The organism is Streptococcus sp. 29896 (assembly GCF_032594915.1).
GTDB classification, from domain to species: Bacteria; Bacillota; Bacilli; order Lactobacillales; family Streptococcaceae; genus Streptococcus; species Streptococcus suivaginalis.
The window spans coordinates 634386-865071 of record NZ_CP118733.1 but is presented as its reverse complement, the minus strand read 5'-3'; the positions used below and the strand labels follow the sequence as shown (position 1 = coordinate 865071).

Sequence of the window (230686 nt, the reverse complement as noted above, 5' to 3'; positions counted from 1 at the left end):
TAGTTGACATCTTCGATTGTAAAATCTGACCCGACACCTGCACCAATGGTGTAAATCATGGTGTTGATTTCTTCATTTTTAAGAATGTCCGCCATTTTTGCCTTGGCGGTATTGATAACCTTGCCTCGCAAAGGTAGAATGGCTTGGAACTTGCGATCACGGCCCTGTTTGGCAGAGCCTCCGGCTGAATCTCCCTCGACCAGATAGAGTTCGTTTTTGGCTGGATTTTTGGACTGGGCTGGGGTTAATTTTCCTGATAGGAGGCCCTTGTCCTTCTTATTTTTCTTACCGTTTCGGGATTCGTCACGCGCCTTACGCGCAGCCTCGCGGGCGTCACGCGCCTTAATGGCCTTGCGGACTAGATTAGATGCTAGCTCGCCATTTTCCAATAGGAAGAAGGTTAGCTTGTCCGATACAATGCCGTCCACCACAGGACGAGCAAGTGGACTTCCCAACTTGTCCTTGGTCTGCCCTTCGAACTGCAAGTGCTCTTCTGGTACAAGGATAGAAAGGACCGCAGACAGACCTTCACGGTAGTCAGAACCTTCCAAGTTCTTGTCCTTTTCCTTGAGCAAGTTGGTCTTGCGGGCATAGTCATTCATGGCCTTGGTAATGGCCAGTTTGAGACCTGTTTCGTGGGTACCACCGTCCTTGGTCCGAACGTTGTTAACAAAGGACAAGATATTGTCTGAATAGCCGTCGTTGTACTGCATGGCCACTTGGACTTGGAAACCAGCATCTTCTCCTTCAAAATAGAGGACTGGTGTCAGGGTTTCCTTATCTTCGTTGAGGTAGGATACAAAGTCCTGCACGCCATTTTCATAGTGATACTCTTCCTGCTCACCCGTCCGCTCATCTGTCAAGGTCATAGTGACTTGTTTGAGCAAGAAGGCTGATTCTTTCAGGCGTTCGGCAATGGTGTTGAACTTGAAATCAGTCGTTGAGAAGATGGTATCATCAGGCATAAAGGTTACTTTTGTACCTGTTTTTGATTTTGGAGCGGTACCAATTTTCTCTAAAGTCGTAACTGGTTTTCCGCCCTGCTCAAACCGTTGCTTGTAAACAGCACCATCACGGGTAATCTCAACTTCCAACCAGCTGGACAGGGCATTGACCACCGAAGAACCAACCCCGTGGAGACCACCTGAAGTCTTGTAGCCACCTTGACCGAACTTACCACCTGCGTGGAGAACGGTGAAGATGACTTCGACGGTTGGCTTGCCTGTAGCGTGCATACCGACTGGCATCCCACGTCCACGGTCAGACACAGACAAGCTGCCGTCCTTGTTAATGGTCACGTCAATCCGATCACCGAAACCTGAAAGAGCCTCATCGACAGCATTATCGACAATCTCCCAGACCATGTGGTGCAAGCCGTTTCCGTCTGTAGAGCCGATATACATACCGGGACGTTTGCGAACGGCATCCAACCCTTCCAGTACCTGAATGGCATCGTCATTATAGTTATTTACGTTAATCTCTTTCTTAGCCAAAACTGACCTCCATACTTGTCATCCTTACTATATTACAAGTTTTTTTGCTTTTTTGCAAAATTTTTCTGCTGAAGAATCCGATGGGACAGGGATTCAAAAACATTTTGGTCTCCGACTGTCTAAAAATATGCTATAATGAAACCATGTTATTGAATGTTTTACTATTATTGACAGCTTATTTATTGGGATCTATTCCATCTGGTCTCTGGATTGGTCAGGCTTTTTTCAAGATAAATATCCGTGAACATGGTTCAGGAAATACTGGAACAACTAATACCTTTCGCATACTGGGGCCAAAGGCTGGAACTCTTGTCTTTTTGATTGATTTTTTCAAAGGAACCTTAGCAACACTCCTTCCCATCCTGCTGCATGCGCAAGGCATTTCTCCAATTGTCTTTGGCTTAGTAGCCGTATTGGGGCATACATTTCCTGTCTTTGCTCAATTTAAAGGCGGAAAGGCTGTGGCAACATCGGCCGGTATGTTAATGGGATTTGCTCCTGCCTTCTGTTTTTATTTAATTCTAGTATTTACCCTTTGCCTCTACTTGACTTCCATGGTGTCCATGTCCAGTGTGGTAGCAGCTGGTGCAGCAATATTAGGAGCTCTGCTTTTTCCAACTATCCCCTTTCTATTGACCAACTATGACTTGCTTTTCACAGTGATAATCGTATTTCTTGGCATTTTCGTCATTATCCGCCACAAAGAAAATATCCAGCGAATCGTAAAAAAAGAGGAAAATTTGGTTCCCTTTGGTCTCAACCTTACGAGACAAATCAAGAAAAAATAATATTTACTAAAAAAGCGCCTGAATCGGTGCTTTTTTATTGAGCAAAAAACAGCTGAAGGGCGGTTGATAAATAGAGAAAAACAACCCCTGGGGTTGTTCGTCACGTTTTCATTAAAAAGCTCATGATAAAAAGGTCCAATGGACCTTTTTATTCTACTTCTTTGCGTTTTTTCAGGGCAAATCCGATGCCTGCTAATCCAAGCCCAATCATGCTAATAAGGGCAGTTTGGCTGCTTCCAGTAGCTGGAAGACTAGCTTGGTTTTCTTGCTTCGAACCTGCTTGTCCTGGAGTTTTCACAGCTGGAGTTCCTGGTTTGTTTGAATCCTTGTTTGTGTCAGACGAAACTTGTCCAGATGAATCCGTCTCTGACTGATTATTTGAATTGTCAGCTGGCGGAGTCACAACTGCATCCGGATTTGAAGTTGCATCATTCGGATCGAATCCAAGAATCTCTTCAACAAAATCGACAAAACCATCGCCATCCGTATCAAGGCTACTATTTACTGAAAAGAGGCGTGTTTCTGGGTTTACTTCTTCATAAAGGTTTAAGAGGTTAACGCTTGCTACTTCTTTCAAGTAGGTTGCAAATACGCTATCCATAGATGGACCCTCTTCACGGGCACCACCGAGCATGGTATAGCCGTCACCACCTGCAGCTAAGAAGTCATTTGTTGCTAAATAGTAAGTTGCTTCTAAATCAAGGTCATCATAGCTTTCCGTATCTGGGTTCCAGATTGAAATATACTGCACACGATTGCCCGCTTCAAGATTGACATCATAGAAAACTTGGGCGCCAGAAACGTGCAAGAATCCTCCGCTTGCTTCAAGCAATGGTTGACCATTTGCATCTAAGACAGCTTCGCCAGTTTCTTTGTTGACTTGATGTGGTGCAGAAACCGACTTCTCAAACATGTCCTTGATTTGCTGACCAGTTACTGTAATTTGTGAAATACTATTTCCAAATGGAAGAACAGCAATGATATCACCTTTGGTGACAGCTTGATCTTTCTTAATGCTTGCACGAAGTCCACCACCATTGGTCACTGCCAAGCTTGATTTGTTGCTAAATCCAGTTTGTCCGTAGTCATAGAGGGCATCGGTAACGACATTACCTAGGTTCGTTTCGCGAACACGAACATTTGAACGTTCTCCGTTGAGTTCGACTGGGTTATTGGCAATCACAACTTCTGCGTTTTCAGCTTCATATTTTGTCTTAATGTCTGCTACCAAGGCTGCAATCGTTGGATCTGGTGTCACGCTTGCTGCATCTGCAGCTGAAATCAAGCTAGTTTCAGCCAATAGTTGGTCGGACTTGAGAGTAATTTTACCAATATTGTTCAGATAAGAACCAGTTTGGCTGTAGGTTACGTTATCACCATAAGTAGTTGACGAAACTGTATGGGAATGACCATCAATCACGATGACACGTTTTCCAGCCAATTTAGCATTGGTTGAGAGGGCTTTTGCAAGTGTGTCCCCACGCCAAGATTCTGGAGTTGTAGTGTCCACACCTAAGTGAGCCAAGATAATATAGTTTTTGTAGGTAACACCAGCAGCTGCTGCTCTTGCCTCAATTTCGTCAACGACCAAATTCACTTCGTCAATTGGTTCCTTGAAGGTAACACCCACGATGTTTTGTGGGTGAGTTTTGGTAGCTGTTTCTGGCGTTGTCACACCGATGACTACAAATTCATCACCGACAACTGTTTTATCCTTATCAACGATTGTGTAGGATTCAAACAATCGAGCACCATCTACATAGGTATTAGAACTCAAGAGCGGGAAATTCAACAGTTCTTTGTATTTCACTGCCTGATCCAAGCCGAAATCAAATTCATGATTCCCAACTGCCATGGCATCGTAGCCAACTTGGTTCATGATGGCTGCTCTATCTTCACCTTGAGTGCTGTTCGAAATTGGCATCCCTTGGAAAGCATCTCCAGCATCGACAACGATTGTAGTTGCCACTTTTGTCCGCTCATCTGCAATGATAGCAGCTGCCTTCGCATCACCAATGACACCACGGTCTTCTAAGATTCGCCCATGCACATCATTAGTATGCAAAATAACTGCTTCCACTTCGCTTGTCGCAACCGTTGTTGCTTCAGTTGCTGTTGAAGTAGTTGTCTCACTGGTTGGAGTTGCTGCGCTAGTAGACGCAGAAGCCTCTGTGGTAGGAGTGCTGGTTGTTGTTCCAGTAGCCGCTGTTGAAGCAGTTGTACTGCTTGAATCTGCTGTTACCGCAACGGCCTCACTCGTTGGCGTTGTTGCAACTTCTGCTGCTGACACTGCCTCTGTCAAAACAAAGGGTGCCAACAAAAGACCAGATAAAGCTGGCAAAAGGAAAGTTTTCTTCTTCATAAAAAATCCTTTCTGAAATATATTTCCTAAAGTATTATACACTATTTTACAGAAAAACAAAATATTGAAACCCTTTTCAAACAAAAAATGTTCGTCATTATGTAAGTGCTCGTCTGAAAACTTTCTTTCCATTTTCAAACAAAAAGCCTAGATGACCTAGACTTTTTGATAAACAATATTCCCAGAAGCGATAGTCAACAAAACTTCGCCTTTTAATAAATCACCAACAAATGGAGAGTTTGAGGATTTTGAAGCAAAAGTCTCTCCAACCAGTCGTTGTGCCTGTGGATCAAACAAGACCAAATCTGCCGGACCATCTTCAGCCAAGTAACCCGCATCCAAGCCATACAAACGCGCTGGATTCAGAGTCATCTTTTCTAGCAAGTCCATCAAGCTGAGATGTCCTTCTTCAACCAAGTAGGTCAAGCCCAAGGAAAGCGAGGTCTCAAGACCCGTCATGCCAGAAGGAGCTTGCGTGATGTCTAAAACAGCCTTTTCATCCGCATGGTGCGGTGCATGGTCTGTCGCAATTACCGAAATGACACCTGATTTCAGCCCTTCAATCACAGCCAATCGATCCGACTCTGTCCGAAGCGGGGGATTCATCTTGGCATTGGCTCCCTTGGTCAGGAGTAGGTCTTCTGTTCGTGAAAAATGCTGGGGAGCAACTTCTGCCGATACTTTGGCACCCAATCCTTGGGCAAAGGCCACAACCTTGACTGATTCAGCTTTTGATAGGTGCTGGATATGGACTTTTGCACCTGTTTCATACGCAATCATGGCATCTCGTGCAATCATGCTATACTCAGCCAGACCAGTTGCACCACAGACATGAAAATACTTAGCAGCAATCCCTTCATTTAATCCCAGAATTCCATTTAAATCAGGATCTTCTTCATGTAAACTGATGAGCATGTCTTGTTTTTTTGCTTCTTGCATGGCAGCACGGACAACCGCCGCATTAGTCAATGGGATGCCATCATCAGACAAGGCAACAGCGCCAGCTTTTTTCAAAGCGGCAAAATCCGTGATACTTTTCCCATCAAACTGATGGGTAACCGTTGCAACGCTATAAATATGAATGGCTTCTTTTTGAGCTGACACCAAGACTTCCTGCAAGGTTTCAACTGTCGAGATTGTTGGATTGGTGTTGGCCATCATCACTACCGATGTAAAGCCACCCGCTGCTGCTGACAAGGCACCAGTGTGAATGTCTTCTTTATGGGTCTGACCAGGTTCTCTAAAGTGAACATGGACATCAACCAGCCCTGGAGCGACAACCAGTCCAGTCGCATCAATGACTTCACAGTCCTTACTGTCCAGCTGCTCTGCTATTTTTACTATCTTTTGACCATCGATTAGGATATCACATACCTTATCAACCTGCGACTTTGGATCTAAAACCCGACCATTTTTAATCAATAGCATAAAACGTCTCCTTTATCTAGTGCTTTGAAGCAAGGCAGTAATCTCTCTAAGAGTGAGTCCAATCGATTTCCTGAACCCCATTGGCTCTTAGAAAGGCATTGGTTTGAGAAAAGGGCCTGCTACCAAAAAATCCACGGTAGGCTGATAGAGGACTCGGGTGGGCAGACTCGATAATCAGATGGCGTGAATTGGTAATCAGAGCCTTTTTCTTTCGAGCATATGCTCCCCAGAGGATATAAACTACCGGTTGCTCCAAGTTATTCACCACCTGGATGATCGCATCAGTAAAGGGCTCCCAAACTTGACCTGCATGCCCATTGGCATTGCCAGCAGGTACAGTCAGACAGGCATTGAGCAAGAGAACTCCTTGATGCGCCCACGATGTCAAATCATGGCTTGCTTTCACCCCTACATCTTCCGCTAGTTCTTTTAGGATATTTTGGAGAGAAGGCGGAGCGGGTATGCTTTCTGGAACTGAAAAGGACAAACCTTGAGCCTGACCAGGTCCGTGATAGGGATCTTGCCCTAGAATCACGACCTTGACATCTTCTAAGGCAGTTTCCTGAATGGCAGCGAAAACTTTTTCACGAGGTGGATAAATCGTCCCACTTGTATAGACAGTATCTAGAAACTGATTGATTTTTCCAAAATAGTGCTCAGGTAACTGAGCCTTAATCTGTTCATGCCAGGCAGAATGTTGCATCACAGCTCCTTATTTATTTTTTTCTTTGATCAAGTAGATAGGGCGTTTTTTCGTTTCCATAAAGACTTTTGCTAGGTACTTCCCTAAAATACCAATCGTCATCAATTGGAGCCCACCTAAAAAGAGGATAATACAAATAGTCGATGGCCAGCCGATTGTCGGATCTCCGAAAACCAAGGTCTTAACAACCACTACAACCATGAGAAAGAGAGAGAGTAAGAAGGTGAAAAAACCAACAAATGAAGCGATATTAAGCGGGGCTTCGGAAAAATTGATAATCCCTTCTATCGAATAAGACAAGAGCGACCAGAAAGACCAACTTGTCTCCCCTGCTACACGCTCAACGTTCTGGTAAGGAAGGTACTTGGTCTCAAACCCAACCCAGGCAAAAATGCCTTTTGAAAAGCGGTTGTATTCCGACACTTCTAAGATAGCATCCACCATCTGCCGTCTCATCAAACGAAAATCTCGAGCTCCATCAACCACCTCTACTTGACTGATTTTGTTCATCAAGGCATAAAAAAGTTTTGCAAAAAAACTCCGAATAGGAGGCTCACCATCACGATTGACACGACGTGTTCCGACACAATCCAGCTCTGCATCCGCATCTAACATGGTCTTCATTTCAATCAGCATACGTGGAGGATCTTGTAAATCAACATCCATGACTGTCACAAATTCACCAGTTGACTCCTTCAAACCTGCATAGAGAGCAGCTTCTTTGCCAAAATTGCGTGAAAAAGACAGGTATTTCACAGCTGGATCCTTGCTGGAAACTTCTCGTAAAACAGCAAGCGTCTGATCTTTAGAGCCATCATTTACAAAAATATATTCAAATACCTCTCCCATTTCCAAACGCACGGCTTCCATGGCCTGATAAAAGATGGGAATAGAGGCTTCCTCATTGTAACATGGTACGATTACTGAGATCATTTTCTACCTTCTTTCTTTACTAAATCTGACCAGCCAAAGGCTGCCATAAAGACAATTTGAGGTAGGAATTGAAGCAAGTAGCGCGCCTTACCACCTTCAAAAATCATCAAAAAGAGAATACCACCAAACACCGTCAAGATAACAAATTGCCTTCTTTCATCTGGTACATAGTGCGTAACAGAATACACCAAGCCAATCACCAACAAAATCCAACAAATTTGTTTCACAAGCTGATAGGCCTTAAAATTTTCCCCATCCTTTTCTAAGATCGTTTCTCGCACCCATTGGGCAAGCCCGTTATTTTGAGTAAGCGGATAGAGGGGAGAGATGTAGGTAGTTTTTTCCAATTCTGGACTACGATAAATCCAATTCAAGGTCCCGTCGTATAGGGTGTTGTTCAACTTGACCACCAAATGCTGGGCAAAGGTCCAAACAGTGTATTCTGACAAACGGCGCTTGATTTCTGCCCATTCATTTTTATTAGCAAACATTCCGTTGTTATAGACAGTATGCAGTTCTTCATCAATGTAGGTCAAAAGCCCTGCCTTCATGTCCTCTTGATCCGTTCCTGTATAGGTCAAACCAAGGTTGATAAAGGTCAACCAACTCTTGGCCAAGGCCTCATCTTGAATAATAACAACTTCCCTTTGCTCTTGTTCTATAATGGATTTTCCACCGTAGAATAAACCAAAACTAATTAAAAAGAGAGAAAATGAAAGCATCAATTTCTTCCAGTTGCCTTTTAACAACGAAACCATGAAGAAGGCAATAATGGAAATCGCAGCAGTTGGTCTAAAGGTAAAGGCTAGACTTGCTACTAAGCCCAAACCAAACATGTTCTTCCACGACACCGTCTCTGATTGCAGGGCTTTCAAAATCAAGTAAACCTGAAGCGCCAAAAAAGGCAAGCCCGCAACATCCGTGTAAGTTTGAATGACATAGGGAGAAAATCCCAACATCAACATGTAAAATGTAAAGGCCATATCCGCCAATTGTTGGTCTAGAAAGTCCTTACCGGCTCGATATAAAATGAGAGCTGTTGCATTCATACAGATAAAACCGATGGCTTCTAAAACCCAAATCGTCCACTCACCCAAAAGATTATAAAGCCAGCGCTCCGCTAAAAATAAAGACAAGTTGTTGGGATTGCGCGACAAATAACTCGAAACGGACAAGTCTGGCAAGATTTTTAGGGCACCATTCAAGACAACTGCCGCATCGGAACGGACCAGCAGGTTTGCTGAAAACAAGACCAGTAACTGAAACAGCAGAGCTGCAACCATAACCCATGGCTTACGTGCCATCAGGTACCTCCAGCAGGCCTTGACCCAGTCACGTTTGCGAACAGCTAAAAAACCAAAAATCAGACTAGCCAATCCTGCAAGCAAAGAAAGGTTAAATAGAAAATATAGGGCTGTGCCCAACCAAAAAATGGTCAGCACTAGCATGCATTTTTGCAAAATGGAAAAGAAATATCTATACATGAAAAAAATTATACCATTTTCATGAATTTCTTCCCACTAATCATGCGCAGTTTTTCTTAATCTTGCCAATCCTCTTGATTTTGGCGGAATTTTTTCAAGAGACTGAGGCCGTCCGCATTGATATACCCCTGCACTTTTGCCACCTTGATGAGCTCAGAATAATCGCAGAGCGTAACCAGTTTAACACCTGCATTATCAAAATTTCGGTCTGCCTTTGGAAGCTGGTAGGTAAAAATTGCCACCACACCAAGCACTTCTGCCCCTTCTCGTTCAGCAGCTGCAACGGCATCTAAAACAGAGCCACCGGTTGAAATCAAGTCTTCAATGACAACCATTTTTTGTCCCTTGACAATGCGTCCTTCCACCTGATTACCCGCTCCGTGCTCCTTGGCCTTACTACGAATGTAGGCAAATGGCAGGTTCATGCGGTCAGCCACAATCGCACCATGAGGAATTCCAGCTGTTGCAGTTCCTGCAATGACTTCGACCTCTGGAAATTCTGCCTTGATTGCTTGAACAAAACCATCTTCAATTAAGTTGCGTGTATCTGGATAAGATAAGGTGATGCGATTGTCTGTGTAGATAGGAGATTTGATGCCTGAAGCCCAAGTAAATGGTTTGTCAGGCCGCAAATAAACTGCTTTAATATCCAATAAGTGCGATGCGATTTTACTTGAAAGTGTCATAATTTTCTCCTTTTCTATATCATTTCGATCCATGAATCGAAATACTGTTCTAAAAAATGTGTTGCTTCTGTGATTTGTGCCAAACTAACCTCTTCATCTGCTCCTGTCAGGACCCACTTGTCTTCATTATCATCTCGCCGATGAATGACAGCAGCCAGTCGACCTTCAAAGTGCGTCACTGCTTGCTCAACGGCTCTTGAAAGGACGTAGACATCCTGCGCTTCACCGTCACCAGCTATGAGGTTGGGAATGTAGCCGTAGTTAAGGGGATACACATTTCCCCAAGAATCTTGATAGCCTAGCGGACGGTCAATCACTGCCTGATAAATCTTACTGGTCATGACCACTCCACTCCTGCTTGATAGCCTGATAGGCCTGAAGAGGATGATCCGCCTGCGTAATCGGACGGCCGACAACGATGTAGGAAGATCCGATTTGCGCCGCTTGTCCTGGAGTCATGACACGTTTTTGATCTCCGATGTCACTGCCACTTGGTCGAATGCCTGGTGTCAGACAGATGAAGTCTGGCTGAGTGGCTTCTTTGATAAGACCAACTTCTTGAGCTGAACAGACGACACCGTCTAAACCGGCCCTGTCTGCTAACCGAGCGTAGTGGACAACGGACTCCTGCAAACTGGTCTGAATGTTCTGGTCGCTCTGCATTTGCTCCTCTGAAGTGGACGTCAACTGGGTCACCGCAATCAAGCGAGCCTGCTGCCCTAGTCCCCTCCGAGCCGCCTGCATCATCTCAAAGCCGCCTGCTGCGTGGACATTGGTCATATCGACACCCAGTGTCGCTAGTACCCGCATGGCCGACTCAACCGTATGTGGAATATCATGCAATTTCAAATCTAAAAATATCCGATGACCTAGTGACTTGATATAACGAATGACCGCTGGACCTTCCGCATAATACAGCTCCATCCCAACCTTGACAAAGAGATGCTCATCTGCTGGAAACTGAGCTAGAAAGGCCTTGACCTCCTCTAAACTGGCAAAATCTAGGGCGATAATTGGGGATAATTCTCTCATAAGACCTCCAAAATTCAGACACAAAAACCCCTGCCAAATCAGCAAGGGTTGCACCAAAAGAGAGTGAGAGCCTAGACTCCGCCTCTATTTATCCTGTGACCCTTCTTCGCCTCTCTGGACTCAGTTAAAGGTTTTTAACTATTTCTATACTACTCTTTTATTTGGTGCTTGTCAATGATCAGCCCAACCCAGGTCAGACTGTACAAGTCGAAGCAAACTTTCCAAACTCTCGATTCCATACGCATCCATCCTCTCAGGTAGCTGATCAATAATCTTGGGACAGGCGAATGGATCTGTAAAATTGGCAGTCCCTACACCAATCGCTGACGCCCCAGCCATCATCATTTCAAGGGCAGCATCAGCTGAATCAACACCCCCCATACCGATAATTGGTAGACGAGTTGTTTGCGCAACCTGTCGGATGAGTTTTAGAGCGACAGGAAAAATAGCTGGACCTGACATGCCACCTGTTCCATTCGCCAAAATCGGTTGTCTATTTTTGAGATGGAACCTCATGCCTACAAGGGTATTGATCATGGTGAGTCCTGCTGCACCAGCATCTTCAGCCGCCTTAGCAAGTTGGGTAATATCTGCCACACTTGGTGTTAACTTGACATAAATTGGAACAGATGCAGCATCTACCGCTGCCTTTACAGCTGCATAGGTCAATTCAGGAACTTGCCCAATCAGCAAGCCATTGTTGCCATGATCTACATTGGGACAGGAAATATTGAGTTCAATGGCTTTGACATTCGGAGCCTGTGAAATCTTTCCTGATACATAGGCATATTCGTCGTTAGAAAAACCAGCGACATTGGCAATAATTGGTAATGATGGATAGTGTTTAGCTAACCAGGGAAGCTTTTCAGCCAGGACCACATCCACTCCTGGATTTTGCAGACCGATGGCATTGAGCATACCTGCCGGTGTCTCTGCGACTCGAGGTGTTGGATTGCCATAGCGAGGATGTCGAGTCGTCGCTTTTATCATGATGGATCCAAGGCGATTTAAGTCATAAAATTCCGCAAATTCTTGCCCAAATCCAAAGCAGCCAGATGCGGGAATAATGGGATTTTTCAACTCTAAACCTGGTAAGGAAACAGTCAGTGGATTTTTCATGCTTTACCTCCTATAAGGACAGACTGCCAGTCTCAAAAACTGGCCCTTCTTTACACACTCGGACATTTTCATGGTTTTTCCCCTGCTTAGGCTTGACAACACAGGCATAGCAGGCTCCTGTGCCACATGCCATCCGCCCCTCAAGAGACAAATAAGCATGAGGATGGTCCTGAAAAGTCTTATCCAGATAAACTAACATCCCCGCTGCACCGCAAGAATAGATGGCTTGAAAGTCTTCTTTCAAGTTATCAATCACCTTTGCGACAGTTCCTTCCTGACCGTAACTTCCGTCATCAGTGGTCACCAATACATCACCATAAGCTGAAAGTTCTTCTTCTAAGATGACCGCATCCTTATGAGCAAATCCAATGACTGATAAAACGCGACATCCTTTTTGAGCAGCCTCTTTTGCGACTTGAACCAGAGGGGGAACACCAATCCCTCCTCCAACCAAAAGAACAGCTCTGCCTTTTTCCAAAAAGTCAGTCGGAAATCCCTTACCCAAGGGGCCCAGAACATTCAGGGTCTGGCCCACTGTCATTTTGGAGAAATAATCCGTCCCCCGTCCTTCCACTCGATAAATCAGGCGGCACTGTCTTGCTGCGGTGTCAATCTGTGAAATCGAAAGAGGTCTGCGGAGAACCATGGACTGGTCAGGAACTCGAATATGAACAAATTGGCCACAGGACATGCTCTTAACCATATCGCCTTCTAAGATGAGGGAAAAAATCCCTTTGGCAATCTCCTGCTGCTCAACAATCACTAAATCTTCTTTTAACGCCATCTGTACTCCTTTTCTATTTTCAGGGGAAAACAGAAAGGTCGATAGAGAGAAAAAACCTTGCTGGCTAGCAAGGTTACACGAAAAAAGGCAGAATGTGCCTTCTTATTCCTGTTTCCTTCTTCGCCTCTCTGGACTCAGTTAAAGGTTTATTGTTGGCATTATACATTTTTCTTATATTTTTGTCAATTCATGGTACAATAGAATTATGAGAATACAACAGTTACATTACATTATCAAGATTGCCGAAACAGGCAGTATGAACGAAGCTTCAAAGCAGTTATTTATCACCCAGCCAAGCCTGTCTAATGCCGTACGAGACTTGGAAAGAGAGATGGGAATCAAGATTTTCTACCGCAATCCAAAAGGAATTACCTTGACCAAGGATGGTATGGAATTTCTTTCCTATGCTCGTCAGGTGGTTGAACAGACTGAGCTACTAGAAGAACGCTATAAAAATCCTGGTGCCAAGCGGAAACTCTTTAGTGTCTCCTCTCAACACTACGCGTTTGTAGTCAATGCCTTCGTCTCTCTCTTAAAAGAGACAGAGATGGAAGATTACGAGCTCTTCTTGCGGGAAACACGGACTTGGGAAATCATCGATGACGTGAAAAACTTCCGTTCAGAGATTGGCGTGCTATTCCTCAATAATTTTAACCGCGATGTCCTTTTAAAACTCTTGGACGACAATCGTCTTAGCCACACCCATCTTTTTACTGCACATCCCCACGTTTTCGTCAGCAAGACCAATCCGCTCGCTCAAAAGGAAGTCTTGACCTTGGAGGACTTGGTTGATTTTCCGTATCTCAGTTATGAACAAGGGATTCACAATTCCTTCTATTTTTCAGAAGAAATTCTCTCTCAAGAACACCATAAAAAATCCATCGTCGTTTCTGACCGGGCAACTCTCTTCAATCTTTTGATTGGTTTGGATGGCTATACCATCGCAACTGGTATCCTTAATTCCAACCTAAATGGTGACAATATCGTATCCATCCCACTTGATTACGATGACCAGATTGAGTTGGTCTATATCCAGCATGAAAAAACCATGTTATCGGATATGGGAGAACGCTTCATTAACTTCCTTTTGGAAGAAGTAAAATTTGATTAGCAAAACCGTTTTACTTGTTGTAGTAAGAAGGATGAAAGTATTTCTGTAACTTTTCTATACGACTTTACAGAAATCGCTTTCATTCTTTTTTTATTTGTGCTATAATATACCTATCATATGTTTAAGGAGTGATGACATGGCACAAAATAAATTATTAGCTATGATTCTTGCTGGTGGACGAGGTACTCGTCTAGAGGGTTTGACAAAGAAAGTAGCCAAACCTGCTGTCGCATTCGGTGGTAAATACCGCATCATCGACTTCCCACTCAGTAACTGTGCAAACTCTGGTATTGATATCGTTGGTGTCTTGACCCAGTATGAACCAGTTTTGCTCAACTCTTATGTTGCCCAATCCCAACGTTGGGGATTGGATGTACAGGGTTCTGGTGTCTTTGTCCTCCCACCGAGTGAAAAAATTGAAGGCTTTGGACTCTACAAGGGTACAGCTGATGCCATTACACAAAACATCGACTTTATCGATCTTCATGATCCTGAGTATGTCTTGATTCTCTCTGGTGACCACATCTACAAGATGAATTACGATAAACTCCTTGATACACACGTTCAAAATAAGGCGGATGCAACCATTGCAGTCATTGAAGTCCCAATCAAAGAAGCATCTCGGTTCGGCATTATGAACACGGATGAAAATTACCGCATTGAAGAATTCGAAGAAAAACCAGAAAATCCAAAGAGCAACCTAGCTTCAATGGGTATCTACATCTTCACTTGGAAGACGTTGAAAAAATACCTACAAGAAGACGACAAATTGGACACTTCTTCTCACGATTTCGGACATGATATCATTCCTAAATACTTAGCAGATGGTCGCAAGTTGATTGCTCATCCATTCCGTGGCTACTGGAAAGATGTGGGTACAGTCAACAGTCTTTGGGAATCCAACATGGACTTGATTGATCATGCAGGAGACCTAGATTTGTCAGACCGTACTTGGCGTATTTATTCAGAGGACAAGGGTTCTCCTGCTCAAGTAATTGGTTCTTCTGCTACTGTCAAATCAGCCTATATCGACAAGGGGGCAATTATTGATGGCTACGTAGAACACTCTGTGATTTCGACTGATGTTGAAGTTGAGCACGAAGCAGTTGTTAAAAACTCTGTTCTCCTTCCAGGTGCTGTCGTTGGTGAAGGCGCCTCTCTAGACTATGTCATCGTCGCAGAAAATGTCAAAATCGCTGCAGGCGTTACTCTAACTGGAACAGAAGACCAAATTCTCCTCATTGATAAGAATGTAACCAAGTAAGAAAGGAAGCTTATGTTAAGAAATACTCTCGGAATCGTCAATATCGAAGGAAACAATGTTCATTTTGGTGATGTCATGGACCACCGCGGCGTACAAGCTTTCGGTTTCTTGGGACGCTATCGTTTAATCGACTTCCCACTTTCAAACATGTCAAACTCTGGAATCACAGAATTCCAAGTCTATATGCCTGCAAAAATGCGGTCGACTATCCAGCACGTAGGAACTGGTAAGCACTACAATATCAACAGCAAACGTGGCTCACTTCGTCTTTTAAATAGTGCGACTGATCCAAATTCCGTTTACCAACACGATATCAATGCCTTTTCAGAAAATATTCACTACATTGAAAATTCAACCAAAGAGTACGTTCTCATTGCACCTTCTTACTTTATCTACAGCCAAGATTTTACAAAGGTAATGGATGAGCATCAGGCAACAGGAGCAGACATTACCGTCTTGTATAAAAATGTATCGGATGCCAAAGAAAACTTTATTGGTTGTCAAACCTTGAAATTCGGTGACGATAAACGAGTTATTGCCTTCGAAGAGAACCACGGCAAATACAAAAATCGTCCCGTATCACTTGAAGCCTATATCATGAAACGCACTACCTTTATCGAGTTGATTACACGTGCCAACAAGGTGTCTTCTCTCTATTGGCTCAAAGATATTCTCCGGGATATGGTGGACCAGTACAAGATAATGGGCTATGCACACCGTGACTTTGTTGCATGTATCAATACCGTTTCTTCTTACTTCAATACTCAGATTGAATTGATTGACCAAGACACGCGCAAACTCTTGTTTAAACACGATTGGCCAATCCACACACAAACAAGCGACAGTTCTCCAAGTCTTTATGGCCCACTCGCTGAAGTAAAACGTTGCTTGATTTCCAACGGTGCGAATATCAATGGTCAAGTCGAAAACTCTGTAATCGACCGGGATGTTGTCATCGAAGAAGGCGTTGTTGTCAAAAACTCCATCATCTTGAATGGTGTGACCATTAAGAGTGGCGCCAACATTGAGAATGCCATTATCGATAAATCAACTAAGATTATCCATCCAACAGATATCAAAGGAAGTACGACTTCACCTGCCTACTTAAAGGCTCACCAGATCATCTAGATAAGGAGTATCCATGACAAAAAAATCCGTTCTCTTTGTCGCATCTGAGGGACTGCCATTCATCAAAACAGGTGGCTTGGCCGATGTAATTGGTTCTCTACCAAAAGAGCTGGTTCATCAGGGCTTGGATGTTCGTGTCGTCCTTCCACTCTATAAAAAAATCGCCATCAATAACCATGCTGATTTCGATTATGTTTCTAGTTTTGATGTACGGGCTGGCGATATCCAATCAATGGCCAATGTCTATAGCCAGGTAGTTGACGGAGTAACCTTCTACTTCATCGAACACCGTGATTTCTTTGAACGGGATGAACTATATGGTTATGACGATGATGCCATGCGCTTTGGCTTCTTCCAGCATGCGACTTGTCGACTCTTGGAAGCCCTTCACTTCTTCCCAGATGTTATCCATAGCCATGACTGGCATGCTGCGGCTATCCCCTTCCTCTGCCGAACTTTCTATAGTTACCGCGAAGAATTCCGCCGCATCAAACACGTCTTTACCATCCATAATCTTGCCTTCCAAGGTATTTTCCATAAACAGGCCCTTTGGTCTGCTTTGGGAATGAATTATAGTTACTATCTCGATGGCATTGCTCGCTTCCATGATGATTGTATCAGCTTTATGAAGCTTGGTATCCTCTATGCAGATAAGGTGACAACTGTTTCTGAGACCTATGCTCGTGAAATCCTGACCGAAGAATTCGGTGAAAATATGCAGCATGTGCTAGAACTTCGGCGCCATGACCTCGTCGGCATTGTCAACGGTATTGATTACGATAGTTGGGACAGTCAAACAGATAAACTCTTGGTTGCGAACTATGGTCTCGCTAACCTTTCCGATAAGAAAAAGAACAAACTCGCACTCCAAGCTCAATTTGGCTTGCCACAAGACGAAAATGTCATCTTGGTCGGAATCGTATCACGCTTGACCTGGCAAAAAGGATTCTATCTATTAACAGAAGTTCTTGGCCATCTCCTTCAGGCTCAGGTGCAGTTTGTTATTCTAGGAAATGGTGAAACAGACATTGAAAATGCCTTCCATCACTTCAAGCATGCCTATCCTGAAAAATTTGCCTTCTACCGTGGCTACAATGAGCCTCTTGCTCATCAAATCTATGCAGCAAGCGACCTCTTCTTGATGCCGTCTATGTTTGAACCATGTGGAATCAGTCAGCTCATTTCCATGCACTACGGAACCCTACCTTTAGTTCGTGAGACAGGCGGTTTGGTTGACACTGTAACCCCATACCACATCGAAACCAAGGAAGGAACAGGCTTTAGTTTCGGAGGTAAGAACGCCTACGACATGAAACAAGTCTATGATTTTGCCCTTGAAACGTATTATACTCGTCCTGCCGATTGGGAAACTATGGTCAAAGAAGCCATGACAAGAGACTTTTCTTGGCAGGCTTCCGCCCAAAAATATATTTGGCTCTACGAGGAAATTACAGCCTAGAGAACCTCTAATCGTTCATTTGAAAAAAGACAAACCTTCAACAATCACACTGGTTGTTGGAGGTTTTTAGAAAAAGTATAGCTATTAGAGCATCCCTCTGAACTTTCAATTTCCAAATTCAAACAGGAAGTGGGATTCGTCTACTCACGCTTTCCCAAAATGACAAACTGCCAGCTAGACTGGTTTTGTGAAAGGAGATATATGACCAATTTTAGTGATTTCGACCTCTACCTCATGCAGTCAGGTGAGCATAGCTCCCTCCATGATAAATTCGGTGCCCATTTTGTCAAAAAAGGGAACAAGATCTTGGGGATCCAGTTTACAGTCTATGCCCCAAATGCTGCCCAGGTATTTGTCATTGGAGATTTTAATGACTGGCAACGGACCCACCAGATGGAAAATCAGGGCCAAGGAATTTTCGGTCTCTACGTCCCAGATATCAAGTCCTTGGTATCCTATAAGTATCTATTGGTCACCCACCAGGGATGGGAACTATACAAGGCCGACCCTTTTGCGCGTTTTAGTCAACTGCGGCCAGATACTGCTTCCTTAACCTACAACAGCCGCTATAAATTTAAAGATGATGTCTGGATGTATGAGCGCGTTGATTACAACTTCAAAGAAGCACCCGTCTCCATCTACGAGGTTCATTTAGGTTCATGGAAACAGAAATTTGCAAATAAAAACGAATCTGGGGCACCTGCAGAAGCCTTTTATTCCTACAAGGAAATCGCTCCGCTCTTGATTGACTATGTCAAAGAGAACGGCTATACCCATATCGAACTCATGCCTGTCTTGGAACATCCACTTGATGCATCTTGGGGCTACCAGGTAACTGGCTATTTCAGTCCAACCAGTCGCTACGGAAAGCCTGATGAACTCAAATACTTGGTGGATCAATGTCATCAAGCTGGTATTGGTGTGATTCTAGACTGGGTTCCTCTACATTTCTGTAAGGATGCTCACGGCCTCTACCAGTTTGATGGCAGCTGGTTGTATGAATACCCAGAGGAACACGACCGTGAAAACCGTCAGTGGGGAACTGCCAATTTTGACTTAGGCAAGGGATTCACACGCTCCTTCCTCCTTTCCAATATCAAATATTGGCTCAAGGAGTTCCATTTTGATGGAATCCGTGTCGATGCCCTCTCCTACTTACTCTACTGGCGTGGAGAAACAGAAGAAAGTAAAATCAACCATTCCGCTGTTGAATTTATCAAAAGGGTCAATGCCCTCGTCCATCAAGAATTCAAGGGTGTTCTCATGATTGCTGAAGACTCATCCAGCTATCCGAGAGTTACTCATCCACTCGACCAAGGTGGTATCGGATTCGATATGAAATGGGACCTGGGTTGGATGAACGATACCCTAAAATTCATGGAGCGACCATCTATCTACCGCAAGCACCATTCTAATGAATTGACCTTCGGTATGTACTACAACCAAACCGAGCAATTCCTCTTGCCACTGTCACACGATGAGGTGGTCCACGGAAAACTCTCCATCGTTGACAAGATGGATGGCAACTATGAAGATAAGTTCCACCTTGCCCGTGCCTATTACAGCTATTATTTTGCTCATCCAGGTAAAAAATTGCTCTTTATGGGCAATGAATGGGGCCATATCCGTGAATGGCATGAGTACACAGAAATGGACTGGACCTTGTTAAACTTCCCTGTTCACCAGTCCTTCCACCAGATGATGAAGGAACTAGCAACTTTCTATCGAAAACACGATGCCTTCTGGAAATACGACTACAAGGCTTATGAAAAAGGCTTCAACTGGGTTAAGATTGATCCTGAAGCCAATCTCTATGCTTTTTCTCGGACTAGTGATGAGCAAGAGATTCTAGTTGTCAATAATTTTAATGACCAAGACCTTTATGATGTTCAGCTTGATCTGCCTGCTGATAGAGAATACAAACTTGTCTTCTCATCTAACGCTCTTCCAATCGAGCCATTTACCATCTATCCGGACCAAACTGGTGTTAAGTTGACCATTCCTCGTTTGACAACCTATTACTTGCAAGCCAAAGTAGCTCCTTTGACTGACAAATAAAAATAAAAAAACTTGCATTGAACTGCCCCCAAAAAGTTGGACAAATAATTATTGAAAGGATTTAGTTCTGTATTGGACAGGACTAAGTCCTTTTAATTTTGCTTTTATTCGTTTGTTGTTGTAGTAAAAAATATAATCTGTAATAGCTTCTTCAAGCTCATCAAGTGATTGATAAGATGTCTCGAGTCCATAAAACATTTCAGATTTGAGAATGCCAAAGAAAGACTCCATCATCCCATTATCTGGGCTATTCCCTTTGCGGGACATGGATGGTCGAATGCCTTTGGTTTCCAAAAAGTAATGGTAAGACTGGTGCTGGTATTGCCAACCTTGATCGCTGTGGAGAATAGTCCCACTGTATAAATCTGCTGGAAAAGCCTTCGCAAGCATGGTTTGAACCTGTTTCAAGTCAGGTGACCGAGACAGGGTAAAATCAATAATCTCACTATTATAGCCGTCAAGAACAGGCGATAAGTAGAGTTTCCCTTCAGGCAAAGCAAACTCCGTCACATCGGTATAACATTTTTCATAAGGCTTAGATCCCTCAAACTGACGTTTAATCAGATTATCAGCCTTCTTACCCAACTCACCTTTGTAAGAAGCATACTTGCGCTTACGACGAATACGAGCCGCTAAGCCCATGACTGTCATCAAGCGCTGCACCTTTTTGTGGTTGATGAAGAAACCTCGATTTCTGAGTTCTAAATAAATCCGACGATAGCCGTAATTACCTTTATGGTCATCATAAATGGCTTGAATTTCAGCCTTAATGGCTTTGTTCTTGTCGGGTTTCTCCAGTTGCTTGACTTGATAATAATAAGTTGAGCGAGGCATTTTAGCTGTCGCAAGTAGGAGGTCTAGTCGGAATCCTCCTTGGACCATATCTCTAATTGTTTCTGCTGTTCGCGCACTAGTGTTTCGTCCCTCAAGCGAAGTTCTCTCAACTTTTTTAGGAAGGCCACCTCAGTTCGAAGACGTTCATTTTCCTCTTGAAGGCGCTCTAATTCCGTCATCTCTTCCCAGGTTTTCTTGCGTTTACGTCCCATCTTGCTCGGTCTCCCTCTTGGTTTTTCAAGAATAGTATACCCGTTTTTCTTGTATTGTGCTATCCAATTGGGAAGCATTCCTCGATTTGGCAAGGCATAATCAAGGGAAACTGAGAGTTGAGAGCACCCATGAATCAAGACCTTATCCATTATTTCTTGCTTTAATTCAGGTGAATAATACCTATTTTTACCTTTTTCAACGCTTTCCACGCCATATCGATCCATGAGTTTTATCATGTATGTGAGATTGGCAATAGTGACCTTGTATATCTGGCTAAGGTTGACCCACGACACGCCACTCTTTCTCAGCTCATATATTTCTAGTTTATCTTCATAACTTAATTTCATAAGAAAAACACCCCAATCGTTAGATTTTGTGTCTAACTTTTGGGGTGCAGTTCACATGGCAAGTTTTTTTATTTTGTTATTCTGAAACGGTGTAGGTTGCTGCTTCTTCTAAGAAGGTTTCAAACTCGCCTGAAGCAACGACTTCTTTGATAACCGCATCAATAGCTGCTTTCAAATCATCACTTCCTTTTGGCATAGCAATAACTTTTGAGTTCTCATCCGTTGTTGGGAAACTGATATTAGCAACCGCAAGATCAGAGTTCTGTGAAACATAACCAGCTGCAACAGGAGAGTCCATCAAAACTGCTTCTACTTGACCTGATTTCAATTCATTGACCGCTTCACCCATTAAAGTTAAAGATACGATATTTGCCATGCTCATCTCAGCTTTGGCATAGGTTTCCTGAGTTGAACCTTTTTGTACCGCAAGGTTTTTACCTGATAAAGCATCTAGACTAGTATAGCTGTCCAAGTTTGATTGTTGAATCAACAAGACATCTTCGATTTGATAGTAGCTTTCAGAGAAATCGAAAACCTGAGCTCTTTCTTCTGAATAAGAAAGACCTGCAATGGCAATATCTGCCTTGCCTGATTGTACACTTGACAAGACATTGTCAAAACTCATAGATGAGATTTCAAGTTCAACACCCAACTCATCAGCGATTTTTTGAGCCAAGAGAATATCTGCTCCCACCACTTGGTTTTTTCCATCTACCAATGTTTGGAATTCAAATGGTGCATAGTCTGGGCTGGTTGCAACTACCAAGGTCCCTTTTTCTTGAATTTTTTCAAGAGTTGTTTGACTAGAATCAGTCGATGAAGAGCAAGCTGCCAAACTAAAACCTGCTACCAATGTAGTAGCTGCAAGTAAAAATTTTTTAATTCCCATATTATCATAATCCTTTGTTTCTTTTTCTTCCCCCCTAGATCCAATCTCTTAGGGATGAGTCTATTGTAAATGAATTTTATTCACTTGTCAACAAATTTGTTGTATTTTTATTCAATTCTTTTGCATATTTTTGCAAATATTCAAGTTTTTCTGGATAAAAACCTGCAAAATTGCTTACTTTCTTCTTACTTTTTAGCTTTCTCTAGTAGAATTTCTTGCATAGAAAATTAGTATATTATATAATATACTTGCAAATACAAAAAAATATAAGGAGAAGACATGCTAGAAATCGAACTCAAACAATTCTTTAGACAGAAAAAACTTGTTTTCCTCCTGTTTCTTCTAGGCGCTCTGCTTTTGGGCCAATCCCTTTATTTCTCCTACAACCATCAGGTAGCAAAAGAAGAAAAGGTTCAATACTACCAGCAATTCCTTTCCAGATTCGAGCATCTTGGGGATGAAATCGAGGCAGCCTACCAACAAGAGCTAATTGATGAGGCTAGCTATCAAGAGGAAAAAGAGTTTATTGAGGGCTATTTAGATACCTACAAAATGGAACTGGAAGCAGTTGAAAAGGAAGATTGGAATTATTTTTACACGAAAAATATTCAGAATCTCTTGAGAGATGGTGCTTATGTCTCCACGACCTATGATAGTTATGATATTCCTAGCCAGACGATTGAAAATACTGTCGCAGTTTCCCGCTATCTAAAAGAGCACCAACTACCTACTGCCTTTCCTGTCAATTATTTCCTGACCGAATTTGATCAGTTTGAGACCGAGGCTGACAGGGAATTGATCTATCGTCTGGGCAAGCAGGCTCTAAAAGGTACCAGTCATCAGATTTGGTTTAGCCTAAAAGGTTGGGGAATTCTCTACCTACTTCCACTTTTTCTTCTGCTCTTTGCTGATTTTTATACAAAAGATCAAACAGGGCTCAATCGGCAACGGCGCTTCCTAAAAACTGTGGGCTTGTCACCTCGAACCATCATTAGTCACAAGACCCTTGCCTTTCTTGGACTCTTCCTTTTCTCTTATATAACTGTTTATACTCTTCACTATTCAATCATTTTTCTGGTAAATGGCGCCTCTAGCTGGTCCTACCCTATCACTCACTATATCTCAAATGGAATCGATAACTTTGTCCCTCATTCCCAGGTGGAGCTAATCATCAAGCCGATTTATCAGGCAGTTTTGATCAGTTTTGGGCTGGAACTTCTCTATCTCTTTTTAATCCTCGGTTTGGCTCAATTGGTGACACATGTGACAAAAAGTCCCTTGTCTGGCTGTCTATTGACCTTGGTTTTTTCCCTCGGAGGATCTTGGATCCAGCATCCTTTAAATCCTTTTGCCCTTTGGAATGCTGGCGCTATCGCAGATGGCAGCCTGCTGGTTCATACCAATAACCAGCAATTCTCCTTCTCCCATGCCTACCTTGTTCTTTCTGTCGCAAGTTGCTTGGTCTATGGACTACTCTATTTCAGTCTCACTCACGATACTAGGGAGGTTTAAATGATGAAATTAGCCATTCACAATCTATCAAAAACCTATGGAAAACGTAGCATTCTAGATCAATTGTCTCTAGAAATTGACCGACCAGGAATTTGGGCGCTTATCGGTCCAAACGGGGCAGGAAAAACAACCTTATTGGACTGCATCGCCAACCTCCAAACACCCGACCAAGGTAGCATTGACATTCTGGGACTGCCAAATACCGATCGAAAAATCTATCAAAAGTTTGCTTATTTACAAGACAACCGCATTCTCTACCCTGAATTAACCGGCTTAGAGCATTTAAAATTCGTGCAAAAGGCACAAGGCTTGGATAAAGAACGAACTGCACAGGTCATTGAAGAAATCGGAATTGCAGACTATGTCCATCGACCTGTCAAATCCTACTCACTTGGTATGAAGCAACACCTCTTGCTAGCTCTTGGAATCATGATTGAGCCTGAACTGATCCTCTTGGATGAACCACTCAATGGACTCGACCCAGCCAGCTATATCCAAACCCGGAATTTACTGCTAAAAATGGCAAAAAATGGATCAACAATCATCGTCTCCTCACATCACCTCAACGAAGTGGATCAACTGACTGACCAGCTCCTTTTTTTGAAAAATGGTAAATTAATCGAACGAAGCTTATCGACAGTAGGGCAGGTTTATCAAATTGATACTAGTGACAATCAGTTAGCTTTTCAAGCTCTTTCAAAGACTTTTCCCCTCTATCTGAAAGACAATCTGATACAAATCGATAGTCATGAAGTCAGTCTTGATCAGGTGATGCGGGCCCTGACAAGTCTCCCAATCCAATTACTCTCTATCCATCCTGTTCAAGGTCAAGCTGAGCGGCTCTATACAGAAATTTTCGGAGAGGAGAAAAAAGAATGAGCTTGTTTCCGTTTTTTCTACGACGTTTGCTGCGTCACCATATCCTGCTAATCTCCTTCTTAGCCATCAGTGGACTCGTTTTTGGGCTATCTTATCGCACCCTTTTTCAAGCCGACCAGTTGGCTCAGGAAGAACGACAAGAACTTATCCGTCTAAACAAGGAAAGTAGCCAAGCCCTCTTGCCAGAAAATCGAGCGAAGAAAGATTGGACAGCTGAGATGGAAAATCACTACCGAACAGTGATGCAATTATCTGCATACTACCTAGAAAAAGAACACCTGGAAGGAAAAAGTCAAACGGTAGTCCGCCTACAATTGGAACTTTACAGGCAACTACTGACTTGGAAACAAGCAGGACAGCAAGTATACGGTTTTACCCTGAACCAACTTCAGGAAGAAACCTTCCGTCTCGGCGAACTGATCAGCAGGAACAAAATCCATCGTTATCAGAAAGCTCCCAAAGATTTCTACTTGTTATTAAGCAATCTCTTTCCATTTCTTTTTTACGTATTCCCCTTGCTGCTTATTGCTCATGCTCTTTGGTTGGTCATTTCCGACCGCAAACACCACCGCAGTTTTTTAATCATGAATCAAATTAGCCCGGCTTCCTACTCTACCCATCTCAGTTTGACCTGCTTGGTCCTAGGACTGGCTTGGTTCACTTGCTTATTGATAAGCTTATATATTTCTTCTCGTCTATTTTCCTTTAGCTTCCAACTGGACTATCCCATACTACAACCAGGCTTAACCAGCCAGCCTGTTTGGAAACAATTGATGGTATTCTCAGGATATTTCTTTGGAATCTTGTTCAGCTCGACTTTGATAATCAAACTAGTGGCACAATGGCTACTTCATTCAAGAAAAAGCTAAGCTTCAGACCTCCCCTTCTACCACTCTAAAATTATCATTCTATCATCAAAAAACTCCTAGAATTCTAGGAGTTTCACTGTTTATTGAACGCTTAGAGCTAAGATTTATTGCTGAATAGAAAGATCATATGCTTCTTGAACAAATTGATCCATTTTACCAGATTCAACTAAGTCCTTCACAACGGTATCAATTTTTTCCTTCAAGGCTTCACTTCCTTTTGGTATGGCAATAGCGTAGGCATCTGAATAGCTGCTTGTTACTTCGACATCAAGAAGCATTAAGTCATCATTTTTGGCAACATAGGCCATAGCAATTGGTTCTTCAAATACGACCGCATCTAATTGTTGCGACTTGAGCTGATTGACCAGCTCACCATTTGACGTTAGAGAGACGATGGTAGCTGAAGTAAATTTCTCTTTGGCTATTTGCTCTTGAATGGAACCTTTTTGTGTCCCAAAGCTGGCTGTTGCTAAGGAATCAAGATCGGTAAATTCATTCACATCCGCCTTGTTGATGATAATTTTATTTGTCGAGGTGTAATAAGGGAGAGAGAAGTCGAATACCTTTGCCCGTTCCTCAGTGGCTGATATTCCAGAAATCGCAATATCTGCTTTACCGTTTTGAACACTGGTTAAGACATTATCAAAACTCATTGCTGAAAATTCAACTTCCACACCCAGTTCCTCACCGATAATCTTTGCTAGTTCGATATCTGCTCCAACCAAGGTATCTTTTCCATCCACCAAGGTCTTAAATTCAAAAGGTGCAAATTCAGGACTCAAGGCCACAACCAGACTGCCTTTTTCCTCAATTTTTGACAGAGATGTGTCCTCAGTATCAGTTGCAGAACTCCCACAAGCTACCAAGGTCATAGCAGCTACTGCTGTAAAACTTGCCATTACAATCTTTTTCAAATTCATACTTATTCTCCTTCCATTCAAAAACGTATATTTATACTGATTTTATTTGATAGCCCATCGGGCTTCAAAACCTATAATACCCACATTTTTCAACCATTCTCATCAAAAGATGTTCTCAGTATAATTTATTTTTATACATTTGTCAACAAGAAAGTGAATTTTTATTCATTTTCTTGTATTTTTTGAAAAAAATAAAAAAGAAACCGGTTTGAAACCTGTTTCTTAACGATAATTCTTATCCCATTCACCCTCAGAATCTTTTTCCGTATAAAAAAATTCCGACAAATCAGGGCTATCCATGACTTTGAGGACTTCAAGCAGGTCATAGGCTAGGTCCATGTTTGCCAGCTCTGCCTTGTCCACCCACAAAACCTCACCTTCTTCTGAGGAGCGAATCTGCCCAGAAAAGTCAGTCGCCTTGTAGAGCAAGACCATGTAGCGATGGCCATCCTGATCAGGCCAATGCTTAATACCAACTAGACGGGCCTTGTGAATGACCAAGCCAGTTTCTTCCTGAACCTCACGGACCACTGAATCGTGGAAATTTTCGCCTTCTTCAACGTGACCTCCGGGAAAGGCAGCTCCCGACCAGCGATAGCGCTTGGGATCACGAATTTGTACAAGGACCTTGCCATTCTTATCCTCAATCAGGCACATATTGGTCAGGGTAACGGTTTGTTTGCGGGACATGGGGACCTCTTTCTATATTTCTAGTTGAAACCAAGTTAATAAATCAACTGGCCTCCCTTGATTGTGCCAAGTATGATAGGAGAAAAAAACATCTTCTACTGTTCCAAATCGTTCGACAAGAAGGTCGATTGATAGGAAACTACGCCAGTATTCGTAAAAAATGGAGGCATAATCTCTCTCAGAGGTTGCTTGACCAAATTGAGACAAGGGACAATTATCATTTTTTGTTTGAAAAAGATTAACTAGCTGCTGATTGATTTGTTTTTCCCTCATAAATTCTTCATCAGTAAGAAAATAACGACGACTGATATATTCTACCATACCTTCTTCAAACCACATAGTTTCTTCTTCATAGTCCAAAAACTGTTCACTCTGATGAGCCAATTCATGTCCAATAATTTGTAGCAAATGGTTATCTGATAGAGAATGATAATGGGCTACAATTTCTTGTGTATCTTCAGTAGAATAATTCTCTATTTGTTTAAGATAGATGTCCTTCCAAACTTCCAAATCCGGTGTCATCACCATACGAATATCATTTGTATAAGCTGGGATAGGGCATTCTCGGATGAAGCCAGTTGCAGCCTCATCATCAGCCCAGATGATTGCCTGAGGCAATTCTTCAACCTGAAACTGGTCTTGTAAGTAGGTAATATAGTTTTGTAGGATGTTTTGATGAGAGGCAACAAAATACTCGTAATCTTTTAATTGAGTCTCATCTGTCACTAAAAATAGATTCTTCATCGAACTCCTCCAATCTTTCTTGCTCTATTGTAACAAAAAAAGCCAGGGTAGACTAGCCTTGATTCATGCCGAATACGTGAATAAATGCATGTAACATTTTTTGCTACACGCATCTATTCAAAATATTTTCACAAAATTACAGCCAAAGGTACATAAAATTTTGCTAGTAAAGACATGATATAGTCCTATGAAGTACCTTTCAGACAAGGAACTGAGATGTTAACACAAACCTAACAACATTAGTAGCTAATTGAACTTAAAAGCCAATAGGACTATGAATGTCTCTCAATAACTCCGGTGCATTTGCTAAGTCAGAAATATCCGAAAAATCTTTCTGTGCTTGTTCAGAAAGAACAATTCCACCAGGCATCAACTCTCGACAAAAGTAATCATAAAAATAACGAATCTTCAAATTAAAGGCAACGCCATTAATACTCTCATTATTAACTTCCGACTTTATCTTATCTAGCAAATGATATGCACGTGAATAGGTAACCTGTGACAGTCCCATCTCGCGAAAACTTGAATCAAAATTTGATACTGCTTCGCAAACCTTTTTTCTAAATTCAGAATTCATTTTAAATACCTCTATTCTCAATCAAATATATTAGGATTCTCAACTTGACAACACAATTTCCTTTGCGCATATTTTCTGGTTTATATTTGAAATTGTATTTTCGCCTACATAGCCATAAGGAACTAAGCCAACCTCTACTTTTAAAATCATTCCCTCATTCATAGTAGCAAGCAGGACCTTAATCTATTTGAATGTCTCATCTGTGATAACTTTTTTATTACTCTGATTGTCACTTTTAGGCTGGGCAAAAACTCTAGCCTCGCTTCTTAGAGTTCGTGTCAATATCTCAGTGCAGTGGTTGATTGAGTCCTTCCCACTTCCTCTTAATTTTCCTTACCAACGAGGGTTGGCTTCGAAAATCCAGCGACGTGACCAAGTATGACTCTGACCTGGAGCGAGGCAGATGGTCTGGATGATTTCTGGGCTAACGATGTGATCTGTCGCCCAGAGGAGCAGACTGGTCGGTTTAACATGGTCAATCCCAGTCACACTTGCTTGCGCTCCCTTATGGCTGAGTTTCCAGGTAAAGGTCTCACCGAGGCTTGCCTTGTCCGTGCTAAGAACACTGAGCGAAACATCGGTCTCGCATTTTTCAAAAGCAATGGCCTTGCCGTCTGCTATAAAATTGTTATGGTCATAGCCTCCAAAACCATCGAGACGTTCCTGCCCCAGGTCATTCATATCTGGCAAGTCCAAACGGTAATCAGGTGAGATTGCCATACCGTCGATACTGAGAAAATTATGGCAATATTCTTCCGTTTCAAATGCCTTCTCACCAACATTGGTAATAGTCGCTTCTAGAATAAGGATATTGTCCTCAATCCGAATGGTCTTCTCAACCTCCGCAGCAATACCCATGCAAGGGACAGCTTCCGTAAAAAATGTAGCAGAGGTTTCCGTCTGGGTAACGGTAACAGGATAAGGAATGACCTCATCGTACTTATGGGCAAATTGGTAGCCCAGATCACTATCTTGCTTGATCAAGCCGACGCCCAATTTGGGAAAGTAGTCGCCAACCTGGGCACCCGTAGCAAAATCCCCAGAAAACTCGCAGCAAAGCCCTCTTCCACCCGAAGATAAATGCCGTAAATTCATGGGTTCATTGGCACCAAAATGCGTATCTCCGTCTAAGGTAACATCTGAAATAAAGCCCGCACGGTCAAAGCGAAAAGTATCATTTGGCCGTTCGCCTGGTTCAGAAATTTCGACTCTCAGGCGATGATTTGTTAGTAATATCATAAGATTCCTCCTTGTCTCAGCCTTATTATAGCACAGACAAAAAAGAGTTATCAATATAATAATGTGTTATTTTTTTGAAAGTGTCAATTGCATGCGGTATTCCCTTCGCTCTTCACCAAGATGGACAGTCTTCTCAAGTCCATCAAAGCGAAAGCCAACTCGTTCATAAAAAGCAATTGCACGCGCATTTCCCTCCAAGACCCAGAGGGAAATAGTTTCGTAGCTCTGCAATTTCTCCAAAGCTGCCTGCATCAACTGGTAGCCAATCCCACGATCATAGAAATCCGCCAAAACATAGAGGGCGTATATCTCACCAGACTCCTGCAAGTCCTCCTGACTACTGGCACCGTAACAAACAAAGCCAACCACCTGTTCATCCTCCAGTGCTACCAAGATATTCTGAGGATAGCGAAAGGCCCAGTCCTGACAGCGCTCCAAGGTGTAGGTTTTTTGGAGAAAATCCTGCGGTAACAAATCTGCATAGGCTTCCTGCCAAACCTTCCAATGGACATAAGCCTTGCCTTTAATCTCCTCCTTAGTTTGCATGGGCTTGATTTGCATATAGTTACCTCCATAAATTTGTTTCAATTCTATCATAAAAAAGGAGCTGGTACAAGACTGAACTGCCCCCAAAAAGTTGGACAAATAATTATTGAAAGGATTTAGTTCTGTATTGGACAGGACTAAGTCCTTTTAATTTTGCTTTTATTCGTTTGTTGTTGTAGTAAAAAATATAATCTGTAATAGCTTCTTCAAGCTCATCAAGTGATTGATAAGATGTCTCGAGTCCATAAAACATTTCAGATTTGAGAATGCCAAAGAAAGACTCCATCATCCCATTATCTGGGCTATTCCCTTTGCGGGACATGGATGGTCGAATGCCTTTGGTTTCCAAAAAGTAATGGTAAGACTGGTGCTGGTATTGCCAACCTTGATCGCTGTGGAGAATAGTCCCACTGTATAAATCTGCTGGAAAAGCCTTCGCAAGCATGGTTTGAACCTGTTTCAAGTCAGGTGACCGAGACAGGGTAAAATCAATAATCTCACTATTATAGCCGTCAAGAACAGGCGATAAGTAGAGTTTCCCTTCAGGCAAAGCAAACTCCGTCACATCGGTATAACATTTTTCATAAGGCTTAGATCCCTCAAACTGACGTTTAATCAGATTATCAGCCTTCTTACCCAACTCACCTTTGTAAGAAGCATACTTGCGCTTACGACGAATACGAGCCGCTAAGCCCATGACTGTCATCAAGCGCTGCACCTTTTTGTGGTTGATGAAGAAACCTCGATTTCTGAGTTCTAAATAAATCCGACGATAGCCGTAATTACCTTTATGGTCATCATAAATGGCTTGAATTTCAGCCTTAATGGCTTTGTTCTTGTCGGGTTTATCCAGTTGCTTGACTTGATAATAATAAGTTGAGCGAGGCATTTTAGCTGTCGCAAGTAGGAGGTCTAGTCGGAATCCTCCTTGGACCATATCTCTAATTGTTTCTGCTGTTCGCGCACTAGTGTTTCGTCCCTCAAGCGAAGTTCTCTCAACTTTTTTAGGAAGGCCACCTCAGTTCGAAGACGTTCATTTTCCTCTTGAAGGCGCTCTAATTCCGTCATCTCTTCCCAGGTTTTCTTGCGTTTACGTCCCATCTTGCTCGGTCTCCCTCTTGGTTTTTCAAGAATAGTATACCCGTTTTTCTTGTATTGTGCTATCCAATTGGGAAGCATTCCTCGATTTGGCAAGGCATAATCAAGGGAAACTGAGAGTTGAGAACACCCATGAATCAAGACCTTATCCATTATTTCTTGCTTTAATTCAGGTGAATAATACCTATTTTTACCTTTTTCAACGCTTTCCACGCCATATCGATCCATGAGTTTTATCATGTATGTGAGATTGGCAATAGTGACCTTGTATATCTGGCTAAGGTTGACCCACGACACGCCACTCTTTCTCAGCTCATATATTTCTAGTTTATCTTCATAACTTAATTTCATAAGAAAAACACCCCAATCGTTAGATTTTGTGTCTAACTTTTGGGGTGCAGTTCAGACCAACTCGCTTTTTCATTATGGGTTGAAGATGGATGTTCTAAAGTCATCAGTAGATGTCATCATTGCTTGATAAACCTTGACTTTGAGCGCATGAACACGACTGAGGTTGACGTTATTGGTCGAATAGAAAATTCGTCCATTTGTATCAGCCTCCATAGCTTCTTCCATCAAAGCCTGGAGTTGAGCATAGGTCGTTACTGTCACTTCTTTTGTAGAGTTAGCAACACCTAATTCATACTGCATAGTAAATGGCTTCAGTTTTCCAGCCTCTGCTTTTTCAACACGCTCAGCAAACATGGCTTTCTTGAATTCTTCCCATGTTGTATATTGCCCCTTAAAGACTTGGTTCAAGACGTGCGTATCAGTAATCAGACCCGTATCTTTCTTGTTCCAAGTATCGTAGATCGTTGAGCCTTGGCTCATAGCATAATCAGATAATTGACCAGATGCGTATGGGATAAAGCCTTCTGTATAGCCCTTAGCTGCAATCAATTCAAAGGCCATACGACGGAACATGATATCTCCCGGTGAGCCATATGGGTTTGAAAGTGCAGAATAGTTGGCTGCAAACATTGGCACACTGTGGTAACCATTACGAGACCATTCTTTGTTCAAGGTCTTGGCACCACCAGAAGGGCCGAAATACTGACGGTAATCAATGATACTTTGGTCGATTAAGTCATTAAAGGTCTTCAAGGAAGCTACTTCAGCATCTGTCAGCTCACGTGCATTATTTCCAGCATGCGTATTAGCACCGTTTGTTTGAACATAGTAGTTTTCAATCTTACGGAGCCAATCTTTCTTCAAATCGTCAGATTTTCCAAGAATAGCCATACCTTCCAAGTAATCCAACAAGTAAAGGGCATCAAATTGATTATGGAAGTAAGCATTGAAGTCCGCCTCGTTGCTAAATCTCTCTACCGGATCTGCAACATGGACACGGTTAGCCATATCTTCTGTAAAGAAGGCGTTGAAGCCAAGGATCATCTTATCAAGAGAGGAAACGTTTTGTAGCAATCCATCTGCATAAACTTCCATTCCTTGACCGATACGGCGACCATAACCATGGAGATAGGTAGAGCCGTCTTGGTTGTGGACCATTTCATGGCTATAAAGTGTCGTTCCATAATCACCTAGCATATCATAGGTGATATAGTAAGTTTCCTTACCATCTGCATAGGCTGTCTTAATCGATGGATGTTCACGGTACCACTTGTTAATCGGACCGTAGAAGTCTTGGATAGCATCTACTTCCGCAGTCAAATTACGGTAGGCCTTCTTACCATCTGGACCATACATCATATAACCTTCATTGTTGAGCAGGCTACCAAAGAGTTTTTCACGGTTTGTCTCATCGAGAATCTTATACCAGAAGTCCGCATTGTCACGCTGACGTTGAGCCGCCAAATCAACCATTTGACGAACCTTATCACGGTTTTCTGTTGTTGAATAGTCTTCAACATAGTGCTCATATGAACCGATTGCCATGGTATTTAGATTGCTAATGATGAAAATGTCTTCCTGTGGCAGGGTCAAAAGTGGCAAGAGCATTTGACGGTAAGTCCAGTTTGGATTGGTGATGCGGTCATAGACTGCCAGAGCATACTTGCTGTGTTTTTCTGCAGCATCTTGCTTGGCTGCTGCTTCTGCTACCTGCGACTTGCTTTCAACAATATAGGCTTTTGTTGTTTGCTTAAACCATTCATTGTCTGTCATGTTTGGCAAGAAAAGTTTACGGTAGGACTCAACCAAGTCAAAGACAGAAGCCTTAGCAGTTTGTTTTGCCATGGCGGACACGTAGGTCGTAACGTTGTTATGGGCACGAAGAACATCGTAGCCACCATTTCCGATTGCCAATATCATATCTAGTGCTGATGCTGCATCATTTCCGAAGAAATCAGGCTCGAAAATGGTTAATTCCTTGGTATTCACAGTTCCGTAGTTGATGTCGTACCAGCGGTTCAAGTAAGTCAGACCTAGTAGAAAGGCTTCTTTATTATTAAGAATTTTTTCCTTGATATAGGTCTCTGAAGCCTGGCCTTGTCCATTGAGACTAGCAACTAACAATTTTCGAACATTGCTTTCTAGGTTGGCCATGACTTTTTCAAAACTATCTGCAAAGTAGAAATCTTTGATAGTTCCCGTTTGTGTATTGGTATCCAATTTTGTTGGATAGCCGATAACTGTCTTCATGGCTTCAGAATCTAGGGTGACAGTAGACAGATTGCTTACCAAGTCAGTAACAAGGGCGCTTCTATCATTCAAGAAGGACTCTGGCGTGTAAATCAAGTCTGTTCCTGAAATGGTATACTCCACTACATGGTTGTTCTTGAAATCTTCTTTATAGGAAACTGCCTTGTAGTCAACGGTACCATCCGCGTAATGGAGCATGATCTTATTGATGTTTGTCTTCTCAGTATAAGCATCCATCACAAAGGCATCATCCTTCATCGGAACAACGTCCAAGAGACGAACGGTATTGAGCTTATCATCGACGGCTACCTTGTTTCCATAGTATACAAGGAGTTCCTTGTTGTAGAATGGCAAGATTTTTTCCATGTTATAGTAAGCAGTTGCGTGATCAGCTTGTGCCTTATCCAAAGTCAAGTAATCAACAGAGTAATCGTTTAGATTGATTGGAGCTGAGTCGTCCAAGTTGGCTACAAGGTTCAATTCTGTTAATTTGGCAAGAGCCTCACTGCTTGTAATTGTCGTTACATTTGCAAGTGTATCTGTCGTGGTTGAAAAGGCCTTGCTCACCTTTTTCTCCGCATTCACTGCATAACCAACAATACTAGTTGGTCCTGTCATGCTACTAATAACATTGGTTACATTACCAACATGTGGAGCAAGGTAGCTTGTCACTTGGTTGGAACCTGCGATACCACCGATTATGCCCCCTGTTTCTGTTGTGACAATAGAACCCGTTGCATAGGCATTATAGACACTTCCTGGTACATCGTAAACGAGCATTGTACGTCCAACAATACCACCTGCTACTTGATTTTCACTACCCGGCAAGATAATGGTTGCGTCCACCTTAGCGTTGCCGACGCTGGACATGGTTCCATTTCCCAAAATACCACCCATCAAGCTCGCATTACTACTTGTTGTTTCTAAAGTTCCCTTGAAGGATACATCTTTAATAGTTGTATTGGTAGCTGATTGGATCAAGCCAGAAACGTTTTGAGGACCGCGAATGCTTCCTTCAACTGCCACATTGGTTACCTTAGCGTTGTTTGCATTGATGGCAAGACTTGCCAATGGATTGCTTGTGGTAGTGGTCAGGTTGATATTCTTCAAGTCAAGGTTTTCAATGGTTCCACTAAAGTTGTAGAATAGTGGCGCCTTCAGATTGTTGATAGAGAAGAAATAGCCATCATTGGTTCCTGACAAGGTTCCACTAAAGTTTGTCACATAGGACGCAATATCACCAACAGGAACTTCCGAAGCATCCAAGTTGGCACCTAGTTTGAAGGTACCAGATGGGTTGGCCTTCATCGCTTCAAGCAGCGCCTTGAAGGAGGTGTAGGTATTGACATCTGTCGCCATCTTCGGAATGTAAAATTCTCTGTTTGCAACGTATTGCGCATCCTTATCCTGCACCAGTTGGTCAAAGGCAGAGACAACTTTAAAGACTGTTTTCCCATTCAAGCTTGTCTCTTCAATACTTGAAACTGGTAGATAGACTTCCTTAAAGCGATCCGATGTTACCTTGACAAATAACTCTTCTGTTGAAGTTGGCAATTCCTCCAAGTATGCTGTGCCAACAAAGTTTCCATCTTTACGACGGTAAATTGTTACGGCATCAATGTCTTTGATTTCAATCTTTTTATATTCAAGATTAAACTCACGAACACTTTCTTGCAGGGCATTTTGCTCTTGATTATTCAAGTTATAGTAAACTTGTGTCTTCAAGGTGTAATCTGTGTAGTAGTCCAAACGAGTGAGTTCCAAGCTTCCATTTGGATCTGTAATAGCTACTTCTTGTACCAGCTCATCTCCCTTATAAAGAAGGGCGATTGCATGGCTGAAATTCTCGCTTGGATTGGTCAATTTGTAATTGGCTGTCGCTGATTTATCATCATCATTTTCAATCAAATCAGTAATTTCAACTGTCGGTGGAACTCGTTTCTTGGTCCCTACTGCAATCCGCTCAGGGACAGCTTCTTTCGTTACCGTCTCTGTAACCATCGGATTTGGCTGGCGAACGCCCTTGATGGTGGTATAGGTTGTGGTAATATCCTTGCTACCATTAACTCCTGTTTGAAGGACTTTGGTCTCGCCCTCATAAAGATTTGGATCTTCAACGGTCTCAGTCGCGTAGGCAATTGATTCAGTGGATACTTCCGATTCTGTTCCAGTGATTGGTTTGGTACCACGAGCAATTACTTTATCAAGAGATTCTTTGGTCACCGTTTCAGTCACACTTGGATTGGCTTGGCGCACCCCATTTAAAACCTCATAAACTGTGGTAATGGTTAGCTGCCCAATCCGGCCTTCTTGTAACACCGATTCTTCATCAGTATAGAGAGTTGGATCGTCTTGGTAAATTGTCTGATAGGCGATCTCTTTGGTTTCAACAACTGTCTCCTGGCTCAAGACATCCGCTTTCTTTGTTCCCACTCGGACAATCTGTTCTTTCGCTTCTTGGGTGACTTGGTTGGAAATTTCTTGACTGGCCAGCAAGACACCATCTGCGTAGCTATGTTTAATCTGAATGGTTCGAAGACCATTTTGTCCAGTTTGCTCGACCTGGCGCTCACCTTCTAAGAGGCTATCATCTAAGACTTCACGAACAGTAAATGGAATCTCTTCTGTCTTGGTTTCAACTTCCTCAGTTAATGTAACAGTAGGAAGCTCTACACTTGGCGCAGTATCTGGGAGAGCAGTAATTGGCTTGGTACCAACTTTTACAATTTGAGTTTGAGGCGCCTGGGTCACAGAGCGTCCTACTTCTTCAGATGCTACCAATTGTCCATCCACATAAGTCTGTTTAATAGCAATGCTTTCCTGCCCAGCTTGTCCAACTTGAACAACCTGCCGGCTTCCTTCTAAGAGCGTATCGTCAGCAACTTCTTGCACTTCAAAAGCAATAGCTTGGGTTTGGTAAATAGTTTCTTCCGTAATTGTGACTTTCGGTAATTCCAAACTTGGTGCTGTATCAGGAATAGCAGTCACTGGCTTAGTACCAACCAAAACGATTTGAGGGGTTGGTGCAACTTCTTCACGACCAACTTCCTCTGTTTTCACGGCTTGCCCATCCACATAGGTTACTTTGGTCCAAATTGTCAGACTTCCAGCTTGACCTGGCTGACTCACTTCTTGACTTCCTTCTGGCAATTGGTCAGAATATTGGGTCACCGTTTCAAACGGAATAGCTTCTGTATGACTAATTTCTTCTTCCGTTATGGTGGCTGCAGGCACTTCATGGCTCGGTGCTGTCGATGGCACACTTGTTTCAACCTTTGTCCCAACCTTGACGATTTGTTTAACTGGTTCTTGACTAACAGTACGACTTACTTCTTGAATTGCAACTACCTGACCACCAATCAAAATTTTCTTGCTTTCAATTGTCAGCAAACCATTTTGACCTTCTTGAACAAGCTGACGATCTCCCTCTAGAAGACTATCATCTAATACTTCTTCTACCTCAAATGGAATTACTTCTGTCGTCTCAACCATCTCTTCACTTGTTTCTAGACTTGGCAACTCAAGACTTGGTGCCTGATCCGGAACTTGTGTGATAAGTGGAGTCTCAGATGGTAAGTCTTGAACTTTTGTTTCACGTAAGTAACCGACATACTCATAACCAGGAATCGTTCCAGGTTGTGGCAAGGACTCTCCAACAGCCTTATCAACCACATGGTTGTAATGCGCTAAAATCTGGCTGGTCAAGGCAGACCCAACTGGAGCAAGGAAACTAGTACCTGAGGCTGTCAACACAACCACACCAAGCAATGTACGTTTTCCATTTTTTCCCAATTTGAAGGCAAGAACCAAAAGACTAACGCCAGCAAGAGCAAAGGCACTATTCTCTAATAAACCTGTCTTTGGTAGAACATGTGTACTTGGGCTAGTCGCAAGCGGGCGGTAAACCAAATAGTAACCAGCATCATCTGATTGCACCAGACCTGGTAACTCGTGGATTACCAAGTCTTTTTCCTGTTCAGTCAACTCTGCTTCTGTGACATAGGTATAATCAATCTCTTGAGCAGAAACCTTGACAGAGCTAGTCACAGTAGATGCAAAAAAGAGACTTGCAACTGCTGCTGAAACAAGTCCTACGGATAATTTCCGAAAAGCAAAGCGTACTTGCTTTTCAAATTGAGATTTTTTCATTTTCTTTTCATCCCCCTATGGATATACTTCATCATTATACCGTCAGACCTGCTATTAGACAAGTCTTTTGGCTCTATTTCATGAAAAAATCCCCATTTCCAAACATTGGAAATAGGGAAGCGTTTTTATCCAATTGAATGTCCTTTTTATGACTAAAGAACGAGACTTTACATATTCTTCAACTCAATGACCATATCACGAATCTGAGCTGCTAGTTCAAAGTCAAGCACTTCTGCTGCTTCCTGCATTTGACCTTCCAGTTTCTTGATCATAGCCTTGCGTTCATCTTTGTTGAGGGCATTGAAGTCCACCGCTTCTTCCTTGTCCTGAGTAACAGCCTTGGTCACACTAATCAGGTCACGGATTTCCTTCTTAATGGTCTGTGGAATGATGCCATGTTCTTCATTATAAGCCATCTGGATCTGACGGCGGCGGGCTGTTTCTTCCATAGCCTTCCGCATAGACTCGGTGATCTTGTCCGCATACATAATCACGTGGCCTTCAGAGTTACGAGCCGCCCGACCGATTGTCTGGATGAGCCCTCGTTCATTACGGAGGAAACCTTCCTTGTCAGCATCTAGAATAGCCACCAGACTGACTTCTGGCACGTCAATCCCTTCACGTAAGAGGTTAATCCCTATCAGAACATCAAAGACACCCAGGCGCAAATCACGGATAATCTCCGTACGCTCCAAGGTCTTGATATCCGAGTGCATATACTTGACCTTGACGCCCATTTCTTTCAGGTAGTCAGTCAAGTCCTCTGCCATTTTCTTAGTCAGGGTAGTGATAAAGGTCCGCTCGCCTTTCTCAACACGGGCATTGATTTCACCCAAGAGGTCATCCATTTGGCCCATGGTTGGACGGACTTCCACTTCTGGATCCAAAAGCCCTGTCGGCCGAATGATCTGCTCGACAACGGTATCGGTCTGCTCCATTTCATAGTCACCTGGCGTCGCAGATACATAGACAATCTGGTGGACATGACTCTCAAATTCTTCTCTGCGCAGCGGACGATTGTCCAGAGCACTTGGGAGGCGGAAACCATAGTTGACCAACATCTCCTTGCGAGAGCGGTCACCATTGTACATCCCCTTAATCTGCCCCATGGTCATGTGGCTCTCGTCAATCATAATCAGGTAGTCTTCAGGGAAAAAGTCCAGCAGAGTATAAGGAGGCTCGCCCTCGCTTCGCCCGTCCATGTGTCGTGAATAGTTCTCAACTCCGTTGGTGTAACCCATTTCCCGCAGCATTTCAATGTCATAGTCGGTCCGTTGTTTCAATCGCTGAGCTTCTAAGAGTTTTCCTTCTGCTTCAAAGACCTTGAGCTGCTCTTCCAGCTCCGCCTGAATCTTGGCAATAGCCGTTTCCATGTGGTCATCGTTGGTCACGAAGTGAGTGGCAGGGAAAATCGCCAAGTGGTCCACATCGCCCAAGACCTTACCTGTCAGGCTTTCAATCTCACGAATGCGGTCAATTTCATCCCCGAAAAACTCCACACGAAAGGCGTGTTCATCACGAGAAGCTGGGAAAATCTCCACCACATCTCCACGTACACGGAAACGCCCCCGTTGGAAGTCGATGTCGTTGCGCTCGAACTGAATATCAACCAGAGAATTAAGCAACTGGTCACGGGAAATCTCCTGACCTGGGCGCAGGCTGACCACACTATCTGAATATTCCTTGGGCGATCCCAAACCGTAGATACAGGAAACGGAGGCCACGACGATGACATCATTCCGTTCGAGAAGAGCTGAGGTCGCTGAGTGACGGAGTTTGTCAATCTCATCATTGACCGAACTATCCTTCTCAATATAGGTATCGCTAGACGGTACATAGGCTTCTGGCTGGTAGTAATCATAATAAGACACGAAGTATTCGACCGCATTTTCTGGGAAGAATTCCTTGAACTCACTGTAGAGCTGACCAGCTAGGGTCTTGTTGTGGGCGATAACCAAAGTGGGCTTATTAACACGGGCAATGACCTGACTCATGGTGTAGGTCTTACCAGTACCAGTCGCCCCCATGAGAATCTGGGCTTTTTCGCCCCCCTCGATATTATCCACCAAGGTTTCAATAGCTTGAGGCTGGTCACCTGAAGGTGAATATTTTGACACTAGTTTAAATTGGTTTTCAGTATTTCGATTGATCATATCTTGCACTATTCCTTTTCTAACTTCTTCATTTTATCATAAACTGTGGGGAAATTCGTAACCAAAGTCAGCTCTTATTTGTAACTAAATATGTCAGAAAATCTAACATGATTAGAATTCATCCTTTTGCAAAAATTTTCAGAATATGGTATACTAGCACAGTTATTTTAATAAGAAGGAGTTATGAAATGAAGAAAAAATTGCTTATGCTTTTGGCAACGATTTTGCCAATGTTCTTTATTTTTACGGGCGTAAAAGCTGACGATACGATCGATATTGTCTTCGACTCCACTTACGCTCCATTCGAGTTTAAAGACTCAGACCAAGTATATAAAGGATTAGATGTCGATATCATCAATGAAGTCGCTGAACGTTCTGGTTGGACTGTCAGCCAAACCTTCCCTGGTTTCGATGCAGCGGTGAATGCGGTACAATCAGGTTCTGCAGATGCCTTGATGGCGGGAACAACTATTACCGAAGCCCGCAAGAAAGTCTTTACTTTCTCAGATCCTTATTTTGATACCAAGATTGTTATTGCAACAACTAAGTCAAACACAGTCTCTTCATATGATGATCTTAAAGGCAAAACAATCGGTGTCAAAAATGGTACAGCTGCCCAAGCCTTTCTAGATGAAAACAAAGATAAGTACGGTTACTCTGTAAAAACCTTTGATACAGGCGACTTGATGTACAACAGCTTGTCTGCAGGTGCGGTCGATGCTGTAATGGATGACGAAGCTGTTATCCAATACGCTATCCAACAAGGGCAAGATTTGAGCATTGACATGGATGGCGAAGCAATTGGTTCGTTTGGTTTTGCGGTAAAAAAAGGTAGCCAGTATGAATACCTTGTTGAAGATTTTAACACTGCACTTGCAGAAATGAAGGAAGATGGTACCTACGATGCTATCATGACAAAATGGTTGGGGTCTTCTACTGCTTCTGCTGAAACTACTGACTACGCTTCACGCCTTAGCTTGACAGGTAGCGCAACTGCAAAAGCGACTCCTGTGAAAGCAAGCTACACGATCGTTGCAGATTCCTCATTTGCACCATTTGAATACCAGGATGAAAACGGCGAGTATGTCGGTATCGACATGGAATTGATCAAGGCCATTGCGGAACAACAAGGTTTCACAATTACCATCCAGAACCCTGGTTTTGATGCGGCATTGAACGCTGTTCAAGCAGGACAAGCTGACGCTGTTATTGCCGGTATGTCCATTACCGATGCTCGTAAGGAAATTTTTGATTTCTCAGATGCCTACTATTCTTCAAACATTCTCTTAGCAGTTAAGTCTGGCAGCGATATCGCTTCTTACGAAGACCTCAAAGGCCTAACTGTAGGAGCTAAAAACGGAACTGCCTCATATACCTTCTTGGAAGCAAACCAAGATACATACGGTTACACCTTGAAGGCATTTGACGAAGCGTCAACAATGTATGATAGTTTGAACTCTGGCTCAATCGATGCCCTCATGGATGATGAAGCTGTTCTTCTCTACGCTATCCAGCAAGGTCGTGACTTTGATACCCCAATTCCAGGTGAAAAATCTGGCGAATATGGCTTTGCCGTTAAAAAAGGAAGCAATCCTGAATTAATCGAAATGTTCAACAACGGACTTGCGTCACTTGTAGAATCTGGCAAATACGATGAAATCCTCAACAAGTATTTCAATCAAACAGAGGAGACACAAGCAAGTTCATCCACTTCAACTGTCGACGAAACAACCATTTGGGGACTCTTGAAAAACAACTACGGCCAACTCTTGTCAGGCCTTGGAATCACAGTTGGACTTGCCCTTCTATCTTTTGCTATCGCTATTGTTATCGGTATTATCTTTGGTATGTTTGCCGTTAGTCCAATCAAGGCTCTCCGTGTGACTTCTTCAGTCTTTGTAGATGTAGTTCGCGGTATTCCACTCATGATTGTAGCTGCCTTCATCTTCTGGGGCATTCCAAACTTGATTGAATCCATCACAGGTCAACAATCACCAATCAACGACTTTGTTGCTGGTACCATTGCCCTCTCGCTCAACTCAGGTGCATATATTGCAGAAATCGTTCGTGGTGGTATCCAGGCAGTCCCTGTTGGACAAATGGAAGCATCACGTAGTTTGGGTATCTCTTACGGAACAACCATGCGTAAGATTATCTTGCCACAGGCCGGTAAGATTATGTTGCCAAACTTCATCAACCAGTTTGTTATCACTCTGAAAGATACTACTATCATTTCTGCAATTGGTTTGGTGGAACTCTTCCAAGCTGGTAAGATCATCATCGCTCGTAACTACCAATCCTTCCGTATGTATGCAATTCTTGCCATCATCTACTTGGTAGTCATCACTCTCTTAACACGTTTAGCACGTAAGCTAGAAAAAGGAGGCAAATAATGGCTGAATTGAAAATTAATGTCCATGACCTTCATAAGAGTTATGGAGACAACGAGGTCCTCAAAGGGATTTCAGCAAAATTCTACGAAGGCGATGTAGTCTGCATCATCGGTCCTTCCGGCTCTGGTAAATCAACCTTCTTAAGAACTATGAACTTGTTGGAAACAATCACAAGTGGTCAAGTGACGGTTGATGGCTTCGACCTATCTGACCCCAAAACAGATGTCGACACCTTCCGTACCAATGTCGGAATGGTATTTCAACATTTCAACCTTTTCCCTCATATGACAGTCCTTGACAACATCACTTTTGCTCCTGTTGAGCATAAAATATTAGACAAGGCAGAAGCTGAAAAAGTCGGTATGGAATTATTGGAAAAAGTTGGTCTGGCAGACAAGCGTGACGCTATGCCAGACAGCCTATCTGGTGGTCAGAAGCAACGTGTTGCCATCGCTCGTGCCCTGGCAATGAATCCAGACATCATGCTCTTTGACGAGCCTACTTCCGCCCTCGATCCTGAAATGGTCGGAGACGTTCTTAACGTAATGAAAGACTTGGCTGAACAAGGTATGACCATGTTGATCGTAACACACGAGATGGGCTTCGCCCGCAAGGTTGCTAACCGTGTTATCTTTACGGATGGCGGCGAGTTCCTTGAAGATGGGACACCAGAGCAAATCTTTGACAACCCACAACATCCTCGTCTAAAAGACTTCCTTGATAAGGTCTTGAACGTGTAGAAATATGAAAAGCCTTTGACTAACTGAACTGCCCCCAAAAAGTTGGACAAATAATTATTGAAAGGATTTAGTTCTGTATTGGACAGGACTAAGTCCTTTTAATTTTGCTTTTATTCGTTTGTTGTTGTAGTAAAAAATATAATCTGTAATAGCTTCTTCAAGCTCATCAAGTGATTGATAAGATGTCTCGAGTCCATAAAACATTTCAGATTTGAGAATGCCAAAGAAAGACTCCATCATCCCATTATCTGGGCTATTCCCTTTGCGGGACATGGATGGTCGAATGCCTTTGGTTTCCAAAAAGTAATGGTAAGACTGGTGCTGGTATTGCCAACCTTGATCGCTGTGGAGAATAGTCCCACTGTATAAATCTGCTGGAAAAGCCTTCGCAAGCATGGTTTGAACCTGTTTCAAGTCAGGTGACCGAGACAGGGTAAAATCAATAATCTCACTATTATAGCCGTCAAGAACAGGCGATAAGTAGAGTTTCCCTTCAGGCAAAGCAAACTCCGTCACATCGGTATAACATTTTTCATAAGGCTTAGATCCCTCAAACTGACGTTTAATCAGATTATCAGCCTTCTTACCCAACTCACCTTTGTAAGAAGCATACTTGCGCTTACGACGAATACGAGCCGCTAAGCCCATGACTGTCATCAAGCGCTGCACCTTTTTGTGGTTGATGAAGAAACCTCGATTTCTGAGTTCTAAATAAATCCGACGATAGCCGTAATTACCTTTATGGTCATCATAAATGGCTTGAATTTCAGCCTTAATGGCTTTGTTCTTGTCGGGTTTCTCCAGTTGCTTGACTTGATAATAATAAGTTGAGCGAGGCATTTTAGCTGTCGCAAGTAGGAGGTCTAGTCGGAATCCTCCTTGGACCATATCTCTAATTGTTTCTGCTGTTCGCGCACTAGTGTTTCGTCCCTCAAGCGAAGTTCTCTCAACTTTTTTAGGAAGGCCACCTCAGTTCGAAGACGTTCATTTTCCTCTTGAAGGCGCTCTAATTCCGTCATCTCTTCCCAGGTTTTCTTGCGTTTACGTCCCATCTTGCTCGGTCTCCCTCTTGGTTTTTCAAGAATAGTATACCCGTTTTTCTTGTATTGTGCTATCCAATTGGGAAGCATTCCTCGATTTGGCAAGGCATAATCAAGGGAAACTGAGAGTTGAGAACACCCATGAATCAAGACCTTATCCATTATTTCTTGCTTTAATTCAGGTGAATAATACCTATTTTTACCTTTTTCAACGCTTTCCACGCCATATCGATCCATGAGTTTTATCATGTATGTGAGATTGGCAATAGTGACCTTGTATATCTGGCTAAGGTTGACCCACGACACGCCACTCTTTCTCAGCTCATATATTTCTAGTTTATCTTCATAACTTAATTTCATAAGAAAAACACCCCAATCGTTAGATTTTGTGTCTAACTTTTGGGGTGCAGTTCATAACAGTCAAGGCTTTTTTTGCATCTCACAATAATTTATAAATTCTTTTTATAGGACCAACCTTTCTTTGTCTTTTCAACAACTTCAAAGCCACATTTCTCAAATAGTTTACGAGAGCCCGTATTCCAGTCATATATTTCTTCTACAAGTATTTCCTCAAGCCCCACTTCCCTTGCACGCTCGATCATTCTTTGTAATACCTTGGTCCCAATCCCTTTTTTCCAATAACGCCTATCTCCAATGGCAATAGCAAAATCATCTCGAAACAAGGTTACATCACCTATAGGAAGAAACTGACCATTTTCAAGAATTTCAATAAAATAGCATTCCCCATTTTTCGATAAATAGTCATACATCCGATTGAGCAAATCATGACTATAGGGTTCTTTATCGCCATCAACAAGCCAGACCAATTCCAAATCTTGATGCCATATCAAAGCAAAATCATGATATCCATCATATCTACGAAGTCGAATCTGATTATCAATTTCTAATATTGCCGCCTGCTCTACTCCTTCAATCGCCATGAATATCTCCTTACTAGTCCATCTCGATAGGTCAATTATATCAGAAATTTGAACAGATGGGAATAACCATTCCAATTCGTCTAGTAATGCAAACATCCAAAAAGGGAGTGGGAAAGAACTCGACTAGTCTAAAAAAGAGTTCGTCTTCCCACCCCCGCACAGTTGATTAGGTCAGATTTGGAGTGTAAAACACGAATAAATCTGCCAATCAACCACTGCGCTGAGATGTTGACACGAACTCTGGGTAGTGGATCTGGGCTTGAGCCCAGCCTCTTCTTGTGTTATAAAAATAATCCAACTAAAGCAGCAATAATTCCATAAATAAACATAGGGACTGCTGTTTTCTGCATAATGTAGCCTTCCTTACGACGGACACCGGAAACTGATGAAGCAGCGATAATATTGTTCACGCAGGTCATATTTCCCATGGCTCCACCAACTGACTGCATGGCCAAGATACTGGTCATGTTCAGACCAGTTTGCGTAGCAATGGATTGCTGGACTCCACCGAAAATCAAGTTGGAAATTGTTGCTGATCCTGAGAAAAAGGCTCCGATTGCTCCCAAATAAGAAGCAAAGAGTCCCCAGAATGGACCAGTTGCTGCTGCCAAGGACATCCCGATAATGGATACCATTGACTGATCACCATTTAGCAACATAAATTTCACCATGGTTACACCACCTAGTAGCGAGAAGAATGGAACAATCATTTGCTGACTAGTCTCGGCAATCATCTTCCAAACTTTCCCCTTCATACTTGGGTAAAATCCAGACAAGGCAAATACAATCACAAAGAAAGGAATAAAGGCAGGGGCATAGAGTAACTCGTAGGATTCACTAGAACTCGTTCCAAAAACATTTGCTAAGGTAAATTTCAAGGCTTTGGTAACCTCTAAGTCAGCAAAGCCTAGGTTTGCTTTAAACCAAACCGCATCGGTTCGCATTAGGGCTTTGATCCCTAATTGTGGAACCCGAGTTACCACCAAGATAAGCACCAAACTAATCAAAGGTAAGAGAGCCATAAAGAGTTCTTTTATGGCAACAGGATCCGCTGGGACACTCTCCTTTCCTGTCTTTTCTAAACCAATTTTTTTCTTAGCCAACCAGATTGAGATTATAAAACCAATTGCACCTCCCAATAATGATGGAAACTCATAGTTGATAGTTGCTAAAAGGGTCATTGGCAAGGCACAGGCGAAAACTGTCAGGTACACATAGAGTAGATTGGCTTTGATTTGTGCCCAAGAAAAAACATAACGAAGGGCAATCAAGGGAACGACAAAACCTGCAATCAAGTGAACAATCGCTGCTTTTAAGCCCAATTCTCCAATCTGCTGAGCAGTCAAGCCTAAGGAGCCAAAACCAAACCAAGTCGGCGTTCCGACAGCTCCAAAGGAGACAGGAATCGAATTAAAAATCAATACAGCAAGTACCACCTTGATTGGTTCAAAACCAAGCGCAATCAAAATCGGTGCCGCGATTGCAGCAGGCGTACCAAAACCAGAAGCCCCTTCAATCATGAAAGCAAAGGCATAGCCGATAATCATCATCTGGGCAACGGGATTGGGTGTCAAACTAGACATCCAGCGATTGATGACCGCTTGGTTACCTGTTTGCTGTTGGAAATTGTTGAAAAGAACCGCCCCCATGATAACCGTAATGGGTGTTAAGGTCGCCCAAAATCCTGTTACCAAACCAGAATTCAGAAGAGTAAAATCCGTCTTAAAATAGACCAACAAAATAAGATACACAAAAGCAGCTATGCCAGGAAGAGCATAATTGGCCGGAACCCGCATTTTGATCATCAAGAAAATCAAGAGAACAATGGGGAAAACACTCAATAAAATATCCATACTATTTTTCATTTCCTTCTATTTTAAGCTACTTTTTAACAAATCAGTCAAAAATAGCTCCTCCTATTATACCTCAAAGACAAGCAACTTGTGCAAGGGAAAGTTCTTATTTTTGCAAATCATTCCTATTTTGAATCAAAAAAATGACAAAACTTGATCACTTCTTTCCTTTTCAAGTCACCGAAAGATTGACAAGCCCCAAATAGGATGCTATACTGAAAAAAATACACAAAGTGAGGTAAGGAGAAATGGACAGTAACAAGTAAACACTTTTAAGTTGAGTACTTATTTAGTAGTTTTCTTGCGTCCATTTTCTGTTTTCTCTATTCTAAGAATAGGGTCTTTTTGAGCAGGTTTTGGCACACTACTAAATAGGTAGTGTGTTTTTTCATGAAAAGGAGACCCTATGATACAAATCAAAAACCTCACCATCAACCATCAAAAGGACTTCCGTCCCCTAGTCAACAACCTTTCTATTTCCATTCAAACCGGTGACAAGGTTGCCATTATTGGCGAAGAAGGCAACGGAAAATCCAGCCTACTCAAGCTCATCATGGATCCAAAGCTTGTTCAAGACTTCCTCCACTTTGAAGGAGAGGTCCTCCGCGACTACTCTTCCTACGCCTATCTTCCTCAAAGTCTTTCTGTGGAAAAAGCAGAGCAGACCTTATGTGACTTCTTCTTTGGTGATCCAGACCTGAATCTAGACTATCAAGTTCTTTATACATTAGCAGACCAACTAGCATTTGACAGTCAACGCTTTGCCAGCGACCAAGAGCTCTCAAGCCTATCCGGTGGCGAAAAATTAAAAGTCCAACTCATCAAGATACTAGCCCAAGATAGTCAAATTCTCTTTTTGGATGAGCCATCCAACGATTTAGATATAGATACCCTACTATGGTTGGAAAACTATATCGCGACAAGCCCTAAAACTATCCTATTTGTATCTCATGACGAATGGCTACTGGCACACACAGCTAATAAAATCATTCACCTCGAATCTGTAAAAAAGAAAAGCCTAGCACAAACCAGTGTTCAAACTGCCGACTACCAAACCTACCGTATCGAGCGAGAACAGGCTTATCAAAAACAGGTCCACCAAGCAAGAAACGACCGCAAGGTGTTTGATAAGACCATGACCAAGCATTTGCGCCAAAAAGCCCAGGTCCGCCATACCTTGTTGGCAACACACGATGCCACAATGGGACGATTAATTGCTAAAAAGATGAAAAATGTTTTATCACGTGAAAAACGCTTTGAGAAAATGAAAGAAAATCTGACCCCAATTCCCTACTGCGAAGATGGTCTAGAACTTGATTTCTCTTGTATCCAACCACTTCCAGCGCAAAAAAAGATTGTCATACTGGATTATTTCCAGCTCAAACAAGGAAATCATGTTCTAACAGAACCAGTCAATCTTCTGGTCAGAGGACAAGAGAAAATCGGTATTATTGGTCCCAATGGTATTGGCAAATCTAGTCTCATTCAAGCTATCTTGTCCAAAATCAGCACACCTGAACTAAAAATTGGCTACATGCCGCAAGACTACCATCACTTACTTGATTCTGATCAAACTCCCCTAGCTTTTTTAAATCCGAGCGGAGACCAAGATAGGCATCATCTTGTCCTTAGCAGGCTAGCCAGTTTGCAATTTACTCGACAAGAAGTCCACCATGCTATTCACCATCTATCTGGCGGTCAAAAAGCAAAACTCCTCTTGCTAAAAATGGCCTTGGACCAAACAAATTTCCTACTGTTAGACGAACCCACCCGCAACTTTTCCCCTACATCACAGCCAAGAATCCGACAATTATTTTCTGATTATCCTGGTGGACTGATTTGTGTCTCTCATGACCGTCTTTTCTTGCAAGAAGTGTGTCACACTATTTACCAACTGTCACCTCTTGGATTGCACCAAATTGAACTATAAAAAAGAGACCTCACGGCCTCTTGAATAACTAAACAATCTCTTGACGTAGGGCTGCTACCTCATCTTCCTTGACAGAAAGAAATGGCGCAATTTCCTCATCCGTCATATTTGTCGCTAACAAGCGGTCAACAAACTCTAACTGATTTGCATCCATCCTAGGACTCCTTTCCACACTCATTGCTAGCATTATAGCATAAATACGGGAAAAACGATTCCTTTTACTGTAAAAATGAAAAAATCGGACCAGAATTGGTCCGATTTTACTTATTCTGCATTTTCTTTTGCCAACCGCTCACGCTCCAATCGCAATTTCCGATTGGGATTGAGCTTGTTGAACAATTCTTCTAATTTTTCAGCATTCCAAACATCTGCTGCCGAAACAAAATTTCCATCCTTATCCTTGAAGGATATCGGCTTATCACCCATAAAGACCTCCAATTTTTTGATGCATTGAATTTAAATGCTACTTGACTATTTATCAGCCTTTGATTCCGAACAAACTGTCTCTTCGCTCTCGACTTTTTAGGCTCGGGCTGATACAGTCTATCCCCAGACTTCCTCGCTTTTGAATTTTCAGGCTCGGGCTGAAAAAGTCCACTGGACTTTTTCACTAATCAACAAACTCAAATTCGAACTTGCCGATTCGGACGGTATCTCCGTCTTTGGCTCCACGCGCACGCAGGGCTTCGTCAACTCCCATTCCACGCAATTGGCGGGCGAATTTCATGACAGATTCATCACGGTCAAAGTTGGTCATGGTGAAGAGTTTTTCGAGCTTGTCGCCAGACAGAATCCAGCTAGCATCATCTGCACGGCTGATGTCAAATTCTGGCTCATCTGGATTAAAGCCATAATAAACCTCTTCTTCTTGGAAATCTGATTCATCATAAAGCAAGAATTCTGGTGTTTTCTCTAGCAATTCTGCTGTTGCTTCCAAGAGATTTTCCAAACCTTGGTGGGCAATCCCTGAAATTGGGAAAATCTGTGGCAGTTCGTCAAATTCATCATAATTCGCTGCCAATTTTTTCTTAAATTCTTTCAGATTGTCAGCCGCTTCCGGCATATCCATTTTATTGGCAACAATAATCTGTGGGCGTTCCATGAGACGAAGATTGTAGGTTTCCAATTCATTGTTGATGGCTACATAGTCCTCATAAGGATCACGGCCTTCACTAGCTGACATATCCAAGACATGCAAGATAACACGTGTCCGCTCGATATGGCGAAGGAATTGGGTACCTAGACCGACACCTTGACTAGCCCCTTCAATCAAACCTGGTAAGTCTGCAACAGCAAATGACTCGCCAGATTTAGTCCGGACCATACCCAAATTTGGCACAATGGTTGTAAAGTGGTAGGCACCAATTTTGGGCTTAGCTGCCGTAATGACACTGAGAAGGGTTGATTTTCCAACGGATGGAAAACCAACAAGACCAACATCAGCTAGCACTTTTAATTCCAATTCCAATTGGCGCTCTTCACCTGGTTCCCCATTTTCAGAAATTTCTGGAGCAGGATTTTTTGGTGTCGCAAAACGGATATTTCCACGACCACCACGACCACCATGGGCAATAATAAATTCTTGGCCATGCTCCACCAAATCCGTAATAACTTTTCCTGTTTCTGCATCACGGACAGTTGTTCCTTGAGGAACACGAACCACCATATCATCTGCTCCACGGCCATGCATGCCCTTGGTCATCCCTTTTTCACCATCATCAGCCTTAAAACGACGATTGTAACGGAAATCCATAAGGGTACGCAAGCCTTCGTCAACAACAAAGACGACATTACCACCACGACCACCGTCACCGCCCCAAGGACCGCCGTTTGGGACATATTTTTCACGGCGAAAGGCTACCATGCCATCGCCACCCTTACCAGCCTTGACTGTAATCTTGGCTGTATCTAAAAACATACTCATAAAAAACCTATTCTTTCTGTCAAAAAGACGCTATACAGCGCCTTTTTAATTCATCAGTGCATTGACTGCTGGGAAAATCAGACCAGCAAGTGTAGCGATAACCATTAATAGAACGATAATTAAGGTTATTTTCTCAAAAGCTGTCTTTTTGTGTTTTTCTTCACCGAAAGCCATTTCTACGCTCCTTATTCAGTCATTGATAGTTTATTTTACCACAATTTTGCTCCTTTTTCAATTGTCATCTTTTGGAGCCAAACTTTCCTTCACCTTCTCCGCCACCTTATACGGCACACCAGCTTCTGCGATTTCCTGCAAACTTGCTGACTGGATATTGCCAATGGACTTGAAATGCTTCATCAGAGCCTGTTTGCGTTTTGGTCCTAGACCTTCTATGCCGTCCAATTTTGATGAGAAGGAGTTTTTTGACCGAACCTGACGGTGAAACTCAATAGCAAAGCGGTGAACTTCATCTTGAATCCGATGCAGTAGGAAAAATTCCTGAGAATTACGGGGCAACTCAACTACTTCCAACGGATTGCCAAAGAGCAATTCGTGGGTCTGGTGCTTGTCATTCTTCTGCAAACCTGCAATGGGAATGGACATACCCAACTCCTGCTCGATGACCTGCATGGCGACATTGACCTGCCCCTGACCACCGTCAATGATAATCAAATCAGGCGGTGTCAAACCGTCCCGCAGCACCCGACTGTACCGTCGCTGCAAAACTTCTCGCATGGAAGCATAATCATCCGGTCCCTCCACCGTCTTAATCTTATACTTGCGGTATTCTTTTTTATTCGGCACCCCATTTTCAAAGACCACCATAGCCGACACAGGGCTGGTCCCCATGATGTTGGAGTTATCAAAAGCCTCAATCCGCACAGGCGTCGGAATACCCAAAAGCTGACCGATATTCTCTACAGCACCGTAGGTCTTCTCCAGATTTTTCTCCAAGAGATTAAACTTCTGCTCCAGACTAACACGCGCATTCTTCGTCGCCAGATTGATGAGCTGCTTCTTCTCACCACGCTGGGGCTTGATGACCTTGGTATCCACCAGAGCTTCTACGGCTTCTTGGTCAATATCCTGCGGTATCAAGACCTCCGACGGTATCAAATGTTGCTGGTCCCTGTAAAACTGACCGATGTAGGTCAAAAAATCTTCGTCCGCATCATTATAGTATGGAAAAAGATTGACATTCCGCTCAATCAGTTTCCCCTGCCGAACAAAGAAAACCTGCACGCACATCCAGCCCTTGTCCACATAGTAGCCAAAGACATCCCGATTTTGCAAGTCATGGGCCATCACACGTTGCTTGGTCCGCAGGGTTGAAATGGATTGCAGGACATCACGGTATTCCGCAGCCTTTTCAAATTCTAGATTAGCAGCTGCCGTTTTCATCTTGGCCTGAACTTCCTTGACAATCTTATCATCATGCCCCGTCAAGAACTGGGCAACCTCCTTAGCCATCTTGTCATAGTCGGATAGGCTGGGCAGGTTTTCCCCATGGGCCAGACATTGCCCCAAATGATAATAAAGACAATACTTGTTCTCAGGCAATTTACACTTGCGGAAAGGATAGAGGCGTTCCAATAGTTTGAGGGTCTGGTTGGCCGCACCCACATCTGGATAGGGACCAAAATACTGACCACCATCCTTTTTTATCTGCCGTGTAATCATCAGCCGTGGGTGACGTTCCTTGGTAATCTTGATAAAGGGATAGGACTTGTCATCCTTGAGCATAATGTTATAGCGAGGCTTGTTTTCCTGAATCAGATTGATTTCCAGCAAGAGGGCCTCGATATTGGAATCCGTTACGATAAATTCAAAATCGGCAATTTCAGATACTAAGGCCTCTGTCTTGGTATCATGGGCACCACGAAAATAAGACCGCACCCGATTGCGCAGGTTTTTGGCCTTGCCCACATAGATAATCTTTCCGTACTTGTTTTTGTGGAGGTAGCAACCCGGACTGTCCGGAAGCAGCTCCAACTTATGCTTGATTAAATCGTTCATAAGTTACATTATAACAAAAAATGAGCAGGGAGGACTGTCCCAACTCATCTACATCCCTTTATTTTTGAACCTGCCAACGTTTGGCTTTTTTCAGCATAAATGGGTAAGAAGCTTTCATCAAGAATTTTACAAAACCATTTCCTTGACCGTTTGAAATCGCTTTTTTTCCTTTAGCAACCATCTGTTCAAAACTGATATCAGGCTCCAAAAAAGCCCCCTTGGCATAACAATAAGAACAATAGCTTGTAGACTGACTTCCATCTGCCTCAGTTCCTCTCACATCTTGGCCGTGTAGATTGAGGGGCATGGCACAGGATTGACAAAATTTTTCCATAACTATCTCCTTTGAGCTATTGGTCTAGTATAGTATTTTCTAAAAAATCTGCAAGAAGTTTGCCGTAAGAAATCCAGTCTCTATGATATAATAAAGGCTATGAATTCAACACAGCTCGGAGATTTACTCCACTTAAAACCCTACCACCATTATTATGCCATTCCCGTCATCCAACTGAACCACCAAGAGTCTGGATACCTTGTTCTCTTCCAAGATGACAACCAATTACAATTGGTCAATCATTTGGCAGATAATGGTCGAACCCAGTCCTTTAAAAAGGCTAGTATTTTTTCATTGGAAGAACTTCTTTTGGAGTTAGGGGCCATCCCACTAGATTGTCTACATCAAATTCTTATCCTCCAAGCTCCTCGAGACAAGCAGCAAACAACAGATAAACCGCTGCAATTAAAAGAAGTTTTTCAAACATATCAAAAGTCTGATCAGGTCTTGTCTTTTCTGAAACAAAGCCCCAAAACGGCTCATGAATTGGCAAACTTGGAGGCTGAGGAAGAACGAATTCGCCTTGCCAATCAGACCTATGACCCTTTTCGCTCAACCGTTCGACAGGAGAACCGCCAACCATCAGAACCCAAGATGGACATTGTATCCGATAAGGAATATAAGCATTTAATGGATTTTCATCCCTTCATCCAATCTCAAAGGGGGAATGTATACAAGGTTCCGGTTGACTACTTAGATCCTGATAAACAAACAACTGTCACCATTGACATCATGGGCTGGTATTTTTACAAAAAGCAATTGAAAATTCGTTGGAGACCTCGTCATACCCGCAAAGGACGCTGGCGTTCATCTCTCGTTTCGGTCGATAAAAAAACTGGGTCCTACTTCTTTCAAGGGGAACTCTATAAAAAAGGAAATCATCCAATATTTTTGCACGCCATGTCCTTCAATAAAGGGATTCCAACCAATTTCCAAGAACAGTTTCATGCTAATTTTCACCACTTCCAATCCATCATTGAAGACCAAAAGAAGAAAGCTCTTTTGCGCATCTATTCTTTTGGAAAATAAGAAAAAGCCTCTTGCACCATTCGTAACGGATAGCAAGAGGTTATTTTTATACTCGAGTCTTCAATTTCTCAACAAAGAGATAGGCTGCAGGACAGGTGAGGGTGTTCTTCATCGTCAGATGATTGATCTGGTAGATCTTTTTGCGGTCCGTATGAGGAAATTCTCGACAGGCCTTAGGACGTACATCATAAATTGAACAGAGATTATCGCCACCTAAAAATGGACAGGGCATCGATTTAAAAACCTTGTCATTGTCTTCATCGACCCTCAAGTACATTTCCTCAAAAGCAGGTAGTCGCATCTTAAAATACTTGGCAATTCGTGTAATATCCGCCTCCGTAAAAAGAGGACCTAAGGTCTTACAGCAATTGGCACAGGCAGTACAGTCAATTTCATTAAACACTTCCGTATGAACTTGCTGCACAATTTTGTCCAAATTTTTCGGTGGTTTCTTCTTCAAGGAAGCCAAAAACTTACGGTGTTCAGCTTGTTTTTGCAAGGCAAGCTGGTGGTATTTTTCTAAATCAATTTCTTGTTTCATAGGACTAGTATAGCATAGATTAGTAGTGATTGGCCTTGATAATATAGGCATACAACAACCAAATAATCAAATAAATAACCATACCGATAGGTACAATCGGAAAGATCGGGAGGAGGATAAGTGATAAAAAGGTCAACAAGCCAAGTGTTTTCAACTTCAAACTTCTCTCATCTCTTGCCACCTGCCGATTCCAGTCATCGACAAATGCCTGCGCCTGTTCGGTCTGCTTCTTCAACAGTTGAGCTAACAGCTCAATCCTTTCCGGATCGTCTTCTTGAATCATAGCAATCAAAATATCATTGATTCGATTTTTGTTGGCCTCATGCTGGGTTACTGTTGCCTGGTATTGGGCATTTGCTACTATTGTCTGCTGTACCTGGCTTAATTTTTGATTCAATAACTGACGGTCTTTCGAGCTAAGCATCTTCTTCTTCGCACCATTTTCTTTTCGGTTTATTTTAAAAATAGCAGAGCAGTCAAGACTACTTGCTTACTATATACTAGTTTATCATATGATCGATTGAAAATGGAAGTATTGCATGTCATTTCTTTTCTTGAAAGTAAGTAACTGTTTTTCTGTGACTAATTTTATATTTTTAAATCTGAAATTATCTCAGGGAAGGTATTTTAAAAAATTAAAACAAGCAAAACTAGTTTATTTCCTATATTATAAATTTAAAAATTAGCAAAAAACTTTGTTATCTTATATTTTAAAATTGAAAATTAGCAAAAAACTTTGTTTGCCATGTTAAAAATGTTTTTTGTTCGTAAACTCCTTGAATTTATTCAACTTTTAATTAAGTGAACATGTCAGACATTTGATTTGCATCACAATTTAGAAAGTATCTTCTAGATAGTAATAAAAACATGACAAAAAGGTCCACTGGACCTTAATTCGCTCTCGTTTTTTCAAGCTCATGTCTGATCCTCGCTCTTATATTTCTAGGCTCGGGCTGAAACAGTCTATTCCCAGACTGTTTCACTCCACTGGACCTTAATTCGCTCTCGTTTTTTCAAGTTCATGCCTGAGCCTCGCTCTTGCATTTCTAGGCTCGGGCTGAAACAGTCTATTCCTAGACTGTTTCACTCCACTGGACCTTAATTCGCTCTCGTTTTTTTCAAGCTCATGATAAAAAGGTCCACTGGACCTTTTTATTTCTTATCATCTTCATCCATGCTGAGGACGCTGAGGAAGGCTTCTTGTGGGACTTCGACAGAGCCGATGGCTTTCATGCGTTTTTTACCGGCTTTTTGTTTTTCTAGGAGTTTGCGTTTACGGGAAACGTCACCACCATAACACTTGGCCAAAACGTTTTTGCGAAGGGCCTTGATGTCGCTACGGGCCACGATTTTCTGACCGATAGCAGCTTGGATTGGCACTTCAAACTGTTGACGAGGAATGATTTTCTTGAGTTTATCAACGATGATTTTCCCACGTTCATAAGCAAATTCCTTGTGGACAATAAAGCTGAGAGCATCAACCTTATCCCCATTGAGGAGAATATCCATTTTCACCAACTTGGATGAACGGTATTCCGAAATCTCATAGTCAAAGCTGGCATAACCTCGAGTGGATGACTTAAGCTTGTCAAAGAAGTCAAAAACAATCTCCGCAAGTGGAATTTGGTAGATAACATTGACACGGTTATCATCAATATAATCCATAGTCACAAAGTCACCACGTTTGCGTTGGGCCAATTCCATGACCGCACCGACGTATTCCTGCGGTACCATGATTTGTGCCTTAACATATGGTTCTTCGATCGTGGCAATTTTGGTTGGGTCTGGGAATTCGGACGGGTTGGCTACATCAATCATTTCACCGTCCGTCATGTTAACATGGTAAACTACCGACGGTGCTGTCATGATGAGATCAATGTTAAATTCGCGCTCAATACGTTCTTGAATAACATCCATGTGCAAGAGACCTAAGAAGCCACAACGGAAACCAAAGCCGAGGGCCTGCGATGTTTCAGGTTCGAACTGCAAGCTGGCATCGTTGAGCTGGAGCTTTTCCAAGGCTTCACGGAGGTCATTGTACTTGTTGGAATCAATTGGATAGATACCCGCAAAGACCATTGGGTTCATCTGCTTGTAGCCTGCAAGTGGCTCGCTGGCAGGATTTTCCGCCAAGGTCACTGTATCACCGACACGGGTATCAGCCACAGTTTTGATAGAAGCTGCGATATATCCAACATCTCCAACTGCTAGGAAATCACGACCAATGGCTTTTGGCGTAAAAATTCCGACTTCTGTCACATCAAAAGTCTTGCCGTTGCTCATCATCTGAATGGTATCACCTGGCTTCACGACACCATTGACGATACGGACTTGAAGGATAACCCCACGATAAGGGTCATAGACAGAGTCAAAAATCAAGGCCTGCAATGGAGCTTCGACATCACCAGTCGGTGCTGGAACCTTTTCTACGATTTGCTCCAAGATTTCCTCGATACCAATACCTGCCTTAGCTGATGTTGGCACTGCTTCTGATGCATCCAAACCAATCACATCTTCGATTTCCTGACGAACACGCTCTGGGTCTGCTGCTGGTAGGTCAATCTTGTTAATGATAGGCAAGATTTCTAAGTCATTGTCAAGGGCCAGATAAACGTTGGCCAAGGTCTGTGCTTCAATCCCCTGAGCAGCATCCACCACCAGAATCGCACCCTCACAGGCCGCAAGGGAACGGGATACTTCATAGGTAAAGTCCACGTGTCCTGGTGTGTCAATCAAGTGGAAAATATAAGTCTCTCCATCTTTAGCTGTATAATTGAGTTCGATAGCATTCAATTTAATGGTGATACCACGCTCACGCTCCAAATCCATACTATCAAGCAACTGGGCCTGCATTTCACGGCTAGAAACCGTTTCTGTCTTCTCAAGAATACGGTCAGCCAAGGTTGATTTACCATGGTCGATGTGGGCAATGATGGAGAAATTACGAATTTTCTCCTGTCGTTTTTTCAAATATTCTAAATTCATGTTTCTTCCTCTACAAGGGTATTACTCTTTATTATATCAGAAATACCAAGAACTTGCCATAAGAAAAACGGGAGTGGGAAAGAACTCCTGCATTCATAGAAGAGTTCGTCTTCCCACCCCCGCATAGTTGATTAGGACAGATTTGGAGTGTAAAACACGAACAAATCTGCCAATCAACCACTGCGCTGAGATGTTGACACAAACTTTGAGTAGGATTGCTGTTGTTGAACTGCTCTGCTATTTCCCCAACCAAAGACCAATCTCACGTTCGGCTGCTTCTGCACTATCGGAGCCGTGAACGACATTGGCAACAATGCCATCAACCGGTGCTGTCGCAAAATCTCCACGAATAGTTCCTGGCAAGGCTTGAAGGGGATTGGTTGCCCCCATCATATCTCGCCAAGATTTGATAACCTCTGGTCCAGTTAGAATTCCTGCAATCACAGGTCCACTTGTCATATACTGAACCAAAAGCAGAAAGAATGGCTTGTCTGCCAAATGCTCGTAATGCTGCGCAATCAACTCTGGACTGGCAGTCATCATGCTAAGGGCTTCTAGGTTGAAGCCACGTCTCTCGATTCGTTCAATCACCTGACCAACTAAGCCACGCGCAACTGCATCAGGCTTTATGATAAAAAATGTCCGTTCCATCTTTTCCCCCTTTAAAAAACATGAACAACTTGAATGGTTTCTCCACCCAACAAAATCAAATGACAGTCAACTCGCTCTATCTTGTAGGCTTTTTTTAATGCCTCCGCATAGAGTTGCATCTGTGAGTAATAGCGTTCCCGTAAAAGACTCGGCTGATCATACCGGTCTGTCTTATAGTCAAACAGAACGATGTGATCCTCATATAGTAGGTAGCCATCGATAATCCCACGAAGGACAAATTGTTCCTGCGATACAGGATCTGTCTGCAAACTTGCAAATGGAGCCTCTCGGTGGAGTTTGTCCGTATTGGCTAGAATTTCTCTTCCTAAGTCTGTATCAAAGAAATCTAAAATCATCTGAACATTGATTTTGTCTTTAACCGCTTGCTCAGCATGAACAGCTTCTAGTGCTTCTCTTACCGTATCTTCTGTCACCAACCAAGACAGATCTAAGCGTTGCATGAGTTCATGGACTGCTGAACCGACTTGAGCTCCAGTTATTTTGGGTTTCTTGGAAAAATCTGGTAAGGCAAAGGTCCGTTTTGACTGGTATTTTTCCATAACTTCCATGCCTTCTTGTTCCAAGATTGGTTCATAAAGTTTTTTGATCTGACTTGGAGTGCGTAAACTTGGTAATTCGATGGCAGCCTTATAGCGTTCGTTCAACTCTTGGACAGAAGACAACTGGTCCAAGGCCTGCACAATATCTTCGGATTGACGAATATCTTTAAGGCTGGCGTCTTCTAGCTTATTCTTCAATATAAGTTTACCAATCTTCTCATCTGTCAAATCCTCATCCGTCACAAAGACTTTCTTGAAGTGCAAGTCTTCTCCTGAGAAGGTCTCATCAATGGCTAGAATCCAGTCTTGGAAGGTCACCATGCTTTCGCGAGTTGATTGGGCTAGTACGCCATTTTCCTTTTTACCATCGTATTTTTCAGCTAACTTGTCAGCATTGCCCTTTCCAACCAGATACAGCTTCTTCTCTGCACGCGTTAGTGCAACATAAAGCAACCGCATTTGTTCCGAAAGATTAGCAATTTTTAGCTCTTGGAGATTATTTTGATAAGGGAGGGTGTTCATTAAGACTCGCACCTGAGGCAATGGGCTATTTACCTTATCTTTCATATCCGCTAAATATTGGATACCTAGACCATTTTTCCGGCTGATGATGACGGACTGGTAATGGTCTTCCAAGTTGAATCGCTTATCGATGTTCATGAGGAAGACATATTTGAACTCCAAACCTTTTGACTTATGAATGGTCATCAGCTGAACAGCATTTTGCGGTAGAAACTCTTGTACATCTGCCAAATCCTTATCATTTGCTAAGGCACGGTCAATCATGGCGATGAAGCGGGACAAGCCCTTGTAGCCAGTTTTTTCAAACTGGTTGGCACGCAGACCTAGTGCATATAGATTGGCCTGACGCTTGCTGCCATTTGGAAGAGCACCGACATAGTCATAGTAGAATTTTTCATTGAAAATCTTCCAAATCAAGTCATAGATAGAATGCAGTTTGGCAAAGGCACGCCAGTTTTCCAAAATAGATAAGAAATCCTTGATTTTCTTCTTCAACTCTCCTGACATCAGTTCAGGATGTTGCCCACTTGCTTGCTGGGCTATTTCCATTTTCTGGTAAAAGAAACCTGTCCCAGCCTGCAAGGAAATCCGTGTCAGTTCATCCTCATCGAATCGGAACATAGGCGATTTTAGCAGTGCAACCAAGGCATAGTCATTGAGTGGATTATTGATAACCCGCAAGGTATCCAGCATAATCATGACTTCTAAAGATTGCAGATAGGAGGCTGCTCCGCCATCTGCCACAATAGGAATCCCGTGTTTTTCAAAAATGGACATAATGAGGTCGTTGTGCGTTCGTTTTTGCACCAAGAGAGTGATGTCTTTGAAGTCTGCGCCTTCTTCATTATGGAGACGAATAATCTCTTTTGCAACGACTTCAATTTCACCAGCAGTCAGAGGAGTTTCCTCCTCAGCATCCGCTGATGAATGTGCGCTCTCCTGCTGGTCGTAAATCAAGTATTCCATCTCATGCTTGGGCTGGGCAATTTTTTGGCCAGGACTTCCAGCCACTAGACTGTGGGTGTCGTCATATTTGATTTCCCCTACTTGACGGTCCATTAGGCGCGTGAAAATAGCATTTGTTGCCTCCAAGACCTCAATCTGACTACGGAAGTTTTCCTTGAGCAGAATCAATTTCCCAGCCTGAGGATTTGCCTGATACAGTTCAAATTTCTCTTGGAAAATCATCGGATCAGCCTGACGGAATCGATAGATGGACTGCTTAATGTCACCCACCATAAAGCGATTATGCCCGTTAGACAGCAAGTCCAACATCCGCTCTTGGCTATGGTTGTTATCCTGGTACTCGTCCACCATGACTTCGTGGTATTTTTCTTGGAAAAACTGGCGAATGTCCGCATTTTCTTCTAAAATACGAATAGCGAAATGCCCAATATCGCCAAATTCAAAGGCTGCTTCCTTGATTTTGACATCCAGATAAGCCTGCGAAAAATCCAAGACAAAGTCACGTAATAATACAAGCAGTGGCAAAGCTTGAGCCTGATAATCTTTCAGCAGGGTCAATTCATAAACTTCCTGACCCAAATCTCTAAGTCCTGAGATAATCTGGCTCTTGCCAGCATTGTATTCTTCTTTAAAGGCTATCAAATGCTCATCTTTTGGTCGATTGGCATTGGTCAAGCCCTTGCCTCTGGACTGGTCATTGATGAGAAGAATTCTTTCAACCCGCTCCATCAAGTCCTTCTGGTCCAGACTATCTAAACCCGTCAACAAATCCAAGACTTCTTCCACATTGGCAAAATACTTGGCGGAACCAAAGTCATTTCTGCCCCATTCCACATGGTAGCGGAAGAAATCTGTAGCTTGATAGAGCTTGTCTAATACTTTTTCCTTAAAGCCTTGCTCTAAGATCTGCTCTATACGCTCTTGACTATACAAATCAGCTTGAACAGCCTGCTCTTTCAGCCATTTAGTTGGACTGCTCGTCGATTGGCTAAAATCATGCACCTGATAGACAACCTGACGAAAACCACTATTATCCTTGCGGTTGCCCGAAAAATTGCGAACCAGTTTGCGGAATGTACCATTTTCATCCTCTTCGAGATAATCTGCAAAGAGCTGGTCAAAAACCTCTTTTTTCAGACTCGCTTTTTCTGTCTCATCCTGTAAAATCCGAAACTGTGGAGAAATACCAAGGCTATAACCGTAGGTTGTGACCAATTTCTGCGTAAAGGAGTCCATGGTCCCAATATCCGCCTTGGTCAAATCCGCCAACTGGGCCGACAAATGCCGACGCAATTCCATATCGGTCGTCTCCGCAATGGTTTCATTGAGATTTTTCTCAATCCGCTCCTTCAATTCACCAGCCGCTTTGACTGTAAAGGTTGAGATAAAGAGCTGGTCGATTCCCACACCACGCTTCAACTTATCCAAAATCCGTTGAACCATAACAAAGGTCTTTCCTGACCCAGCCGAAGCAGAGACCAGAACATTCTGACCGTGCGTGTAGATGGCTTCAATCTGCTCAGGTGTGCGTTTTTGTTGCTTATCAGAATTGGCTTCCGCCAGCTGCACAGCCTTGATTTCTTCCGCGCTTAAAAATTGTTCAAAAGCCATTAGTCCTGACCTCCTTTCATTCGTTCCATCCAATCTTGACGCTTGGCCTCCTTGATCAACCGCCGCGCCATGCCCATGTGCCGATCCGCCTCAAAACCAGTGATTGCCTTCAGCTGCTCACCTGCCACCGAACGCCCATCTTTGGTATAAGGGTTAATAGCAAAGCGACCATCCAGGATGTCCTTGGCAGCTTGTTTGTAGAGTTCTTGGTTGTGGTTCAATAAAACCGCAAACTCTTCTTCCGTGTAGAGTTGGTTACGAGTCTGATAAAAATGATTGAGCCCCAGACTTTCCTCCTTCAAGAAAAGCCCCTTGTAAACCAAGCTCGTATTGGCAGCTCCTTCTAGCTGTTCTAAATTCTTCGTGTCTTTTAATTTGATAATCGGATCCTGCAAATGCAAATACATAGCTCCAAAAACAGGTTTATCCTTGGTTTCATCCAGCTCTTGTAAGGCTGCCAGGTAGGTCACCAACTGAGGTTTTAGACCATTGTAAAAATCCCCAACTGAAAAAGATTGGTCGCTGGACTTGTAATCCACAACACCAACAGCCTGATTGATTTGTAAGGTATCCAAGCGGTCAATTGTACCATTTACATGCACACTCTTGCCATTTTGAAGGTCAAAAACCAGCGCCTTATCCTGACGGAAACTCTTTTCCTGACCATCAATTTCAACCAAATCATTATCCCGCAAAATAGTTGCACTGGAACGAGCAATCTTATCCAGCACCTCCTCCGTATAGCGAGCATCCGCATCTTGGTTATAAAACATAGCAAATTCTGCCTCATCACGTGTACGCAGGATGGCCTTGTCCACTTTTTGATCAAAATCTAGCTCAGATTGATCCATGACCACTCGTTCAAAAATCCGATGCAAGAACAAACCATGCTGAAAGGCAGTCGGATGGATGGATTCCTGTTCCCGCAAGCGAAGAACATTACGGACAAAGTAAAGATATTGGTTATTGTAGAAATTGGTCAAGCTGGATGCGGAAAGATTGAGCGGCTTATCCTCTGGATATAAAGCAGCCAAGGTATCAGCTGCAAGCTGTTTAGAAGTAATTTCGCCAGTAATGGTCGGAATTTCAATGCCTTGCGACTCCAATTTTTTCTTCAAATGGCGAACCAAGACTGTCCAGAAGGCCGTCTGCCCTTCCCATTCTTCGTTATCAAGAGATGGTCTTTCCGACTCAATCAAACGGGATAAGAGACTCTTGTAGTGACCGATGTCTTGCGGACTAAGTGTTTTAATCCGACCACGTTCTTCGGATTTCAGCCCCATTTTTTGGAGAATTTTAATATAAGGGGAGAGACTATCTTCGCCTTCGTTATAAATCTGAGGAGTTGAAATAACTAACTGTTCCGTCGCAGCATTCAGCAGAGACATCATGGCTGCATGGTTCTTCTTGATATTCTCTCGACTGACCAAATCAAAACGTGAAGAACTAGCCGAGACAAGATTGACTTTTTCCATCTCTTCTTCTGTCAATAGACTGGTATTCTTAGCAACTTTTGGAAAATTGGACTGGCCCATTCCGATAGCATAAACATACTTTGCAGTATGTGGCTCGATCAAATCATAGGATTTGACATTGACCACATCAACCGTTGCAGGAACAGTACGATAGTGACTGGACTGCATGCCTGCTCGAAGAAGGGCTAAAAAATCATCCAAGCTCAACTTTTCTTGGGCAAAGAGTTGGTGGAAGGTCTCTAGCACCTGACAGAAACTTTTCCAGACCTGCTCTTCTTTTTCTTGCTCTACTTCACTCAAATTTCGAGACATTTTTTCCATATTTTTAGGAAGCTCAATTGCCTCCAAAAATGCTGTGAATTTTTCTAGCAAGCTGGCACCTGATCGAGGCCCTACCTTAAACAAGCTAAGAAGAGGCTCCATCACCTTGGAACGCAGGGGTTCCAAAACAGTCAAATCATAGACAAGTCGCTTCTCCTTGATGACTTCAGCATCATAGTCCGCTCTGCCATTGACCGAAAAAGCCCTCGAAAAAGCAGCCTGCCCCTTGAGATCAGCAAAAAGGACGTAGGACTCAAACAAGTCCAATTCATCTTGGGAAAAACTGGCGTACAAGCCTGATTTGAGGAGATTGAGCAAGTCTTCCGCTCGGAAACGATAGCGGCGCAAGCGTTCTAAGGACTCCACAAAATGGACCAGGGGATGATGACTCATCTCCTCTGCCTTGCCGAAATAGTAAGGAATATCATACTTGTCAAAAATCTTACCAATCTGCAACTTGTAGCTATCCACATCACCCAAGAGCAACAAGATGTCTTTATAGCGAGCCCCTTGATGCACCTGCTGACGAATTGCAGTCGCAACCTGCTCAACTTCTTCTTTTTGGTTGACGACTTCCCATAGCTGGATTTTTTCTTGGTCTGCTGGAGTCAACTCAAGTAAGGTTCCGCTATAATCATAAATCGACTCCATATTCTTTGAAAATTTACCAAGACTGTCCAGTTCAGGTTCTAAACCAATATATGAAATCTTTGTCTGGAATTGGGCTGATAACTGGCGCAAAAAGTCAACGTTAGCTTGATAAACATTGCCTTCAATATAGGTCGCATTTACAGCTTTCTTGCTGGCATAGGCGCCGATCAGTATTTCTGCTACTCGACTGTTTAAGGCTGCCACAAAAGCTTCTTCTTCTGCGGAAAAACGTGAAAAACCATCGACAATCAAAACCATGTCTTTCAACTGCTGGTCCAATTGTCCAGACTCGATGACTTCTATCAACTGTGCCAACCTTGTCTGGTGTTCATACCCTTCTTTGGACAAAATTTCAGTCACAGATAGGAAAATCTTTACCAAGTCTGCCTGCTTGTCTGGAGATTCCATTGCCTCCAAGTCTAAAATGGACATATTTGCCCGTTGCAACTCTTTGTATAAAGTGACCAGCTGTTGAACGAAGCCAAAATCCTTCTGCAGCCGACCATAAACCTTTAGTTCCCCTTCTTGAAACTGTGACAAGACACGAAAGAATACCATGGCTAGTCCCAGGTCATCAATGCTGTGCCTCTCCTCGCTATCATTAATAACCAAATAACGAGCCAGCTGGGCAAAACGCGTCACCATAATTGCAAACGATGCTCCCTCTTCCAGATGGGATAAAACAGCCCGCTCCTTCTCGAAAGACAGGGAGTTAGGAGCTATGTAGAAAACCCGATAACCCTTATCTGCAAAGCCTTTTGCCTCATCTACCAATAAAGCTGTCAGGTTCTGTCGAATACCTGTATATACTAATTTCATATCTTACTCTCTTTACATTATCTTTCTTCTATTATATCAGAACTTGTCCAGGCATAAAAAAAGAAAAGGGAATTTCCCTTTTCTTTGATAGAAGATTAATCTTCCTTACGGCGACGTTTGCCAGCAAGAACTAATGCTCCTGCAAGAAGTCCCAATCCAAGTGTTGAAGCAGCTGTTGTGCTTGTTTCACCAGTGCTTGGCAATTGTGCTGTTTGACGTGATGAACCTGGTACACCTGGAGCAGGTTTTGGAGTTCCTGGGTTTGGTGTGCCTGGCTCAGGAGTTCCTGGTTGTGGTGTTACAGGATTTGTAGGATTCGTAGGAATCTTACGGTAAACATGAATCGTATCTCCATTTGGAAGAGTGATTGTTTTACCTGTGTACTCATAACCTGGGATTGACTTATTCGGTGTTGTACCCTCTTCTTGCGGTGCAATTGGGTTACCATTTTCGTCAACGTGGTTTGTTACAACCTTACGGTAAACATGGGTTGTATTACCGTTTTCATCGGTTGTTGTGATACCAGTATAAACATAACCTGGAATTGACTTATTCGGTGTTGTTCCATCCTCTTGCGGTGCAATTGGATTGCCTTGTTCGTCAACGTGGTTTGTTACAACTTTCTTAGCAGGTGTTTCAACCTTGCGGTAGATGTGAGTTGTGTTACCATCTGGATCTGTTACAGTCTTACCTGTGAACTCATATCCTGGGATTGACTTGTTAGGTGTTGTACCCTCTTCTTGCGGTGCAATTGGGTTACCATTTTCGTCAACGTGGTTTGTTACAACTTTCTTAGCAGGAGTTTCTACTTTACGGTAAACGTAAGTTACTTCAGTAGTCTTACCACCTACAACAGTACCAGTTTCTGAACCATCAACACGAACAAGCTCATAAGTTGTACCATCCTCTGTAGTGATAGTATTTGGCTTGTTATCAGTTGTGTCGTAAGACTTACCTGCTGGAGCGTTTGTTTCGTCTTGAACAGGTGTCTTAATCACTGTACCGTCTTCAGTCACATAGTTAACAACAACGTTACCATTTTGAACATAAGGAATTGGTGTATCTTTACCAGTTTCATCTGGAGTTGGTGGTACATAACCCTTGCTTGGATCTGTTGGATCAACCGGTTTCAATGGTGTATTGTCCTTAGGATCAACTGGTGTGTAACCTGGAACATGTGGGATTGATGGAACTTCACCATTTGTACCTGGTGTTGTTGGATCAATTGGCTTGTCAGGATTTGTTGGGTCAAACGGATAAGGGATAACTGGGTTAACTGGTGTTGGATTTTCCGGTGTTGACGGAATTTCTGGAATCCAGTTCGCAACCTTCTTATACACATAAGTGATTTCTGTTGTCTTACCGCCTTCAACAGAACCTGTTTCAGAGCCAACTGTCTTAGATGGGATCAATACATAACGTGAACCGTCTTCTGTAACAATCTCTGTTGGTTTGTTGTCGGTTGTATCATAAGACTTACCAGCTGGTGCATCTGTTTCATCATTTACAGGTGACTTGATGACTGTGCCATCTTCTGTTACATAGTTCACCACAACGTTACCGTTTTGTACGTAAGGGATTGGTGTGTCGATACCTGACTCGTCTGGAGTTGGTGGCACATAACCCTTACCTGGATCATTTGGATCTACCGGTTTCAATGGTGTATTGTCCTTAGGATCAACTGGTGTGAAGCCTGGAACATGTGGGATTGATGGAACTTCACCGTCTGGGTAAGGTGTTGTTGGATCGATTGGCTTATCTGGGTTGGTTGGATCGAATGGATAAGGAATTACTGGGTTAACTGGAGTTGGATTCTCTGGTGTTGCAGGAATTTGTGGGATCCAGTTAGCAACTTTCTGGTACTTGTAAGTAATGACAGTAGTACCTTCAGCAACTTCACCTGTTTCAGTAACGACATTACCATTTGGATCTACAGCAGTTGTCTTAGATGGAACCAATACATAACGTACACCGTCTTTAACGATTTCAGTTGGCTTATCACCTTCGTCAGTCGTATCGTACTTAGTACCTGTTGCAACAGCGTTCTCATCAAGAACTGGGTCTTTCAGAACGTTTGATTCGTTACCAGCTTCAACATAACGGATAACAACAGAACCTGTCTTCACATCTGGAGTTGGAGTAACAACCTTACGGTAAACGTAAGTAACAACTGTTTCACCTTCTACAACTGTACCAGTTTCAGAACCTTTTGTAAGGACTGGAACAAGCTCATAAGTTGTACCGTCTTCGGTTGTGATCGTTGTTGGTTTGTTATCAGTTGTATCGTAAGCTGTACCTGTTGATGTAGATGGAGTATCTGTAACAGGAGCTTTGATAACATTACCTTCAGTATCGATGTAGTTAACAACAACTGAGCCTTTCACTTCTTCGTAAACGTAAGTGACTTGCTTGTCTTCACCAGAAGTTACTGTACCGTTCTCGTCGCCTGTAGTTGCGCTTGGAACAAGTTTGTAGGTCTTACCATCTTCTGTTGTGATAGTCGTTGGTTTGTTGTCTTCTGTTGAGTATGTCTTACCTGGTTCAGCATTTTCTTCATCCTTAACTGGAGACTTGATTACTGTACCATCAGTTGTCACATAGTTAACGGTTACTGAACCTGCTGGCTCGTAAACGTAAGTGATTTCAGTAGTGCCTTCTACAACCTTACCAGTTTCAGTAGCTGACTTAGCGTCTACTTCTTTGTAGTAGTAAACTGTGCCATCTTCAGTTGTAATCTTAGCTGGTTTGTTGTCAGTTGTGTCGTAAGCAGTACCTGTTGAAGTTGTCTTCGTATCAACTACTTGTGGAGCGATCACTTCACCTGCAGTGTTTACGTAGTTAACAACAACATCACCCTTCACTTCTTCGTAAACATAGGTTACTTCAGTTACGCCTGGAACAACATCGCCTGTTTCAGAACCTTTTGTAAGGGTTGGAACAAGTTTGTATGTCTTGCCGTCTGCAGTTGTGATTGTTTCTGGCTTAACATCTGTTGTGTCGTATGGAGTACCTGTTGAAGTTTCTGGTGTATCTGTAACAGGTGCTTGGATAACTGTACCGTCTGTTGTTACATAGTTAACAACAACAGAACCTTTCACTTCTTCGTAAACATAAGTGACTTGCTTGTCTTCACCAGAAGTTACTGTACCGTTCTCTTCGCCTGTAGTTGCGCTTGGAACAAGTTTGTATGTCTTGCCATCTTCTGTTGTGATAGTAGTTGGTTTGTTGTCTTCTGTTGAGTATGTCTTACCTGGTTCAGCGTTTTCTTCATCCTTAACTGGTGACTTGATAACTGTACCGTCTGTTGTTACGTAGTTAACTGTTACTGAACCTGCTGGCTCGTAAACATATTTAACTGTTGTAGTACCTTCAACGACATCACCTGTTTCAGCTGCTGAGTCAGCTTTCACTTCTTTGTAGTAGTAAACTGTACCGTCTGCTGCAGTGATTGTTTCTGGTTTGTTGTCAAGAGTTGAGTAAGCTGTACCTGTTGATGAAGCTGGTGTATCTTCAACATCAGTAGCGATCTTCTCGCCTGCAGTGTTGTAGTACTCAACAACAACGTTACCTTTCACTTCTTCGTAGATGTAAGTTACTTCTGTTGTCTTACCTGCTTCAACATTACCAGTTTCGTTACCGATTGTTGCAGTTGGAACAAGCTTGTAAGTCTTACCATCTTCTGTTGTAATGGTTTCTGGCTTGTTATCTGTTGTGTTGTACTCAGTTCCTGGTTGAGCGTTTGTTTCATCATTTACAGGTGCCTTAATCACTGTACCGTCTGCGAGTGTGTAGTTAACTACAACGTTACCTGCTTGCTCGTAAACGTAAGTGATAGCTGTTGTACCTTCTACAACCTTACCAGTTTCAGTAGCTGACTTAGCGTCTACTTCTTTGTAGTAGTAAACTGTGCCATCTTCAGTTGTAATCTTAGCTGGTTTGTTGTCAGTTGTGTCGTAAGCAGTACCTGTTGAAGTTGTCTTCGTATCAACTACTTGTGGAGCGATCACTTCACCTGCAGTGTTTACATAGTTAACAACAACGTCACCTTTTACTTCTTCGTAAACATAAGTTACTTCAGTTACGCCTGGAACAACATCGCCTGTTTCAGAACCTTTTGTAAGGGCTGGAACAAGTTTGTATGTCTTGCCATCTGCTGTAGTGATAGTTTCTGGCTTAACATCTGTTGTGTCGTATGGAGTACCTGTTGAAGTTTCTGGTGTGTCTGTAACAGGTGCTTGGAGAACAGTTCCGTCAGTCGTTACGTAGTTAACAACAACTGAACCTTTCACTTCTTTGTAGACGTAAGTTACTTCTGTTGTCTTACCTGCTTCAACGTTACCAGTTTCGTTACCGATTGTTGCAGTTGGGATCAATTCGTAAGTCTTACCATCTTCAGTAGTGATAGTCGTTGGTTTGTTATCTGTTGTGTTGTATTCAGTACCTGGTTTAGCGTTTGTTTCGTCTTTTACAGGTGACTTGATAACTGTACCGTCTTCAGTGATGTAGTTAACCACAACGTTACCAGCTTTTTCATAGACATACTGAACAGTTGTTGTTGTTTCTGCTACTTTACCAGTTGTTGGTGCAGAAGTGTCTTTCACTTCTTTGTAGTAGTAAACAGTGCCATCTTCAGCAGTAATCGTCTCTGGACGGTTATCTTCGTCTGTGTTGTAGACTGTACCAACTGATGCGTCATTTGTATCTGTCACAGTCTTCGCAATGACATTACCTTCTGTATCGTAGTACTCAACAACAACGTCAGATTTCACTTCTTGGTAAACATAAGTGACTTCTTTAGTTACGCCTGCTTCAACAGTACCTGTTGGAGTTGCGCCTGATGCCAAGTTGCTGTCTGCTGCTACTGTACCGACTGGGTAGTCACCTGCTGGAACAAGTGCGTAGACTTTACCGTCTGCTGTTGTGATAGTAGCTGGTTTTTCAGTACCTTCAGCTGTGTTGTAGTCTGAACCTGGTTTGCCGTCTGTAGTATCAGCAACTGGTGCTTTCAATTCAGTACCATTTACATCTACATACTTGATAACAACATCGCCAGCTTTTTCGTAAACGTAGGTTACTTCTGTAGTACCTTCTACGACTGTGCCAGTTTCTTTGGCTGCATCTTCAGGTTTGATTTCTTTATAGTAGTAAACATCACCAGTAGCATCTTCAACGATTTTCTCTGGCACACGATCAGCAGTAGAGTAATCTGTACCTACAAGAGCATCGTTTGTATCTACAACAGGAGTTGCGATGACTTTGCCGTCTGTGTTTACATAGTTAACGACAACATCTCCGTACTTAGGATTTGGAGTGTAGTAAACAACTTCATTGATGTCCGCATCTGTCGCAGCTACTGTCTTAGGAATAACTGTTTCAGACATTGGCGCATCTACACCCTCAAGGGTCGTACGAGTTGCTGTGTAGTCAGTGATAGCTGGAATTTGGTTTCCGCTAAGTGTGTCCGTTGTATCTGCTGCCCAGTCACCGTAAGTCACTTCACCAGTTACAAGGTTTACTTGAGCTGGACGAGTGAAGGTTACTGTTTCAGTCTTAACAAGTGGTGTACCTTCTGTAGAGTCTTTTGGCAAAATGTTGCCGGATGCATCTACACGAACTGGTGTACCATCTTCATACTTGTATTCAACTGTACGAGTTACTTCTTGAGTTGTTTCCAAGTTTTCAACAGTTGCTGGCCATACTGGTGAGTTTGGATCTGTTGGATCGACTGGGTCACCTGGTACAACAGTCTTAGGTACATCAACGACACGTGGCTTGATCACAACAAGGAATTCTTGCTTAACAGTTGTATCGTAGTCGTAGTCTTGACCTGCGTCTGTTGTGAAGTTGTCAGATACCAACTCATATCCCAATTTCTTATACTTGTTAATGGTATCTTCTGTTGAGTAGTTGATATCTGTACCCGGATTACCTGTCAAGGTGTCAGACTCTTCAAGGTAAGTCGTTTCGCCTTCAACTTGGTAGCGGATGATGGCTTCCTGAAGAACTGGACGATACCAGTGAGTCGTTTCAGTTACAATAGTAGGCTTGTTTTCCAAGCTAACAGAGATGAATGTACCCTTATAAGTTGTTATACGTTGAGTAGTACCGTCAGCCTGATCATTTGTTTCTGTACCATCTCCCTTAACGTTGTACTCCAAACGAACAGTTTTGGTTTGACCGACTGCTGCAACCCCAATACGAACAAAGGAGAGTTCACCAGCTGCTGCATCCTCTTTGAAGGTAACTTGGAAGTACTGAGTTAAACTAGTCAAGTTGTTAAGGTCCAACTGATCAGCGCTTGTCAATCGAGTCCCCTTGGCAGGAACTGGACCCTTATCTGTACCAACAGCTGCTTCTGTAGAAGCATCTACAAAGTAGATAGGGTACTTATCAAACAAGTCAGATGCTAACATATGGGTCGTATTGGTTTCTGTATACCCCATTGTCTGTGTTGATAGTACTTTAATGAAATTTTCTTCAGTGGTTGTTTGGAAATCAGGAGTAGCAGTAGAGTTAGGATCTGCAAAATAAAGATCTAATTTGATAGAACCATCATCGCCTACCGGTGTCGCTACGGTTTTATGGTAGGTTCCGTTAACATGTGCACGAGTACGCTCAACATATGGTGCTCCTGCAACTTGGTTTACAGTAATACTTTCTGTCGTAGTATTGACATACTCGTAACCACCGAATTCACGAGTTCCAGATGGTGTTACCGTGTTACCTGGTACACCTACGATAGTGTAAGTAGCAAGTGTTTCATTTGTAGAATCAGCCGTTGTCTTATAGTAAGTAGTGTATTCCCATGGCTGAGAAATTAAAGTATTTGGCATTTGAGACGGCGATGAAACAGTTGCAACCGTATTGTCATCAAATTGAATAAAGATTTGACCAACAACAGTATCAGACGCTACGTCTGTACGAATAGTCGCAGTCATCGGCTTATTAACACCAGATGTAGCTTGGAAGTAGGTAAAGTCTGTTGCTACGTTTGGTGTCATGTAATGACTCTCAAGAAGAGTGCCATCCTTAGCAACCAATTCCAAGAGGATCGGATCAGCAACGTTTGTTGACTTGATAGAAGCACGGAAGTAAGCACCACCAGTTGACGTTCCACCAGTAGGCTTATAACGTTGGTAGCCCATAATTACATCATAGTAACTTACCGGAAGGTAATTGAGAGTATAATAACCTGCTACTTCAGTTGGTGCATATTTTGTGTCAACACGTGATTCTACAGACGCACCGTTTGCATCAGTCATTGGTGCTGTTGCTGTTGTACCAGAGTTGATAAGCGTACCCACACCGTCACCAATGTTGTTCAAGCCTGCTGTCGTTCCCGCCAATTCAAACAAGGCTACTGAAACTTCACCGTCTGGAGAGAATTTACGGAACTCCACTGCCAAGGCTTCAACGTTTGTACGAACCGCATTGATTTGAGCGTTTACTTGCTCAAGAGTTGCAAGTGAGTCAGTCAAGACTGCATTTGCTTCTGTCACTGCTAATTGTGTTGCATCAGCAGCCGTTTTCAAAGCTTCGTTACCAGCTTGAGTTGTTGCGTACAAGCGTGATGCTTCGTTTGACAAAACTTGTGCTTCTGAGATAACTTGCTCAAGAACTACTTTTGCTTCTTCAACTGTTGTTGGAACAGCTGGTGTTACTGTAGCAACTTCAGTTGTTGCTGGAGTTTCTGTAGTTGTTTCAGTAGCTGCTACTGCCTCAGTAGGAGCAACTTCTGTTGTTTCTGTTGCTACAGGAGCAACTGTCACAGTAATGATGTTTTCTCCGTTTTCAGTTACTGTTTGTGTAACTGTAGCTGCTTGATCCGCTGCCAATTCATAGCCAGCAGGAACTGCAGCATTTACTGTAACGTCAGTTGATGCAAGCGCATCAGTTGTTGTAACAGATGCTGAAGCAACTGTAGCATTTACCAAGCTACCGTCTGCCAAAACATACTGAACAATATAAGATACTTCAACAGTACGTTCAGCTGCTGTGCTAGTTGAAGTTTCAGTTGCTGTTACTGCTTCTGTTGAAGCCGCAACACCTGTAGATGATGCTACTACCTCTGTACTAGTCGAACTTTGTACTGTAGTAGCTGCTGATGAATCGGCTGTTACTTCCTCAGCTTTTACTGCTTGTGCTCCGGTTGCCAAAGACAAACCAAGCAAAACACTCGCTGCGCCAAAATGATATTTGCGGATTGAGAAATGTTGTCTCATTCCATACCAATCGAATTTTTTCTTATTGGTTTTGCGCATATGTCCCCCCAAAAATATAAATGCTCAAACTTCTTCATTTGCCATATAATTTACTTTTTAGACAAGATTCAAAATTTGTCACCTACATTTTAACCCTTAAAAAGGAAAATTACAAATGTTTTTACTCAAAAACCAGGAAAATTTTACAAAAAATTTAGATTATCACCCAAATTTTGCATCTAATTTTCGCGAAAATATATTAACATCATGTATTTTAATAGCAAAAAAGTGTATTACTATCATTTTACAATCTTATTCCTATCGAATTTCACCACTTTTTTTGCATATTATCACAAATACTATATAGAATATTAACTTGATACATGAAATATTTTCATATGTGTAATTTCTCTGTTTTTTTTACAAGAGTCGATTTGTAAAAGTTAACATTTTTTTCTGTTTATTTCTCTTCATCTCGGGTTTATAGAAAGACAAAAAAAGAGGAAATACTTTATCCTCTTTTTTGAATCTATTCCTTCTCAATCGGTGCCAAACTAGCCAAGACTTTTTTGAGACCCATTTCTGGGAAGTTGATTTTGAGTTCTTGATTGGTTCCTGTGCCTGATACTTCTAGAACTGTTCCTCTGCCCCACTTTTTATGTAGAGCAATATCGCCAACTGACCAATCGGTGGTTTTGCCAGTGCTAGTATTTCCAAATGGGAGGTTGCCTCCCAATCCTCGGCTGGGTTGAACAGAGGATTTACGACTTTGGAGGGCCTGCTGCAAGCTCATACCTTGGCCAAACTGAGTCGCTCTGCCATTGACATAGGAAGCCTTAAAGCTGGTATTGGCAGGGCGGGCAAGACCTTGGTAGTCGAGGAGGTCGCTGGAAATCTCCCGAATGAAACGGCTAGGTTGGTTGTAGTTGGTCCGACCAAAGAGCAGGCGGGAGTTGGCATTGGTCAAATAGAGGATCTGCTCAGCACGGGTGATTCCCACGTAGGCCAGACGGCGTTCCTCCTCCAACTCCGCTTCTTCCTCGGAAGCACGGCTGAGCGGGAAGACATTTTCCTCCATGCCAATCAGGAAGACAACTGGGAACTCCAACCCCTTAGCAGCGTGGAGTGTCATGAGGGTGACCTCAGATGCCTCGCGGCTGTCATCGTCCGTATCGGCAATCAAGGCCAGGTCATTGAGGAAGCGGCTGAGGGTTTCAAGTCCTGTTTCCTCCTCCTCGCTCCCCTTTTCATCGAAGTTTTTGGTCACAGACAGGAATTCCTGAATGTTCTCTATGCGAGCATTGGCCTCAATGGTGCCTTGGATAGCAAGGGCGTTGAGGTAGCCAGACTGGTTGAGAACTTCTTCGACCAACTCTGTCACAGTCAAGCTATCTAGGCGATCTCGCAGGTTGTAAATCAAAGTTGAAAAATCCCAAACTGCCTGAGCAGCCTTGCCCTTGATGCCAGATAGCATGATGTGCTGGCTGGCTTCGAGCAGGGACATGTCTTGCTTGGTCGCAAAGTCACGGATTTTATCAACCGTGCCAGGCCCCACTCCACGTTTAGGTTCGTTGACCACACGCTCAAAGGAGATATTATCTGACGGGTTGGCAATGAGATTGAGGTAGGAAATGACGTCGCGGATTTCCTTACGGCTGTAGAACTTGGTGCCGCCGACCATGGTGTAAGGAATGTTAGACTTGAGCAGGGCTTCCTCGATAGTACGGGACTGGGCATTGGTCCGATAGAGAACGGCGAAGTCCTTGTAGGTCTTGCCTGACCGAACCAGCTGGTCAATCTGACCGGCTACATAAATAGCCTCGTCATTTTCATCGCTGGCCTTGTAGTAGGTAATCTTGTCACCCTCCGCATTTTGCGTCCAGAGTTTCTTAGGACGGCGGTTGCGGTTGTTTTCGATGACCTCATTAGCCGCCTGCAAGACAGTCTTGGTGGAGCGATAATTCTCCTCCAAAAGCACGACCTTGCTCTCTGGATAATCCTTTTCAAAGTCCAGGATATTCTGCATATCCGCTCCACGCCATCCGTAGATAGACTGGTCCGCATCTCCGACCACGCAGATATTCTTGAAACGCGATGCCAGGAGCTTGACCAATTGGTACTGAGCATGGTTGGTATCCTGATACTCATCGACATGGATGTACTGGTACTTCTGCTGGTAATAGGTCAGGACCTCTGGATTTTGATCAAAAAGTCGGAGCGTCAACATGATCAAGTCATCAAAGTCAACGGCCTCTGACTGCCGCAGTTCCTTTTGGTAAGCCTTGTAGCATTTTGCGACAATCTGCGTGTAGAGGTCGCCCGCTTGGGCTTCGTAAGCTACATCGTCAATCAAGTCGTTCTTGGCATTGGAAATAGTAGCTAAAATGGTCCGTTCGCTCCATTTTTTAGGGTCCAGATCCAGCTGCTTGAGGATACGTTTCATCAGTGTCCGTTGCTCACCTGGGTCCACAATGGTGAAGTTGCGGTTGTAACCGATATGGTCGGCATCCCGACGCAAAATTCGTACACACATGGAGTGGAAGGTCGCAATCAAGCTATCCTGAGTTGCAGGATTGAGGGCATAGGCCCGCTCCTTCATCTCCCGTGCCGCCTTGTTGGTAAAGGTAATGGCCAAGATATTCCAAGGATTGACCATTTTCTCATCAATCAAGTAAGCGATGCGATGGGTCAGGACTCGCGTCTTACCCGAACCAGCTCCTGCCATAATCAATAGCGGACCTTCCGTCGTCTGTACCGCTTCTGCCTGTCTGTCATTCATTCCGTTTAATAAAGGGTTCATGTTCTCATACTCTCTCTAAAAAATCATTCTCTCCATTATACCAAAAAATCTCTCAATAGGCAGTGGACAATGTGATAGACGACAACTAAAACATACTAAGATTAGTAGTGAGGAAATCTCCGACGGGAGAGAGTACTCACTACTTTTTCTTTATGATAAAGTAGAGGTGTCTTGTTAAGTCGTAGGGCTTTTTGACGCTAGACGTCGCAACAAAAACTGGCAAGACACCTGTTTTAGAAAGAATGTTATCAAAGTATGTGGGACGCCAGACGTCGAGTATTGAAAATGACATCACTAAAACAAGGAATCATTCAAGACAAAGAGGTAATATCATGCGTGCAGTTTTTGGGATTGATGTGAGTAAGGTAAGTTCAGAAGTGGCCATTCTAGTCAATGGTGAGAAAGTTCATGGCTATACCATATCCAATGACGCCTTAGGCTTTGCTTGGCTACTTGGCGATTTGAGAACCGTCCATAAGCCAGAAATCATCTTTGAAGCAACAGGTGTCTACTCTCGCCGTCTCCAAACTTTTCTAGAAGATAATGGCTATGCTTATACACGGCTTAATCCCTTAGAAGCTAAGAAGCAACTGGATAGCTTGCGTGTGCGGAAAACAGATCAAATTGACGCCGAAAAACTGGCTCAATCTCAATTTGTGCTGAATCGTAAACCCACTTATGTCCAAGAAGAAGTCTACCAAAACTTGCGGGATCTTAGCCGTTTCTATCAGAATCTGACCGAGGACATTGTTCGAGCTAAAAACCGTCTGCACAAGGTCTTACAAGTCACTTTTCCTGAATTGGAAAATATCTTATCAACACCATCTGGCGAACAATACTGGAACCTGGTCATAGCTTTTCCTTGCAAGGACTTCGTGCTTCATTTAAGCAAGGACGAACTCTCAGAGAGCATTCGTCAGTCCACCTCAAAACGGATTTCTGACAAGCGTGTGGCGTACTTAGCTGAGAAGCTGATAGCACTAGCTAATCAATCTTATTGTGCCGTCAAGAAAACCTCTCCAATGCTGGAAGAGGTGCGTTACTATGGAAAAGAATTGCTTCGGCTTTCTGAACAGAGACAAACTGTCCTAGACCAAATGGTGGAACTAGCTCAGCCATTACCTGAATATGACATTCTGCTCTCTATTCCTGGAATAGCTGAGACTACTGCAACAAGTATTATTGGTGAACTGGGAGATATTCGCCGTTTTCAGTCTGCCAATCAAATCAATGCCTTTATCGGTATTGACCTGAGACACTATGAATCTGGTAACTTCCTCGCTAAGGAACACATTACCAAGCGTGGCAATCCCTACGCTAGAAAGATTCTGTTCAAATGCATTCACAATATCGCTTCAGCCAGTCACACCAATCCTTGCCATATCGCCGACTTTTATGAGAAACGAAAAAGACAATCGCAAACGACTTCTACAAAGCCACACACGATTGCCTCCATACATCGTCTCATTCGGACAATGTATTACCTCATAACGCATAACAAACTTTACGATTACACTTTAACCCAAAATCAGTAAGATTGTTTATGCAATATTATTGTAACACCTTATCAAAAATTTTCAACATAAGGTGTTAATTTCGTGTACTCTTTTTTACACGAAACTTTAGTCCAAAAGAAAACAATTTCCTTATTTTGACTATTGAACTCAAAATATTTTTCATCAAATACCTTGATAGGCTTGACAAATGGTAGAAAAAAGCCCAGAGTCATCTCTGAGCTTTTGTATTCAATTAATTATTCAGCACCCAAGGCAGCTACTGTGATGTAGTTGTATGGTTTGTTGAAGTGTGGCAAGAAGAACAAGTCTGTCAAGGCCAATTTTTCAATTGTTACGCCTTCTTGGATTGCCAATGAGAAGAGGTGGATACCCAATGAGATATCTTCACGAGCAGCCATTTGCGCACCAAGGATACGACGTGAATCTTTATCGTAAACGATCTTGATAGTTACTGGGAAGTTACCGTGCTCCATGAATTCTGGTTTTTGGTTGTCTGTTACTTCAGTAACAGCAGCGTTCAAACCAAGACGAGTAGCTTTTTCAAGTGTCAAACCTGTTGATACAAGGTTAAGACCATAGATAGAGATACCGTTAGAACCTTGTACACCGATACCTTCAAGGTCAGTACCACAGATGTTGTGAGCCGCTACAATACCAGTACGTACTGCGTTTGAAGCCAAAGCGATGTAGCTTGTGTCGCCAGTAGCATTGTCGTAGATAGTTGCACAGTCACCGATAGCGTATACACCTGGGATTGAAGTTTCTTGGCGTTTGTTTACAAGGAAGGCACCGTTACGGAAGCGCTCGATTCCTTCACCTGCAAATGCAGTGTTTGGACGGAAACCAACAGCCAAGATAACCATGTCAACATCGTATTCGTTCTTGTCAGTGATGATTTTCTCAACTTTGCCATCACCAGCAACTTCTTGAACAGTTTCACCAAAGGCAAGTTTGATACCGTTGTCTTCCATGTTTTTAGCCATAAGGTCTGACAAGTCGCGGTCATAGTAACCAGCCAAACATGTGTCTACAACGTCGATAAGGATAACTTCTTTGCCTTTACGTTGGAATGCTTCTGCAAGCTCAACACCGATGTAACCAGCACCAACTACTGCTACGCGGTTGATGTCTTTGTTTTTCAATTTTTCAATAACATCTGCTGAGTTTTGGTACAATTTAACGAATTGCAAGTTTTCAAGAGTTGCTTCAAATTCAAGAGAACCTTCTTTGATTGCAGCACCTTTGATTGGTGGCAAGATTGGTTGTGAACCTGTCGCAAAGAGAAGTTTGTCGTAAGCTTCAACGTGCTCTTGACCGTTTACAAGTGCAGTAACTGTTTTTGATTCATAGTCGATAGCTGTAACAGGTGACTCCATGTAAACTTTTGCGCCCATGCTTTCCAATTGTTCTTTATCAGAGTAGAAAAGTCCTTCTGGACCAGCAATTTGCTCACCAATCCACAAAGCCATACCACAACCCAAGAATGAGATGTTTGAGTTTTGGTCAAATACAACGATTTCGTTTTCTTGACCATAATTTGTCAACATAGTTTTGATTGCGGCAGTACCTGCGTGGTTAGCACCGACAACAACGATTTTAGACATAAGTAAAATCTCACTTTCAAAATAAATATTTTTTTACATCATCCATTATACTGGATTTTGATACCGATTTCAAAATTTACGCTCAAATTTTCACAATTTTTTTCTTTGGGCTGATTTTCCTTTTTTCATAAAGTGAGTTAGCAGCCTGTTTATCAAGAGGTTAGCCTGATTTTACACCTCTCTTCTCCCCTTATAAGCCAAGGCCAACATGCCCAGTCCTAATCCAAGAATAAGACTAGCCTGGTCAGATACTTGACCTGTACTTGGTAACTGTTTCGAACTTGTTTCTTCTTTCTTATTGGCAAGTGGTTGGATGACTGGTTTTGTATCCAGCTTTTTCTTGTCAGCTCCGCCTTCAGTTGGATGCGTTGTCTCTTTGGTGTCATCTGTTGCTTTCACGACATAGACAGGGCGCAAATCATTGGCTGCTTCTTCAAGGCCGAAGACACGGCCAATGGCATCTTGAATGACAATATCTAGGATTGGCTGGGCTTCTCCAAGTTGTGTTCCTACTAAATAAAGCTGTAAATCCCCACTTGCATTGGCTGCACGGTTAAAGATTACATAATCTCCATCGATGGTGTAGGTTTCGTGCGGTTGAGCAGTGAAATGCTTGGTATTGATTTGGATCTTGATCGTATGCTCTGCTTTTTCCAAGCCCAAAAGACTATGGTAGTTAAGTAAGGCTGAAAAGGCGGTGTTTTGAGGAACTGACTCTGGTAAATTGACTTCAATCTGTTTTACAGGATCATTATAGAAAAGTCCGTAGTTTATGCCATAAGCAATCGCTGTGTCTGATAAGCTTCCGTTTTCAATCATCGGAATATCAACTGGTAAGCGGCCTATATGTTTGAGACCGTTGAAAATAACTTCGACACCTGCTGTGATATTGGGTCCAAATGCATTATCTGGGCGGAGGGATTCTGTTGGATCCATCCCCTTGTTGCCATAGACTGCCAGGATGGCCTTGGCAGCTGGATAGTTTGCCACATCGTATGGTTTAGAAATACTCAAGACTGCTGCTTTTTTATTGGTTTCGTTGGCATAAGCTACAACTTCTGTCGGGATTTTTGTTAGCCATACATCTGCCGCAAGCTGGGCTTCTCTACCAATTTCTGAGATGACAATAACATGGCTAGCAGCATCAATTTTTTCTTTGAGCTGGTCGATGGTGGATTGATTGTTGTAACGAACAGCTTCAAAAGTGACCGTTTCTGGGATGATACCATCCGCTTTGAGGCGACGCATTCCCAATTCTAGGCCTGGCAATTCATTGTTGTAAGCTCCAAGGAGTAAGACATGGTCTCCTTCAGTCACCTTAAATGGTAGAATGGTGTCGTCATTTTTCACAACGGTTACGGCACTTGCTGCAATCATTCGTTCCAGATCACGGTTGAGCTCTGAACCTACTTGTGCCAAAGCTGTTTCTAGGGATTTATCTTCTGTCTTGAAATTCAGGACCCCTCGTTTTTCCTTGAGAGTCAAAATCCGTTTTACAGATGCATCCAGGCGACTTTCATCTAACTGACCAGACTGGACCGCTACTTCGATTGCATCAATGATTCGGTCAATCTTTGCCAAATCCGCCTTGGAACGAAGAACAGTCGGCATGAGGACAATATCCACACCAGCTTGAATAGCCATCAAGGCAGCCTCTGTCTCACCAAAGTTTTTGGCAATAGCATCCATCCCCATAGCATCTGAAATAATTATACCTTCGTAGCCATATTGGTTTCGGACTAGGCCTGTTAAAATATCGTCTGACAAGGTTGCCGGAATATAAATTTCTTCTCCAGAATCTTTTGAAATCACCTTGTCTTTTTCAATCTGTGGGTATTGGATATGGGCTGTCATCAGCATATCGACACCATTTTCAACTGCCACTTTGAAAGGCAAGAGTTCCAGAGCATTCAACTGATCATAGGACTTATCAACCAAAGGAAGCCCAGTATGGGAATCCACCGCAGTATCCCCATGCCCTGGGAAATGCTTGGCTGCAACTGCTACATTATAGTCCTGAATACCTGACATCATAGCCACACCAAGTCGAGCAACTCTTTCAGGATCAGATGAGAAGGAACGGAGGCCGATAACAGGGTTATTGGGATTATTATTGGTATCCAAAACTGGGGCGAAATCAACGTTGATGCCCAAGGCTGATAGCTCCCGACCAATGATTTCACCTGCTTCTTTCGCAATCATGGTGCTATCCGTTGCACCGATTGCCATGTTGCCAGGAAGAGCGGTTCCTGAGCCTAAACGATAGACGATACCACCTTCTTGGTCAATCCCAATCAAGAGAGGAATTTTTCCATTATTGGCTTTATTACTGATAGCTGCATCTTGCAAGGCCTGGGTTAAATGGAAGGTCTGATCTGTTGCCTTAACATTTTCTGCAAAAAGGATAACACCTCCAAAGTCATACTGATCTATAGCTTCTGCAATCTCGTCATGCACAACTGTAACATCCGTTGCTGCAGCTTCACCTTCTGCCTGCCATTTTCGAAAGTCTGGCATCAACATATGAGTGATTTTTTGACGGACTGTCATATCTGCAATCAGTCCATCTACATCTTTTTCCTCAGTCGTGGCAATAAGAGGCTCTTCTTTGGGCTGTGTCAACTCCTCTGTTGGTGTTTCTGTAACTAGGATAGAAGAATGAGTCTCTTCGCTAGTTGCAGGGGTTGCTGTTTCCGGTGCTACATTACTGGATCCACCTGTCTCTGAAACCACAGGTTGACTTTCTAAGCTGCTTCCAGAACTTGGTTGACTGACAGAAAGATCTGTCTCAGCCTTTGCCTCCATAGCTGGAACAAGGGCTGCTGCCAGGGCTGCTGCCGCTAGATAGGTTTGGTACTTTTTCATCAACATGTCCTCCTTTTTAATGATATATTAACATAATTCTAGTTGGTTGTAAACGATTACATTTTTGTGTTTTTAACAGTCGGTATCAGGGTAAAATCACTTGTATCATTAACAAAACTGAATATGGGCATGCCTATACCTGTTTCATGAGTCAAGTTTTCAAATAAGGTTTTGATAAAAAATTCGATCCATTCTTTACTAGGCTCTTCGGCTGCTTCCTCCTGAGGACGAAACCAAATGCCTGAGGCAGGTTTCTTTTGTGTGTGACTATAGGCTATGCCCAATTCCATCTCATAAAAATCAAAGGAAGCCATATAACCTTTGACCTGGTCAGCTGGATCAAAGGAAAAATTCAACTCTTCTGGTATGGCTACTTCTTGAATCATCATTCGCCCTTTTATCGGCCCATTCTTACTTTCAAATTCTTGGAGAATGCCTTCTAATCGTAAATGCTGTTCAACTTGGTGAAATAGGTCTGCTTGGTATAACATTTGGACTCCTTGATGCTTTTTAATTTAGTATATCATTTTTATCTATGTTTTTGGAGCTATAAGAGATACTATTTTATGTTCTCCTTCTCAGGATCCTTCATCGAATTTCTTTCCCCCCTCCTTTCTAAATTGTGCTATACTAGTCCTAGTAGAAACAAGGAGGTAATTATGATAAAACTGATCGCCCTCGACATGGACGGTACGCTCCTAAACGAGAAAAAGGAATTGATGCAGCCGCAGATTGATGCCATCCATAAGGCTGTGGCAGCTGGTGTGACAGTCGTTTTGTGTACAGGCCGTCCCCTTGTTGGGGTCAAGCCCTTCGTTCAGCAGTTGGGATTTGATACAGAAGATGAGTACATCATTGTCAACAATGGCTGCTCCACTCACCTCACCCGCGACTGGTCTTTGATCGACTGGGAAGAACTCACAGGCCAAGACATTGCATACTTAGATGGCTTCACAAATTCAGACCAGGTACAGATTTCCTTATTTGACGAAGAGGACTACTTTGTTCTTGCCGAAAAAGCGAATGATATGGTTGATTTGGACGCACGTTTAGTGGGCATGACTCCTCAACCAATTGATTTGAAGGAAGCTCTGTCGGGTCAGCATCGCTTCTTTGAAGCCATGTTCGTCGGTGAAAAAGAGCATATTGATGCCTTTGAAAATCAACACAATCCTGTACTTAGCCAAGCCTATTCCACCGTTCGTTCACAGGACTATATCTTGGAAATTTTACCAAACGGCGCAAGCAAGGCCACAGGTTTGAAAAAACTGGCAGACCGCCTCGGTATTCTCCCAGAAGAAATCATGGCTATGGGAGATGCCAACAATGACCTGGAAATGATTGAATTTGCTGGACTTGGTATTGCCATGGGCAACGCTAACGAGCAGGTCAAGGCGATCGCCCAAGACATCACCGACACCAATGAAAACAACGGCGTTGCCAAGGCCATTGAAAAACATATTTTGAACAAATAAGGAGACACTATGAAATACCCAACACTCTTAGACCGCTTTTTAGTCTATGTCAAAGAAAATACCCGCTCAGATGAAAACTCGACTACCACACCTTCTACCCAGAACCAAGTTGAGTTCGCACAGAATATCCTTCTGCCTGAAATGAAACGCATCGGCTTACAGAATGTCCACTACCTACCAAACGGCTTTGCTGTGGGAACACTGCCTGCCAATGATCCAAATTTGACCCGCAAGATTGGTTTCATCGCCCACATGGATACAGCGGATTTCAACGCAGAAGGTGTGAATCCGCAGATCATCGAAAACTACGACGGAAACCCAATTGCCTTGGGAACTTCTGGCTACGAATTGCATCCAAAAGACTTCCCACAACTTGCCAACTACCACGGTCAAACCCTGATTACCACAGACGGCACTACCTTGCTAGGCTCTGATGACAAGTCAGGAATTGCCGAAATCATGACAGCCATTGAATTCCTAGTCCAAAATCCTGACATCAAACACTGCGAAATCCGTGTGGGCTTTGGTCCTGATGAAGAAATCGGTGTCGGTGCAGACAAGTTTGATGTGGAAGACTTTGATGTGGACTTTGCCTACACTATGGACGGAGGACCGCTGGGCGAACTCCAGTACGAAACCTTCTCAGCAGCGGGTGCTAAGATTGACTTCCTAGGCCGCAATGTCCACCCAGGATCTGCCAAGGACCAGATGATCAATGCCTTCCAACTTGCCATTGACTTCCACAATGCCCTTCCTGAAGCAGATCGTCCTGAAAAAACTGAAGGTTATGAAGGCTTCTTCCACTTGATGAACATGGAAGGCAGTGTCGATACTGCTTCTACCACCTATATCATCCGCGACTTTGAGGAAGAGGATTTCCTTGCCCGCAAACAACTCATGCTGGACATTGCTGAAAAGATGAATGCCTACTTTGATACTCCACGCGTCATTGTCAACCTGCATGACCAGTACTACAACATGAAGAAAATCATCGAAAAAGACATGACCCCTATCAATATCGCTAAGGACGTCATGGAAAATCTGGGCATCAAGCCACTGATTGAGCCTGTTCGCGGCGGAACAGACGGCTCCAAGATTTCCTTCATGGGCATCCCAACGCCAAACATCTTCGCCGGTGGTGAAAACATGCACGGCCGCTTCGAGTTCGTCAGCCTCGAAACCATGGAAAAAGCCGTCGATGTAATCCTTGGAATTGTCACTTTTAAATAATCTTTCAGTCGGTTTTCTTTGGAAAATCGACTTTTTCAGAAAATTTTTCAAAAAAATGCACATTTATCTTGTATTACTGGATTAATACTGATATAATGAACTCATAAAAGAAAAGGAGATTTATTTATGTATTCTGATGAAGCTTTGTTAAATGGCATGTTGATTGGTTTTTGGTTGATCACCATCGCCATCTCAGTCGTTTGGTATCTCTTGACCATTTTTTCAAACATGGTCCTCTTCCGCCGTGCTGGTTATGCAGCTTGGAAAGCTTTGATTCCAATTTATAACCTTTATATCCAACAATGCATCACTTTTGGTGAAGAAAAAGGTATCTTTATCCTCTTCATCTTGATTCCAGTTGCTGGACCTATCTATAGCCTTTATTTGACATACAACTATGGCCGTGCCTTTGGCTTATCAACTGTACAGTCAGTCTTCTACCTCTTCTTTACACCATTGCTTAATGTTTACATGGCTTTCAAAGAAGAGCATAGCTATAAGGGTCCTCAAGATTTCTTCTTGAATTAAGCTGAAAACACCTGTTCTCCTGAACAGGTGTCTTTTTTATGGTCCAAAATAAAGCAGAGCAAACAGAGCAATCAGACTTCCTAAAATGGATAGCGAGTTGAGATTGGCAGCTTCTGCTCCATCTCCACCCAACTTCCAAGCGTAAAAGGGAGCCAAGACTGATATGGGAGACAAAAGGCATAACAAGATCATCCAAGTCTGAGAGGAAGAAAATGGCAGGCCATAGACGACCAAACCAGCCAGACAGAAATTGGTCAACAAACGAACCCAGTAGCCCTGAACCAGCTCCTTCCAGCCTGCCCAACTTACTGGAAAATCCAATAAAACTCCCAAATACAACATGGCAAGAAATGGATTGGCTTGAGCAGCGATTGAAAAGATAGACAAAAGATTTTGAGGTAAGGAAATGGAGAAATAAGCCAAGGTCAAAGTTAGCAAGTAAACCAATAAGGGAAGCGATTTGCCCAATGGCTTGAGACTGCGCCAAAGACCTGGCGAAGAAACCTGATTAGTTAACTGACTGGCCAGACTAAAATTTCCACCCAATACCATAATGGCATTGCCTGCATCAAACAAGAGAACCGTTGCTAAACTGCTAGCTGGAAAAAAAGCTTGCACAAAGGGTAGGGTAAAGGTTCCGATATTGTACCCACTCAAGCCCACCATGACTGCTGCCTGCTTCTGCCTATCCTTTCGCCAAACCACATAACCAGCTACTAGCAAACAGAGATTGGCAACAATCCCCAAGAAAAATGGCAAGAGGGCAATCTGTTCCACTTTCATGGATTGTGAGGACAAGAGTAAGGCTGATGGTAGGGTCACATTCATCAGGATGGTCGAAAAGATGCGGGCCTCCTCCTTCTTGACAAGGCCTCGATGTCGTAATAAATATCCGATCCCCATAACAAAGACAAAACCAAGGGCACGATAAATAAATGCAGGCAAATTAACTCCTCCTTCTCTAACTTCTTTTAGTATAGCACACTCTCTTCCATCTTTATATAAAATTTTTATATATAAGGCTTGACCATTTTTATCTTTATGTATATAATTTATATATAAATATTTTACATAATGATAAAGAGGTGATTGCATGTACTATCCCGTCTCCTCTATCTTAATTGAATTTCTGATTTTATCTATCCTCGATAAGCAGGATTCCTATGGCTATGAAATCAGTCAGACCATTAAGTTAGCAGCGGATATCAAAGAATCAACACTCTACCCCATTCTCAAAAAACTGGAAAAGGCTGGCTACGTCACCACCTACCAGCAAGAATACTTGGGGCGGAAACGCAAATACTACACCATCAGCCCAGCAGGAAGGGATCACATCCCATTTCTCGAGGAAGAATGGACCAACTACAAGCGCACTATCGACGGAATCATAGAAGGGAGCCTACGCAAATGAACCGAGCAGATTATTTACTCCTATTGGAACAGGAATTGGCTGGCTTACAGCCCCATGCACGTCAAGAAGTATTGGACTATTTCCAAGAGTACTTTGAAGAAAAAGGAGATGACCAAAAAGCCATTCAAGACTTGGGCAAGCCCAGAGAAGCTGCTCAAGAAATCATGGCCAACCTCCCTAGTGATGAATTGATTTCTGAGAATCCCCTGGAAAGCGGGCCAGTTTTTCAAGCGACCGCTAAAGAACCATTTAATTGGAAAAAACTCTTTCATGACTCTTCTACAAAGACAAGTGAGATCAATGTACAGACTGTTGAGGCGCAACTGCCTGATTTCCGTCAATTAAAGCTGAAACTTGAATCGATGAGTTTAATCGTCCAAGTGGGTCAGCTGGAAAAAGCCCAGCTACGCTACCAAATGAATCCAGAAGAAACAGGTGTGACCTTGGACTACCAACTCGAAGGAGATTGCCTGGTTTTGAAAACCAGTCTCGATTCCGATAGAATCTTGGAGACTCAGTCGGAAGATAGCTATGCCATTCTTAGTCTCCCCCAAAGGCTTCTTCCCCTGACCAACCTAAGCCTCACTCTCTCAGATAGCAAGCTGACCATCCGCAACTTGGACTTGGTGGACTTGTTCTGTCTGGACTTGTCCGACAGTTCTCTGACTCTGAGCCAGCTACAGGTCCAGGAAGAATGCTTCTTGAAGATGAAAGATGGGCAGTTGTCAGTAACCAAGCTTGAAACTAAAAAGCTAGATCTTATCGGCGATGATGTCCAAGCAAACTTCAGCCAGTCAAACTGTGACCAACTGCGGACTTCCTTGTCCGATTGTCAAATCAATTTCAATCGCTGTCAACTTGCCACAGGTGATTTGGATTTAACCGATTGTGTCGGAGTGCTTGAGCAATTGCAGTTGGCAAACAGGCTCAATTGCCAGGCTGATGATTGTGTCTTGTCCATACAGTTAGCAGAGCCCTTCAATCTTGAGTTAGAAGCAGAAGACTCCGTTCTCCACTTGCCCAAAGAAATGATGGACTTGTTGAATTTGGATGAAGAACCAGTCATCTTGGACTATTCAGTCGCTGATTGCCCAAGCAAGCTCACTCTTCGCTGTAACGATTGCCGAGTAACTCTTGCATAAAGGAGGAGACCATGACACGCTATGAATACATGACAGAACTGGCTAAACAGCTCCGCCATTTACCCAAAAAAGACCTGGAAGATACCTTGGACCACTTTAATGAGTATTTTGACGAAGCTGGTCCAGACGGAGAAACTGCGATAATAGAAGAACTCGGTCCCCCTTCTGAAGCGGCCCGCGAAATCCTTACCAACCTCTTCGACAAGCAAATGGCAGATGAAAAGCCCCAGCACCACAATATAATCTGGTTGCTCGGACTGGCTATTTTGGCGGCCCCCGTCGGACTCCCTCTCTCCATCTGCCTTCTCCTCCTCTTTGTCCTCCTCATCCTGCTTGTCTTGGCTGGTCTGATTCTCCTAGGCTGTTTCTGGATCAGCGCTATCCTCGGAGGACTAGCCCATCTCCTCTTCGCCCTTGACCTCCTTCGCCTCTCATGGTCCAGCGGACTCTTGATTGCAGGACTTAGCCTCATGAGCCTAGCCATTGGACTGCTCGGCATACAGGCTAGTTTTCGTTTTGCTAACAAGGCCATACTCTTTGTACTCAACTGGGTAGCCAAGCACATACGCACAGGAGGTTCCCATGAAACGATTTGATTCCCTACCGAAAATAGCCATCGGCCTGCTGGCCCTTGGCGCTCTACTAGCCGTTTCCGGCTATCTCATGGGCGGATGGAACCAGCTCAAGGAAGTAACTAGCCAGTACCGCCAACAAACAAATGTTAGCTTTTCAGATGTCTCAAGCATCGATATAAACGGTAGCATCAGTATTTTACCGTCTGATGATGACCAGTTCCACCTCTACTACTATCGCAACCAGCACCACCAGACGGATCTGACCAACTACCAACTGACGGATGGCAAGCTGGTCATCAAGGACCAGGGGCAAGATGTGTCAGAGAGTCTTTTTGATCAGTTCTTCAGTTTCTATCATCAAACACCTGATACTTCCTATCAGCCTGTCCTCTATGTTCCCAAAGGTCGTCAGCTAGATAAACTCAGCGGATTGATTATTGGCGATGTCCACCTGAAGAAGCTTCAGATTGATCTACTTGATTTGTCGATTCAAAAAGGAAAAACAGTCATCGAAGACAGCCAGATTGACTCAATAGCCCTCAGCATCCTAGATGGAGACCTTGTGCTAGAAGACACGCGCCTAGACAGCCAAACTACATCAGAGAGTCAATTCATAAGCACAATCTATCTCACTCTGGGTCAGCTCACAGCCAACAATTTGACTCTAGCCGGACACCATGACATCATGGTCCTCAAGGGTGATACCCACATCCAACTCAAGGAAGACAGCAAGCAAACTCTCCATGTGGAAGCCTACTCTGAATCAGGCCAAGTCATCCTTCCCCAAACCCAGACCCAATCCCAGACCCAGCTTGTCCTCTTTAGCAAGCAGGGAGATATCCTTGTTGAGTGATGATGGACTAACATTCGCCAAACTTATACTCAATGAAAATCAAAATCAGGCTAGACGACGCAGATGCAGATAGAACTGAAGTTCATCAAATCAAGTCAACAACGGCTGTGTTTGATTTTCGAAGAGTATCAATCTTCGAGTGCAGCCTCTCAGACTCTTTCAACATAGAAAAAACACAGCAGCATGCCTGGATGTTACTGAACTCATCCATCATCTGGCTGTGTTTTTATTTGTTCGAACAACTCCGTATGGAATCTTACTCCCCAATTACCATCCATAGTTTGGCTCTACACAGGTGAGCATACTTTCGAACAACTCCTGTGGAGATACTTTTTTTAGTCCTCCATATACCGAATCTTGAACGTTTGGCGAAGGGTCTAAATAGTAGAGATAAGCAATATCTGAACCATCTTCAGACAATTGATAACCAATACCAATAACATTGTGTTCTCCACGGAGTCCTGGATAAATTTTAGAACTATCGAATGTATAGTACATCGGGTAGCCGTCTGCGATATTCTGTTTCAACCGTTGCTTAAAGAGGCGCATCTGATCAGAGTGAACATCCGCAGTTGTCACTGTTTCTAAACGATAACCTGCTTGGTTTGCCTGAGGAAAATCATAGCCAAACAAGTGACGGTTTAAAACTTGAATGGCGTTGGCATTATGGGTACCAAAGGTTGTATCTGTCTCCATCTCCTGCGCTAAGACTTCCTGAGAAACCTCAATTCCACGATAGGAGAGCATCATACTCACCGTAGTGGGCGCACAGGTATTCCAAGCACGTTGGATTTGAGGGCTAACATTGAGAATATGCTTGTTCCCTGTCTGAGACTGAGAGTTGGCCAATTTATTTATCGTTTCTTGACTGATGGGGGGATTCGATTTACTTTGTTCTGCAGTCGTCGTTTCAGTCGCCCCCTGCTCTGAAGTCGTTTCTGCTTTGCTGGATTCTGTCACAGATTCGCTACTTTCGCTCTGCGAGTTTGGAGATGAAGTGCTTGACGAACTACTTTGTTCAGATTTAGAAGTGGACGTTTTTTCTGTGCTACTCTCCTTGTTTTTTGCTACTGATAATGTTTCTGTGCTACTGGTTTGTGTAGCCGTCTTACTGGTGCTGCTAACTGGTGCCGAAGATTGGTTTAAGGTGGCGAGAATCCCTGCCCCTCCAACTAGACTCAGCACTAGAGCTGGAATGACTATTTTTTTCCCTTTCATCATTTTTTCCTCATTTCTTCAAAGGACAAAAAGCGCATCCTCGAATTTTCTGCTGTGAAAATGGTGCCTGGTCCAATCTCCTCTGATGGTTTTAAATACTCTACCCAGAAAATGCCAACATTTGACAAGTACAAGACACTATGGTCATATTGATAAGAAATCTGATGATCCAGATTGTAAAGATAAGGCAACATACGTCCGTCTTCTGAATTGCGACTGGTCCCAATATAGGATAAAAATCCCTGATGACAGCTGACAACTTCCGCATGATCTGTCTGCAAGATTTCCTCAGACTGCTCTCCAATGCCCCTTTCAAAAATGACCCTGTTGTCCATCTGTTTCATCAAAATCAATTCCTTTCCATGGGCACAAAGACCATTGTAAAATGCTTCCTGACCTTGGCTTCTTGTTAAGACCTTCTTTTCGCTTGTCGGCAGATGGTAACGTACCAATTCTGTTTTTAATTGCTCATTGTCCAAGAGGAGGTAGTACAAGTCGTCTCCTACTACAAGCGGATATCCGCTGTTTTTCTCCTCCAGAACAGACATTTCCTGCTTAGCCAAATCGTAACGAAGGATAGGGTAATTCCCACTTGCATCACTGGTCACAAGGAAAATGTCCTGATTCCAGCGAGCAACCTCTGAAAAATGCAGGGGAGAAACTCCTGGGATAGTGATGAGTTCTGTCAGGCTATCCGTCTCCTTGGTCCAGAGATAATATGAAGAATGCTGGTTTTCATAATGGTACTCATGAAAAACTGTTATTTCCTTGTCTGCATAGTAGGTGCCAAAAGTGACAGGGCTATGCTGGAAATCAACAGCTTTCAAGGTCTTGTAGTCTCCTGATTTACTATCTAAATAAACCAAGGAACTCTTGCCTTTCTGCTCGTCCATGCTATAACCATATACAAGCCCATCGTCGCCTAAAAAAGTCGGTACAAAGGGATAATCAGCTGGATAGTCAAGGATGGCAGACCCATCCAACAGTTCGGAAGCAGGAACTTCCTTAAATTGACCTGGAACTAGCTTTTTTGATGGCAAGGTTTGTACTTCACTTCTCTGAGAAATTTCTATTGCTTGTTCTTTTCGAGTACAGGCAGTTGAAAATTGTAAGGTCAAAAAAGCTAGTGATAACCAAACAAATCCCTTTCTCATTCTTTCCTCCTTCCTAACAAAATGCTTTCCTTAACAGTAAATCATTTCTATCATTTGACTTTTTCCGATTTATTTTCCTCCTCTCTATTTGATAGAAACACTTTCTTTAGATGTAATATTATTATATACTATTTTTATCGATTTAGTTCATTTTGATGCACAGATGCACATTATTTTTCAAGGAGGCTGTCATGCGATGGGATTACGGTAGTGTTTACAAGGAAATTCGGAGGAACAAGCACCTTACTCAAGAGGAAGTATGTGGCAACTATATCAATCGCTCTACTTTAACTCGGTTTGAAAACAACCAAACCATCCCCAGTTACGAACTCATGCGGTTCTTACTCAAGCAAGTTGATATGACCTTTGAAGAATTTGAGTACCTCTGCAACTACTACCAACCCAGCGAACGCCAGCAACTGCTCTATGATATTGACAATCTTAAAAATCCGACAAACGACCAGTTGATAGGTATTGTAGAGCGCTGTGAAAAACATCTCAAAAAAGAATCTGACGATATCCCCATTATACGAAGAAAACAATTAATCGAGACTGTCATCTCTGTACGTAATAGTAATAAATTTAGCCAAATATCTAAAGAGGCACAAATGCTCACCGATTTACAAATGACAGAATTAACACGGTGTAACAACTGGTATCACAATGATATTATCATTCTTAGTACACTACTTTATAGTTTTCCCGATAAAACGATTGAAGACATTTCCAAACTTTTATTGCAGCGATTAGACAAGTATAAGGACTTCAAACGTATTAAACCAACTATACTTTCCCATTATCAATTTTTAGCCTACTATTATTTGAATAAAAAAAATTTCACGAAGACTATTGCATTCGCTACCAAACTCACCACCCTAGCCAAGCAAGAAAAACGCTACGACCAGCTTGCCCGTGGCTATGTGTACCTAGGTATAGCGGATAAGAAACAGGAATTGATTGACAAGGGACTTCAAATACTAGAATTGACCGAGGAACAGCGAATATTAAATATTCTTAAATCCTTTATTAAAGAAATACAAACTGACTGAGCTACCTAGTCAGTTTTTTGATATAAAAAAACGCTACCTTTCCAAGACTGGTAGGATAGCGTATCAACATAAATGGTCTGAAATGACCATTCGTTTATCTAAACAATAAAATAGACAAGAGGGCCAAGATGGCTGGTCCTCCTTGTTTCAAGAGGATGGATGGGCTGGATGTCGCTGCTCCATAACCTGCAGCGCCAATCACAAAGAGGACAAAAATAGTTGTAATTTCAAGATTGCCTGTGATAATGCCATACAGAAGGAAAAGGGCTAGGAGACCATTATAGATTCCCTGATTTTTAAGCAGGGTGGAAACAGACTTACGGGACAATTCCTCCTGACTCATGTTAAAGGTCTTGCCTGTCTTCTCCGACTGCGTCGCGATAGTTTCCAGATAGAAGATAAAAAGATGTTCAAGGGCAACGATTGTTGCTAGGATAGTAGTAAAAATTGACATGAGGGTACTCCATTTCTATTGGTTGATTTGGGTAAAAGGCAGAGCTTCTAAGCCAATGACCAGTTTGTGCAAGAGCTGATCCAGCTGAGCGCTTTCTTCAGCAGTTAAGATGGTCTCCATAGCAGTCTTGACTGCCACATGATGCTGAGGCGGAGCTGTGACCAAGTCCGCAATTGCTTGCTGAGTCGGCTCTACCACCATCTCTCTTTTGTTGTCTGGATTTTGCTTACGACTGATGTAGCCAGCTTCTTCCAAAATCTTCAGATGTCTGGTAACTGCTGCGCGGTCAATCTGCAAAGCCTCCTGCAAATCTTGTTGCGAACAAGGGGCTTGATCCAGCAAGCTCATCAGCAACTGATAGCGGGTCAGACTAATGCCCAACTGCTTTTCAAACAGATTGGTGATGGTCTCATCTGCTAACTTGACCTGGTAGAGCAAATTGTTCATTGAACTCATGGCTTCCTCCTTTTGTTGATTCATCAACTGTTGACAAATCAATTATATCATCATTCGGAGACTATGCAAGGATTTTGCCCAAACCTAGTAAAATAATTTCATCCATTTGATTTTTTGCTATAATAAGTCTAGAAAATGAGAGGAGAATCCTATGAATGCACAGCCTCCACTAAATCAGGCTATTGATGTGCTCATGTTGGCTGGTGCCATCCTATCCGAAAGCGGGGCTGAAATCCACCGTGTCGAAGACACCATGATTCGTATCGCCCACTCGCAAGGTATTCAGCATGCCAATGTTTTAGCCATCCCTGCAGCCATCTTTTTCTCAATTGACCATACCAACATCTCACGGATGAAACGGATAGTAGAACCCAAGCACGATATGCAAAAGGTCTGCCAGGTCAACCAGGTCTCACGGTCACTTGTAGAGGGAGAAATTAGTTTGGATCAGGCTTTGAATCAGCTGAATGTGATTAAAAACCAGCCTCTCCCCTATACTGCTCTTCAAATAACTGTGGCTGCTGTCATAGCAGCCACCTTCTTTACCCTGATGTTTGGAGGCAGCTTGCTTGAGTCTCTAGCGACTGCCTTAGCAACACTCTTGGCCTTTCCTTTTTCCAGATGGATTCACCATCTTATCCGTATTGAGTTTGTATCCAGTTTTGCTGGTGCCCTTGTCTTTTCCCTTTTTGCCTATTGGTTGGGCCAGGCCTTTCCATTCCACTTTAATCCCAATATGATCAATGCTGGAGCTGTTATGCCTTTTGTGCCGGGGATTGCCTTTACCAACGCTGTCCGGGACTTGATGACCAACCATATCAACACTGGGATGACAAAGATTTTTCAAACCCTTCTTCTTATCTTATCATTGGGTGCAGGCACTGCTGTCGCTTTACTGATTGTGGGGTAAATCATGGATAGTTTCTTTTTTCTCTTACAAGCTTTGGCTAGCTACATTGCCATTGCAGCCTTTCTTGTTGTTTTAAATGTTCAAAAACAGATGCTCATCCCGGGTGGGTTGCTGGGCATGTTGGTCTGGTTGATCTATCTCAGTTTAGAAGGACCGACAAATGCGGTCATCGCAACTTTTACTGCTGCAATTGTTGGCTCCTGCATCAGCCAAATCATGAGTATTGTCCTCAAAACACCGTCGGTTATTTTTTCTCTGGCAATCTTGGCTCCTCTGGTTCCTGGCTACCGGGCCTACATGACGACGACTTACTTCGTATCTGGCGAGCATGCTACTGCTTTGGTCAATGTCACGACAGTTATCACTCTTTCCTTGGTCATCCCAATCGGCATGGCCAGCGGTACCGTCCTTCTCAGGCTTTACAAGTATATGAAGCTCCGCTATTCCACCTAAGGAAAAACAGGAAATGCTCCTTGAAAACAAGGAGCATTTTTGTTATCATGTTAGGATACAAAGGAGGGGTTATGAATCAACAAGTTAGAAATCTAAAGCTGGCGGAACGAGGGGCGATTATCTCCATCCTGGCTTATCTGCTTTTGTCTGGTCTTAAACTGTCAGCCGGAACCATTTTTCACTCCGATGCCCTGACGGCGGATGCCTTTAACAATATCTCGGATATTGTGGGAAATGTCGCAGTCCTGATTGGCCTGCGAATGGCCCAGAAACCTGCGGATACCGACCATAAGTTTGGCCATTGGAAAATGGAAGATTTGGCTAGTCTGATTACATCCTTCATCATGTTTGTCGTTGGTTTTCAGGTCCTCCATTCGACCATTCTCAAATTGCTGAGCGATGAAGTGGTTGAGATTGATATGATGGGGGCAGTCGTTGGGATCTTCTCAGCCATCGTCATGATTGGAGTTTATTTCTACAATCGAAATTTAGCCCGTAAGGTTCATTCTAAGGCGCTGGAAGCAGCTGCCAAGGATAATTTATCTGATGCTGTTACCTCTGTCGGTACTTCTGTCGCTGTTTTTGCGGCCGCCCTTAACTTTCCAATCGTTGATAAGATTGCAGCTATTGTCATCACTTTCTTTATCTTAAAAACTGCCTATGATATTTTCATGGAAAGCTTCTTCACCCTCTCCGATGGCTTTGACGAGGAACTCCTCCACAAGTATGAAGAAGATATTCTCAAACTGCCCAAGGTCGTCGCTGTCAAATCCCAACGCGGTCGGACCTACGGTGCCAATATCTATCTGGACATTGTGTTGGAAATGAATCCTGATCTATCCGTCTATGAAAGTCACGAGATTACCGAGCAGGTCGAGCAACTGCTGACACTCAAGCATGGGGTCTTCGATGTGGATATTCATGTGGAGCCCTCTGAAATCCCCCACGATGAAATCTATGAACACGTCTTTGACAAGCTCTATCGCTTTGAGTCTGAAATCCAAGCCCATGAAAAAGGCTATGAAGACCTGATTGATGAAGACTATCTCTTGATTGACGCCAAGGGCCGCTACCACAACAAGGCAGAGATGCTCCTTGCCCACCCTGTTCAATCCACCTACCTCTCCAATTACCAGATGACTTCTGTCAGTCAAAAGTCCAAGCTGGTTACCTTTGAAATCGGGGACTACGTCCACACTTCCCTCTGGCGACGCCATGAAAGATGGACTGTCGTCTTCCACCAGATTTCTAAAAAACAAGACGAAAAAACTTCTCAACCAGACTAGGTTGAGAAGTATTTTTTATTATGCAACCACTGCCACAATCTCCGCAATCAAGGCTGGGTCGGTCAAACCTGTCACCTCGGATACAACTTCTGGCAGGGATTTTTCCTGCAGAAGAGTTTGGAGTTGCACAGACTGCTCATCTGTTTCATCCTTGTAGCCAAAGATATAGCTGACAGTCGCTAGGAGGTTGTCGTAGGACAAGCCACGCTCACGGAGTTCACGGATTGGACGGATAAAGCGTTCGTCATAACCGAGCTTACGGATTGGCGTCCGAGCCACACGGGCAATGTCATCTACGATATATGGATTTTCGAACCGGCTGATGATGACCTTATGATAGTCCACCAAGGCTTGCTCGTCAAAGCCCCATTTGGCAATCAGAAGACTACGGATTTCCGCCAGAACAGCTTCCACCTTGCTTTTCACCTCTGGGTTTTGCAGGGCCTCTAGAATCGTTGTCGCCCCAAAGTGAGCTCCAGTATAGGCAGAGGTCGCATGACCTGAGTTGACAGAGAAGAGTTTGCGTTCGATGAAAGGCTCCAAATCCGCTTCATAGTGAACACCTTCCAGCTTCAAGTCTGGATTTTTCATACCTTGGGTTTCCACCACCCACTCGTTGAAAGGCTCCACCACGACGAACAATGGGTCCTCATGACTTTGAGCGGGAACGATGCGGTCCACGGCTGCATTTGGGAAACCAACAAACTCCGCTGCGTAAGCCAAACCTTCTTCTGACAGGTGTTTTTTGACTTCTTCGTAAAGAAAGGCAGAGCCACCAATCATGTTTTCACAGGCCAAGACATCAAGCGGTTGGGTATTGCCTGCTTGGCGACGGGCTTCAATCCCCTCAGCAACCAAACCAGCAATGAAAGGCAGGATATTTGGCCCAATAGCTGTCGTTACCAAATCAGCTGTGGCAAGAGCTGCGACAACTTCTTCAGGATGTTGACGATTGTTGATCCCACGCACCCCTGAAACTGCGATGTGGCGTTGGCCTTCTTCAGCAATCTCAATCTCGTAAGCATGACGCTGGTTCAAGGCATCAATAATAGTTTCATTAACATCAACAAAAGCAATTTCAAAGCCGTTTTCAAAGAGGATTTCCCCGATAAAACCACGTCCGATATTGCCTGCTCCAAAGTGAACTGCTTGCTTCATCTTTTCTCCTCGCTTATCCTACACTGTTCAACAGGGTGATGACTTCTTCTTCTGACTGAGCATCTGCCAACTTGACCACATTATCCACATCTGCACAGAAGATTGAAATCCTTTGAATGATATCCAAATGCTCATCGCCCACACCTGCAATGCCAAAGAGAACTGTCGCAATCTTTGGATCTTCTTCTGTCCCAAAGTTAACACCTGCAGGCACTTGCACGATGGTAATCCCTGATGACAGAACTTCCTTTTTAGCCGCATCCGTACCGTGAGGAATGGCGATGAAATTGCCCATATAGACAGAAAGCTCTTCATTTCGTTCAAGCATAGCTTCGATATAGGCTTCATTGACATGGCCAGCAGCTACCAGCTGTTGACCACAGTAGCGAATCGCATCTTCTTTGTTGGCAAAAGTTTGGTTTAATTTGATAAGTTTGTGTTGAATTTCCATGTTAATTCTCCAATTTCTTGATTTTTTCGTTAAAAATAGAATGTAATAACTGGTAGATAATTTCTTGGTTACCAGTTCGGTAAATTTCTGTATAGAGTTTGTTTTCAATGATGGACTGGCTGATGGCAGTCATCAGTTCTCTGACCTCATCCTGTTCTTCTGGACTAGTCATCATAACTAAGACCCGTCTGACTTCTTCCCACTCGTGATTCATCGACAAGGCCTGCACAGGCTGGCTTAGTTCAATGATGTGAAATTGACTTCTTTCCACCTGTCTAGACTGGGTATGGATCAGGGCAAGATTAGTCTGCGGAATCGCCAAAGGGCTAGCTTGAAATCGATCCAAGAGCTTTTGGGTCAAATAGTCAGCATCCAACAAACCATCTAATGTTGCCACGATGACTCCAACCGACTCTTCAAAGGAAGCTGGATTGTCCAAAAGAGTCAAACTAAATTCTTTTAGCAAGCGACTACTGGCTTCTAGGTAGCGCTGCAAGTCATATTGATAAGAAATGTGTACAGACTCTCGAACCTGAACCGTCCTATTTTCTTGGATAGACTGCAAGGTTTCTTGCAAATCCAAAATTTCCTCTGTCGATGGAAAGGTCGAAATCAAGGCCAAGTCCAAATGAGGGAGCGGTTTTGTGGTCAAACAATAGTCAAATTGCTGCCAATCAACTGTAGCCAAATCCGAACTACTTTTCACCGCAATCCACTCCACAAACGGAGCAATGTTTTTGATTTTTGAAACCAAGACACTGGTTGTCAAGGGTCTTTCATCCGTTACCAGCAAGATTCGAATAGGATAAATATCCGGACTCCGCCGCAAACTGGAAGCAAAATGCAAGGTGACCAATTCATACTCATATTCATTCTGAATATAGTCTGGAAAGATGTCCTGCATGACCTGGCTGACCAAGCGATGCAAGAAGGGATTTTTCTGGGTCGCCAAGTAGGCAATATTGCTCGTCGCAAAATCTGGATAGAGAATGGGGACTGCCAAACTCAGTCGGATATGATTAAAGAGCATTGGAAAGAGCAAGGAATCCTTGATGAAGTCAATCTTAGTAAAGCGAGAAACCGTGTCCACCAATTGGGAAATATTGTAATAAAAACGGCTGTCAAATGCTTCTCGAAAAAGAGGAACTTGCTGGCGTTTGATTACCAGCTCGTCCAAGACCCTAGCATAAAAGATAATCTCCTGAATGGAATAATAGGTCTTGGTTTGCTTAGCCAGTTCTGTAAACACTTTTTGCGAAAAATCCAAGGCATCTTTGGATACTGACATACTATCTTCCAGATTACCATGGTTGTCCGCCAGTGCCAACAAACTAATCAAGACCTGCCTCATCTTGGGATCTAATTCTCCCAGATGAGCCTGTAAGCCTTCAAAGGCAGACCGACTGGCAGCCACTCGCTCCACCACTAAAACAGGGAAGTCCGAATAGGCATCTTGCCAAAATTCCTGAACAGAGATGGCATTGGCGAGGAGAATTGCTAAGAGCCGTCTTTTCTGGGCAACTGACCCTTCCAAGGCATAGCCTTTCTGACGATTAAGGTTGAGTCCGAAGTCCATCAGGCGCTTTTCAATAGTCGCAATATCCTGGATGACCGTCACATTTGAAACCAGAAACTGCTCTTGGAAGACTTCATTTGTAATGGGTTCCTGCTTGGTCAACAATTGATAAGACATCTGTAGCAAGCGTTGGTTGGCTGTAAAACCATCCTGCGATTCCAAATCCTCTAGGAGGGACACATTGCCCACTAGATAATATTTCTTACCATCCTTGACCAGCTCAATCCCCTTTTCTTCCAAAGCTAGCCCCAAATCAGACAAGGTTCGATAGACCGTTCGAGAGGAAACTTGCAGGATTTCTGCCATTTCTTTCAACGAAAGCTTCCCTACCTGGAGGAAAGCTTTCATCAGTTGTTCTTCACGTTTTGTTAATAGCATAGATTCATTATACTACATTGTTGAAAAAATTACTTGTGCATACGTGCAACAATCTTATCATATTCTGGTGTTGTTACTAAGCTATCTACAACCAAAAGTTGCGCATTTGGAGCAGCCTGTTGTACTTCTGCTTGCTGTGAAATGGTTGTGACTACAAGGATATTTTTAGCATTGTGCTCAGCCAATTGTTCAAACGGTACGCTTGCAACTGGAATGCCGATTCCCTTGTTTTTAAAGATAGCAGCAAGAGTTGTTTGCCCCATTGTGGCAGAACCTTGGGATTGGCCGTAGGCAAAAACTACTTCATCAATGTAGTTCAAATCAATTTCAGCTTGGTTTGCTTCTTCTGAGACTCGAGCTGCAACTGCAACAACAGGTTGTCCTAGCAATTTAGCAACGATTTCATCGTATTTTGGAGAAGTTAGGAAGTTGTCAACAGCGACATGAATAGCACGTGGTGTCCGTTGAGCTGCACGATCTGCCAATTCTTGTTGGGTCACAATCAGGGTTTGCTCAGTATCTTGCAAGTTTGCGATTGCCTTGTTGGTGACTGGAATATCCAAGCCAGCTTTTTTGACTTTTTCGCGAAGGAGCGAAGCTCCCATTGCAGAGCTACCCATACCAGCATCACATGCAAAGATGATTTGTTTAACTGAGTTTGCTGAGATTTCTGCAGCGACTGTTTCGACCGCTTGGCCTTTTGCAACAGCCTTGGCAGCTTTTGTTGCAGCCTGTGCTGCTTCCAATGACTCACCTTCTGACTTGTCAGCTTTCAAGATGATAGCCGCAACTAGGAAGGAAGCAAGAGCACCTGCGAGAACACCCGCAAATACAGCCAAAGCATTTCCAAATGTATTATCTCCTTTTGGCAACATCAAGGTAATCGCAATGATTGAACCTGGAGAAGCTGCACCAGCAAGACCTGCACCTAAAGTTTGGAATACAAGAGTACCAGATACACCGCCAGCGATAGCTGCGAGGAAGAGGGCTGGTTTCATCAATACGTATGGGAAGTAGATTTCATGGATACCACCTAGGAAGTGAATAACCATTGCACCTAATGAAGAAGATTTTGCAGAGCCTTTTCCGAAGAAGGCATAGGCAAGCAAGATACCAAGACCTGGTCCAGGGTTAGCTTCCAAGAGGAAGAGAACAGACTTACCTGCTTCCAAGACTTGCTCTGTTCCGAGCGGTGTAAAGATACCGTGGTTGAGGGCGTTGTTCAGGAAGAGAACTTTAGCAGGCTCGATGATGATGTTGGCAAGTGGCAAGAGTTTCATATCAACGATTGCTTGTACTGCATCACCAACCACACCAGTCATGCTTTCAACGAATGGACCAACAACTTTGAAGGTCATCAACATCAAGACAAAACCAATCAAACCAGCAGAGAAGTTGTTGATCAACATTTCCAAACCTGGACGGATTTTTGGTTGAATCGCTTGGTCAAATTTCTTGATAACCCAAGCACCGAAAGGACCAACAATCATGGCACCGATGAACATTGGAACGCTAGATCCTGCAATCACACCCATGGTCAAGATTGCACCCATAACACCACCACGTTGGCCGTAGACATTGTAACCACCTGTATAACCAATCAAGAGTGGCAAGAGATAGGTAATCATCGGACCAACAATGGTTGCAAAGGTTTCATTTGGCAACCAACCTGTTGGAATGAAAAGCGAGGTCAATACACCCCAAGCGATAAAGGCACCAATATTGGGCATGACCATGTTAGACAGTGTTGTCCCCAACTTTTGAAGACGAACACGGATTGAAGAATTTTCCATAATATTTTTCCTCCTGTTATTGTAATTTTATTATACAAGAAGCCCTGACTCAGCAAAACTCAAATCTTGTCACAAAAATTGTGACAAAAAAACAACGAATCATTTGGACTCGCTGTCTTATTGTTTCATTTAGTTTTTTACAGCATCTGTTGCTACGTCATCACCAAACCAAGTATTTGAAATTTCTTGGAAGCGACCTTCTGCGTAGAGTTCTTTAAAGGCTGCGTTGATTTTTTCTACCAAAGTCGTGTCTGACTTGCGGGCACCAACGGCAAAAGCTTCATCTTCGTAACCTGCATCAATGATGTTGTAGTCAGAAATAATGCCTTCTTGTTGCAAGTAATAGTTAGCATAGACTCGGTCAATCAAGAGACCGTCAATACGATCGTTTTTCAAATCAATCAAGGCTTCGTTAAAGGTTGCATACTGGGTCGCATCATTACCAGAAACAATATCTTTCAAAATAGCTGTTTGTGATTCGAAGACGGAGTAACCGGAAGAACCAGCTTGAGCTCCTAAAATCTTACCTTCCATGCCAGCCACACTATCAATACCTGATGATTTCTTGGTTACCAAGACTTGTTGGTTATCCATGTAGGCATCTGTGAACAGGACCTTCTCTTGGCGCTCTGCAGTCACAGAGTAACCATTCCAAATCAGATCAATATTGCCATTGTTGAGCTCAGTTTCCTTCAAATCCCAGTCAATCGGCTGCCACTCAATTGCGATGCCATATTTTTCAAAAACAGCTGTCGCAAGGTCAATATCAAAACCAGTGTAGCTACCATCCGTCGCTTCAAAGCCCATTGGAACAAAGGTCTTGTCAAAACCAATTGTGATGGTCTTTTCTTCTTCATAAGTTGCCCAATTATCTTGGCTTGTTGTAGAAGAAGAGCTGCACGCAGCAAGTGTTAAAGAAGAAACAAAAGCAAGTGTTCCGAGGAGTAGATTTTTCATTTTCATAGTCGATTATCCTATTCTAGTGTTTGGGTTCAATCTTGATAATCTCATCCGCAATATTTTCCGCAAACTGCATATCATGGGTCACTACGATCTGAGTAACACCCGTCTCACGGTTCTGCAAGATAAGATTCTCCACTTCTCTCCTCAACTCAGGGTCCAAAGCCGAAGTCGGCTCATCATAGCCAATGATTTCTGGATCAATTATCATGGCACGCGCTAGCGCCACACGTTGCTTTTGACCACCGGAGAGAGAAAATGGATAGGCGTCTGCATGCTGGGCCAAACCCAGCTTCTCAAGTAGTTTCCGGGCCTTGTCTTCCGCCTCTTGACGCGGCATATCCTGCGTTTTCACAGGAGATAGGACCAAATTTTCCAAAACAGACAAGTGAGGGAAAAGCTGGAAGTCCTGAAAGACAAAGCCCAGCAGATGTCGTTTTCCCAACTCCTCAACAGGCAGTTCCTGACCATTGTAGATAAGAGTCCCCTCATCGATTGATTCCAAGCCAGCAAGCATACGGAGAAGCGTTGTTTTCCCTCCTCCAGACTGACCAACAATAGCGATAATCTTTCCTTCTGGAATCACCAAATCATAGTTGGAGAAAATTTGTTTGTTATCAAAGCGTTTCGAAAGATTGCGAAGTTCTAACATCTCTTCTCCTCCTATTTGTAGTAGTCAAATTTCTTTTCAATTTGTTTCGAAGCTAGAGTTACAGCCCCAATCATAAGCAGGTAGATAGCACCTGCGATAAACATTGGCGCCAAGCTGGCATCACGGTTGGCAGCCGTTCGACTAGCCAACAAGAGGTCACTTACGCCCAAGGCATAGACCAGAGAAGTATCTTTTACCAAGGTGATCACTTCATTAAACACGCTCGGAAGAACGATTTTGACAACCTGTGGTAAGACGATAAAACGAATGGTCTGAAATGGTGTAAACTTCAAGACTTTTGCAGCTTCATATTGACCCGCAGGAATGGCTTCAATTCCTCCTCTAAAAATCTCAGAGAAATAAGCTGCGTAATTCAAAGTAAAAGCAATGATGACCGATGGCATCCGATCAAAGGTCACTCCAACACTTGGCAAGACATAATAGATAAAAATCAATTGCAAGAGCAAGGGAGTGCCTCGCATAATCAACACATAGAACTGCAAGAACCAGCGTAAGGGAGCAAACTTCATTTGCATCAGGAAGGCCAAGACAGCTCCCAAGGGAAGAGACAAGACCAAGACAAATACAAACACTTGTAAGGATACCAAAGCCCCATCTAACAGGCTAGGTAAAATTTCAAAAATGTAAGACATAGTCCCTCCTCTTGTGATAGTTAGATACTAGTATATCAAAATTCCTCTTAGAAAACAAAGAATTATTCAGAATTTTTAATAAATTTCAGCATTTTTTTGCAATTTTCACGAAAAAAGGACTGGGTTGCCCCAAATCCTTTCATTTTTATTCAACCGTAACCGCTTTTGCCAAGTTACGAGGCTTATCGACATCCAAACCACGTTGGAAGGAAGCATAGTAGGCAATCAACTGTGTTGGGATAACCATGGAGATAGGTGACAAGAATGGGTGCACCTTGTTGACCACAATATCGTCGCCTTCACGGTCCAAGCCCTCTTCCACCACAATCAAGGTATTAGCGCCACGAGAAACAACCTCTGCAACGTTTCCGCGGGTGTGAGCTGCTACTTTTTCATTGGCAGAAAGCAGAGCAATCACTGGAGTACCGTCTTCAATCAAGGAGATGGTTCCGTGTTTCAATTCTCCAGCCGCAAAGCCTTCTGTCTGAATATAAGAGATTTCTTTCAACTTAAGAGCCGCTTCAAGCGTCACGTAGTAGTCATTGCCACGGCCGATATAGAAAGCATTGCGAGTCGTTGCCAAGAGTTTTTCAACCTTTTCAGCAATCAAGTCTTTCTCAGAAAGAGTCGCTTCGATAGACTGGGCAACAATTGACAATTCATGTACCAAATCAAAGTCGATTGCCTCTTGCTTGCCATTCGCTTCACCAACTGCCTTAGACAAGAAGGCAAGAGCCGCTACTTGTGCTGTGTAAGCCTTGGTTGAGGCAACGGCAATCTCAGGACCAGCATGGAGCAACATAGTATAAGTCGCTTCACGTGAAAGGGTTGAACCAGGAACGTTTGTAATAGTCAAACTTGGAATGCCTAACTCGTTAGCACGCACCAATACCTGACGGCTATCAGCTGTTTCACCTGACTGGGTCAAGAGGATAAAGAGTGGTTTCTTGCTGAGAATTGGTAAGTGGTAGGCCCACTCAGACGCCACACCCAATTCAACAGGGGTATCTGTCAAGGCTTCAATCATGTTCTTAGAGGCAAATCCTGCATTGTAAGAAGTCCCTGCCGCCAAGATGTAAATACGGTCAGCATCCTGAACGGCTTTCACAATCGCAGAATCAACCGTCATCTTACCGTCTGTATCTGCATAGGTTGAAATCAATTTACGCATAACGGTTGGTTGCTCGTCGATCTCCTTGAGCATGTAGAATGGATAAGTTCCCTTACCGATATCTGACAAGTCAAGCTCAGCCGTATAGCTACCGCGTTCAATGGCATTGCCCTCATAGTCTGTCACTTGAACGCTATCTTTGGTCACGATAACCAATTCTTTGTCGTGGATTTCCATGTATTCGCTGGTTTCACGAATCATCGCCATAGCGTCTGAGCAGACCATGTTGTAACCATCTCCCAAACCAATCAAAAGTGGAGATTTGTTTTTGGCAACGTAAATCGTATCAGGATTTTCGGCATCAATCAAGGCAAAGGCATAGGAACCTTGGATGATATGAAGAGCTTTTTTGAAGGCTTCCAATACAGACAAGCCGTCTTCTTCAACAAATTTGCCGATCAAGTGTACAGCGATTTCCGTATCTGTTTGACCCTTGAAATCATGACCAGCCAAGTAGTCATTTTTCATATCAAGGTAGTTTTCAATCACGCCGTTGTGAACAAGGACGAAACGACCTGTTTGTGAGGTATGTGGGTGAGCATTATCCTCAGTTGGTTTGCCGTGAGTTGCCCAGCGAGTATGACCAATTCCTGTTGTACCCTCGGTCGTATCTCCCACTTTTGCAGACAGCTCTGCAATGCGTCCAACAGCCTTAACCAAGTGGGACTGGTCGCCACCGGTTACGAAAATACCTGCTGAATCATAGCCACGGTATTCTAATTTTTCAAGTCCTTGAATCAAAATATCAGTTGCATTTGCATTTCCAACAACACCAACGATTCCACACATACAGTTCACCTTCAATTTCCAGAGAAATTGAACTTTCTTAAATTTTTCTTAAAATTGGTATAGTCAACTCTATCTTCTAAAAGAGCGATAAACATAGTATATACAAACATTTATCATCTGTCAATCAAAAAATTGGTCTAGTCAACTTCGGATGTTTTTTCAACAAAAAAATACCGATTGCTCGGTATTATTGTTGGACAATTCCAGTATCGATAAAACCAAATTCAGATAAGGGACTGAGACGGAAGGTCAGCCGCCCCACAACCTGGTCTTGTGCAATCAAACCAAATGTTCGGCTATCCTCAAGGTTGGTTCTGTCATCATTGAGAATGAGATAGTACTTGGCAGGAATAGCTTGGTACTCCCCATTGGTCAGGGTTGCGATTGAAAAATCTTGTGTATAGTATTCTTGGAAATGGCTGCCAGAAAGGTAAGCCTCTTCTACGACTGCTTCATTGCGGTAAAAGACATCATCCATGTAAGTCACGGTATCATTTTCTTTGGCAATGAGTCGCCCGACATATTCTTTATTGTCAACCTTGTAAAGGACAAAGTCTCCATAGCTCAGATCGGTGCCTTTGACAGCGACAATCAAATCTTTTTCTTTCAAATACGCGTTGGCCATCGATGATTGAATGGTCACAGGCTCAAAGAAATAAAAACGAACAGCCAGTAAACCAAACAAAAGAGAAGCCAGTAAAATCACATTCTTGATTAAATCTCTTTTTACCATAAAATCTCCTTATACTGCTTACTAGTATAGCATATTTCAGCCACAAAACGAAACTTTCTGCATGGCTTAGGAAGTGATTTTCCGATAGACTTCATCAGCCAACAATTGATTGCCAAGTGGGGTCAAATGCAGGCCGTCACTATAATATTCAACATGTCCTTCTGTCAAGGGATAAAAGTTGATCCATTCCAGACCATATTCTTCAGCCAAACGGGGAATCATCTCTTGTAGGACAGTCTTGATAATCTCGTTGTTCAAACCGAAACGACTGGTCGGAACATAGGGCGGCACCATGACAATGACATCCGGTTGGCTATCCAAGTTCAGGTAGGTTTCAATCATTTGACGGTATTCCTGTTCAAATCGCTCCTGATTCCAATAAGGTGCTCGGCTATCATTGCTACCAATCATTATCAAGACCAGATCTGGTTGATAGTCTAGGGATAATTGGGCATTTTTTTCTTGGAAATAAGGATAGTCAGCCGTTGATTGCAAGGAACGGCCGCTAAGACCAAAATTCGCCACTTGATAGGCATGCCCTAACCTCTCAGCTAAAATACAAGGGTAGGCATGATTGAGGCGGTCCTCCAGACCATAGCCATAGGTCAAACTATCGCCAACTGTCGCAATGCGAATGGATCCTGACCCGACTGTCAGAACCTCTGGATACATAATATCAGACATAATTTCTCCTTTTTTCTATTGTATCATGCACAAAAAAATAAATAAACCCAAGCGAATTTGTGATATAATGAACATTATGAAGAAAGAAATTATCATTATCGGTGGAGGCATTGTTGGCTCCACAGCAGCCTATTACTTATCCAAATCCCCTGATCTGTCCATTCGCTTAGTTGATGAAGGCATCGGTACTGCAACAAGGGCGGCAGCTGGCATTATCTGCCCCTGGATGGCCCAGAAGAAAAACAAAGACTGGTACCGTCTGACCTCCTCAGGGGCCGGTTTTTATCGACAACTGATGGCAGATTTAAGAGCAGATGGCATCAACGACTTGCCCTTCCAGGTGACTGGAACCATCGGCCTAAAGAGTCGGAAGGACTTGATTGAAAAGGTCGAGAAAATTGCCTTGGATAGACGTGAAGATGCTCCTGTCATTGGTCAGATTCAGCAACTGGAAAAAGAGGAACTTCTGGACTACCTCCCGCTTTTAAAGGATGAATTTTTTGGTCTTCATCTAGAAGGCGGTGGACGAGTGGATGGTGGTAAACTCTTGGATATCCTCCACCAACAATTTCTTGAAAATGGTGGGCAAATCTTCCGTCAAAAAGTTGGTTTGAAGGATGAACAGACTGTCTTAGTTGGTCAAGAAGAATGGACAGCCGACCATATCCTCCTAACTGCAGGTGCATGGTTACCCGATTTATTGGGACCAATTGGCTACCAAGTGGATGTCCGCCCACAAAAGGGACAACTCTTTGAATTGGACACACACTTTGACACTGAAAATTGGCCAGTCTGCATGCCTTATGGTGAAATTGATATCTTGCCATTTTCTCAAGGACGTATCATCGTTGGTGCAACCCATGAAGATGATATGGGCTATGACCTCGAACTAGATCCCGATAAAATCCAGGCCATGCGTGACCGCTCTCAGGAATTCATGCCCCAATTAGCAGATTTTCCAATCGCTCGCACCCGCATCGGTACCCGCGCCTATACTTCAACCTACTCGCCATTCTATGGACAAGTCGCTGATCAGAACCATCTCTGGGTAACAAGTGGACTCGGTTCAACCGGCCTGACCAACGGTCCTTATATCGGTTGGCAAATTGCGATGGAAATTCTTGGAAAAGAAACAAACTTCGACAGAACTGCCTACACACCAGACAACTACATCACAAAAGTCAAGAACTGATCTTGGCTTTTCTTTTTACTTCAAACTGCCCCAAAACAAAAAAGAAAACCTATTGAACAACGCAGAAACGTTGCTACAATAGGCTTTTTTCTTATAAATTATTTTACAGTGCGAACACGCATTGTGTTTGTTGAACCAGCAACACCAACTGGAACACCAGCTACAATGATAATGTCATCACCAGCTTCAACCAAGCCTTGCTCTTTAGCAACGCGCTCAGCCAATTCAAACATATCATCAGTTGATTCAGGTTTTTCAGTCACAACTGGAATGACACCCCAGTTCAACATCAATGATTTTTGAACTTTTTCAGTGAAGGTTACTGCCAAGATGTCTGAATCTGGACGGTATTTAGAAATAGCACGTGCTGAGTAACCAGTTTCAGTAACTGTTACAACCAACTTGATGTTCATTGAATGACAAGCATCTTTTACTGCAGATGCAATAACTTCTGTTTTAGATGCACGGTTAAAGTGATCAGAGTTCAAACGACCATATTCATTAAGAAGAGTCTGTGCGTTTTTAGCGATAGTTGCCATTGTACGAACTGATTCAACTGGATATTTACCGTTTGCAGACTCACCTGAAAGCATTGTTGCATCAGTACCGTCGATAACTGCGTTGAATACGTCTGATACTTCTGAACGAGTTGCACGTGGTTTTTCAGTCATTGTTTCCAACATGTTTGTTGCTGTGATAACTGCTTTACCAGCTGCATTCACTTTAGTGATAATCATTTTTTGGTAAACTGGAACCATTTCAAATGGTACTTCGATACCCATGTCTCCACGAGCAATCATGATACCATCTGCTGCTTCGATGATTTCATCGATGTTGTCGATACCTTGTTGGTTTTCGATTTTCGCAAACAATTGAACATGATCGTTACCAGTTTCTTTACAGATGTTACGAACAACTTCAACGTCTTTTGCAGTACGTACAAATGAGATTGCGATGAAGTTCAAACCTTGCTCCAAACCAAAGCGGATGTCCGCATTATCACGGTCTGCAAGTGCTGGGAAAGGAATTTTAGTGTAAGGAATGTTCACACCTTTTTGTTTTGCGATAACGCCATCGTTTTCAACCAAAACAACAAATTCACGGTTTACAGCATCTTTTTCAACAACAGTCAAGCCAAGTTTACCGTCGTCAACAAGGATTTGTTTACCAACTTCAACATCGTCAAAGACATCCAAACCACCTGCAACGTTCAAAGCAATCACTTCTTTTGTTGATTTAATACCTTGTTTTGTTGCAACACGTAATTTGTCACCAGTTGAGTAAGCGTACTCTTTTGCATCGTCTTCAAACAATTCTGTACGGATTTCTGGACCTTTTGTATCCAACAAGAAACCAACTTTTTTACCAGCGATTTCTTCTGCACGACGTACAGTTGCCATACGGTCACCTTGCTCTTGGTGATCACCGTGTGAGAAGTTGAAACGGAAAACGTTAGCACCTTCTGTAATCAAGGCAGCAATTTTCTGTGCTGATGCTTCAACATCCAATTTTTCACCCCAGTAACCATCGTCACCGAATTTTTTACCGCCACGGATTTCTACCGCAGGACCAAGGGTTGCAACAATTTTTACACGTTTGTTCATCTTAACAAAACTCCTTTATATTTTACTGGTCTTATGACCCTAGAAACGAATGATGTGCTCTGATTAGAAAGAAATTTCTCTGTTCAATGTAGCAAGACCCAAGTCTGCCTTGTGTGGGTTGTTGACAATAATCTTGCCATCTTCTGCCAAACTGAACAATGCGCCTTCTTCAGCAGTTCCAAGGATTGGGTTTTCAACCATTTGCTCATTGCGGATACCAACAGCAAGACCACCGCGGCCTTCTTTGAGCAATTTAACAGCGTGTGCACCCATACGAGATGCCAAGACACGGTCACGAGCAGTTGGTGAACCACCACGTTGAATGTGACCAAGTTCTGTTACACGAAGATCGCTCACATCACCTGCTGCTTTCAATTCTTCAGCGAATTTAGCAACTGGCATCACACCTTCAGCCAAGACAACGATACTGTGCTTCTTGCCTGTTTCGTAACCTTGTTTGATTTTTGCAACAACATCTTTGATGTCGAATCCTTCTTCTGGGACGACAATCACATCTGCACCTGCAGCAATACCTGACCAAAGTGCGATATCACCAGCATGGCGACCCATTACTTCGATAACAAAAGTACGGCGGTGACTGGATGATGTATCGCGAATTTTATCGATGGCATCCATAGCAGTTGTCACAGCTGTGTCAAAACCGATTGTGAAGTCCGTACCAACGATGTCGTTATCGATTGTACCAGGAACACCAACAGCTGGGAAGCCATGTTCCGTCAAACGCATTGCACCGTGGTATGAACCATCACCACCGATAACAACGACGCCTTCAATGCCATGTTTTTTCAACTGCTCAATCCCTTTCAGTTGGCCTTCCAACTGAGCAAATTCTGGGTAACGAGCAGAACCTAGGAAAGTACCACCACGAGAGATGATGTCTCCAACTGATCGAATTGTCAACGGTTGGATTTTCCCAGCTACCATACCTGCGTAGCCTTCGCTAATCCCGTAAACTTCCATTCCTTCTGAAATTGCTTGGCGAACAACTGCACGAATAGCAGCATTCATACCAGGGGCATCTCCGCCACTAGTCAAAACACCAATACGCTTCATTTCATTTGCTCCTTTTATTTTCAAATTAACTGCCTTATTATAACACACTTAGAGCGAACTTGCTTGACTTTTTGCGATTTTTTACCGAAAAACCGTTTTCATCACATAGTCAGCCAATTCTGCTTCTAAATCTGGTGTTTTTTGGACATAGATTCCCTGTAATTGAAGGGTCCGATTTTGATCTTGATAATGGACAATGACTGGAATTGTCCCTGGATATTTTTTCAAGATACGGGCAATTTGCTGATCAAAAGATGAGTTTGCTAACTGCAACCAACATTTTTCTAAACTAGCTGGTTGGATGTGTTCTACAACCAATTGTAGCTTGTCATCCCGCTCCTGTACTTTTCCACTAATATACAGCAAGGCGCCAGTTGCTAAAAAATGGCCAAATTGTTGAAAGGCTTCTGGAAAGATAGTCACTTCTAGACGATCTTTGGTATCAGAAACCTGGAGGAAGGCCATCTGCTGCCCAGATTTTTTCGCGCGAATAACTCGAACAGATAGGACCTCGACGAGGATGGTCGCACGGTTGCCCACTAGCAAATCCGACAGGCTATCAAGTTTGAAAGAGCTGGCTTTTCGAATAGAGACCAAGGGATGGGGGCTGATTCCAACACCAAGCAAGGCCTGCTCCATCTCAAACTTTTCACTGTCTGGATAATCATCTGATTCTATCCAACTGTAGGATTCTTCTGCAAAGAAGGAGCCAAAGGCTTCTGCAAAAACAAAGAGATTATCCAAATTTTCTACTATTTTCTTACGGTTGGGTTCCAAATCATCAAATAAGCCCAGCTGAATAATCGGCAACAAGAAATCTTTTTTCTGATAGTTTGCTGGCAGACGGAGGATAAAATCTTCTACTGAATGGAAGGGACGAGCCTCCATCAACCAAAGGGAGAAATCCTTGGCAAGACCCTTGATTTGTTTCAAGCCCAGGTGAATCTGCCCATTTGCGATTTTATCATGATAGGGTATGGTGTTGAGGGTGGGCTTGGCGAGTTTGAAGTCCATTTGCAAAGCATCTGTAATGTAAGAACTGCTAGAATCATTCAACATCACATCAAAGAAAACATCTGGATAGTGGGTTTTAAAAAAAGCCATCTGAAAAGCTAAGGCCGAATAGGCATAGGCATGGCTACGGTTGAAACCATATCCTGCAAATTTAGCCATCATAGCAAAAATGTCCTTGGCTTTTTCCTCGTCATGCCCCTTAGAACGAGCTCCCATCACAAAGGCTTCTTCCATGGCTTGCATCTCTTTGGCGTTTTTCTTAGACATGGCCCTCCGTAGCAAGTCAGCTTTTCCAAGAGAAAAACCTGCATAGACTTGGGCAATCTGCATTACTTGCTCTTGGTAGAGCATGATGCCGTAGGTTGGCTGTAAGATGGGTGCAATCGATGGATCAAGCAAATCCACTGCTTCTTTACCGTGCTTTCGTTTGACAAAGTTTTCAGAATAATCGCTGGCTCCTGGTCGATTGAGACTAGTTGTCGCAACAATTTCTTCAAAGCGATTGGGTTTGACCCGCTTCAAGAGACTGATGGCGCCAGGTTGTTCAAATTGAAAAATCCCCTTGGTCTTACCTGCTGCAAAGAGTGCCAGCGTTGCTGGATCTTCCAAGTCAATATTTGCAATGTCTATCTCTTTTCCATAGCGATCTGCCACTTTTTCTGCCATTTTTTGAACAAAGGTCAAATTCCGAAGCCCCAAAAAGTCCATCTTCAACAAACCATTGGCTTCAACTGCGTGCGCATCGTACTGGGTGATGAGCATATCCTCTCCAGCTTTTAGAGGAATAGTGTCGGTCAGGTCTTGGTCACTCATCACAAGGCCTGCTGCATGAATGGAGGTTTGGCGTGGTTGACCTTCAATTTGTTGGGCAATGGCAAATGCTTTTTGATACTCCAGTTTGCTGTTAATCAACTGACGAAATGAGGCATTCCCCTGATAGGCTGACGCCAAATTGTCTCTGAATGAGATTTTTTTAGTCAAGGCAGATAATTCATATTCTGGTGTTCCAAAACGCTTAAAGACATCGCGAATGGCCTGCTTAGCTCCAAAGGTTGAGAAAGTCACAATCTGAGCAGCATGCATGGTTCCGTAGCGGTCACGAACATAACGAATAAAGTCCCCACGGTGAATATCTGGAATATCAATATCGATATCCGGCATGGTGTAGCGTTCGCTGTTTAAGAATCGTTCAAAGAGTAGGTGATGGCGAACTGGATCGATACCTGTAATGTTTAAAGCATAGGCTACCAAGCTTCCAACAGCTGACCCCCTTCCCATTCCCATATAATAGCCTTGACTGCGACCAAACCGCAACAAATCCCAAACAATTAGGAAATAATCATCAAAGCCCATCTCATGAATGACACTTAATTCGTGCACCAAACGTTTCTGATAGTCTGGTAGCCAAAGGCCCTTGTTTCTCAGCCCTGCTTCTGCCTTTTCACGTAGTTCTTCAACTGCTGGTCTTTCCCTATTGAAGCGTGGCAATTTCAAGCTAGCATCAATCTCATAGGTAAGGCCTTTGACCAAATGATCTAAATTCTCTAAAGCACTTGGAAAACGTTGGGCAAAGGCCTGTCTGATTGAACGAGCCTCTACTAAAGACTGGTTTCTAGCCAAATCCTCTACTTGATTGAGCGTCAGATTGTCTCGGATTGCATGCAGAACCTGTAAGGCTTCAATTTGCTGACTGGAAAAATAACGAACCTGATGGAGGGGAATCAGAGGACGACCAAACTCCTTCTGAGGAGTATCCAAAGAAACTCCGATATAAAAATCACATCCCAAGTCCAGCCGTTCAACACCTGGAAAATAGGGCACAATAAGTGCAAGATCTTCTAAGTGCCAATCGGATAACTGCAAGACCTCTTGCCCCATCATGCTAGCCGTCGATAATTTCATCAACTGCTGGTACCCCTTGGTTGAAAGAGCCAAAAAGAGAATGGTCAACTTGTCCTGCTCTTCCTCCAGTCTCCACTCCATCTCACATCCAATCAAGGGTTGCAAACCGGCTTTTTGACAGCATTCAAGAAAATGAAAGGCACCATACAGGTTTTGTTTATCCATCATTCCAATGGACTGATATCCGAGTTCCTTTGCTTTTTCAACATAGGCCTCAATGGTCACCATACTATCCATAAAACTATAAACGGTTTTGGTATCTAGCTGGGCAAACATGGCATCCTCCTTCATTCATTTCTTCTATTATATCAAAAATTAAATCAATAAACTTTTTAAACAAAATACTTGCATTTTATTTCATGTTGTTGTATTATGTATATAGAACAAAGATACAGGTGAGCAATTGCCTAGAAAGGAAACAGTATGGCCTGGAAATTCGACAACAATGTCCCCATCTATATTCAGATAACCAATACCATAAAACTTCAGATTGTTACCAACCAACTCAAACCTGGTGATAAGTTACCGACCGTCCGTGACTTGGCAGAAACTGCTGGTGTCAATCCCAATACTGTACAGCGGGCCTTGTCCGATTTAGAAAGCGAGGGCTTCGTATACTCTGTTCGTACAACAGGACGTTTTGTAACCGACAATCTTGAATTGATCCAAGAAACCCGCCTAGCCTTAGCCCAAACAGAACTGGAAAATTTTGTAACCAACATGGTTGATTTAGGCTTTGGTCAAGACCAATTGGTGCAGCAGTTGGACGACTATTTGAAAGGAGATTTAAATGAATAACACAAACCTTACACTTTTGGAATTTCAACAAGTTTCCAAATCTTACGGTGGCGTTGTAGCTCTGAACAATGTAAACTTCAAACTTTCTGCTGGAAAAATTATCGGACTCTTGGGTCCAAACGGTTCTGGTAAGACGACACTAATCAAGCTCTTGAACGGCTTATTACAGCCTGAGTATGGTCAAATCCTGATCAATGGCCGCACTCCTTCTCCTGAGACCAAGGCTATGGTGTCCTATCTCCCAGATACGACCTACTTGGATGAAAATATGAAGGTCATCGAAGCAGTTGAATTGTTTAAAGATTTTTATGCAGATTTTGACCAAGCGCGTGCCCTTCATCTTTTAGAAGATTTGCAGATTAACCTAGCCAGTCGTATGAAACACCTCTCCAAAGGAAACAAGGAAAAGGTGCAACTCATCTTGGTTATGAGCCGTCAAGCACAACTATACGTCTTAGACGAACCAATCGGCGGAGTCGATCCTGCGGCGCGTGATTACATTTTGAAAACAATCGTGAGCAACTATTCTCCGACTGCTTCTGTCATCATCTCAACCCACTTGATTTCTGATATCGAATCCATCTTGGATGAAGTCATTTTTTTGCAGAATGGTAGCATCGTCCGACAAGGCAATGTTGATGACCTCCGTATTGATTCTGGTCAATCAATTGATGAACTCTTCCGTTCAGATTTCAAGGCTTAGAGGAAAGGAAAAGATATGTTTGCTAAACTGTTAAAATATGAATTTAAATCCGTCGGAAAATGGTACCTGGCTTTGTACGCCCTGGTCTTAGCCATTGCCATTGTCGTTGGCTTCTGGCTACGTTCCAATGTCATCCGTGCAGAAACAAGTGAAATCAGTAATGCAGAAGCAACCCTTTTGGGCTTTGTCATGTTTGCCTTTGCTGCCATCCTCATTACCATCGGAATTTCGACACTCTTTTTGATTGTCAATCGCTTCCGCCACAACATTTATGGTCGCCAGGGCTATCTTACCATGACCCTGCCTGTTTCAGCTCATCATTTGATTTTGTCAAAATTGGTCTCAGCCCTCTTATGGAGCTTGTTAGCAGCTATTATTGCAATCTTGAGCCTCTTGGTTGCCTTCAGTATTTCAGGGATTGATGAGTTCTTTGGTGCCTATACATTTGTAACAGAATTAACAGATATTCCAAGTATTCTACAATATGGATTTGCCCAATTTGTTTCTACTGTTCACTCAATTTTACTAATTTACTTCTCTATCTCCATCGGCCAATTGTTTAAAGACTACCGCACCTTGATGGCCTTCATTGCCTACTTCTCCATTTCATCTATAGTAGGTATCATCAGTTCCCTCTTCTACCTCTCAGAATTGGAAACACTCTACGGATCTAGCTTGTCTATCTTGCCGAATCCAATTCTCACATTCCTCTCCATCTTACTAGCTTTCGGCTACTATTTTGGAACCCACTATATTATGAGTAAGAAACTCAATTTACAGTAAGAAAAAAAGCTCCACGACCACTTGGTCAAAGAGCTTCTTTCTTTACTTTGATTGATAATTCGCTTCCAGTTGCTTGCGCAAGATCTCTTTTTCCTCAACAGAAGCAAAGGAGGCCTCAATAGCATTGCAATTAAACTGGTAAAAATCGTCCTTACTGGTCTGAAAATACTCTTGAAAAAGACTGTATTCTCTTGTCAACGTCGTATTGGATACCGTACGATTATCTGTATTAATTGTGAGCGCAACTCCTGCCTGATAAAGAGCTGGATATGGAAACTCCGCCAAGCTAGCAACAGCCTTTGTTTGGAGGTTACTCGTCAGACACATCTCAATGGTTGTACCTGCTGCAAGAACCTGGTTAATAACCTCTGGACTTTTTCCAAGTGCTGTTCCGTGACCGATGCGTTTAATGCCCAATTGCACAGCATAAGCGACATTGGCAGAACAGCCACATTCGCCAGCATGAAAGGTCATAGGCAAGCCTAAAGCCTGGCAGTCTTTTATGGCCTTCTCCATCTGCTGGGTCGGGAAATCCACCTCATTTCCGGCAAAATCAAATCCAGCTAATCCAGAATCAGCAAGGGAAACCACCTCTTCAAAGACAGCTTGGTTCAACTCATCTGGGGATTGTTTCAAACCACAGACCAAGGCTTTGGCGAGTATGCCAAACTCCTCTCGAGCAGCATGTAAACCTGCTAGCACAGCTTGAACAACTTGAGCAGCTGACAGGCCTTGATCCATGGATAATTCCGGTGCAAAACGAACTTCCAGATAGATAACACCATCTTGCGCAGCTTGGCGAGCAACATCATAGGCTGCAAGTGACAAGGCTTCTCTCGTTTGAAGCAAGGGCCTCACGAATGAAAAGACTTTAAGATAGTCATTCAAACTCTCAACGCTCTCAGGCGCTTGTAAGCATCCTTGCAATTCCTGATCGGACGGAGGCAAGTCAATCTTGGCAAGTCCTGCCAATTGACGAACCACCTCAAGCGACAAGGACCCGTCAAGATGACAATGGAGTTCAACTTTAGCCAGTTGATTCAATTCTTCTAAGTGCACTGGGAACCTCCTAAAACGATATTGTTCCTATCTTAGCACAATTCATTTATATTTCAAGAAAAATTTGAAAAAAGAACACAAAAAAAGAACAATGCCGAACATTGTCCTTTCTATCATACGGAAGACATGGGATTCGAACCCACGCACGCTGTTACACGCCTACCGCGTTTCCAACACGGCCTCTTGAGCCTCTTGAGTAATCTTCCATATATGGAGCTGGTGGGAGTCGAACCCACGTCCAAACACCTGCTAACTTATTCGTCTACAACCATAGGTTATGTCTTGCTTTAACTTGGACTCGATACATAACTCAAACCTAGACCAAGCGAGTCAGTAAATCTCTTTTGGAACTGCCTGACTCAATTCCAACGTAGCTTGTTGTTTTAAGACCAATCAGCAAACACAAGCAATTCGCGACTGGTCACGCAGGCAGGTTATTAAGCTGCTAATGCGTAAGTGTTTGTATTTTTTGCAGTTATATTTAACTGGCATTTTTACATCTGCCGATGAGTTGCAGAACAAGCCTCATAATGCCTGTCGAATCCGTAACAACCCCGAGGTTGAATACGGGAATTATTATAGCAAAGTATCAAACAAAATGCAAGACTTTTTTAGAGATTATTAGTATTTGGAAAATAAAAGAAAAATGGTAAAATAGTATTATGTATAAATTTTGGCAGAAAACCATTCAGGTACTCAGCATTTTAACCCTGATTGCATCCTTCTTTTTTGTAATTTGGCTTTACCGTATCGGAATTCTAAATGATCAGAATGTCCTGACAGACATGATTAAAAGCCACGGCGCTTTTGGCAGTCTATCCTTTCTTGGCATTCAAATTCTTCAAGTTGTATTTCCGATTATTCCTGGGGGGGTTACTACGGTTGTCGGCTTTTTGGTCTTCAATTTTTGGCGGGGCTTTTTCCTGAACTATGTCGGTATCTCAATCGGCAGCATCCTCCTCTTCGCCTTAGCAAGAAGATATGGAAAAAAATTCTGCCTGCTCTTTATGAATGAAGAAACCTTTGAAAAGTATGAAAGTAAGATCGACAACAAACGAGGCTATGAACTCTTCTTTATCTTCTGCATGTTGTCACCGATTTCTCCAGCAGATATTGTCGTTATGATCACTGGTCTAACTTCTATGTCTTATCGGAAATTCATTCTGATCACCCTCTTGTGCCGTCCTGTCTCAATCATTGCATATAGCTACTTTTGGATTTACGGCAGCCAGTGGCTACAAAATCTTCTTGGATAAACAAAAAAAGGAACGCTCAGGTTCCTTTTTTTATTGCTTAGTGAGTTGAATACTATAAACATAAGGATCATTAGAATATCCAATGGACGAACTTCCAAATTCATCAAAATAGAGGGCACTAATTTGTGAATCCGATCGGGCTACATCCTGTAAGACCTTGTCAAAAAGAGATTTATCAGCAAACTGCAAGCTAATCGAGCCTTGTCCTGCAGCAAGCGATTGGCGCAAGCGCTCTACAACTTTGCCCATGTCCTGACCCTCCATATAAGTTCCATCCAAAGAATGTTGGTTCAAGGAATTGTCATCATAAGTTGGATAGGTCAAATCGGGATCGTTTTTAGAAGAAATTTCCATCTGATAAGCTTCCAACAAGCGCGAAACTGGACGGTGACTTCTCTCCAAAATCGTAGCCGGAATGCACAGATAATCATAGTTAATCGCTGGGAGGTTCTCATCCTGACCATTTGACATGTAGGCTGGATCTCCCCAAGTGGTATCTACTCCATAGTATTTTCCATCAATTTTAACCAAATTCCAAGCGTGATAGGTATTTGCAAACTCAAATTCTGGTCCCAATTCCAAAAATCCTGTGACATAGATGGATTCAATGCCTGCTAATTGACATAAAAATTGAAAAGTTCGGCTGTAACCACCACAGACTGACAGCCCATTAAGCAAGATGGAGTCTATGGCTTGGTTTTGGAAAGAAAGTGCATCATCTGCCAAAGCTGCATGATTATACTCCGTATGGAGAATTACATAATCATAGATAGCCTTAACCTTGTCAAAATCGTTGGTTTGCGGTAGTTGGCTGACAATATTTTTTCCCATTTCCAACATGGTAAAATAGTCTTCAATTTGCTGGTCTGTCAGATTTGGAGTATTGTTTTCCATGGCATAAGCACCTGCTCCAAACCAATAAAATTCAGGGAAATCATTGGACAAGGAATGATGGACACGGTAGGTCGAAAGATCCGACATTCTCGGCATTTCATAATAGTCCTTAGTAGTGACAGCTGCTCGAGAATTAAGATAAAGCGTCATATAAGCTTCCTCTTCCTCCTCATTATTCAAGGAAGAGAAATAAAACTTATCTGCCAATTCTTCTCTAAGAGTCGGAAACTGCTTCTCCAACTCAGCCTGTTTGGCTTGCTTTTCTGCTTTTTCCTTGGCCAAGCTTTCTTGCAGTTTCGTTGCCGTTTCCATATTTTGAAAGGCTTCTGATCCTGTTACACCTAAATAAAGGCCAACTCCAACTGCTAACAAAACCAATACCAAAACAATACGACGTAAACTTTTCATGTCTCACCTTTCCACACAATCTCTTTCTATTGTACCATTATTTTGTGATTTTGTGATACATGTGCGGTCGACGATCTCTAAAGAGTCCCCAATCCAAACGCTCACGCGCTCCCTTGTCCAAATCATAAGTAGCAAGCAAGACAGCTTCCTCCTCACGACCTGCTTTCTCAATCAATTCACCTGTTTCATCTGTCAAGAAAGAGGAGCCATAGAAACGCAAGCTAGACGATTGACCGCCATTTTCTTCAGAAGGCTGCACTTCTTCCAAACCGATACGGTTGGCCGCAATGACTGGCATGATGTTGGCCGCCGAATGGCCCTGCATAGTCCGCTGCCAATGACCTTGACTATCCGTATCCAAAATCGGCTCCGAACCAATAGCTGTTGGATAAAAGAGCAATTCTGCTCCATTCAGTGCCAAACAGCGAGCTGTTTCTGGAAACCATTGGTCCCAACAGATGCCAATGCCAATCTTAGCGTGACGTGTTTCCCAGACCTTGAAACCAGTATTTCCAGGCGTGAAGTAAAACTTCTCCTGATAGTAATGATCGTCAGGGATATGCGTCTTGCGATAAACTCCCAAAACACTACCATCCGCATCAATGACCGCAATGGAATTATACAGGCTATTTCCATCTTTTTCATAGAAGGAAATAGGCAAGACAACCTGCAATTCCTTGGCAATAGGAATAAAGTGCTGAACAGCATCGTTTTCCTCTACAGACTTGGCATAGTTATAATAGTCATACTGGCGTTCTTGACAAAAATAAGGACGCTCAAAGAGTTCAGGCAGGAGAATAATCTGCGCTCCCTGACCAGCAGCCTGTCTGACCAAACGCTCTGCGGTCGCCAGATTTTCCCGAAGGTTCTGACTACACTGCATCTGGACAGCTGCTACAGTAACATTTCTCATATTATTTATCCTTTTCATAAATTCTTTATGGGAGATATAGTCGAGTGAATTAGCTTTCAGACAAGGAACTGAGGTGTAGGCAGTACTAGAGTACGGCAAGCCGAAAGTGACGATGTATCAAAGTTAATTCAAATTACTATAGAATGTACCTGAGATAAGGAAAGACGATACAGGCTATACTAGAGTATGCCAAACCGACTTGACGCTATATCAGGGACATTTAGCCCCGTAAAGTGGAATTTGCTGGGTAATACAGTGAATATTCCCACCTCCAAGTAGGATGTCGCGGGCTGGTATGCCGACAACTTTTCTGGTTGGAAAAAGCTGCGCTAGAAGCCCAAGTGCCTGCTCATCATGTTCATCAGCAAACTGAGGTACCAAAACCGCACCGTTGCTGACGTAGAAATTCACATAGGAAGCCGCTAAGCGTTCGCCAGCTGTCCGTACTTCTTCTCCCGCTTCATAAACATAGCCTGGCAAGTCCTCTTCTGTTATTAGAATAGGATGTTTGGGAATAGGTAGTTTGTGGACGGTCAACTTTCTGCCCTTGGCATCTACTTGCTCTTCCAAGTAGTCCAAATCAGCTTTGGACATGGCATATTGGGGATCTGACTCATCATCTGTCCATGCCAAGACTAGCTCAGCTGGACCGACGAAGGCCGCAACATTGTCCACATGCTCATTGGTTTCATCGTTGAAAATGCCGTAAGGAAGCCAGAGAACCTTTTCAGCTCCGAGAGTATCTAGAAGCACTTGCTCAATCTGGACCTTTGTCAGATGAGGATTGCGGCCTGGGCTCAGTAAACAGGATTCGGTCACCAAGATGGTTCCTTCACCATCGCTATGGATGGCTCCACCTTCTAGGACAAAGGGATGGGCATCATGGACTGGTAGACCGATGGCCTGACTGAAGCGACTAGCCACCTGATCATCTGCATCATAGTCCTGATAAAGACCATCATAGCTTCCGCCCCAAGCGTTAAAGGCCCAATCGACAGACAAAGCTCTGCCATTTTCATGGACCAAGACCGTCGGACCTGTGTCACGCGCCCAAGCGTCGTTGGTGGGGATGTCCAGGTAGGCAATGCCAGCCCCCAACATGGATTTGGCCTCCTCACGGTGTGCCTCATCGACCAAGAGATAGACCTGCTCGCTTTCAGCAATGGTTTTAATGACCTGGCTAAAGGCTTTTTTTGCCCCCTGACCATCAAAGGGCCAGGATCCTGGGCGAGTCGGCCACACCATTAGGGTACCGTGATGGAGCTCATACTCAGCAGGCATACGGTAACCCGCTGCTTTTGGACTTTCTATCATGACAACCTCCCCTTGAAATCTTCATAGCCAAAGCTTTTGATAATCCGACAGTCGCCTGTCTGATCCATCAAGACCAGACTTGGCAGACCGATGCCGTTGAAGGTATTGTTTTTGACAAAAGAATAGATTGCCATATCTTCAAAGTAGAGCTTGTCGCCAATCTCCACAGGCTTTTCAAAGGAATAATCGCCGATGATGTCGCCCGTCAGACAGGTATTGGAAGATAGTCTGTAAGTAAATTCCTTCTCTCCAGCCTCAAAGCCATGCCGAAGCGGTGGGCGATAGGGCATTTCCAAGACATCTGGCATGTGACAGGTAGCTGATGCGTCCAAAACCAGGGTTTCAATACCATTTTCAACGATGTCTAACACTTCTGTCACCAAATAGCCTGCATTGAGGGCAATGGCTTCTCCGGGCTCGATATAGACTTCCAGCCCATATTTTTCCTGCATGTGCTGGATAGAAGAAATCAGCAAGTCCAGATTATAGTCTTCTCTGGTCACATGATGGCCGCCCCCCATATTAAGCCATTTGACTTTGTGAAGGTAGGAACCGAATTTGGCCTCAACAGCATCTAAGGTGGTTTTCAAATCATCGGAATTTTGCTCGCAGAGAGTGTGGAAATGCAGGCCATCCACCAAGTCCAGTAGGTCTTCTGAAAACTGGTCAATGCGAACACCGAAGCGAGAACCCGTTGCGCAGGGATCATAGAGGGCTTGCTCGTCTTGAGTGGAGCATTCCGGATTGATTCGCAGACCAATACTCACTCCTGCTGCTCTGCATTTGTCCATATGCTTGCGGAGCTGACGCTCTGAATTGAAGACAATGTGGTCTGCAATTTCCAAAATCTCTTCCAAATCTGCATCCTTGAAGGCTGGGGCAAAAACATGGACTTCGCCCCCAAATTCCTCACGACCCAGCCTAGCTTCATAAAGACCTGAAGCAGTTGTTCCAGATAAATATTGGCTAATTAGTGGATAGGTGGTATACATGGAGAAGGCTTTTTGAGCCAAAAGTACCTTACAGCCTGTGCGGTCTTGGACCGACTTGAGAATTTCTAAATTATTGACCAGCTTAGCCTCGTCAATGACATAGGCTGGCGTTGGGACTTGTTCAATTCTCATCTAGTCCACCAAAACAGGATTTTCTACTACCTGCCAAGGTAGACCATACTGGTTGAGCAGGTCCATAAATGGATCTGGATCCAATTCTTCCAAGTTGTAAACACCTGGTTTTTTCCAAGTTCCGTCCATGACAAGCTTGGTTCCAATCATAGCTGGCACGCCAGTTGTGTAGGAAATAGCCTGTGAACCAACTTCCTTATAGCACTCTTGGTGGTCACAAACATTGTAGATATAGATAGTCTTCTCCACACCATCCTTGACACCTGTGAAAATACAGCCGATATTGGTCTTGCCAACGGTACGTGGACCAAGGCTGGCTGGGTCTGGTAATAGTGCTTTAAGGAATTGGATAGGCACTACTTCTTGTCCGTTGAAGTTGATTGGGTCTGTTCTCAGAAGGCCAACATTTTCCAAGCATTTCATGTGAGTCAAGTAGGATTGACCGAAAGTCATAAAGAAGCGAATGCGTTTGACACCTGGAATATTCTTAGCCAGCGATTCGATTTCTTCGTGGTGGAGGAGGTACATGTCTTTTTGGCCCACTTCTGGGAAATCATATTCTCGCTTGATCGACATGGCTTCAACTTCCACCCATTTGCCATTTTCCCAGTAGGAGCCTGGGGCAGAAACCTCACGCAAGTTGATTTCTGGGTTGAAGTTGGTCGCAAATGGATAGCCGTGGTCTCCACCGTTACAGTCTAGGATGTCGATGTAATGAATTTCATCGAAATAATGCTTGAGTGCGTAGGCTGAAAATACGCTGGTCACCCCTGGATCAAATCCGGATCCCAAAAGAGCTATCAGCCCTGCTTTTTCAAAACGCTCCTTGTAAGCCCACTGCCATGAGTAGTCAAAGTAGGCTGTAAAGCCTTCTTCTGCACAGCGTTTTTCATAGATAGCCCGCCATTCTGGGTCTTCGGTGTCCTCGCACTCATAGTTGGCGGTATCGATGTAGTCCACACCTGTCGCCAAGCAGGCATCCATGATGGTCAAGTCTTGGTAAGGCAGGGCAACGTTTAAGACAGCTTTTGGCTGGTAACTTTCAATCAAGGCAATCACTTCTTCTACCTTGTCCGCATCCACTTGGGCAGTTTCAATTTTTACGGACGTTTTTTCTTCCAAAACAGCCTTCAAATCATCACACTTGGACTTGGTCCGGCTGGCAATCATGACTTCCTTGAAGGTATCTTCTGCCTGACAAACCTTGCTGATGGCAACTTGGGCAACTCCGCCACAACCAATCACTAACAAACGACTCATTATTTTTTCTCCTCTTCTTCTAAAATATCTTCGACATAACGGGGCAAGAGAAATGCTCCGATATGTAGGTTTGCGGTATAGTATTCTGTGAAAAGCTGGCGCGCTTTCCATTTTTCCTTGTCAAAATCTTCAATGGGATGGTATTTTTTAGAGGCAAAGCCAAAGAGCCAATAGCCCGCCGCAGATGTCGGAATATGGGCCTGATAGACACGACTAATAGGGAAGGATTGGGTCGCCTTCCGATGCATGGAACGAAAGGCAGACTCATCTTCGTCATAAAATGGCGAACCATGTTGGTAAACCATGATGCCATCTTCCTTCAAAGCCCGGTAGGCATTACCGTAAAATTCCTTGGTAAACAATCCTTCCGTATGTCCAAATGGATCTGTCGCATCATTGATGATGATGTCATACTCATTTTCACAGTTGCGCAAGAACCGCAAACCGTCCTGCAAATATACCTCTACACGCTCATCTTCAAGTCCTGATGCATAGTCTGGGAAATACTGACGACACACTTCCACAAGGAGTTCATCTGGCTCTACAACGTCAATACGTTCGATTTCAGGATACATACTGAGAACTTGAGCAACTCCACCATCTCCACCACCCAAAATCAATATTTTCTTGGGATTTGGATGAACTGCCATGGGCACATGAACGGCCATCTCATTGTAGACAAAATCATCGGCGTCTGAAAAGAGAACCCGACCATTAAGGGTCAAAATCTTTCCAAAGGCTGGCGAGTCCAACACAGCAATATCCTGAAACTCACTCTTTCCGGCATATAGCTGCTGGCTGGTCCGAATGGATAACTTGACATCTGGTGTTTGGACTTCTGAAAACCACATTTCCATGACTAGACCTCCTTAATGACATTGATGAAGTTGACATCTGGATCTTCCGTACCTTGGACGGAGCAACCGCGCTCTTTGGCAAAGATGATGTAGTCAACAATTTCCTGGGTCACTCGTTCTCCAGGGGCCAAAAGAGGAATACCTGGCGGATAGCACATGACAAATTCCCCGCAGACCTGACCAACTGCTTCTTGCAGGGAACGGCTTTCCCGCTCTGCATAAAAGGCCTCCTGCGGTGATAAAACCAGCTGCGGCTGGATGTATTCTCCTGAAATCAGGTCCGAACCATCTCGTGAGTAGAGTCGCTTAATGTCAGCCAGAGCTCCTACCAGCCGCTCAATGTCCTGCAAGCGGTCACCGATTGAAATATAAGCCAAGATATTGCCAATATCACCAAATTCAATCTGAATGTCGTACTCATCCCGCAGCAAATCATAGACTTCAATCCCTGTCAGACCAATGCCCTGCGTATAGATGGAGAGCTTGGTTACATCAAAATCATGCACCGTTTTGCCATCAATCAATTCTTTAGAATAGGCATAGTAGCCACCGATGGCATTGATTTCACGACGAGCATACTCAGACATTTCAATGACTTTTTCAAAAGATTCCTTGCCACGAAGGGCTAGATTTCTGCGGGAAATATCCAGACTAGCCAGCAAGAGATAGGAAGCGGATGTTGACTGGGTCAGGTTGATAATCTGACGGACATATTCCACATTCATATCTGGACCGACCAATAAAAGCGAGCTCTGTGTCAGACTACCACCTGACTTATGCATGGAAACAGCTGCCATATCAGCCCCCACATCCATAGCCGCCTCTGGCAATTGGTCCGAAAAATGCAAATGCGCACCATGAGCCTCATCTACCAAAACTTTCATACCCGCTGCGTGAGCTTTCTCAGTCAAGCTACGCAGATCCGAGCAGATTCCATAGTAGGTCGGGTTGTTGATTAGAACCGCCACCGCATCGGGGTGTTCTGCAATGGCCCGTTCAAAGGCTGCATTTTCCAAGGCAAGAGCAATGCCAACCCGTGGCTCCACGCTCATATCCACATAGACAGGGATGGCACCACAAAGGACAAGGGCATTGAGGGCTGACTTATGGACATTTCGGGGAAGGATAATCTTATCGCCCGCCTTACAGGTCGCCAAAATCATGGTCTGGACTGAGGAGGTGGTTCCTCCAACCATGAGAAAGGCATGACTAGCACCAAAGGCTTCTGCCGCCAATTCCTCCGCCTCTCGGATAATGGAGACGGGATGCCCTAGATTATCCAAGGGCTTCATGGAATTGACATCAATCCCCACGCATTTTTCTCCTAACAGTTCGACCAACTCTGGATTACCCCGTCCCCGCTTATGTCCAGGCACATCAAAGGGAACAATCCTTTTTCGGCGTAACTGTACCAATCCCTGATAAATAGGGGCTTGGTGTTGATTTTTCATATTGAAAAACTCCTTTGCTTGATGGACTCCTACCCTTTTTTAAAAAAGCAAAAAGAGCAGGGTTCATCCTGCTCTACAATCCAAATTGACGTTTTTTATTCTTCTCTTGAGTTTATGTGCCTACCGTTTCCTACTCTCCAGTGCAAATATATACGTACTTTATTGACCGTTTCACAAGATGACGTGTGCTTTCACCACACTGACAAAACTAGAAATTAGGAAATCCTTCCTAACATCAACTTATAAAATGTAGGCTTTTAACCCTATCAATAATGTGGCTTACGCCACGCTTCGGCATTCGACCCGCCTGTCCGTAGGCTTTGGTTATGATCAATAGCAGAGCTACTCATCCCATATAGGTCTGATATTTGCTAGAATAGGTATAATAACTTTTCCTAGGCATGTTAAGTTTACCATCATTCCAACTATTTAGCAAGAACTTTTTGATGATTTTAACAAAAAGTCATCAAAATTCCGTACAAAAACAGAAAAAACAGTCTCATCATTCGAGACTGTTTGTTTATTTGATTCCAAGGGCAATACGAGCATAGCGGCTCATTTTTTGAATGGTCCAGGCTGGTGACCAGACCAAACGCACATCTACTTCTGTCACTTCTGGTACAGACTTCAACACATCATGAATCTGATCTGTAATCAAGTCAGCCAAAGGACAGCCCATGGTTGTAAGGGTCATATCAATTTCTGTCCGTCCATCTTGGAAACGGATATCATAAATCAGACCAAGATTGATAATATCAATCCCCAATTCTGGGTCAATCACTTCTTCCAAAGCGTGGAAAATTCGCTCCTGAATTTCCTTTACTTCTTCTTCAGAATAGGCCATTTTCAATTCCTCTCTGGATCATATAATTTTTTTCAAACGGGGTCCACTGCGTGCACTTTCTCAGCTCCTATTAAAACACCACAGACTTAGCCTGCTTTCATTTTTCTGGGCAGGCGTTAGAAAGGTACGCAGTACCTTCGCTCGTTTCTAATTTTCAGCGAGCGGTTGATTTTGTCTCCCAGACAGCCTGCTCTCTTATTTTCAAGCAGGCTTCAACAGTCAGGGGGGCTGTTGAAGGTTGGAGATGAAACAAACGACGTTTGTGTCAAAAAGTCCACTTGGCGCTCCCTTTCTCATTTCAAGGGGAGCGGTTAAAAAGGTTCCCCGAACCTTGTCCGCTTTTGTGTTTCTAGGCGGACGTTGAGAAAGCCTATCCGTAGGCTTATTCCTCGCTTTCATATTTCTAGGCTCGGGTTAAAACACCACTGGGTTTGACTGCTCTCTTATTTTCAAGCAGGCGTTAGAAAGGTACACAGTACCTTTCTAATCCTCAATAAAATCTCTGAGTGGTTTGCTGCGGGATGGGTGGCGGAGTTTGCGGAGGGCTTTGGCTTCGATTTGGCGGATGCGTTCGCGGGTTACGTTGAAGACTTTACCGACATCTTCGAGGGTACGCATTTTTCCGTCGTCCAAGCCGAAGCGGAGGCGGAGGACATTTTCTTCACGGTCTGTCAAGGTATCCAATACCTCGTCGAGTTGCTCGCGGAGAACGACACGAGTAGTGTAGTCAACTGGATTTTCAATCACTTCGTCTTCGATGAAATCTCCTAGATGACTGTCATCTTCTTCACCAATTGGTGTTTCCAGAGAAACAGGCTCCTGAGCAATCTTGAGGATTTCACGAACCTTGTCTGGTGTCATGTCCATACGCTCTGCGATTTGTTCAGGTGTTGGGTCTTGCCCCAATTCTTGCAAGAGATTACGTTGTTCACGGACCAATTTGTTAATCGTTTCTACCATGTGAACAGGAATCCGAATAGTACGAGCCTGGTCTGCAATAGCACGGGTAATAGCCTGACGAATCCACCAAGTCGCATAGGTTGAAAACTTGAAGCCTTTGGAGTAGTCGAACTTGTCAACGGCCTTCATCAAGCCCATGTTTCCTTCTTGAATCAAATCAAGGAACTGCATACCACGGCCAACATAGCGTTTAGCAATAGATACAACCAGACGCAAGTTGGCTTCTGCCAAACGTTGCTTGGCTTCTGGATCGCCCGCTTCGACCGCCAGAGCCAACTCCTGCTCTTCTTCGTTGGTTAAGAGTGGCACAACCCCAATTTCTTTCAAATACATGCGGACAGGGTCATTGACCTTGGCAGAGTTGCTACCTAGCAATTCTTCATCCGATAGTTCCGGTTCCTCTTCTACCTGCATAACACGAGCAGAAGGATTTCCTTCCTTATCAACAATGGAAATTCCCGCATCTTGAATCCGTTGCAACAAATCATCAATACCGTCAGCATCCAAGGTAAAAGGAATAATCAACTGGTCATTAATGACATCATCAACCGCTGTCCCTTGTTTTTTGTGGTTGCGGATAAATTCTGCAACTTGGACATCAAAGGTGGTCACTTCTGTTTTCTTTTCTTTTTTACTTGCCATGTTTACTCCATTTTTCTTTTTTGTGCGATGAGTTGTGCTAACTCATCAAGGGCAGCAGCATCATTTCCCACATGGGTTTGTTCACGAATGGTCCTAGATTTGACTTGATTTTCACGTCGCATCCACTCCCTTTGCCTTCTAGCTTCTAATTCCTCAAGTTCATCCTGTCCAACATCCTCTGGCAACCGTTCTTCCATGACGCGGTACCAGGCACGCTGAACAGATTCCTCCATCTGGGCCAGCTCGTAACTGGAAACTTCTCCCTCAGCCTTGAGAACTTGATATAAGGTTTCCAATTCAGGGGTATAGAAATGAAAATCTTCCCTCAAACGGTAATCATTCAAAATGTAGGCATGCTCCTGCATCCGATACAACAAATGATTTTCAGTCCGAATCAATGGGCTAATCTTTAGTTGCTGCGGTATTTCTCGAACAAGGGGAGGAGCCATTTCCTGCCTCGAAACATCTCGACTCCTTTCCTGCCTTTGATGAAGGCGAACCGCATTGACAGCCAATTCCACCTGACTGTAATCAAAGTCAGGCAGCAAATCAGCCACTTTATAAATATAAGTGTTCTGAGCCGTAATCGACTTGGTATTTGCGATAATTGGAGCGATTCGGTCCACAAAATCAATCTGCATCTGCAGATTATCAGGATTCTCTGGCCTCAAGTGATGAATCAAAAACTCCACCTGACTCATACGAGATTTGTTCAGGATATTCTGCAGGGCCTGAGGTGAATTTTTTGAAAGAAACTCATCTGGGTCCATTCCATCAGGGAACCGTACAACCTCCACTTGAAACTGGCCCAATTCTTCCAAGACCTTGGCCGTTGCAGCCTGACCAGCCTTATCGCCATCATAGGCTACCACAACCTTTTGACAAAACTTAGCCAAATGCTGAACTTGTTCTCTGGTCAAAGCTGTTCCCATAGAAGCTACTACATTTTCTACACCTGCCCGATGGGCAGCAATAACATCCATATAGCCTTCCATCAGATAGACTTCTCGCTGCTTCTTAATCGAAGCCTTGGCCTGATCCAGATGATACAGTTCGTAACTTTTGTTAAAGATCGCCGTTGACCGAGAATTCTTGTACTTGGCAATCTGTTTGTTTAGGCGGTCGGATTCTGTCCAAATTCTCCCCGAAAAAGCAACTATTTGCCCCTCTTCATCTGTCAAGGGAAAAATAATCCGCCCCTGAAAGGCATCATAGACCATATTGGTATCTGCAGTATTAAAGAGTCCAGATTGCAAAAGGTCGTTTTCCGAAAACTTTTTGGAAAGAGACTGGAAAAGAATATTGGGATCCGATGGCGACAAGCCAATTTGAAACTGCTTCAAATCCTGATCTGTCAATCCGCGTTCGTGAAGGTAATTCTTGGCATCTTCTCCCATCTTGGTGGTCATCAACAAGGCATGGTAGAATTTGCCTGCCTCGGCATGAATATCCAGCAAAACTTGATGCGGATGATGGGATTTTGGACCTTGCTGAACCGGCACAATATCCACTTGAAAACCTGCCTGCTGTCCCAACTCTCGAACTGCATCTAGGAAGCTAAGCCCTCGCTGCTCTTCTAAAAACGTGAAGACATCGCCAGATTTTCCACAGCCAAAACAATGATAAAACTGCTTGTCCTCTAATACGTTAAACGATGGTGTTTTTTCACCATGAAAAGGACAAAGCCCTAAATAATTACGCCCTGCCTTGGTAAGGGCAACGGATTCTCCAATCACATCGACAATATTCACTGCCTGTTTGATTTCATTGATGAGTTCTTTTGTAATCACGTTGGCTCCTCCTTCCAATGCAGGGTCTAAGCACAGTTTAACAGATTATATTATATCACACTCCTTGTCGTCATGTAAATTTTTGAAACAAAATTTTCAAACATATCTCTTGTAATTTTTTTGTAACATGTATATAATGGACAATGTAAAAAATTATGAAAGGACATATTTAGGATATGTTGAAAGAATTGAAGGCATTTTTGCTTCGTGGAAATATTGTTGACTTGGCTGTAGCTGTTATCATCGGTGGTGCTTTTGCCGCTATCATCCAATCATTTGTAAATGATATCATCACACCATTGATTTTGAACCCAGCTTTGAAAGCTGCGAACGTTGAAAACATTTCTAAGCTTGCTTGGAACGGTGTTACTTACGGTAACTTCTTGAGCGCTGTTATCAACTTCTTGATCATTGGTACTTCACTCTTCTTCGTTGTTAAGGCTGTTGAAAAAGCAATGCCTAAGAAAGTTGAAGAAGCTGCACCAGCTGGTCCAACTCAAGAAGAATTGCTTGCAGAAATCCGCGACTTGTTGAAAAAATAATCAATAAGACAGTAAAACAGGCTCTGTGCCTGTTTTTCTTTTGCACTATGACAAAAAGAAGATGTGAGCTAACACTCACATCTTTTCTTATCCTTCATAACCATTTGGATTTTTAGACTGCCAGTTCCAAGTGTCGCGGCACATATCTTCAATGGTTTTTTCGGTTTTCCAATTGAGTTCAGCTAACGCCTTGTCTGCGTTGGCATAGCAAGTTGCCACATCGCCAGGGCGACGGTCAACAATTTTATAAGGTACAGGCACGCCATTGACTTTTTCAAAGGCTTGGACCAATTCCAGTACACTAGTTCCTTGACCAGATCCGAGGTTATAGGTATGCACACCTGAGGTTGTCGAAATTTTTTCCAATGCCTTGATGTGACCAAGTGCCAAGTCAATCACGTGGATGTAATCACGAACACCCGTTCCATCTACTGTGTCATAATCTGAACCAAAGACACTGAGTTCTGGACGCTTACCTACTGCTACTTGAGCCACAAATGGCATGAGGTTGTTTGGAATGCCTGCTGGATCTTCACCGATTAAGCCTGATTCATGGGCACCGATTGGGTTGAAATAACGGAGAAGGGCAACACTCCATTCCTTATCTGCTACTTCCACATCACGCAAGATTTGTTCCAACATGACTTTTGTATAGCCATAAGGGTTGGTTGCGCTGGTTGGCATGGTTTCCACCAAAGGAGATGGGTTGTTAAGACCGTAAACCGTTGCGCTGGATGAGAAGACAATCTTTTTGACACCAAACTCTGCCATGACTTCTACTAAAGCTAGCGTGGACATGATGTTGTTTTCGTAGTACATGACCGGTTTGGCTACGGACTCACCAACTGCCTTATAGCCTGCAAAGTGAATAGCCGATTCAATGTTTTCTTTTTCAAAAACCCCACGAAGAGCAAGCTTATCTGCTACATCAAGTTGGTAAAATCCTGGACGTTTGCCAGTGATTTCTTCAATGCGGTCCAAAACCAAGATGCTAGAATTGGATAGATTATCTACGATAACAACATCTTTCCCTAATTTCAACAATTCCACAACGGTATGGCTACCAATATAGCCTGCTCCGCCTGTTACTAAAATACTCATAGAAAACTCCTTTTCTGCCTTTCCGAACTTTATATAATATATTATATAGGAGCTTTGTTCAAAAGTAAACAAAAAAACAACCCTAGGGCTGTTTTCCGATTCAATTAGAATTTTTTACGCTTGCGAGCTGCTTCTGATTTACGTTTACGTTTTACAGATGGTTTTTCGTAGAATTCGCGTTTGCGTGTTTCTTGAAGAGTACCAGCTTTAGTAACCGCACGTTTGAAACGACGAAGAGCATCATCAAGTGATTCGTTCTTGCGTACTACTGTTTTTGACATTATTTTCACTCCCCTCAATTTCAAAGTCTTAATCATTTTACTGTAAAACAAATCGATTGTCAAGACTTTTATTGGCATTTCCTATCGAATGTCACATTTTTTTATGATAAAAAACCAAATACCGCAAAAAACTTCATAGAGGATGAAAAATAGGATGAAGCAATGAAGGAAAAATTCCTGGGGAAGTATATAAATGACCGGATCTTTCAAGGGGTCAAAGAGCCAGGTCGAATCACCTGGAAAGAGCAGATGATGGAAGAGAACAAAAAAGCTATCAAAACCAATCAGCAAGCCCACTAGCGCAAGGAGCAAAGGAGCTAGTGCCACCCACATAAAAACAGTTCGATAGAGCTTGCCATATCCTTTTCGCACCACTTCTTTCCAAAAATAGAAAACTACAGGCAAACTAATCAGAAAAATAAGCTGTGCCAGATGAAAGAGACCTTTCACATCCGCAAAATGTTTCAGACCATCAGCTGAGGATGAAAAATTTGGCATGTCTAAAACACTTGCAAAAGGATTTGTTAGATAGTTCATCAGGATATTGAAATTGTAGGAAATATCTGCCGCTTTCATGTAGACCACTTTTTCCAACCCCAAAAAAGAAATCTCAAGCGGATAAACTAGCCAAGCTAGGTAGATGGTTCCTAGAACTGCTGCCGACAAGGTAAAAAATACTGTTCCAACAAGCTGTAACTTAGTTCTCATCAAAACTCCATTCATCTAGGCTGTTGAGGACATGGGTTGGAGCCAGAGGTAAGTCTGCTACTTCTTCTGGCTTGGTAAATCCAGTCAGGACTAAAAGAGTTGGAAATCCATTGTCAATCCCTGCGCGAATATCCGTCAGGTAGTTATCTCCCACCATAACCGTTTGGCTACGTTCTGTGCCTAAAATCTCCAGAGCCTTGTCCATGATAATGGCTTTAGGCTTACCGATGAAGGTCGGCTCTACTCGGGTTGCAGCTTTCAAAAGCGCAATAAGTGAGCCTGCTCCTGGCAAATGACCTCTTTCTGTCGGAATGTTCAAATCAGGGTTGGTACCGATAAAGGTCGCTCCCTTTTGAATAGCCAAGGTGGCAATGGTCAGTTTTTCATAGGTCAACTGAGTATCCAAACCGACAACAACATAGGCTGGATTTTCCGTATCTTCCACATAGCCTGCCTCAAAAATGGCAGACTTGAGCCCGTCTTCTCCAATGACATAGACTGTCTTTTCCTTGCCTAAATCATTCATATAATCTACTGTCGCCAGACTGGCTGTATAGATTGTTTCAAGTGGTGTTTCAATGTTAAAGTTTTCAGCCAACATAGCCTGCACCATCTCAGGACGGCGGGTGGTGTTGTTGGTCACGAATAAATAGGGAATCTGACGTTCTTGCAAGCGATGAATAAACCGCTCACCAGCAGGAATCCGCTTTTTCCCTTCATAAATCGTTCCATCCAAATCAATCAAATAGCCTTGATAGGTCATACTTTCTCCTTAATCAAATCGTGTTTCCCAATGCTCAGACCGCCTAGCTTCCAAGCAAAGTACTAACTGCTCAGCTGTATTTTTCCCAAGTGAGAGCGGTGGTAAATCATCTAGACTGAAGAAGCCACTGGCAACTGTTTCCGAATTGGGCTGAAACTCCCCGCCAAGGAGACGACATAGAATGAAGACCTTGGTCACGCGGTGGGCTGACTTGGCCGGATTGTTCTTGTGCTTGTCCAAAATCGCAACGACTCGCAGAGCCTCCACATCCAGCCCCGCTTCTTCCTTTACTTCCTTGACAACATTTTCCTTGACGGACTGGTCCACATCGCACCAACCACCTGGCAAGGACCAGAGCCCATCGTTTTCCTGGACAAGTAGGATTTTATCCTCTTGAAAAATAGCTGCGCGGGTATCCAGCTTGGGTGTCTGATAGCCTGTTTCATTGCAAAACAAGTCTGTCACCACTTCCAAGGGCTGTCCAGATGGCTCTACCAACATTTCCGCCGCAATCTGACGGATTTCCTCAAATCGCTCTATGTCATAGACATCTTTTCCATAGGCCAAGCCTGTCTGAGCCAAGGCTTGTAAACGTACGGCCCATTCCAACCACTTATCCTGCGACATGACTTTCCCTCCATTCTATGACAGCTTGCGCATGAATATGCCCATCTACCACAATCTCATGCTGGCTGACACCAGCTTCTGCCACCATGCGTGAACTCACCAAGCTAGTCGCCTCTACTTCCTTAAGATACTTGAGTTGGATTTTTTTAGGGACATGGCAGAGCAGAAAATCATAGCCCTGTGCTTCATACATCCATTCCAGGTACTTGCCATTGTTGACATGCCCATTCATATCCAAGTCAAAATAACGAACAGGAAATTCTTGAACAGATGGATTTTCCAAGAGCTGATACTTGGGAGCCCGAGACAATTTCTTGACCTGCTCAGACTGATAAGGGGCAATCAAATCTTCTGGAACAGGCGCCACCTTGCGAGTCTCAAAATCAATCAGGACAAAGTAGCAGAGAATGTCTAACAAAAGATTGCCCGCTGCATCGTAGATATAGAACATCCGATGACAGAAAAACTTGTTGTAGGCCACCGCTTCTGTTTTTATCGTGATGGTTTCATTGTACTTAGGTAGGCGTTGAATAGTTAGTTCATAATCTGTCACCACCCAAATCAAGCCAAATTCCTGATAAACATAGAGGTCACTACGACCCAGTTCTTCCGACTGCCGACCTGACACACCAAGACAGTAGGAAATAAAGTCAGGCAGTTTGATTTCTTGTTTGACATCCACCATATCAAAAGGAATGGTGAACTCTTCTTGGTAGCTTAGTCCCATTGTGTCCTCTTTCTAATCTTCTATAATGAAACGCTCGGCAACTGTATCGCCCAGAAACAGACCCTTTTTGGTCATCCGAAGCCAACGGTCTTCTTCTTGCAAGAGACCTTCATTTTTCAAGTCTCTGACCACCTGACCGTAGCAGTCTTCAAAGGAAATGCCAAACTTTTCCTCGAATCGCTCAATGGACACGCCAGTTTTTTTCCGTAGGCCCAGAAACATCTCTTCTTCCATCTGCTCGGTCTGGCTGAGGAATTCTTCGTGTAAGCGGGAATGGCCTTTTTCGCGGATGGATTTGAGGTAGTGCTGGATGGGGCCACGGTTGCGGTAGCGCATGCCGTCGATGTAGCCAGATGCTCCAGCTCCTAGACCATAGTACTCCGAGTTGTCCCAGTACATGAGGTTGTGGCGACTCTCAAAACCAGGTTTGGTGAAGTTGGAGATTTCGTAGTGCTCGAAGCCGTTTTTCTCCAGCTCTTGTAGGATGTAGTCGAACATATCCGACTCCACATCTTCGTTGGGCAGATGCAGGTTGCCACGGCGTTGGCGGTTCATGAAGACCGTGTGGTTCTCCAAAATCAAGCTATAGAGGCTCATGTGGGGAATGTCCAGCTCCAAGGCCTTGGCGACATTGTCCACCACCTGCTCCATGGTCTGACCAGGCAGGGCATAAATCAGGTCAATGGAAATGTTGTGAAAACCCGCTTCCTTGAGGGCTGCAATGGTTTCATAAATCTGGGCCTGGTTGTGGCTACGACCGATTTTTTTCAGCATACGGTCATCAAAGGTCTGAACACCCAACGACACCCGATTGCACTTGGACTTTTTCAGAACCGCAATCTTGTCTGCCGTCAAGTCACCTGGATTGGCCTCAATAGTGAATTCTTCCAGCTGTGACAAGTCCAGCAAGTCCTCCAGATTGGTCAGGAGATAATCTAGCTGGTCTGCCGAAAGAGCCGATGGTGTTCCGCCTCCGATATAAAGCGTGCGGAGGGCTGGCAGGTCGTAAAACTTGACCTCTTCCATGAGGGCTGCCAAATACTCGTCAACAGGCTGGTTCTTAATAAAGACCTTGGAAAAATCACAGTAGTAACAAATCTGGGTGCAAAATGGAATGTGGATATAGGCAGATGTCGGTCGTTTTTTCATACCAACTATTATAGCATACTGTCTCTAAAATTATTTTCTACAGCCTTTCCCCCCTCAAATAATGATATAATGAAAAAAGGAGGTCCTCTATGAAAAAAGAAATTTTCTACGATTGTATCAACTTGATTCTATCATTTCTGCTCTGCCGCTGGCTCTTCATGACCTTTCTTTTTTACCAGTTCACGACCATTTTCATGACGGTTGATTTTTGGTCTGCGCTTGCAGCGATCCTGTTAATGACTGGGGTTTGCTTTACTCTCTTTCGACTGGTCTATAAGCCCCGCATTTCGCGACTGACGCTTTGTTTTTTCTACACTTGCTACGGGCTTCTGCTAGTCTATCTTCTCTTTTTCAAAAGCATGGGCGTCAGAGGTGTCAACTGGGATCTCCTTAGTACCTTCTCTCAAGACCTATTTCTCAATCCTGCTATATTGGTCTTTAACCTCTTACTCTTTTTACCACTTGGGTTGCTTTTTTCATTTTCTTGGAAAAAACTTTCTCTCTTTGTAGGGGCCATATTGCTAGTTGAAGCCTGTCAATTCTTCTTTTCACTGGGCTTCTTTGACCTTGGTGACATCTTGCTTAACACCTCTGGCTTTGCCCTTGGAAACTTCTTGGGACAATCCGCAATCGCCAACTCTTTCAAAAATAGAATACAGAAAAAATGACCCCGAAAGGTCATTTTTATATACTACGCTTCCAAATGCCAGATATCTTCGTTGTACTGTTGGATAGTACGGTCTGATGAGAAGAATCCTGCTTTAGCAATGTTGACGATGACCTTATCCAACCAGCTGTCACGATCTTCGTAGTCTGCTAACATTCTTTCCTTAGTTGCAATGTAGTCTTCCAAGTCCAGCAAGGTCATGAAGTGGTCATTGTGCTTGAGGTTGTCCTGCAAGCGCCAGAGTCGTTCATCGATACCACCAGCCTGACGAATAGTGTCAGAAGTGATGAAATCAATCAATGGACGGATAGCTTCGCGCTCGTAGAAGGCATAAGGATGGTAGCTACCATTGACATAGTGGTCGATAACAGTTTGGCTATCTTGACCGAAAATGTAGATATTTTCATCACCAACTAATTCATGAATTTCCACGTTGGCACCATCATCTGTACCGATGGTCAAGGCACCATTGAGCATGAATTTCATGTTACCAGTACCAGATGCTTCTTTAGATGCAAGAGAAATCTGCTCTGAAATATCTGCCGCTGGAATGATGAAGCTGGCTTCTGTTACGTTGTAGTTTTCAATCATGACCAACTGCAAGTGTGGTGCTACTTCTGGATCATTTTTGATAACCTGTGACAAGACCAAAATCAAGTGGATAATATCTTGAGCCGTTGTGTAAGCTGGTGCTGCTTTTCCGCCAAAGAAGACTGTCAATGGACGAGTTGGGATATTGCCAGCCTTGATATCCAAATACTTGTGGATAACATAGAGGACATTCATCTGTTGACGCTTGTACTCATGCATACGCTTGATTTGTACATCAAAGATAGACTCTGGATTGACCTCCACACCTTGCGTCTTAGCAATATGACGTTGCAACTTACGCTTGTTGTGTTGCTTAGTTTCTTCCAACCATTTCTTCAATTCTTTGCTGTCTTTGTGGTCCAAAAGTTTTTCCAACTCGCTGGCATCATGGTGGTAGCCATGACCAAGTAGGCCATCAAGATAGCTCGCCAAACTTGGGTTGGCATGCATGAGCCAACGACGGAAGGTGATTCCATTAGTCTTGTTGTTAAACTTCTCTGGATAGAGCTCATAGAAGGCTTTCAACTCAGATGTCTTCAAAATCTCAGTATGGAGGGCTGCCACACCGTTGATAGAGTAGCCATAGTGAATATCCATGTGGGCCATGTGAACACGACCATGCTCATCGATGATATTAACCGCTGGATCATTTTTCACTTCTTTGGCACGGCGGTCCAACTCTTCGATAAATGGTACTAAGTGAGGCACCACACGGTTCAAGAAGTCAAACGGCCATTTTTCAAGGGCTTCAGACAAGATAGTGTGGTTGGTATAGGCCGTCATTTTCTTAACAATTTCGATTGCCTCATCAAAGGAAATGCCACGGAGTTCCAAGAGACGAATCAATTCTGGAATGACAAGGGATGGGTGAGTGTCGTTGATTTGAACCACCGCATAATCAGGCAAGTCATGGAGGTTTGACCCTTTGGCAACCGCTTCATCAATCAAGAGTTGAGCTGCATTTGATACCATGAAATACTGCTGGAAGATACGGAGAATTTTACCCTCGTATGTCGAATCATCTGGATAAAGGAAGAGGGTCAAATTACGGAAAATATCTTCCTTGTCAAACTCAATGCCATCATAAATAATATTGTCATCAACTGAACCAAGGTCAAACAAACGCAAACGGTTCTTCCGCTCAGTCTTATAACCTGGCACATCGATATCGTACAACTTAGACGTCAAGGTAAAGTTAGCAAATGGCACTTGGTAAGAAATTGGGGATTCTGTCAACCAAGAACGTGGTGTAATCCATTCATTTGGCACTGCAGATTGCTGATGGTATTCGAACAACTGACGGAAAAGTCCGAAGTGGTAGTTCAATCCGACCCCATCACCATTAAGACCTAGACTAGCAATTGAATCAAGGAAGCAGGCAGCCAAACGACCCAAACCACCATTTCCTAGTGATGGCTCCATCTCCACATCTTCAATAGCAATTAAGTCTTTACCTGCTGCTGCAAGCTGGCTCTTCACCTCATCATAAACACCCAAGTTGATCAAGTTATTAGACAAGAGTTTACCAATCAAGAACTCAGCAGAAATATAGTAAACTTTCTTCTTTTGTTGATTAGTATATTTTGCTTCGCTCTGCTGTTTAGTAAATGCTAGAAGAGCATAATAGAGTTCATAGTCAGAACAATCCTCGATACGTTTGGCATACATAGCCTGAACAAAATGTTGTAAATTAATCACGGCGACCTCCCCTTGCAAATTCATTTGTGTAAACATTCAAAAATATTTCATAAACACTTTTGTAAACGCTTTCTAATTTGATTATACACTAAAATATAAGAAAAAACAAGCCCAAATTAGTTTTTGTCGCATTTCTATCATTGAAACTAGATTGAAATGATTTATTGTTCTGAATCCTAGCAAAAAACAGAGCTAAACAGCTCTGTTTTTCTATATCATTTACGAAAATCTTTGAATTTTACAACCACACGAAGTTGACGTTCCGGGTGTTCTGTTAAATCTATCATTTGAACTCTGGCTTCAAGGATCTCACCATGTCCATAGAATAACAATCGACTAATTAGGCTATTTTTATGCTTGGGAATATAACCCAATTTTTTCCCTTGAAATAGAATCACAACTGCTTCTGAATCATAAGGGTTAGCTGGTTCCGCAAGCATTTCTAAAGAAGTACCCAGTTTTAATTCTTTCACTAATCGCTCCCTTATCGTTTTCAAGGAGCGAGCTCATACAGTCCACTGGACTGTATGACTAATAAGCAAATCCAGCTAAATGAAAATCTTCAATGTGACGTGTTGGTTCAAAATTTGCAAATGACATAGAATTCTCCTTACGAATAATCAATATCTATTCAGCAATCAAGGTTTCCAAACCAACCTTCATCATGTCCGTGAAAGTGTTTTGACGCTCTTCTGCTGTCGTATCTTCGTCTGGGTTGACCAAGCTATCAGAAATAGTCATGATTGCAAGTGTTTCAACACCGAATTTAGCACCCAAATAATAAAGGGCTGCAGCTTCCATCTCAACTGCCTTGACACCAATTTGACCAAGTTCCAAATTACGACTGAAAAGTTTAGGTGAGTAGAAACTGTCTGAAGACAAGACATTACCGACATGCGTTGTCAAATTAAGGTCTTTAGCAATATGATATGCCTTGTCCAAAAGGTTGAAACTTGCAATTTGTGGCAAGTCATATTCTGGCCAATCAATATTGATCATACGAGAGTTGGTTGCAGCTGCTTGCGCCAAGACCAATTCACGAACATGAACATCAGCACTCAGTGAGCCTGCTGTTCCAACACGGATCAATTTTTTCACACCGTATTCATTGATCAATTCATGAGCATAGATAGAGATGGATGGCATTCCCATACCTGTTCCCATGACAGAGACACGGTGACCCTTGTAGGTACCTGTGTAGCCGAACATATTGCGAACTTCGTTGAAGCAAACTGCATCTTCAAGGAAGTTTTCAGCGATAAATTTAGCACGAAGCGGATCACCAGGAAGCAAAATCTTATCAGCAATTTCGCCTGGTTTTGCGGAAATATGGATACTCATCTTTTTCACAAAGGGCTACTAGCCCTTCCTTTCTTTTCTCTATTTATGTAACATAGATTTCAAATTGACCAGGTTACATATAGTCTCGCTCCTTGAAACCAAGTGTCCCTCTTAAGAAGGCAAATGGCAAGGCATAGATTGATTTATTGTATTGTGAAACTGTGTCGTTGTAATACAGGCGTTGGTTGGTCACCAGAGCTTCAGCTTCTTTGATTTCTCGCATCAAATCACGCAGACTCTCATCAGCTCTTCCTTTTGTATCCCGTTCGATCCGTTCCACCAACTTTGTAACTTTTTCAGAGTGTTGCGACAGATGGTCATGGAAATTGTTTGAACCCGAATTAGAAGTGAATTTCTTCTTGGTCTGATGATGATTGGCATCGTTTCCTTCTGCAGTCAGACGGTCTGACTGCTTCTCCTCTTCAATCAACTCGGAAAAGGTATTCTTCACAGACATTTTTAACTCGTGATCTACAATTTTATCCGTCACTTCTTGCAGTTGGTCCAACAACTTTGTAACATGTAGTTGTTTAATCTCTATTGCATTGTAAGAAGTGATAATCTCCTCTTTTAAGTGAACAACCTTATTATATTGCAGTATAAATAAAATAATCAGATAAGAAATTACTGCACAAATAATCGAAGCACCATTGAAAGGCTCGTAGTTGGTGTTAGAACCACTCGTATCAATAGCTGCAAAGAAAACCAACCATACCATTGTAAGTAGTGCAATAATGCCTATCCCTTTCAGAACACTGAACCAGGGTTTGTTGGTCATTAGTCCCTCCTACAACTCAGCCAAGATAGCCTTGACCAAGCCTTTGAAGTTGCCCTTGATTTGCTCGGTTACTTCTACAACTTCTTCGTGGTTGAGTTCGGATTGGAAACCTGCCGCAAAGTTTGTGATAGCAGAAATTCCCAAAACTTTCATACCTGAGTGAGCTGCCACGATAACTTCTGGTACTGTTGACATACCGACTGCATGGGCACCCAAAGTCTTGAAGGCCAAGATTTCTGCAGGTGTTTCATAGGTAGGACCTGTCACGCCGAGGTAGACACCATTGTCCAACTTGATACCCAATTTTTCCGCAACGGCATGGGCTTTTTCACGGTATTCTTTAGTGTAGGCATTTGACATATCTGGGAAACGTGGACCAAATTCTTCCAAGTTTTCGCCAATCAGTGGATTTTGACCAGTCATGTTGATATGGTCTGTAATAGCCATGAGGGTACCTGGGCCGTAGCCGATACCACCGGCGGCATTGGTTACAATCACGCCTTCACAACCAAGAGCTTTCATGACGCGGACTGGGAAGGTCACAACTTCCATCGGATTTCCTTCGTAGAAGTGGAAACGACCTTGCAAAGCCAAGACCTTGCGTCCTGCCAAATCACCGTAAACCAACTTACCAGCATGACCTACAACTGTTGACTTGCCCCAGTTTGGAATGTCTGCATAATCGATTACGATAGCATTTTCTACTTCTTCCGCTAATTCGCCCAAACCTGAGCCCAAAATCAAACCGAATTCTGGCTTAATCATTCCTTTTTCTTCTAAAAAGGTTTTTGTTTCATAAATTTTTTCAAGTAAACTCATTTTTTCTCCTTTTATAAATAAGCTGACCAGTCGTACTCTGGCATTTTTTCTTTGATAATATCAAGTGGACGACAGAGAAAGGCTGTCTGTTCTCGCTCAATAATGGGGCGATTAAGAGTAGTGGGTTCTTCCACTAAACGCTGGAAAAGTTCTTCTTCTGACAAGCCAGCTCGCTCTTCTTCTGTCAACCGAATAACTGCTGATGGCTGACTGTCCATTTTTTTCAAAAGAGCTGCCAATTCCTCTGCTGTCAGTGGATTTTCTAGGTAATTGACCCACTTGATGTCCAGGTCCTGGCTAGGCAGTAAGATTTTTAATTTCTTACATTTGCTGCAGTCGGGATTGTAATAGACCGTCAATTGTTCCATTAGACCAGGGCTCCTAAGAAGCTCTCGCCAATCATGGCTGTGTCCACTCCGAAGTTTTCCGCAACGGTTGCTGAAATGTCCGCAAAATGACCTACTGGCAAGACACCACTACCTTTGAAAGCCTTGCTGTAGGCCAAGAGTGGCACATATTCACGGGTATGGTCAGTACCTGCGTAGGCAGGGTCATTTCCATGGTCAGCTGTAATCAAGAGCAGGTCATCCTCACGCATAGCAGCGATAATTTCTGGGATACGAGCATCGAACTCCTGCAAGCAATCGCGGTAGCCTTCGATATTGCGACGGTGACCATACACAGCATCAAAGTCAACTAAGTTTGTGAAGGAGAAACCTTCCTCGAAGTCTGATAACTTCAGAGTATCAATCAACACATCGACACCGTGCATGTTGGACTTGGTGTGACCCATATCATTTGTAATACCTGAACCATTGAAAATATCACTGATTTTACCAACTGAGTAAGTTGGTACACCCGCATCTGCCAGTTTGTTGAGTACGGTTGCTTCAAACGGTGATACGGCATAGTCGTGACGGTTGGCAGTTCGTGAGAAATTGCCTGGCTCACCAACGTATGGACGGGCGATGATACGACCGAGAAGAGCTGGTCGTTCAAGAGTAATGGAACGAGCGTACTCACAGATACGATACAACTCATCAAGTGGAATAATGTCTTCGTGGGCTGCAATCTGAAGGACAGGGTCTGCGGAGGTGTAGACGATCAACTCCCCTGTTTCCATTTGGCGAGGACCAAAGTCATCAATAACAGCTGTACCAGAATACGGCTTGTTTGCCTCACGGATGATTTTACGGCCTGAGAACTCTTCGATTTTTGTCAAAATCTCTTCAGGGAAACCATCCCAGAATGTATCGAATGGCTCGGTGATATTGAGGCCCATGATTTCCCAGTGGCCTGTCATAGTATCTTTTCCGAGCGATACTTCTTCCAACTTGGTCACGTATCCAGTTGGATTTTCTTCAGAAGCAACAGTCGCAAGGGCTGTGTCACGAGGGATGTTTCCAAGACCGATTTTCGCCATGTTTGGCACAGCAAGACCTGCTTTTTCAGAGATGTGGCCGAGGGTGTCAGACTCCGTGTCCGCAATCCCAGCGTTGAAAAACTTGTCTGCATCTGGTGCCGCACCGATTCCGACAGAATCCATGACCACCAGGTGAATACGTTTAAATTTAGACATAAGAACTCCTTTATAATGTTCGTCTTTTCATTATACCACAAAAAAGCTCCCCATTAAATAAAAATGAGAAGCGTTTTCAATTTATTTCTTTTCAAGTATTTCTGGTCCTTGTGGTGTCCCAACAATAACCTTAGAAATCAAGCCGATAAAGAGCCCATGCTCGACTACTCCCACTGTTTTGTCCAGCTCGTCCGCCAAGGCCTCCGTATCCTCGATGCGTTGTAAATCCAAATCAATAATGAAATTCTTCATATCGGTCACGTGCTTCTGGCCGTCAGTCATCCGAAAACTTGGTCGGTAGCCTTTGGCCTCGAAGTGTCGGAAAAGGTTCTCCGCACCGTACTGCACGACTTCCACCGGCAACTTGAAGGCACCTAGGGTTTGCACCACCTTAGACTCATCGACGATCCAGATGCAGTCCTTGCTGTTGACCGCGACCACCTTCTCCATAAGCAGTGCGGCACCGCCTCCCTTGATACCATTGAAGGCTCCGTCCACCTCATCAGCTCCGTCCACCGTCAAGTCCACGTGATCGACCTCGTCGATGTTTTTTAGGGGAATCCCAAGGGACGCAGCATGCTCAGCCGTGGCATGAGAGGTCGTTACGCCTGTGATTTGTAAGCCCTCCTCTGCAACCCGGCGGCCAATCTCCTGCACGAAATAGTAAGCCGTCGAGCCAGTCCCTAGCCCAACAATCATGCCGTCAGCAACAAACTCCGCCGCCTTAATCCCAACCTGCTCTTTTAAGTTTGTCATCCTTGTCTCCTTTGAAATAAAACGATTACATATAGTATATCATGGAAAACTTTGAATGGACAAGAGGGAGTTAGAAATCTTGGAGGAAAATTGGATGTTGTTAATCGTCATTTGAACTTTGAAAGTTTATGATAGAGAATTACTTGTCTGTTCACTAATTTCCATCCTTCAAAAATGAATTTTGAATCGAATTCATCTATACTTTTTACTTTCAATTTTTTTGGTAATTATTTTGATGATTAAAGTTAAAATATTCACTACTACTGTTATAACCAGTAGTATTAAAATAATTGATTTTGCATCCATCTACAATCCCCTTTATTTTTTGACACTTAAATATTTTTGCCACATTGCTTTTGAGAATTAAAATAACTATTTAGAGCAACACAACTCTAAAACTTAATCACACCTGCAGTTAAAATCCCTGCGTTTTGAAACCATTCGAAACAGCACAGCTCTAAAACTTATGATAGACGTACAGAAGATAACAAACGGTTTTGAAACCATTCGAAACAGCACAGCTCTAAAACTTCCAGAATGTTCTATTTCTTGTTTGTCAGGTTTTGAAACCATTCGAAACAGCACAGCTCTAAAACACCCCTGAGCGGTCATAAGAAAAGACCACAGTTTTGAAACCATTCGAAACAGCACAGCTCTAAAACTATTGTTATGTATTGCCTCTACAACCACTAGTTTTGAAACCATTCGAAACAGCACAGCTCTAAAACCAAGCTTTGCAACGTGGCAAGATTGCCGCAGTTTTGAAACCATTCGAAACAGCACAGCTCTAAAACAGGCTGGTGGGTTGCAGTTGCAGACCCTAAGTTTTGAAACCATTCGAAACAGCACAGCTCTAAAACCCACACGAACAAACTTCTCCGCTCGCTCAAGTTTTGAAACCATTCGAAACAGCACAGCTCTAAAACGCTGGCGAGCAGGTCCTTCTCTTTGTCCGTGTTTTGAAACCATTCGAAACAGCACAGCTCTAAAACTGAAAAAATTTAATTTTTTGATTACGTACAGTTTTGAAACCATTCGAAACAGCACAGCTCTAAAACATTCGTCAGGATCATGTACCTGCCTTGGTTGTTTTGAAACCATTCGAAACAGCACAGCTCTAAAACAATGAGGAAGACGTTTGGTTATCACTACTAGTTTTGAAACCATTCGAAACAGCACAGCTCTAAAACCCGAACCGTGTTCCAATGCAACTGAAAACGGTTTTGAAACCATTCGAAACAGCACAGCTCTAAAACGTTAAACTCTTGATATGACTGAGTTTTTGAGTTTTGAAACCATTCGAAACAGCACAGCTCTAAAACAAACTCGAGTCAGAACCGTATGCAGAAGGTAGTTTTGAAACCATTCGAAACAGCACAGCTCTAAAACTTACAATCAAATTGAAAACCTCACGGGCGTGTTTTGAAACCATTCGAAACAGCACAGCTCTAAAACACTAAAACAGGTTGAAAGTTTGACAATAAAGTTTTGAAACCATTCGAAACAGCACAGCTCTAAAACTAACCATAACGTGTTTGAAATACATGGTTTGTTTTGAAACCATTCGAAACAGCACAGCTCTAAAACTTCAATGGCGGACGTATACCACTTGACAGAGTTTTGAAACCATTCGAAACAGCACAGCTCTAAAACTAACCTTGGCATAGACCGCATTTTTCTACAGTTTTGAAACCATTCGAAACAGCACAGCTCTAAAACTTTTGGTATGCGTGGTAACAATGTGATGGTGTTTTGAAACCATTCGAAACAGCACAGCTCTAAAACTGTAATTCTTGATTGTGTCAGATAGGTCACGTTTTGAAACCATTCGAAACAGCACAGCTCTAAAACTTTACAACAGCCTCTTCAAGAGATGCTGCCGTTTTGAAACCATTCGAAACAGCACAGCTCTAAAACGCTACGACTGAGGATATCACCAACCAAATCGTTTTGAAACCATTCGAAACAGCACAGCTCTAAAACGACTGAACTGTTTGCCATCCACTGTTTACAGTTTTGAAACCATTCGAAACAGCACAGCTCTAAAACTGCGGTTAAGAATTTAACGATACCAGACATGTTTTGAAACCATTCGAAACAGCACAGCTCTAAAACTGCATGAGTTACAACATAAGAATCACTTTCGTTTTGAAACCATTCGAAACAGCACAGCTCTAAAACGCTGAATGTTCAGCCCCGTCTGGATAGCGTGTTTTGAAACCATTCGAAACAGCACAGCTCTAAAACCATCGTCGATTTCCTTTTCTTCATCAACAGGTTTTGAAACCATTCGAAACAGCACAGCTCTAAAACAGCCCCACAACTCCAGCATGTAGAGTATTTGTTTTGAAACCATTCGAAACAGCACAGCTCTAAAACGTTGGCTTGCTTAGCACAGAGCACGTCAGAGTTTTGAAACCATTCGAAACAGCACAGCTCTAAAACACTGACAAAGGAGCTACTTTCGCATTTCGTGTTTTGAAACCATTCGAAACAGCACAGCTCTAAAACCGTCCTTCCAACCTACTTTATTGTTGAGTTGTTTTGAAACCATTCGAAACAGCACAGCTCTAAAACCTACACTAATATTAAAAATCTCTTTCCAACGTTTTGAAACCATTCGAAACAGCACAGCTCTAAAACGTAGAAGCCGTTCCAATCAAGACGGACATCGTTTTGAAACCATTCGAAACAGCACAGCTCTAAAACTCAAGCTCAAAGGGCTTGGCGGTCTGAAAGAGTTTTGAAACCATTCGAAACAGCACAGCTCTAAAACTCTTCTGATTGACTTTTAGAGCGTATCTTAGTTTTGAAACCATTCGAAACAGCACAGCTCTAAAACCTTGATGGTCTATCTGTTTGCTCCGCAATAGTTTTGAAACCATTCGAAACAGCACAGCTCTAAAACAAACGCTCCAGCTTACCCCGAAAAGTAGCGGTTTTGAAACCATTCGAAACAGCACAGCTCTAAAACTGTATCAACTGCTTGAATAATGGTATCCAGGTTTTGAAACCATTCGAAACAGCACAGCTCTAAAACGCTCTTATTGTTGGTTGTATCCTACATGACGTTTTGAAACCATTCGAAACAGCACAGCTCTAAAACAAGCCGACCAAGCTCTAACTCAAGAACAAGTTTTGAAACCATTCGAAACAGCACAGCTCTAAAACGTAACCGTGTAACTCTTATTATACGGACCTGTTTTGAAACCATTCGAAACAGCACAGCTCTAAAACACGCACCAGGGCGGTCACATCTGCGTCGAAGTTTTGAAACCATTCGAAACAGCACAGCTCTAAAACACACGCTTGTAATAAGTACCTGGATACCCTGTTTTGAAACCATTCGAAACAGCACAGCTCTAAAACTTCTTCTGGCTTTCGTGCTTCTCTCAACAGGTTTTGAAACCATTCGAAACAGCACAGCTCTAAAACTTTAGAGCTTGAGTTTTAATACGCTTATAAGTTTTGAAACCATTCGAAACAGCACAGCTCTAAAACCGAGCATTTTACCTAATGACTCGCTACGTGGTTTTGAAACCATTCGAAACAGCACAGCTCTAAAACGCTTTTTATCCAAGTACCACTTTGTGATGTGTTTTGAAACCATTCGAAACAGCACAGCTCTAAAACATTGTTAAACCATTGAGGCACACCCGAAAAGTTTTGAAACCATTCGAAACAGCACAGCTCTAAAACACTGACAAAGGAGCTACTTTCGCATTTCGTGTTTTGAAACCATTCGAAACAGCACAGCTCTAAAACCGTCCTTCCAACCTACTTTATTGTTGAGTTGTTTTGAAACCATTCGAAACAGCACAGCTCTAAAACCTACACTAATATTAAAAATCTCTTTCCAACGTTTTGAAACCATTCGAAACAGCACAGCTCTAAAACGTAGAAGCCGTTCCAATCAAGACGGACATCGTTTTGAAACCATTCGAAACAGCACAGCTCTAAAACTCAAGCTCAAAGGGCTTGGCGGTCTGAAAGAGTTTTGAAACCATTCGAAACAGCACAGCTCTAAAACTCTTCTGATTGACTTTTAGAGCGTATCTTAGTTTTGAAACCATTCGAAACAGCACAGCTCTAAAACAGTAAACCAACTAGGAGAATCGAGAAGAGGGTTTTGAAACCATTCGAAACAGCACAGCTCTAAAACGTTGAACACAAAGATTGGAATGAAGTTATTGTTTTGAAACCATTCGAAACAGCACAGCTCTAAAACATCACCGTTAGCAACAACAGCAGCACGCCTGTTTTGAAACCATTCGAAACAGCACAGCTCTAAAACGGAGCACCATGGTAAAGTCCCAAGAATTTCGTTTTGAAACCATTCGAAACAGCACAGCTCTAAAACTCGGGTAGCGCTAAGCTGAATCGTCCTTGGTTTTGAAACCATTCGAAACAGCACAGCTCTAAAACTACTCAACTGCGGTCGAAACGAATGTACAAGTTTTGAAACCATTCGAAACAGCACAGCTCTAAAACCTCGTAGACTATTTTTTGTCACAAAATCTCGTAATCGCGCCATTCGTCTCAGCCAGACTTCAGTTTCGAATAGTTTCTAATATCTGTACTATATGTACTTATTTTACAATATTTTCCGATAGTAAGAAATAGTCTTTATCCAAAACATACTGAGGGAAATCTTTTCTTTTTCTCGGTTCTAGAAAAAGAACATCCATATTGGAAAGTTCAATATACTCCCTAGTTTTCTGAATTTCATCCACCGTCAAATAAGATAACACATTGATAAAGATAAGAAATCTCTTCTTATTCAAAAATTGATAAACTTGTAAAATCTCAAAAATTTTATCAAAAATCGTATCACTGATAGTTTCAATTTTGACCCCTAACGCCTTTATCAACTCCAAAACCGTAATCTCATCATACTCCAAATCAAGCTCATTCTCTAAACATTCATAAGAGATTAGTTCAGTAATAGAATTTGCTAATTTTTCAATAATTGATTTCACTTCTGGTTTTTCATTTAATTGATTTTCTAAATTAGCATGGATGAGTTTCAGTATTGGTGCAGCATTGATGTCATATCCTAAAATATCTGTCACCACCATCAGCTCGGAATCTTTAATGGACCTAAATTGTTCGTCGAAAATTTTTAATTCTAATCCATCTTGATATTGATAAAAATTCCTAACCAGTCGAGAAAATACTGTCGTATCCTCTACAACAAAAATAGTTGCTTTCTCGACCGTCAGAGCTTCGTCTAGTAACGGAAAGTTCAATTTCATATCAAATCTCCTCTCCTAAAAAGACTATTCGAGAGTCTGTATTTCCTATACAATCATCTCGCTGACCATGGAGATAAATCATTCGAGCAAATTGTTTTTCTGTAACTGTCAGAAGTGTGATATTTCCTTTCTTGGGATTATTTGCCTTTAGTCGCTCCAACATAGTATTACTGGCTGAATTGTTCAGGAGTAACTTGCTATAGACCGAAAATTGATGCATAATAAACCCTTCGTTGATTAAAAATTTACGGAATTTACGATATGCCTTTCTTTCATCAACTGTTTCTGTAGGCATATCAAACATCAATAGCATTCTCATATACCGGTAACTCATATCCTAAATTCAGGAACTCCTTTCCCTTTGTTATTGAGTGCCTTAATCACTTTCTTCGTATAATCGCTAACAATATTGGTCAAGTACATTTCCTTATTGTTGTATTGAAATGTATCTGAAAAGATTGTAAACAATTCCCGCTTAATCTTAACAAAACTATGGTTTCGATTTTCGTAAACAATCTGATCTATGATAGGCCGAAAAGGTTCCATGATGTCGCTCGCAAGGTTGAACTGATTGAATTGGTTAGCGTGTTTTAAACCAAATTGTGTCATACAGCCAGAAAGAACAACCTCACGCGCAAACATACTAAGTAACAGGGTATAGCCATAATCTAGACTTGCATTGATATCATTATCAAGCTCTCGATTGAAATCGTTTCCAAACAAAGTATTAAAGTAAATCCGAGCAGAGTGTCCTTCACGATTGCTAGGGTCAAAGAGCTCCAAACTATGGTACAAATTCATGAGAGAATGAGATTTTTCAATGAAACCACACGCACTGAGATAGATACTTTGGTTTAGTATTTTCTGGGAAATGATATGTGTCCAAACTTCAGCTTTGATTGCTTCTTCCCAGTCAATTTGCCTCGAAAGCTGTAAACTGGAGTCATGCCGAGCATAATAAGGCATCAAGTGTGCTGTTGGTAGTCGCTTATCATCACAAAAAATAACCAGAATGTTTTCATCTACTAATCGCTTGATTAACATCGTAGACAGCACAATATCAGTTGTTTCCAGCAATAAGATGTCAACCTCGGACAGATGAATCATTTCTGTCCGAGTAGCATCTTTAAAAATCAAATGATTATTTTTATATGATAGTTTGGAGTGTGTATTTACAATAACAGTTCGCCAACCCATTAGTCTCCTCCTAATTTGCTCAAATCAATACGTGTTTCGTAGAGACCAGTCACAGACTGATGAATGAGGGTAGACTTGAGAAGTGAAGATGGGGTGTAATCTCTATAGCGTGGGATTTTAGTGCCTAAAAATTCAAAATCAACAGCACTACCTAGGGCAGTTAGATTCAACAAGTTGATGAATGAATTGCAAAGTTCCTCAAGGTTATCAGTATCTTTTCTAGCTGAATATGCTTCTACAATCCGTTTTCCATTAGCTTTAGCTCCAACAATTTTTTCATTGTATTCAAGGATGTATGTCAGTAATTCATCAAAAACATGACGATGAGTTTCCACATATTTCTTATGTCCAGGCTCCAGCGTTCGATTTACTCTCATTGCATGGTAAAGTAAAGTAACAAATTTATCTGGCAGATACATCTCATTGCCCTTATGAATTTCTCCACGTTTATTATTTGTTGACAAGATGCTTGCAAGCATTCGTCTGCTGCCGTTTTCCAGTTCAAAAAGGCTATATTTTGGTAATTTAATAATGGATTTAATATCTTTATATCCAAGATTCAATAAATATTGTTTTGGATTTTTCTCAAAATACTTCCTAGCTAGAATGGAGATGCCTTGAAACTCTGTTACTTCCGCTTTACTTTTCTTTTTCCCCTTCTCAATAATTCCATTCACTAGAACGGCATAAGAATTTGAAATGCCTGCATAGCCACCGTAACGCTTTGTATCAAAACTTTGTTTGGCAGGAACCAGATTTTCAACACTTCCTTCTTTAGGCCTTGGTGAAAGATTTGCATTATAGAAGCCTTTAGGTTTCCCTCTATCTAGACCATGGTTTTGAACCTCTGTCTTTTTAACAACATTCACTTGCGGATAAGATAAGACTTTTCTGACCGTTTTAAAATCTGATTTCTTATTCCAAACAATCTCCCCAGTATCTTTGTTCACTTCAGTTATTGGACGAATCCTTACCGCACCTGTTTTTGAATGTACAACAATTCGTTTGAAAAAGTTCATGATATTAGAATAAAATAAGACTCTCTCGGTTGCTGACTTACGAGATTTGTAACTATTATACGTTGGATACTCTCCATACACAAATTCTGGTGCTAGTTTAGGATATTTCTTCAGCAAAGCTGTTGCTACTACTGCATTCAGATAAGCATCATGAGCGTGATGGTAATTGTTGATTTCACGTACCTTGTACAGCTGATAGTCTTTTCTAAATTGAGATACTAAGCTTGATTTTAAGGTAATAATATTGACTTTCGGATGACGAATCCTATTTCCATCTTCATCCAACTTCGTATTAAAGCGCGTATCTAAAATCCTAGCTACATGTTTTGTAATTTGTCTAGTTTCAACTAACTGCCGTTGGATAAATCTTGCTTTATCCTCATTGGTCAATCCACCTCGCTCCGCCTTGGTCAGGTTATCAAATTTACGTTGGGAAATGAGCTTAGAATTTAATAACTGTCTCCAGAAATATTTCCTCTCATTAACAATTTCAATACTTGGTACATCGTCAGATTTCCCTCTGTTTTTAGCAGATTTTGTCAAAACTTTATTATCTAGCGAGTCATCTTTGATGAAAGCTTGAGGAATAATATGGTCAATATCATATTCGCTAAGGCTATCTATATCCAATTCCTCATCTGTGTACATATCTTTACCATTCTGAAGATAGTAGAGAAATAATCTGTCACTTTGTAAATGAATATTGTTGACTTTAGATACTCCATAAGGTTTCTGTTCTTCTAATATTTTACTCCCAAAATCCTTCAAGGCTTTCTCTAATCGATTTATACGCTGTTGCGAGTTACGGCGACCTTGATTCGTAAACTGATTTTCACGCGCCATTTCAACAACGATATGCTCAGGATCATATCCCATAACTTCTATCAATTCATCCACAATTTTTAAACTTTGTAGGATTCCTTTTTTTATGGCTGGGCTTCCGGCAAGATTTTGCACCTCTGCGCGATAATCTTCTGCTTCTCCAGAACCTTGTGCTAGTCTGATTTCATCTACAAATGATAGAGTATCATCATTTATCAGTTGCATAAAATTACGGTTATTTGTGCCATCATCTATTAGATAGTCCAAAATTGTTTTTCTAGTTACCTTATCTCGTATGCCATTAATTAACTTAGCAGATAATCGACCCCAACCAGTATAATGGCGACGTTCCAGTTTTTTGCGTTGTTCTTCTGTCAATACATCCTTATACTTCTCTAGTCGTTTTCTAATCATTTCTCTATCTTCGAATAGAGTTAAGGTCAGCACAACATCTTCAAGAATTTCTTGATTTTCTTCTGCATCCATAAACGCTTTATCTTGTATAATTTTAAGTAAATCATGATAAGTTGGAAGACTAGCATTAAACTGATCTTCAAGACCTTTTAATTCAACCCCCTCGTAGCCATTGGAGTTTTCCAAATAAGATTTGATATCTTTGGCTGTGACTTTTCGCTTCGTTTTAAAGAAAGTTTTGACGATATCCTTTTTTTGTCTACTATCAAGGAATTGATAATCACGCATTCCTTCTGCTATAAATTTAACTTTTGTCAACTCATTATATACTGCAAACTTTTCATATAACAGACTATGCTTTGGAAGAACCTTTTGATCCGGCAAGTATTGATCATAGTTTGTCATACGAGTGATGAAGTTTTCGGCGGATGTTTCCTTATCAACCATTTCATCAAAATTCCAAGGCCTAATCTTTTCGTCTGATTTACGATTTAACCAAGCAAATTCACTATTTCCTCGTGCCAGCGGGCCGACATAATAAGGAATACGGAAAGTTAGTATTTTTTCAATCTTATCCTGATTCACTGCTAGAAACGGATAAAACTTAGCCTGTCTTCTAATAATGGCTTGCATTTCTTGAAGATGGATTTGATGTGGAATAGAGCCATTATCAAAGGTACGTTGTTTTCTAAGGAAATCTTCTCTATCGATTTTATCAATGAAATAATCGCTTCCTTCAATCTTCTCTATTGCTTTTTTTATGAATCTATAAAAATTCTCCTGCGTCGTTTTGCCTTCAATGTAACCTGCATAACCATCTTTTAGCTTATCATTGAAAACTTCTTTATAGGAATCGGACAAATTCTGACGAATGAAAACCTTCAGTAAGGCTAAGTCTTTTTGATGTTCCTTATACCTATCAACCATTGAACTCGAAAGCGGAGCTTTTGTTGTAGAGTCAGTTGTTGACAAAATCCCTGCCAACAATATCCCATCATACAAGGATTTTGTCGCGATAAACAGGTCAGCATAATCATCCCCGATTTTACCTAATAACTCCTCCAAATCTTCTTCGTACGTTTCTTTAGAAAATTGGATTTTTGCATCTTCAGCCAGCTCGAAGTTTGTTTTAAAATTAGGCTGTAGCCCTAGGGCAAGTGCAAGAAAATTACCAAATAGTCCATTTTTCTTTTCATTTGGAAAATAATGAAGAATATTTTCTAAACGTCTAGACTTACTGACTTTTTCAACTAAAACATCTGCAACATTTGGTAGATTCTCTGATAAATAGCTACCTTCAACAGTTTTGTCGAACATCTCAACGAAGTCATTAAATAAATGTTGAACATCTTTATTTTCAGATTTTAAATCCCCTTCAAATAAAAAGTGCCCTCTATACTTAATAATGTGAGCCAAAGCAAGATAAATCAATCGAATATCAGCTTTTTGAGAAGAATCTGCTAATTGTTTTCTTAAATGATAAATAGTTGGAAACTGTTTGTGGTACTCTTTTTCTTCCTGCAAGGTACCAAAAATAGGGTGCTTACTTCCTTGTTTATCCTCAACAATAAGAAACGAATCGTCAAGACGTTGGAAAAAACTGTCATCAATCTTATTGATTTCTTCTGCAAATATTTCTTGCAAGTATAAAATACGATTTCTACGGCGAGTGTAACGTCTACGAGCTGTTCGCTTTAGTCTGCGATTTTCTGCTGTATTGCCTTCATCAAACAGCAAGGTACCGAGTAAGTTTTTCTTTATGTACAGCTTTTCGGTATTTCCAAATACCTTCATTTTTTTTGAAGGTACTTTGTAGTTCTCTGTATACATAACACAGTGCCCAACGCTGTTCGTACCTATATCTATTCCTATAGCGTAACTTTTCTTCATCATAGTTTTACTCCTTTGTTTTTATTACTAATTTAATAATGTTGTTATTAACTCTACTATACTTTTAAGAAATTTTAAAAACTCTGTAAACATAATTAATTTTTCCTTCTTCATTTTTTATTCTCCGTAAATACAAATAAAAAAATAAACGCAATTGAATTATACACAACACTTTAGATAGATGCAAGAAATTATATATTTTTGTAAAAAGGATTTTGTTATTGCTGATAATTTTGTTATAATCAAGAGTGATTTGTATTTAGTTTTAGTACTGTGTTGGTTTAGAGTGCAACAATTTTTTATAAAAACTCTTGCAAATATTTGTAAGATACTATATAATGATTTTGTTGAAACCATTCGAAACAACACAGCGAGTTAAAATAAGGCTTTGTCCGTACTCAATTTTGCGCACCGATTCGGTGCTTTTTTGTTTCTGTTTTTATTATATCAAATTTTAAACCGTTTTCAATATCTATATTAGGAAAAGCATCCCTCATCTGTGCTTTTTTCTTTATTCCATGTTAAACTTATAAGTAAGATTTGAGAAACTGTATTCACAGTTCAGCACTTCCATCTAAGGCTAGTTTATCAGCTACTCATCGTTAGTTTTTTTCAAAATACAGTCAATATACTCTCAAAAACCTTCCTTGATTTGCGACAAACTATCTCTTTTCTAAAAGCACTTTACTTGTGAATACAGATTCTAGTTAGAAAGCACATTATTATGATTACCAAAGAATTCGATACTATTACCGCTATTTCAACCCCTCTCGGTGAGGGGGCCATTGGGATTGTCCGCCTGTCTGGGACGGACGCTTTTGCCATTGCCAGCAAGGTTTTCAAGGGCAAGGACTTAGCGACCGTACCCAGCCACAGCCTCAACTACGGCCACATTATCGATCCTGCGACGGGTCAAGTACTGGACGAGGTCATGATCGGAGCCATGCGTTCCCCACGCACCTTCACCCGCGAAGATGTCATTGAGATTAATACTCACGGAGGCATCGCCGTTACCAACGAAATCCTCCAGCTCCTGATTCGCCAAGGTGCTCGAATGGCTGAACCGGGCGAGTTTACCAAGCGTGCCTTTCTCAACGGCCGTGTGGATTTGACCCAGGCCGAGGCCGTCATGGATGTTATCCGTGCCAAGACCGACAAGGCCATGCATAATGCCGTCCGCCAGCTTGACGGCTCCCTCTCCCAGCTCATCAACGACACCCGACAAGAGATTCTCAACACACTGGCTCAGGTTGAGGTCAACATTGACTACCCTGAGTACGACGACGTCGAGGAGGCAACGACAGAGCTGGTCCGTGAAAAGACCCTCCAGTTCCAAGCTCTTTTGGAAAATCTCCTCCGCACTGCCCGCCGTGGAAAAATCCTGCGTGAAGGCATCGCAACCGCCATTATCGGTCGTCCAAATGTGGGAAAATCCAGCCTGCTCAATAACCTCCTCCGCGAAGAAAAAGCCATCGTTACAGACATCGCCGGAACAACCCGCGACGTTATCGAAGAATACGTCAACATCAAAGGCGTCCCCCTCAAGCTGATTGATACCGCAGGTATCCGTGAAACAGATGACATCGTTGAAAAAATTGGTGTGGAACGGTCTAAAAAAGCCCTTGAGGAGGCCGACCTGATCCTGCTAGTCCTCAACGCATCCGAGCCCCTGACCGAACAAGACCTCAATCTCCTAGCCATTTCCGATTTGGCCAACCGTATCGTCCTGCTCAACAAGACCGACCTGGAAGAGCAGATTGAAGCAGACCAACTGCCTGAGGATGTCATTCGCATTTCCGTCTTGAAAAACCAGAACATCGACCAAATCGAAGAAAAAATCAACCAGCTCTTCTTTGAAAATGCTGGTCTGGTCGAGCAAGATGCCACCTACCTCTCCAATTCTCGCCATATTTCCCTGATTGAGCAAGCCGTCCAAAGCCTTCAAGCTGTCAACGACGGTCTGGAAATGGGCATGCCAGTAGACTTGTTACAGGTTGACCTGACACGCTGTTGGCAAATTTTGGGAGAAATAACAGGCGATGCTGCTCCAGATGAACTCATCACCCAACTCTTTAGCCAATTTTGTCTTGGAAAATAATTCAGTAGCAGATTTTTTCTGCTATTTTTTTTGGTGAAATTCTTGCTTTTTTTGTCCTATTGTATTATTATGTTAATAGAAAGAGGTGGTTTTATGAAAAAGTTAATTGCTCTGATTATCACACTGATTATCGCCTGCATTGGCATTCTCTTTTGGAATTTTACCAGCTACAAGCAAGAGCCATTGCCGATCCAGGCAGATGCTGATTTCTACATCGTCCACACCAACGCTATCTCCGCCTATCGCCTAAATGGAGACACTATCGAGACGCTGAAATCAACAAAGATGTGGATTTCGGACCAAATTGCCTGGCGGTCAGCACGGACGGTCGATCAACGCTACCTCATCATGTCAGAAGATGGCGTCAAGTCCTTTGGTGAATCCTTGATTAAGCTCGATTTTCAGGATGCTACCATACAACGCCGGGCGACCCGTCATTTTTCTCATGTAACAGGGACAGATGGCAAGTATTTCTATACCAATGATTACGGTCAATTGACTAAGTTTGATACCGACCTCAAGGAAGTCAAGGCTCATGTTTTTAAGGAAGACCATTTTCCTGAGCAAAACATCAATGTATACAAAGATAAGATTTACATGACAGGCTCCATCCGAACTTCAAAGCCTGGGGAAGATTGGAACGCCAAAAATGTTCTCTTTATTTTTGACAAGGAAAATTTGGATCTACTTGATACTGTCGAGATTGATCAAGACCTGTCAACTATCAATAGCCAGATTGTGGGCGACAAACTCTACCTTCCAATTGCAGCTTATCAAGAAGACCAGCAAAACTTTATTCGCTCCTATGATATAGCAGTCTTTCAACTGGATACGCTTGACATGCAAAAAATTACTTTAGATACCCACAGCCCTGAGGTTATCCATCCACTTGAAGATCAAGACCTACTTTTTATTGAACATAGTAACTATGAGCACGGTCAGTTGCTGGCAACCATCTATGACACCAAAACGGGACAAGAATCGCTGCATGATTTTTCACAGTTTGACCCTGATGGTAGTTACTGGATTTCTTCTGTCAAACAGGTCGATGCGGAACGCTTGGTCATCACAATTGGCGACCATCTTCTACTCTACAACTGGAAAACAAAAACAGTCCTTAGTCAAGTAAGGACTGAATTTGAAGCCATTAGTGGCCTTTGGTGGGCAAACAACTAAGTTTGTTATAAGTAAAATTTTCCACGTATTTCCTATCTGTGGTAAATGAAACACCTAGAAAGTTCAAACTTTCTAGGTGTTTTTATTTGTGTTGCGATGCAAATCCTCCACCAGTAAACTATGTTTGTGATGAAGATTCTACAGAGGTTTATTTGTCTATTTTCTGTTCTTCCTGACTAGCTAGTCCATTTGAGATAGCTCGGCCAGTCAAAGTCGCTGTGATCAAATCACGGACATTGAGTCCCAGTCCTTCTGTTGTTTTATCCATGGTCGTCATCAAGTCACCGACCATCTTAGAAGCATTGCCTTCGCCATACATGGTAATTTTGTCGACATTTCCAAGTGGAGCAGCGATATTCTTGGCAATTTCTGGAAGAACATTGACTACCATTTCTGTCACCGCTGCATCATTAAACTTAGCCATGGCATCCGCTTTCTTGCTGAGACCTTCTGCTTCGGCTTCAAGTTTCAATCTAATGGCTTCTGCTTCAGCACGTCCTTTGGCCTCAATCCCTGCTGCTTCTTGCTCCGCAGCATACTTGGCAGCTTCAGCACGCGCCTTTTGAGCCTCTGCTTCTTTTTGCGTTTCGTAGAGTTCAGCTTCAGCTTTTCGTTGGCGTTCAATCAAATCCGCTTCTGCTGCTTGTTGTCGAGCATACTTTTCAGCTTCGGCTTGCTTGCGGATAGTTGCAGATAGTTCTTGCTCACGGACTTTTACTTCTTCAGCCTTGACTTCTGCTTCTTTTTGTTGCTTGACGATATTGGCTTCCGCTGTCGCCCGTTCGATCTCCTTACGCTGTGCTTGTTCTTCAATGCCATAGGCTGCATTGGCTTGGGCTAGTTGGACATCTGCCTGCCGTTTGAGATTGGCTTGTTCGATAGCCAGTTCATTTTGTTTTTTTGCGATTTCCAAATCAGCGGCGACACGCGCATCGTTGGCCGCTTTATCTTCTCGGGCACGAACTTCCGCCTGCTCACGCTCTGCTTTTGCACGGGCATTTGCAGCATCTTTTTGGATGGTCACAATGTTGTCAATCCCTAGGTTTTTAATCACATCATTGTCGTCTGTGAAGGATTGGACGGTAAAGGCAATGATTTCTAGCCCCATCTTGGCAAGATCGGGAGCAGCATTTGACTGGACCTTTTCTGCAAAGGCTTGGCGGTTGTTGACCATGTCTCGCAGTTCCATCTGGCCGATGATTTCACGCAGATTTCCTTCCAAAACATCTTGAATGGATGCAGAAATGTCCGCCGTTTTCCAGTTAAGGAAGTTTTGGGCAGCTGCATTGAGTAATTCTTCGGTCACACCGACCTTGACCTTAACTACTGCATCTGCTTTGACATTGATAAAATCAAGAGTAGGCACAAAGTCTGTTGTCTGAACATCTGTTGAAAACTGTTCAATGGAGACATAGGACCGCTTTTCAATAAATGGAATCATGAAACCAGAACGTCCAATTAAGGTTCTTGGCTTCCGCAAGCCTGTGATGACAATGGCTTCATTGGGTTTTGCTGAAACGTATCCTAGGGCAAACAGGATGATAAATCCGATAATCACCAATAGGGGAACAAAAATGGTCATGAGGGTTGTTACGATTTCCATAATCTTTCCTTTCTATTCTTGTCTGGTAAATCATTGAGGGTAATAGGCTTCCTCTTCCATCGAGCTGAGTGGAGTGAGGAGGTTTGTTGGAAATTGGCTCTTAAACTCCTGAAAAGCTTGAAGGCTTTGGTTGTAGCTACGTGCTGACGCCTCGAGAGTGGTCGCTGACTCTGTAATGTCATCCGCCAGTTCCATGGCCTTGACTTCCATGACAGTCGCCGCCTCTTGGTCAACTGCTTGCGCTAATGAAACAAGACTTTTAGAAAGATCTGCACTTGCCTGCCAATAAGAGGCGCTATACTTTGGTGCTGCATTTTCAAATACATCCTGGCACTCTGTCACTTCTTTGATAAGTTCTGGACGGACCTGCAAATTCTCGGCAGTTGCTAACAAGCTTGGAAGCAAGTGATACTGTCGCTCTATGGGGGCAATTAGATCCGCTTGTGCAAGCTGAACTTGATTCTTTGCTTCTGAAACCTGTAAATAAGACCAGGTCAAAAAGCCTGCTATTCCAAATAGAGTCAATCCTGCTAGAAAAAATATATATACTTTCTTCATCTTGCTCCTCCCTTCTATCTTCCCATATCAGCTCGGCCATCACTAGCTGAATCACTCGTCCAACTTGGACTCTCTAGGGTTGTCTTATCTGACTGGTTGGGAGAGGAGGAAAAATGTTCAAAGGGAATCCAAAGAAATTGGCCTGCATCCCCCTTTTTCCTAGCTGACTGATCCATGACAATAGCAAGGGTTAAAAAGGCTCCCAAAACAAGCAAGGGCAAGTAAGTTGAGAACTGCTGGTAGGCACTTTTTTCTTCGACTTGGAGAGTCGTTTTCCCAAAAACTTGCTCTTCAATTGCAGCCAACAACTGTAAGCTTACCTTGTCAAGCTCGCCTTCTTGAAACTTCTCTTGAACCGATGCCAAGATATTCGTTATTTCTTCTTCTGTCAAAAGCGTTTGGAGCTGGTCGCTGATTTGTAGGTGAACTTGCTGGTCTTTCCTAGCCATGATCACCAGAACAGCTGATGATTGCTCTGCCTGTCCCTGCCAATCAGCTAGGAGCTTGCTGCCCAGAGAAGCAAGGTCGGCATCCACTTGATCCGTCACATAGTACCAAACTCGAAGAGGCTGCCCTGCTTGCTCCCAGCCCTGGTTTTGCTGGTCAATGGTCTGCTTGGACTCTTCGGAAAGATAGGACTGGGGATCCTTCACCATGCTCGCCACTGGCTTTTCCAAATCAGTATCTGCAACCACGGGTGGACCTAACCAAATCAGCAAGGCAGAAAGCATAGAAAAACAAAACAAGAAGATTTTTTTCATCGTTGGAAACCTCCTTTCTCCTTTTTTATATCATTATACCATTTTTTCTGAGTTGTAAACTGGATTTATATGTCTTTTTTCATACAAAAAAACAGCTGTTAAATCACAACTGGCTAAAACTTTCTCACTTCTTAATTTTCAATCCCATAATTCAAGGTCCACTGGACCTGTTTTCGCTCGTGTATTTTTAGGCGAAATGATTCAAGGTCCACTGGACCTATTTTCGATCGTGAATTTTTTGGCGAAATGATTCAAGGTCAGCTGGACCTATTTTCGATCGTGTATTATTAGGCGAAATGATTCAAGGTCAGCTGGACCTATTTTCGATCGTGTATTTCTAGGCGAAATGATTCAAGGTCAGCTGGACCTATTTTCGATCGTGTATTTCTAGGCGAAAAGATAAAAAGGTCCACTGGACCTGTTTTCGCTCGTGTATTTCTAGGCGAAAAGATAAAAAGGTCCACTGGACCTTTTTATTTAATCAATTCATAAATAGCTTCTGCGTAAATAGCCGCGGCACGGTAGAGTTGCTCAACTTCGATAAATTCGTTGGCTTGGTGCATGGTGTTGACATCGCCTGGGAACATCGCTCCGTAGGCAACGCCACGTTTGAGCAAGCGGCCGAATGTTCCGCCACCGATTACTTGTTCGTGACCTTTCAAACCTGTGTGTTTCTCATAAACAGACAAGAGGGTTGCAACCATTGGGTCATCGATTGGGCAATAGTGTGGGGTATGGCCATGCTCAGACAGGCTGACAGCTTCCACGCCAAGTTTTTCCAAACCAGCCTTGATGGTTTCTGGGTTGGTATTTTTTGGATAACGGAAGTTGAGGGCAATGGTGTTGTCAGATGAAGTTTCATCAAACTTGAAGACACCTGAGTTCATAGAAAGAGCTCCCATCTGTTCATCGTAAATGGCTACGCCAAGTTTTTTAGCGTCATGGTCTTCTAGAAGGACTTGTCCTGCCAAGTCAAGGTAGGCTTTAGCTGCTCCGTCAAAGGCGAATTGGCTGAGGAATTTTGCCAAGTAGGTTGCTCCATTGACACCTTCTTCTGGGGTTGAACCGTGGGCTGATTTTCCGATGACGGTGACTTGAACTTGACCGTTTTCAAGGTTTTCCGCGTCAGCTTTTAGGCCATAGGCTGCTGTGAAATCTGCCAACTTGCTGTCTAGGTCTGCTAGGTCGCCAGAGATAATAGCTGTCGCAGACTCAGGCACCATGTTCTCACGCAAACCGCCTGCGAAGGAATGCAGTTTAGCAGCTCCGCTATTTTCCCCCGCAAAATGAAGATAAGCTGTGATATTGCCCTTTTCGCCGTTGATAATCGGGAACTCGGCATCTGGAGAAAATCCGAAATCTGGGAGGGGAAGGCCGACGTGTTCGAAGTAGTAATCCATGTCCGCCCAGCCTGACTCTTCGTCGGTACCGACGATGAAGCGGACTTTTTTAGAAGTCGGAAGACCCAACTCCTTGATGATTTTCAAGCCGTAGTAGCAAGCCATGGTCGGTCCCTTGTCGTCAGAGGATCCGCGGGCAAAGAGCTTGCCGTCGATGATTTGCGGCTCGTATGGGTCAGTGTTCCAGCCACTTCCTGCTGGCACCACGTCCAAGTGACCGAAGATACCGAGGACTTCGTCGCCCTCGCCAAACTCAAAGTGACCTGCGTAGTTGTCAACGTTCTTGGTTGGGTAACCATCACGCTGAGCGATTTCCAGGAACTTGTCCAAGGCACGCACTGGGCCTGGTCCAAATGGATGCTGGGCATCTGCCTGGCTGTCGTCACGCTCGGAATTGATGCGGAGGAGGTCAAAAAGGTCCGCTAGAAACTCATCTTTGCGTTTGTCAAACTCTGCTCTAAAATCTACTGTCATATGTTCTCCTTTTCAGTATCGTCATTTGGTTTATCTTTTATTACTTCGACGCAAGTGGAAACTTCGTTTCCCTATTTCCAACTTCAAACACTCCACTGGAGTGTTTGAACTCACCTTGCCTGATTGAAACAGTCTGGGGGACTGTTTCAAGTCAATGCCTAGAAACAAGAAAGCATTGAGTTATACCTGCGGCTGTTGACACAAACTTCGTTTGTTTCATCTCCGACCTTCAAAGGTTCCCCGAACAGTTGTTGACACAAACTCTGTTTGTTTCATTTCCAACCTTCAACAGTCACTACTATGACTGTTGAAGCTAGTAATAAAAGTAAACCAAAAGACTAGATTAAAGTAAGTCTATTTTATCACAAAATGAAAGAGATTTCAGAAGTAAAGCAAAGAAAAAAAGTTGGTCTCCCAACTTCTTTCTATTTTTTCCAAGCAGATCGTTCTGCTACAACTGTAAACAAAACATCGGTTGATGAGTTGAGGGCTGTTTCACAAGAGTCCTGAATCACTCCGACCACAAATCCGACTCCAACTACTTGCATGGCTAACTCATTTGGAATGCCAAAAAGACTACATGCTACTGGGATGAGGAGAAGCGAGCCACCTGCTACCCCAGATGCTCCTGCTGCTGATAGTGATGCAACAACGGATAAAAGAAGAGCTGAGCTGAAATCAACACTGATGCCAAGTGTATGAACAGCTGCCATTGTTAAAATATTGATTGTAATGGCAGCTCCAGCCATATTGACAGTTGCACCTAAGGGAATAGAAACGGAGTAGGTATCTGGATCAACTCCCAACCGTTTTGCCAACTGCATATTGACGGGAATATTGGCTGCTGAACTTCTTGTGAAAAAAGCAGTTACACCGCTAACACGAAGACATTCCAATACCAACGGGTACGGATTTTTTCTCATAACTAAAAATGCGATCAAAGGATTGACAACCAGAGCGACAAAAGCCATGCAACCAACTAATACTAGTAATAAAACTCCGTAATTCTTAAGAGCTGCCAATCCGTTATTTGCGACTGTGTCAAAAACCAAGCCTAAAATTCCGAATGGTGCAAGGCCAATAATCCAACTGACCACTTTTGAGGTTACTTCCGCTGTTGATTGCAATAAATCCTTGGTGTGTTGACTCGCATTCCGAAAGGCAAGTCCGAATACTGCTGCCCAAGTCAAAACACCAATATAGTTGGCATTCACAAGTGCATTGATTGGATTGTCAACGACATTCAATAACAAGTCTTGAAATACTTCTGAAATCCCCTGGGGTGGTGAAATCTCTGTCGCAGCTGCCTCTGTAAGAACCAATTTTAATGGAAATAGGTAGCTAGCAATAACTGCAACACATGCCGCTGCAAAAGTGCCAATCAGATACAGGAAAAGGATAGTTCGAATATTGCTTTTTTGACCATCAGGTGCCTGAGACAGGGCGTGGGCAACCAGTGTCAATACCAAAAGTGGTGCAATAGCTTTCAAAGCTCCAACAAAGAGACTTCCTAAGAGAGAAATCATCGTAAACTGAGGCACACTCAATCCCAAGACTAATCCTAAAACGACCCCAATACTGATTTTCCGAATTAAACTCATCTTTTTCCAAATAGAAATTATATTTTTCAAACAATTACCTCCAAACAAACATTTCTCCATATTAGCAGAAAAACGAACGTTGGTCAATAGAATAAAAAACGAGTATGGGCTAAGAGTTTTTTCAACATACAGTCATTATTCCCTCAAAAAACTATTTCATATATTAAAGCACTTCACTTGTGAATACCGTTCTAAGATATAAAAACTACATGTGGTCACTCCACATGCAGTTTAAAAGGTATTCTTATTCAAACTCCAACTGGGCCTTGTCTGTAAAATAGGTCTGGTAGGCTACGTAGGAGGCAATTACTGAAGCAAGACTGGTCGCAGACAGCAACATGAACATGACCATAATCTGATAACGAATGGCATGGACAGGATCAACTCCTGCAAATATTAGCCCTGACATCATCCCAGGTAGGCTGACCAGACCGACTGTCTTGGCTGAATCAATGGTGGGTTGCATACCTGTTTTGATAGCCTCTCGTAAGATATCCTGTGAAGCTAATTTGACAGTTGCTCCCAGACTGAGTTTTTCCAAAACTTGTTGACGGTTGTCTGTGAAAGACTTGTACATAGCCCGATAGGACAGGCCGATGGCCGTCATGGCATTACTTGCCAACATCCCCGAAATGGGAATGACCTGCGAAGGAATAAACTGAATTGCCCCTGATAAAATCAGGATTGTCAGAGTCAGACCAGTCGAAGCAAGCAGGGCTAGAAAGGGATGAAGCAGGGATTTCTTACTATTGGGATTGCGTTTGTTAGCTTGGACACTGGCATTGTAAAGAATAATCAAAACCATTGTCAAGCTGAGAAACATATTGGAGGCTTGGAAGATAAACTTGAGAATGTAGCCGACAAAAATCAGCTGGAGGACAGTTCTGACAACGGCCATGAAAATATCCTTGGTCAAGCCCAGTTTTTCCTTTTGACTGATGCTAATTGCAACCAAGACCAGCCCGAACACAAGGGCTAGGGATAGGTTATCTACTGAAACATTCATGCTTGGACCCGACCTCCTTCTATTCTCAGAATCTTTTGGGCTGCATCAATCTCTGACTGGTCATGAGTGACTTCAATCAGGGTATTTCCAGCAGCTTGGTAGTCTGCCAAATGCTTGTTGACAATGGCCTTGGTTTCGGCATCCAATCCTGCAGAGATTTCGTCTAAGAGTAAGACTTTGGGCTCGAAGAGTAGATTGCGGATGAGGGCAACTCGCTGCTTTTCTCCTCCTGATAATTCTGTGATTTTTTTGCTTAAAAATGTTGGTGCTAGATGAACAGATTCTAGGGCCTTGAGGGCTTTGGTTTGGTCAAATGCTAACTGACGAATGGTAAATGGAAACTGGAGATTGTCTTGGACGGTCTGGCCAAAGAGAACTGGCTGTTGAAAACAATAGGAAACTTCCCTCCTGTAAGTCGGCATATTCAGCTCTGCTATGTCCCGCCCCTGAAAGAAAATAGTCCCGTTGGTCGCAGAAGTCAATCCTGCCAAGAGTTTTAGTATAGAGCTTTTGCCACTGCCCGAAGGTCCAACCAGGGTTAGTCGCTCGCCTGCTGCAATGGTGAAGCTGATGTCAGTTAAAATCGACTTATCTTTGTCCGATAAGCCGACCGATTGAAGTTGGAAAATGTTCATCTTAATGACCGTGCTCTTCTGCTTCTTCGGCAGCGATAGCGATGGCTTGGGTTTCATGAACTGTCCCGTGAGCGTGGTGGGCTGGTCCATAGATAGAGTAGATTTTAAGGTCTTCTTGGCCGATGTTGATGACATTGTGGTAGGCACCGTTTGGAATCAAAATGGCATCTTCTGGTCCAACTTCCGTATCAAGCGTAATCTTGTCAGCTGATTCGCCCATGATAACACGGCCGTGGCCTTGCTCAATTCGGAGGAACTGATCGTTTTCATTGTGGACTTCCGCACCAATGTCACCACCGACCGGAATAGACATGAGGGTAACTTGTAAGAGTTCCCCAGTCCAGAGGGCTGTGCGGTAGTTGGTATTTTCAAGCGTTGCTGTTTCGATATTGGTTACAAATGGAGCTTTTCCGTAGTCTTTTGTTGTCATAATTGTTCACCTCTAAATTATAATCATTCTAAACTTTCTTTAGAACAATTCTAATTATACTACTTTCGAAATACTTGTCAAGCTTTTTTATAAACATTATAATTTTCAGACAATACTTAGAGACCTGATAAGAAAAAGCCATCTTTCGGTGGCTGTTTTCTACAATTTTACAGACAGATTAGCCAGATAGTCTGGGCCAAATTTGGACAGGCGATTGCGACTGTCTTTGGACTCGTAAAAATCAATCATGGCAAAACCAGCTCGTAATTGCCCAGCAATCTGTTCTTCTAAGGTATGGCTAAATTCATAGCCATATTCTGGGTCAATTGTAATTTGTCCTGTTTCTTCTAATTGTCGTACATTGAAAGGTAGGCTGTACATTGGAACCAAGGTTTTGTCTGGACGGTCCCAAACATCATCAGCATCAAAGATATAAATCCAAGGATTCATGTAGCCGACCATGAGCAGTCCACCATTTTTCAAAACCCGATAAGACTCCTGCCACATATTTTCTAGGTCTTCGATATAGACATTTGAAACAGGGCAAAAAATGATGTCAAAACTCTCGTCTTCAAAAGGAAAAGGCTGTGTCATATCTGCCTGTACCGTCTGCAAGTTCAGATTTTCCCGCTCAGCAACTAGTCTATCCTTGTCCAGCTGTTCCTTGGAAAAGTCCATAATGGTCGTTTGGTAACCATGAGCCGCAAACATCGGTCCCTGTTGACCACCACCGCAAGCTAGGCCAAGCAATTTCTTACCTTGGGCTCTTTCAAACCAGTCAAGCGGCACCGTCTTTCCAACCGTCAGGGAAACTGTCAGGGGCTTCGCTTTTGACTTTTCAAATTCCTCATGACTGAGCGGAACCGTATAGCCATTTCCCTGTCTAGCTGAAACCCGATTCCAACGTTCTTGGTTGTAGTTTACATAATCTGTCATTCTTATCTCCTCTGAAAAGGTATAGCCAGTGTGACCTCGATTTTTTATACTTGTATTATGGCACAAAGAAAGAGAAAAAGCCACCTTTCGGTGGCACATGCATCATCTTTCCAACTCAAATAAGCATCAAAATCGTGATCCCAAGTACTGAGTACACTTGTAGACCAGCAAAGCTTCTTTGAGATTTATTTACTTTCCATCATTTGAACAAACTAACGCTACTATCGAATAGCCTAGTTCTTTGTTCTATTTCATTTATCTATTCTAGGAATCTTAGTAGATATCGATATTAGTAATTCCATGTTTGTCAAATAGCTTTGACTTCATTTCCAAAGTTAATGGTGTAATGACAATCCTCGAATTTCCGTCGATATTTGTTGCCACACCAACAATTCGTCCATCAATGATAATTGGTGAACCAGATTGTCCTTTGATGCCTGTAATATTCGTTTGGAGGAGCCCATCTTGTCTAACTTCTGTTATGGTTCCATATTCGTACTCCCAGCGACCATATAGATTGATACTGTTACTTACGATTAAGAACTTTCTTCCGACCAAATCATAGGTATTACGATAGATCCCAAGACGAGCATTTGCAGTGTTAGCATTTTGTGTTTTTCGACTTGGATTGGTTATTTTTACCAAAGCAACATCCCGGCGAACATCCCATATTCCTCCATAACCTGGCATGGGGATAAATGGATTGGCTGAATTGGTACGTTTTATTTCTGACAATTCATAGTATGGAGAAGCGTCGCCCCATACGGCATTTCCAGACCAAGTGCGTGAGGTTACTTGACCGTTCGAATCATCTGCTACCACATGTGCAGCTGTTAATAAGGTATTTGGAGCAATTAAGATCGAAGAGCCTTTTTTAGTCTGACCAGAGCCAACACTAACCTCCAAATAATGTGATAGGTTGTAAGGATAGCTATTACGCAATGTTGAATCAGAAACATGCGTTGTCTGCGCCTCAACCTCTGTTGTGATAGGAGGAGCTACTGACAGACCCAGACTAAGAAGGACGACACCGAGCATACATCTTGTTTTCATTAGAAAACCTCCTTTTTTGTTTTATTATATCAATATTGATATAAGCAAACAATTATCTACATGTATTTTTGATGTGTTTTTTCTGTATGTTTATTCCTTTTATTTGGCACCTATTCAGTTAGTTTTTCCTACAAAACACAAGCCACCTTTCGGTGGCTTGTTTCTTAAGTCAATTCATTAAAATCCCATACATCGTCAACCCAGCCTTCATAGAAATCAGGCTCGTGGCAGACCATGAGAATTGAGCCCTTATAGGCTTGAAGGGCACGTTTGAGTTCATCCTTGGCATCCACATCCAAATGGTTAGTCGGCTCGTCGAGAACCAAGACATTGTTTTCACGGTTCATAAGCAAACAGAAGCGAACTTTGGCCTGCTCACCACCGGAAAGGACTTGGATCTGGCTTTCGATATGCTTGGAAGTTAGACCGCAGCGAGCCAAGGCAGCTCGTACTTCTGCTTGGTTAAGGGCTGGAAAGGCATCCCAAACGGCTTCCAGCGGGGTCTGACGATTGCCGCCAGCTACTTCTTGCTCGAAATAGCCTAGTTCCAGATACTCCCCACGCTCCACAGAACCACCGAGCGGTGGAATAATCCCCAGCAAACTTTTAAGAAGGGTTGATTTACCGATACCGTTGGCACCGACAATGGCAATCTTCTGGTTGCGTTCAAAGGTCAAATTGAGCGGTTTACGTGTCAATACACGGTCATAGCCAATTTCCAAATCAGTCGTTTGGAAGATAAAGCGACTTGGAGTTCGAGCCATTTTGAAATCAAATGACGGCTTTGGTTTCTCTGCTTGAAGCTCAATAATCTCCATCTTGTCCAATTTCTTCTGACGAGACATGGCCATGTTTCGGGTAGCAACGCGAGCCTTATTTCGATTGACAAAGTCCTGCAAGTCTGCGATTTCTTTCTGTTGGCGTTCATAGGCCGCTTCTAATTGAGCCCGCTTCATAGCATGGACTTCTTGGAATTGATAGTAATCGCCCGTGTAGCGAGTCAAAAGCTGATTTTCCACATGGTAGACAATGTTAATCACATCATTCAAGAAAGGAATATCGTGCGAAATCAAGACAAAGGCATTTTCATAATTCTGCAAGTAACGTTTAAGCCAGTCAATATGCTCTGCATCCAAGTAGTTGGTCGGCTCATCCAGAAGCAAGATGTCAGGTTTTTCCAAGAGCAATTTTGCCAAAAGAACTTTAGTCCGTTGTCCACCTGATAACTCCGTCACATCCTTGTCCATACCATAGTCCATGACACCAAGCGCACGCGCTACTTCGTCAATCTTGGCATCAAGCGTATAGAAATCACGGCTTTCCAGACGATCTTGCAGCTCACCAACCTCTTCCATGAGGGCATCCATATCGGCACCCTCTTCTGCCATAGACATGTAAATATCATTGATACGAGCCTCTGTCTTGAAGAGTTCGTCGAAGGCTGTCCGCAAGACATCACGGACTGATTGACCTTTTTCTAGTTTAGCATGCTGGTCTAAATAACCTGCTGTTACATAACGTGACCATTCAACCTTACCTTCATCTGGTTGCAATTGACCTGTCACGATAGACATGAAGGTCGATTTCCCTTCACCATTGGCACCGACAAGACCGATGTGCTCCCCTTTCAAGAGACGGAAGGAGACATTCTCAAAAATCGCACGGTCACCAAAACCATGACTCAAATTCTTTACTTCTAAAATACTCATAATTTCCTCACAACATCAAAGAACTGGAGTAACAAACCCCAGTTTTTACTTTTATTTTCGCAGTCTTGAGTGGAATTTCTTCGCCTATCAGCTGTGAAATTCCTACTCAACCCTGCGGGGGTTAGACAACGAAATCAAACTCTACGAGTTACTGATTTCTGTCTAACTCCCGATTTCCGCACGGACCACATCGGCAATAGTGTCCACGTAGTAATCGACTTCAGCATCCGTTGGTGCTTCTGCCATAACACGCAAGAGGGGCTCAGTGCCACTTGGGCGAACCAAGATACGACCGTTGCCAGCCATTTCTGCTTCCATTTTTTCAATGATAGCTGCAATAGCAGGCACTTCCATGGCCTTGTCCTTCATGCTGTTTTCCACACGGATATTGACCAATTTTTGTGGGTAAATGGTCACTTCTGCTGCCAATTCTGACAACTTCTTACCAGTTTCTTTCATGATTTTGGTCAATTGCACAGCGGTCAACTGGCCGTCGCCTGTGGTGTTATAATCCATCAGAATCACATGTCCTGACTGCTCACCGCCGACATTGTAGCCACCTTTACGCATTTCTTCTACCACATAACGGTCACCAACTGCGGTCACAGCTTTTTCAATACCTTCACGATCCAAAGCCTTATGGAAACCGAGGTTGGACATAACTGTGGTCACAATGGTATTTTTGGCCAAGAGCCCCTTATCTGCCAAGTTTTTCCCGACAATGTACATGATACGATCGCCATCAACTAGGTCACCATTTTCATCGACAGCAATCAAGCGGTCACTGTCACCGTCAAAGGCAAGGCCAATTTGGCTGCCTGTCTCCTTGACCAGTTCTTGCAGTTTTTCAGGATGGGTAGAGCCGACACCTTCGTTAATATTCAAACCATCTGGTTTTTCAGCCATAACTGTCAATTCGGCACCGAGATCAACAAAGACTTGACGAGCACTGGTTGCTGCTGCACCATTGGCTGTATCCAAAGCCACTTTCATTCCTTCCAACTCCAGGCCTGTTGACACTAGAAATTGTTGGTATTTGCGCAAGCCCTCTGGATAATCCACCACATCACCCAAGCCTTGTGCTGATGGACGTGGAAGAGTATCTTCTTCTGCGTCCAAAAGAGCCTCAATTTCCGCTTCCAATGCATCATCCAACTTGAAGCCATCGCCCGCAAAGAACTTAATACCGTTATCTTGAGCAGGGTTGTGGCTGGCTGAAATCATGACACCCGCGCTAGCTTTTTCCGTACGAACCAAATAAGCCACACCTGGGGTTGCCAAAACACCCAACTTATAAACGTGAATCCCTACTGAAAGAAGACCTGCAACCAAGGCAGCTTCCAACATCTGACCTGAAATTCGTGTATCGCGTCCTACGAAAACACGGGGTGTTTCTGTCTCATGTTGGCTCAATACATAACCACCAAAACGACCTAGTTTAAAGGCTAATTCAGGTGTCAATTCTACGTTTGCTTCTCCACGGACTCCGTCCGTACCAAAATATTTACCCATTTTAATTCGATTCCTCTTTGATTATTTATTTGATTTTTGTAATGGTTGCTTGGACACCAGCTTCACTTTCTGAAAGCACCACCGGCAATACATTTCCTTGTTGGTCAACCGCTTGAATCGTTGCGGTTGCACTAAAATCACTGGACAGATTGGCTGCATCTGTCACAACTGCTTCAACATGGTCAATCAAGGCCATGGTATCTTCATCCGTTGTCACCTTAACGGCTGATACACTGACTGAAACCTTGGATGCCATGTAACCATCTGCAAGCTGATTGCTATAAATCACTCCTTGAACGGCAAAGATCTTGCTCACTTTTTTACCGATTTTCAAGGTCATCTCAGATGGATTCAAGCTCGCACTCACGCCAGTTGGAAGATTGGAAACCTGCAAGGGAACCGAATGGGTCCCTGGCTCCAAATCAGTCAAATCTGCTGTCACCTGGAAGGTGCGGGTTGATTCATCTGACTCTCGCTGTAAAATCACACGGTTGGAGCCAATCAAGTCCACATTGACCGTCGAAGAAAAACCTGAGATGAAATAGGCTTCACTATCGTACTTGATTTCAATCGGAATATTGGTCAGTGTATGTGTGTAAGTCTCTGACTCTGTACTTTGAACAGTTGAAACGGAATTTTTGTAGTTGGTCGTGGTCGCATTAAAAAACAAGACCAGGGCAATAACGGCCGATAGGACCAACTGTCCAATTTTTTTCACCTTATCCTGCATCTATTTTCCCCTCCACAATCGTTGCCACCAGCTGATACTGGATTCTGGGCTGAGAATGAATTTTGAACGAAGGAGACTCTCCAGTTCTTCCTTAGACAGATCGTGCTGGAAAATGCCATTTTGGGCAATCGAGATACTACCTGTTTCTTCTGACACAATCAAAACAAGAGCATCCGATACTTCTGACAGGCCAATTGCAGCCCTGTGACGAGTCCCAAACTCTTTGGAAATCCCCGCACTTTCTGATAGGGGCAGGTAGGCACAGGCTACGGCTATCTTGTTTTCCCTGACAATTACGGCACCATCATGCAAGGGCGTATTGGGAATAAAGATATTGATCAATAATTCACTGGAAATATCTGCGTGTAGCCCAATTCCAGTCGATGCGTATTCTTGAATGGTCTGTGCTCCTTCTATAGCAATTAGGGCACCGATTTTCCGTGGTGCCATATAGGCAACGGATTTGAGCAGGGATTGGACCAAAACTTCTTCTGAACTGAGACTGGTCCCCATAAATAACTGAGTCGTCCGACCAAGTTTTTCTAAAATCGCTCGCAATTCCGGCGCAAAAATTACAACCGCTGCGATGACCCCATAAGTGATGACCTGGTTCATCAACCAGGAAATCGTTTGAAGACCGAGCAAACTCGCTACAATTTGGGCGAACAAGAAGAGAAAAACTCCTCGAATCAGTACCATAATCTTGGTACCTGCCAGCGACTTACTCAATTGGTAAATCAACAGGACAACCAAACTAATATCAACCAGATGAAGCATGGCAATCCAAGGACTAGCGATCAAACTGGACCAATAGTCGGCATCTAATAATTGACTGATATTCAGCTTTCTATCCTCATACTTTCTAATTCAATTCACATGTATCAGTCCTATTATATCATAAAGTCCCCGACAAATGTCTAATCCTATTTGTTTTCAATGGGATTTCTTACCCATGGCTTGCCCCCAAGTTCCATTCTAGAAAATCCCCAACCTTTGTGATAAAATAGACCCATGAAAATAAATACTTTATTAGGAATAGCAGCAGGAAAATCCAGTCAGTTTGTCCTCAACAAACTAGGACGTGGTACTACCCTGCCTGGAAAAATTGCCCTCAAATTCGATAAACATATTTTAGATAGTTTGGCTAAGGATTATGAAGTCGTTGTTGTGACAGGTACTAACGGTAAGACTCTGACCACCGCCCTGACAGTTGGCATCCTCCAAGAAGCCTTTGGCGAAATTACGACCAATACCAGCGGCGCCAATATGATTACAGGAATTACGGCTACCTTCCTATCTGCCAAGAAAAATAAAAATGGCAAGAAGATTGCCGTCTTGGAGATTGATGAGGCCAGCCTGGCCCGTGTGACCGACTTTATCAAGCCTAGCCTGATTGTCTTCACCAATATCTTCCGCGACCAAATGGACCGTTACGGCGAGATTTATACCACCTACCAGATGATTTTAGACGGGGCTGCCAAGGCACCTCAGGCGACCATTTTGGCTAACGGTGACAGCCCACTTTTCAACTCGACGAGCATTATCAATCCAGTTAAGTACTACGGTTTTGCGGCGGAAGAGCATGAGCCACGCCTTGCTCATTACAATACCGAAGGCGTTCTCTGCCCACATTGCCACCAGATTATCCAGTACAAGCTCAATACCTACGCTAACTTGGGTAGCTATATCTGTAACAACTGTGGCTTTAGCCGACCTGAGCTGGACTACAAGTTAACAGAGTTGAAGGAAATTACTAATACTTCTTCTACCTTTGCCATTGACGGTCAGGATTACAAAATCAACATCGGTGGGCTTTACAATATCTACAATGCCCTAGCAGCTGTCAGCGTGGCAGAATTTTTCGGCGTATCTCCTGAGAAAATCAAGGCTGGTTTTGACAAGTCTAAGGCAGTATTTGGTCGCCAAGAAACCTTTAAGTTGGGCGATAAAGATTGTACTCTGGTCTTGATTAAAAACCCTGTCGGTGCAACCCAGGCCATTGAAATGATGAAACTGGCTCCTTACGATTTTAGCCTGTCCGTCCTTCTCAATGCCAACTACGCTGATGGAATTGATACCAGCTGGATTTGGGACGCCGACTTTGAACAAATCACTCAAATGGACATTCCACAAGTCTTTGCAGGCGGTGTTCGCTCGTCTGAAATTGCCCGTCGCCTCCGTGTGACTGGCTATCCAGAGGACCAGATTACTGAAACACCAAAACTGGAAGACATCATGACCTTGATTGAGCAGTCCAGCAGTCAGCATGCCTATATCCTCGCAACCTATACGGCTATGCTGGAATTCCGTGACTTACTGGCTCAACGCCAAGCTGTTGGAAAGGAGATGAAATAATGGTCTATACATCATTAAAAAGTCCTGAAAAAGACTACGCTTATGATCTCCACATCGCCCACCTCTACGGTGATTTGATGAATACCTACGGTGACAACGGCAATATCCTCATGCTCAAGTATGTGGCTGAAAAGCTCGGTGCTCGTGTTCAGGTGGACATCGTTTCACTGGCAGATGAATTTGATAAAAATTTCTACGACATCGCCTTTTTCGGCGGTGGACAGGACTATGAACAATCTATTCTTGCAAAAGATTTACCAACTAAAAAAGACAGCTTGGCAGACTTCATCGAAAACGACGGTGTCATGCTGGCTATCTGTGGTGGCTTCCAATTGCTCGGTCAATACTACATCGAAGCTGGCGGCCGCAAGATTGATGGACTGGGTATCATGGACCACTACACCCTTAACCAGACCAACAACCGCTACATCGGTGACATCAAAATTCACAATGATGAATTCAACGAAACCTACTATGGTTTTGAAAACCACCAAGGCCGTACCTTCCTAGCTGACAACCAAAAACCGCTGGGCAAGGTTGTCTATGGCAATGGCAACAATAAGGAAGACGGTGGCGAAGGCCTGCACTACAAAAACACCTTCGGCAGCTACTTCCACGGACCAATCCTGTCCCGCAATGCCAACCTAGCCTACCGCCTAGTCACAACTGCCCTCCGCAAAAAATACGGACAAGACATCCAACTTGCCAGCTACGCTGACATCCTCAGCAAAGAAGTCGCTGAAGAATACGGCGATGTGAAAAGCAAGGCAGAATTTGAGAAATAAAACAAAACCGCTTCTGGCATCCAGAGGCGGTTTCATTTTTTATATCCTTCCAATCAAAAGCACTCCCTCAACCGTAATCTCGGTCAACTGGCTCAAGTCCAGTTTGGACTGGTCCACTTGGAAAAAGAGGGGCGTCATGTCTGCTAAGACTTGAGCATGGGCGGCTGTAATCGGAAAGGTCCGGCTGACCAGCACCTGCTCCACCTTCCCCACGTAAGACCTGAAATGGTCCACGATATCCTGGTTGTTATAGGATTCCTTGCGGAGTTGGTCTTTGGCTAAATGGCGGAGCTCCTTGAGGTGATTGGGACCTGGTACCAGTTTGAGAATAACCCCACCAGCTTTCAGCACTCTGGCAAATTCCTGATAATTAGCTGGGGAAAAGACGTCCAAGACACCGTCAATGACCTTATCTTGAATAGGTAACTTGGTCAAGTCACCGACAAACCATTTGACCGACTTGGTCCTGTCAGATTTGGCTGCCAAGAGGATGGAATCCTTGGAAATATCAAAAGCAAGAATGTCCAAGTCCATTTTCTCGGCTAACTTACGGGAATAAAAACCCTCTCCACAGCCGATGTCCAAGACTGACCGCAAGCCCAGCTCTGCTATTTTCCCCTCCAAAGCTTCATAGAGATGGTCGTAATAGCCTGCCTCTAAAAAGGCCTGGCGGTTTTCAAAGCTAGACTTGTGGTAGTTGGCGGACTGCTTGACTTGGGGTGCCAGGTTGACGTAGCCCTGCTTGGCGATGTCGAAGGTGTGGCGGTTGGGACAGCGAAGACTGCTCTGGTCAAGACCAAGAGCCTGCCCACAATGTGGACAGGCGAAAAATTGGTCGCTATTGCTAAAACGTGGGTGTTTGGTCATGTTAAGTATTTTCTTTTCTAAAGTGGTGCAGGGCTAGTCCTGATAGGAGCGTGGCAATGGCTCCTGTAAAGACCAGCAAGTAGCCGACTGGAATGAGGTAAAAATTTTCATGCAGAATGCCTTCGGCATCAATATACTCGACCGAGTTTGCCTTGATGACAAAGCAGACAAGGCCTAAAGCCATGAGAAAGCTTCCGATAATGGTAATGGTCAGGTGCATCTGGGTACGGCGGCCTTCGCGACCGTCCTTGACTAGTTTTTCTGTCATGTTGTTCATGTCAGTTCCTCCTAAGATAAGTTGATCTAAGGAGATCGAAAAGACAGAGGACATGAGAATCAAGAGTTCCAAGTCGGGTAGGTTTTTGTCATTTTCCCAGTTGGAAACGGCCTGCCGAGTCACATTGAGTTTGAGGGCAAACTGCTCTTGGGTCAAAGCTTTCTTTTTTCGTAAGTCTTTGATTTGCTGTCCAAAGTTCATTTCTTTCTCCTCGCTAGGCCCTGTCTAGCAGGTCCTGACTTTATCTTAGCTTGTCGATCGATCTTTGCCAAGAAAGGCTGGCTTGCGAATGAGATATTTTGCCGCAAGGTCATCTTGCGGCAGACTTTTTTCATCGCAAGACCTGCTTGCAGGCTTGATTTGATAGCGTTTCTGACAGACTGTCAACTCCCTGTCAACCTAACCTATCTGCTCGGATAATGCTTCCCATTCTTCCATGAGGTTTTCTTGTTGGGCAGTCAATTGATCGATTTCTTTCTGGTAATCGGTCAGCTGTCCGATATCATTGGTTTCTAGCATGGCTTGGTTGAGCTCGCTCAGGCGGTTTTCGATGGTCTCGATTTCTGCCTCGATTTGCTCGATGCGGCGAACCAGTTTGCGTTGCTCTTTTTGGTTTTCCTTTTGGGCTTGGTAGTCCATGGCTCCGGCTGATTGGCTGGTACTTTCTAGCTGGTCAGGCTGGAATTCTGTTTCCTGCTCTGCCTTTTTCTCCAGATAATAATCATAGTCGCCCAAGTAGAGCGTGGAGCCTGTTTCCGAGATTTCCAGGACCTTGGTGGCGACGCGGTTGATGAAATAGCGGTCGTGGCTGACAAAAAGCAGGGTGCCGTCAAAGTCGATGAGGGCATTTTCCAGCACTTCCTTGCTGTCGATGTCCAGGTGGTTGGTCGGCTCGTCGAGGATGAGGAAGTTGTTATTTTCCATAGACAGCTTGGCGAGGAGCAGGCGGGCTTTTTCCCCACCCGATAGCATAGAGACAGACTTTTTGACATCGTCACCTGAGAAGAGAAAAGCTCCAAGGCGGTTGCGGATTTCCACTTCAGGCGTGGTTGGAAAGGCGGACCAGAGCTCCTCCAAGACCGTGTTGGAAGGCGTCAGGGCCGACTGGGTCTGATCGTAGTAGCCCACTTCCACATTGGCTCCTAGCTTGGCTTCCCCTTTGATAAATGGCAGAGCTCCGATGATGGATTTGAGCAGGGTTGTTTTTCCGATTCCATTCGGACCGACAATGGCAATGGCATCGAGTTTCCGTTGGTCAATAGAAATGGGCTGAGAAAGGATATCTCCATCGTAACCAACCGCAGCATTTTCCACTGTCAAGACGATATTGCCAGAAGTCTTGTCCGACTGGAAGGTCATGTTGGCCGACTTCTGACCAGTTGTTGGCTTGTCCAGTCGCTCCATCTTTTCCAACTGCTTGCGTCTAGCCTGAGCACGCTTGGTGGTCGAAGCACGGACGATATTTTTCTGGACAAAATCTTCTAACTTGGCAATTTCCTTCTGCTGCTTTTCATAGTTCTGCAACTCAGTCTGCAACTTCTGCTCCTTCAGCTCAACAAACTGAGAATAATTGCCCACATAGCGATCCAAGGAATGCTTGGTCAAGTCCAGTGTCAGTGTCGCCACCTTGTCCAAGAAATAGCGGTCATGGCTGACGATAATCAAGGCTCCCTTGTAATGCACTAGGTAGTTTTCCAACCAAGCAATGGTTTCAATGTCCAGGTGGTTGGTTGGCTCGTCCAGGACCAAGAGTTCTGGGCTTTCAAGAAGCATTTTTGCCAGAGCAAGTCGAGTATTTTGACCACCTGAGAGTTCGGAAATCTTCATGTCCCACATGGTATGGTCAAACTTGAAACCATTCAAAATAGCACGGATATCCGCCTCATAGTTAAAGCCACCTGCCAGACGAAATTCCTCCGACAGACTATCATATGTTTTCATCAGCTGGTCAAGTTCACTACCAGACAAACTGCCCATTTGCTCTTCCATAGACCGCAGGCGTTTCTCCGTCATCCGCAGATCGTCAAAAACATGAAGCATTTCATCGTAGATAGTATTTGCCGACTCAAAACGGCTGTCCTGTGCCAGGTAAGAAAGGGACAAATCACGCTTGGTTGAAATGTCACCGCTGGTCGCTGCTTCTTCTCCGACAAGGATTTTTAGCAAGGTGGACTTGCCTGCGCCATTTTTTCCGACAAGGGCAATCCGATCCCGTTCATCGACTTGAATGTTGATATTGTTAAATAATACTTCGCCCGCAAAAGAGCGTTCAATCTTGTTTCCACTTAGAATAATCATAGCAATATTGTACCATAAATTGTAAGGCTGGAGGAAGGAAATATGCCAAATCAAACCCGCTTGTAGCAAAGAAAAAATCTTATCTACCAAGTAGATAAGATTGTACAAAGCACCATTAAACCAAGCCCTGGAGCAATTCTTTGTTTTGCCAGAAGAGATAGAGACCCCCAAGAATAATGGCAAGGGTCAAAATAAATTTAATCAAGCCTTTTACAAAGTGAACAATCAACATCAGAATCATGGAGACAATCAACCAACCCCAGGCTGATGATGAAAGCAATTCTTGCATGGCACCAATACTAGCACCTGTAAGAGCCTTAAGAGGGGCTGGAATTTTATCCGCCCAAGAACTATCCAGTCCAATCTGCTCCATAATGGTATGGCTGGTGGTTTGCAACCAGGCAAAAATCCCTGCATTGTAGATGAAGAGAAGAGCTTGCTCTGGATACCGTTTAATGGTTGAAATAAGTGAACGCAACATGTCTTTTCCTTCTAATTTAATCCGTAAAGTGTTAATACTGCTTGGATATCTGTTTCCTGAATACCGTGATAGGATCCTGCAGATTCCATGACCGATTCTTGGCTATCATCGTGTGACAGGCCAATGGCGTGCCCCAACTCGTGCTCTGCCGTGTGGACGATTCGGTCAAAATCATAAGCATATTCTGAATTGTAGAGATAATAAGCATTTAATTTTACTGTGACTGAATCAAAATAATTCGTTAATAAATTGGTCGTTGATTCTGCTTCCCCAGCAGCACGACTGGTTGAATCGTTCATCTCTGTCGCAATAATATCCGCCTGGCTGGCATTATCAACCAAGGTAAATGTAAAGGCACCTGTGGCATTCCAGTTGGCAATGGCTGTTTGATAAGCCTCCACAAAAGTCGGATCAGTCGTGTCGATATAGACCGTAGCTGCATTGGTTTCCCAACGGCTAGAAGCCGATTCATTGACCTGATCTGTCGCCAAATGAGTAATGGTATCTAAACCAGATGACAAATCGATTGCAACCTGACCTGTCACAACTTCCTTGGCTTGAACCACAATACTTTGAAGTACTTGAGGTGCTGCCTGACCCTCTACATAAAACAAGAGTCCGACAAGGCATAGACCCACCACAATAGTTAACCAAATAAACGACCAAATCGTGGTCCAAATAAATCGAACAATTCCTTTTATCAAAGGCATAAACAACTCCCCAATCTTGCGTATTAGGAGATAGTTTAGCAATCTTTTCTGAAACTTTTCTTAAATCAGGACAATCTTTCTTCCAATTCAAAATCAATTGGCAACCAGGCCAAGACCTTTTCAATCTGCTGATTCCAGTAATACCATTCATGCTTGCCTGGCCCATGACTGGCTTCCAGGTCAAAGCCCGCCTCGGTCAAATCTGCGACTGCCAGTTGGTGACCTTCAAAAAGAAAATCTTCCTCACCACACCAGGCATAGAGCTTGGTTTTCTTATCAGACAATTTGGCAATATTTTGCAGACTATTTGGATTAGTCGCTCCATTAGACAAATCTCCGAAGACGCCCTGCCAATAAGCAGGACTCCCCAGTTCAGCCGATGCAGGATTGTCAAAGTCAAAGTAGAGGGCGCCAGACAAGGAAGCGGCATAGGAAAAACGATTGGTCGAAAGGGCAATTTTAAAGGCCCCATAACCTCCCATAGACAAGCCTGCGATAAAATTCTTCTCCCGCTTGCTGGACATATTGGGGAAGAATCGTTTGAGAACCTGCGGCAACTCCTCTGCAATGGCATCATAATAATTCATGCCATAGGTCGTATTGGAGTACCAGCCCTTGTCCGTATTAACCATGACAACGATGAGATTGGTATAGCGTACCAATCGTTCTATGGTTGAGCGATTGAGCCAGGAATCTTGATTGCCTCCCATCCCATGCAAAAGATAGAGAACAGGAATGTCAGTATCCTCTGGATTTTCGACACGGTTACGATCAGGATAGAGGACATTGACCTGGCGGCTCATGTCCAAAACTTCTGAATGGTATTCGATACGCATAATTGCCATCAACAAACTCCTTTTCTTTTTAAGAAAGGCCAGGAAAACCCGGCCTCTGTACTATATTTATCAAAGAACTACCGCACTTCCATGATAACCGGAAGGATAGCTGGACGACGTTTGGTTTGGTCGAAGAGATATTTGGCCAGGTCATCACGGACAGCCGCTTTCAATTCTGCCCAATCAAAGTTATCCTTGGTAAAATAATTTTCCACGGTAGTATTGACCAAATCAGCAGATTCACGCAAGATATCCTTGCTTTTCTTCACATAGACAAAGCCTCTGGTATTGACCTTAGCCTTGGAAATAATCTTCTTCTCACGACGATTGACCGTCAAAGCCACGATGAAAATACCATCCTCTGATAAAATCTTCCGGTCGCGCAAGACGATATTGCCCACATCACCAATCGCATTTCCATCGATCATGACATCGCCCGCTGGAACGGATCCGCTGTGGACAAAGTCTCCTTCTTCAAAAGCCATGACATCCCCACGTTTGACGATGATGATATTCTCTGGGTACATACCAATCTCAAGCGCAGCTTTAGCATGAGCATCTAGCTGACGGTACTCCCCTTGGACAGGGAAGAGGTATTTGGGCTTGAGGATATTGAGCATGAGTTGCAGATCACGCGCATTCCCGTGTCCTGACACACGCAGGTTTTTCGTGATGGACTTGACGATACCGCCCGCCTGATAGATCATGTTTTCCACACGCGCTACCACAGCTTCCTTGGAGATACTTGGCGTCGTTACGATATAGACCAAATCGCCATCCTTGATCTCAACATAGCGGTGACGGCCAATCGACATCTTCCGCAAGCCATTGAGCGGCTCCCCCATACGACCCGTTTCCAGAATAATCAGCTCATGGTCCTCGTACTTGCCCATGTCCTTAGGTTTGACCAAGAGTTTTTCGCTGACCAAGCGGAGCTTCTTGAGTTGAATAGCCGTACGGACGATATTTTCCACATCGTGACCAGTCAAGACTACGCGACGGCCTGTCACTTCTGCTGCGTCAAAAATCTGTTGGATACGGATGATGTTGCTGGCTACTGCCGCAACGATGACGCGACCGTCCCAATCAGCAATCGTATTGAGAATCTCTTCGCCAACTTCATGACCGCTAGCAACCTGCACATTAGAATCCGCATTGGCAGAGTCTGACAGAAGCGCCAGCACTCCCTCTCGACCAATTTCAGCCAAACGTCCAAAATCCGTCTGATAAAATGGATCAGCAGCCTGGTCAAACTTGAAATCACCAGTATAGACGATGTTGCCTTCGTCCGTTTTAATCACGATTCCCAGACTTTCAGGGATGGAGTGAGTGGTCTTAAAGAAGGACACGACAGAATCTCCAAAATCGATTTCTGTGTCAGCGTTAATAATATGGAAATCTTTAAATTTCTTAGTCGCATTGTTGGTTTTAACCACTAATTTGGCCAATTCGATGGTTAAATGAGAACCGAAGACAGGCACTTTCACATTTTCCAGCAAATAAGGAAGTGCGCCAATCGCATCCGCATGTCCATGGGACAAGAAGACACCCGCTACTCGGTCCTTGTTTTCCACTAGGTAGTCAAAGTTTGGGACAATTACATCCACACCCAGCTGCTCATTTTCAGGGTACTTAGCACCTGCATCTAAGATAAAGATGCTATTTTTTACTTCAGCGATGTAGAGGTTTTTTCCGTTTTCCCTCACACCACCCAAAGCCATAATTTTTATATCACTCATGGTTTCTCCTATGATGTTTATTTTCTTACCAACGGTCCTTGGGAATCCCAAGTCGAATTACAGTCTGGCACAGGGGCCTATCTTCTATATTATACAACTTTTCATAAGAAAATACAAAAAACTCTGCAAAGAGAGTTTTCATTTTCATATTTTAATAGCCATAGCCTGAAACGGTCCATTTCCCAGACCCCTTCCGTGTCAGAATCCAGTTCCAACCCGTATGGGTCGCACCCGGTTCAAAACCTGTTTGTGTGGCATTTTCATCCACCCGAAAACTGGATGTCAAAATAATGACCTGATCTGCGCCATACTGCTCCGCCCATGAATCAAACCATTCCTCATCATCCCCTGCATAGCCTAAACTAATCAACTGGCAATAGTCAAACTGCCGGTCTACATAGTCAATGGTAGTTTCAATGGCCTGATCGATTTCCTTCTGGCTAAAGAGCTCCGAGGTCTCCATAGGCACCCGCTTGATTTCGACCGTCTCAGATTGACAGGCAAACAGTAGGGGTAAGGAGAGCAATAACAAACAACAATAGGTGAACATTCTTGATTTCATAGGCAAACTCCTGAAACCAGTATAACATAGCACTTTTATCTTGACAAGAAAAATGAGGTTTCTCAACCTCATTCAAATAAGCGATAGTAATCCTCCAACTTCATCTGGGCCTTCTGGTTCTTGGTCAAGTCCTTGATGATCTTGCCGTCCTTCATAACAATCAGGCGATTGCCATAGCGAAGGGCATCTTCCATCTGGTGTGTAACCATAAGAGCCGTCAACTCTTGCTGGGCAATCAGGTTATCCGTCAAGTCCATTAAAGACTGGCTGGTCTTGGGATCCAAGGCTGCCGTATGCTCATCCAAGAGCAAGAGCTCTGGCTGCTTGAGGGTCGCCATTAACAAACTCAAGGCCTGGCGTTGTCCGCCCGACAGCAGACCAGCTGGCGTAGTCAGGTGCTTCTCCAAACCATTGCCAATCAAGGTCAGAGTTGCCTCAAAGTCTTCTAGGTGTTGGGGCAACTGGCGTGGGACCAAGCCTCGTGACTGACCACGGTATTTGGCGATGAGCAGGTTTTCAGCGACTGTCATCCGCGGAGCTGTACCCATTTTTGGATCTTGGAAGACACGGGCCAGATACTTGGCCCGCTTTTCTGCTGGCCACTTGGTCACATCCTCTCCCAGAATGGAAATACTGCCCTTGGTCAGAGAAAGGGTCCCTGCAATGACATTGAAAAGAGTTGATTTGCCAGCCCCATTTCCACCCAGAATGGTGATAAAATCATGCTGGTAAATGGTCAGACTGACATCATCTAGGATAACCCGCTCCTGATCCAGACCATTGTTGACCACGACTGTGGCATTTTTTAATTCTACGATTGCATTCATTTGGTCAGGCTAGCTCCTTTCAGTAGTTTGTTTTTCAACTCAGGGACCATGAGGCAGATAGCCAGGATAATCGCTGAGAAGATACGGAGGTAGCTGGTGTTGATACCCAGGGAAATCACTCCCAAAATCAAGAACTGGTAGAAAATCGCTCCTACGACAATCGCTATAAACCGCTCTGCCATTGTCAAATTATCAAACAAAACCTCTCCGATGATGAGGCTAGCCAAGCCAACGACGATGACTCCGATTCCGCGAGATACGTCAGCGTAGCCTTCCTGCTGGGCGATGAGGGCTCCCGCTAGGGCGATGATGCCGTTCGAGAGGACCAAACCCAAGAGCTCCATGCGGCTGGTGTTGATGCCAAAGCTGCGTGCCATATCGGAATTGTCCCCTGTGGCGATGTAGGCCTGGCCCAAGCGAGTATAGAGGAAGAAAAGCATAGCCAGGATGACTAAGATAACCGCTCCCAAGCCCAAGATGAGCTGATTGAGCGTGTCCGAGAAGGGCAGGAGATCCTGAAGAGTCGTCGTATTGAGGAGGCCGAGATTGGCCCGTCCCATGATGAAGAGCATGACGGAGTGACAGGAGGACATGACCAAGATTCCCGCTAGAATGGTCGGGATTTTTCCCTTGGTGTAGAGAAGGCCTGTTACCAAACCAGCTAGACAGCCCGCCAAGACAGCTGCTCCTGTGGCAAGGACAGGATGCACTCCTTGAGTCAGGAGGGTTACTGCCACCGCTCCTCCTAGAGGAAAGGAACCTTCCGTCGTCATGTCTGGAAAATTAAGGATACGGAAGGTCATAAAGATTCCAAGACTCAGGATTGCCCAGAGCAGAGCCTGAGAGATAGTGGATACAATCATACTAGATTCTCGTTTCTAAGATTACTCGATGATACGGCTGGCAGATTCCAAGATGTCTGCTGGAATGGTCAAGCCAAGTTCATCTGCGACAGTTTTGTTGACAACGACGCTGCCTTCATTGAAGATTTCCACTGGAGTGGTCGCTGGATCTGCACCGTCAAGGATTTTCGCAGCCATTTTACCTGTTGCCACACCTAAGTCGTACTGGCTGAGGGTGACAGAGGCGATACCGCCACCTTCTACCATATCTTCTACACTGGTGTAAACAGGTGTTTTTGTCTTGTTGGCAACGGATACGACGGTTGAGAAGGCTGAGGCGATCGTGTTATCAACTGGCGTGAAGAGAACATCTACCTTGCTAGTTGCGACTTCTACTGTTGAGGCGATTTCGTTTGAAGAAGGCACTGCGTATTCAATGACAGTGTAGCCAGCTGCCTCTGCTGCTGTTTTGAATTCAGCAACTTGGGATTTGGAATTGTCTTCGTTTGAAGAGTAGAGAACACCGATTGTTTTGGCATCTGGTGTGATAGCCTTAATCAGCTCAATCTCGTCTGCTACTGGTGTTTGGTCTGATACACCGGTGATATTGCCACCAGGCTTGTTCAAGTCAGTCACCAAGTTAGCTCCAACTGGATCAGTCACCGCTCCCATGATGATGGGCAATTCTGTCGTCGCATTGGCCAATCCTTGTGCGGCTGGTGTCGCGATACCAATCAAGAGCTGATTGCCGTTATCGACCAACTTTTTACTCATGGTTTGCACTTGAGACTGATCGCCTTCTGCGTTCATAAAATCAATGGTGAGGTTACTTGTGTCATCATAACCTGCTTCTTTCAGACCAGCCACAATCCCCTTATAAATCTCATCCAAGGAATCATGGGTCACATACTGGAGAACACCGACCTTGACTGTCTGCGTTTGATCTGTACTGCTAGTTGTTTCTTCTTGCTTATTGAAGAAAAAGGCTCCAATGACCAAGACTACTAAGGCTGTAACAACACTTAATAATGTTTTATTTTTCATATTCTTCCCTACTTTCTTTTTCAAAAACTATTCTACCATTTGCAACTAACTATCTACTGCTACGCCATCGTTTCATCTTGATTACCTCGTAATGTCTATCATTGTCAAAGTAGATTGCTTTTAGATTAGGAACGGATGCGCAAACATAACTCAATGCTTCCTCGTTTTCAAGCATTGACTTCAAACAGTCCACTGGACTGTTTGAATCAGGCAAGCCGAACGTGACGCAATATAAAAGTAATCTACGAAGACAATGGAAAAGCCCCCGCATATTGAAAAACAATACGCGAGGGCGTCAATGACACGGTGCCACCTCACTTATGGGAATTGTCTAGAATCCTCCCATATCTCATCTCCTCTAACAAGGAGTTGCACTGTAAGGTGTGCGGACCGAACTATCATTGTTTTAAGTTCATTTGCGTGACTGTTTTGGCTGAAACCTTCGTTAGTTCTCGCCATAAACAATACCCATCAGCCCATTTCATAAAACTCCGCCACCTGTTCCCAGTACCACAGGCTCCCTGAAGACTTCTGCTTTACTACTTCTTCTGATTACAGACGATTATACGGCATCCATCAGTCTTTGTCAATACTTTTGATTAAATTTTCTGAAAACTTTTTATGTCAGTAGGAACTACCGGTCTCTTCAAAAACCATCAAAATATGATATACTAGACTGAGTTAAAGCGATTAGAAAGAGGAAAACCATGTCTTTTGACGGATTTTTTTTACATCACATGACGGCTGAGTTACAGGCCAATTTAGAAGGTGGGCGGATTCAGAAAATCAACCAGCCCTTTGAGCAGGAAATTGTCCTCAACATCCGCAGCAACCGTCAGAGCCATAAGTTGCTCCTGTCCGCCCATTCGGTCTTCGGTCGAGTTCAGCTGACCCAGTCGGAGTTTACCAATCCCAAGGTGCCCAATACCTTTACCATGATTCTGCGGAAATATTTACAAGGTGCCATTATCGAGGACATCCGTCAGTTGGACAATGACCGCATCTTAGAATTTTCCGTGTCCAACAAGGATGAGATTGGCGACCATATCCAAGCTACCTTGATTGTGGAAATCATGGGCAAGCACAGCAATATCATCTTGGTCGATAAGTCTGAACAAAAGATTATCGAGGCAATCAAGCACGTCGGTTTCTCACAAAATTCTTACCGAACTATTTTGCCAGGCTCCACCTACATTCGTCCACCGGAGACGCATTCTCTCAATCCTTATACGGTGTCTGATGAGAAATTGTTTGAAATCTTATCGACTCAGGAACTGAATCCAAAAAATCTCCAACAGGTCTTTCAAGGTTTGGGTCGGGATACAGCTTCTGAACTGGCTAGTCTTTTGCAGTCAGACCGCCTGAAGAACTTCCGTGCCTTTTTTGACCAGGCAACACAGCCTAACCTGACAGACAAGTCCTATACTGCTCTGCCATTGGCCAACAGCCCTGAAAACCAGCCTCACTTTGAGAGTCTAAGCAGTTTGCTAGACTTCTACTATCAGGACAAGGCGGAGCGGGATCGGGTGGCCCAGCAGGCCAATGAGCTGATCAAGCGGGTGGCCAGTGAGCTGGAGAAGAATCGCAAGAAGTTGGTCAAGCAAGAGCAGGAATTGGCGGATACGGAGACGGCGGAGTTGGTACGGCAAAAGGGTGAACTCTTGACCACCTATCTGCACCAGGTGCCCAATGACCAGCCGAGTGTGCGATTAGACAACTACTATACGGGCGAAGAGCTGGAGATTGAGTTGGACGTGGCTTTGACTCCTAGCCAAAATGCCCAGCGTTACTTCAAGAAGTACCAGAAACTCAAGGAGGCGGTCAAGCACTTGACCAACTTGATTGAGGAAACCAAGGCAACCATTGTCTATCTGGAGTCCGTTGATACCATGCTGGGACAGGCTAGTCTGGCAGAGATCGATGAAATCCGTGAAGAGCTGATTGAAACAGGCTACCTCAAACGTCGCCACCGTGAGAAAATCCATAAGCGTCAGAAACCTGAGCGATACTTGGCGACGGACGGGAAGACCATTATTCTGGTCGGAAAAAATAACCTGCAAAATGATGAGTTGACCTTCAAAATGGCCAAGAAAGGCGAACTCTGGTTCCACGCCAAAGACATTCCAGGCAGTCACGTGGTCATCACAGATAACTTGGACCCAAGCGACGAGGTCAAGACAGACGCGGCGGAGCTGGCTGCCTACTTCTCTAAGGCAAGGCATTCTAACTTGGTCCAAGTCGATATGATTGAAGCCAAGAAACTGCATAAGCCAACAGGTGGCAAGCCAGGATTTGTGACCTACCGCGGTCAGAAGACCCTCCGCGTCACCCCAACTGAAGACAAAATAAAATCCATGAAAATCTAGTTCATGGATTTTTCTGTATTGAAATCTACTCCGCCTTATCAATATCTTCTCTGACTTCCTTAGCATTGAACTTAGCGAAAAGATACTGGCGGTCTTGGACTGGAAAGCGTTGATCTAGCTGATCGACTGGGCCCACTTCCACCATTCCTTCTGAAATAATATAGTCCATGACATGCCCACCGAAGGTCAAATCATCCGAAATAAAATGCAAATGATAGCCAGCCACACTGACTCCATGGAAAATCTCTGGTGTCCAAATACCAACAATGGTACCTGAAATGTTCTCAACGGTATACTCAGGCTGGCGACTAGCCACTTCCGCAAAACGAACATCCGAAGCCGATTTTGGAATCATGCGGACATGCATCCGAGCGAAAGTCCCCTTGATTTTGATAGAGCGAAAAAGATTTTCCCCATCATAATAGGATTCAATTCGCTGGTGCAATTCCTCATGAGTCATTTCAAAGCGTTGTTTGAAAATGACTTCTGCTTCGTGAAAAATAACCGCTGCATAGGGGACCTTCATATCAGCAGGAACTTCAACCACTTCTGGTTTTTCCCCTGCTCCCTTGGCCTGATAGGCCTTTCCATCCAAGACAATCAGCTCGCCGTCAATGGAATCCAGGGTTCCCAAGCCCAAATCACCATGTTCCAACAATTCACCAACCGTCAAGGAGCCGCCATACAGTCCTGCCATCAAGGCACCGAGTGTATTGTATTGAAATAATCGATTTACTTGCATAACCTACTCTTCATTCAAAAATTCTTGCATGGCTAAATCGTCTGGCACCAATTGGATATAACGACTAGCTTGCTCTTTTGCCTCATCCAAACGACCAAGTTGACGTAAAACCGCTACGTAATCAGCCAAAAATTCAGGATTCTCAGCCAATTCTCCGGCCAATTCATCGTAAAGCTCAATTGCTTCATCATCTCTTTCTAGAGCTTGATAGGCCTTGGCCATATTCCAGCGAGCTAGAACGTTATCTACCTCTTCATCAAATAAAGCCACAACCTCTTCAAATCGCTCTTGTTCAAGATACAGATTGGACAAGCGTAGAGCTAGTTCGTTACTATCATCTGCCACCTCTTTTGCCCGTAGAAGATAATCTTCTGCCCCCGCCTCATCATGCAATTCATAGGCATACTGTGAAGCCTGGAGCAAGAGATTGGCATCAAAGTCATTTTTAGCTAAGCCTTTTTGAGTCATAGCCAAGGCATCTTCTAATTTATGCTCGGCATGAAGCGACTGAGCATAGGCATATTCATAGCCTTCAAAATCAGGATTGATGGTATCCAGCTGCTTGAAATAGAGATTGGCCTTTTGGTATTCTTCGCGTTCAAATAGCAGAGCTGCTAACTCAAAAACTGTCTGGTCATCGTATTCCAACTCAACAGCTTTTTCCAAAAATTCAATGGCCGCTTCAAATTTCCCTAAACTGGCATAGGCAAGCCCAATTCGCTGGTAGGTAGAAACTCCTGTTAATTCGTAAATTTCACGATTATCCAGCTGGGCATAATAAGAAATGGCTTCCTTAAATAATTCCAATTCCATGTCCAACTCTGCCAAACCAAAGAGGATAATAGGTTCATCTGACAAATGACTTGCTTCTAACAATTTCTCACGCGCCACATCTGACAAGCCTTCTGCCTGATACAAGTCCGCTTTGACCAACAAGGCTTCCACATAGGCAGGACTGTCTTCCGAAATTTCCTCCAAATAACCGAAAGCTTCTTCAACCAAGCCATCTTCAAAAGCAATCTGAGCCAGATTGAGGGCTACCTCAGGATAGGTTTCCTTGAGCTGGTCATAGATTTGTGCAGCCTGAGGGAAAAAACCAATACTTTCCAGATAGGCAGCCAAGGACAAAAGCGTTTCACTATCATCCTGCACCAAGGCGCGCTTGAAATACTTATCTGCCTTATCTAAATCCTGCTGGTCCAAACAAGCCAACATTTTTTCACTATTGTTCATGAACTTCTTCTATTTCTCCTTCTTCTTCATAGAGACCACTATAAGCTTTATACCATTCAAAAATAGCCTTGACGACTACCTTGATCGAAGCGTAGATTGGAATTCCCAACAAAACACCCAAAACACCATACATCTGACCAGCCGTCAACAAGACAAACAAAATGGTAATCGGATGGATGCTCAAGGATGAACCGATAATCAATGGCGTTACAAAACGTCCTTCGATGGTTTGTTCCACCATAAAGACAATCAAAACCTTGATCAACATAAACGGTCCAGCAATAATCCCTAAAATAACAGCTGGAATCATGGCCAAAAATGAACCAAGATAAGGAATTAAATTCAAAAAGCCAGCCACAATTCCAAGGGTAATCGGATAATTCAAACCGATGATGGAAAACATGACAGAGAACATGAAGGCAACAATCATCGCCACTGTCACCTGCCCTCTCACATAGTTTGCCAACTGGCTATTGACATCCGTCAAGACTTGGCCGATTGGCGACCGCCACTTGGTCGGTAAAAATTTGATGATATTGCCTTTCACCTGATTTCCATCCCGTAAGAGATAAAAGAGGATAAAGGGCATGATTAAGATAGAAACGATAATTTGCGAGGCAGTCGAAATCAGATTGCTGGCCCAATTGACAGCACTGGTTGACATATTCCGAGCAAAGGTCATGATTTGATCATTTAGTTTGTTCAACTGTTCCAAGGCTGTTGGACGGAATTGAGCAAACTGTTCATTCTCCAGTAGCTTGGTCGCAATCCCTTCGATTTCAGCAATGTAGCCAGGGAGATTGCGCATAAAGGACATGATCTGGGTCTGTGCGCTAGGAATGGCAACAGCCAGTCCCCACACCAGCAAGAGCGCAATCAGTACAAACAGGATACTGATTCCCACAGTACGCGAAAATTTATACTTTTCAAACAGGTCAACCAAGGGATTGAGCAAATAATACAGCAGACCAGTCAATAGCATAGGCAGGAGAATAATGGAGAGAAAATCTGCCAAAGGACTGAAGATAAAACTAACCTTGGTGAAAACAAAGAGGGAAGAGAGAATTAAAAGGGTCACTAGAAAAAAGCTGACCGCTTGATTATTGATAATCCATTTGTAAAGCCAGGTTTGACTAAATCGTGATTGCTTGTCTTCCATATTTACCTCACTTTCTTTGTTTCTATTGTACCATTTTCTCCAATTTTTTTGAAAATGGAAATACGACTTTCTAAGCATTCCTTAAGGAAAAATGTGCTATAATAAAGCCAGTTTAGAAAAAGGAGACCAACATGACAGTTTATTTTGGAACCTATACGAAACGAGACTCAAAGGGTATTTATGCAGCAGATTTCGATGAGGCGAGTGGTCAGCTCAGCAATCCTCGCCTAGTTGCCAACGAACCAAACCCTACTTATCTGGCCTTTGCTAAAGATGGAAGCCTTTATTCCGTTGGTGCAGAGCAAGGGTTAGGTGGGATTGCCGCTTTCACTGCAGATCTGACACCTCTCAATCACGTTGTTGAAGAAGGGGCACCGCTTTGCTATGTAGCTGTCGACGAAGAACGACAACTAGTTTATGGGGCCAACTACCATAAGGGGCAAGTTTTAGTCTATAAACGTTTGGAAGACGGCAGTCTGGAATTAACGGATTCAGCTGTCCATACAGGATCTGGACCACATGAAAATCAAGCTTCTCCCCACGTTCATTTTGCCGACCTAACCCCTGACAAATTCTTAGTAACCTGTGATTTGGGAACCGATCAAGTCATCACCTATGCTGTCTCTGACCAAGGAAAATTAGAAAAGAAAACAACCTATCAGGCACAAGCTGGTGCTGGTCCCCGTCATATTGTCTTTCATCCCTACACCAAATTAGCCTATTTGATTTGTGAGCTAAATTCTACAATTGAAGTACTGATTTATGACGGACTTGGTTATTTTGAGCGGATGCAAACCATCTCAACACTCCCTTCAGACTACCAGGGTTTCAATGGCACAGCTGCTATCCGGATTACAAAAGATGGTCAGTATGTTTATGCCTCTAACCGCGGTCATGATTCCATTGCTGTGTACCGAACTTTGGGAGATGCCAGCTTGGAATTAGTCGAAATTGTGCCAACACATGGAAAAACTCCTCGGGATTTCGCTCTGAGCCCAGATGAAAAATTTCTCCTAGTCGCCCATCAGGATTCAGATAATATCGTCATCTTTTCACGCGAAGAAGCAACTGGAAAACTCTGGGCCATCTCAAATGACGTCCAAATCCCAGAAGCTGTTTGCGTGACATTTCCTCAAGACTAAATGCTTGTGAAATCGCTCTATTTATGGTTGAATTATGATATAGGAGGTGAAGAACATGAATCCAACAGATTTGTTAAATCAAGTAAAAGATTTGATTGCAAACAAAGACTTTGACGGCGCAAAACAATTTATCGAAGAAAACAAAGATCAATTCGGTGAATACCTTGAGCAAGCAAAAGGTCTCTTATCTGGTACAGAAGGCGTAAGCGGTCTTTTGGACAAGGTAAAAGGTTTGTTTTAATATAGAAAACTAGGTTATTAAGCCTAGTTTCAGATTGAAGAAAAAGTCCATTTTGAACGATTTTCTTCAATCTTTTTTTATTTATGGTGAAAATCAATAACTATTAGAAACATTGGAATAGCAGTTGTTCTATGAGTTTTATATCTTGCAATTTTGTAAAAGACTTTTCAATTTTTTATGCTTTGAGAAGTTTGTTTCTGTTCTAGGGCATCTTATTAGTTACATTTATTTTTATTATACCATGCTTATCAAGTACTATATTTTGATACCAAAATTAAACAATATAACATCTTTTATGCAATGTAAATCTAACATATGATACAGCCCCTACTATAACTCTCGAGAAAAATAAAAAGCCCCTAAAAGGGGCAGATAAGCACAATGACACGGATTCGCACCGTGGCTACCTCTATCAAGGTGTACTCCTTCTATACTATCACTTGTGCTTGGGAAAATTATATCACACAATCAACTAGATATCAACAATTTCAGAATATACCCACATATTTTGCAAAGGTGCAAAGGTGCAAAGCTAAAATACAAATCCGATTTTTGGTAAACCACCTCAGTGAGCAGCGTTCATTTTCCTTCTGAAATCTCTCCAACTTTGTCGTCTCTTCCTAAGTCTTCTTTTATTTACACCTCATTATTAGTGACCTCCTCTTTTTTCAAGAAAAGTATACCCGTTTTTCTTGTATTGTGCTATCCACTTTGGAAGAGTTCCTTGATTTGTAAGAGCATAATCAAGAGCTACTTGATTAAGAGAGTGACCAACAATTAGAACTTCATCAATCACTTCCATCTTTAATTCTGGAGGTGGTGTACTTCACGCTCTGGACATTGTTTATTCTGTATCTATTTGTAAAAGTAGATAAATGTCTTGATTGACCACTTTGACATTGTTCATAAACTTTTACTTTGTTTTATTAGTTCAATTTCATAAAAATAGCACCTAAAGTTAAATTTTCTATCGAACTTTTGGAGTACAGATTAACCTTAAGAGTATTACTTCACTTCGCCATACAAGCTCTGAAATAAATTAGTACACTGTACTACGAAAAACAAGCCTGGAAATTTCCAGACTTGTTCTTATTATAACCCTCGCTATACTAGCTCGGGGATAAATTAGTACACTGTACTAATTTATTTTTTCAAGTTGTAGAATGAGTTCAAGCCTTTGTAGACTGCAACTTCACCCAATTGATCTTCGATACGAAGCAATTGGTTGTATTTAGCGATACGGTCTGTACGTGACAATGAACCTGTCTTGATTTGGCCAGCGTTAGTTGCAACTGCGATGTCAGCGATTGTTGAATCTTCAGTTTCACCTGAACGGTGTGATACAACTGCAGTGTAGCCAGCTTCTTTAGCCATTTCGATAGCTTCAAATGTTTCAGTAAGAGTACCGATTTGGTTAACTTTGATAAGGATTGAGTTAGCAGCACCTTCTTTGATACCACGTGCAAGGTAGTCAGTGTTTGTTACGAAGAAGTCGTCACCAACCAATTGAACGCGTTTACCAAGACGCTCAGTAAGTGCTTTCCAACCATCCCAGTCGTTTTCATCCATACCATCTTCGATAGTGATGATTGGGTATTTGTTAACCAATTCTTCAAGGTAGTCGATTTGCTCTGCAGATGTACGAACAGCAGCGCCTTCGCCTTCGAATTTAGTGTAGTCGTAAACTTTACGCTCTTTGTCGTAGAACTCAGATGACGCACAGTCGAAACCGATCATGATGCCGTTTTCGCCAGCTTCGTAACCAGCAGCTTCGATAGCTTCGATGATTGTTTCAACACCGTCTTCAGTTCCTTCGAACTTAGGAGCGAAACCACCTTCGTCACCAACAGCTGTTACCAAACCACGAGCTTTCAAGATTTTCTTCAAAGCGTGGAATACTTCAGCACCCCAACGAAGACCTTCTTTGAATGAAGGAGCGCCAACTGGCAAGATCATGAATTCTTGGAAAGCGATTGGAGCGTCTGAGTGTGAACCACCGTTGATGATGTTCATCATTGGAGTTGGCAATACTTTAGTGTTGAATCCGCCAAGGTAAGTGTAAAGTGGCACTTCAAGGTAGTCAGCAGCTGCACGCGCAACAGCGATAGAAACACCAAGGATTGCGTTTGCACCCAATTTACCTTTGTTAGGAGTACCGTCAAGAGCGATCATAGCGCGGTCGATAGCTTGTTGATCACGAACGTCATAACCGATGATAGCGTCAGCAATCACGTTATTTACGTTGTCAACAGCTTTTTGTGTACCAAGACCAAGGTAACGAGACTTGTCACCGTCGCGAAGTTCAACTGCTTCGTGCTCACCAGTAGAAGCTCCTGAAGGAACCATACCACGTCCGAAAGCACCTGATTCAGTATAAACTTCAACTTCAAGTGTAGGGTTACCGCGTGAGTCAAGGACTTCGCGAGCGTAAACATCAGTAATAATTGACATTATATTACTCTCCTTTGAGTTTAAAATTGTTACATAGCTATCATACCCTAAAAATACAGATTTTTCAAGAAAAAACAGGTTATTTTACAGAAACCAAGGATGTAAACGCTTGCCTTTTCAGCAGTCCCTTTTTATGCTATACTAAGGACATGACTGATATTCAAAAAACAATTTTACAAAAAGCAAGTGGCGAAACACGCCTTGATCCAGACCAACAACGCATCTACATGGGCACCTTTAGAGAACGAGTCGTCCTCATCTTGACCTTTGACCAAGTGCAGTCACAAACTTTTCAAGATAAGCTACCAATCCTGTGCAGAGATCTAAGTGTCCGCTTCCAGCCTCTCACATTGAAGCTGTCTCCAAGCCTGTCAGACAGATTGCAAGTTGCCATTATTAAGACAGCGCAATCTCTGGGACTAACTACTTCTATCATCGATGAAAAAGTGGGGCATTCTCCTTATGCCCTAGTCTTTCATACAGATCATGCAGTCGATCAAGAAGATATTAGCCTAGAAGCCGTCTTCCCAAATCTTGTCAAACAAGAAGAGAAAAAGGAAGAGCAAAAAACCTCTTTCTGGAAAAAATTATTTGGTTAGTCTTTATTATCAATAAAGTAGGACACATACTAAAACGAGAATAATACCGGTTAGACTAAGAATTCCTAGCAATCTGCCTCTTTCATTTTTTTCATTGAAAAAGAACATTACTCAATTTGCCTTTATTAGATTCATTTCTGTTCCTCTTTCATTTTTGAGCAGTTTCATAAGGGATACTAGCTTAAGAATACAAATAAAAATGAATACAATAATGGCCACATGTTTCACAAATTCCATTTTTGTTGACCTCCTAACTGAAGAATTCTTGCCACCTGTTCCGCTGTGCGGATCAGGTTTTTTTCTGCATTTTCGAGTGTGTTTTCCAAACTATCCACTTCAGAGATTATAGGAAATGCAGCGCAGATTTTTTCAAAAGGAAAATCGGGAAGGTCATCCTTTAAGCTACCACAAATGGCGATGATCGGAATCCCTATTGGTGTTCGTCTTGCCACCCCGACTGGCGTTTTTCCAGCCAAACTCTGGGCATCCATCCGTCCTTCGCCTACAATAACGAGATCAGCTTGAGCAACATGTTGATCAAAATCTAACTGATCCAAGACAAAATCAATACCTGTCTGGATATGGGCACAAGCAAACTGCACCAAACCTGCAGCCATCCCTCCTCCTGCTCCCGCTCCAGGCAGATCTAAAATAGCAGGATTGACCATTTTGTAAAAGGACTGCATGGCCTGATCGACCTGTGGAAACTGTGAAGCAGAAAGTCCTTTCTGCCCTGCAAATGTATAAGTTGCACCTGCAGGACCACAGAGAGGATTGGTCACATCTGTAATGAGATCAATTCGAAGGCTTGAAGGGTCAATCTGCAAATTAGCTTGGGAGATACGAGCGATCTTGCTGAGACTGGCGCCAATTGCAGGCAATTCCTGATCGTCAGCATCAAAAAATTGGACACCTAATCCTGCTGCCATGCCAATCCCGCCATCATGACTGGCCGATCCACCAATGCCAATATAGATCTGTCGAGCTCCTGCTTGGACTAGATGGACCAAAAGTTCTCCAATACCTTTTGTCGATACTTCAAGGGGATTGCGTTTGGACAGTGGGATAGAAGCTAAACCCACAATAGCAGCCATTTCAAAAACAGCCATTCCCTCTCCCATAGCATAGGAAACCTCTACCTTATCTCCAAAGGGGCCAGTCACGACCGTTTGCTTCACTTTCAAAGAAAGAGCATGGGCGAGACTTGCAACTGTTCCTTCTCCCCCATCACCTAAAGGTAGCAAATCAAAAACTGCTTTTGGATAAACCTTTGAAAATCCCTTACAAATCGCTTCAGCCACTTCTAGGGCTGAAAGAGATTCTTTAAATGAGTCTGGTGCAATCAAGATACGCATGTTCAAACCTCCCTTTTAGATATAGTATAACAGTCCATTTTCCTCCTTTCAAGTTACTCCTGTTACCAGGCCACTTTCTATGCTATACTAATGATAGGAGGTGTCTATGTATCACACAATTTTATTTGACCTAGATGGAACCTTGACCGATTCTGGACTGGGTATCATCAACTCAGTCACATATGCGCTTGAAAGTATGAACATTGATGAGCCAGACCCAGAGAATTTAAAACGATTCATTGGTCCACCACTCTATGAGTCGTTTTCCCGCTTCTATCAACTCAATCCAGCAGATACTCAAGCTGCTGTCGATGCTTTTCGAGTCTACTTTAAAGAAAAGGGAATCTTTGAAAACCAACTCTACGATGGAATTCTTCCTCTCTTAGAAAACCTTAAGCAAGCAGGGAAGAGGTTAGCGATTGCTACCTCAAAACCAGAAATCTTTGCTAAGCAAATCCTTCAACATTTTGGAATCGCACATTATTTTGATGTGATAGCAGGTGCCAGTCTGGATAGTAGCCGCATTCATAAGGCAGCTATCATCACCTATGCTTTAGACCAATTGGGGCACGGTAGCCAATCAACCATCATGGTCGGTGATCGTGAACATGACATCTTAGGTGCCAAGGCTAATCATCTCGCTTCCATCGGTGTTCTCTACGGATATGGTAACCGTAAAGAATTTGAGGAGGCTGGAGCAGATTTCATTGTCCAAAAAGTAGAAGATTTACAGAATCTCTTGCTAGAATCCTAACAAAAAAGCCAGCAGATTGCTGACTTCCGTATTATTTACCATCCAAAATCTCTATCAGTTTGTAGAGATTTTTTTCATTGATGCGGTAAGGTGCCTGTTCCTGTACAATCGGTTTGGCACAAAAAGCAACGCCAATTCCTGCTCGCTGAATCATGGGAAGGTCATTGGCTCCATCTCCCATAGCAATCGTCTGAGACAGTTCCAAACCATTTTCAACTGCCCAAGCCTCTAAACAGGCTTTCTTGGTTTCTTTTGTGACAATTTCCCCCAAAACCTGTCCTGTCAAAAGACCATCTACAACTTCCAAACGATTGGCACGAACGTAGTCTAACTCCAACTGGGCAGCCAAGCGATCAACTGTCTCATGAAAACCACCCGAAACAACGGCAACCTTATAGCCACGATTTTTTAATTCTGCAACCAAGTCCGCAGCTCCTGGTGTAAAATGAATCTTTTCCATGATACGGTCAAACACAGTAACGGGCAAGCCCTTCAAAAGGGCTACTCGTTCACGCAAGGCTTCTTCAAAGTCCAATTCCCCGCGCATTGCACGTTCTGTAATAGCAGCGACTTCTTCACCTACGCCAGCTTCTTCACCTAAAAGATCGATACCTTCTTCCAAAATCAAGGTCGAATCAACATCCATGACCAACAAGCCTTTTGTCATTTTTTCATCCTTTCTTATATAAAAATAAAAAGCCATTTGGCTTTTTATTTAGTAACGAATCGTTTCTCTTGTTTTTTCATATGAACGAACAAAACGCTCTGTTACACCAGGTTCAACTGTCTCCAAGGCAAAGGAAATCTCTTCAAAAGAAGCTTGGTAATCAAACTCTTTTTCGAAAATTGCAAGAGAACGAGTGAAGGATTTTTGAATCCCTTCGTCAAATGAACGGTAACGGTTTGCATACTGCAAGAGTTGCTCTGTCAAGGTCGCATTTTGTACGATTTGGTAAGCAATTTCTTCCAATTCATTCATATCATAAGTTGCACTTTCCAACAAACGATTGACAACTTCAGTATTGATTCGCTTGTAATCCAATTCTCCAATCAGAGCTTCCACATGGTCACTTGCACGGAAGAAAATGGTCAAGAATGAATCCGGAATACCTGGAAGGTTTCGTTTTTCCATGTAGCGTTTTAGTGTATGCAATTTGTTGATATAAAGATTTGCTTTCTTACGAGCATTTTGCTCTGAAGTTTCTTGAAGTTTCAAGTATTCAGCTAAAGCCAACTGCTCTTCTTCGATTTCCTTCAAGGACAACTCTGCATTTTCCAAACGCTCTTGTAAAATCGAGTAAGCCACTTGAGGGTTTTCCAAGTCTTCGATTCCTTCTGAAATGAGAACATCTAGCGATTCCAAACGTTTCAACAATTGTTGAATACGTGTGAACTTGCTTTCTGCCAACATATAAGATTTGTTCAAACGATCTGCTTCATCAGCAAGGGCTTGGCTATTCTGAGTGATATGCTCCAAGAATTTCGGCAAGGTCTTGCTGATTTTAACAGTCTCACGATGCGCTTCAATCTCACTTGTAAAGAGGTTATAGAGATGGTCGATGCGTTTTTGGATTATCACATTTTCAGCCTCTGCTGTATCCAAATCAAATGCCACAATCAAGGCTGTATTTTCACGAAGGGAAACACGGATTTCTTGGAACTGACTTTCGATGGCAGATTCTGTAAAGAGGTAGTTTTGGTCAATCAACTTGCGGTAACCTGACTCCAAGTCCTCCAACTGATCAGGAAGTGTAGTATTGACTGTCTCAACCAAGGCTGGAATACGATCCATGATTTGATTGAGAGCAATCATATGGTCTTCAGTCTTGTTGAGAATTTCAGAAGCTTCAATCGGGTCGCCCGATGAGTTCAACATAACAAACTCTGAAAATTCAACTTCAATATTTTTCAGTTGTTTTTCCAGCTCAGGTAAGGTATCTCCAAAGCGTTCTGGGTTGGTACGAACGGCCTCTTGCAAGTTATCAAAGAGGTCAAGGGCATGCTTCACACGACCTGAGTTCTTTTCTTCTTGCTCCTTCAATTCTGTCAAACCTTGGCGAATTGCTTCGATGTCTTCTTCAATCAAGTCAATTTGGCTTTCAATCGAATCGATAGCATTCTTGGCACTGATGAATCGGAAGGAATTGTTAAATCCCTCTGCTTCAAAAATATGGTTTTCAATATCTGCAAATGAGTTGAGGGATAAATCCACCCACTTTTGATTCCATTCGCGGAATGTCACCTGACTTTGACCAATCAAGTGTAAGTTTTTAACAGCCTCCACCTCGTGGTTGACTGGAAGGTTAAACAACTCTTCTTTTCTATCTTCTAATGCTGTAAGCAAGTTATCATTTCGTTTTCGAATGATCAAGCAAGCCACATAGGCCAGAATCAAGATCACAACAATCGAAACGATTAAGATGATTGTTCCTGTAGGCATGTAAATCTCCTTAGATATATAATTTACTAGAAAATCACTTCATTATAGCACACTTTTCTAGCAATTGCACTAGTTTTCCGAATTTTATACATCAATTGTTGAATAAACAGCATTTTCTTCGATAAACTCTCGGCGTGGTTCGACTTTGTCCCCCATCAACATATCGAAAATCTTATCTGCTTCTGCTGCATCATCAACGGAGACACGTGCCATCAGGCGATTTTCTGGATTCATAGTTGTTTCCCACAATTGGTGGTCATCCATCTCTCCCAATCCTTTATAGCGTTGGATGGTTGGCTTGGAACGACCTGTACTATGTCTCTCTAAGGCTTCCTGTAGTTCCTGCTCCTGATTTGCACCCGGTTGAATATACTCTTTGATCTCACTCCCTACTTTGATACCATAAATCGGTGGCTGAGCGATATAGACATAACCTGCTTCTACAATTGGACGCATATACCGATAAAATAGGGTTAGTAAGAGGGTACGAATGTGGGCTCCATCGACATCGGCATCTGTCATAATCACCAATTTTTGATAGCGAGCCTTGGATACATCAAATTCCGCTCCAAAGCCAGTTCCCATAGCTGTAAAGAGGCTTCGAATCTCTTCGTTAGCCAAAATCTTATCCATGCTGGCTTTTTCTACGTTCAAAATCTTACCACGAATTGGCAAGATAGCTTGGAATTCACGGTCACGGCCTGATTTGGCTGAACCACCTGCAGAGTCTCCCTCCACGATAAAGAGTTCCGTTTTGGTCGCATCATTCGATGAGCAGTCCGCCAACTTACCTGGAAGGTTGGAAATTTCAAGACCTGACTTCTTACGTGTCACTTCACGAGCTCGCTTGGCAGCAATCCGGGCCTTGCTGGCGAGGATACCTTTTTCAACGATCCGGCGCGCAATCTGTGGATTTTCCAACAGGAACTCCGTAAATGCATCCGAAAACAGACGGTTGGTGATTTTGACAACCTCACTATTTCCAAGCTTGGTCTTGGTTTGCCCCTCGAATTGAGGACCGGGGTGCTTGACTGAGATAACTGCCGTCAAGCCTTCACGCACATCCTCACCCGTCAGATTATCCTCATTTTCCTTGAGAATCTTGTTCTTTTTAGCATAATCATTGATGACACGGGTCAAAGCGGTGCGGAAACCTTGCTCATGAGTTCCCCCTTCGTGGGTATGGATATTATTGGCAAAGCTGACAACATTTTCATGGTAACTGGTCGTATACTGCATCGCCACTTCCACCGTAATATCATCCATCTCACCATCCGTATAAATTGGCGTTTCAAAGATGACATCCTTATTTTCATTAAGGTACTCAACATAGGAAGCAATCCCACCTTCATAGTGGTAATCCTTTGTTTGTTCCAATCCCTCACGCTTGTCTGTCAAGGAGAGATTTAGACCACGATTTAAGAACGCAAGCTCCTGAATCCGCTTGTTTAATTTAGCAAAATCAAACTCCGTCGTCTCAGTAAAAATTTCTGGATCTGGTGTAAAGTGAACCGTTGTACCAGTTCGATCCGTCTCACCAACCACCGCTAAATCTGCAACTACTTCACCGCGTTTGTATTCTTGAAAATAAACCTGTCCATTTTTATAGACATGAACATCCAGTTGCGTTGAAAGAGCATTTACGACGGATGAACCAACGCCATGCAGACCACCAGAGACCTTGTAGCCGCCTCCGCCAAATTTTCCTCCAGCATGGAGTACTGTAAAGACCGTTTCAACAGCGGGTCGACCTGTTTTTTCTTGAATATCGACAGGAATTCCACGACCATTGTCTACAACTGTGATGGAATTATCTGGTTCAATAAAGACCTCAATCTTGCTGGCAAACCCCGCCAATGCTTCATCAATGGAATTGTCCACAATCTCCCAAACCAAGTGATGCAAACCTTCTTTTGAGGTCGATCCGATATACATCCCTGGTCGCAGACGAACAGCTTCTAATCCTTCCAAAACCTGAATCTGACTGGCATCATATTCCTGGGCTTTTTCTTGTAAATCTTTGATTTCTTCTGACATATTTCTTCCTTTTTTCTAAAAAAGCTAGACTAACTAGTACCCTTTATTATACCATATTTTCCCCTTTTTTCCTACAAAAAAGGGAGTAAGAATCACCCAACTCCCTGTATTTTTTATTGGTTTTCCCGATGAACCATTGCCTTTGCTAGGGCACTACCATCTCCACCCAAAAGATCCACCAACCTATAAGCAAAGTCAAGACTTGTTCCAGCTCCACGACTGGTGACAATCCTGCCATCCACTACTACTGTCTCCGTTGAATGAATACCAGCCTGAATTTCCTGTTCTTTTCCAGGATATGCAGTATAACGTTTGCCATCCAAAAGACCAGCTCTCTCCAATACAATCGGAGCTGCACAGATGGCTGCAACCAAGTGCTCATCTTGATTTGCTTTTTGAAGTGCAGCGATTAAGCCCTCATGGTCACGCAGATTGGTTGACCCCGGCATTCCACCAGGTAGTACGATCAAATCATAACCTGACAAGTCGCCTGAAAAAACTCGATCTGCCAAGACACGAATATCATGAGATCCTCTCACTTCTAGTGCCTCTAAGCCAATCATTTGGCAATCGAAGCCTGCACGACGAAAGACATCAACTGGCGCGAGTGCTTCAATTTCTTCAAAACCATCTGCTAACAGAACTGCAATACGCTTCATATAACTACCTCTCTATTCTTTTTATGGTAATTTTTTTATAGGTACGGGACTTATTGCGGCGTTTTTCATCTTGCAACTTGTGTTGATAACTCATGGACAAAATTAAGCCAACCCCAATCAAATTGGAAACGATAGAAGATCCACCTTGTGAAATAAAGGGAAGCGGAATCCCTGTCAAAGGCAAGATTCCTGTTGCTGCCCCAATATTTTCAAACACATGGAAGAGCAACATCATAATGAATCCCGTTGAAATATAGGTATAAAAACGATTATTGGACTGGAGCGTAATACGCAACATACGGTAAATCAAGAGCAGGTAGAGTCCAATGAGGATGCTGGCTCCAACAAAGCCAAAATCCTCTGCAATGACCGTAAAAATCATATCACTTTCCCTTACAGGAATTAGAAGATTGGTCTGATTAAAACCAATCCCTGTCAATCCCCCGCTACCAATAGCAATCAAACTCTGTGCCTGTTGATAAGTGGTTGATTGGGCATTTTTGAAGGGGTCCAACCAGGCTGAAATACGGTTGATTTTATAGGTGTCCATTCCTAAATTGTGTAAAAAGGTTGTTCCACCAGGCGAGACAAAGACCAAGAGAAAGGCCACAACCAAGATCAAACTAGTCAAGAAGACTGGGAGAATAATCTTCCAGGAAACTCCTGACATCAGGACAATACCACAAAAAATAGCTACGAAAACCAATGATGTTCCTAGGTCACTTTGGAAATACAAAAGAACCAAGACAGGCAAGGTTACAAGGAGCAACTGACCAATCAAGTAAAAATCCTCTCGAATGGACCTTTCCTGATGTTTTTTTTGAAAACTGACAACTATGCGAGACATCATGATGATGTAGGATATTTTCATAAATTCAGACGGCTGAAAGAGCGTCACACCATTGATACTCACCCAGTTCTTAGCACCCGTCGATGCCAATAAACTCGGACTATAGAAAAAAATCGGTAAGACCATCAAGGCGAGTCCTAATAGGTAGAGCCAGGGTGTGACCTTCCATAGGAACTTGGTAGAAAAAAACATTACCAGAAAGGCGATGCCCACCCCCACAACAATCCACATCAGCTGCTGCCCAACCATCTGAAAAACATAGTCAGGATAATCTTGACTGACCGCAATATAGACGGACATAAGGCCGATTAACAATAAAAAAAAGACTGGCAAAATCAAAGCATAGTCAATGCGACTATCGATTGATCCTCTATACTTGGACATAATCCCTCCCTATCCATTACTCATACATTCTTGCTCTATTATATCAAAATTTAAGAAGGAGAGAAACCACGGACCAAACTTTGACGGAAAAAATTGACAGCCCTGTGTTTGATGAGCAGTTGTTTTCAAGGTATTTTGCATTCTTAGTTTGTGAAGTCTGGATATAAAAATACCTTAGACTAAAAAGATCCAAGGTATTTCTATCATCAATAGTTGGTTACTATTTTATTGCAGAAGTAACATAGACAAAATCATCGTTCCTAACCTGAAGTGTCAAAGTGGCACTCTCACTATCAACCAATTCATTTGCTAATTGTTCAGAAATCCTTAGAATAAAGCTACTTTCAATTCCATCTGGATCAGCCCCCAAAATATAGATTGTGTAGCTTGTTCTGTCTGCATTCCATCCCCAGAACTCCTTATCAACCAAGTTTGCCTTCACCTGATATAGTTTATTTTTTTCCAAGTTTCCAGTATCATATTGACTTGTAAATTGATTCACATCCATCTCAACTGGTGTTGAGACACTTAAACTTGAAGACGAACTAGTGGTTGTCGATGTAACGGTTGAAAAACTCGAAGATTGGCTTGTAGATGTCGATGTAGCGGTTAAAGAATTCGAAGAATACGAACTGCTAACTATTGTGGAAGACTGACTTGAAGTTAACCGGTATTTTTCTGCAATCTTACCTTCTAAGTAATCCTGCTCAGTGTAAAATGATAGGGTAAATTCACCAACATTTCCTGTCACTTCAACCGTAGCATTCTTTGGAATAGAGATAGCAACGGTTTCTCCGAGGCTAGAAAACCATTCATAATCATGATATCCAGGGTGGAGGACACTCAGTCCAATTTCATTACTGTCACCATTTGTTTCCAACTCAGTTAGTACAACGTAATAAGTACCTGATTTTATTTTTTGACCTTCCGCATAATTTCCAATTTGAGAAATTGTAACGGATTCTGCTCCACTTGTTGCAAAATGAGGACGTCTACTTAATGACTCCATTTGGAACCAGACAACTAGAATAACTAAACCAAGCAGAATAAATTTTCTTTTACTAAGTTTTCCATTAGGTTTTGGCTTCATCATGAAAGCTATAAAGGTCTGTAGCCCTTGATTTAACATCTTCCCAATGAATCGTAAAACAATGACTAATTTTTCCATAACAATCTTAAGCTTTTCCATACAATTCTCCATTTTCATGATTTACATGTTATTTTCATCTTTATTTTACCATATTTAGAAAATAGATTCATAATAATTTAAGTGATGAACGTTCAACCTTCATCATGACCAAACAAGTCTACATCTTCATTCCATCTCTTTCATTTCAATAAAAAACCACCTCTGTATTTCAGAAATGGTTTTGAATCATCTTGTGTTGGATGAAAATACGATAGCTTATTTGAGACCGTATTTTTTGTTGAAACGATCCACACGTCCATCTGCTTGAGTGAACTTTTGACGTCCAGTGTAGAATGGGTGTGAGTCTGATGAAATTTCCACACGGATCAATGGGTAAGTTTCACCTTCGAATTCGATAGTTTCTTTTGAGCTCTTAGTAGAACCGCTAAGGAACTTGTAACCAGTAGTTGTGTCCATGAAGACAACAGTGCGATATTCTGGATGGATATCTTTTTTCATTATAAAAATTCCTTTCTGCCATGGACTCTTTTTCGAGCCATAGATTATAACTCATTTAGTTTACCAAATCTAGCAAATCCTGTCAAGGATTTTCTTTGATTTTTATTGCACAGACGGGCCTGAATTGGCATCTGTCCAGACCCGCACTCCAAAACCTCCCTCGGAAGCTCCAGAATCCGTATCCGTCATGGCCTGCTCTGCTTTTTCCAAGGGAATAGGCCAAAACTCTAATCCCTCTTCTTGTACTGCATCTTTCATCTTTCAATCCTATCTCGCAAGCCTGGTGTCACCACCATTTGATCGTCCGGGGTCATGATAATAGCCTCCAGCCCCTCTTGCTGACAAACTTGGTCGTAGATCTCCCGAATGGACGCACCGAAAAGGCGGGTGGTCCAAATCTCCCCGTCCACCGACTGCTTAGAGACAATGGTCAAGCTGGCGATAGCAGCCTGCAGGGGATAGCCTGTCTGGCTGTCAAAGATATGGTGGTAGGTCTTGCCTTCAAACTGGAAGGTCCTTTCGTAAATACCAGAGGTGACCACCGATTCTTCCCCTATTTTGAGGACGAGAGCATTGTTGCCACGTGGGAGCTTGGGATGCTGAATGCCGATCCGCCACAAGCCGTCTGCCTGATGAGGCGGTTGACCGAAGGTCAGAACATTGCCACCTAAGTTAATCAGTCCAGCCTGGGCACCCATTCCCTTCAAAAAGGCGACAATTTTATCCGCTATGTAGCCCTTTGCCAAGGCACCCAAGTCAATCGCCATACCTTCTTTTTTGAGAAAGACCTGCTGGTATTCTGGCTCTAGCTCGATGTCAGCTGGGTTGATGATTGCCAGTCGCTCATCGATACTAGCCTGGTCTGGCAACTTGGCATCCTTAAACCCAATCCGCCAGAGCTGCGTCAACGGTCCAATCGTGATATTGAGAAAACTATTGTCTGCCAGACTATGCTTCTTCCCCAGTTCAATCAACTCATAGAGGTCCGGGGCCACGGGGACTGCCTGTACACCTGCATTTAGATTGACCTCCATTAACTCGGAGGTCAGGTCATTGGCTGAAAAACGGTCCTTGTAGAGATAGAGAAGCTGCTCGACCTGGTCCAAGATAGGCTCTGGATTCTCATGCCAAATGGTCGTATCAATCACGGTCCCCATGAGGCGAATTTGTCTGCTACTTGCTTGCATCTTTGACTACCTGCTGAATTTCTTTGTAAATGGCTTCGTTTTCTTCTAGAGAATAAGAATTCGCCCCACTAGCTAGCGGATGACCACCACCGCCATGTCTTTTGGCAATCTCGTTAATTATAGCAGACTTGCTCCGCAGGCGAACACGGTATGATCCGTCAACTTGCTCAACAAAAATCCCCCATGACTGCACCGCTCCAATCCGACCTGGTGCCGATACAATCGCTGCTGTTTCCGCATCTGTCACATCATAAGTCTTGAGAGTTTCTTGGGTCAAGACAACTCGGGCTGCTCCATTTTCATCGACTTCTAAGTTATCATAGACATAGCCCATGAGCTTAGCAACTTTGTAGTCCATCGCATCCATTTGACGAGACAGACCTGAAAAATCAAAGTCAAACCGGCGTAAATAGGCAGCCATCTCAAATGTACGAGCAGACGTCGATGGATAGAGGAAGCGTCCAGTATCTCCGACAATGCCCGCATAGAGCAAACGAGCTATTTCTGCATCTACGTCCAATCCCAACTCTCTTGCAAAAAAGGCAATCATCTCACTGGTCGAACTACTGCTCGTGTCCACCCAGAGCAAATCTCCGTAAGCATCATCATTTGGATGGTGATCAATCTTGATGAGAAAGGCCCCATTAGCATACCGAGCATCATCAATCCGTTCGGTATTGGCTGTGTCGGTCACAATGACCAGACTCGCTGGATAGTCGCTGTCGGCTACGGTATCCATCTGCCCCAACCAAGCTAAAGTTGGCTCCTCAAAACCAGTTGCCAAAATGGTCTTTTCAGGAAAATTCAGCTGCAAGAGTTTTTTCAAACCTAGCTGACTACCTATGGCATCCGGATCCGGACGCTGGTGACGATGAAGGACAATGGTATCAAATTCTTCGATTTTTTGAACTATTTTTTTTAACATTTTTAACTCCTAGCCAGTATTTTATCACAATTGAAGCTCAATTGGTATTCCTTTACCTTTCACAATTCTTAGAAATATGCTATACTAATCCTATCATCTATTTTTGGAGGAAACTATGGCACTAGCAAAAATAGTTTACGCTAGTATGACGGGCAATACGGAAGAAATTGCCGATATTGTTGCGAATAAGTTAGAAGAATTGGGACTGGATGTGCAAGTTCACGAATGCACCACCATCGAAACAGAGGAAATTCTTGATGCAGACCTAATTGTGGTTGCTACCTACACTTACTCTTACGGTGGGGACGGTGAACTTCCAGATGAAATCGTTGATTTCTATGCAGATCTTGCAGACCTTGATTTAACTGGAAAAATCTACGGTGTCTGCGGTTCTGGTGATACCTTCTACGATGACTTTTGTAGTGCAGTGGATGACTTTGACACCATGTTGGCTTCTCGCGGTGCAAGCAAGGGCGCAGAGAGTGTAAAAGTTGACTTGGCTGCCGAAGATGAAGATATTGAAAACCTTGAAGCCTTTGCGACTGATTTAGTAGCAAAATTAGCATAAAACAGCAAGCCTAGCTTGTTGTTTTTTCTTAAAAAATGGAAACGGAGTCCCCTATGAACCTAGATCACATCCGCCAAGAAATCAATCAACTTGACAGCCAGCTGGTCCGCCTTTTGGAACAACGCATGCATTTGGTTGATCAAGTTACAGCCTTCAAACGCCAATCAGGTATGGCCGTTTTAGATAGTAATCGCGAAGAAGAGGTTCTCAACCGAGTGGCCAATCTAGTTGAAAATCCAATCTATCAGGCCAGCATCCGAGCAACATTTGCAGACATCATGAGCCATTCCCGTGCCTATCAGACCGAGCAATTGCAAGCCCATGAAAAATAAGATCCTCAACCTCATAGTCTATGTTAGTATCTCCCTTCTCTTAGGTCTCCTGGCTGGAGCAATGGCAAGCTTTTTCGGTCATATCCTTCTTTGGATCGGAACTCTGCGAAATAATCACCTATCTGTTCTCCTACCAGGTCTGGTTTTGGCTGGACTGCTTATTGTCCATGTTTATCAAAAATGGGGAAGAAATGCCAGGGCTGGCATGTCCTTAGTCTTTGAAGTAGCGCAGGGACACGATAAAAAAATTCCGCTGGTACTACTTCCTCTCATCATGATGACTACTTGGCTTAGCCATCTTTTCGGCGCATCCGTTGGCCGTGAAGGGGTTGCCGTTCAAATGGGGGCTGCTATTGCACAAGCCATAGAAAAATGGACTGGCTCTGCTATTCATCGTCCCATCCTCATCAAGATGGGGATGGCTGCTGGCTTTGCTGGTCTCTTTCAGACGCCCTTAGCTGCCAGCATTTTTGCAGTTGAGGTGCTAGCTGTCGGAAAGTTTGCTTGGAAAGGTCTTCCTGCAATTCTATTAGCTGCTTTTACAGCTGCTTGGACTTCAAACAAGCTCGGTCTTGAAAAGTTCCAGCATAGTCTCTATTTTCCAGAAGAACTCCCCTTTCATCAATTTCTTCTACTTGGTCTAGCATTTGGCTTCATCGGAAATCTCTTTGCTCTTAGTCTGGACATATCCAAAAAACAGGCTAATAAGTGGCTACCCAACCCCTATCTCCGCATGCTAATCATGGGAGTCGTGATTTCTGCTCTGCTATTCTTCCATCAAGGGCGCTACACTGGACTTGGAACAAATCTGATTGAAGCGAGTTTATCTGGTGAAACGGTCTATTCATATGATTGGATCATCAAGTTCCTGTTCACAGTTCTCTGTCTGACTGCTGGTTTCCAGGGAGGTGAGGTAACGCCCCTATTTTCTATAGGAGCAAGCAGCGGCGCCTTCCTAGCAAGCCTTCTTGGATTTCCAATCTCTCTGGCAGCCGGGCTTGGCTATACCGCAGTATTTGCAGCTGCTACTAATACTCTCATTGCCCCTATCTTGATTGCTTATGAGGTGTTCGGACCTTATCATGTCATTGAAAGCGGAATTGTCGTGGGCATAGCCTACATCCTTAACAGAAAAACCAGCATCTACAGCCAACAAATTCCTTAGGTCGAATTTGGGACAAATTTTGGACAAGAAACAAAAAAAGCCTGTTATCTCAGGCTTTTTTAGATGGTTTCTATCTCCCCTGCAGGAATCGAACCTGCAACTAATTCTTAGGAGGAATTTGTTATATCCATTTAACTAAGGGAAGGTAACTTCTATTTTACCTTAGTTAATGAAAGTTTTCAAGAGAGGTTTTATCCTATTCTTTTGTAGTTTTTCTGTATTTTTCCATTTTTGCCTTGAATAATTCACCGTTACTAGGAGCGGTATAGGTCACCGCATTGGCTCCTGCTTCAATCACTTGGCGGATAGTTTCTTCTGTTGGCCCACCTGTGGCAATAATTGGAAAATTCGGAAATTCCTTGCGCAGCTTGGCAACGACACGCGCCGTATCTAAGCCACATGAAACGTTGAGAATATCAACTCCTGCTTGGATTCGAGAAGCAATGTCCGCACATTCCGACACAACGGTATAAATGATCGGAATATCCACTGCCTTATTGACTTCCTCAATGGTCTGAACATTGGTTGGACCATTGACAACAACTGCATAGGCTCCTTCTGACTCCGAAAACAGACTCATGTTTGCCGAGCGCGTGCCTTTTGTTAGTCCACCACCGACTCCAGCCAGAACAGGCACAGAAGCAACCCGCATGATACTTTTTAAAATGGCTGGGTTTGGGGTAAAGGGATAAACGGCCAAAATAGCATCAGCATTGTTATTGGCAATGATAGCGACATCCGTCGTAAACAAAATTGAGCGAATTCTACGGCCATAGATGCGAATGCCACTACACTGGCGCATGATTTCTGGCATTTGAACAATGTCCTGTCTCAAGTCGGAAAAAATAGACGGTACGTTTTTAAACTCCTTCATGAAATTTACCTCTCACATTTATTATCTCTAGTTTACTACTTTTTTTGTCGATATCAATATATTTTCTGCATTTTCTACTTCATTTGACTCAAAAACTGGATCAAAAGTCGAATCGAATAGATGAAAAAGAAAAAGAGACAGCAGAACTGTCTCTTTTTCATGGTCCGACTTGGATAGAAAAACTATCTTAACGACGGATTTCTTTGATACGCGCAGCTTTACCTTGCAATGCACGTAGGTAGTACAATTTAGCACGACGTACTTTACCGTAACGTACGACTTCAATCTTGTCAACACGTGGAGTGTGGATTGGGAATGTACGCTCAACACCTACACCGCCAGAAATTTTGCGGACAGTGTACATTTCTGAGATACCTTGACCTTTACGAGAGATAACAACACCTTCGAAGATCTGGATACGCTCACGAGTTCCTTCCACAACCTTAGCGTGAACACGAACAGTGTCACCAGGACGGAAAGAAGGGATATCAGTACGAAGTTGACCTTCAGTCAAACTTTGAATTAATGGATTCATTTTTTTCTACTCCTATCTTGTTAATCTTGAGAGCCAGGTCCCAGCGGATTAACCGTTTTATCGTGTGTCCATTACACACAAACTATATTATACAGGATATTTCTTTGCTTGTAAAGAAATTTCTCTGTCAAAAGATGACTTTTTCTGTTTGTAGATTTAGGATGCTTTAAGTTTTGCATCGTATAATCATTTCAAGCTAGAAATAGCTCACCTTCTTTTTCATATAATCTCCTAGAAAACCGACCCAGCTGGGTCGGTTTTCGTGTTTATAAGTCTTCGGCAAATTTATTAATTTTTCGCAAGCGATGGTTGACCCCACTTTTGGTCAGCGGCTTAGATAGACTATCTGCCAACTGCTGGATAGAAAAATCAGGATGGTGGATTCTCAGCTGCGCAACCTCTTGTAGGTCCGCAGGCAGTTGGTCCAAGCCCACCGTATCCATTATCTTGATGATATTATTGATGGTTTTCATCGAAGCAGTCACAGTTCGAGCAATGTTTGCCGCTTCTGCATTGGTCGCACGGTTCAAATCATTTCGAGTTTCACGAAGGATTTTGACATTTTCAAACTCTGTCTTAGCTTCTTCTGCCCCAATCACCAGCAAGAAATCCATGATATCTTCTGCCCGTTGCAAATAGGTAATGGTCCCCTTGCTTCGCTCAATGACCTTGGCATCCAAGAGAAATTTCTGCAATAACTTAGCCAAATCATGGGCATGGTCCGAGTATACAGAAGCTATTTCCAGCTGATAGCGGCCTTTTTCTGGGTCTTTGACCGATCCACTGGCTAAAAATGCCCCCCTTAGATAGGCTTGACTCCATGCATCTTTTTCCAAGATTGTCGGAGCAATCCCTGTTTCAATCCCAAAAAAACTGTCCGCCAGATAGAGATCGTTGAGAATATCATTGACAGAATGGTCCAAATAAACAGTGTACACCCGATTCTTTTTGAGGTTTGTCTTTTGGTGGTGACGAATGTCCGCTTTTATGGCATAAAAGGCAAAGAGCATTTCATAAATATGCCGGGCTACTTTGGCATTCTCCGTTGAGATGGACAAGGACAGCCCCTTACCAGTCAAGCCGAGACTTCCAGACAATTTGATGATGGCAGCTAATTCACTCTTTTCAAAGTCCGATTTCCCAAGAATTTCTTCTTTTACATGTACCGTGAAACTCATGGCCGCACCTGCACAATCTTAAGTAATTCTGCAACCACAAGATCGCCATCATGAAAAGCTCCGCCATTTTCCAAACGAAGGAAATTAGAAGAGATGACACGTGGTGCTTGCTCCTGCAAGCCTGCAAAATCGTGCTTGACCTGGACCAGGTACTCATCAAACTGATGGGTATTCATATACTCCTGTGGAACTGGCTCAATATTGACCAGGACCGTGTCGATAAATTTTTCAGCCAAGTGGGCATTGAGAACCGCCACATGGTCTGCGTCTGAAAAAAATTCCGTCTCTCCTCTTTGGGTCATGATGTTGCATACATAGGTCACCTCCGCCTTGGTCTCTTTCAATGCCTTACCGATGTCTGGAATCATCAGATTAGGCAAGATAGAGGTAAAGAGGGATCCTGGCCCCAACACGACCATGTCACTATCCATGATAGCATCAACCACTTGACGGCTGGCTGTTGGCTCATCATCGTTATAGGAATTTGTCACATAGACATGTCCAATCATGCCCTCATGAGCAGCGATTTTGCTTTCTCCCACAACCTCTGTCCCATCTGTGAATACAGCATGGAGGGTGAGCGCATTTTCACTCGAAGGATAAATGCGGCCCGTGGTATGGAAAAAGCGGGTCAAGAGCCGCATGGCATTATAGGTTGAACCCTGCATCTCCGAAATTCCTGCAATAATCAGGTTGCCCAAGGGATGTCCTGCCAAGGCGCCATCCGTTTCCGCAAAGCGATACTGGAAAATCTGCTCATACAACTTGGGCATGTCCGACATGGCTAAAAGAACGTTTCGTAAATCTCCTGGAGGTGTGACCTGCAAGGCCTGACGAATCTCACCAGAGGAGCCACCATCATCTGCCACTGTTACGATCGCCGTAATTTCCACATCCTTGTCCCGCAAACTCTTTAGAATCACCGGAATCCCTGTTCCGCCACCAATCACAGTTATTTTAGGTTTTCTCATGAGCGGTTAACCGTTTCCTTCCGTCTGTCCTTATCACGATGGCTGCGGTTAACCAACCAGTTCTTCTCTAAATCGTCGGCCAAACGTTTGGCAAAAGCTACGCTTCGATGTTGACCGCCCGTGCATCCAATTGCAATAGTCAAAACAGATTTGCCTTCTTTCTGGTAACCAGGCAGAATTGGCTCAATCAATCCTAGAAGATGACCGTAGAATTCCTCTGATTCCTGATGGTCCATGACATAGTCAAAGACAGGAGCATCCAAACCTGTCAGATTTCGTAACTCCTTCTGATAATATGGGTTAGGCAAGAAACGAACATCAAAAACCAAGTCCGCATCCAAGGGAAGACCATACTTGAAACCAAAGGACATGACCTCTACACGGAAGGAGGGTTGGTTATCTTGACTAGCAAACTGCTCTGAAATGGCCATTCGAAGATTACGCGGTGTCAATTCTGTCGTATCGATGACATTCTGGCTCATGTTTTTCAAGGGCGCCAAGAGTTCACGTTCTAGCTGAATCCCGTCCAAGACCCGACCATCTGCCGCAAGCGGATGGGACCGACGGGTTTCCTTGTACCGAGCTACCAATTCACTATCCGTCGCATCCAAAAACAAGACCTTAAAATCCAGATCTTCTGCCGACTCAATCTCATCCAAAACTTCTCGAATTTCTGCAAAGAAAGAACGACTCCGCATATCTACCACCAAGGCAATCTTATTGTTGTCTTGGCTGTGGCGAATCAATTCTAAAAATTTTGGCAGAAGGGTCGGCGGCATATTGTCAATGGTAAAATAGCCCAAGTCTTCAAAAGACTGAATAGCTACGGTCTTACCTGCTCCCGACATCCCTGTCACAATCACTAAATGGAGTTTGTCTGACATGACATCCCCTCCTTCTCTCCTAATCAATTACTGCAATCACTTCAATTTCAACCTTGACATCACGAGGCAAACGCGCCACTTCCACCGCTGAGCGAGCTGGAAAATCTGCTGAAAAGGCTGTTTTATAGACTTCGTTGAAAGCCACAAAGTCATTCATATCCTTGAGGAAGCAGGTCGTTTTGACCACATGGTCAAAGTCTGTCCCTGCCGCTTCTAAAATCGCTGCGATATTTTTCAAAACCTGCTCAGTCTGTTCTTGAATGGTTTCCCCAACCACTTCACCCGTCTCAGGCGACAAAGGGACCTGACCAGAGGCAAAGAGGAAATTTCCTACAACTTTACCTTGTACGTATGGGCCGATGGCTGCTGGTGCTTTATCTGTATGAATCGTTTTCATCTGTCAATCTCCTTTGCTTTTCTACATCTATTATAGCACAGTTTTAGACAAACTCATCCTGCTCGCTCTCAAGAAAAACTATTTCCAGACTCTTTTCCCAAGCAAAAAGCTGACATTTTTTCGGGGCAGCCAGTTAGAACATGTTTTTTTATTTACTATTGCATCTTGGCAAAAAAACTACTATACTATTCTATATAAAAATAGAGTAAAGGAGAATGTCTATGGCATTGAATTTAGGAAAAATCGCTCAGGGTCTTGCTGGAAACTTTAGCCAACAAAGCAACGAATCCCTATACGCAGAATACTCTCAGTATCTACTTGATGAGGAAGTCATTCAAAACGGCTACGTCTTGATCCGGGACGCAGTTATCTTTACCAATATTCGTATTATATTCGTGGACAAACAAGGAGCAACAGGGAAGAAAACTGCCATAAAATCCATCTTCCTCTCAACCCTGGTCCATGTCGAGATGGAAACAGCTGGTTTCGGCCTAGATGATAGTGAAATCACTATTACCTACTTGCGCAATATCTACCTCAAATCAAAACAGGAAGAGTTGGTTAGTCTAAAATTGGAATTCCCAAAACAAACCGACATCGTTCCACTTTACAAATACCTCCTCGAATTGGCTTATCAAAACCGCCTATCCATCAATAACTCCTAAAAAAACTGGCTACTCAGCCAGTTTTCTTATTTTTACATGAAATCTCCAAGTCAGAAAAATCGCTCGCAAGAGCAGGTCAATCAAAATCGACAGCCAGACGCCGGCAATTCCTAAACCGAACATCTGGCCTAAGACGACAACACCTACGACGCGCAGCCCCCACATCCCTATCACTGTGGAGTAGAGTGACGACTTGGAATCCCCCAAGCCCTGCAGAGCGCCAGCCATGATCAAAGAAACCGCAAGGCCTGGCTGATTGAAAGCATCAATCCGTAAGGCTGTGACAACTTGTTTGACGGCTTCTAGGTCTTTGGTAAATAGCAGAGCAAAACTTGGAGCTCCGAAAAATAAGATGGTACCGAGCAGGGACATGATGGCTACTCCATAGGCAGAGCTGTGAAATGCAACCCGTCTAACTGTGAGGATGTCCCCCTTTCCCAAGGCTTGACCAATCAAAACCGCTGCCGCTGTCGCAAGACCATAGGCTGGCATATAGGTAAAACTCTCGATGTTGCCTGCAATCATGTGAGAAGCATAGACAGTCGTCCCCAGCCCCACAATCAAGCTGAAATAGACCACCTGTCCCAACCGCATAACCAAGCGTTCGGCTGCTGCAGGTAGGGTCAAATCCACCATTTCCTTAGGACTTCCCAAGTGGAACAATTGTTTGAGATCAACTGCCAAGTCAGTCTGTTGCACCTTTCGGTAAAGCAAGACTGTACCAAGCAAGCGAGCTAAGACGGTTCCTAAGGCGGTCCCTACAATACCCAAACCTGACCAAGAGCCAATACCAAAAATCAAGAAATAGTCCAAGACCACATTAAAACCATTGGTCAGTAAGCTCATTTTCATAGGAGATACTGTATCCCCAGATGCCCGCAGGATTGTTCCCAAAATGGTCATCAGAGCTTGGAAAATCGTCAAACCACCAACCCAGTAAAAAAATGCCTGGGCGCCAGCCAAACTCTCCGCATCTGCTCCCATTAAGACCAGCATCTGCCGCCCGAAAATAAGGGATAGTAAACCCAATAGCAGACCCACACCTACTGAAAGTACTAAAGCCTGACGTACCTGATAGGCGACCGCTTCCTTGTCACCCGCACCAATGGACCGAGCAATCAAAGCCGTTGCCCCAACTCCCAAAGCGATGTACACCGCCAAATAGACATTCAAAATCGTATTGGCAAGACCAACTGCCGTCACTGCTACCAGCCCCAGCTGTGCAATCAAGAGGGTATCCACAAAACCAACTAAGGTCTGAAAGATATTTTCCACCGTCGCAGGAAAGGCCAATCGAATAATCTCTTTTCTCGAACTGCTCTCTTTCATAACTATTCCACTCTATTATTTAGAATAATTATAAATAAAATCCAGTGAAAAAGCAAGAAAACAGACCACATTTGTAGTCTGTTTGTATATCTATTGATTTGCTTACGGATGCAAGCGGTGCAACATACGTGGGAACGGAATGGCTTCACGGATGTGTTTTGTACCAGCGACGAAAGTTACCATACGCTCGATACCGATACCGAAGCCACCGTGTGGCACAGAGCCGTATTTACGAAGGTCAAGGTAGAATTCGTATTCTGACTTGTCCATGCCAAGCTCGTCCATCTTGGCTACCAAGGCATCGTAATTGTCCTCACGCATAGAACCACCGATGATTTCACCGTAGCCTTCTGGCGCCAAAAGGTCCGCACAGAGCACACGCTCTGGATTACCAGGAACTGGTTTCATGTAGAAGGCCTTGAAGCTTGCTGGATAGTTAACAACGAAAGTCGGTACACCAAAGTAGTTTGAAATCCAGGTTTCATGAGGTGAGCCAAAGTCATCTCCATGCTCGATGTGTTCGTAGTCCGTATCTTCATCAGCTTCATGTTCTTGCAGAAGGGTAATGGCATCATCATAAGCCACACGTTTAAATGGTTCTGCAATGTAGCGTTTGAGAGCATCCACATCACGCTCAAGAGTTTCCAAGGCTTGTGGAGCACGGTCGATAACACCTTGAATCAAGGCTTTGACATAAGCTTCTTGCAAGTCAAGTGACTCTTCATGGCTGAGGAATGAATACTCGGCATCCATCATCCAGAACTCAGTCAAGTGACGGCGAGTTTTTGATTTTTCCGCACGGAAAACAGGACCGAAGTCGAAAACACGACCAAGGGCCATAGCACCAGCTTCCAGGTAAAGCTGACCAGATTGACTGAGATAAGCTGGTTGACCAAAGTAGTCTGTTTCGAACAATTCTGTCGAATCTTCTGCCGCATTTCCAGACAAGATTGGGCTATCAAACTTGATAAAGCCATTCTTTTCAAAGAATTCATAGGTCGCATAGATGATGGCGTTACGGATTTGCTGGATAGCGACCTGTTTACGAGAACGCAACCAGAGATGACGGTTGTCCATCAGGAAGTCTGTACCATGTTCTTTAGGCGTAATTGGATAATCTTGTGACTCACCAATCACTTCAAGGTCTGTCACATCCAACTCGTAGCCAAACTTAGAACGCTCGTCTTCCTTGACAATCCCTGTCACATAGACTGACGTTTCTTGGCTGAGGCGTTTTGCTACATCGAACTTCTCCGCACCAGCTTCTTCGCCAAATTTTTCAATGAAGTTTGGCTTGAAAGCAACTGCTTGGAAGAAGGCAGTTCCGTCACGCAATTGCAGGAAGGCTAACTTGCCCTTGCCAGACTTGTTGGCAACCCAGGCACCGATGGTCACTTCTTGACCAACATAATCTTTTACTTGGTTAATGGTAATCAATTTTCTAGACATTATTTTTCCTCTTTTTATTTTTTCATAAATGTGTGTAGTCGAGCCACTGCTTCTTTGAGCGTGTCCATATCTGTCGCATAGCTGAGGCGGATATTCTCAGGAGCTCCAAAACCAGCACCTGTTACCAAGGCTACTCCTACTTCTTCCAGAATAGCTGTGGTAAATTCGGTCACATCTGTGTAGCCTTTCATCTCCATAGCCTTTTTGACATTTGGGAAGAGATAGAAGGCTCCTTCTGGCTTAATGACTTCAAAACCTGGTACTTCTGCTAGTAAGGGATAAATGGTATTGAGTCGCTCTTCAAAGGCCTGACGCATGGTTTCGACCGTATCTTGCGGACCTGTAAAGGCTTCAATGGCCGCATACTGAGCAACTGCTGTCAGGTTTGAAGTCGTTTGTCCGACAATCTTGCTCATAGCCGCAATGATTTCAGGATTACCAACGGCAAATCCAACCCGCCAACCTGTCATGGCATAGGCCTTGGCCACCCCATTGACAACAATAGTCTGCTGACGAATGCTTTCTGAAATGCTTGAAATCGGTGTGAAGGTATTTCCATTATAGACCAAACGACCGTAAATATCGTCTGCCAAGATGAGAATATCGTGCTCTACAGCCCAGTTTCCAATAGCTTCCAATTCCTCACGACTGTAAATCATACCCGTTGGATTGGACGGACTATTGAGCAAAAGGACCTTGGTCTTGTCTGTCCGAGCTGCTTCCAGCTGTTCAACCGTTACCTTGAAATTGTGCTCTTCTGTCGCAGTGACAAAGACAGGCACTCCTTCGTTCATCTTGATTTGGTCGGCATAGGATACCCAGTAAGGCGTTGGAATCAGGACCTCATCGCCAGGATTGATGACCGCCGCAAAGAAGGCATAAAGAACAAACTTAGCACCTGTCGCAAGAACGACTTGCTTGCGTTCGATAGAGTAGCCGTAGAAGTTCTCAAAGTAGGTATTAACCGCGTCCTTCAACTCTGGAAGACCTGAAGCCACAGTGTAAAAACTCGCCTTACCATCTTCGATAGACTTAATAGCAGCTTGCTGGATATTTTTCGGTGTGACGAAGTCTGGCTCACCCAAGGTCAGCTCTAAAATATCACGTCCCTCAGCCTTCAAGGCCTTGGCCCGTGCACCTGCTGCCAGAGTGACACTTTCTTCCATTTCTAAGACACGTTTTGATAGCTTGCTCATAAGCCCTCCTTCTTAATAAAATCACCGGATTCAAACGAGATGAGATAGTAAGTCTGCTCAGACTTCACTTCCCAAACGAGCTGTTCTTGGTAAACACCTAAAACAGCACGATCGATTTGTGTAGCACCATTTTCCTTTGCACGGCTCTCTGCCTCACCCTGCTCAATTCCAGCAGATAGATCTGACAGATAAATCGTATCATCCTGATCCGACACTAGGGCGACTAAATCATTCCCCGCCTCATCCTTGCCATAAAAACTATAAAAGCTTTCTTGTCCATTATAGAGTTCAATATCCTCCACAGCCTGAATCGGTGTGTTGGCTAACACAACTCGCTCGAGTTCTCGTTCCGTGTCTTTTCTAGGCTGAATAGATAAATCGAGTAGGAAAAAAAAGGAAAAAACAAGTACAAAAAGGCAAATAAACAAGCCGACCAGCCACTGGCCCAAGGTCGATTGCAAAAAACGTGCTACAGATTCTAGTGATTTTTTCATATCGTTCTTATTATACACCATATTCCTTCAGAATGCTATCCTTTAGGGAAAAGAGGTCCGCATGTTTTCCCTGTTTATCCAGAGAAAATCTTGCATAAAGCATGCATTATTGATAAAATAGGGCTATGAACAGGATTGAACAAGCATTACAAGAAAATCAAGAAGCCCTACATAGTTTGGTTGTTTTTCGCAGAGCAGCCAATGCTATCGTCAAACAGGAAGTCGAAACAATTAAGAAACACAATTTGACTGTTTGTCAATTTGGCGTTTTAGAAGCCTTGTACAATAAAGGCGACCTTCGAATCCAAGATCTGATTGATAAACTCCTCAGCACTTCTGGAAATATGACCGTCGTCATCCGAAACATGATTCGCGATGGCTATGTTGTAAAGGTTCCAGATACCAAGGACAGACGCTCCTTCCTAGTCGGTTTAACCCCACTCGGTCGCGAACGCATAGAAGCGATTTTGCCTGAACATTATGAAAATATCGGTAAAATCTTCTCAGTCATTAGCCCTGAGGAACAAGTCATCTTGGCTGACATCTTAAAAAATTTTAAAAATTTGAAATAATCTACATTTAAATCGTGACAAAACACAAAAATTATAATATAACAACATCATGAATTTAAAAGGAGCCTAGATATGGCACATATCTTATTTCTAGTTGGGTCACTACGTGACGGATCTTTCAACCACCAAATGGCAAAGGAAGCAGAAACTCTTTTGGCTGACAAAGCTCAAGTCTCCTATATTGACTTAGCTTCCATTCCCCTCTTTAATCAGGACATTGAAATTCCAATACTCCCTGCAATTGCCCAACTTCGAGATCAAGTTGCAGCTGCAGATGCCATTTGGATTTTTTCACCAGTCTACAATTACGCCATTCCAGGTATCGTGAAAAATGCTCTAGATTGGCTCAGTCGATCACTAGACTTGACAAATCCCAAAGGCCCTTCAATCCTTCAAGATAAGCTGACAACTGTTTCTGCAGTTGGAAATAGCGGTCACGACTTTCTCTTTAAGGATTTCCAGCATCTTCTTCCATTCATTAGAACACAAATTGTCGGAGAATTTACAGCTAGCACTGTCAACCCTGAAGCATGGGCAACAGGCCAACTGATTTTATCCGACACTGTTCGAGCAAGTTTGGAGGCGCAAGCACAAGCCTTGCTGGATGCTATTCAATAAGTTTCCCCCTATAATACCCCTACTCTGGATTCCCCCAACTTCCAGAGTAAGAAAAAAAAGAGGCATGACCTCTTTTTTTTAATCCCTACGAAAAATATCTCGCGTATAAACCTTGTCCTGTACATCTGCTAAAGACTGATCAAAACGGTTGGCAACGATTGCCTGGCTTAATTTTTTAAACTGCTTGAGATTATTGACAACCTTGGAACCAAAGAAGGTAGTGCCATTTTCCAAAGTCGGTTCATAAATAATGACCGTCGCACCCTTGGCCTTCAAACGCTTCATGACACCTTGGATCGAACTTTGACGGAAATTATCAGAGTTGCTCTTCATGGTCAAGCGGTAAATCCCAATGGTAATATCTTTTTCCTCTTGAAGCGAATAAACATCCCGCTCAGAGTAGGCATAATAATCCGCCATCTTCAAGACCTGATCTGCAATAAAATCCTTTCGCGTACGATTTGACTCAACAATAGCCGTCATCATATTTTGCGGAACTTGATCATAGTTCGCCAACAACTGTTTAGTGTCTTTGGGTAAGCAATAGCCCCCGTAACCAAAGGAAGGATTATTGTAATGATTGCCAATCCGTGGATCTAAACCAACCCCATTGATAATGGCCTCCGTATTCAGACCTTTTAGTTCAGCGTAGGTATCAAGCTCGTTGAAGTAAGAAACCCGTAGGGCTAAGTAGGTATTGGCAAATAATTTTACCGCTTCTGCTTCTGTCGCCCCCATAAAAAGGATATCAATGCCCTCTTTCTCGGCCCCTTGTTCCAACAAGGAAGCAAATAATTGGGCTTTTTGACGCACCTCCTCTGAATCAGTCACTTCATAGGATACAATAATACGAGATGGATAAAGATTGTCATATAGTGCCTTGGATTCACGCAAAAATTCTGGACTAAAAATAATCCGATCCGTTTGGAATTTTTCCCGCATGCTTCTTGTAAAACCAACCGGTATGGTCGATTTAATAACAATCAAAGCATGGTTATTGTAAGATAGAACCGTTTCGATAACTGATTCTACGTGACTTGTATCAAAATAATTCTTCTCACTATCATAGTTGGTAGGAGCAGCAATCACAACAATTTCAGCATCTTGATAGGCAGATGCTGCATCTAAAGTTGCCTGCAAACGTAAGTCCTTTTCGGCCAAATATTGCTCAATATAATCATCTTGAATCGGAGACTGCTTGGCATTGATCAATTCCACCTTTTCAGGAATCACATCCACAGCAGTCACGTCATGATGCTGCGCCAAAAGAACAGCCACAGAAAGGCCCACATATCCAGTACCTGCCACAGCTACCTTGACTACTTTGCCTAATTTCTCTTTTTTTTCAGAAGGACCCTTGAAAAAATCGGATGGAGAAAGTCCTAAACAATTACAAATAATCTCAAACTGGACAAGACTTGGTGAAAAATCCCCCTTCTCCATCTTACTAATGCTAGAGCGACTGATTTCAGTCACCTCAGCTAGTTGAACCTGAGTCCAACCAAGCTCCTGACGACGCAGTTTCATCTTTTTTCCAAAATCTATCGTTGAAAACATATATTAACACCTCAGAATCATTATACAACTTGTTCATATTTCTTTCAACAAAAAACATCTATTTCTCAAAAAAAGAGATAGATGTTCATATTTTAGACAAGTTTTCATGTATTTTTCCATCCAAAACAGCACGATGCTCCTAAATCTTTGACTCTGCTTCAGAAAGAGTCACTACTCTTCAAGCTTGTTAAAGAAATCATGTTAATTGATAAGTCATAAATTTCCCCCTTGTAATTGGCAACTGGTGAATTAGTGTAGCTGTTGAACTCCGCAAATTGGTCGACATAGTCCAAAATTTCCTTTTCAAAAGTATGCAAAATATATGCACCGTATTCTTGGACCTGGTCGCCTTCTACTCCCTTCGTGTGGATATTGTCCGTAATAGGGGGCACGTTTCCCGATTGTCCTCACCTTTTTACCTATTGGAGCTGTTTCATGGACAAAAACTGCACCAAACAAGTCCGCTCCAAACACTAAATAATCGTAATACTTCACATAATTTGTTTATTATTTCTCCTTAGACACTGCATAAAACCTATAACTGTACGAAACTTGGGCAAATAGCTCTTTGGTCAGTTTATTAATGTCTAGCCAAACTTCACCCAAGCTAACATGATCTTACCAAGTCTCCAAATTGAGAAATTTTTTCTATCTGTTTGTTCAGAAAATATCATTGTTATATTATCGCATTTTCTGCAACAATGGCAAAGAAATAAAAAAGACTTAATCCTGTTAAAATCAGAACTAAATCCTAGTAGTCAACAATTATCAAACTTTTGTGGTATAATTCAACTCCTTCTTAAAAACGTAGTAAATTGTCGAAAGCTTTTGTTTTTAAAAATTATTGAAACAATGAAGTAAATAATAATTCCAACAATAATTTGTATCAGTAACTCAGAAAATCTATCTAACTCCAATACATTTCCAATCAAATAAACTACCATTCCCATAATAATTGATAAAAGAAAATTCTGACAGAAATCAACTAATATCTCAACATAAGAATATCCAATCAATTTAGTAGAATAATATGAATAAATTAGCAAAGCTAATAGTTCAATAACAATCTCTGAAATAGCTATATAGACTACACCGAAATTTATTGTACAGAATAATAGAACTAGTGCAAAAATTCTTACAGGGATATCCATTTTCAATAAAATTCCTGACTCTCCTATCGCTTTTATAGCCTGTACTATAGCAGTTTGAAAAGGTCTAATAAGTAAACAACAGCATATTATCTGAACATAAGGAACTGCTGGTAACCATTTATCTGTCATAACTAAAGAAACAATTGAATCCGCACAAACAATAAAACCAACTAAAATCGGGCTCATTATGTAAGAACTAGTTTGTGCAGTATTTCTTGTTAATGATTTAATTTTTTCAATGTTATCTTGTTCCCTAGACATTACAGGAAACATTGTTTTACTTACAGCTGAATCAACATTTGTAACAATTAAATTAGGATATTGATTCCCCTTAGAATAGTATGCCAAATCTGTTGCAGAGTATACTCTACCAATTAACAAACTTCTTATATTAGCATACAGTGTATTAAACATCGTCTGAAGAAAAATCTTTACTCCAAAGTCGAATAGTTTTGTTAAGCGCTTAGTCGAGAAAACTAAAGAAGGTTTCCACTTAATACTAAACCATAAAACAATGGTAATAGTAAACACATTTATCAAATCCTGAAAGACTAGTGCCCAAACACCAAAATTGCTATATGCAAGTGTCACACCAACTATCCCTGAGACAATCGTTGCTGACACAGTCGATGAAAAAAATTTTTGAAATAACATATGTCTTGAAACATATGCCTGTTGAACAGAATTCAAAGCTGACAATGGGACTTTCAATGCCAGAACACGTAATACTATTGTTAGTTCCTCCAATTTATAAAATTGGGCTACAAATGGTGCTGATAAAAAAACAATTAAATATATAGCGCCTCCTAATCCTAAACTAAACCATAAAACCGTTGAATAATCAATATCATCAACATCATTTTGCTGAATCAATGCAGCACTAAATCCACTTGTCATAAATACATTTAGTATTGTAATGATTACAGTGACAATTGAAATTAATCCATAATCAGCAGGAGCTATTAAACGAGTTAAAATAATAGTAACTACGATAGAAACAATCTGAGACATGAATCGTTCAGAAAGCGACCATATCATACCACTTATAACTTCTCGATTTGTCCTTTTCATTTACTTCCCCATTCTAAGATTTATTATCCAACTGTAAATCAATAAATTCTTCTATATAAAAAGGAAAAATTATCATTAACTGCATTAAATAGTGAGAAGTAACTTCTGTAATGCCCGCTAAAATATACACAAACATTGAGAATGATAGGATTCTTGCAATTGGATTTTTCCAAAAAACATTCATTTGTTTAGAATTTCTAAAATAGATAACAAGTATACATATCAAACCTATCCAGCCTGATTGTACACCAAAATTCAGTAATTGATTATGTGCATGGGTTGCTCCCCGCCATAAAAATAATCCGAAATTTCCCAAAATATTTACTACCTGATCTGATTGCATCTTTCCTAAACCAATCCAATGAATGCTATTTAGTGCATTCATCCAAATTGTAGTTCTGTTAGTAAAAGTAAGTTCTTTGCCAAGAACTCCCTCAATAATTGGAGATAGGAATGATACATTATTAGCTATTACAATAAGGAATTGAATAACTAAAGCTAATAATAGTGCAGGAATTGGTTTAAAGAACTTATTTATTTTATTTGTTAAAAATAGAATCCCTAGTATTACTGATGTCACAATAAGAGTTGATGAAGTTTGAAAAAATTGTGTGGCAAAAATTGCCAATATTAGAATCTTCCATCGAATACTCTTTGGATGAAAATAACTATCCATCATAGCAATCATTAATCCAGGAAGTAACCAATTCAAAAAATTATTTCTTGAACCTAAAAACCACTCAAAAGTATATCCATAGGCAACATTAAACCTACTAAATAAACGATCTGGGAAAAAAATTAAACTCAGCAAATTTAAATATATACAAATTTCAAAATGTAATTGAAACGCTCTAAATAGAGACATGATTCTAGTTTTATACAAACTAAATAGAAGGATTACAGAGGTGAACATCAAAAAATATGAAACAGTTGCTCTAATCTGCCCTCGATTGAAAATCGTTAATAGTAGAATCCAAAATTCTATACCTATTAATAAAAATGGAAAGCGATAGAATGTTCCTTTATTGCGAAATGCAATAGTTATAATCACTATCGGTAACAGGATACTTAATACATTGTAAATTGCACTAACAAGTGGTATTGTAATAAAATATGTTGGTTCAAAAATTGGCATTAATGCAATGAAAGCAAAGATATCCGTTTTTTTTAATTTTAACATACCAATTAGAGCTCTATCTTTCTAATAATTTTTGCAGGACTCCCTGCAATAATACAGTATGGGGGAATATTTTTTGTTACAACTGAATTTGCACCAATTACAACACCATCACCAATTTTGACATCTGGCATAATACTAACATTTCTTCCAATCCAAACATTTTCTCCAATTTCTACGGAACCTTTACTATAAATGTCTCTTTCAGCTGGAGGTAATGTAATATCAAATTTATCACTCTTACCATGATTGTTGTCTGTAATAAACACATTATCTCCGATTAAAGTCCCCTGCCCAATTTTAATACTATTTGAACAAGTCACATAGCAATTATCTCCAAATGATACTCTATCCTCAATTGTTAAATTCGGATTTTCAGAAATAATTTTTCCTTTATACTCTTTCCAAGCATGTAACTTTAAACCATTTCTTGACAATACATTATTGCCAATATTTATATATTTGTGTCCGTAAAAATCAAAAGATGCTCCGATTGATACTCCTTTTCCAACACTATTAAATTTTTTCTTTTCAAGTAACCATAAAATTTTATCCAAAATTAAATATGGTCTCAAAAATTTATTAATCACTTTATGATTCATTTATTCCTAACCTTTAAATAGTTCTTTTAGAAAATTATCATCAGTACTTGCTTGAGTACTATACATCCAAGAAAGCTTTTGTGGCACTTCTTTTAACAATCTAAGGCTATACTTATTAAATTTCATTTTATACAAATTTGCAAGTAGGAACATATCACCAATTACATTATCTGTTTTAGATAATACATCATTATCTAGTTTATTTATTTTACAAATCATAAATAATACATCTATAAAGAAATAAATTGGAAAATTACCATACTTTAAGTAATATTCTTCGAATAAATTATTCATAACTGTGACAAAATGAGCATTTTTTCTAGAAGCAATAAAATACCCTGACCATGTACAACTTACATTCTTATATTCATAAAAGCTATTACTTGAGGAGAAACAAATAGAGTTGAATGAATTCTCTTTCAAATTATCAAAAATATCATAATAATCAAGAAAAAGAATTGTTGAATCAATCCATGCCCCTCCATGATTCTTTAATAAATTAAATCTTAGAATATCAGAGAAAGTTTGAATTGAAATATCTCCATTTTGAAACGCTTTTAATATTATAGGATTTATATCTGTATACTCAACAAAATTATTTTTTGATATTTCTATTATTTTTGCAGATGGGTTAAAATGCTTTACTGAATCCAAACATTTTTGAACAAGTAGTGGTGCATTCTCAAAACCATCCCACCAAAATACAAAAATATTTCTTTCGATTGTTGAATTTGAAAAATCAGTTTTTCCTGATTTATATTTATCTAATATTGGCTGAATTTGCTCTTCGATTTCTGATGTCTGATTATACATATCATCAAAAGCATTTTGCCTTTTTTGGCGATGTTGGAATAATTTTAAAGCTTTTGTATAACCTACTTTTGTGAAATCCTCAAAAAATAACGGAAGCTCTTTAATAATTTTTCTCACCTCTTTTTTTGAATTCTCAAAAAATTGGTTAATTCTAATATATGTTCTTCCAGATACTCGTCTTCTGAGCTCTAACTCAAGTAACTTTTTCTTATCGATTTTATTATTTATTATCAGTGATAACGCCTTTTGATATAAATTATCAAATTTTAATGTATTGTAAAAACTAATAAAATCTATTTGAGAACTATATTTTAAGCGTTGAAATGTATTCTCAATTAAAAAATAATATAATGCCAAAGATTGTTCTTCTGAAACAAAATTTAGTGAATTTAATTTTTCAAATGCTACTTTACTTTTTTCAATTGTCTTTTGAGCAGCACTTGATTTCATCATAGAGTTTTGGTTACCTATGTTATAAAAATACGAATTTGGAGCTTCCAAAACACATACAGATTTACTAGCTCTTAAAACCAATGCAGTAAAGATAGAATCCTCACCTAAAGTGATATTTTTACATGTCTCAAATTGAGGAACAATTTTATCTATTACTGTTTTTTTATAGAGTTTATTCCATCTCGAAATGAAAAATTTTGAAGAAACTTCTACTGTTCCTTCTTCAAAAAGATAAGAATTTTTTGACTCCTCTAAATCTATACCTTCATATACTTTGGTTTGCTTTAAATAACATGGCAACAATTTACCTTTTTTATCTAAGTAATATCCCATAGCTACAATGTCAAATTCATCAACTAACTGTTCAACAAAATTACTAATAAAATCATTACCTAATCTGTCATCTGGATCTAAGAATGCAATGTATTCACCACTTGCTTGCTTAATACCTGCAAGTGTAGCAGCCACCAAACCACCATTATCTTGTTGAATATATCTTATTCTACTATCTTTACTAGCATAGTTTTCAATAATTGATTGACTTGAGTCTGTTGACCCATCGTTTACTATAATAACTTCTATGTTTGAATATGTCTGATTTATTATAGATTCTAGTGAAGTAGATAAGTATAGTTCTTGGTTATATACAGGTACTATAATTGATATCAATGGATTAATCATCATTGTTTCAACTCTTCTCCTAAAACTTTCAAAAATTCTTTTCCATAAACCGTATCTGGCTCTAAGTAAGCCCCCTCAGCCCACTCATTCCAAGAATTCAAGAAAATTAAACGATGTTCTGGATTTCTATCCTTTACACACTCAATCGCATTTTTTATCGCTTGTCTAAACTCAGATGGGGTACTTTCATAATATACTACTGCAGTCCTACCAGATCGAGGTGAACGATCTCTTCCAGGGATAAGTTGTGGATAGATATTTTCAACTGAATCTTCGGCAGTATTAAAATTTCTTATAATATCTCTATATTTATATTTCTCAATAAACATAGAGTTAAG

General features: G+C 42.8%; 192 protein-coding genes, 2 tRNA genes, 1 other RNA gene, 4 pseudogenes and 1 CRISPR repeat array (2 of these 200 only partly in view). Of the genes and pseudogenes, 47 read left to right on the top strand and 152 right to left on the bottom strand.

Annotation, left to right across the window (positions count from 1 at the left end; all coding sequences use genetic code 11):
• Positions 1 to 1493, bottom strand: the 5' portion of a protein-coding gene (gene parE, locus PXH68_RS03980; protein ID WP_248028052.1) for a DNA topoisomerase IV subunit B. The gene continues 451 nt to the left of window position 1, outside the view; the window shows 1493 of its 1944 coding nt (coding positions 1–1493); the start codon lies at positions 1491 to 1493; its stop codon lies beyond the left edge, outside the window.
• A gap of 143 nt (positions 1494 to 1636) precedes the next feature.
• On the opposite strand from parE, the gene plsY reads away from it, so the two are divergent.
• Positions 1637 to 2281, top strand: coding sequence for a glycerol-3-phosphate 1-O-acyltransferase PlsY (gene plsY, locus PXH68_RS03975; protein ID WP_248028054.1), 645 nt, complete (start codon positions 1637 to 1639; stop codon positions 2279 to 2281).
• Between the two features lie 148 nt (positions 2282 to 2429).
• On the opposite strand, the gene nt5e is transcribed toward plsY, so the two are convergent.
• From nt5e to PXH68_RS03925, 10 genes are all read right to left on the bottom strand, one after another.
• Positions 2430 to 4643 (bottom strand): cell surface ecto-5'-nucleotidase Nt5e, encoded by a 2214-nt coding sequence (gene nt5e, locus PXH68_RS03970; RefSeq protein ID WP_248028055.1) that lies wholly within the window; start codon positions 4641 to 4643, stop codon positions 2430 to 2432.
• A gap of 156 nt (positions 4644 to 4799) precedes the next feature.
• Positions 4800 to 6071: a dihydroorotase gene (locus PXH68_RS03965; RefSeq protein ID WP_248028057.1), complete on the bottom strand. Its 1272-nt coding sequence runs from the start codon at positions 6069 to 6071 to the stop codon at positions 4800 to 4802.
• A gap of 46 nt (positions 6072 to 6117) precedes the next feature.
• Entirely contained in the window at positions 6118 to 6774 is a 657-nt protein-coding gene (locus PXH68_RS03960) for a uracil-DNA glycosylase (RefSeq protein WP_248028059.1), read from the bottom strand.
• Between the two features lie 9 nt (positions 6775 to 6783).
• The gene (locus PXH68_RS03955) at positions 6784 to 7707 is read right to left on the bottom strand and encodes a glycosyltransferase family 2 protein (RefSeq protein WP_205030658.1); all 924 of its coding nucleotides are present in this window, start codon (positions 7705 to 7707) and stop codon (positions 6784 to 6786) included.
• Complete coding sequence (locus PXH68_RS03950) at positions 7704 to 9011, bottom strand: glycosyltransferase family 39 protein (RefSeq protein ID WP_398582971.1); 1308 nt, start codon at positions 9009 to 9011, stop codon at positions 7704 to 7706. Before PXH68_RS03950 ends, PXH68_RS03955 begins: the two co-directional genes overlap by 4 nt.
• A 236-nt stretch (positions 9012 to 9247) precedes the next feature.
• The gene (gene pyrE, locus PXH68_RS03945) at positions 9248 to 9877 is read right to left on the bottom strand and encodes an orotate phosphoribosyltransferase (RefSeq protein WP_205030656.1); all 630 of its coding nucleotides are present in this window, start codon (positions 9875 to 9877) and stop codon (positions 9248 to 9250) included.
• A 14-nt stretch (positions 9878 to 9891) separates the two neighbouring features.
• The gene (locus tag PXH68_RS03940) at positions 9892 to 10218 is read right to left on the bottom strand and encodes an inorganic diphosphatase (protein WP_248028063.1); all 327 of its coding nucleotides are present in this window, start codon (positions 10216 to 10218) and stop codon (positions 9892 to 9894) included.
• Positions 10208 to 10909, bottom strand: coding sequence for an orotidine-5'-phosphate decarboxylase (pyrF, locus tag PXH68_RS03935; protein ID WP_248028065.1), 702 nt, complete (start codon positions 10907 to 10909; stop codon positions 10208 to 10210). Before pyrF ends, PXH68_RS03940 begins: the two co-directional genes overlap by 11 nt.
• 171 nt (positions 10910 to 11080) lie before the next feature.
• Complete coding sequence (locus tag PXH68_RS03930; protein ID WP_248028067.1) at positions 11081 to 12028, bottom strand: dihydroorotate dehydrogenase; 948 nt, start codon at positions 12026 to 12028, stop codon at positions 11081 to 11083.
• 10 nt (positions 12029 to 12038) lie between these two features.
• Positions 12039 to 12812, bottom strand: coding sequence for a dihydroorotate dehydrogenase electron transfer subunit (locus PXH68_RS03925; protein WP_248028069.1), 774 nt, complete (start codon positions 12810 to 12812; stop codon positions 12039 to 12041).
• Positions 12813 to 13017: 205 nt separating this feature from the next.
• Between PXH68_RS03925 and PXH68_RS03920 the strand changes: the two genes are divergently transcribed.
• The 5 genes from PXH68_RS03920 (at position 13018) to glgB (ending at position 19832) form a co-directional block, all read left to right on the top strand.
• Positions 13018 to 13923, top strand: coding sequence for a LysR family transcriptional regulator (locus PXH68_RS03920; RefSeq protein ID WP_158454686.1), 906 nt, complete (start codon positions 13018 to 13020; stop codon positions 13921 to 13923).
• A 136-nt stretch (positions 13924 to 14059) separates the two neighbouring features.
• The gene (locus PXH68_RS03915) at positions 14060 to 15187 is read left to right on the top strand and encodes a glucose-1-phosphate adenylyltransferase (RefSeq protein ID WP_248028071.1); all 1128 of its coding nucleotides are present in this window, start codon (positions 14060 to 14062) and stop codon (positions 15185 to 15187) included.
• A gap of 12 nt (positions 15188 to 15199) precedes the next feature.
• Complete coding sequence (gene glgD / locus PXH68_RS03910) at positions 15200 to 16315, top strand: glucose-1-phosphate adenylyltransferase subunit GlgD (RefSeq protein ID WP_158454682.1); 1116 nt, start codon at positions 15200 to 15202, stop codon at positions 16313 to 16315.
• A gap of 13 nt (positions 16316 to 16328) precedes the next feature.
• The gene (gene glgA / locus PXH68_RS03905; protein WP_248028073.1) at positions 16329 to 17774 is read left to right on the top strand and encodes a glycogen synthase GlgA; all 1446 of its coding nucleotides are present in this window, start codon (positions 16329 to 16331) and stop codon (positions 17772 to 17774) included.
• Between the two features lie 201 nt (positions 17775 to 17975).
• Complete coding sequence (glgB, locus tag PXH68_RS03900; protein WP_248028074.1) at positions 17976 to 19832, top strand: 1,4-alpha-glucan branching protein GlgB; 1857 nt, start codon at positions 17976 to 17978, stop codon at positions 19830 to 19832.
• 48 nt (positions 19833 to 19880) lie between these two features.
• Here the strand turns inward: glgB and PXH68_RS03895 are convergent.
• A protein-coding gene (locus tag PXH68_RS03895) for an IS3 family transposase (RefSeq protein ID WP_316715493.1) occupies positions 19881 to 21226 on the bottom strand; the annotation gives its coding sequence in 2 pieces (ribosomal slippage) (positions 19881 to 20785 and positions 20785 to 21226; 1347 coding nt in all).
• Positions 21227 to 21302: 76 nt separating this feature from the next.
• A complete protein-coding gene (locus PXH68_RS03890) occupies positions 21303 to 22109 on the bottom strand; it encodes an ABC transporter substrate-binding protein (RefSeq protein WP_205030857.1) in 807 nt (268 codons plus the stop codon).
• Between the two features lie 285 nt (positions 22110 to 22394).
• Here PXH68_RS03890 and PXH68_RS03885 point away from each other — a divergent pair, with 285 nt between their 5' ends.
• Genes PXH68_RS03885 through PXH68_RS03875 form a run of 3 tightly spaced genes read left to right on the top strand, consistent with a single transcriptional unit; the run spans position 22395 to position 25375 of the window.
• A complete protein-coding gene (locus PXH68_RS03885) occupies positions 22395 to 23627 on the top strand; it encodes a hypothetical protein (RefSeq protein ID WP_248028862.1) in 1233 nt (410 codons plus the stop codon).
• The gene (locus PXH68_RS03880; RefSeq protein WP_244228912.1) at positions 23628 to 24506 is read left to right on the top strand and encodes an ABC transporter ATP-binding protein; all 879 of its coding nucleotides are present in this window, start codon (positions 23628 to 23630) and stop codon (positions 24504 to 24506) included. It begins immediately after the preceding gene.
• Complete coding sequence (locus PXH68_RS03875; RefSeq protein WP_248028863.1) at positions 24503 to 25375, top strand: hypothetical protein; 873 nt, start codon at positions 24503 to 24505, stop codon at positions 25373 to 25375. Before PXH68_RS03880 ends, PXH68_RS03875 begins: the two co-directional genes overlap by 4 nt.
• Before the next feature lie 104 nt (positions 25376 to 25479).
• Here the strand turns inward: PXH68_RS03875 and PXH68_RS03870 are convergent, their stop codons facing one another.
• From PXH68_RS03870 to uvrB, 9 genes are all read right to left on the bottom strand, one after another.
• Positions 25480 to 26295: a transporter substrate-binding domain-containing protein gene (locus PXH68_RS03870; protein ID WP_248028866.1), complete on the bottom strand. Its 816-nt coding sequence runs from the start codon at positions 26293 to 26295 to the stop codon at positions 25480 to 25482.
• 222 nt (positions 26296 to 26517) lie between these two features.
• The gene (locus PXH68_RS03865) at positions 26518 to 26985 is read right to left on the bottom strand and encodes an 8-oxo-dGTP diphosphatase (RefSeq protein WP_248028868.1); all 468 of its coding nucleotides are present in this window, start codon (positions 26983 to 26985) and stop codon (positions 26518 to 26520) included.
• 12 nt (positions 26986 to 26997) lie between these two features.
• Positions 26998 to 27729, bottom strand: a complete 732-nt coding sequence (locus tag PXH68_RS03860) for an elongation factor Tu (protein WP_248028869.1) — start codon at positions 27727 to 27729, stop codon at positions 26998 to 27000.
• Positions 27730 to 27985: 256 nt separating this feature from the next.
• Positions 27986 to 28306 carry a hypothetical protein gene (locus tag PXH68_RS03855; RefSeq protein WP_248028870.1) on the bottom strand — a complete coding sequence of 107 codons (321 nt, stop codon included), beginning with the start codon at positions 28304 to 28306 and terminating at the stop codon, positions 27986 to 27988.
• 333 nt (positions 28307 to 28639) lie between these two features.
• Positions 28640 to 29545: a hypothetical protein gene (locus PXH68_RS03850; protein ID WP_248028871.1), complete on the bottom strand. Its 906-nt coding sequence runs from the start codon at positions 29543 to 29545 to the stop codon at positions 28640 to 28642.
• Between the two features lie 66 nt (positions 29546 to 29611).
• Entirely contained in the window at positions 29612 to 30106 is a 495-nt protein-coding gene (locus PXH68_RS03845) for a GNAT family N-acetyltransferase (protein WP_248028872.1), read from the bottom strand.
• A gap of 88 nt (positions 30107 to 30194) precedes the next feature.
• Positions 30195 to 31540 (bottom strand): IS3 family transposase gene (locus tag PXH68_RS03840; RefSeq protein ID WP_316715495.1). Its coding sequence is split into 2 segments (ribosomal slippage): positions 30195 to 31099 and positions 31099 to 31540, totalling 1347 coding nucleotides; the frame shifts between segments, so codons are not numbered across the junction.
• A gap of 72 nt (positions 31541 to 31612) precedes the next feature.
• The gene (locus PXH68_RS03835) at positions 31613 to 37939 is read right to left on the bottom strand and encodes a ZmpA/ZmpB/ZmpC family metallo-endopeptidase (protein WP_248028855.1); all 6327 of its coding nucleotides are present in this window, start codon (positions 37937 to 37939) and stop codon (positions 31613 to 31615) included.
• A gap of 167 nt (positions 37940 to 38106) precedes the next feature.
• A complete protein-coding gene (uvrB, locus tag PXH68_RS03830) occupies positions 38107 to 40092 on the bottom strand; it encodes an excinuclease ABC subunit UvrB (RefSeq protein ID WP_248028857.1) in 1986 nt (661 codons plus the stop codon).
• Between the two features lie 188 nt (positions 40093 to 40280).
• Between uvrB and PXH68_RS03825 the strand changes: the two genes are divergently transcribed.
• Positions 40281 to 42485 (top strand): ABC transporter substrate-binding protein/permease, encoded by a 2205-nt coding sequence (locus tag PXH68_RS03825; RefSeq protein WP_248028858.1) that lies wholly within the window; start codon positions 40281 to 40283, stop codon positions 42483 to 42485.
• Positions 42485 to 43225, top strand: coding sequence for an amino acid ABC transporter ATP-binding protein (locus PXH68_RS03820; RefSeq protein WP_205030640.1), 741 nt, complete (start codon positions 42485 to 42487; stop codon positions 43223 to 43225). Before PXH68_RS03825 ends, PXH68_RS03820 begins: the two co-directional genes overlap by 1 nt.
• A 54-nt stretch (positions 43226 to 43279) precedes the next feature.
• Here PXH68_RS03820 and PXH68_RS03815 read toward each other — a convergent pair.
• From PXH68_RS03815 to PXH68_RS03805, 3 genes are all read right to left on the bottom strand, one after another.
• A protein-coding gene (locus tag PXH68_RS03815; RefSeq protein ID WP_316715493.1) for an IS3 family transposase occupies positions 43280 to 44625 on the bottom strand; the annotation gives its coding sequence in 2 pieces (ribosomal slippage) (positions 43280 to 44184 and positions 44184 to 44625; 1347 coding nt in all).
• A gap of 89 nt (positions 44626 to 44714) precedes the next feature.
• The gene (locus PXH68_RS03810; protein WP_172053230.1) at positions 44715 to 45206 is read right to left on the bottom strand and encodes a GNAT family N-acetyltransferase; all 492 of its coding nucleotides are present in this window, start codon (positions 45204 to 45206) and stop codon (positions 44715 to 44717) included.
• 281 nt (positions 45207 to 45487) lie between these two features.
• The gene (locus PXH68_RS03805; RefSeq protein WP_248028531.1) at positions 45488 to 47059 is read right to left on the bottom strand and encodes an L-lactate permease; all 1572 of its coding nucleotides are present in this window, start codon (positions 47057 to 47059) and stop codon (positions 45488 to 45490) included.
• A gap of 406 nt (positions 47060 to 47465) precedes the next feature.
• Here PXH68_RS03805 and PXH68_RS03800 point away from each other — a divergent pair, with 406 nt between their 5' ends.
• On the top strand, positions 47466 to 48989 hold the full coding sequence (locus tag PXH68_RS03800) for an ATP-binding cassette domain-containing protein (protein ID WP_248028530.1): 1524 nt from the start codon (positions 47466 to 47468) through the stop codon (positions 48987 to 48989).
• A 28-nt stretch (positions 48990 to 49017) separates the two neighbouring features.
• Here PXH68_RS03800 and PXH68_RS03795 read toward each other — a convergent pair whose 3' ends face one another.
• The 6 genes from PXH68_RS03795 to PXH68_RS03770 all read right to left on the bottom strand — a co-directional run bounded on the left by PXH68_RS03795 (position 49018) and on the right by PXH68_RS03770 (position 53263).
• Positions 49018 to 49143, bottom strand: coding sequence for a hypothetical protein (locus tag PXH68_RS03795; protein ID WP_261979772.1), 126 nt, complete (start codon positions 49141 to 49143; stop codon positions 49018 to 49020).
• Positions 49144 to 49253: 110 nt separating this feature from the next.
• A complete protein-coding gene (locus tag PXH68_RS03790; RefSeq protein ID WP_158454655.1) occupies positions 49254 to 49415 on the bottom strand; it encodes a hypothetical protein in 162 nt (53 codons plus the stop codon).
• 184 nt (positions 49416 to 49599) lie between these two features.
• A complete protein-coding gene (gene obgE, locus PXH68_RS03785; protein WP_205030638.1) occupies positions 49600 to 50913 on the bottom strand; it encodes a GTPase ObgE in 1314 nt (437 codons plus the stop codon).
• Positions 50914 to 50958: 45 nt separating this feature from the next.
• Positions 50959 to 51087: a DUF4044 domain-containing protein gene (locus PXH68_RS03780; protein WP_158454651.1), complete on the bottom strand. Its 129-nt coding sequence runs from the start codon at positions 51085 to 51087 to the stop codon at positions 50959 to 50961.
• Positions 51088 to 51144: 57 nt separating this feature from the next.
• Positions 51145 to 52929 carry an excinuclease ABC subunit UvrC gene (gene uvrC, locus PXH68_RS03775; RefSeq protein ID WP_248028529.1) on the bottom strand — a complete coding sequence of 595 codons (1785 nt, stop codon included), beginning with the start codon at positions 52927 to 52929 and terminating at the stop codon, positions 51145 to 51147.
• A gap of 58 nt (positions 52930 to 52987) precedes the next feature.
• Positions 52988 to 53263, bottom strand: a complete 276-nt coding sequence (locus PXH68_RS03770; protein WP_248028528.1) for a zinc ribbon domain-containing protein — start codon at positions 53261 to 53263, stop codon at positions 52988 to 52990.
• 99 nt (positions 53264 to 53362) lie between these two features.
• On the opposite strand from PXH68_RS03770, the gene PXH68_RS03765 reads away from it, so the two are divergent.
• Entirely contained in the window at positions 53363 to 54292 is a 930-nt protein-coding gene (locus PXH68_RS03765) for a hypothetical protein (protein WP_248028527.1), read from the top strand.
• Positions 54293 to 54338: 46 nt separating this feature from the next.
• Here the strand turns inward: PXH68_RS03765 and PXH68_RS03760 are convergent, their stop codons facing one another.
• From PXH68_RS03760 to pcrA, 8 genes are all read right to left on the bottom strand, one after another.
• Positions 54339 to 54833 carry a YkgJ family cysteine cluster protein gene (locus PXH68_RS03760; RefSeq protein ID WP_158454643.1) on the bottom strand — a complete coding sequence of 165 codons (495 nt, stop codon included), beginning with the start codon at positions 54831 to 54833 and terminating at the stop codon, positions 54339 to 54341.
• Between the two features lie 19 nt (positions 54834 to 54852).
• Positions 54853 to 55230, bottom strand: coding sequence for a hypothetical protein (locus PXH68_RS03755; RefSeq protein ID WP_316715908.1), 378 nt, complete (start codon positions 55228 to 55230; stop codon positions 54853 to 54855).
• Between the two features lie 755 nt (positions 55231 to 55985).
• Entirely contained in the window at positions 55986 to 57818 is a 1833-nt protein-coding gene (gene lepA, locus PXH68_RS03750) for a translation elongation factor 4 (RefSeq protein ID WP_248028525.1), read from the bottom strand.
• A gap of 237 nt (positions 57819 to 58055) precedes the next feature.
• Positions 58056 to 58469 carry a nucleoside-diphosphate kinase gene (gene ndk, locus PXH68_RS03745; protein ID WP_248028524.1) on the bottom strand — a complete coding sequence of 138 codons (414 nt, stop codon included), beginning with the start codon at positions 58467 to 58469 and terminating at the stop codon, positions 58056 to 58058.
• Positions 58470 to 58480: 11 nt separating this feature from the next.
• Positions 58481 to 62128, bottom strand: coding sequence for a helicase-exonuclease AddAB subunit AddA (addA, locus tag PXH68_RS03740; protein WP_248028523.1), 3648 nt, complete (start codon positions 62126 to 62128; stop codon positions 58481 to 58483).
• Positions 62128 to 65394, bottom strand: a complete 3267-nt coding sequence (gene rexB / locus PXH68_RS03735; protein ID WP_248028522.1) for an ATP-dependent nuclease subunit B — start codon at positions 65392 to 65394, stop codon at positions 62128 to 62130. Before rexB ends, addA begins: the two co-directional genes overlap by 1 nt.
• A 95-nt stretch (positions 65395 to 65489) precedes the next feature.
• Positions 65490 to 73655 (bottom strand): MucBP domain-containing protein, encoded by an 8166-nt coding sequence (locus PXH68_RS03730; RefSeq protein WP_248028521.1) that lies wholly within the window; start codon positions 73653 to 73655, stop codon positions 65490 to 65492.
• Between the two features lie 469 nt (positions 73656 to 74124).
• Positions 74125 to 76395, bottom strand: coding sequence for a DNA helicase PcrA (gene pcrA, locus PXH68_RS03725; RefSeq protein WP_248028520.1), 2271 nt, complete (start codon positions 76393 to 76395; stop codon positions 74125 to 74127).
• Positions 76396 to 76727: 332 nt separating this feature from the next.
• Between pcrA and PXH68_RS03720 the strand changes: the two genes are divergently transcribed.
• Positions 76728 to 77930: an IS110 family RNA-guided transposase gene (locus tag PXH68_RS03720; protein WP_316716070.1), complete on the top strand. Its 1203-nt coding sequence runs from the start codon at positions 76728 to 76730 to the stop codon at positions 77928 to 77930.
• A gap of 218 nt (positions 77931 to 78148) precedes the next feature.
• Here PXH68_RS03720 and nox read toward each other — a convergent pair whose 3' ends face one another.
• The 3 genes from nox to PXH68_RS03705 form a co-directional block, all read right to left on the bottom strand.
• On the bottom strand, positions 78149 to 79516 hold the full coding sequence (gene nox / locus PXH68_RS03715) for a H2O-forming NADH oxidase (protein ID WP_248027308.1): 1368 nt from the start codon (positions 79514 to 79516) through the stop codon (positions 78149 to 78151).
• Positions 79517 to 79687: 171 nt separating this feature from the next.
• Positions 79688 to 82381, bottom strand: coding sequence for a glycoside hydrolase family 3 protein (locus tag PXH68_RS03710; RefSeq protein ID WP_398582970.1), 2694 nt, complete (start codon positions 82379 to 82381; stop codon positions 79688 to 79690).
• Positions 82382 to 82437: 56 nt separating this feature from the next.
• A complete protein-coding gene (locus PXH68_RS03705) occupies positions 82438 to 82872 on the bottom strand; it encodes a hypothetical protein (RefSeq protein WP_248027310.1) in 435 nt (144 codons plus the stop codon).
• 168 nt (positions 82873 to 83040) lie between these two features.
• Here PXH68_RS03705 and PXH68_RS03700 point away from each other — a divergent pair, with 168 nt between their 5' ends.
• From PXH68_RS03700 to PXH68_RS03690, 3 genes are all read left to right on the top strand, one after another.
• The gene (locus PXH68_RS03700; protein WP_248027312.1) at positions 83041 to 83856 is read left to right on the top strand and encodes a Cof-type HAD-IIB family hydrolase; all 816 of its coding nucleotides are present in this window, start codon (positions 83041 to 83043) and stop codon (positions 83854 to 83856) included.
• Between the two features lie 9 nt (positions 83857 to 83865).
• Positions 83866 to 85086 (top strand): peptidase T, encoded by a 1221-nt coding sequence (pepT, locus tag PXH68_RS03695; RefSeq protein ID WP_248027313.1) that lies wholly within the window; start codon positions 83866 to 83868, stop codon positions 85084 to 85086.
• Between the two features lie 126 nt (positions 85087 to 85212).
• Positions 85213 to 85614 carry a DUF5684 domain-containing protein gene (locus PXH68_RS03690; protein WP_205030624.1) on the top strand — a complete coding sequence of 134 codons (402 nt, stop codon included), beginning with the start codon at positions 85213 to 85215 and terminating at the stop codon, positions 85612 to 85614.
• A 36-nt stretch (positions 85615 to 85650) separates the two neighbouring features.
• Here PXH68_RS03690 and PXH68_RS03685 read toward each other — a convergent pair whose 3' ends face one another.
• Positions 85651 to 86559, bottom strand: a complete 909-nt coding sequence (locus tag PXH68_RS03685) for an AEC family transporter (RefSeq protein WP_248027315.1) — start codon at positions 86557 to 86559, stop codon at positions 85651 to 85653.
• 148 nt (positions 86560 to 86707) lie between these two features.
• On the opposite strand from PXH68_RS03685, the gene PXH68_RS03680 reads away from it, so the two are divergent.
• The 4 genes from PXH68_RS03680 to PXH68_RS03665 are packed head-to-tail and all read left to right on the top strand — an operon-like array spanning position 86708 to position 89595.
• Positions 86708 to 87025: a PadR family transcriptional regulator gene (locus PXH68_RS03680; protein ID WP_158454615.1), complete on the top strand. Its 318-nt coding sequence runs from the start codon at positions 86708 to 86710 to the stop codon at positions 87023 to 87025.
• Positions 87022 to 88167, top strand: a complete 1146-nt coding sequence (locus PXH68_RS03675; RefSeq protein ID WP_248027317.1) for a DUF1700 domain-containing protein — start codon at positions 87022 to 87024, stop codon at positions 88165 to 88167. The genes PXH68_RS03680 and PXH68_RS03675 overlap by 4 nt, the downstream gene beginning before the upstream one ends.
• 11 nt (positions 88168 to 88178) lie before the next feature.
• Positions 88179 to 88763, top strand: a complete 585-nt coding sequence (locus tag PXH68_RS03670; protein ID WP_248027319.1) for a DUF1700 domain-containing protein — start codon at positions 88179 to 88181, stop codon at positions 88761 to 88763.
• On the top strand, positions 88750 to 89595 hold the full coding sequence (locus tag PXH68_RS03665; protein ID WP_248027321.1) for a DUF4097 family beta strand repeat-containing protein: 846 nt from the start codon (positions 88750 to 88752) through the stop codon (positions 89593 to 89595). Before PXH68_RS03670 ends, PXH68_RS03665 begins: the two co-directional genes overlap by 14 nt.
• Before the next feature lie 267 nt (positions 89596 to 89862).
• Here the strand turns inward: PXH68_RS03665 and PXH68_RS03660 are convergent, their stop codons facing one another.
• Both PXH68_RS03660 and PXH68_RS03655 read right to left on the bottom strand, forming a co-directional pair.
• Positions 89863 to 90813 (bottom strand): C39 family peptidase, encoded by a 951-nt coding sequence (locus PXH68_RS03660; RefSeq protein WP_398582975.1) that lies wholly within the window; start codon positions 90811 to 90813, stop codon positions 89863 to 89865.
• Positions 90813 to 91967, bottom strand: a complete 1155-nt coding sequence (locus PXH68_RS03655) for a DUF5050 domain-containing protein (RefSeq protein ID WP_248027324.1) — start codon at positions 91965 to 91967, stop codon at positions 90813 to 90815. The genes PXH68_RS03660 and PXH68_RS03655 overlap by 1 nt, the downstream gene beginning before the upstream one ends.
• A 191-nt stretch (positions 91968 to 92158) precedes the next feature.
• Between PXH68_RS03655 and PXH68_RS03650 the strand changes: the two genes are divergently transcribed.
• Complete coding sequence (locus PXH68_RS03650; RefSeq protein WP_248027326.1) at positions 92159 to 93016, top strand: helix-turn-helix domain-containing protein; 858 nt, start codon at positions 92159 to 92161, stop codon at positions 93014 to 93016.
• Positions 93017 to 93110: 94 nt separating this feature from the next.
• Here the strand turns inward: PXH68_RS03650 and PXH68_RS03645 are convergent, their stop codons facing one another.
• The gene (locus PXH68_RS03645; protein ID WP_158454607.1) at positions 93111 to 93470 is read right to left on the bottom strand and encodes a DUF1304 domain-containing protein; all 360 of its coding nucleotides are present in this window, start codon (positions 93468 to 93470) and stop codon (positions 93111 to 93113) included.
• Positions 93471 to 93485: 15 nt separating this feature from the next.
• Positions 93486 to 93926, bottom strand: a complete 441-nt coding sequence (locus PXH68_RS03640; protein WP_248027328.1) for a MarR family winged helix-turn-helix transcriptional regulator — start codon at positions 93924 to 93926, stop codon at positions 93486 to 93488.
• Positions 93927 to 94077: 151 nt separating this feature from the next.
• Here PXH68_RS03640 and PXH68_RS03635 point away from each other — a divergent pair, with 151 nt between their 5' ends.
• From PXH68_RS03635 to PXH68_RS03625, 3 genes are all read left to right on the top strand, one after another.
• Positions 94078 to 94836 carry a threonine/serine exporter family protein gene (locus PXH68_RS03635; RefSeq protein WP_248027330.1) on the top strand — a complete coding sequence of 253 codons (759 nt, stop codon included), beginning with the start codon at positions 94078 to 94080 and terminating at the stop codon, positions 94834 to 94836.
• 3 nt (positions 94837 to 94839) lie between these two features.
• Positions 94840 to 95289, top strand: coding sequence for a threonine/serine exporter family protein (locus tag PXH68_RS03630; RefSeq protein ID WP_158454603.1), 450 nt, complete (start codon positions 94840 to 94842; stop codon positions 95287 to 95289).
• Positions 95290 to 95360: 71 nt separating this feature from the next.
• A complete protein-coding gene (locus PXH68_RS03625) occupies positions 95361 to 96575 on the top strand; it encodes a cation diffusion facilitator family transporter (RefSeq protein WP_248027332.1) in 1215 nt (404 codons plus the stop codon).
• An 18-nt stretch (positions 96576 to 96593) separates the two neighbouring features.
• Here PXH68_RS03625 and PXH68_RS03620 read toward each other — a convergent pair whose 3' ends face one another.
• From PXH68_RS03620 to PXH68_RS03575, 10 genes are all read right to left on the bottom strand, one after another.
• The gene (locus PXH68_RS03620) at positions 96594 to 97733 is read right to left on the bottom strand and encodes a mannitol-1-phosphate 5-dehydrogenase (RefSeq protein ID WP_248027333.1); all 1140 of its coding nucleotides are present in this window, start codon (positions 97731 to 97733) and stop codon (positions 96594 to 96596) included.
• Positions 97734 to 97746: 13 nt separating this feature from the next.
• Positions 97747 to 98184 carry a PTS sugar transporter subunit IIA gene (locus tag PXH68_RS03615; RefSeq protein ID WP_248027335.1) on the bottom strand — a complete coding sequence of 146 codons (438 nt, stop codon included), beginning with the start codon at positions 98182 to 98184 and terminating at the stop codon, positions 97747 to 97749.
• A gap of 1 nt (position 98185) precedes the next feature.
• Positions 98186 to 100138, bottom strand: a complete 1953-nt coding sequence (locus PXH68_RS03610) for a BglG family transcription antiterminator (protein ID WP_248027337.1) — start codon at positions 100136 to 100138, stop codon at positions 98186 to 98188.
• A gap of 29 nt (positions 100139 to 100167) precedes the next feature.
• Positions 100168 to 101931, bottom strand: coding sequence for a PTS mannitol-specific transporter subunit IIBC (locus PXH68_RS03605; protein ID WP_398582969.1), 1764 nt, complete (start codon positions 101929 to 101931; stop codon positions 100168 to 100170).
• Positions 101932 to 102060: 129 nt separating this feature from the next.
• Positions 102061 to 102894, bottom strand: coding sequence for an amino acid ABC transporter substrate-binding protein (locus PXH68_RS03600; protein ID WP_205030611.1), 834 nt, complete (start codon positions 102892 to 102894; stop codon positions 102061 to 102063).
• Positions 102895 to 102910: 16 nt separating this feature from the next.
• Positions 102911 to 103543 carry an amino acid ABC transporter ATP-binding protein gene (locus PXH68_RS03595; RefSeq protein ID WP_248027339.1) on the bottom strand — a complete coding sequence of 211 codons (633 nt, stop codon included), beginning with the start codon at positions 103541 to 103543 and terminating at the stop codon, positions 102911 to 102913.
• Positions 103544 to 103554: 11 nt separating this feature from the next.
• A complete protein-coding gene (locus PXH68_RS03590; RefSeq protein ID WP_205030610.1) occupies positions 103555 to 104196 on the bottom strand; it encodes an amino acid ABC transporter permease in 642 nt (213 codons plus the stop codon).
• A gap of 145 nt (positions 104197 to 104341) precedes the next feature.
• Positions 104342 to 106156 (bottom strand): glutamine--fructose-6-phosphate transaminase (isomerizing), encoded by a 1815-nt coding sequence (gene glmS, locus PXH68_RS03585; protein WP_248027341.1) that lies wholly within the window; start codon positions 106154 to 106156, stop codon positions 104342 to 104344.
• 187 nt (positions 106157 to 106343) lie between these two features.
• On the bottom strand, positions 106344 to 106889 hold the full coding sequence (lepB, locus tag PXH68_RS03580; protein ID WP_248027343.1) for a signal peptidase I: 546 nt from the start codon (positions 106887 to 106889) through the stop codon (positions 106344 to 106346).
• A gap of 66 nt (positions 106890 to 106955) precedes the next feature.
• Positions 106956 to 107573, bottom strand: coding sequence for a DUF459 domain-containing protein (locus PXH68_RS03575; protein ID WP_248027345.1), 618 nt, complete (start codon positions 107571 to 107573; stop codon positions 106956 to 106958).
• A 76-nt stretch (positions 107574 to 107649) separates the two neighbouring features.
• Between PXH68_RS03575 and PXH68_RS03570 the strand changes: the two genes are divergently transcribed.
• Entirely contained in the window at positions 107650 to 108765 is a 1116-nt protein-coding gene (locus PXH68_RS03570; RefSeq protein WP_248027347.1) for an NAD(P)/FAD-dependent oxidoreductase, read from the top strand.
• A 98-nt stretch (positions 108766 to 108863) separates the two neighbouring features.
• On the opposite strand, the gene pyk is transcribed toward PXH68_RS03570, so the two are convergent.
• The 3 genes from pyk to PXH68_RS03555 all read right to left on the bottom strand — a co-directional run bounded on the left by pyk (position 108864) and on the right by PXH68_RS03555 (position 114635).
• Positions 108864 to 110369, bottom strand: a complete 1506-nt coding sequence (pyk, locus tag PXH68_RS03565) for a pyruvate kinase (RefSeq protein WP_158454577.1) — start codon at positions 110367 to 110369, stop codon at positions 108864 to 108866.
• Between the two features lie 63 nt (positions 110370 to 110432).
• A complete protein-coding gene (gene pfkA, locus PXH68_RS03560; RefSeq protein ID WP_158454575.1) occupies positions 110433 to 111443 on the bottom strand; it encodes a 6-phosphofructokinase in 1011 nt (336 codons plus the stop codon).
• A gap of 81 nt (positions 111444 to 111524) precedes the next feature.
• Positions 111525 to 114635, bottom strand: a complete 3111-nt coding sequence (locus tag PXH68_RS03555) for a DNA polymerase III subunit alpha (protein WP_248027349.1) — start codon at positions 114633 to 114635, stop codon at positions 111525 to 111527.
• 147 nt (positions 114636 to 114782) lie between these two features.
• On the opposite strand from PXH68_RS03555, the gene PXH68_RS03550 reads away from it, so the two are divergent.
• Genes PXH68_RS03550 through PXH68_RS03540 form a run of 3 tightly spaced genes read left to right on the top strand, consistent with a single transcriptional unit; the run spans position 114783 to position 116643 of the window.
• Entirely contained in the window at positions 114783 to 115157 is a 375-nt protein-coding gene (locus tag PXH68_RS03550; protein ID WP_158454573.1) for a GntR family transcriptional regulator, read from the top strand.
• Positions 115150 to 115860 (top strand): ABC transporter ATP-binding protein, encoded by a 711-nt coding sequence (locus tag PXH68_RS03545; protein WP_158454571.1) that lies wholly within the window; start codon positions 115150 to 115152, stop codon positions 115858 to 115860. The genes PXH68_RS03550 and PXH68_RS03545 overlap by 8 nt, the downstream gene beginning before the upstream one ends.
• A 15-nt stretch (positions 115861 to 115875) precedes the next feature.
• Positions 115876 to 116643 (top strand): ABC transporter permease, encoded by a 768-nt coding sequence (locus PXH68_RS03540; RefSeq protein ID WP_248027351.1) that lies wholly within the window; start codon positions 115876 to 115878, stop codon positions 116641 to 116643.
• A gap of 42 nt (positions 116644 to 116685) precedes the next feature.
• On the opposite strand, the gene add is transcribed toward PXH68_RS03540, so the two are convergent.
• The 3 genes from add to ssrA all read right to left on the bottom strand — a co-directional run bounded on the left by add (position 116686) and on the right by ssrA (position 118258).
• Positions 116686 to 117702, bottom strand: a complete 1017-nt coding sequence (gene add / locus PXH68_RS03535; protein ID WP_248027353.1) for an adenosine deaminase — start codon at positions 117700 to 117702, stop codon at positions 116686 to 116688.
• Positions 117703 to 117820: 118 nt separating this feature from the next.
• Positions 117821 to 117908: transfer RNA gene (locus PXH68_RS03530), tRNA-Ser, on the bottom strand.
• A 2-nt stretch (positions 117909 to 117910) separates the two neighbouring features.
• Positions 117911 to 118258, bottom strand: a transfer-messenger RNA (tmRNA) gene (gene ssrA, locus PXH68_RS03525).
• Between the two features lie 106 nt (positions 118259 to 118364).
• Here ssrA and PXH68_RS03520 point away from each other — a divergent pair.
• Positions 118365 to 118958: a TVP38/TMEM64 family protein gene (locus PXH68_RS03520; RefSeq protein ID WP_205030604.1), complete on the top strand. Its 594-nt coding sequence runs from the start codon at positions 118365 to 118367 to the stop codon at positions 118956 to 118958.
• A 30-nt stretch (positions 118959 to 118988) separates the two neighbouring features.
• Here the strand turns inward: PXH68_RS03520 and PXH68_RS03515 are convergent, their stop codons facing one another.
• The 10 genes from PXH68_RS03515 to dnaG form a co-directional block, all read right to left on the bottom strand.
• Positions 118989 to 120260 (bottom strand): transglutaminase domain-containing protein, encoded by a 1272-nt coding sequence (locus PXH68_RS03515; RefSeq protein ID WP_248027354.1) that lies wholly within the window; start codon positions 120258 to 120260, stop codon positions 118989 to 118991.
• Between the two features lie 37 nt (positions 120261 to 120297).
• Complete coding sequence (gene aguB, locus PXH68_RS03510; protein WP_248027356.1) at positions 120298 to 121173, bottom strand: N-carbamoylputrescine amidase; 876 nt, start codon at positions 121171 to 121173, stop codon at positions 120298 to 120300.
• 210 nt (positions 121174 to 121383) lie between these two features.
• Complete coding sequence (aguA, locus tag PXH68_RS03505) at positions 121384 to 122487, bottom strand: agmatine deiminase (protein ID WP_248027358.1); 1104 nt, start codon at positions 122485 to 122487, stop codon at positions 121384 to 121386.
• Positions 122484 to 123611, bottom strand: coding sequence for a carboxynorspermidine decarboxylase (nspC, locus tag PXH68_RS03500; protein WP_248027361.1), 1128 nt, complete (start codon positions 123609 to 123611; stop codon positions 122484 to 122486). The genes aguA and nspC overlap by 4 nt, the downstream gene beginning before the upstream one ends.
• The gene (locus tag PXH68_RS03495) at positions 123612 to 124871 is read right to left on the bottom strand and encodes a saccharopine dehydrogenase family protein (RefSeq protein WP_248027363.1); all 1260 of its coding nucleotides are present in this window, start codon (positions 124869 to 124871) and stop codon (positions 123612 to 123614) included. It lies immediately after the preceding gene.
• Entirely contained in the window at positions 124871 to 125728 is an 858-nt protein-coding gene (gene speE, locus PXH68_RS03490) for a polyamine aminopropyltransferase (protein WP_043024956.1), read from the bottom strand. The genes PXH68_RS03495 and speE overlap by 1 nt, the downstream gene beginning before the upstream one ends.
• 2 nt (positions 125729 to 125730) lie before the next feature.
• Positions 125731 to 127179, bottom strand: a complete 1449-nt coding sequence (locus PXH68_RS03485; protein WP_248027365.1) for an aminotransferase class I/II-fold pyridoxal phosphate-dependent enzyme — start codon at positions 127177 to 127179, stop codon at positions 125731 to 125733.
• A gap of 520 nt (positions 127180 to 127699) precedes the next feature.
• Positions 127700 to 128023, bottom strand: a complete 324-nt coding sequence (locus PXH68_RS03480; RefSeq protein ID WP_158454540.1) for a metal-sulfur cluster assembly factor — start codon at positions 128021 to 128023, stop codon at positions 127700 to 127702.
• A 483-nt stretch (positions 128024 to 128506) separates the two neighbouring features.
• Complete coding sequence (rpoD, locus tag PXH68_RS03475; protein ID WP_158454537.1) at positions 128507 to 129625, bottom strand: RNA polymerase sigma factor RpoD; 1119 nt, start codon at positions 129623 to 129625, stop codon at positions 128507 to 128509.
• A gap of 2 nt (positions 129626 to 129627) precedes the next feature.
• Positions 129628 to 131415 (bottom strand): DNA primase, encoded by a 1788-nt coding sequence (dnaG, locus tag PXH68_RS03470; protein ID WP_248027367.1) that lies wholly within the window; start codon positions 131413 to 131415, stop codon positions 129628 to 129630.
• 176 nt (positions 131416 to 131591) lie between these two features.
• Here dnaG and mscL point away from each other — a divergent pair, with 176 nt between their 5' ends.
• Complete coding sequence (mscL, locus tag PXH68_RS03465) at positions 131592 to 131957, top strand: large conductance mechanosensitive channel protein MscL (RefSeq protein WP_205030596.1); 366 nt, start codon at positions 131592 to 131594, stop codon at positions 131955 to 131957.
• 87 nt (positions 131958 to 132044) lie between these two features.
• On the opposite strand, the gene galE is transcribed toward mscL, so the two are convergent.
• The 7 genes from galE to hemW form a co-directional block, all read right to left on the bottom strand.
• Positions 132045 to 133058: a UDP-glucose 4-epimerase GalE gene (gene galE, locus PXH68_RS03460; protein WP_248027369.1), complete on the bottom strand. Its 1014-nt coding sequence runs from the start codon at positions 133056 to 133058 to the stop codon at positions 132045 to 132047.
• Between the two features lie 104 nt (positions 133059 to 133162).
• Entirely contained in the window at positions 133163 to 133339 is a 177-nt protein-coding gene (gene rpsU / locus PXH68_RS03455) for a 30S ribosomal protein S21 (RefSeq protein ID WP_000048054.1), read from the bottom strand.
• Between the two features lie 81 nt (positions 133340 to 133420).
• Positions 133421 to 134047 (bottom strand): TIGR01906 family membrane protein, encoded by a 627-nt coding sequence (locus tag PXH68_RS03450; protein ID WP_248027371.1) that lies wholly within the window; start codon positions 134045 to 134047, stop codon positions 133421 to 133423.
• Complete coding sequence (locus tag PXH68_RS03445; RefSeq protein WP_248027373.1) at positions 134037 to 134810, bottom strand: TIGR01457 family HAD-type hydrolase; 774 nt, start codon at positions 134808 to 134810, stop codon at positions 134037 to 134039. The genes PXH68_RS03450 and PXH68_RS03445 overlap by 11 nt, the downstream gene beginning before the upstream one ends.
• A 9-nt stretch (positions 134811 to 134819) precedes the next feature.
• Positions 134820 to 135437, bottom strand: a complete 618-nt coding sequence (locus PXH68_RS03440) for an NUDIX hydrolase N-terminal domain-containing protein (RefSeq protein WP_248027375.1) — start codon at positions 135435 to 135437, stop codon at positions 134820 to 134822.
• Entirely contained in the window at positions 135424 to 136164 is a 741-nt protein-coding gene (locus tag PXH68_RS03435) for an acyl-ACP thioesterase domain-containing protein (protein WP_248027377.1), read from the bottom strand. Before PXH68_RS03435 ends, PXH68_RS03440 begins: the two co-directional genes overlap by 14 nt.
• 12 nt (positions 136165 to 136176) lie before the next feature.
• Positions 136177 to 137313, bottom strand: coding sequence for a radical SAM family heme chaperone HemW (gene hemW, locus PXH68_RS03430; RefSeq protein ID WP_248027380.1), 1137 nt, complete (start codon positions 137311 to 137313; stop codon positions 136177 to 136179).
• An 89-nt stretch (positions 137314 to 137402) separates the two neighbouring features.
• On the opposite strand from hemW, the gene PXH68_RS03425 reads away from it, so the two are divergent.
• Positions 137403 to 137981: a VanZ family protein gene (locus tag PXH68_RS03425; protein ID WP_248027382.1), complete on the top strand. Its 579-nt coding sequence runs from the start codon at positions 137403 to 137405 to the stop codon at positions 137979 to 137981.
• Positions 137982 to 138004: 23 nt separating this feature from the next.
• Here PXH68_RS03425 and PXH68_RS03420 read toward each other — a convergent pair whose 3' ends face one another.
• From PXH68_RS03420 to cas9, 12 genes are all read right to left on the bottom strand, one after another.
• Entirely contained in the window at positions 138005 to 140269 is a 2265-nt protein-coding gene (locus PXH68_RS03420; RefSeq protein WP_248027383.1) for a glycogen/starch/alpha-glucan phosphorylase, read from the bottom strand.
• 215 nt (positions 140270 to 140484) lie between these two features.
• Positions 140485 to 140742, bottom strand: a complete 258-nt coding sequence (locus PXH68_RS03415; protein WP_248027386.1) for an HIRAN domain-containing protein — start codon at positions 140740 to 140742, stop codon at positions 140485 to 140487.
• A gap of 154 nt (positions 140743 to 140896) precedes the next feature.
• Positions 140897 to 141610, bottom strand: a complete 714-nt coding sequence (deoD, locus tag PXH68_RS03410; protein WP_105110405.1) for a purine-nucleoside phosphorylase — start codon at positions 141608 to 141610, stop codon at positions 140897 to 140899.
• Between the two features lie 73 nt (positions 141611 to 141683).
• Positions 141684 to 142388, bottom strand: a complete 705-nt coding sequence (locus tag PXH68_RS03405; protein WP_248027388.1) for a LemA family protein — start codon at positions 142386 to 142388, stop codon at positions 141684 to 141686.
• A 9-nt stretch (positions 142389 to 142397) separates the two neighbouring features.
• Positions 142398 to 143207 (bottom strand): purine-nucleoside phosphorylase, encoded by an 810-nt coding sequence (locus tag PXH68_RS03400; protein WP_248027390.1) that lies wholly within the window; start codon positions 143205 to 143207, stop codon positions 142398 to 142400.
• 11 nt (positions 143208 to 143218) lie between these two features.
• Positions 143219 to 143575, bottom strand: coding sequence for an arsenate reductase family protein (locus PXH68_RS03395; RefSeq protein ID WP_248027392.1), 357 nt, complete (start codon positions 143573 to 143575; stop codon positions 143219 to 143221).
• Positions 143575 to 144786 (bottom strand): phosphopentomutase, encoded by a 1212-nt coding sequence (locus PXH68_RS03390; RefSeq protein WP_248027394.1) that lies wholly within the window; start codon positions 144784 to 144786, stop codon positions 143575 to 143577. The genes PXH68_RS03395 and PXH68_RS03390 overlap by 1 nt, the downstream gene beginning before the upstream one ends.
• A gap of 81 nt (positions 144787 to 144867) precedes the next feature.
• On the bottom strand, positions 144868 to 145542 hold the full coding sequence (gene rpiA, locus PXH68_RS03385; RefSeq protein WP_248027397.1) for a ribose-5-phosphate isomerase RpiA: 675 nt from the start codon (positions 145540 to 145542) through the stop codon (positions 144868 to 144870).
• 428 nt (positions 145543 to 145970) lie between these two features.
• A CRISPR array of direct repeats spans positions 145971 to 150033; the repeat unit is 36 nt; unit sequence GTTTTGAAACCATTCGAAACAGCACAGCTCTAAAAC.
• A gap of 98 nt (positions 150034 to 150131) precedes the next feature.
• Positions 150132 to 150797: a type II-A CRISPR-associated protein Csn2 gene (gene csn2, locus PXH68_RS03380; RefSeq protein WP_248027398.1), complete on the bottom strand. Its 666-nt coding sequence runs from the start codon at positions 150795 to 150797 to the stop codon at positions 150132 to 150134.
• A 1-nt stretch (position 150798) separates the two neighbouring features.
• Complete coding sequence (gene cas2 / locus PXH68_RS03375; RefSeq protein WP_248027400.1) at positions 150799 to 151131, bottom strand: CRISPR-associated endonuclease Cas2; 333 nt, start codon at positions 151129 to 151131, stop codon at positions 150799 to 150801.
• Positions 151128 to 151994, bottom strand: coding sequence for a type II CRISPR-associated endonuclease Cas1 (gene cas1 / locus PXH68_RS03370; RefSeq protein ID WP_248027402.1), 867 nt, complete (start codon positions 151992 to 151994; stop codon positions 151128 to 151130). The genes cas2 and cas1 overlap by 4 nt, the downstream gene beginning before the upstream one ends.
• Positions 151994 to 156139: a type II CRISPR RNA-guided endonuclease Cas9 gene (gene cas9 / locus PXH68_RS03365; RefSeq protein ID WP_248027594.1), complete on the bottom strand. Its 4146-nt coding sequence runs from the start codon at positions 156137 to 156139 to the stop codon at positions 151994 to 151996. The genes cas1 and cas9 overlap by 1 nt, the downstream gene beginning before the upstream one ends.
• Positions 156140 to 156863: 724 nt before the next feature.
• On the opposite strand from cas9, the gene mnmE reads away from it, so the two are divergent.
• Both mnmE and PXH68_RS03355 read left to right on the top strand, forming a co-directional pair.
• A complete protein-coding gene (mnmE, locus tag PXH68_RS03360) occupies positions 156864 to 158237 on the top strand; it encodes a tRNA uridine-5-carboxymethylaminomethyl(34) synthesis GTPase MnmE (protein ID WP_248027404.1) in 1374 nt (457 codons plus the stop codon).
• 93 nt (positions 158238 to 158330) lie between these two features.
• Positions 158331 to 159413 (top strand): hypothetical protein, encoded by a 1083-nt coding sequence (locus tag PXH68_RS03355; protein ID WP_248027406.1) that lies wholly within the window; start codon positions 158331 to 158333, stop codon positions 159411 to 159413.
• 148 nt (positions 159414 to 159561) lie between these two features.
• Here the strand turns inward: PXH68_RS03355 and PXH68_RS03350 are convergent, their stop codons facing one another.
• The 14 genes from PXH68_RS03350 to cdaA all read right to left on the bottom strand — a co-directional run bounded on the left by PXH68_RS03350 (position 159562) and on the right by cdaA (position 174664).
• Positions 159562 to 161016, bottom strand: coding sequence for a flotillin family protein (locus PXH68_RS03350; protein ID WP_248027408.1), 1455 nt, complete (start codon positions 161014 to 161016; stop codon positions 159562 to 159564).
• A gap of 30 nt (positions 161017 to 161046) precedes the next feature.
• Entirely contained in the window at positions 161047 to 161574 is a 528-nt protein-coding gene (locus tag PXH68_RS03345) for a LemA family protein (protein WP_248027410.1), read from the bottom strand.
• A gap of 14 nt (positions 161575 to 161588) precedes the next feature.
• A complete protein-coding gene (locus PXH68_RS03340; protein ID WP_248027412.1) occupies positions 161589 to 162335 on the bottom strand; it encodes a TPM domain-containing protein in 747 nt (248 codons plus the stop codon).
• 473 nt (positions 162336 to 162808) lie between these two features.
• On the bottom strand, positions 162809 to 164209 hold the full coding sequence (pepV, locus tag PXH68_RS03335; RefSeq protein WP_248027414.1) for a dipeptidase PepV: 1401 nt from the start codon (positions 164207 to 164209) through the stop codon (positions 162809 to 162811).
• Positions 164210 to 164634: 425 nt separating this feature from the next.
• Complete coding sequence (sstT, locus tag PXH68_RS03330; RefSeq protein WP_248027416.1) at positions 164635 to 165840, bottom strand: serine/threonine transporter SstT; 1206 nt, start codon at positions 165838 to 165840, stop codon at positions 164635 to 164637.
• Between the two features lie 214 nt (positions 165841 to 166054).
• Positions 166055 to 166816 carry an ABC transporter permease gene (locus tag PXH68_RS03325; protein WP_248027417.1) on the bottom strand — a complete coding sequence of 254 codons (762 nt, stop codon included), beginning with the start codon at positions 166814 to 166816 and terminating at the stop codon, positions 166055 to 166057.
• Positions 166813 to 167451, bottom strand: coding sequence for an ABC transporter ATP-binding protein (locus PXH68_RS03320; protein WP_248027419.1), 639 nt, complete (start codon positions 167449 to 167451; stop codon positions 166813 to 166815). The genes PXH68_RS03325 and PXH68_RS03320 overlap by 4 nt, the downstream gene beginning before the upstream one ends.
• Position 167452: 1 nt before the next feature.
• Complete coding sequence (locus PXH68_RS03315; RefSeq protein WP_208562018.1) at positions 167453 to 167881, bottom strand: cupin domain-containing protein; 429 nt, start codon at positions 167879 to 167881, stop codon at positions 167453 to 167455.
• A gap of 159 nt (positions 167882 to 168040) precedes the next feature.
• Positions 168041 to 168817, bottom strand: a complete 777-nt coding sequence (locus PXH68_RS03310) for a class I SAM-dependent methyltransferase (RefSeq protein WP_248027421.1) — start codon at positions 168815 to 168817, stop codon at positions 168041 to 168043.
• Between the two features lie 273 nt (positions 168818 to 169090).
• On the bottom strand, positions 169091 to 169870 hold the full coding sequence (locus PXH68_RS03305) for a trypsin-like serine peptidase (RefSeq protein ID WP_248027423.1): 780 nt from the start codon (positions 169868 to 169870) through the stop codon (positions 169091 to 169093).
• 164 nt (positions 169871 to 170034) lie between these two features.
• Positions 170035 to 171579, bottom strand: coding sequence for an ABC-F family ATP-binding cassette domain-containing protein (locus tag PXH68_RS03300; RefSeq protein WP_009910410.1), 1545 nt, complete (start codon positions 171577 to 171579; stop codon positions 170035 to 170037).
• Positions 171580 to 171741: 162 nt separating this feature from the next.
• A complete protein-coding gene (gene glmM / locus PXH68_RS03295; RefSeq protein ID WP_158454475.1) occupies positions 171742 to 173091 on the bottom strand; it encodes a phosphoglucosamine mutase in 1350 nt (449 codons plus the stop codon).
• 25 nt (positions 173092 to 173116) lie between these two features.
• Positions 173117 to 173821, bottom strand: a complete 705-nt coding sequence (locus PXH68_RS03290) for a CdaR family protein (RefSeq protein ID WP_248027425.1) — start codon at positions 173819 to 173821, stop codon at positions 173117 to 173119.
• On the bottom strand, positions 173822 to 174664 hold the full coding sequence (gene cdaA / locus PXH68_RS03285; RefSeq protein WP_248027596.1) for a diadenylate cyclase CdaA: 843 nt from the start codon (positions 174662 to 174664) through the stop codon (positions 173822 to 173824).
• Between the two features lie 168 nt (positions 174665 to 174832).
• Here cdaA and murT point away from each other — a divergent pair, with 168 nt between their 5' ends.
• A complete protein-coding gene (murT, locus tag PXH68_RS03280) occupies positions 174833 to 176176 on the top strand; it encodes a lipid II isoglutaminyl synthase subunit MurT (RefSeq protein WP_248027427.1) in 1344 nt (447 codons plus the stop codon).
• Entirely contained in the window at positions 176176 to 176961 is a 786-nt protein-coding gene (gene gatD, locus PXH68_RS03275; RefSeq protein ID WP_248027429.1) for a lipid II isoglutaminyl synthase subunit GatD, read from the top strand. Before murT ends, gatD begins: the two co-directional genes overlap by 1 nt.
• Positions 176962 to 177000: 39 nt before the next feature.
• Here the strand turns inward: gatD and PXH68_RS03270 are convergent, their stop codons facing one another.
• The 11 genes from PXH68_RS03270 to trpX form a co-directional block, all read right to left on the bottom strand.
• Positions 177001 to 177828, bottom strand: coding sequence for a putative RNA methyltransferase (locus PXH68_RS03270; RefSeq protein WP_248027431.1), 828 nt, complete (start codon positions 177826 to 177828; stop codon positions 177001 to 177003).
• A 1-nt stretch (position 177829) separates the two neighbouring features.
• On the bottom strand, positions 177830 to 178306 hold the full coding sequence (locus PXH68_RS03265; RefSeq protein WP_248027432.1) for a DUF3955 domain-containing protein: 477 nt from the start codon (positions 178304 to 178306) through the stop codon (positions 177830 to 177832).
• A 198-nt stretch (positions 178307 to 178504) separates the two neighbouring features.
• Positions 178505 to 180403: an ABC-F family ATP-binding cassette domain-containing protein gene (locus PXH68_RS03260; protein WP_248027598.1), complete on the bottom strand. Its 1899-nt coding sequence runs from the start codon at positions 180401 to 180403 to the stop codon at positions 178505 to 178507.
• A gap of 115 nt (positions 180404 to 180518) precedes the next feature.
• Positions 180519 to 180884, bottom strand: a complete 366-nt coding sequence (locus PXH68_RS03255; protein ID WP_158454461.1) for a hypothetical protein — start codon at positions 180882 to 180884, stop codon at positions 180519 to 180521.
• Positions 180885 to 180895: 11 nt separating this feature from the next.
• Positions 180896 to 181594 carry a M57 family metalloprotease gene (locus tag PXH68_RS03250; RefSeq protein WP_248027434.1) on the bottom strand — a complete coding sequence of 233 codons (699 nt, stop codon included), beginning with the start codon at positions 181592 to 181594 and terminating at the stop codon, positions 180896 to 180898.
• Positions 181595 to 181659: 65 nt separating this feature from the next.
• Positions 181660 to 182439, bottom strand: a complete 780-nt coding sequence (locus tag PXH68_RS03245; protein ID WP_248027437.1) for an alpha/beta hydrolase — start codon at positions 182437 to 182439, stop codon at positions 181660 to 181662.
• A 68-nt stretch (positions 182440 to 182507) separates the two neighbouring features.
• Positions 182508 to 184169, bottom strand: a complete 1662-nt coding sequence (locus PXH68_RS03240; RefSeq protein WP_248027438.1) for a ribonuclease J — start codon at positions 184167 to 184169, stop codon at positions 182508 to 182510.
• 151 nt (positions 184170 to 184320) lie between these two features.
• Entirely contained in the window at positions 184321 to 184731 is a 411-nt protein-coding gene (locus tag PXH68_RS03235; protein ID WP_248027440.1) for a hypothetical protein, read from the bottom strand.
• A gap of 68 nt (positions 184732 to 184799) precedes the next feature.
• Entirely contained in the window at positions 184800 to 185558 is a 759-nt protein-coding gene (locus PXH68_RS03230; protein WP_248027442.1) for an ABC transporter ATP-binding protein, read from the bottom strand.
• Complete coding sequence (locus tag PXH68_RS03225) at positions 185555 to 186421, bottom strand: ABC transporter permease (RefSeq protein ID WP_248027444.1); 867 nt, start codon at positions 186419 to 186421, stop codon at positions 185555 to 185557. The genes PXH68_RS03230 and PXH68_RS03225 overlap by 4 nt, the downstream gene beginning before the upstream one ends.
• Before the next feature lie 21 nt (positions 186422 to 186442).
• Positions 186443 to 187444 (bottom strand): tryptophan ABC transporter substrate-binding protein, encoded by a 1002-nt coding sequence (trpX, locus tag PXH68_RS03220; RefSeq protein WP_248027446.1) that lies wholly within the window; start codon positions 187442 to 187444, stop codon positions 186443 to 186445.
• A 707-nt stretch (positions 187445 to 188151) separates the two neighbouring features.
• On the opposite strand from trpX, the gene PXH68_RS03215 reads away from it, so the two are divergent.
• Positions 188152 to 189810 (top strand): Rqc2 family fibronectin-binding protein, encoded by a 1659-nt coding sequence (locus tag PXH68_RS03215; protein ID WP_248027448.1) that lies wholly within the window; start codon positions 188152 to 188154, stop codon positions 189808 to 189810.
• Positions 189811 to 189835: 25 nt separating this feature from the next.
• Here the strand turns inward: PXH68_RS03215 and budA are convergent, their stop codons facing one another.
• From budA to PXH68_RS03200, 3 genes are read right to left on the bottom strand one after another with little or no spacing between them, the layout of a single operon-like run.
• Complete coding sequence (gene budA, locus PXH68_RS03210; RefSeq protein WP_248027450.1) at positions 189836 to 190552, bottom strand: acetolactate decarboxylase; 717 nt, start codon at positions 190550 to 190552, stop codon at positions 189836 to 189838.
• 3 nt (positions 190553 to 190555) lie between these two features.
• On the bottom strand, positions 190556 to 191785 hold the full coding sequence (locus PXH68_RS03205) for a tetratricopeptide repeat protein (RefSeq protein WP_248027452.1): 1230 nt from the start codon (positions 191783 to 191785) through the stop codon (positions 190556 to 190558).
• Positions 191775 to 192944: an AI-2E family transporter gene (locus tag PXH68_RS03200; protein ID WP_248027454.1), complete on the bottom strand. Its 1170-nt coding sequence runs from the start codon at positions 192942 to 192944 to the stop codon at positions 191775 to 191777. Before PXH68_RS03200 ends, PXH68_RS03205 begins: the two co-directional genes overlap by 11 nt.
• A gap of 131 nt (positions 192945 to 193075) precedes the next feature.
• Here PXH68_RS03200 and PXH68_RS03195 point away from each other — a divergent pair, with 131 nt between their 5' ends.
• Positions 193076 to 194086, top strand: coding sequence for a lactonase family protein (locus tag PXH68_RS03195; RefSeq protein ID WP_205030552.1), 1011 nt, complete (start codon positions 193076 to 193078; stop codon positions 194084 to 194086).
• Positions 194087 to 194141: 55 nt separating this feature from the next.
• Positions 194142 to 194327 carry a hypothetical protein gene (locus PXH68_RS03190; protein WP_158454439.1) on the top strand — a complete coding sequence of 62 codons (186 nt, stop codon included), beginning with the start codon at positions 194142 to 194144 and terminating at the stop codon, positions 194325 to 194327.
• 652 nt (positions 194328 to 194979) lie between these two features.
• Here the strand turns inward: PXH68_RS03190 and PXH68_RS03185 are convergent.
• Positions 194980 to 195144: pseudogene (locus PXH68_RS03185) on the bottom strand (transposase); the annotation flags it as partial.
• A gap of 326 nt (positions 195145 to 195470) precedes the next feature.
• Positions 195471 to 196778, bottom strand: a complete 1308-nt coding sequence (gene eno / locus PXH68_RS03180) for a surface-displayed alpha-enolase (RefSeq protein WP_099871461.1) — start codon at positions 196776 to 196778, stop codon at positions 195471 to 195473.
• Positions 196779 to 196927: 149 nt separating this feature from the next.
• Between eno and PXH68_RS03175 the strand changes: the two genes are divergently transcribed.
• Positions 196928 to 197377, top strand: coding sequence for a DUF1694 domain-containing protein (locus PXH68_RS03175; protein WP_248027456.1), 450 nt, complete (start codon positions 196928 to 196930; stop codon positions 197375 to 197377).
• Between the two features lie 224 nt (positions 197378 to 197601).
• On the opposite strand, the gene PXH68_RS03170 is transcribed toward PXH68_RS03175, so the two are convergent.
• Entirely contained in the window at positions 197602 to 198732 is a 1131-nt protein-coding gene (locus tag PXH68_RS03170; protein ID WP_248027457.1) for a glycerate kinase family protein, read from the bottom strand.
• Between the two features lie 106 nt (positions 198733 to 198838).
• On the opposite strand from PXH68_RS03170, the gene PXH68_RS03165 reads away from it, so the two are divergent.
• Complete coding sequence (locus tag PXH68_RS03165) at positions 198839 to 199486, top strand: HAD family hydrolase (protein ID WP_205030548.1); 648 nt, start codon at positions 198839 to 198841, stop codon at positions 199484 to 199486.
• Between the two features lie 31 nt (positions 199487 to 199517).
• Here the strand turns inward: PXH68_RS03165 and serB are convergent, their stop codons facing one another.
• The 10 genes from serB to PXH68_RS03115 form a co-directional block, all read right to left on the bottom strand.
• Positions 199518 to 200153, bottom strand: coding sequence for a phosphoserine phosphatase SerB (gene serB, locus PXH68_RS03160; protein WP_248027459.1), 636 nt, complete (start codon positions 200151 to 200153; stop codon positions 199518 to 199520).
• A 48-nt stretch (positions 200154 to 200201) separates the two neighbouring features.
• Positions 200202 to 201926, bottom strand: a complete 1725-nt coding sequence (ezrA, locus tag PXH68_RS03155; protein ID WP_205030546.1) for a septation ring formation regulator EzrA — start codon at positions 201924 to 201926, stop codon at positions 200202 to 200204.
• Between the two features lie 84 nt (positions 201927 to 202010).
• Positions 202011 to 203963: a DNA topoisomerase (ATP-hydrolyzing) subunit B gene (gene gyrB, locus PXH68_RS03150; RefSeq protein WP_205030545.1), complete on the bottom strand. Its 1953-nt coding sequence runs from the start codon at positions 203961 to 203963 to the stop codon at positions 202011 to 202013.
• A 113-nt stretch (positions 203964 to 204076) separates the two neighbouring features.
• Positions 204077 to 204622: a DJ-1 family glyoxalase III gene (locus PXH68_RS03145; RefSeq protein WP_158454421.1), complete on the bottom strand. Its 546-nt coding sequence runs from the start codon at positions 204620 to 204622 to the stop codon at positions 204077 to 204079.
• Positions 204623 to 204626: 4 nt separating this feature from the next.
• Positions 204627 to 205856 (bottom strand): FtsW/RodA/SpoVE family cell cycle protein, encoded by a 1230-nt coding sequence (locus tag PXH68_RS03140; RefSeq protein ID WP_205030543.1) that lies wholly within the window; start codon positions 205854 to 205856, stop codon positions 204627 to 204629.
• Positions 205857 to 206076: 220 nt separating this feature from the next.
• On the bottom strand, positions 206077 to 207045 hold the full coding sequence (locus PXH68_RS03135; RefSeq protein WP_248027461.1) for a hypothetical protein: 969 nt from the start codon (positions 207043 to 207045) through the stop codon (positions 206077 to 206079).
• A gap of 216 nt (positions 207046 to 207261) precedes the next feature.
• Positions 207262 to 207504 carry a type B 50S ribosomal protein L31 gene (locus PXH68_RS03130; RefSeq protein ID WP_158454415.1) on the bottom strand — a complete coding sequence of 81 codons (243 nt, stop codon included), beginning with the start codon at positions 207502 to 207504 and terminating at the stop codon, positions 207262 to 207264.
• 102 nt (positions 207505 to 207606) lie between these two features.
• Complete coding sequence (locus tag PXH68_RS03125) at positions 207607 to 207762, bottom strand: hypothetical protein (RefSeq protein ID WP_248027463.1); 156 nt, start codon at positions 207760 to 207762, stop codon at positions 207607 to 207609.
• On the bottom strand, positions 207759 to 208691 hold the full coding sequence (locus PXH68_RS03120) for an FAD:protein FMN transferase (protein WP_248027465.1): 933 nt from the start codon (positions 208689 to 208691) through the stop codon (positions 207759 to 207761). Before PXH68_RS03120 ends, PXH68_RS03125 begins: the two co-directional genes overlap by 4 nt.
• Complete coding sequence (locus tag PXH68_RS03115; RefSeq protein WP_248027469.1) at positions 208678 to 209616, bottom strand: DHH family phosphoesterase; 939 nt, start codon at positions 209614 to 209616, stop codon at positions 208678 to 208680. Before PXH68_RS03115 ends, PXH68_RS03120 begins: the two co-directional genes overlap by 14 nt.
• A 115-nt stretch (positions 209617 to 209731) precedes the next feature.
• Between PXH68_RS03115 and PXH68_RS03110 the strand changes: the two genes are divergently transcribed.
• Genes PXH68_RS03110 through PXH68_RS03100 form a run of 3 tightly spaced genes read left to right on the top strand, consistent with a single transcriptional unit; the run spans position 209732 to position 211681 of the window.
• Positions 209732 to 210184: a flavodoxin gene (locus PXH68_RS03110; RefSeq protein ID WP_158454411.1), complete on the top strand. Its 453-nt coding sequence runs from the start codon at positions 209732 to 209734 to the stop codon at positions 210182 to 210184.
• A gap of 53 nt (positions 210185 to 210237) precedes the next feature.
• Positions 210238 to 210516, top strand: a complete 279-nt coding sequence (locus PXH68_RS03105; protein ID WP_248027471.1) for a chorismate mutase — start codon at positions 210238 to 210240, stop codon at positions 210514 to 210516.
• On the top strand, positions 210506 to 211681 hold the full coding sequence (locus PXH68_RS03100) for a chloride channel protein (protein ID WP_248027473.1): 1176 nt from the start codon (positions 210506 to 210508) through the stop codon (positions 211679 to 211681). The genes PXH68_RS03105 and PXH68_RS03100 overlap by 11 nt, the downstream gene beginning before the upstream one ends.
• Before the next feature lie 73 nt (positions 211682 to 211754).
• Here PXH68_RS03100 and PXH68_RS03095 read toward each other — a convergent pair.
• The 7 genes from PXH68_RS03095 to PXH68_RS03065 all read right to left on the bottom strand — a co-directional run bounded on the left by PXH68_RS03095 (position 211755) and on the right by PXH68_RS03065 (position 216520).
• Positions 211755 to 211826, bottom strand: a tRNA-Arg gene (locus tag PXH68_RS03095).
• A gap of 51 nt (positions 211827 to 211877) precedes the next feature.
• The gene (locus PXH68_RS03090; RefSeq protein WP_205030537.1) at positions 211878 to 212555 is read right to left on the bottom strand and encodes a beta/alpha barrel domain-containing protein; all 678 of its coding nucleotides are present in this window, start codon (positions 212553 to 212555) and stop codon (positions 211878 to 211880) included.
• Between the two features lie 187 nt (positions 212556 to 212742).
• On the bottom strand, positions 212743 to 213090 hold the full coding sequence (gene rplS / locus PXH68_RS03085; RefSeq protein WP_024380029.1) for a 50S ribosomal protein L19: 348 nt from the start codon (positions 213088 to 213090) through the stop codon (positions 212743 to 212745).
• A gap of 266 nt (positions 213091 to 213356) precedes the next feature.
• The gene (whiA, locus tag PXH68_RS03080; RefSeq protein WP_248027475.1) at positions 213357 to 214268 is read right to left on the bottom strand and encodes a DNA-binding protein WhiA; all 912 of its coding nucleotides are present in this window, start codon (positions 214266 to 214268) and stop codon (positions 213357 to 213359) included.
• Entirely contained in the window at positions 214265 to 215239 is a 975-nt protein-coding gene (locus tag PXH68_RS03075; RefSeq protein ID WP_205030535.1) for a YvcK family protein, read from the bottom strand. Before PXH68_RS03075 ends, whiA begins: the two co-directional genes overlap by 4 nt.
• Positions 215236 to 216123 (bottom strand): RNase adapter RapZ, encoded by an 888-nt coding sequence (gene rapZ / locus PXH68_RS03070; protein WP_205030534.1) that lies wholly within the window; start codon positions 216121 to 216123, stop codon positions 215236 to 215238. Before rapZ ends, PXH68_RS03075 begins: the two co-directional genes overlap by 4 nt.
• 19 nt (positions 216124 to 216142) lie before the next feature.
• Positions 216143 to 216520, bottom strand: coding sequence for a RidA family protein (locus PXH68_RS03065; RefSeq protein WP_015646991.1), 378 nt, complete (start codon positions 216518 to 216520; stop codon positions 216143 to 216145).
• Positions 216521 to 216741: 221 nt separating this feature from the next.
• Between PXH68_RS03065 and PXH68_RS03060 the strand changes: the two genes are divergently transcribed.
• On the top strand, positions 216742 to 217185 hold the full coding sequence (locus PXH68_RS03060; protein ID WP_398582968.1) for a PH domain-containing protein: 444 nt from the start codon (positions 216742 to 216744) through the stop codon (positions 217183 to 217185).
• A 9-nt stretch (positions 217186 to 217194) separates the two neighbouring features.
• On the opposite strand, the gene PXH68_RS03055 is transcribed toward PXH68_RS03060, so the two are convergent.
• From PXH68_RS03055 to PXH68_RS03040, 4 genes are all read right to left on the bottom strand, one after another.
• Complete coding sequence (locus tag PXH68_RS03055) at positions 217195 to 218514, bottom strand: MATE family efflux transporter (protein WP_248027477.1); 1320 nt, start codon at positions 218512 to 218514, stop codon at positions 217195 to 217197.
• Positions 218515 to 218616: 102 nt separating this feature from the next.
• Positions 218617 to 219963 (bottom strand): asparagine--tRNA ligase, encoded by a 1347-nt coding sequence (asnS, locus tag PXH68_RS03050; RefSeq protein ID WP_014638198.1) that lies wholly within the window; start codon positions 219961 to 219963, stop codon positions 218617 to 218619.
• 14 nt (positions 219964 to 219977) lie between these two features.
• Entirely contained in the window at positions 219978 to 221159 is a 1182-nt protein-coding gene (locus PXH68_RS03045; RefSeq protein WP_248027479.1) for a pyridoxal phosphate-dependent aminotransferase, read from the bottom strand.
• Positions 221156 to 221653 (bottom strand): cell wall elongation regulator TseB-like domain-containing protein, encoded by a 498-nt coding sequence (locus PXH68_RS03040; protein WP_205030530.1) that lies wholly within the window; start codon positions 221651 to 221653, stop codon positions 221156 to 221158. Before PXH68_RS03040 ends, PXH68_RS03045 begins: the two co-directional genes overlap by 4 nt.
• Before the next feature lie 125 nt (positions 221654 to 221778).
• Between PXH68_RS03040 and PXH68_RS03035 the strand changes: the two genes are divergently transcribed.
• Both PXH68_RS03035 and PXH68_RS03030 read left to right on the top strand, forming a co-directional pair.
• Entirely contained in the window at positions 221779 to 222225 is a 447-nt protein-coding gene (locus PXH68_RS03035) for a MarR family winged helix-turn-helix transcriptional regulator (protein ID WP_158454390.1), read from the top strand.
• A gap of 72 nt (positions 222226 to 222297) precedes the next feature.
• Positions 222298 to 222843, top strand: coding sequence for an NADPH-dependent FMN reductase (locus PXH68_RS03030; RefSeq protein ID WP_248027481.1), 546 nt, complete (start codon positions 222298 to 222300; stop codon positions 222841 to 222843).
• A gap of 78 nt (positions 222844 to 222921) precedes the next feature.
• Here the strand turns inward: PXH68_RS03030 and PXH68_RS03025 are convergent, their stop codons facing one another.
• The 8 genes and pseudogenes from PXH68_RS03025 to PXH68_RS02995 all read right to left on the bottom strand — a co-directional run.
• Complete coding sequence (locus tag PXH68_RS03025; RefSeq protein ID WP_248027484.1) at positions 222922 to 224400, bottom strand: nucleotide sugar dehydrogenase; 1479 nt, start codon at positions 224398 to 224400, stop codon at positions 222922 to 222924.
• 142 nt (positions 224401 to 224542) lie between these two features.
• Positions 224543 to 224895, bottom strand: a pseudogene (locus tag PXH68_RS03020) (NAD(P)-binding protein); the annotation flags it as partial.
• A 293-nt stretch (positions 224896 to 225188) separates the two neighbouring features.
• Positions 225189 to 226622: a lipopolysaccharide biosynthesis protein gene (locus PXH68_RS03015; protein ID WP_248027486.1), complete on the bottom strand. Its 1434-nt coding sequence runs from the start codon at positions 226620 to 226622 to the stop codon at positions 225189 to 225191.
• Between the two features lie 13 nt (positions 226623 to 226635).
• On the bottom strand, positions 226636 to 227802 hold the full coding sequence (locus PXH68_RS03010; RefSeq protein WP_248027488.1) for an O-antigen ligase family protein: 1167 nt from the start codon (positions 227800 to 227802) through the stop codon (positions 226636 to 226638).
• 17 nt (positions 227803 to 227819) lie between these two features.
• Positions 227820 to 227987 (bottom strand): annotated as a pseudogene (locus tag PXH68_RS09880) (DapH/DapD/GlmU-related protein); the annotation flags it as partial.
• A gap of 114 nt (positions 227988 to 228101) precedes the next feature.
• Positions 228102 to 228401, bottom strand: a pseudogene (locus PXH68_RS09875) (hypothetical protein); the annotation flags it as partial.
• 6 nt (positions 228402 to 228407) lie between these two features.
• A complete protein-coding gene (locus PXH68_RS03000) occupies positions 228408 to 230351 on the bottom strand; it encodes a capsular polysaccharide synthesis protein (protein WP_248027493.1) in 1944 nt (647 codons plus the stop codon).
• Positions 230348 to 230686: the 3' portion of a glycosyltransferase WbsX family protein gene (locus tag PXH68_RS02995; protein WP_248027495.1), read on the bottom strand. The gene runs 801 nt beyond the window's last position; the window shows 339 of its 1140 coding nt (coding positions 802–1140); its start codon lies off the right edge, out of view — the gene reads right to left on this strand; its stop codon occupies positions 230348 to 230350. The genes PXH68_RS03000 and PXH68_RS02995 overlap by 4 nt, the downstream gene beginning before the upstream one ends.

What these genes read in the sequence shown, in the direction of transcription:
- plsY (WP_248028054.1), top strand. Translation starts at nt 1,637, where the DNA reads ATGTTATTGAATGTTTTACTATTATTGACAGCTTATTTATTGGGATCT.
- nt5e (WP_248028055.1), bottom strand. Translation starts at nt 4,643, where the DNA reads ATGAAGAAGAAAACTTTCCTTTTGCCAGCTTTATCTGGTCTTTTGTTG.
- PXH68_RS03965 (WP_248028057.1), bottom strand. Translation starts at nt 6,071, where the DNA reads ATGCTATTGATTAAAAATGGTCGGGTTTTAGATCCAAAGTCGCAGGTT.
- PXH68_RS03960 (WP_248028059.1), bottom strand. Translation starts at nt 6,774, where the DNA reads ATGCAACATTCTGCCTGGCATGAACAGATTAAGGCTCAGTTACCTGAG.
- PXH68_RS03955 (WP_205030658.1), bottom strand. Translation starts at nt 7,707, where the DNA reads ATGATCTCAGTAATCGTACCATGTTACAATGAGGAAGCCTCTATTCCC.
- PXH68_RS03950 (WP_398582971.1), bottom strand. Translation starts at nt 9,011, where the DNA reads ATGGCACGTAAGCCATGGGTTATGGTTGCAGCTCTGCTGTTTCAGTTA.
- pyrE (WP_205030656.1), bottom strand. Translation starts at nt 9,877, where the DNA reads ATGACACTTTCAAGTAAAATCGCATCGCACTTATTGGATATTAAAGCA.
- PXH68_RS03940 (WP_248028063.1), bottom strand. Translation starts at nt 10,218, where the DNA reads ATGACCAGTAAGATTTATCAGGCAGTGATTGACCGTCCGCTAGGCTAT.
- pyrF (WP_248028065.1), bottom strand. Translation starts at nt 10,909, where the DNA reads ATGAGAGAATTATCCCCAATTATCGCCCTAGATTTTGCCAGTTTAGAG.
- PXH68_RS03930 (WP_248028067.1), bottom strand. Translation starts at nt 12,028, where the DNA reads ATGAAAAATCCACTGACTGTTTCCTTACCAGGTTTAGAGTTGAAAAAT.
- PXH68_RS03925 (WP_248028069.1), bottom strand. Translation starts at nt 12,812, where the DNA reads ATGGCGTTAAAAGAAGATTTAGTGATTGTTGAGCAGCAGGAGATTGCC.
- PXH68_RS03920 (WP_158454686.1), top strand. Translation starts at nt 13,018, where the DNA reads ATGAGAATACAACAGTTACATTACATTATCAAGATTGCCGAAACAGGC.
- PXH68_RS03915 (WP_248028071.1), top strand. Translation starts at nt 14,060, where the DNA reads ATGGCACAAAATAAATTATTAGCTATGATTCTTGCTGGTGGACGAGGT.
- glgD (WP_158454682.1), top strand. Translation starts at nt 15,200, where the DNA reads ATGTTAAGAAATACTCTCGGAATCGTCAATATCGAAGGAAACAATGTT.
- glgA (WP_248028073.1), top strand. Translation starts at nt 16,329, where the DNA reads ATGACAAAAAAATCCGTTCTCTTTGTCGCATCTGAGGGACTGCCATTC.
- glgB (WP_248028074.1), top strand. Translation starts at nt 17,976, where the DNA reads ATGACCAATTTTAGTGATTTCGACCTCTACCTCATGCAGTCAGGTGAG.
- PXH68_RS03885 (WP_248028862.1), top strand. Translation starts at nt 22,395, where the DNA reads ATGCTAGAAATCGAACTCAAACAATTCTTTAGACAGAAAAAACTTGTT.
- PXH68_RS03880 (WP_244228912.1), top strand. Translation starts at nt 23,628, where the DNA reads ATGATGAAATTAGCCATTCACAATCTATCAAAAACCTATGGAAAACGT.
- PXH68_RS03875 (WP_248028863.1), top strand. Translation starts at nt 24,503, where the DNA reads ATGAGCTTGTTTCCGTTTTTTCTACGACGTTTGCTGCGTCACCATATC.
- PXH68_RS03870 (WP_248028866.1), bottom strand. Translation starts at nt 26,295, where the DNA reads ATGAATTTGAAAAAGATTGTAATGGCAAGTTTTACAGCAGTAGCTGCT.
- PXH68_RS03865 (WP_248028868.1), bottom strand. Translation starts at nt 26,985, where the DNA reads ATGTCCCGCAAACAAACCGTTACCCTGACCAATATGTGCCTGATTGAG.
- PXH68_RS03860 (WP_248028869.1), bottom strand. Translation starts at nt 27,729, where the DNA reads ATGAAGAATCTATTTTTAGTGACAGATGAGACTCAATTAAAAGATTAC.
- PXH68_RS03855 (WP_248028870.1), bottom strand. Translation starts at nt 28,306, where the DNA reads ATGAATTCTGAATTTAGAAAAAAGGTTTGCGAAGCAGTATCAAATTTT.
- PXH68_RS03850 (WP_248028871.1), bottom strand. Translation starts at nt 29,545, where the DNA reads ATGATATTACTAACAAATCATCGCCTGAGAGTCGAAATTTCTGAACCA.
- PXH68_RS03845 (WP_248028872.1), bottom strand. Translation starts at nt 30,106, where the DNA reads ATGCAAATCAAGCCCATGCAAACTAAGGAGGAGATTAAAGGCAAGGCT.
- PXH68_RS03835 (WP_248028855.1), bottom strand. Translation starts at nt 37,939, where the DNA reads ATGAAAAAATCTCAATTTGAAAAGCAAGTACGCTTTGCTTTTCGGAAA.
- uvrB (WP_248028857.1), bottom strand. Translation starts at nt 40,092, where the DNA reads ATGATCAATCGAAATACTGAAAACCAATTTAAACTAGTGTCAAAATAT.
- PXH68_RS03825 (WP_248028858.1), top strand. Translation starts at nt 40,281, where the DNA reads ATGAAGAAAAAATTGCTTATGCTTTTGGCAACGATTTTGCCAATGTTC.
- PXH68_RS03820 (WP_205030640.1), top strand. Translation starts at nt 42,485, where the DNA reads ATGGCTGAATTGAAAATTAATGTCCATGACCTTCATAAGAGTTATGGA.
- PXH68_RS03810 (WP_172053230.1), bottom strand. Translation starts at nt 45,206, where the DNA reads ATGGCGATTGAAGGAGTAGAGCAGGCGGCAATATTAGAAATTGATAAT.
- PXH68_RS03805 (WP_248028531.1), bottom strand. Translation starts at nt 47,059, where the DNA reads ATGGATATTTTATTGAGTGTTTTCCCCATTGTTCTCTTGATTTTCTTG.
- PXH68_RS03800 (WP_248028530.1), top strand. Translation starts at nt 47,466, where the DNA reads ATGATACAAATCAAAAACCTCACCATCAACCATCAAAAGGACTTCCGT.
- PXH68_RS03795 (WP_261979772.1), bottom strand. Translation starts at nt 49,143, where the DNA reads ATGGATGCAAATCAGTTAGAGTTTGTTGACCGCTTGTTAGCGACAAAT.
- PXH68_RS03790 (WP_158454655.1), bottom strand. Translation starts at nt 49,415, where the DNA reads ATGGGTGATAAGCCGATATCCTTCAAGGATAAGGATGGAAATTTTGTT.
- obgE (WP_205030638.1), bottom strand. Translation starts at nt 50,913, where the DNA reads ATGAGTATGTTTTTAGATACAGCCAAGATTACAGTCAAGGCTGGTAAG.
- PXH68_RS03780 (WP_158454651.1), bottom strand. Translation starts at nt 51,087, where the DNA reads ATGGCTTTCGGTGAAGAAAAACACAAAAAGACAGCTTTTGAGAAAATA.
- uvrC (WP_248028529.1), bottom strand. Translation starts at nt 52,929, where the DNA reads ATGAACGATTTAATCAAGCATAAGTTGGAGCTGCTTCCGGACAGTCCG.
- PXH68_RS03770 (WP_248028528.1), bottom strand. Translation starts at nt 53,263, where the DNA reads ATGGAAAAATTTTGTCAATCCTGTGCCATGCCCCTCAATCTACACGGC.
- PXH68_RS03765 (WP_248028527.1), top strand. Translation starts at nt 53,363, where the DNA reads ATGAATTCAACACAGCTCGGAGATTTACTCCACTTAAAACCCTACCAC.
- PXH68_RS03760 (WP_158454643.1), bottom strand. Translation starts at nt 54,833, where the DNA reads ATGAAACAAGAAATTGATTTAGAAAAATACCACCAGCTTGCCTTGCAA.
- lepA (WP_248028525.1), bottom strand. Translation starts at nt 57,818, where the DNA reads ATGAATTTAGAATATTTGAAAAAACGACAGGAGAAAATTCGTAATTTC.
- ndk (WP_248028524.1), bottom strand. Translation starts at nt 58,469, where the DNA reads ATGGAACGGACATTTTTTATCATAAAGCCTGATGCAGTTGCGCGTGGC.
- addA (WP_248028523.1), bottom strand. Translation starts at nt 62,128, where the DNA reads ATGGCTTTTGAACAATTTTTAAGCGCGGAAGAAATCAAGGCTGTGCAG.
- rexB (WP_248028522.1), bottom strand. Translation starts at nt 65,394, where the DNA reads ATGAAATTAGTATATACAGGTATTCGACAGAACCTGACAGCTTTATTG.
- PXH68_RS03730 (WP_248028521.1), bottom strand. Translation starts at nt 73,655, where the DNA reads ATGCGCAAAACCAATAAGAAAAAATTCGATTGGTATGGAATGAGACAA.
- pcrA (WP_248028520.1), bottom strand. Translation starts at nt 76,395, where the DNA reads ATGAACCCTTTATTAAACGGAATGAATGACAGACAGGCAGAAGCGGTA.
- PXH68_RS03720 (WP_316716070.1), top strand. Translation starts at nt 76,728, where the DNA reads ATGCGTGCAGTTTTTGGGATTGATGTGAGTAAGGTAAGTTCAGAAGTG.
- nox (WP_248027308.1), bottom strand. Translation starts at nt 79,516, where the DNA reads ATGTCTAAAATCGTTGTTGTCGGTGCTAACCACGCAGGTACTGCCGCA.
- PXH68_RS03710 (WP_398582970.1), bottom strand. Translation starts at nt 82,381, where the DNA reads ATGAAAAAGTACCAAACCTATCTAGCGGCAGCAGCCCTGGCAGCAGCC.
- PXH68_RS03705 (WP_248027310.1), bottom strand. Translation starts at nt 82,872, where the DNA reads ATGTTATACCAAGCAGACCTATTTCACCAAGTTGAACAGCATTTACGA.
- PXH68_RS03700 (WP_248027312.1), top strand. Translation starts at nt 83,041, where the DNA reads ATGATAAAACTGATCGCCCTCGACATGGACGGTACGCTCCTAAACGAG.
- pepT (WP_248027313.1), top strand. Translation starts at nt 83,866, where the DNA reads ATGAAATACCCAACACTCTTAGACCGCTTTTTAGTCTATGTCAAAGAA.
- PXH68_RS03690 (WP_205030624.1), top strand. Translation starts at nt 85,213, where the DNA reads ATGTATTCTGATGAAGCTTTGTTAAATGGCATGTTGATTGGTTTTTGG.
- PXH68_RS03680 (WP_158454615.1), top strand. Translation starts at nt 86,708, where the DNA reads ATGTACTATCCCGTCTCCTCTATCTTAATTGAATTTCTGATTTTATCT.
- PXH68_RS03675 (WP_248027317.1), top strand. Translation starts at nt 87,022, where the DNA reads ATGAACCGAGCAGATTATTTACTCCTATTGGAACAGGAATTGGCTGGC.
- PXH68_RS03670 (WP_248027319.1), top strand. Translation starts at nt 88,179, where the DNA reads ATGACACGCTATGAATACATGACAGAACTGGCTAAACAGCTCCGCCAT.
- PXH68_RS03665 (WP_248027321.1), top strand. Translation starts at nt 88,750, where the DNA reads ATGAAACGATTTGATTCCCTACCGAAAATAGCCATCGGCCTGCTGGCC.
- PXH68_RS03660 (WP_398582975.1), bottom strand. Translation starts at nt 90,813, where the DNA reads ATGAAAGGGAAAAAAATAGTCATTCCAGCTCTAGTGCTGAGTCTAGTT.
- PXH68_RS03655 (WP_248027324.1), bottom strand. Translation starts at nt 91,967, where the DNA reads ATGAGAAAGGGATTTGTTTGGTTATCACTAGCTTTTTTGACCTTACAA.
- PXH68_RS03650 (WP_248027326.1), top strand. Translation starts at nt 92,159, where the DNA reads ATGCGATGGGATTACGGTAGTGTTTACAAGGAAATTCGGAGGAACAAG.
- PXH68_RS03645 (WP_158454607.1), bottom strand. Translation starts at nt 93,470, where the DNA reads ATGTCAATTTTTACTACTATCCTAGCAACAATCGTTGCCCTTGAACAT.
- PXH68_RS03640 (WP_248027328.1), bottom strand. Translation starts at nt 93,926, where the DNA reads ATGAGTTCAATGAACAATTTGCTCTACCAGGTCAAGTTAGCAGATGAG.
- PXH68_RS03635 (WP_248027330.1), top strand. Translation starts at nt 94,078, where the DNA reads ATGAATGCACAGCCTCCACTAAATCAGGCTATTGATGTGCTCATGTTG.
- PXH68_RS03630 (WP_158454603.1), top strand. Translation starts at nt 94,840, where the DNA reads ATGGATAGTTTCTTTTTTCTCTTACAAGCTTTGGCTAGCTACATTGCC.
- PXH68_RS03625 (WP_248027332.1), top strand. Translation starts at nt 95,361, where the DNA reads ATGAATCAACAAGTTAGAAATCTAAAGCTGGCGGAACGAGGGGCGATT.
- PXH68_RS03620 (WP_248027333.1), bottom strand. Translation starts at nt 97,733, where the DNA reads ATGAAGCAAGCAGTTCACTTTGGAGCAGGCAATATCGGACGTGGTTTT.
- PXH68_RS03615 (WP_248027335.1), bottom strand. Translation starts at nt 98,184, where the DNA reads ATGGAAATTCAACACAAACTTATCAAATTAAACCAAACTTTTGCCAAC.
- PXH68_RS03610 (WP_248027337.1), bottom strand. Translation starts at nt 100,138, where the DNA reads ATGCTATTAACAAAACGTGAAGAACAACTGATGAAAGCTTTCCTCCAG.
- PXH68_RS03605 (WP_398582969.1), bottom strand. Translation starts at nt 101,931, where the DNA reads ATGGAAAATTCTTCAATCCGTGTTCGTCTTCAAAAGTTGGGGACAACA.
- PXH68_RS03600 (WP_205030611.1), bottom strand. Translation starts at nt 102,894, where the DNA reads ATGAAAATGAAAAATCTACTCCTCGGAACACTTGCTTTTGTTTCTTCT.
- PXH68_RS03595 (WP_248027339.1), bottom strand. Translation starts at nt 103,543, where the DNA reads ATGTTAGAACTTCGCAATCTTTCGAAACGCTTTGATAACAAACAAATT.
- PXH68_RS03590 (WP_205030610.1), bottom strand. Translation starts at nt 104,196, where the DNA reads ATGTCTTACATTTTTGAAATTTTACCTAGCCTGTTAGATGGGGCTTTG.
- glmS (WP_248027341.1), bottom strand. Translation starts at nt 106,156, where the DNA reads ATGTGTGGAATCGTTGGTGTTGTTGGAAATGCAAATGCAACTGATATT.
- lepB (WP_248027343.1), bottom strand. Translation starts at nt 106,889, where the DNA reads ATGGTAAAAAGAGATTTAATCAAGAATGTGATTTTACTGGCTTCTCTT.
- PXH68_RS03575 (WP_248027345.1), bottom strand. Translation starts at nt 107,573, where the DNA reads ATGTCTGATATTATGTATCCAGAGGTTCTGACAGTCGGGTCAGGATCC.
- PXH68_RS03570 (WP_248027347.1), top strand. Translation starts at nt 107,650, where the DNA reads ATGAAGAAAGAAATTATCATTATCGGTGGAGGCATTGTTGGCTCCACA.
- pyk (WP_158454577.1), bottom strand. Translation starts at nt 110,369, where the DNA reads ATGAACAAACGTGTAAAAATTGTTGCAACCCTTGGTCCTGCGGTAGAA.
- pfkA (WP_158454575.1), bottom strand. Translation starts at nt 111,443, where the DNA reads ATGAAGCGTATTGGTGTTTTGACTAGTGGCGGAGATGCCCCTGGTATG.
- PXH68_RS03555 (WP_248027349.1), bottom strand. Translation starts at nt 114,635, where the DNA reads ATGTTTGCCCAGCTAGATACCAAAACCGTTTATAGTTTTATGGATAGT.
- PXH68_RS03550 (WP_158454573.1), top strand. Translation starts at nt 114,783, where the DNA reads ATGGCCTGGAAATTCGACAACAATGTCCCCATCTATATTCAGATAACC.
- PXH68_RS03545 (WP_158454571.1), top strand. Translation starts at nt 115,150, where the DNA reads ATGAATAACACAAACCTTACACTTTTGGAATTTCAACAAGTTTCCAAA.
- PXH68_RS03540 (WP_248027351.1), top strand. Translation starts at nt 115,876, where the DNA reads ATGTTTGCTAAACTGTTAAAATATGAATTTAAATCCGTCGGAAAATGG.
- PXH68_RS03520 (WP_205030604.1), top strand. Translation starts at nt 118,365, where the DNA reads ATGTATAAATTTTGGCAGAAAACCATTCAGGTACTCAGCATTTTAACC.
- PXH68_RS03515 (WP_248027354.1), bottom strand. Translation starts at nt 120,260, where the DNA reads ATGAAAAGTTTACGTCGTATTGTTTTGGTATTGGTTTTGTTAGCAGTT.
- aguB (WP_248027356.1), bottom strand. Translation starts at nt 121,173, where the DNA reads ATGAGAAATGTTACTGTAGCAGCTGTCCAGATGCAGTGTAGTCAGAAC.
- aguA (WP_248027358.1), bottom strand. Translation starts at nt 122,487, where the DNA reads ATGATAGAAAGTCCAAAAGCAGCGGGTTACCGTATGCCTGCTGAGTAT.
- nspC (WP_248027361.1), bottom strand. Translation starts at nt 123,611, where the DNA reads ATGAGAATTGAACAAGTCCCAACGCCAGCCTATGTCATTGACGAGGCT.
- PXH68_RS03495 (WP_248027363.1), bottom strand. Translation starts at nt 124,871, where the DNA reads ATGAGTCGTTTGTTAGTGATTGGTTGTGGCGGAGTTGCCCAAGTTGCC.
- speE (WP_043024956.1), bottom strand. Translation starts at nt 125,728, where the DNA reads ATGGAAATGTGGTTTTCAGAAGTCCAAACACCAGATGTCAAGTTATCC.
- PXH68_RS03485 (WP_248027365.1), bottom strand. Translation starts at nt 127,179, where the DNA reads ATGAAAAATCAACACCAAGCCCCTATTTATCAGGGATTGGTACAGTTA.
- PXH68_RS03480 (WP_158454540.1), bottom strand. Translation starts at nt 128,023, where the DNA reads ATGGCCTATTCTGAAGAAGAAGTAAAGGAAATTCAGGAGCGAATTTTC.
- rpoD (WP_158454537.1), bottom strand. Translation starts at nt 129,625, where the DNA reads ATGGCAAGTAAAAAAGAAAAGAAAACAGAAGTGACCACCTTTGATGTC.
- mscL (WP_205030596.1), top strand. Translation starts at nt 131,592, where the DNA reads ATGTTGAAAGAATTGAAGGCATTTTTGCTTCGTGGAAATATTGTTGAC.
- galE (WP_248027369.1), bottom strand. Translation starts at nt 133,058, where the DNA reads ATGAGTATTTTAGTAACAGGCGGAGCAGGCTATATTGGTAGCCATACC.
- rpsU (WP_000048054.1), bottom strand. Translation starts at nt 133,339, where the DNA reads ATGTCAAAAACAGTAGTACGCAAGAACGAATCACTTGATGATGCTCTT.
- PXH68_RS03450 (WP_248027371.1), bottom strand. Translation starts at nt 134,047, where the DNA reads ATGAGAACTAAGTTACAGCTTGTTGGAACAGTATTTTTTACCTTGTCG.
- PXH68_RS03445 (WP_248027373.1), bottom strand. Translation starts at nt 134,810, where the DNA reads ATGACCTATCAAGGCTATTTGATTGATTTGGATGGAACGATTTATGAA.
- PXH68_RS03440 (WP_248027375.1), bottom strand. Translation starts at nt 135,437, where the DNA reads ATGTCGCAGGATAAGTGGTTGGAATGGGCCGTACGTTTACAAGCCTTG.
- PXH68_RS03435 (WP_248027377.1), bottom strand. Translation starts at nt 136,164, where the DNA reads ATGGGACTAAGCTACCAAGAAGAGTTCACCATTCCTTTTGATATGGTG.
- hemW (WP_248027380.1), bottom strand. Translation starts at nt 137,313, where the DNA reads ATGAAAAAACGACCGACATCTGCCTATATCCACATTCCATTTTGCACC.
- PXH68_RS03425 (WP_248027382.1), top strand. Translation starts at nt 137,403, where the DNA reads ATGAAAAAAGAAATTTTCTACGATTGTATCAACTTGATTCTATCATTT.
- deoD (WP_105110405.1), bottom strand. Translation starts at nt 141,610, where the DNA reads ATGAGTATCCATATTTCCGCAAAACCAGGCGAAATTGCTGATAAGATT.
- PXH68_RS03405 (WP_248027388.1), bottom strand. Translation starts at nt 142,388, where the DNA reads ATGACCAACAAACCCTGGTTCAGTGTTCTGAAAGGGATAGGCATTATT.
- PXH68_RS03400 (WP_248027390.1), bottom strand. Translation starts at nt 143,207, where the DNA reads ATGAGTTTACTTGAAAAAATTTATGAAACAAAAACCTTTTTAGAAGAA.
- PXH68_RS03395 (WP_248027392.1), bottom strand. Translation starts at nt 143,575, where the DNA reads ATGGAACAATTGACGGTCTATTACAATCCCGACTGCAGCAAATGTAAG.
- PXH68_RS03390 (WP_248027394.1), bottom strand. Translation starts at nt 144,786, where the DNA reads ATGTCTAAATTTAAACGTATTCACCTGGTGGTCATGGATTCTGTCGGA.
- rpiA (WP_248027397.1), bottom strand. Translation starts at nt 145,542, where the DNA reads ATGACAAACTTAAAAGAGCAGGTTGGGATTAAGGCGGCGGAGTTTGTT.
- csn2 (WP_248027398.1), bottom strand. Translation starts at nt 150,797, where the DNA reads ATGAAATTGAACTTTCCGTTACTAGACGAAGCTCTGACGGTCGAGAAA.
- cas2 (WP_248027400.1), bottom strand. Translation starts at nt 151,131, where the DNA reads ATGAGTTACCGGTATATGAGAATGCTATTGATGTTTGATATGCCTACA.
- cas1 (WP_248027402.1), bottom strand. Translation starts at nt 151,994, where the DNA reads ATGGGTTGGCGAACTGTTATTGTAAATACACACTCCAAACTATCATAT.
- cas9 (WP_248027594.1), bottom strand. Translation starts at nt 156,139, where the DNA reads ATGAAGAAAAGTTACGCTATAGGAATAGATATAGGTACGAACAGCGTT.
- mnmE (WP_248027404.1), top strand. Translation starts at nt 156,864, where the DNA reads ATGATTACCAAAGAATTCGATACTATTACCGCTATTTCAACCCCTCTC.
- PXH68_RS03355 (WP_248027406.1), top strand. Translation starts at nt 158,331, where the DNA reads ATGAAAAAGTTAATTGCTCTGATTATCACACTGATTATCGCCTGCATT.
- PXH68_RS03350 (WP_248027408.1), bottom strand. Translation starts at nt 161,016, where the DNA reads ATGGAAATCGTAACAACCCTCATGACCATTTTTGTTCCCCTATTGGTG.
- PXH68_RS03345 (WP_248027410.1), bottom strand. Translation starts at nt 161,574, where the DNA reads ATGAAGAAAGTATATATATTTTTTCTAGCAGGATTGACTCTATTTGGA.
- PXH68_RS03340 (WP_248027412.1), bottom strand. Translation starts at nt 162,335, where the DNA reads ATGAAAAAAATCTTCTTGTTTTGTTTTTCTATGCTTTCTGCCTTGCTG.
- pepV (WP_248027414.1), bottom strand. Translation starts at nt 164,209, where the DNA reads ATGACAGTAGATTTTAGAGCAGAGTTTGACAAACGCAAAGATGAGTTT.
- PXH68_RS03325 (WP_248027417.1), bottom strand. Translation starts at nt 166,816, where the DNA reads ATGAATGTTTCAGTAGATAACCTATCCCTAGCCCTTGTGTTCGGGCTG.
- PXH68_RS03320 (WP_248027419.1), bottom strand. Translation starts at nt 167,451, where the DNA reads ATGAACATTTTCCAACTTCAATCGGTCGGCTTATCGGACAAAGATAAG.
- PXH68_RS03315 (WP_208562018.1), bottom strand. Translation starts at nt 167,881, where the DNA reads ATGACAACAAAAGACTACGGAAAAGCTCCATTTGTAACCAATATCGAA.
- PXH68_RS03310 (WP_248027421.1), bottom strand. Translation starts at nt 168,817, where the DNA reads ATGACAGATTATGTAAACTACAACCAAGAACGTTGGAATCGGGTTTCA.
- PXH68_RS03305 (WP_248027423.1), bottom strand. Translation starts at nt 169,870, where the DNA reads ATGAAAACAAGATGTATGCTCGGTGTCGTCCTTCTTAGTCTGGGTCTG.
- PXH68_RS03300 (WP_009910410.1), bottom strand. Translation starts at nt 171,579, where the DNA reads ATGAGTATTTTAGAAGTAAAGAATTTGAGTCATGGTTTTGGTGACCGT.
- glmM (WP_158454475.1), bottom strand. Translation starts at nt 173,091, where the DNA reads ATGGGTAAATATTTTGGTACGGACGGAGTCCGTGGAGAAGCAAACGTA.
- PXH68_RS03290 (WP_248027425.1), bottom strand. Translation starts at nt 173,821, where the DNA reads ATGCAGGATAAGGTGAAAAAAATTGGACAGTTGGTCCTATCGGCCGTT.
- murT (WP_248027427.1), top strand. Translation starts at nt 174,833, where the DNA reads ATGAAAATAAATACTTTATTAGGAATAGCAGCAGGAAAATCCAGTCAG.
- gatD (WP_248027429.1), top strand. Translation starts at nt 176,176, where the DNA reads ATGGTCTATACATCATTAAAAAGTCCTGAAAAAGACTACGCTTATGAT.
- PXH68_RS03270 (WP_248027431.1), bottom strand. Translation starts at nt 177,828, where the DNA reads ATGACCAAACACCCACGTTTTAGCAATAGCGACCAATTTTTCGCCTGT.
- PXH68_RS03265 (WP_248027432.1), bottom strand. Translation starts at nt 178,306, where the DNA reads ATGAACTTTGGACAGCAAATCAAAGACTTACGAAAAAAGAAAGCTTTG.
- PXH68_RS03260 (WP_248027598.1), bottom strand. Translation starts at nt 180,403, where the DNA reads ATGATTATTCTAAGTGGAAACAAGATTGAACGCTCTTTTGCGGGCGAA.
- PXH68_RS03255 (WP_158454461.1), bottom strand. Translation starts at nt 180,884, where the DNA reads ATGTTGCGTTCACTTATTTCAACCATTAAACGGTATCCAGAGCAAGCT.
- PXH68_RS03250 (WP_248027434.1), bottom strand. Translation starts at nt 181,594, where the DNA reads ATGCCTTTGATAAAAGGAATTGTTCGATTTATTTGGACCACGATTTGG.
- PXH68_RS03245 (WP_248027437.1), bottom strand. Translation starts at nt 182,439, where the DNA reads ATGGCAATTATGCGTATCGAATACCATTCAGAAGTTTTGGACATGAGC.
- PXH68_RS03240 (WP_248027438.1), bottom strand. Translation starts at nt 184,169, where the DNA reads ATGAGTGATATAAAAATTATGGCTTTGGGTGGTGTGAGGGAAAACGGA.
- PXH68_RS03235 (WP_248027440.1), bottom strand. Translation starts at nt 184,731, where the DNA reads ATGAAATCAAGAATGTTCACCTATTGTTGTTTGTTATTGCTCTCCTTA.
- PXH68_RS03230 (WP_248027442.1), bottom strand. Translation starts at nt 185,558, where the DNA reads ATGAATGCAATCGTAGAATTAAAAAATGCCACAGTCGTGGTCAACAAT.
- PXH68_RS03225 (WP_248027444.1), bottom strand. Translation starts at nt 186,421, where the DNA reads ATGATTGTATCCACTATCTCTCAGGCTCTGCTCTGGGCAATCCTGAGT.
- trpX (WP_248027446.1), bottom strand. Translation starts at nt 187,444, where the DNA reads ATGAAAAATAAAACATTATTAAGTGTTGTTACAGCCTTAGTAGTCTTG.
- PXH68_RS03215 (WP_248027448.1), top strand. Translation starts at nt 188,152, where the DNA reads ATGTCTTTTGACGGATTTTTTTTACATCACATGACGGCTGAGTTACAG.
- budA (WP_248027450.1), bottom strand. Translation starts at nt 190,552, where the DNA reads ATGCAAGTAAATCGATTATTTCAATACAATACACTCGGTGCCTTGATG.
- PXH68_RS03205 (WP_248027452.1), bottom strand. Translation starts at nt 191,785, where the DNA reads ATGAACAATAGTGAAAAAATGTTGGCTTGTTTGGACCAGCAGGATTTA.
- PXH68_RS03200 (WP_248027454.1), bottom strand. Translation starts at nt 192,944, where the DNA reads ATGGAAGACAAGCAATCACGATTTAGTCAAACCTGGCTTTACAAATGG.
- PXH68_RS03195 (WP_205030552.1), top strand. Translation starts at nt 193,076, where the DNA reads ATGACAGTTTATTTTGGAACCTATACGAAACGAGACTCAAAGGGTATT.
- PXH68_RS03190 (WP_158454439.1), top strand. Translation starts at nt 194,142, where the DNA reads ATGAATCCAACAGATTTGTTAAATCAAGTAAAAGATTTGATTGCAAAC.
- eno (WP_099871461.1), bottom strand. Translation starts at nt 196,778, where the DNA reads ATGTCAATTATTACTGATGTTTACGCTCGCGAAGTCCTTGACTCACGC.
- PXH68_RS03175 (WP_248027456.1), top strand. Translation starts at nt 196,928, where the DNA reads ATGACTGATATTCAAAAAACAATTTTACAAAAAGCAAGTGGCGAAACA.
- PXH68_RS03170 (WP_248027457.1), bottom strand. Translation starts at nt 198,732, where the DNA reads ATGCGTATCTTGATTGCACCAGACTCATTTAAAGAATCTCTTTCAGCC.
- PXH68_RS03165 (WP_205030548.1), top strand. Translation starts at nt 198,839, where the DNA reads ATGTATCACACAATTTTATTTGACCTAGATGGAACCTTGACCGATTCT.
- serB (WP_248027459.1), bottom strand. Translation starts at nt 200,153, where the DNA reads ATGACAAAAGGCTTGTTGGTCATGGATGTTGATTCGACCTTGATTTTG.
- ezrA (WP_205030546.1), bottom strand. Translation starts at nt 201,926, where the DNA reads ATGCCTACAGGAACAATCATCTTAATCGTTTCGATTGTTGTGATCTTG.
- gyrB (WP_205030545.1), bottom strand. Translation starts at nt 203,963, where the DNA reads ATGTCAGAAGAAATCAAAGATTTACAAGAAAAAGCCCAGGAATATGAT.
- PXH68_RS03145 (WP_158454421.1), bottom strand. Translation starts at nt 204,622, where the DNA reads ATGAAGCGTATTGCAGTTCTGTTAGCAGATGGTTTTGAAGAAATTGAA.
- PXH68_RS03140 (WP_205030543.1), bottom strand. Translation starts at nt 205,856, where the DNA reads ATGTCCAAGTATAGAGGATCAATCGATAGTCGCATTGACTATGCTTTG.
- PXH68_RS03135 (WP_248027461.1), bottom strand. Translation starts at nt 207,045, where the DNA reads ATGGAAAAGCTTAAGATTGTTATGGAAAAATTAGTCATTGTTTTACGA.
- PXH68_RS03130 (WP_158454415.1), bottom strand. Translation starts at nt 207,504, where the DNA reads ATGAAAAAAGATATCCATCCAGAATATCGCACTGTTGTCTTCATGGAC.
- PXH68_RS03125 (WP_248027463.1), bottom strand. Translation starts at nt 207,762, where the DNA reads ATGAAAGATGCAGTACAAGAAGAGGGATTAGAGTTTTGGCCTATTCCC.
- PXH68_RS03120 (WP_248027465.1), bottom strand. Translation starts at nt 208,691, where the DNA reads ATGCAAGCAAGTAGCAGACAAATTCGCCTCATGGGGACCGTGATTGAT.
- PXH68_RS03115 (WP_248027469.1), bottom strand. Translation starts at nt 209,616, where the DNA reads ATGTTAAAAAAAATAGTTCAAAAAATCGAAGAATTTGATACCATTGTC.
- PXH68_RS03110 (WP_158454411.1), top strand. Translation starts at nt 209,732, where the DNA reads ATGGCACTAGCAAAAATAGTTTACGCTAGTATGACGGGCAATACGGAA.
- PXH68_RS03105 (WP_248027471.1), top strand. Translation starts at nt 210,238, where the DNA reads ATGAACCTAGATCACATCCGCCAAGAAATCAATCAACTTGACAGCCAG.
- PXH68_RS03100 (WP_248027473.1), top strand. Translation starts at nt 210,506, where the DNA reads ATGAAAAATAAGATCCTCAACCTCATAGTCTATGTTAGTATCTCCCTT.
- PXH68_RS03090 (WP_205030537.1), bottom strand. Translation starts at nt 212,555, where the DNA reads ATGAAGGAGTTTAAAAACGTACCGTCTATTTTTTCCGACTTGAGACAG.
- rplS (WP_024380029.1), bottom strand. Translation starts at nt 213,090, where the DNA reads ATGAATCCATTAATTCAAAGTTTGACTGAAGGTCAACTTCGTACTGAT.
- whiA (WP_248027475.1), bottom strand. Translation starts at nt 214,268, where the DNA reads ATGAGTTTCACGGTACATGTAAAAGAAGAAATTCTTGGGAAATCGGAC.
- PXH68_RS03075 (WP_205030535.1), bottom strand. Translation starts at nt 215,239, where the DNA reads ATGAGAAAACCTAAAATAACTGTGATTGGTGGCGGAACAGGGATTCCG.
- rapZ (WP_205030534.1), bottom strand. Translation starts at nt 216,123, where the DNA reads ATGTCAGACAAACTCCATTTAGTGATTGTGACAGGGATGTCGGGAGCA.
- PXH68_RS03065 (WP_015646991.1), bottom strand. Translation starts at nt 216,520, where the DNA reads ATGAAAACGATTCATACAGATAAAGCACCAGCAGCCATCGGCCCATAC.
- PXH68_RS03060 (WP_398582968.1), top strand. Translation starts at nt 216,742, where the DNA reads ATGGCATTGAATTTAGGAAAAATCGCTCAGGGTCTTGCTGGAAACTTT.
- PXH68_RS03055 (WP_248027477.1), bottom strand. Translation starts at nt 218,514, where the DNA reads ATGAAAGAGAGCAGTTCGAGAAAAGAGATTATTCGATTGGCCTTTCCT.
- asnS (WP_014638198.1), bottom strand. Translation starts at nt 219,963, where the DNA reads ATGTCTAGAAAATTGATTACCATTAACCAAGTAAAAGATTATGTTGGT.
- PXH68_RS03045 (WP_248027479.1), bottom strand. Translation starts at nt 221,159, where the DNA reads ATGAGCAAGCTATCAAAACGTGTCTTAGAAATGGAAGAAAGTGTCACT.
- PXH68_RS03040 (WP_205030530.1), bottom strand. Translation starts at nt 221,653, where the DNA reads ATGAAAAAATCACTAGAATCTGTAGCACGTTTTTTGCAATCGACCTTG.
- PXH68_RS03035 (WP_158454390.1), top strand. Translation starts at nt 221,779, where the DNA reads ATGAACAGGATTGAACAAGCATTACAAGAAAATCAAGAAGCCCTACAT.
- PXH68_RS03030 (WP_248027481.1), top strand. Translation starts at nt 222,298, where the DNA reads ATGGCACATATCTTATTTCTAGTTGGGTCACTACGTGACGGATCTTTC.
- PXH68_RS03025 (WP_248027484.1), bottom strand. Translation starts at nt 224,400, where the DNA reads ATGTTTTCAACGATAGATTTTGGAAAAAAGATGAAACTGCGTCGTCAG.
- PXH68_RS03015 (WP_248027486.1), bottom strand. Translation starts at nt 226,622, where the DNA reads ATGAAAAGGACAAATCGAGAAGTTATAAGTGGTATGATATGGTCGCTT.
- PXH68_RS03010 (WP_248027488.1), bottom strand. Translation starts at nt 227,802, where the DNA reads ATGTTAAAATTAAAAAAAACGGATATCTTTGCTTTCATTGCATTAATG.
- PXH68_RS03000 (WP_248027493.1), bottom strand. Translation starts at nt 230,351, where the DNA reads ATGATGATTAATCCATTGATATCAATTATAGTACCTGTATATAACCAA.